Below are 230,686 nucleotides of genomic sequence, written 5' to 3'. Positions count from 1 at the left end.
TTTTGGCGGTCGAAGAAAGCAGCGCGCCCGAAGAGTACAAGCAGATGGTCATCGACTCCTCGATCGAAGACATTCTTTATACCGATTCGTTCAGCGGCGTTCCGGTGAATGTTCTCATTCCAAGCCTTGAAAAACAAGGCATCGATCCGAAAACCTTAAAGCCGAAAACAGAAGTCGATTTGTCTCATCTCGTCAATGCCAAGGCATGGCGTGATATTTGGTCGGCGGGACACGGCGTGACGACGGTGACGAAGCGCGAGACGGTCAAGGAAGCTGTCGAGCAGCTGGAGCGGGAATATGAAGAGGGAGTGAATGCGCTTGTACGAAACCATTAAAACCGAATTATCGGACGGGATTCTGACATTGACCTTGAATCGCCCTGAAAAAATGAACGCCTATACGGAACAAATGAACGAAGAATTATTGGATTTCTACCGCAATGTGGATGCAGACGACGAAGTGCGCGTCATTGTCGTAACCGGTGCAGGGCGGGCGTTTTGCGCCGGGATGGACTTATCGGACGGCGGCTCGACATTCGCTTCCGAACAAAGCGCGGAAGAATACCGGGACCTCGGCGGGCAGGTCAGCAACCAGGTCTATGAAGTGAAAAAACCGATCATTGCTGCCATCAACGGCCCGGCGGTCGGCATCGGCATGACCATGACTTTGCCGATGGATATCCGCATCGTCAAAAAAGATGCGAAAATCGGCTTCGTCTTCGGACGCCGCGGCATCGGCCCGGAAGCTTCCTCCGGCTGGTTTTTGCCGCGCATCGTCGGCATCGGAAAAGCACTAGAATGGACACTGACGGGGCGCTATATCCCGACGGCTGAAGCGGTGGAGGCGGGGCTCATGCAATATGAATCGGAAGATCCACTTGAAAAAGCATATGAAATCGCACGGGACATTGCGGAAAATACCGCCGCCACCTCCAATAGCTTTACGCGCCAATTATTATGGAAGATGCTTGGCGCGGATCATCCGCATGAGTCGCATCTCGCGGAATCGAAGTTCCTCCACTGGGCGGGGCAGAATGCAGATGCGGATGAAGGCATACAATCCTTTGTCGACAAGCGTAAAGCGGAGTTTCCGATGAAAGCGAGCGAGCTTCCGGATTTCTTCGATGAAGAAAAATAAGATGCCCTCAAGCTTCCGAAATGCAGTGACTGCATTTCGGAAGCTTTTTTATATGGAAGGAAACATTAATGGAAGAAGAAAAAAGGTGAAGCAAATATGTTTACAAATTATACCCTATGGGGTATATTAAGCTTAAGAAAACGAAAACAAACAAAAGGAGATTGATTCCATGTTACTACGATATTTCTATGACGAAAAATTGGCTCACGCATCTTATGTAGTAGGGTGCCAAAAAACAGGCGAAGCAGTCGTCGTTGATCCAATGCGCGATATCACAGCATACGAAGAACTGGCGAAAAAAGAGAAACTGAATATTGTTGGCGCTCTTGAAACGCATATCCATGCTGACTTTGTATCCGGTTCACGGGAACTGAATGACCGTTTCGGCACGAAGCTCTATGTTTCGGATGAAGGCGATGCCGATTGGAAATATCAGAACCTGGATGGAATCAGCCATCAACTATTGAAAGACGGCGACCAGTTCAAGATCGGCAACCTGGTATTTGACGTGATGCACACGCCAGGCCATACCCCGGAGAGCATTTCATTCCTATTGACGGATAAAGGCGGATCCGCGGATAAGCCGATGGGCATCTTTACAGGCGACTTTGTCTTTGTTGGCGACGTCGGGCGCCCAGACCTTCTGGAAAAAGCGGCAGGCATACAAGGTACGTCCGATTCAGGTGCGGCGTCGATGTTCAAATCGATTGAACGCTTCAAGGCGCTTCCGGATTATTTACAAGTTTGGCCGGCGCATGGTGCCGGATCTGCTTGCGGTAAAGCGCTCGGCGCGGTTCCATCGACGACAGTCGGTTACGAAAAAGCCTTTAACTGGGCGATGCAGTTCGATGATGAAGCTTCTTTCAAGAAAGCTTTGCTCGAAGGCCAACCGGAGCCGCCGTATTACTTCGCAGTGATGAAATCGGTCAATAAAGTCGGCCAGAAACTGATCAAAGACTTGCCGGAACTGAAAGAAATTACATCAGCCGCAGATATCGAAGCGCTTCTTGCAGAAGGCAAACAAGTGCTTGATATGCGCCCGGCAGATGCCTACAGCAAAGGCCATATCCAAGGAACGATCAACATTCCGTTCAACAATTCCTTCACGAACTGGGCAGGATGGGTCGTTGCTTACAACAAACCCTTGTACTTGCTTCTAGACACGGAAGTACTCGATGAAGCATTGGTTGCCCTCCATTCAGTTGGAATCGATGAAGTCTACGGTTTTGCAGAGGCAGAAACTGTCCTGGCACAAGCGGACAACTTGGCTTCTTATGAAAACGTCTCGCCATCCGAAGCGAATGAGATGGTCGAAAAAGGCGAAGCGTATGTGCTCGATGTCCGCAATCAGACGGAATTCGATGAAGGGCATATCGATAACGCCGAGCACATTATGGTCGGTACCTTGAAAAATCGCTTGGATGAAGTGGATACAGACAAAACGATCATCGTGCAATGCCAGGCGGGTGCCCGTTCCGCTATCGCTGCAAGTGTACTGAAAGCGAACGGCATCGATAACCTGGTCAATATGACAGGCGGCTACAGCAAATGGCAGCAAGAAGTCGCACCCGTGAAACAGTAATAGGAGCACAACCGCTTAAGCTTCGGCTTCGGCGGTTTCTCTTTGAAAAACACAATCCAGAAGGGGAAGATCGAAACAATGAGTATTGGCATCCCGATTGCGCTGCTGGCACTTGCCGGCTCCAACGGTTTCTATAAACGCTATGTCACGGCCAAAGGGGTCAAGCACGACTGTGCAGACAACCTGAAAGAAAATGGCGATATTCTCTTGCTGGATGTGAGAGCATATAATATTTCCTATAAAGATCCCGTCGAAGGTGCATTCGAACTGCCGGTGGCTTATTTCATCCGCAGCTACGATGAAATACCGGACCGGCCGATCCATGTCATCGCTTCCGATGAAATGGAAAAGAATATAGCTGTCCGCTTGCTGCGGAAAAAAGGGAAAAACGTTATCAGCTATAGCTTAACCGAAGAAAACTGCGGCGAGCGGATGCTGGCATATTGATTATGAATACCCCGACACCATTGTCGGGGTGTTTTAGAGTGTTGAAGAAGTCTATAATCCACTATAAGTGAAAAGAGTACGACATTATTCTACAATGAAAAATCAACGATTTGTCTCAGTATTTGGAGAAGCGTTCGCTCGACTCCAGTGGGAGCAGCGGGTTTGAGAGACCCCGCAGTGAGCGGAGCGAACGAGGAGGCTCGATTCCCGCCCCACGGAAAGCGAGCGATAAGCTTCGGAAAATACGGCTTTTTAACTTTCTCGACAGCCTAGAACACCTCGACATCAATTGTCGGGGTGTTTTTATATATTTTGAAAAATACCAAAATATCAAATCACGTTGACAAGCAGAAAGGGACGTTTTATAGTATGTGTAACCGGTTACACATAACCTGAGAACGGAGAAGAGCGATGACAACGATTAGAGATGTGGCGAAAAAAGCAGGCGTTTCCGTTGCGACGGTTTCACGTTTTTTGAATGGCAGCGGCTATGTCAGCGCCGATGCCGCCAAAGCGGTGACAGAAGCAGTCGAGGAATTGGAATATGAATTGAATCCGGTCGCACGCTCTTTGAACACGAAACGTTCCAGTTTAATCGGACTCATTTTGCCGGATATCACGAACCCGTTTTTCCCGGAGCTTGCGCGGGCGGTGGAAGATGTCGCTTTGAGCTATGGCTATACCGTTATCTTGTGCAACTCAGACGAAGATCCGAAAAAAGAGAAGAACTATATCGAAACCTTGAAGAAGAAATACATCGCCGGTTTTATCGTGACATCGAATCAGCTCGACGCGCCGCATTATGCGGATACGAAGCTGCCGATTGTGGCACTGGACCGGGCGATCAACGAAAAGATCCCCGTGGTCTCCTCGAATAATAAAGAGGGAGCAGTGCTTGGGACGAATGCATTGCTCGAACGCGGATGCCGAAACATCTTGTTCCTGCGGGGACCGGAAGCATTGAATCCTGCAAATGACCGCTATGACGGATTCATGGAAGCAATCGGAAAATCGGCTGTCGACTATCGTATCGTCACCTGCCCGTTCCATTACGCGGACTCACAGAAAATCGTGGAGCGTGAACTGAAGGCAAACCCAGTAATTGACGGCATTTTCGCCTCGAGCGATGTGTCGGCAGCGGGGGCTTTGAAAGCGGCTGCAATACTCGGCAGAAACGTGCCGGATGATTTGCAGATTATCGGTTTTGACGGCATTGCAATGGGTGAGATGCTGTCGCCAGGCCTCTCGACCATCGCCCAGGACGTCTACAAAATGGGCGCAATTGCCACCCGCATTTTGATCAAGCGAATCGAGAACAAACCTGTGGAAGAAACCTTCTACGAAATTCCGGTCAAGCTGGTCTTGCGCGGCACAACAAGGAGTGTGGAATGATGATTACAGTAGTGGGCAGCATCAATATGGATCTTGTGGTCGGAACGGAACGCTTTCCGAAGCAAGGCGAAACTGTGCTAGGGAATTTATATACGACAGTCCCTGGCGGAAAAGGCGCCAACCAGGCAGTCGCAGCAGCAAGGCTCGGCGACCAAGTGCATATGGTCGGGGCAGTCGGCAGCGATGCGTTCGGCACACAGCTTCTAAGTGGCTTGGAAACAGAACAGATTGACACACAAGGAGTCAAAAAAACGGACGGGGCGAGCGGAATCGCCAATATCCTGTTGTCAGAAGGCGACAACCGCATCATCGTCGTGCCAGGCGCCAACCACGAACTGACGAAATCGGACATCGATGCACAGAAAAAGGCAATTGAAAAAAGTTCAATGGTCATTCTGCAGTTGGAACTGCCGATTCCGGTCGTGGAATATACGCTGCAGCTTGCTAAAGAACTCGGCGTACCGGCTATTTTGAATCCAGCACCAGCCGGTGGGTTCACGGAGGCGATGAAACAAGCGGACTTTTTGACGCCGAATGAAACCGAAGCGGAAGAGTTGTTCGGCACGAATTGGGAACTCGAACTGGAACGTTATCCGAACCGCATGGTCGTGACACTTGGAAAAAACGGTGCCCGCTATTTCGATGGCGACAAGCATGTAACTGTCGAAGGGTTTCCGACACAAGCGGTCGATACGACGGGCGCGGGAGATACTTTTAACGGTGCCTTGGCAGTTGCACTAGCTGAAGGCAACGAGTTCAAAGAAGCTGTCCGCTTTGCCAACGCCGCTGCCTCCTTATCGGTGGAGAAATTCGGGGCGCAAGGCGGCATGCCGAACCGTACGGAAGTCGTTTCCCGGATGGAGGCAGCAAAATGAAAAAACAAGGCATAATCAATCGCGACATCGCCGGCCATTTGGCACGGTTCGGGCATACTGATCTGCTTGTCATTGCCGATTGCGGGCTGCCGGTACCGGAACATGTGCCATGCGTCGATTTATCCTACCGCATCGGGGAGCCTTCTTTTGAGACGGTGCTGGCTGCAGTGCTTGAGGATTTCGAAGCGGAAGCGGCTTATATTGCCCGTGAAATAAGCGATCACAATAAAGGCTTGGAAGCTGGCATGCAACAGCAATTGGATTGCCGCTATATCAGCCACGAGGAATTGAAGGCGAAGAGCCATAACGCCAAACTGATCATCCGCACAGGGGAAGCAAGCCCATATGCGAATGTCATTCTCCAGTCGGGCGTCATCTTTTAATGAGGCAGGTGAACGAAATGATCAATATGATCAACATGACCGATATTTGCAAGTCGTTCAGCGGCAACAACGTCTTGAAAAACGTCCACTTCTCTCTTGAAAAAGGCGAAATCCACGCCTTGATGGGGGAGAACGGCGCCGGGAAATCGACCTTGATGAAAATCATGTCCGGCATCTACACGCGTGACTCCGGTACGGTGGAAGTGAAAGGCAAAAAAGTTGAATTCACTTCGCCGAAGCAGGCGGAAGCGGAAGGCATCGCCGTCATCCATCAGGAATTGAATATCCTGCCGCACCTGTCGATTGCGGATAATCTCTTTCTCGGCCGCGAGGAAACCGTCGGGCGCACAGGCATCCTGAAGACGAAAGACATGGAACGCAAAACGAAAAAGACCTTAGGGGATTTAGGGCTCGATATCGACCCATCGCTTCCCGCAAGCACATTGTCTGTCGGACAGCAGCAATTGGTGGAAATCGGCAAAGCTTTGTCGATGGATGCGGAAATGATTATCATGGATGAACCGACGGCGGCACTGACGGACCGCGAAATCGAAACTTTATTCGTGACCATCCGCGACCTGCAAAAGCGCGGCGTGTCGTTCGTCTATATTTCCCATCGCATGGAAGAAATTTTTTCGCTGTGCGACCGCATTACCATATTGCGCGACGGTGAATTCGTCGGTGAACGAAAGATCAGCGAAACCAGCTTCGAAGAAATTGTCCAGTTGATGGTCGGCCGTGAACTCGGCGACCGTTTCCCGGAACGAAGCTCATCAATAGGCGATGTGAAACTATCGGTTAAAGGCCTATCGCGGAAAGATTGCTTTGAAGATATTTCTTTTGATATTCATAAAGGGGAAATCGTTTCGATTGCTGGGTTGATGGGGGCCGGGCGCACAGAAGTGGCGCAGTCTTTATTCGGTTATAAGAAAGCGGATTCAGGAACCGTGGAACTCGATGGCAAGCCGGCAAAGATTGATAATCCGCAAAAAGCGAAAGAGCTCGGCATCGGCTATGTGACCGAAGACCGCAAATCCGAAGGGCTGATCGTCGATTTTACAGTCGAAGAAAACATCAGCATGGCAAACTTTGAATCCATTTCCAAAAAAGGATTGCTGTCGAAAGACAAAGAACGCAGCCTGTACGACCGGATGGTGAAACGTCTTGGCATCCGGACATCAGGGCCAGACCAGGCAGCCAAATCGCTCAGTGGAGGCAACCAGCAAAAAGTCGTCATCGCGAAATGGCTCGGCATCGAACCGGATGTGCTCATCCTCGATGAGCCGACACGGGGAGTCGATGTCGGCGCAAAAAAAGAGATTTATTCGATCATCAACGAATTGGCCGCTCGAGGCGTTGCCATCCTGATGATTTCTTCCGAACTTCCGGAAGTGATCGGCATGGCAGACCGTGTGCTCGTCATGCACGAAGGCAAACTGACGGCAGATTTGCCGAAGCAGGAAGTGACTCAGGAAACTATTATGCATTATGCAACAGGAGGTGGGAAACTTGAAGCTGAAGTCCGCTAATACAAGCTTGTTCCAAAAAATCGCGCCGTTTATCGGGTTGATTTTAATCATTATCATCATTACCGCAATTAACCCGAGTTTTCTATCCATGAGCAATATTTTGAACGTCCTCCGACAAGTGTCGATCAATGCGTTGATTGCATTCGGGATGACCTTTGTCATCTTGACCGGCGGAATCGACTTATCGGTCGGATCGATCTTGGCGCTTACGGGTGCTGTGACAGCTGGCATGATGGCTTCAGGAATTGACCCGATCTTAGCGATGCTGCTGGGGCTATTCCTCGGGGCTGTTCTCGGAGCCATCAACGGCGTCATCATCGCGAAAGGAAAAGTGGCGCCATTCATCGCGACACTTGCGACGATGACCATTTACCGGGGCTTGACGCTCGTCTACACAGAAGGCCGGCCGATTTCAGGGCTTGGCGACAGCATGGCTTTCCAGATGCTCGGAAAAGGCTATTTCCTCGGCATCCCGGTGCCGGTCGTGACGATGCTCGTCAGTTTCGGCATCCTTTACTTCATTTTGAAGAAAACGACATTCGGACGCCGAGTTTACGCAGTGGGCGGCAACGAAGAAGCTTCCGTGCTTTCGGGAATCAATGCTGACCGCATCAAGATTTACGTATATTCCTTGGTGGGTGCACTTGCTGCTTTGGCTTCGCTGATTTTGACTTCGCGCTTGAATTCAGCTCAGCCGACAGCGGGCCAGATGTTTGAGCTCGATGCCATCGCAGCCGTGGTACTCGGCGGAACGAGTTTGACAGGCGGCCGCGGATGGATCGTCGGCACCTTGATCGGTGCGCTGATCATCGGCGTCTTGAATAACGGTTTGAATTTGATTGGGGTGTCCTCCTTCTTCCAGCAAGTGGTGAAGGGTGCAGTTATATTGCTTGCAGTATTGCTAGACCGTAAAAAAACAGTATAGGGAGTGGTAGAAATGAAGAAAATGCTATTGATGTTCGTCCTTTTGGCAATGATGGTTTTGGCCGCATGTTCCATGGAAGCACCAGGTTCAGATTCAGAAGAAACAACAGGCGGAGAGGAAGCGAGCGGCGATTACACAATCGGTTTCTCGATCTCGACATTGAACAACCCGTTCTTCGTAACATTGAGTGAAGGGGCAGAAGCTAAAGCTTCTGAACTTGGCGCAACTCTTTCTGTAGTTGATGCACAAGACGACGCATCGAAGCAGGCAAGTGATGTAGAGGACTTGATCCAACAAGGCGTGGACATGATTCTAATCAACCCGGTCGATTCTGAAGCAGTTGCTTCAGCAGTCGCTTCTGCCAACAATGCAGATATCCCGGTCATTACTGTAGACCGAAGCGCAGAAAACGGCGAAGTGGTTTCCCACATTGCTTCGGATAACGTAGCGGGTGGTGAAATGGCAGCTGAGCACCTATTGTCACTGGTAGGTGAGGGAGCAAAGGTAGCGGAACTTGAAGGAGTTCCAGGATCTTCTGCAGCTCGTGAACGCGGAGAAGGCTTCAATAATATCGCAGCAGACAGCTTGGATGTCGTTGCCAAGCAAACGGCGAACTTCAACCGTGCAGAAGGTTTGTCGGTTATGGAAAATATCCTGCAAGCAAACCCTGATGTAACCGGAGTGTTTGCGCACAACGATGAAATGGCGCTTGGTGCACTTGAAGCAATTGAAGCTTCTGGCAAAGATGTCACCGTTGTCGGATTTGATGCCACAAACGATGCAGTCGCAGCAGTAGAAGAAGGCCGTCTTGCCGGAACGATTGCCCAAAAACCGGAAATGATCGGTGAAATGGCTGTCGAAACGGCTATCCAGCACTTGGACGGCGAAGAAGTGGAAGCATCGATTCCTGTAGAATTGGAATTGATCGAGCAATAATAAAGAAGAAACCGCATCGGCAATTTGCCGGTGCGGTTTTTTAATGCGGCTAGGCTGAAAGAACTTAGCGAAAAAGAAACGAATAAAAATATAGATTTTATTTGGATTTATTTACTATTAATATAAAATAGTAGTAAGCCATTAGTTCTGATTATTCAGGTATCAGAAAATTCTTACTTTATTTGTGGTACATTTTTTGTAAACCACTTGGAGGAGGAAGTAAAATGGCGAAATTGAATCGATGGAGAGCGGCGGGATTGCTCGTGCTGGCAGGAGCTTTGGCGGCATCCCCGCTGCAGATGGGAAGTGATAGCGAGATGGCAGGAGCAAACGGTGACTATGCAGCGCTAACTGCACAAGTGAATGATATTCTGCAAGATGACAGCTTGGACGGCGCGCTCGCAGGTGTCAGCATCCGAAAAGCGAATAGCGGGGAAAAAATATACGATCATTTTGGCGACATCCGGCTCAAACCGGCATCCAATATGAAGCTGTTCACTATGTCGGCGGCACTTGAAACTTTAGGGGAAGATCACCGGTTCTCGACAGAACTGCATACCGATGGGGAACTGAAAGGCAAAGTGCTGCAAGGCAATCTTTACTTGAAAGGCAAAGGCGACCCGACATTGCTCGAGGAGGATTTTGAGCGCTTTGCAAAGGAATTGAAAGCACAAGGCATACATAAAGTGAAAGGCGACTTGATCGGCGACGATAGCTGGTTCGATGATGAACGTTTGTCTGAAGACATGACCTGGAAAAATGAAGTGTACTATGTCGGAGCCCAAGTATCCGCATTGACCGCCTCACCGAATAAAGACTACGACGCGGGGTCGATCATCGTGGAAGCGAACGCCGGAGAGGCGGCGGGAGATGAGGTGCGGGTCAGCTTGTCGCCTGAAACGGATTATGTGACGATCACCAATAACGCCCAAACGGTGGCAGCTGGCGAACCGAAAACCTTGAGCATCACGAGAGACCACGGAACGAATGAAATCATCGTGGAAGGCAATATCCCGGAACAGGGCAGCCGGACGCGTGAATGGATCGCAGTCGATGAACCGTCCGGATATGCGCTCAGCTTGTTCGAAAAGGCACTCGATAAGGAAGGCGTCGAGTTGATCGGAAATTCGCAAACGGAGATGGGCGTAACACCGTCGGATAGCCGCATATTGCTAGAGCATCAATCGATGACGCTTGCGGAACTATCAATCCCGTTCATGAAACTGAGCAATAACGGCCACGGCGAAGCATTGGCGAAACAAATGGGCCGCGTGGTGAACGGGGAAGGCAGCTGGGAAGCGGGCCTCGACGTGATGGAGGAAACCGCTGGCAAGCTTGGCGTCAATGTCGACACCATCCATCTGCGCGATGCTTCCGGAATGTCCCACGTCAATTTGATTCCGGCGAATGAGATTTCGCAGTTACTAGCCGGTGCTCAAAATGAACCATGGTTTGATACGTTCCTTGAATCCTTGCCGGTAGCAGGTGCTTCGGAACGCTTGGTCGGCGGCACCTTACGCAACCGCATGAAAGGCACGGCGGCGGAAGGCAATGTCCAGGCTAAAACCGGCAGCTTGTCCTCGGTTTCTTCTCTGGCCGGCTATGCAACGACACAAGACGGCGAACGGCTGGTCTTCGCGATCATCCTGAACAATGATTTGGCGAATGTCACGCCGATCGAAAACGCGATTGCCGAAGCGATTGCCGGATATCAAGCCGAATGATAGGGGAGAGCTTCGAAGGACGATAAATAATCAGTTTTGACAGAAACAGCGGCGGAAGGCTTCGTGTCTTTTGCGGGCTGTTTCTTTTTGATGGGAAAGATTGGATTGTTCTTTCCATCCTGAAAAAACTTCTGTATGGTGAATATATCAAGTATTCAAACAACTTAGGAGTGATGGAAATGAGACCAATCATCGGCATTACCGCGTCAAAGGAATTGGGGAAAGATGAATACAATGTAGAGCTTGCGGACACAGAAGCGATTGTGCGAGCGGGCGGCTTGCCGATCATGCTTCCACATATTGAAGGGCAGGCGGAACTGGAAGAACTCGCCGAGCACATCGACGGATTGTTCCTTGCGGGCGGCTGGGATATTGACCCGACATTATTCGGCGAAGAGCCGCATCCGGGCCTTGGCGTCATCATTCCCTCACGCGATCGCTTCGAGCTGGAGCTATTGGAAAAAGTGCTGGAGAAAAATAAGCCGGTGCTGGCGATTTGCCGAGGCGCCCAGATTTTGAATATCGCAGCCGGGGGGGACATGTATCAGGATACACCGTCTCAATTGGCGGGCAACCTGCTGCAGCATCAGCAGCGTGCGCCGAAAGAGCATGGCTCGCATTTTGTCGAGGTTGCGGAAGGTTCGCTTTTGCACCGGCTGACGGATTCTCTGAAGCTCAAGGTCAATAGCCGCCACCACCAGTCGAACCGCCGTGTGCCTGAACATTATCTCGTGTCCGGGATCGCAAGCGACGGCGTCATAGAGGCGATTGAAAGCAAAGAGCATGGTTTCGCGCTTGGGCTGCAATGGCATCCGGAAAATATGGCACGTGCAGGCGACGCAGCGTCTTTGCGCATCTTTGAAGGCTTTGTCAGCGCCTGTACAGAAGAAGGGGATGAGTGAGTGCAGATCATTGATACGCATTGCGACGCGCTACTGAAGCTGCAGGTAGCGAAGCGCAACGAATTGTTTCGGGGAAAGCCTGTCAATTTTTTCGATGCGGAAGAACTCGACACCAATTTCCTACGCTTGCAACAAGGCGGCGTCAAAGTCCAGTTTTTCGCGGTGTTCGTGCACCCTGAGTTGCCGGACAATGAGAAATGGCAGCACGCATTGGAGCAAATCGATTTGTTCTACAGCGAAGTGCTCAGTGAGCCGCTTATGAAACATATCCGCCGTTGGGAAGACATCGACACACTCGGCCCGGATGAAATCGGTGCAGTGCTCGCGCTCGAAGGGGCAGATGCTTTTGGAAACGACCTTGCGAAACTGCGGCATCTCTATAGGCTCGGCGTGCTGTCGATCGGGCTGACATGGAATTTCGCCAACCTCTGCGCAGATGGCGTCGGCGAACCGAGAGGCGGCGGGTTGACGCTGCTCGGCAAGCAAGTGGTGCAGTTGAATAACGATCACCGTGTGTTCACGGACGTATCCCATCTATCGCTCGAAGGATTTTGGGAAGTGATGGAACTCGCCGAGTATCCAATTGCGAGCCATTCGAATGCACGGAAGCTGTGCGATCATCCGCGCAATCTGGACGACGGGCAAATCGAGGCAATGTTCTCGCGCAACGGCTTGATCGATGTCGTGTTCTGTCCGGAGTTCATCAACCCCGGAAGCCAGCAGGCGGCGATCGAGGATCTGCTGCGCCATATCGACCATCTTTGTACGCTCGGTGGAGAACGCCATATTGGACTAGGATCTGATTTTGATGGCATTTTCGATCATGTCAAGCGTCTTGAAAACGCTTCGGATTATCCGAATTTAATCGAGGCTTTGCAAAAACGCTATTCGGAAACCCAAGTGGAAGGGTTTGCGTTCCGAAACTTCCTGGCGCATCGTCCAGGCATCGAACAAACCAGTAGAAAAATATGAAAAAAAAGCCATCCGCTAGTGAATCAGCGGATGGCTTTTGTCATTAATACTTATTCATGGAAGACTCTGTGTCACCTGATTCAGCAGTTTGCAATTTGCTTTCTTCCGAATCACTCTTGGCATGTTTGCGGCGGTGTAGGATTGCATTGATTTCAGCTCCGACGACCAGGATCAAACCTGTGAGGAAGAACCAAAGAATCAAGACGATCAATCCGCCGAGGCTACCGTAAGTAGCTGAATAGCTTCCGAAATTCGATACATAGAATGAGAAACCGAGGGAAACCAGCTGCCACAAGATTGTAGCGATGACGGCACCGATAATGACTTCCTTGAACGGGAAATGTTTATTCGGCGCAAATTTGTAGAGCATCGCCAATACCAGGCTCATGACTACGATTGAAATGACCCAACGGAGCACTTGGAAGATGATTTCCGTTTGTTGCGGCAGATTCAGGAACTGATTGATCATATCGATGATCGTGCCACCGAAGATCGGCAGGACCAGTGCAACGATAACAGCAATCAGCATGAACAGCGTCAAGACGATCGCCAATCCTTTCTTCACGAAGAAAGAACGGGTTTCTTCTACGTCATACGCTTGGTTTGTTGCGTCCATAAACGCAGTCATTGCGTTCGAGGCGGACCAAAGCGTACCGAGGATACCGAAAGTCAATAGGCCGCCGGATGGTGTCGTCACGACACTGACGATGGTATCTTCGAATGTTGAAGCGACTTCACCCGGCAAAATCGTGCCGATAAAATCGACAGCCCGCTGCGGGTCGATCTGCAAATACGGCAGAATGGCCAGCAGCAAAATCAATAATGGGACAATTGCCAGTAGATAATAATATGCCTGGGCTGCCGCAAGTGTCGTCGCGTGGTCTTTTTTGAATTCTTGGCCAAGTTCTTTGGCATAGGACGTCACTTTGCTCATAACTTTATACCTCCATTTGTTTTGTAAAGTTATTTAGTATATGCCCGCTGTAGCCAAGAAATAACCTTAAAAAAGGAAATTATCCGTTTTCACGCCATTACGGATAGTTTTAATCGACCGTTCGGATGCCGAGAAGGTCGCCAAAAGCGATGCGGACAACATCAGGTCCGGAGGTGATTTCTAGTGTTTGGTTGGATAGGTCGATGGCAGTGATGATCCCGGATACGGCTGCCAGCCCATCGTCCCAATAGCGCATTTCGGCCATGCATTGCCGCTGGTGTGCAATGCCGGTTTCTTCCTGCAACAAACCGAGTTCTTCTTCATCGAGATGGGGCTTATGCTTGGAAGGTTCATCGGCCCGCCATTCCCGCAGCATCCGGACATGTTCCGGCAGCATCAGTGCCCCCCATTTCAATTGCCCTCTGTCCAATACGTCCCCTTTAACCGTCAAATGATGTTTCTTTTTCATCTTCACCACTCCTTTCTGAAAATAAGAACATTTGTTCTTATCGTAAAGAAATAATGGTTAATGGTCAATCACTTCTTTTCCAAAAAAAAACAAGACTGCCTGTGGGCAGCCTTGTTTACGCATTGATTTCCGGTTCTTCAATTTTCTCGAATGCAATTTTGAGGATATGGTGATTTTCCATCGCAATGATTTCCCATTGGTAGCCGCCTTTTTCGAATGAATCCCCGGCTTCGGCTTCGATGAGCTGATGTTGCATCCAGCCCGCAATGGTATCGATTTCGTCGCTATCCGCAAATTTCAGGCTGAATCGCTCTTCCAAGTCTTTCAATAGCACACGGCCATTCACCACATAGCGGATGTCGCTTTCTTTCACGATTTCAGCTTCCTCTTCTTCATCAAACTCATCCCGTATTTCCCCGACGATCTCCTCGAGAATATCTTCCATCGTGATCAGGCCAGACGTGCCGCCGTATTCATCGATGACAAGTGCGATATGGGTGCGGTCTTTCTGCATTTTCACGAGCGCCATCTGCAGCGGTGTCGTTTCGTGGAAATACGGAAGGTCATGGACAAGTTCCATCATTTGAACATCGTTATTGATCGCATAATGAGTCAATACTTCCTTGGCGTTGATGAAGCCAATTAAATCATCTTTATCGCCGTCGCGTGCAATCGGGTAGCGTGTAAAGCGGTGCTCACGAAGTTCTGCCAGCAATTCATCAGTGGACAAATCGTCCGGAAACGCGACCATTTGCGTGCGCGGGATCATGACGTCTTTGGCGCTGCGCTCATCGAATGCAAAGATATTCTGCATATAGGAAAGCTCCGTCTGGTTGATTTCACCGCTTTGGAAGCTCTGCGCCATGATAATCTTCAGTTCTTCTTCTGAATGGGCTTGCTGTTCGCCGGCAGGCTCAACGCCAAACATGCGAAGCAGCAGGCGGGCAGAGCCGTTCAAGACGAAAATGAACGGATACATGATTTTCCCAAAGATATAAAGCGCTGGGGCCAGCGACAAAGTCATTCGTTCCGCAAATTGCAATGCCAGCGATTTTGGCGCCAATTCCCCGATGACGACGTGCAAAAATGTCACCAGTGCAAAAGCGAATGCGAACGACACGATCGTCGAAACCGCTGAAGGGACACCGAGCCAGTCGAATAGCGGATGAAGCAGCCGTTCGACAGTCGGTTCCCCGAGCCATCCGAGGCCGAGGGCGGTCACGGTGATGCCGAGCTGGCAAGCGGACAAATAATAGTCCAGATCGCTGACGACTTTCTTGACAGTGACGGCTTTTTTATTGCCTTCCTCGATCAGCTGCTCGATGCGTGACATGCGGACTTTGACGACAGCAAATTCCGTACCGACGAAAAATGCGGTTAATGCAATGAGTAAGACGAGAAGAGCTAAATTCAGTAAAAGTATGGGGTCCAATAAATTCCCTTAAATAAGGGATTCACCTCCGAGATAGTTTCTTTTAATTTATCACAATTTACATAATGGTGCTGAGGAATTGTATCAATGTGCGTCGAGAACGCGCTTTGTAATTTTGCGGATATCGATCGCTGTATCTTCCGTCATGATGTCATCGAGTATCACTTCGCGGAAATAAGTGACACTCGCGGTAAGCGGAAGGTCGAGGATCTTGCTGAGGGCAATGCGGTACATTTTCAGGAATTCCTTATCGGTATTGCCGCGCTTCAGTTCCGCAAACGCTTCGTAGAATTGGTCAAGCTTATCGGCGAATTCCAATAGCCGGCCTTCAAGCGACTCGTCTTTGCCTTCTTTCATCCGGTCGAAAAACACTTCCTGGAATTCTTCCGGAATTTCTTTCAGGATGAATTTCTCCATCATCCCTTCTTCGACTTTCGCGAGGATTTCCTTGAGTTCAGGTGATGCGTATTTTACAGGGGTTTTGATGTCCCCGATAAACACTTCTGCAAAGTCATGGTTGATAGTCCGCTCATAGAGGGATTTCCAATCGACAGGGCGGCCTTCGCGTTCTTCAATCGTAGCGAAGAACATGGCGTACTGGCTGACTTTCCAGGAATGTGCGGCGACGTTATGCTCTTCAAACTTGAACCTGCCGGGTGCACGGATGATTCGCTCCAAATCATTTAATGAGGTGAAAAAACGGTGAATTCCCATGAAAAACGACTCCTTTTTGCTGATTTCGATGTCTTTAGCATACCCGAAAAACGTTATAATAGAAATTGAAGAGTGATTCACGTGAAAAAGGAGCGCAATCAGCTATGACAGGAAAAACACACATCACGGGCGGCATCGCAGCAAGCCTGGCATTTGCGCAAGTTTCCCATTACGAACCGGCCATCTTATTGATCGGCGGAGTGGCTGGGGCGTTGATTCCCGATATTTGCCACGGATCGAGCAAAATCGGCAGGAGCCTGCCAATCTTATCGAAACTGATCAGTACATTGTTCGGCCATCGGACTTTCACCCATAGCCTGCTGTTTCTGCTGCTCATGACAGTATTGTTTCAAGCGGTGCTGCCAAATGAAGCTTTGGCGGCAGGGATTCTCGTCGGCATGATCAGCCACATCGTATTGGATATGGCGACGAAACGGGGCGTGAAGCTTTTATTTCCGCTGCGCGTAACGGTACGCTTGCCGCTTACGACATCGACCGGCAGCTTTGTGGAACATCTGGTATTCGCTGCCTTGTCGGTCCTATCGGTTTATTTCGGCTATGGGCTGTTCAACTTGTGATAATACGTTTTAAGCGGTGTTCTTAGGGAATAGGAGGGGAAAGCAGTCCAAGAGGAGGAAGCGCAATGCCTAGAGACGAATTTTCCAGAGATGCCAACCCATCGCGGAATACGGACCGAAGAAAACGTGAAGAGTTCGAAGGGATTGACCGTGAATCGCAGGAAGACGGCCAGAAGATGAGAAAAGAAGGCGCCCACAGCAATACCGGCGTCGGCGATGAACGAAATCCGATCGGCGAATCGGAAAGCAAATAATAGCATGAACAGAAGCTGCCGGAAATTTCCCGGCAGCTTCTTTTTTAGCTTATGCTTAATTAGGCGAAGCATTGCCGAATAGAAAAAATGGATAAAATGCGGGTGGTTCCAAAACGGAAAGTTCACAGGTCAGACCTCAGTACAGCACTTGTCCTAAAAAATGAAAACGGATACACTAAAGCGGGTGGAATAATTAAACAATTTTTTAAAAAATGGAGTGATGAGATGATTTCAACGACGTGGAACTGGATGTGGGAAAAACACCATCAGGCAAAAGACATGCTGCGCTTTTTCGCCAAGCCCGGCTCGACTTCCCCAGGGAACGACCGCGACCGTGCAGAAGACGCAGGTACATACGATGAACGCTTCAAAAAGAAAAGCTACAATACGCCGCAGCTGATTGGGCTGTTCCTCGGCCCTTTGCTGTTCATTTTAACGATGCTGTTCGTGAACCCGGAAGGCTTGACACCGGAAGCGAAAGCAATCCTGGCGAGCACCATTTGGATCGCGACATGGTGGATCACAGAAGCGATTCCGATCCCGGCAACTTCGCTTTTGCCGATTGTGCTGTTTCCGTTAACCGGGGGATTGGACGTAGGGGAGACCACTTCGGCTTATGGAAACGACACGATTTTCCTGTTCATGGGAGGCTTCATGATCGCCTTGACGATGGAAAAATGGAATTTGCACAAACGTATTGCCTTGACCATCATTGCCTTGATCGGCACAAACACAGAACGTATCATTCTCGGGTTCATGGTGGCGACCGGCTTCTTGTCTATGTGGATTTCCAACACGGCCACGGCCATGATGATGGTGCCGATCGGGCTCGCGATTATCTACCAGGTATCGGAAGCGTTGAAGCATGACGATTCCATCGATACGTCCCGAGAAAACTTCAGCTTTGGCAAAGCGCTCATGCTCGGCATTGCCTATTCCGCTTCTCTTGGCGGAATCGCGACCTTGATCGGAACGCCGCCGAACACTTTGCTTGCCGGTGCAGTCAATGAAATTTATGGCATTGAAATCACTTTTGCCGAATGGATGCTGTTCGGCGTGCCGCTTGCCTGGATCTTTATCTTTGTGGCTTGGTTTTATCTGATCAAAATAGCTTTTCCGTTGAAATTAAAAGAATTGCCAGGGGGAAGTGCCGTCATTAAAGAACAAAAGACGGAGCTCGGCAACGCTTCCTATGAAGAAAAAATCGTTTTTTCGATCTTCCTGCTTGCAGCTTTTGCTTGGATCACCCGCTCGTTCCTGTTGGTGGAATTCTTGCCTGGCTTGAACGATGCGATGGTCGGATTGATTGCTGCACTGATTTTGTTTGCGATTCCGTCGAAAAACCGCCAAGGCGACCATTTGCTGGACTGGTCGACAGCCGTTAAATTGCCATGGGGGATCTTATTGCTCTTTGGGGGCGGTTTGGCGATTGCCGCAGGCTTCACTCAATCAGGGCTCTCTGAATGGGTAGGCGGCCAATTGATCGGCTTGCAAGGAGTTAATGTCCTTATTATCGTTCTCGTCGTTGCGGCATTTGTGCTGTTCCTGACAGAAATCACTTCCAATACCGCTACTGCGTCGATGATGTTCCCGATCATGGCTTCACTGGCAGTCGCGCTCGGCATCCATCCGTATGCGCTGATGGTAACGGCTGCTGTGACAGCGTCCTGTGCATTTATGCTACCGGTGGCAACACCGCCAAATGCCGTCGTCTTCGGGTCGGGTTATTTGAAAATCATCGATATGGCCCGTGCCGGCTTTATCCTGAACGTTTTCGGGATCGTTTTTGTCGGCCTCGCTGTCTACTACTTCCTGCCGCTCGTCTGGGGCATCGATTTATTGAGCACGCCTGCAAGATTCCTGGAATAAACTAGAAGAACCGCCTCATGCAATCGAGGCGGCTCTTTTTCTGTACCAAGTAACGATCATTACATAAATCGCTGGCATCGCTGCGCAAAGAATGATCAGCACGTTCCATCCGAAGCGGGTCCAGATAGGGCTGAGCAATGAGCTCCCAGCCGCCACGCCAATATAATACGATACGAGATATAAACTCGATGCGCTGCCTTTATGATGCGTAGCCTGCTGGCCGACAGAAGCAGCGGTCAGTGAATGGGCCGTGAAAAACCCGAGGCAGGTCACGCATAAGCCGATTGCTACCATCCACAGTTCAGGGCCGAGTGTCATCAACACGCCAGCAGAAAAAATGAACACGCCGATGATACGCACGCGCCTCAAGCCGAACGCTTCAGCGGCGCGCCCAGCCATAGGAGAGCCGATGACTCCGATGCCGTAGGCGAAGAACAGATAGGAGATCGCCTGCAGCGACATGGAAAATGGCGGTGCTTCGAGGTGGAACGGCAAATAGGTCCAGACGCCGGTAAAAGCGATTTGGAGAATCGCCCCGAGGCCGAACACAACGAGCAGCGCGGGATTTTTTAAATGGAACAGGAAGCCCTCGATATCTTTTGAAAAGCTCAGTTCGCTCGGTTCAAAATGATGGGAAGGCGGCAATAGCAAAAAGACGGCGATAAACAAAGCGATGCCGGTCACGCCGAATGCGAAAAACGTCAATTGCCAGGAAAACGCATCTGTGAGAAATCCAGTCAAAACGCGTCCGAGCATGCCTCCGAGTGCATTGCTCGATATGTATAAAGCGGTGGCATAGGCGATGTTTTTCCGGTCGATCTCTTCGCTGATGTAGGCGAGCGCCGCAGCCGGTACCCCCGCAAGCGCGAAGCCTTGGATCAAACGCAGCACAAGAAATACTGTGAACGATTCGACAAACGGCAGGATGAAAAACGGGATGGCAGAGCCGAGCAGCGACCAGATGATATAGGAGCGCCGCCCGTTGCGGTCAGAAAAGAAGCCGAGAATGACCAGCCCCGCAATCAATCCGATGATCGTCAGGGAAAGAGACAGGCTGGAAGTCGAGACCGACACTCCGAAATCCGAGACGAATACCGGCAGCAAAGGCTGTACGGAGTAAATATTGGCAAAAATAAATAACGAAGCCAATAGCAGGCTCGCAATGATTTTCCAGAATTCACGGTCGCGTACCGTGTATGTGCGTTTTTCCATGAAGGCAATCACTTCCATTTCGTCAAAGCTTCTGCTATCCATTCTATCATTCATTGGCAAATAAGTGGGAGCGGCAAAAAGGGTGTGAAAAAGCCCGCATGAAACATGCGGGCTGGACGTTAAAGCTTATTGAAATACGCAAGAATTTGTTTGCGGGTAGGTTCCTGCAGGCGATAGCGCAATTCTTTGTTTTGGGTATTCACGAGATGATAGGCCGGGTTTTCGACAACCGTAAATTTCCAATGCGGCTTCACGTTCTTTTTCTTCAATTGCAGTTCAGGAGGCATCATCTTGTCAGTGAAGCTTTCAAGTTTCGCCATTAGGAACGTATCCATGTAACGGACGATGACAAATCCTTGGTGTTTTTCTGGGTCATATTTCGAGAGATTGTATTCACTTACATCAAAACCTTTTTCGTAACGTTGCACAGACGGAGAAAGGACAAAAAAGTCCTCATTGTAAAATACATTCGAGTTGCCGAATTGCTTGAGGCCCAATTCCTCAACCAAAAGATCCTTATTGACCAAATTCATTTCGCGCGCAGTAGCCATGCAATTCCTCCTCATTTCCTTATAGTCTTTCTATTATAACATTCTTTTGGCTTATACGCAGAAAGGGCGTACCTAAAGCAATGGACAGCAGATTGCTAGAGAAGTTTGAAAAATCTGTTATATTGGAAGTAAGCCAATCCACTTAGAAAAAGGAGGGGATTCCAGTGTGCGGAAGATTTGCCTTATATGCAGATTATGGAGCCTTGCTTGAGCGTTTTGAGATAGAAGAAGCCGCCCTCGATCAGGCTTCTTACGAAGAGAATTACAATGTGGCGCCTTCCCAGCAAATCGTTGCGGTCATCAATGACGGCGAGCGCAACCGGCTTGGGACATTACGCTGGGGGCTCATCCCGTCATGGGCGAAAGACGAGAAGATAGGCTACAAAATGATTAATGCCCGAGCGGAAACGGCTGCGGAAAAACCGAGTTTTCGGAGCGCCTTCAAGAAAAAGCGCTGCCTCATTCCGGCGAATGCATTTTACGAATGGAAAAAAGGGCAGGATGGCAAAACGCCGATGCTCATCCATTTGGAGGGTGACGAATTGTTTGCGTTTGCAGGGTTGTGGGAGTCATGGGAATCGCCGGAAGGGGAAGTGGTCCATAGCTGTACGATTTTGACGACACAGCCGAATGCAGTGATGGCGGATATCCATGACCGCATGCCAGTGATTTTGGACAAGGAAGCGGAAAAAACCTGGCTCGATCCGAATGTCCAGGACCCCGAGCTATTGCAGAAACTCATCAAGCCTTACGAAGCGGAAGTGTTGGAAGCGTACGAAGTCTCCAGCGCGGTCAACTCGCCAAAGAATAAAGGGCAGGAATTGATTCGGAAAATCGGATGATCACACTTTCAGGCAAAGGGGAGGGTCATGGTGAAAAGCGGATTGATCTTGGAAGGCGGCGGCATGCGGGGTGTCTACACAGCAGGCGTGCTGCAGAAGCTTATGGAAGAGGATGTGTTTACGGATTATGTCATTGGCGTATCGGCTGGCGCATGTAATGCCGTATCGTATCTTTCCCGGCAAAGCGGCAGGAACCGGACGGTGATGATCGATTATGTAACGCATCCCGATTATATTTCCATGAAGAATTTGCTGAAGAAACGGGAACTGTTCGGCATGAACTTGATTTTCGATGATATCCCGAACCGGCTGGTGCCATTCGATTATGGCGGATTCGGTGCAGCTGAGGAAGAATTCGTCGTTGGGACCACGGATTGCATGACGGGGGAAGCAATCTATTACCGCAAGCCGCTGCCCCCGGAAGAATTGCTCACGGTTGTGCGTGCATCGAGTTCGCTGCCGTTCATGTCGCGCCCTGTGGAATTCGGTGGACGCCTTCTTATGGATGGCAGCCTGGCTGACCCGCTGCCGATTAAACAAGCCTTATCAGATGGCGTGACCAAGCCAATCATCGTGATGACCCGGGAAAAGAGCTACCGGAAGCGCCATAAGCCCTTAATGCGCTTGGCGCCTGCATTTGCCCGCCAATATCCAGGCCTTGCGCGGGCATTGGAAGAACGGCAGCGAGTTTATAATGAATCAGTGGCGCACATAGAGGCGCTTGAAGCGCAAGAAGAGGCCATGATCATCCGTCCGCGCAATTTGCATAAGCTGCGCGGCATCGAACGGGATCAGGAGCGGCTTGCGGCTTTGTATGTCCAAGGCTACCGGGATGCAGAATTGATGGTGCCACGGGCCCGGAAATTCATCCAGGCGAATAATACTTTAAGTTTGGAAAGGAGTTTGTGATGATTGCCCGAATAGACCAGACAAAAGAGAAAACTGCACGCGACATCCAATCAATCCAGCGGCCAGCTTATCGGATTGAAGCGGAACTGATGGGGTTTCATGACATTCCTCACATTTCCGAGACAATCGAAGAAATCCAGCAAAGCGAAGAGACATTCCTCGGTTATCAGGAAGAGTATTTGAAGGGGTTCATTTCCTATAAAGAAGAAGGTGATGTTATCGACATTTACCGGCTTGTCGTGGACCCGCTTCAGTTTCGGCAAGGCATTGCCCGCAGCCTGGTCGGCCATCTCCTAGAGCACAACAAAGAAAAGGAGTTCATCGTCAGCACGGGCACGGCAAATGCGCCGGCCCGCAAGCTGTATGAATCGTTCGGCTTTCGGGAAGAAGAAACCTTCGAAGTGGCACCAGGGGTTACATGCACTCAATTCCGTCTTGCCAATTGACCGCCCTCCGCCGTAGTTCTTTTGAGGACTGCAGGCGGTTTTTTGTGCTTTCAGAAGATGCAGGCACATTTATTTATTTTTAATTCGAGATAATATAAAATGAAGGAAGTGGATATGTCCCTGTCCGCACAGAAAGGAGTGCGATTCAGATGATTAAGATCTTGCCGCGCATTAATGAATTGGCACAAAAAGAGCGCAGCTACGGATTGAGCTATGCGGAAATCCGGGAGCAGCAAGTGCTCCGCCGCGAATATCTCCATGAAATCCGTGGACAAGTCGAGACGACGGTAACGAATATGACGGTCATTGACCCGCTCGGCGCGGATGTCACGCCAAACAAAGTCAAAGACTCAAGATAAACGAACAAACCAAAGCGGTTTCAGAGAGGAAGAAAATAGATGAACGATTATTTAGTGAGAGCCTTGGCCTATGATGGCCAAATCCGTGCCTTCGCAACCCGTACGACAGAAACGGTGAACGAGGCGCAACGCCGCCATTACACATGGCCTACAGCGTCCGCGGCACTTGGCCGCTCCATGACAGCAAGCGTCATGCTCGGTGCGATGCTGAAAGGCGAGGAGAAATTGACGATTAAAATCAATGGGGGCGGCCCGCTCGGCACGATTCTAGTTGACGCCAACGCAAAAGGTGAAGTGCGTGGCTATGTGTCCAATCCCCAAACCCATTTTGACTTGAATGAGCAAGGCAAACTCGATGTCCGCCGGGCAGTCGGGACAGAAGGGACACTGACTGTCTCCAAAGATATCGGTTTGCAGCATCCGTATGTCGGCCAAGTGCCGATCGTCTCGGGCGAACTCGGGGATGATTTTACCCATTACATCGTGACTTCCGAACAGACGCCTTCTTCTGTCGGTGTCGGCGTTATCGTCAATCCCGACAATACCATCCTGGCTTCAGGCGGGTTCATCATCCAATTGATGCCGGGTACTGATGAAAAAGTAATCAGCCAGCTCGAACAGCGCCTGGCCGAAATCCCGACCATCTCCAATATGGTGCGTGCCGGTTTGACGCCTGAAGATATCTTGGACGAAGTCTTGGGCAAAGAAAACGTCAAAGCGCTCGATACGATGCCGGTGAATTTCCAATGCCAATGCTCGCGTGAGCGCATCCATAACGCCATTCAGGGCCTTGGGTCTGCGGAAATCGAAGATATCATCGTGACCGAAGGCAAGGCGGAAGCGCAATGCCATTTCTGCAACGAAACCTATGTGTTCTCGAAAGATCAATTGCAGGACATGTTGTCTTAATTCACTTTATGTAAAGCCTGTGGAAGATTCCGCAGGCTTTTTGATTTGGAAGCGTAAGATGGATATGATATGATGTTATTATCTCGAATTAAAGATAATATAAATAGGAGGTTTTTACATGATGAAACATATTTACAACCCACCAGCGGAGGCGTCCAAGCCGACATTCTTGCTGTTGCACGGAACAGGCGGGACGGAAACGGACTTATTGCCGGCAGCAGGGCATATCGATCCGGAAGCGGGCGTGCTGAGTGTTCGCGGGAATGTGTCGGAAAACGGCATGCCGCGATTTTTCAAACGCTTGTCGGAAGGTGTCTTCGACATGGAAGATTTGCGTGAACGGACAGAAGAGCTGCACGCATTTATCGGTCAGGCAGCTGATGAATACGGCTTTGACCGCAATAACGTCATTGCGCTCGGTTATTCAAATGGCGCGAATATTGCCGCCAACCTGCTGTTCTCGTATGAAGATTCACTGAAAGCGGCGATTTTGCACCACCCGATGGTACCGGACCGCAATAAGGAATTGCCGAATCTGGAAGGGACGCGTGTCTTCATCGCTGCTGGAACTAACGACCCGATCTGCCCGAAAGAAGAATCGGAAGATCTGGAAAAACTGCTAAGCGGAGCCGGCGCCAAAGTCGACCTGCATTGGGAAAACCAAGGCCACCAGCTGACGATGGATGAATTGGTTGCAGCGAAAGCTTGGTATGAAAAAGGGTGAACAAAACTCCTCCAACTCTGGAGGAGTTTTTTCTTTCGCCCGATTCCGTTCCGCAAGCTTTGACAATCATGATATGCTTCGGTCATGATTAATGAAAACGAACTGAAGGAGGGATGGCGGTGCAAAACAATCCGCGCATCACCGAGCAGCTTGAAGCTTGGGTGAAAGAAAACAAAGGGCATGCCGTTCTCGGCACCACGGCCCAGTACATACCAGCCCTGGGTAAAGTCGACCCGGGCAAACTCGGTATCTGCATGATCGACGAAGACGGCCATTATTATTGTGCAGGAGACACCGACACCGAGTTCACTTTGCAGAGCATATCCAAAGCGCTGACATTTGTGGCGCTAAGTTGCCATTATGGTTTGGACTTCGTATTGGAGCGGGTGGACGTTGAGCCGACGGGTGAAGCGTTCAATTCCATCGTGCCGTTTGAAATCCACCGGCCGAATAAGCCATTCAACCCGTTCATCAATGCAGGGGCCATTACGATCTCATCGCTGCTCCCAGGGCGGAATGCGCAAAAGAAATTTGAGTTTTTGAAAGGCTTCCTGGAAGAGCTGCTTGGGCACCCAATCGAAATCGACAAGGAAGTTTACGATTCGGAATGGGCCACGTCGCACCGCAACCGGGCACTCGCTTATTATTTGAAGGAAGCGAACTTCCTCGAACTCGAAGTGGAAGAAGCGCTAGATATCTACATTAGTCAATGCGCCATCAAAGTGTCAGTGAAAGACTTGGCACTTCTGGGCTTGATCCTCGCTTACGACGGTTACAACCCGATTACGAAAGTGAAGCATTTTTCCGAAGAAATCGCACAAGTGACGAAAGTGTTGATGGTCACTTGCGGCATGTACAATTCATCCGGGAATTTCGCGGCGCATGTCGGCATCCCGGCGAAAAGCGGTGTCTCAGGCGGTATCATGGCAGCCGTACCGCCGAAACTTCACTCACAAACCTATGAATTCCGTGCAGGGGCAGGTATCGGCGTTTATGGTCCGGCAATTGATGTGCAAGGAAACAGCGCTGCCGGAACGATGATGCTTCGCCAAATTTCAAAAGAATGGGATTTAAGTATTTTTTGATAAAAATGCCAAGATTAAGCAGAGCCTTGCAGTGAAATCACCTCACTGCAAGGCCTTTTTTCATAGTTTTTTTCGATTTTTCTATTTATTTGTTTCCGGTCATGGTGAGGGGGTACAGAAAGACTAAGCAATACATAAATAGATGAGGAGTGGAAAAATGGCACAAGATCCGAAGAAAGTCGATGAAAACAGCAAGAACGAACAATTGGAACAATTCCGGTCAGATGACAGCGGTAAAGATTTGACGACAAACCAAGGCTTGAAATTATCGGAGGACGAATTTTCCTTAAAAGCGGGGGAGCGCGGGCCGACTTTGATGGAAGATTTTCATTTCCGTGAAAAAATGACCCATTTCGACCATGAGCGCATTCCTGAGCGCGTGGTCCATGCACGTGGTTTTGCAGCTCACGGTGAATTCGAAGCCTATGATTCGCTTGAACATTTGACGAAAGCAAAATTCCTGTCGAAAAAAGGCAAAAAAACCCCGGTCTTCGTCCGTTTTTCCACAGTAGCTGGCTCGCGGGGCTCAGGGGAGTTAGCGCGGGACGCACGCGGATTTTCAACGAAATTCTATACCGAGGAAGGCAATTACGACTTAGTCGGCAATAATATCCCGGTATTCTTCATCCAGGATGCCATCAAGTTCCCTGATTTGGTCCATGCGATTAAACCGGAACCGCATAACGAGATTCCGCAAGCGGCAACAGCACACGATACGTTCTGGGATTTTGTCGCGAACAACCAGGAATCGGCCCATATGGTCATGTGGACGATGTCTGACCGTGCCATCCCAAGAAGCTTCCGGACGATGGACGGATTCGGGGTCCATGCATTCCGCTTCGTCAATGCGGAAGGAAAATCCCATTTCGTAAAATTCAATTGGAAATCGACGCTAGGAGTTCACTCAGTCGTATGGGATGAGGCTCAAAAAATAAACGGGAAAAACCCCGACTTCCACCGGGCAGATTTGCACGAAGCCATTGAAAACGGTGATTATCCGGAATACGAACTGGGCGTCCAGATCGTGCCGGAAGAAGACGAGCACAAATTCGATTTTGACTTGCTCGATGCGACAAAAATGTGGCCACAAGAAGAGATTCCGATCCACATCGTCGGCAAGATGACATTGAACCGCAATGTTGACAACGTATTTGCGGAGACCGAGCAAGTGGCATTTCATCCAGGCCATGTAGTGCCGGGGATCGATTTCTCGAATGACCCACTTCTCCAAGGCCGTTTATTCTCCTATACAGATACGCAATTGATTCGCCTGGGCGGGCCGAATTTCCATGAACTGCCGATTAACCGCGCCGTTTGCCCGTTCCATAACAACCAGCGCGATGGCTATGGCCGCCAGACGATCAATAAAGGAAAAGTTTCATATCAGAAGAGTTCCTTCACCAACCATACGCCGGCACCTGTCAGCGAAGCGGACGGCGGATATGTCCATTACCAGGAGAAAGTTGAAGGCCGCAAAGTGCGCAAGCGCAGCGATAGCTTTAAGGACCACTTCTCGCAAGCAACTATGTTCTGGAACAGCATGAGCGATGCCGAACAACAGCATATCATTGAAGCGTTCAGCTTCGAGCTGGGCAAATGCGATAGCATCGATATCCGCCAGCAAGTCGTGGATATGTATGCAAACGTCAATCTCAAGCTAGCACAGGAAATTGCCGGCAATATCGGCGTTAAAGCTCCACAGACCGGTACTACTGACACCAGCAAAAAATCACCGGCATTGAGCCAGGAAAATACGGTGAAATCCGCGAAGACGCGTAAAGTCGGCGTTATCGTGGCACCTGACTTCAACGGCAAGGAAGTCATGGAAGTGCTGGACCAGCTCGAGTCAAAAGGCCTTCAATACGAGATCATCAGCGAACAGCAAGGCAAGTTGGACGCTGGAAACGGCAAACAAGTGAAAATCGACCATACCTTCACGACTGCAGACCCAGTATTGTTCGATGCCATCTATGCAGTGGGTGGGCCGGATGTCAGCAAGAAATTTGCACGTAACGCTGCCTATTATGTAACGGAAGCATTCGGGCATTTCAAGCCGATCGGCGCGACGCATGAAGGCAAAAAGTGGCTGGATGCCAATGGTTATACCGGAGAGCCGGGCGTTGTTACAGGCGATTCCATGAAAGGTTTCGCAGATAGCTTTATCGAGGCAATCGCCGCACACCGCCATTGGAATCGAGAAGTTTGATAAAATATGGTGGAAAAGTAGTATTTTGGCACATTTCAAACTGATAATGTTTAATAACATACCTGAGGGGTAATTTCAAGACTAGAAAGCAAAAAACTTCTCAAAAAAATGGAGGAATTTGAAATGGCTAACAATAAATTCATGGGAACATTCGACACAGAAACAGAAGTATTGAAAAAGATCGAAGACATGAAAGCGCAAGGCTCACGTGAAGAAGACATGTATGTGATGGCCCGCAACGAAGACCAGATCTCAATGGTACGCGGACGCACTGACGTGGATTACAAATCATCCGAAGGTAATTGGATGGATAAATTCATGGGCTTCCTATCCGGTAATGAACCAACTCGTGAAGCCTTCTCCAATATGGGTGTAGACGAAGCAGAAGCAGACCGCTATTACAACGATGTACAAAACGGCAAGATCCTCTTGTTCGTTGACCGTGAATTCGGCGCGAACTATGAAGGAGCAGCGCCATACGATAATACGAGCTACGGCAATGTCGACAGCACGGAAAGCTCAGGGACTGTCGATAGCACGACTAGCCAGAGAAAAGTCGACAACTCGGCTGTGGCACGCGATGGTTTGACTGTCGATACCAATGATGAAAACGATGTAGCGTACAACACGGAGCGCGATGCACTGGGCTCTGAAACTGCAGGTGTCGACAAAGAACGCGGCACTGGGTTCGGGCTTGGAGCTGATGACGGTACGACAAACGATGCCCATGCGACAGGCACTCATCGTGCGACTTCGGACTTCAATGATGAAACGACAAATCGCAACCGCACAGTTGAAGATATCGACCGTGACCTAGACCGTGCAGGATCTGAAGAAGAGCGCCTGCGTTTGCATGAAGAGCGTTTGCAAGTCAATAAAGAACGCGTTCAAACAGGCGAGGTGCATGTCGATAAGCATGTCGTCGAGGAAGAGCAATCACTTGAAGTGCCGGTTGAACGCGAAGAAGTATACGTTGAGCGCCGCCCAGTGAACGAAGAAGATACAACTGGCACGCATAACTATACGGAAGGCGAAGATATTCACGTTCCGGTTTCTGAAGAACGCGTCGATGTCACGAAGAAAGACGTAGTGTCCGAAGAAATCTCCATCGGCAAAAACAAAGTACAGGATACAGAGCATGTCAGCGAAACAGTTCGCAAAGAAGAAGCCGACATCCACAAAGACGGCGACTTAGTCGAAGAAGACGAGTTTGACCGTAAAGACCGTACAGACCGCGATAGACTATAAAAAGCAAGAATGATAAGCGGAGGGGAAACCCTTCGCTTTTTTGTATGCACGGCGCAATTCGATTATAATGGAAACAAGCTTGGAGGGATGAAAATGGACGGGAAAAAAAGAAGCGATGTAAAGCCTGGGCTTGAAGTGAACGTGATCTTGAAAAAAGACCAGCGGACCGGCAAGAAAACGAAAGGCGTCGTCAAGGATCTATTGACGAATTCAGCGACGCATCCTCACGGCATTAAAGTGCGCCTGGAGGACGGGCAAGTCGGCCGCGTCTGTGAAATTCTAAACGGCAAGTGAAAGGATGGGATTTGCATGAGCGACCAAAAGAACGACGATCTGCAATCATCTGACCCGAGGAGAATCGGGGCGAACCGCACGAGCAAAGAACAGGACGAAAAAGAGCGTGTCCATGAAGATTTGGCCACGCGAAAGGACAAGCGCCGAACAGGCGACCCCGCGAAACCCCAGGAACGCAATTTTATTTGAATGAAAAGCAGGCCGCTTAAATAGGCCTGCTTTTGTGCTATTATGAAAGAGATTGCCAACGCAAAAAGGAGTCTATCATGAGTGATTTTTTTGAACGGAAAAAACAAGAGCTCGGTGTCGAGCTGAATAAAATACAGAAAAAAGCGGTGACCAAGACAGAAGGGCCGTTATTGCTTCTTGCATGCCCCGGTTCTGGTAAAACGACGACGATGATCATGAGAATCGGCTATTTGATCGAGGAAAAATCCGTCCAGCCGAAGCGCATCAAAGCGATTACCTTCAGCAAAGCATCGGCGACCGATATGCTAGAACGCTACGCGCGGTTCTTTCCCGGCCTTGCGCCGGTGGATTTTTCCACGATACATAGCTTGGCTTTTCAAATCACGCGCGACTATCTATCGGCAGATGACTACATCATGATCGAAGGGGGCGATTCGAACCGCCTCAATAAAAAACGCCTGCTGAAAGACATTTACGCCCGTGAAAACGACGAGCCGATCACTGATGATCAATTGGAAGAATTGGTGTCGTTCATCAGTTTCGTGAAAAACAAGATGGTGCCGAAGAGAAAATGGAAGACACTTGATGAGCCATTCCCGGGCGCCATCGATATTTTGACGATTTATGAAGAATTCAAAGAAAATCATGAACCGCGGCTCGTGGATTTCGATGATATGCTGACGATCGCTTTTGAAGCATTGAATACAGACCGCAAGCTGTTGTCGAAATACCAGCAACGCTGGGACTATGTCATGACGGATGAAAGCCAAGACACCTCCATGGTCCAGCATGCCATCGTTGAAAAGCTGGTCGAAAGCCATCGCAATTTATGCGTCGTGGCGGATGACGATCAGTCCATTTATACGTGGCGGGCGGCGGAGCCGAGCTATCTGCTCAAGTTCCGCCAGGTGTACCCGGATGCCTATATCATGAAAATGGAGCGCAATTACCGCTCATCCGGCACCATCGTCAGTACAGCCAATCAATTCATCAAAGCGAATAAATTGCGCCATGATAAAAACATGTTCACCGACAGGCCAGAAGGCGGGCCGATCGTCATCCGGCGCCTTGCCTTGCAAGAAGCTCAGTTAAAGTATTTGTTAAAAGAACTTTCAGCTCTTGAGGAATATGGAAAGGTTGCGATTTTGTACCGCAACAACTCTTCTTCAACTTTATTGATGGATGAGCTGGACCGCCTTGGCATTCCTTTCTATATGAAAGATGCGGACAACCGCTTTTTCAGCCATTGGATTGTCCAGGACATACTAAATTTCATGCGTTTCAGCCTGCGTCCAGAACGGGTGGATCTATATTCCAAGATTGCTTCGAAGACGAACGCCTATTGGTCCGCCTCCCAGCTCAAGCAATTGGGGCGGATGCAGCCGACAAAGCAGCATGCGTTTGAAGAAATCACCTTGGCCATCACCATGAAGGATTACCAGCTTCGGATCATCGCGGAACAGCGGAAGTCGATGGACCTGTTAAAAGACATGCCGCCTTTGAAAGTAATCCAGGCCATCCGTCGCGATATGGGCTATGACCAGATGCTCAAAAGCCGCGCGGAGAAATTCGGCATGAAACTCGATTATTTACAGCAGATTCTCAGCACGCTCGAACAAATTGCCGAACCGCTTCCAACGATGATGGATTTTGCGAAACGCTTGAAACAACTGGAGGAAGTGACGAAACAGGCGAAGACGGAAAAGACCGATGATATGCTGACTTTGTCCACGCTGCACAGCTCTAAAGGCTTGGAGTTTGACCGGGTCTATTTGATCGATTTGGTGGAAGGGATTGTGCCAACAGAAGAAGACGCCGATGATCCTGCTTTGCTGGAGGAAGCAAGGCGCTTGTTCTATGTTGGCATGACACGGGCGAAACGCCATCTGGAATTGCTCAGTTACGACAAGGAATCGCGTTTCGTGGAAGAAGTGCGGCGCATCGCCTTGCCGAAAATGAAGCAGGCGGCAGTCGCCAAACCGTCTTCGCCAAAAGCGCCGAAAGCAAAAATTACTGTACCGGATAATCCCGATGCAGTCCGTTCTGTTGAGGAATTGCGGGTGGGGGCGAATATATGCCACCGCGTCTTCGGAAATGGCCGTATAACGGATTTGGACGACGAGAAAATCGGCATCCAGTTTGCCAAAGAACATAAAGAGTTTCTACTGGAAATTTGCCTGCAATATCAATTGCTCGAACTGGCATAAGAAAAACAGACGCAGAAGCGAGGCATTATAGATGAAGATCAGGGATTGGAACCGCAGCCTGAAAGTCCGGCTGGTAGGCGAGTTTTTCATGAATACAAGTTTTTGGATGGTGTTCCCATTCTTGGCGATTTATTTCGCGGAAGAGTTCGGGAAAGGGCTGGCGGGTCTTTTGCTGATCGTCTCCCAAATGTTTTCCGTAGCTGCCAATTTATTTGGCGGCTATTTTGCTGACCGTTTCGGGCGCAAGCGAATGCTCGTGTCCGCTGCTGTGGCACAAGGTTTTGCGTTCTTGCTGTTCGCTATGGCAAACTCGCCGTGGCTCAGTTCCCCGGAACTCAGTTTCGTAGCGTTCACGCTGGCCGGCATGTGCGGCTCCTTGTACTGGCCAGCGAGCCAGGCGATGATTGCAGACGTCATTCCGGAAAAATACCGGAGCGATGTATTCGCGGTCTTTTACACGACTTTGAATATTGCCGTCGTTATCGGTCCCCTATTCGGCGCCGTGCTGTTCTTCTCTTACCGTTTCGAATTGCTGCTGGCAGTGGCCGTCATTTCGATGCTGCTCGGGCTATTATTGCGCCTCTACACGGAAGAAACCTTATCGGCTGCAGTGATGGAAAAATGGAAAGAGGGGGATGCGACTGGCTGGAGAGGGGCAGTGCTTTCGCAAGTGAAAGATTACGGCATCATCTTGAAAGACCGTGTCTTTTTGCTATTTGTCGTTGCTGGTGTTTTGGGGGCGCAGACCTTCATGCAGTTGGATCTTGTCATTCCGGTTTATTTGAAGGAGACGATCGACCGCCAAACGATTCTCGATTTTCTGGGGCGTGAATGGTCCGTGACCGGAGAAACTTCTTTCGGCATATTGCTTGCGGAAAATGGCTTGATTGTGGCACTTCTGACAGTTGTCATCACAAGGTGGATGACCAAGTTCCCAGAGAAGTGGGTGTTCTTCTTCTCGGCCATGTTGTTCGGCTTATCGATGGCGATTTTCCCGATGACTTCGTGGTTTTGGATATTCTTCGTGGCGATGGCGGTCTTCACATTCGCTGAATTGATGATTGTGGGGCTGCAGCAAAGCTTCATTTCTAAACTAGCCCCCGAATCGATGCGCGGCCAGTATTTCGCTGCGGCGAGCCTGCGCTATACAATCGGGCGGATGATTGCGCCGATTTCGATCCCGATGACCGCTTGGTTTGGGTTCGGCTGGACCTTTATCATCCTCGGTACATTTGCGGTATTGAGCGGCTTCGTTTATCTATGGATGTTCCATTTATATGAAAAAAGAGCGGTTGCGAACACATAAAAAAAGCCTGAGCGGTTAAGCTCAGGCTTTTTGCGTGATCAGTTTTGTTCTTTTGCTAATTTGACTAGCATATGTGCAAGCATGTGCTGCTCTTCTTTATCGCCTACTTGCCATAAGCGCTGCAATAGATACTCTTCGCTATTTTTCGGATCTTCTTTTTTCGAAAGATAGTCAGCTACTTTAGATGCTAGCTGCGCGATGCGCTCTTCGCTTAAGCCCATTTTCTCGCCCATCGCTACTTTGTCGCCTAAATAATCGATGAAAGTCGAGAATTCAGCCAAAATCTGTTCTTTCTTTTTATTGTCCGTATTGCTCAATTTTTCTTCTACTTTTTTATCAACGTTTTCCATGTATAATTCACTCCTCGTCATTTTTTGTTGCTAGTTAGTGTTTACCACAGTCTGGAAAATTTAAACGTTGGAATATTGAAAAAGAAAAAGCTGGCTGCCGTTTAAGTAGGGGCGGTTGGGGTATTCAGATAACAAGTAAGGATTAAAGGAGGATGATGGGTGAATGACATTATACGACGAAATCCAAGAACTGAAACAATTCGAATGTGAAAACCGCTGTGTGCTGAGTGTCTACCTCAATACGAATCCTGCAGACCGTGAAGCGCAGAACGGGGCCTGGAAGATCCAGCTGAAGAATGGGCTGAAGCGCCTCGACGAATACTTGACCGCCTCAAAAGATGAAGAAGAGTTGAAAGCCTACAAGGCATTGCGAAAAAAAGTGGAAAAGGAAATAACGGATAATCAAGGCGACCTCCAGAAGGGTGTCGTTATTTTTGCTTCGACTCAAGACGATTTGTTTTGGGTGAAGCATTTGCAGATTTCCGTCAAAACCGATTTTCAATGGGAAAATAAACCAGCGCTTGACCAATTGCGCTATATCTACAAAGCGTATCCATATGCGGGCGTTGTGCTGCCGAGCTTTAAAGGCATCCGCGTGCTCGATACTTCTGTCGGCATCGTCAATGAAGAAGTCTACTATGAATTCGACGCAGGCCTGGAAGTATGGACAGAACAAAAAGGTGTCAGAAGCTCAGGGCGCATTCAAGGGCGCAGCGGCGCCGGGTCGACTGGCGGCGGTGCTGCCGGCGGAAACAGCCCAGTCATCGGAGGCAGCGGCGGCGGAAGCCCGACCGACGAACTGGACCATCGCCTGAAAGAAAACTTGGACCGCTTCTATAAAGACATGGGCTCGAAAATCGAGAAGCTGAAAAAAGAGCGGCGCTGGGAAGAAATCCACGTCATCGGAGAAGCTGAACATGCCCAGTCATTTTCGAAAGTGCTCCACAAAAAGCCGAATAGCTGCATCCACAAAAACCTGATCAATAACAGTGCAGATAAGATCTTGCACGAAGTATTCGAGAAATAATAAAAAAGCTCTGGCGATGATGCCGGAGCTTTTTTAATTGGGCTGCGGGCAGAACGTGCAAGTGCCGAACGCAGATAATTCTTTATACAAGCAGCAGGTTTTCCGCATCGGCCCGGAAACTGCCCGTTCCAGCGGCGTGGTGCCGATGAAATTTCGCCACTGGGATTTGCGCAGCGGTTCCCAATTCCGGTCATCCATCAGCCAGTCGATATCTTCAGCGGCGATCCGTGGATGCTGCTGTTGAAGAGTGGCATAATACCAGGCAAGTGAACCGAGCACGTTTTCCCAGCACGTAATCGGTGAAATCTTTGCGTGGCGGCGCAGCTGCTCAAGCAGCGCGCTTGTTTGCCCGATCAATACATAATGGAAAGCTTCGTTTCTTTGTCCGGCAGTTATTTCAACGAAGTCAGCTGACTCGACGTGAAACGACATGAGCGGCAAGCCGTAATTGTGCATCCGGCCAAAGCGCAGGTTTTCAGGCGGCGTCTTAAAATAGCCTCCATGCTGATGGATTAAGGTGAATTGAGCTGTCACGAACAAGGCGATTTGCCGGAAAAAATAAGAAACCGCGACTCCGTTGTTTTCCGTCCCGCACCAATCCTTTAATTCTTCAATCAATATTTGGGAATTGGAAGAAAAGGGATGGGCTGGACTGCGGTCAACGATGACGGATTGCATTTGAAGTGCTTGTTTGGCAGCCATAGGCAACTGCATCTCGATTCCCCCTTTTTCTCCATGCTACCGGAAGTGGGTGGGACTGCCAAGCATCAAAAAAGCCGCTTCCCAATTCAGGAAAGCGGCTTTTACTGTTTAGACGGATTGCAGGGCGACGGCAGGGCCGAAGAATTCATAATGGATTTGCTCATCGGGCATGCCGAGTGCGCGCAATTCGCTGATCATTTTCTCCATGAATGGAACCGGCCCGCAGACGTAGACTTCACCGCTTGCATCGACCATGTCTTCTAAGATGTCGCGCGTGATATAGCCTTGCGGTTCATCGGAATACAAAGTTTTGTATTTGGCATTGTCCATCGTCGCGACGTATTTTTGGACGTCTTTGTCGAAGGCGTGCAAAGTTTCGTTGCGTGCTGCATGAAGGAAGGAAACTGGGCGTTCCGGTGTTTGTGTTGCCACCGTTTCGAACATGCTCATCATCGGAGTGATGCCCACACCGCCGCTGACGAAAGCGACAGGCGTATCGCGTTTCGTGTCGAGCACGAATTCGCCGGCAGGCGCGCTGACTTCGATGCGGTCGCCTTCGTTCATTTGTTCATGCAGATAAACGGAAACCATTCCGTTCGGGTCGTTATCGGCTTCGCGTTTGACGGAAATACGGAACTCATCCGGACGTGATGCTTGGGACAAGCTGTATTGGCGGTTGAAAAGGAACTCTTCTCCAGGGATTGCGAGGCGGACCGTGATGTATTGGCCAGCATCGTAGCTTGGCACATTCTTGCCATCAGCCGGTTTCAAATAGAAAGAAGTGATGTTTTCACTTTCTTTCACTTTACGTGCAATCGTGAAGTCTTTGAAGAAGCTCCAGCCGTTTTCCTGGGTTTCGGATTTCTCGTACATGCCGTTCTCAATGCTGATGAAGACATCGGCGATGACGCCGTATGCTTCTGCCCAAGCGTTGATGACCTCATCTGTCGCGGCATCGCCGAGCACTTCTTTAATCGCTTTCAGCAAATATTCCCCGACGATTGGGTAATGTTCCGCCTTAACGCCGAGACTGACGTGTTTATTGGCGATCTGGACGACTGCTGGAAGGATCGCTTCGAGATTATCGATGTGCACGGCAGCGGCATACACTGTATTGGCAAGCGCCGTTTGCTGGCGGCCTTGTTTCTGGTTGGCTTGGTTAAAAATATTTAAGAGTTCCGGATGCGCTTCGAACATATTGCTGTAAAAAACGGTTGTAATGGTTTTTCCGTGTTCAGCTAATACAGGGGCAGTGGATTTGACGATGGTTCTTGTTTGTTCGGATAACATAGTCAATCTCTCCTTTTGTTTTCTATAATCCCACTATAAACCGAAAGGGGTTTAAAAGATATATTTAAAATACATCTTTAAAATTTAGACACATTTCATTTCACAGAAAAGTCACACATGGAATAATGGGCTGAAAAAGCCCCGATTCTGCAGATGTGTTTCCTTTCCAGAAATTATAGCGGCGCGTATAATAAACGTGCAGGGAAGGTGAAACCAATGAGATTGACGATGTATACGGATTATTCATTGCGCGTACTCATCTATTTGGGAACAAAAGAAGATGGCAAACTGACAACCATACAGGAAATTTCCGATGCTTATCATATATCGAAAAACCATTTGATGAAAGTGACATTCGAACTCGGCAAAGCGGGATTTATCGAGACGGTTCGGGGCAGGGGAGGCGGCATTCGTTTGGCGGACCGTCCCGAGAACATCAATGTCGGCAAGGTCGTCCGTAAAATGGAAGAAGATTTCCACTTGGTGGAATGTTTCAATCCAGAGACCAATATGTGCCCGATTTCCCCGATCTGCGGGCTACGTGGTGTTCTCGGCAAGGCGCTGCATGCGTATCTGTCAGTATTGGATGAATACAATTTGCAAGATCTTCTATTTAATAAAGAAGGATTACGTGATTTATTGCGCACGTAAAAAAGCCTCCGATAGCGGAGGCTTTTTTTATAATTCGATTGTTTGTGGATCTTTGCCCTTGCGGTTCATTAAACGGACACGCGTTGGCATAATTGCCAGGATGATCAAGTTGGGGTCTTCTGGGCCATCGAACCAGCCGGTCAAGTGTTCGTTCCACACTTTGTCGATCAGCTCACGGTCATCCCGCAGCGACATCTGGCCTTCGATTTCTAGGAAGCTATCGCCGACGCCTTCCCCTTCGTAGCCAAGCAGGATATGGGCGTTAGGATTCTTCTCGAGCTCGTCCACTTTCTGTGTCTGCTTGCTTGTAGCCGTGTACAATGTAAATTCGTCATTGAAGAATGTCATATAACGGGAATGCGGCTTGTTGTCTTTGATCGTTGCCAAAGTCCCGATCATGCTGTCTTCCAAAATTTTCAATGCTTGTTGTTTTAATTCTTGTTGTGCCATTCAAATCTCTCCTTTACAGTAGTATCGTTTGTCAGGAAAACTGCGGGCGATAAGCCCGCAGAAGAAATCATTCTGGATGTTTTTCCTCGCTTGCTGAATCATCTTTCGTATCACGGGGATTTTTTTCGTCTTTCATGTCCTGCTTCAAGTCTTCCAATGGGATGGAATCCACATTCATTTCTTCTTCGTGCATTTCTGTCATGGTTTCTTTATCTGTCTTAACTTGCTCAGGATTGTCCATTGGAGCTCCGTCGCTTGTTTTTCGTTCCTTTTCGTTGAAACGGTCTTTTTCTGCCATCGTTAGCACCTCTCCTTTAGCGTTCTTGTCTATCTATTCCTTAATTGGAGTGCTTTAAAACATTAGAACTTGCTGGGGATACCCGGCTGGCGTATGATTATTTAATAGTGCTAAATAAGGAGGATGGCTATAAAATGACGCAACAAACGAAGGTAAACGTGGGCGGCCTGGATTTTGAATGGGACCTCCCACAAGGGCGCTTCCTCTTTGAAGGGCAGAATTCCGTACTGTTCTGGACTTCCACTGCGATGAAAATGTTCTTTGATTCCATCGAGGAAATCTCTGGGGAAGACGCAGCAACTGTCGTTTTGGAGTCGACAGGATTTCGCCAAGGCCAGGTAGTCGGGGATTATTTCCACAAAATGGGCGGGATTTCCGTTTTTAAAGCTTCGGAACTTATAACCAATACATATGCATCAGCTGGCTGGGGATTGGCATCCATCCGCAATTTGGATATAGAAGCCGCTACTTTGGAAGTGACGCTGAAAAACAGCTGGGAATATCAGATCAATGTGGCACAAGGAAAAAAGACCGGCGGCAGTTTCTTGCCGGCCCATTACGCGGGAATCTTCAGCTCGCTCCTCGGCCGCAGCATTTGGTATGAAGTGGTCCACTCGCAGATTGAAGGGCATGATGAATGCCTGATCCGCTATTTCCCGTCAGAAGAGACGATTGAAAAGAACATCCATACACTGGCACGCCGCAAAGAATCGGAGAAAATCCGCGAACTCGAACAGCTGGTGGATGAAAAGACAGCGGATCTCCATGACATGATCCGGGAAATCTCTTCACCGCTTATTCCAGTGCTCGAAGATATTGTGGTCGTTCCGCTTCTCGGACGCTATGATGAAGCGCGTGCCGAAGAGTTATTGACTAAAACGCTTGAGAATTTGCCGAAATACAAAGCGCGTTACTTGCTCCTCGATTTGACCGGGCTGAATGAAAGTTTCAACCAGCATGCGGCGATGCTGATCGAAAAATTAGGGTCGGCTGCGAATTTGATTGGAACGAAAACGGTGCTGGCCGGTATTTCACCGCACACTAGCATGACCATCACAGAAGCGGGCGTAGACCTCTCTGGCTATGAATGCTTCCGTACGCTTCAACACAGCATTCATTTTGCTTTGGCACAGAACGGCAAGACGATTATCTAATAATAAAGATTTCCCTATCAGCAAAACGTATAGGGAAATCTTTTTTTGGATATTTTTGAATAAATTGGATAAAAATATAAAGAAAATACTATTTAGTATATTGAGATTTCTTGAAAGAAATGATAAGCTCGAGAAGAACTATACATAGCTGACCACTGGGGGAGCCGGAATTGACTGGCTGAGACGAGCGAATGCTTGGACCCCTTGAACCTGATCTGGACCATGCCAGCGTAGGGAAGTGGTACGTATGCTTCCTTTTGCCTGCATACACCGCTTCCCCATGGGAAAGCGGTGTTTTTTTATGGGCTTTGGAGTCATGCATAAGCTGAGAGGAGTTGAGACATTTTGGAGGAAACATGGAGCTATATGGAGTCGGGGCTTTGCACGCCGGCACACAATATGGCAATGGACGAAGCATTGATGAACTGGCAGCGCAAGACCGGCATGAAGCCTGTACTCAGGTTTTACGGATGGGCGCCAGCTGGGATATCAGTAGGGTTTTTTCAGAAACTGAATGGCAGCATCGATCTTGAACGAGCTGCGCAAATGGGCATTCCCTTGGTCAGGAGGCAGACCGGCGGAAAAGCCGTACTTCACGATCAGGAATTGACTTACAGCGTAGTGATTCCGGAACATCATCCATCCATGCCGAAATCAGTTAAAGAAGCGTATTTGGTCATTTCCCGAGGCTTGCTTGAAGGTTACCGCAACTTAGGGATTCAAGCACAACTGGCTGCGGAGAAGAAGCGTTCGAAAGAATCTTCAGCGGTATGCTTTGAAGAACCGTCTTGGCATGAACTGACTGTTGAGGGGAGAAAAGCGGCCGGCAGCGCACAGACAAGAAAACAAGGCATCATTTTGCAGCACGGCTCGATTCCGCTGCAGTTGGATGAAAACCGCTTGTTCGAATTATTCGTTTATCCGAGTGAAGCGGTGAAGGAAAGGGCGCGCCAAGCTTTCCGCACACGCGCCGTCGCGATCAATGAGCTGATTGGAGAACCGGCAAGCATGGAAGACGTGCAACAGGCATTCAAGTCTGGATTTGAAACCGGGCTTGGCATCCGCCTGGAAAAATTCGAACCGCCAGCTGAACTATTGGAAGAAGTGCGCGTGCTCGAAGCCAAATACGCGAGCGAAGAATGGAATCACCGACGAGAAGAGAAAGGGGAACTTATGCGATGACAAAAACAAAGCAGCGTGAACGTAAACCCGAATGGCTGAAAGTGAAACTGAACACCAATGAAACTTATAACGATCTGAAGAAACTGATGCGGGAGAAAAATTTGAACACGGTATGTGAGGAAGCCAGATGCCCGAACATCCATGAATGCTGGAGTGAACGCCGCACTGCGACTTTCATGATCCTGGGGGATACGTGTACAAGAGCGTGCCGGTTCTGCGCCGTCAAGACCGGGTTGCCGAACGAACTGGATTGGGGCGAGCCGGAGCGTGTAGCGGAATCGACGGAGATCATGAACTTGAAGCATGTCGTTGTCACAGCGGTCGCCCGTGATGATTTGAAAGACGGCGGAGCTGCAGTTTTTGCTGAAACTGTCCGTGCCATTCACCGGAAAATGCCGGAAACCACAGTCGAAATCTTGCCGTCCGATATGAAAGGCGATTACGAAAGCTTGCATATGTTAATGAGCAGCGAGCCGGATATTTTCAACCACAATATCGAAACGGTGCGCCGCCTGACAAAGCGTGTCCGTGCAAGAGCGACCTACGACCGTTCGCTGGAATTGCTATTGCGGGTCAAGGAAATCGCACCGCATGTGCCGACCAAATCGAGCATCATGGTCGGGCTCGGGGAAACGAAAGAAGAGATTATCGAAGCGATGGATGATTTATTGGCGCACAAAGTCGACATCATGACGATCGGCCAGTATTTGCAGCCGACATTGAAGCATCTGGACGTCGTCCGTTATTACCATCCCGATGAATTCCAGGAATTGAAGGAAATCGCATTGGCTAAAGGATTCAAGCATTGCGAGGCCGGCCCGATGGTGCGTTCTTCATACCATGCGGATGAGCAAGTGAACGAAACCGCTGTGCAGAAACGCATCAAATACATGAAAGGCGTCGAATCGACAGGCGCAAAAATCGACCGTATCGAATTTTGAAATAGCGGAGCATGTCTATAGAAACCTTTTTGGAGGAGGGCTTGAATTGAGGAAAATACTTATTGCGGTCATGCTGTTAGCTGCTTCGCTGTTCATTACGGGCGCATGCAGCCCGCTGCTGGAAGCAGAGGAAACAGACCTCCTTGAGTATGAAGGGGCGGTAGTCGGGAATAACAGTGCCGTCCTCAATACCCTTAACAGGCTGCCGGGCGCAGAGTATTTTACAGGCTTTGAATTGGCGACGAAACAACAGCCTTACGGAATTACCGCCTCCTACGATTGGGGACAGGCCACACCATCGGATAAGGAAACAGCGGCACATAACGCGACTTATTTGTTTACGCTGATCGACAATGTGGACTGGGTCCAATTTGACTTCGACACAGGAGCAGGCGTGGAACAATACCGGCTAACGAGAGAGCAATTGCAAGCTTGGTACAGAGTAGATTTGACCGGAATTGATGAGCAAGAGAAATTGGAAGAGCTGCTCGAACAATACTTGGATGATGACCAAAAAATTGATGCGCTGTTAACACAATCCTGAAAATGCATGAAACCTAAAAAAGCAGTGGCATTGGGCCACTGCTTTTTTGTGTTGAATCGTGCTGAAAAGATTTCCCGGGAAGTGGATAGAGGAAACCGGTTATTTGGCTATTTTGGCGACTTCCACAATCACTTGAGTCGCTTTTTCTATGTTTTCAGCAGAGATGAACTCGAATTTGCCGTGATAGTTTTCGCCGCCTGTGAAGATGTTCGGCGTCGGCAAGCCCATATAAGATAATTGGGATCCATCCGTACCGCCGCGTACAGGGATGATGTCCGGGGAAAGCCCCAATGTCTTCATCGCTTGTTCGGCTTGGTCGACGATTTCCATCACGGGTTCGATTTTTTCGCGCATATTATAGTATTGGTCTTCGAGCTCGAGTTCGATTGCTTGTTCACCGAATTCTTTTTGCAATTCGGCAGCCACTTGTTTCATATGGCGTTTTTTCGCTTCGAATTTGTCTTTATCGAAATCGCGCACAATGTACTGAAGCACCGCTTGTTCGACAGAACCATTGAAGTTGTTCAAGTGGATAAAGCCTTCGTAGCCTTCCGTTTTCTCAGGCACTTCAGCAGATGGCATTTCAGCCTGGAAGCGCGTGGCGACCGTAATAGCGTTGACCATTTTATTTTTGGCGGAACCGGGGTGGACGCTGGTTCCGTGAATGGTCAATTTCGCGCTCGCGGCATTAAAGCTTTCGTATTGAAGCTCGCCAAGCGGGCCGCCGTCCATCGTGTACGCATAGTCGGCGCCGAAACGGGCGACATCGAATTTATGCGGGCCGCGGCCGATCTCCTCATCCGGCGTGAAGCCGACGCGAATTTTGCCGTGTTCGATTTCCGGGTGTTCGATCAAATATTCCATGGCGGTCATGATTTCGGCAATTCCTGCTTTATTGTCGGCACCAAGCAAAGTCGTGCCGTCTGTCGTAATCAAAGTATGGCCGATGTAATTCTGCAAGGCCGGGAAATCAGCCGTTTTCATCGCCACTTTGTCGTTTAATGAAATGTCTTTCCCATCGTAATTTTCGATGCGCTGCGGGTTGACGCCTTTTCCGGTGAAGTCGGTGGCCGTGTCGACATGTGCCAGAAAGCCGATGACCGGGCGCTGTTCTTCTGTATTCGCCGGCAAAGTGCCGAATAAATAGCCGTGGTCGTCCACTTCGACTTCCTCCAAGCCGATGATCTTCATTTCTTTTTCCAGTTCAGCGAGCAAATCCCATTGGCCCGGTGTAGAAGGGGTTGCGTCATTTTCAAAATCGGATTGCGTGTCGATTTTGGCGTAGCGAATCAGGCGTTCGATCAATTTTTCGATCATGGTAGAGCCTCCTATGTATGTAATGACTCCATTTTAACACGAAATTCGAAATACATAGAAAAACCAGCGCAGAGGCGCTGGTTTTTAATCTTGTTGTTTGGCGGCGAGTGAGCGGATATGGGCTTGTTTGACTTGCGCCAGTAAAGCGTGTTCCGTCAACAAACGGTAACCTGTTTGCGCCAATGCTTTGGCGCCTTTGACCAAGGCTTCGTCGCCAGCTTTCGAACGGGCGGCTTCGCGGAATTGTTCGGTATGGGCAATGAGGCTTTCAGGGCCGATTTTGATATAGCCGTGGGCAGTCGGCACTTCATAGCTGATATTTCCGGCATCGGTTGAACCGAGTCCGGAAATGCGCGAATCGGCTACTTTGTCGCCTAATGTTTCAAGTTCGGCTTTAAGGATTTCATCGAGCTCAGGCGTGACAACAAGATCCTTCACTTCATTCTGGAAACGTTCGATTTCGACACGGGCACCTGTCGCCAGGGCAGCGCCTTCAGCGATGGCACGTACTTTTTTTGCCGTCTCGGCTGTTTTTTTCCAAGAATCGCCGCGGATATAGAAGCGGGCAGAGGCGTATTCCGGGATGATATTCGGCGCGTCGCCTCCGTGCGTGATGATGCCATGCACCCGTGCATCATCCGGTAATTGTTGGCGAAGGGCGTTGATGCCGTTGAACAATTGAAGCACGGCATCGAGAGCATTGATGCCTTTTTCAGGAGACCCGGCAGCATGGGCCGGCTTGCCGTAGAAATGAAAACTCAAGGGATCCACAGCAAGTGATGGGCCAGTCACAGCCGAATTGCCTGAAGGGTGAAGCATCAATGCGGCATCAATTTTTTCAAGAAGTCCGTGTTTGACGAAGCTGCCTTTCGCGCTGCCATTCGGCCCGCCTTCTTCAGCGGGGGTGCCGAGGACGACGACGCGCCCGCCGGTCAATTCCAATGTTTTACTGAGCGCAATCGCGGCTGCGACACTGGTCGTGCCGATAATATTGTGTCCGCATGCATGGCCAATGCCCGGCAAAGCATCATATTCAGCAAGAAACGCGATGGTCGGCCCTGGCTTTTGGCTGTCGCGGACTGCATAAAAGGCGGTGTGGTGGCCAGCGACACAGTCTTCAACCTGGAATCCGGCTTCTTCGAGCAATCCGGTCAAGAGCCCGCTCGCGAACACTTCTTCATTGCCGATTTCAGGATTTTCATGGATAGCATGGCTGATGCGTAAATATTGTGCGCGGTTCTTGTCGATCGATTCGGTGATTGTCTCGCGCGCTTCGCTAATGATGGTCATGTGATCGTCCCCCTCGAATGGATTTCATTTAATCATGGTCTGTTGCTGCAGTGCCACTGTTTTTTTATTGGTAATCGACTAATTCCTCGACTGAAACAAAAGTCGGGATTTGAGCGCCTTCTGTGTGCTCGATGACAAATTCAGCTGTGTCTTCTTCCTGGTACAATTCGACGATGCGCTGATACGCTTCGTTATCTTCTTCGCCAGCTTGTGCAGCGATCAAGTTGATATAAGGTTTTGCCGTATCGCTTTCACGGGCAATCGGGTCTTCTGTCGGGTTCAATCCAGCATCCACTGCGATGCCGTTATTGACGATGGAAGCAGCGACGTCAGCCATAGCGCGCGGCGTATGGGCGGAAGTCATCGGGACGACTTCAATGTTTTTCGGGTTGTCGATAATGTCTTCTGCTGTTCCGGTCAATCCGGCATCATCGGATAAAGTGATGAGCCCGGATTCATCGAGCAAGAGGAGTGCGCGGCCCATGTTGGTTGCTTCATTCGGCATAGCGATTTGGGCGCCTTCGGGAAGTTCTTCGATCGATTCGTATTTGTCGGAATACAAGCCCATCGGCGCAATAACGGTAGAGCCGATCGGTACGATGTCGACATTGTGCTCTTCGACAAATTCATCGAAATACGAGATGGTCTGGAAGGCATTCAAGTCGAGTTCGCCTTCAGCAAGTGCCAAGTTCGGCGCAACGTAATCCGAGAAGGTGATGATGTCGAGTTCGATGCCTTCTTCAGCGGCTTTGTCGCCGACATAATCCCAAATCGTCGTGTCCGATCCACTGATGCCAAGTGTCACTTTCGTGGTTTCGCCGGCTGAGCTATCGTCTCCACATGCGCCGAGAAGCGCAGCGATGCCTGCTGTTGCTAAAAGAGCTGTAATTTTTTTCATGATGAAATCCTCCAATGGTTTTTTAAGTGAGTGTGCTGATGAATAAATCGCTTGACTGAATTTAATTGATGTGAATAGAAGGACTTAGCTCCGGCGTACTCTGCGGGACATGAGGTTGCCGAGCGATTGGACACCTTGGACAAGGACGACCAGAATGGCGACAGTCAAGAGCATGACCAATGTGTCAAAGCGCTGATAGCCGTAAGTGATGGCCAAGTCGCCGAGCCCGCCGCCTCCGATTGCGCCTGCCATTGCGGAGGCGCCGATCAAGCCGACGATGGCGATGGTCAATGCCAGGACAAGGGAGCTGAGCGCTTCCGGTATAAGGAAGCGGAAAATGATCTGGCCGGGAGAAGCGCCCATCGCCTGGGCGGCTTCGATAACGCCTTTATCGACTTCGAGCAATGAGTTCTCGATCAGCCGGGCGATGTACGGACCTGCATAAAATACTAATGGGACGATGGCTGCGGCGGTGCCGATCGATGTGCCGACAATGATACGCGTCAATGGAATGATGGCGACCATTAAGATGATGAACGGAACCGAACGGAATATGTTAATGACGATGTTCAATACGTTAAAGACTGCTTCATTTTCGAGCAGATGCCCTTTTCTCGTGACGACCAGCAAGATGCCGAGCGGCAAGCCGATGAAGAGCGAGAAAACGAATGATGCACCCGTCATGTAAAGCGTCTCCCATAAAGCTTCTAAGATTTGCGATTGATCAACCTGCATGTTGCTGCACCTCCTCTACTTGGATGTTATCGTTTCGGATCGAGGCGAGTGCGCGGTCGATTTCTGCATGAGCGCCGTCGAACTCGACAATCAAGTTGCCGTATGGAATGCCTTGAAGTTCTGTAATGTTACCGAACAACACATTCAAATCGAGCTGGAATTCACGCGATACTCTCGACATGAACGGCTGGCCGACTGAATTCCCGGTAAACTGCACCCGGTAGATCGGGCGTGTCCCGTCGTTGTGGCGGATCTGCTCAAGCAGCGAATCCGGCAATTCATCGTTCATGACAGAACGGACGAAACGCTTGGTCGTCGCGTGCTGGGGATTACTGAAAACTTCAAATACGCTGCCTTGCTCGATGACACGGCCTTCTTCGAGAACGGCCACTTTGTCGCAGATTTCCCGGATAACGCCCATCTCGTGGGTGATGAGCAAAATGGTGATATTGTATTCCTGGTTGATGCGGCGCAGCAGATCCAGTATGGACTGGGTCGTCTGCGGGTCGAGCGCTGATGTTGCTTCATCGCACAGCAATATCGAAGGGTTCGTTGCGAGTGCTCTTGCAATACCGATGCGCTGCTTTTGCCCGCCGGATAATTGATCCGGGTATTTTTTCGCTTGGTCGGCAAGCCCGACAAACTCCAATAGTTCCGCCACTTTCCGGTCGATTTCCGCTTTCGGGGTCTTGGCCAGAATCAGGGGCATCGCGATATTATGGTGTACGGTCTTCGAGTTCAGCAAATTGAAATGCTGGAAGATCATGCCGATGTCTTTTCGCGTATCGCGGATTTTGCGTGCGCTTAAAGTGGAAATATCCTCTCCGTGGATGAGCACGCGTCCTGTGGATGGGCGCTCTAGTAAATTCACCGTGCGGATCAACGAGCTTTTTCCTGCGCCGCTAAATCCGATGACGCCGTAAATTTCGCCGGTCTCGACGGTCAAATCAATGCCGTTGAGCGCATGGACTTGCTGCTTGCCGGATACGTAAGTTTTCTTGACTGCTTCAAATTGAATCATGGTGTCCCTCCTGTGGCTGCAAATAACGATTCGAATGAGTGCGAACGAACACTTTCTTGAAATAACAACAAAAAGCCCTCTTTTTTCTTATACGCAAGAAAAAAGAGGGCTCCAAAATATGAAACCATCTCATTCTCATCTTCCAAATGCCGAAGCATTTGCAGGAATTAGCACAGTTTTCGCTGATTTGCGAATCTGCTGCCGAAACGTCATAGGGCCTGTCCCTCGATTTCTCTGGATAAGAAAGTGATGTAAGCTATTCAATTCGTGATTCCTACTCTATTTCGAAATAGCGAAAAAGTCAACAGCTTTCACGTAATTTTTTTCGGGAGATAAGCTACTTATAGTAGTTAAAATTTTTAGAAAAATATGCTTGACTTTAGCCAGGGGTGTCCCCTATACTTTTCAACAAGCAAAAAAATAACTGAATACTCTTATCACGAGAGGCGGAGGGAATAGGCCCTACGATGCCCGGCAACCAACAGGCTCATGTCTGGAAAGGTGCTAAATCCTACAGTGCGCATTTGCGTCGCTGAAAGATAAGAGGAGGCAAATCCGTATATAACGGCCCTCTTCTTTCTGAAGAGGGTCTTTTTATGTCCTCCTCAAAACGAACAAAACTATTACAAAAACAGGAGGAATTGACAATGACAAACTTCAAACCAGAAACTCTTCTATTACACGGTGGCCAAGAACCAGATCCAGTGACAGGCGCTCGCGGCGTACCGGTCCATAAAACGACTTCTTATGTATTCAAAGATACCGAGCACGCACAAAACCTATTTGGCTTGAAAGAAGCGGGCAATATCTATTCGCGTATCATGAACCCGACAGTTGATGTATTCGAACAGCGCGTCGCACTTCTTGAAGGCGGGACTGCTGCAGTAGCTTTATCATCTGGGATGGCAGCCATTGCATTTTCCGTGTTGAATATTGCGGAAGCGGGAGACGAAATTATCGCCGACAGCAATTTATACGGTGGAACCTATAACCTATTCGCCAACACATTGCCGCGCTATGGCATTAACGTAAAATTCGTCGATGCCACAGATCCTGAAAATTTCCGTGCAGCGATTACCGATAAGACGAAAGCCTTATTCGGTGAGATCATCGGAAATCCAAGCTTGAACGTGTTCGACGTCGAGCAAGTAGCTAATATCGCACACGAAAACGGGGTTCCGCTGTTGATCGATAATACTTTCGCATCGCCTTTCGTCAGCAACCCGATCGAATTCGGTGCAGACGTGGTCATCCATTCCGCCACGAAATGGATCGGCGGGCACGGAACGACAATCGGCGGCGTAGCGGTTGATGCCGGACGGTTCAACTGGGACAACCCGCGCTTCCCGAATTACACGGAGCCGGATGAAACCTACCATGGCATCCGTTTCGGAATTGATGTGCCGGAAGCGGCATTCGCGACGAAATTACGCGTCCAGCTATTGCGCGATTTCGGCCCGTCGCTCAGTGCGGACAGCGCCCATGCACTGCTTCAGGGACTTGAAACTTTGCATCTGCGGATTCCGCGCCACGCAACAAATGCGCAGAAGGTCGCGGAATATTTGAAAGATCATCCGCAAGTCGAGTGGGTCAATTACCTTGGCCTCGAAGGACATCCATCCAAGACACTTGCTGATAAATATTTGAAAGACAGCTATGGTTCGATCGTCAACTTCGGGATCAAAGGCGGACGGGAAGCCGGCCGCAAAGTAATCGATGGCGTTAATTTATGGTCGCACGTGGCGAATGTCGGTGATGCCAAATCATTGATCATTCACCCGGCGTCCACGACACACCAGCAATTGACAGCAGAAGAATTGAAAAATAGCGGCGTAACGGAAGAATTGATCCGTTTGTCTGTAGGATTGGAAAACCATGAAGATTTAATCGCTGATTTGGAGCAAGCGATCCAAGCGGCAGTACTCGAGAACGCGTAAGGAGGGATTCGGATGACGACAGTATCCATCGGCCAGCTAAAACTTGAATCAGGTCAACTATTGCGTGAAGTAGAATTGGCGTATGAACGCGTCGGAGACAGTTCTGCACCGGCGATTCTGGTTTGCCATGCGCTGACGGGCGATCAATATGCAGTGGGAACTGCAGATCAACCGGGCTGGTGGGCAGGGCTGATCGGCCCAGGAAAAGCGGTGGATACCGGACAGTTCCAAGCCATCACGTTCAATGTACTCGGCGGCTGCAGCGGTTCGACCGGCCCCCTTTCGATCAATCCGGAAACCGGTGAACCTTACCGAGCGTCATTTCCTGAACTGACTATTCGGGACATGGTGAGAGCGGAGCGGAAAGCCCTGGAAGCTTTGGGCATCAACCATTTGGCAGCAGTGATCGGCGGTTCTCTCGGCGGCATGAAAACCTTGGAATGGGCAAAGCTCTATCCAGAGTTTCTGGATACGGCCATTGCACTTGCTGTAACGCCTTATTATGGAGATTATGGCGTCGCATTCAATCACATCGGCATTCAGGCAATCGAAAACGATCCCGAGTTCCAGTCAGGCAATTATCATCCGGAAACCAGGTTGAAAGGATTCGAAATCGCGCGCATGGCCGGCATGGTGACATACCGGAGCAGCCAATTATTCAATGGCCGCTTCGGCCGTTCACGCTGCGGGGAAGAGTTCGAAGTTCAGTCTTATCTGGATTATCAGGGGCGCAAATTGGCAGGGCGCTTTGACCCGAATAGCTACCTCGTTTTGCTGAAAGCCATGAACACACATGATGTGGAAGAGGTGGAATTAGCCGCCGAGCTGCTCTCAATCTCCTATAGCCACGACTTGTTGTATCCGGGAGAGTTGATGATTCCGTGGGTCGAAAACCAGCCCAATGCAAAATGGGAGAAAATCGAAACGGATTTCGGCCATGACGGGTTCTTGGTGGAATTCGAAAAATGGGCGCACCACGTACAGAATCAATTACAGAAAACGGTGAATGCCAAAAGCCATGTATTAGCATAAACTTGTTCATCATAAAAAGTATTGAAGAAGTCCATGATGAACTACAAATTAAAAAATTGATGACCTTTTCTACATTCTAAAATCAATGACTTCCATAAGTATTTGGAGAAGCGTTCGCTCGACTCCCGCCCGCGGAAAGCGAGCGATAAGCTTCGGAAAATACAACTTTTTAGCTTCTCCACAAGATATCAAAAAAGATCGAAGCCTATACGGCTCCGATCCTTTTTTGCGTTTCGTCAATCCTCGTCTTTAATATCGATATCATCGGGGATTGGCGTAGCGCGCCACTCTTCCAGCTCAAGTTTGGCGATTTCGAGCTGTTTGAAATGGCTCTCGAATTGGGAGGTGTTGATCAAGTATTGTTCTCCGTCATGGACTGCGCGAATCCGGCCTTCAAGTACGTAACGGTTGACTTGCTCTTCCGGCATCGACAAAAAAACGGCAGTTTCCGGGACTGTCATATACATGCGATCGCCTCCTCTTTTCTTCTATTATAATGCTATTTTAACCCTATCTCAAACCATCCGTGCCGTGGTATGTTTAGGAGTGTGAATGAATTTTCCATAATCTAGTACAAGCATGGCTATTTTAACAGTGGTGATTAAATATATTTCAAACTTTAGAGAGAGAAGCGGTGGGAAGCTGATGCAAATTAAGGCATACATATGGGTGTTATTCGCGGCGATGCTTTGGGGCACGACAGGGACAGCCCAAACTTTCCTGGTGGGGGAAGCCCATCCGTTGACGATTGGTGCAGTTCGCCTCGCAATCGGCGGCTTTGGCCTTTTGGCATTTGTGTGGATTTCAGGAAAGCTAAGAGGTGTAAGGATTCCATGGCTTTGGGTCGGGCTTTCAGCATTGTGCATGGCCTTGTTTCAACCTTTCTTTTTTTCAGCCGTGCAATTGACGGGCGTCGCAATCGGGACGGTCGTGGCAATCGGCAGCGCGCCAGCTTTTTCAGGAATATTGGAAGCGCTCATATTGAAGCGCAGACCTGAACGTGTGTGGGTATTTTCAAGCACTCTGTCGGTCGTTGGCTGTATTTTGCTTTTTGCGAACCGTGATAGTTATATCGTCGACCCGCTCGGCGTGATGCTCGGGCTGCTGGCAGGTTTGGCATTTGCAGGATATGCCATGTTCAGCAAAAATGTCCTGGGTCTCATGGAAGTAGTGCCGGCGGTGGCTGTGATCTTTTCACTCAGCGGGCTTGGCTTATTGCCGTTCCTGTTTTTCCTGGATACCGGCTATTTAGCAGTACCGCAAAATATGATGATTGTGGCATATTTGGGCCTTGCGGCGACAAGTCTTGCTTATTTATTATTCTCGAGCGGATTGAAAACCATTCCTTCCTCCTCTGCGGTCACTTTATCGCTAGCAGAGCCGCTGACAGCTTCTGTATTGGGAGTTGCCGTAGTTGGTGAAGCGTTGAGCGGACAGTCTTGGGTCGGGGTAGCGCTGTTGATCGGCGGCATTGCGCTGCTCGCATTCGGCAAAAACCGCAAAGCTTAAGAATTTCTTCAGAATTTGAATGGGCTTCGCTTAAGAATTTCACTTTATACTTAAGCCAGAAATGAAAAGAGGTGGGACGTGTGGAACAGCTGACAGTCATGGTGGCAGATGATGACCAAGAAATCCGGGAAGGCATCAGCATCTATTTGAAAAATGAAGGCTTTTTGGTCGTAGGAGCTGCAGATGGACAGGAAGCGCTTGATTTGTTGGAAACGACGCAAGTGCATCTGGTCATCATGGATATCATGATGCCGAAACTGGACGGCATCCATTCAACATTCAAGATTCGTGAAAAACGCAATATCCCGATCATCATGCTGAGTGCTAGAAGTGAGGATTCCGATAAAATCCATGGGTTGGCGATCGGCGCGGATGATTATGTGACCAAGCCTTTTCATCCGATGGAATTGATGGCACGGGTGAAATCGCAACTCAGACGTTACGTGAAGCTTGGAGATTATGGACAGTCGGGCCTTGCACTAGAAATCGACGGATTGCGGCTGGATTCGGAGTCGAAAACGGTTACAGTAGACGGTGCAGAAATTCGCATGACACCGACGGAATTCAATATAACTGAATTATTGATGCAACATCCAGGCCGTGTCTTTTCCATCGGTGAGATCTACGAGCGGGTCTGGCGTGAGCCGGCATACAATGCAGAAAACATTGTCGCTGTACATATTCGTAAAATCCGCGAAAAAATCGAAGCGGATCCGAAAAATCCAAGGTATGTGAAGGTGGTGTGGGGCATTGGCTACAAAATGGAAAAATGATCTTTGGTCTATCGCTGCGATTGCGGTTGCTGTAATATGCCTCGTCTACTGCTCTTCTTTTATTTTGGACTTTGTCATCAAGTCACCGGAAGATCTGCTTGCCACACTTCGCCACTTAACAAAAGGAGATATATGATATGAAGAAATGGATGTGGCTTGCAGGCATTTCCTTGTTGTTCTTATGCTTATGGACCGTCATGGAAAAAGGAACAGGTTATTTTGGCAAGGCATATACGGACACAGAAGATTTTCATTACGATTTTGCCAGGTTCACGGAGGGGCTGCTATTGTTCGAACTGGCCCCGCCGAAATCCACTGTCGATCATTCGGTCGCTTCCTGGGAAATCGACCAATACCGCATGGATCATAATTCCCTGACTGACCAGATCCAGACGGTTAGGGATCAATATGCGGATGCGATTTCAGCGGCAGAGGAAGAAGGCGACAGCTCATTGGTGGAAGAATTGGAAGAGCAGCGCGGAGAGGAAATTTCGGCTGTGCGTGAAAATTTTTCCGACGACGAAGCAGCGAAAAAAGCGATTATCGAACAACGAGAAACCGATTATGAAGAAGCGCTCCGGCAATTGGCAGAACAGCAAGGGCAATTTGAAGCCCAAGCTTCAGGTTATGCCTATCAATTAAAGGACTTGGACAGCGGTGAAGTGTTCACCAAAGGCACAATCAGCGATGAGCCTTTTTTCGAACAACTGTATTCTGTGCAAGAGCCGCTTTATTTCAGCAATGGCTATTGGAGTTTTGACTTTCCGTACGACGATGCCAACAGTACGCTGGCCGATAACCGTTTTTCAGGGGTCATCCAAATACCCGAAAAGGGGCTAGCAGGAGCTGCGGTGCAAAGTGGAATGAACCAATTCCAACTGCTTAAGTTCTTCCTTTATTTCGTGATGGCAGCAGTAGCGGCCGGTGCATGGTGGCTGTTCAAAAAGCGGCCGGTCCGTACGTCGTGGTATACCGAATTAACCAGCTATCACAACTGGCGAAAACTCGCTGTCGAGTGGAAGCTTATCGGATTCATCGTATCGGCTGCGTTCGCCTTGGCTGCTGCAAACCATTTCGCGGCGGTATTGACAAGGCCGTGGGAAGGCGGGAGTGTCTCTCTTCCAGGTGTCTTCATTGCGCTGGCACTCGCAGTTCTGTTTTGGGCGCTGACTATATTGCAGGCAATTTGGCTATGGCAGCATTTCGGCAAATGGAGTTGCTTTAAAGAAGAAATTCTGCAAAGTTTCACCGCCTCTCAGGTTTATTCGGCGAAAGATGCGTTTCTCAACCGCACAATCGGCTTCCAGATGGCCTGGGTGCTAGCAGTAATGTTTTTATGGGGCGCCGGAACAGCACTCATGATATTGCAACCGGTTGTAGTCATTGTTTGGCTGCCGGCCACATTATTGATCGGGCTGCCATCGCTGCTGTTTTTAATGACGCGCTTTGGTTATTTGAACCGGCTGATCAAAGGGACGGAACAGTTGGCTGCCGGAAGCTTGGGAGCGGAATTGAAAGTGAAAGGCAAGTCGCCGCTTAGTAGACATGCCCAACATTTGAATGTGCTGCGGGAAGGGTACAAGGCATCGGTATCTGAACGGGCAAAAAGCGAGCGCCTGAAAACCGAGCTGATCACCAATGTCAGCCATGACCTCCGCACGCCACTTACTTCGATCATTACCTATACGGATCTATTAAAAAATGAAGATCTAGGAGATGAAGAGCGGCGGAAATACGTCGACATACTCGACCGGAAATCAGAGCGCTTGAAAGTACTTATCGAAGATTTATTTGAAGTCTCGAAAATGGCCAGCGGAAATGCAGAACTCTCAAAGCAGCGCCTGGATATGAAACAGCTGGTCACACAAGCCTTGGCAGAACATGAAGAAGCAGTGCGGGAAGCGGAACTCGACGTCCGCATCTCAGCACCGGACCAACCTGTGTATGCTTCGGTCGACGGCCAGAAGTGGTGGCGCCTTCTCGACAATTTAATCCTGAACGCCACTAAATATTCATTGCCGGGAAGCCGTGTCTATATTGCGCTGACAGAACAAGCCGGTGAACTGGCCATGACGATGAAAAATGTCACGCGCTACGAACTGGGTGACAATACCGAAGAATTGCTCGAACGCTTCAAGCGCGGGGATACTTCACGGCAAACAGAAGGCTCAGGGCTTGGACTTGCCATTGCCCAGTCCATCGTGGATCTTCACGGCGGGCAGATGAAATTGGAAGTGGATGGTGACCTGTTCAAAGTGACCGTCCTGTTGCCAAATCTTTAATAGATGGATGAACACGAGAAACCGCCGATGGGATTCCCGCCGGCGGTTTTTTGCCGCGCTCGCGAAAAGCGCAATGCCCTTTAAAAATTAAGTTGGCATTGGCGCTGGAATGGCGCTAGATTGCGTTTAGGAAAAATATAAGGGGGGATACTAAAAATGAACCATTAAATTGTAAAGGAGATGACACATTTGAATGATGTAACCAATTCATTCCAGAATGTCGGGAATACAATCATCAATTACATCCCGAATATTCTCGGCGCCCTCTTATTGCTTGTTGTCGCGTGGCTCGTCGCTACGATTGTCAAAGCGATTTTCTCGAAAGGGCTGAAAAAAGTAGGTGCTGACAACGCCATGGTCAAAGGCCATATGGCTAAAACGAAGGAAGACGCGGATGACAAACTGGACTCTATCGGAAAAATTCTTTATTATTTGATTTTCATCCTGTTCATTCCAAGTGTATTGCAAGCGCTCGACATGCATAATGTCGCCCAGCCGATCTCGAACATGATGGACAAGTTCCTGGCATTCCTGCCAAACCTGTTCATGGCCCTCTTGATCTTGGTGATTGGCTACTTTATCGCGAAGTTCGTCAAGAAGTTGGTAGAGAGTTTATTGGCCACGATGAACATCGATAAATGGTTCAATAAGATGACCAATAAATCCGGAACGAACGAGCGGGTGGCTCCAAGCGACCAAAATACGCTCGCTAAAGTTTTGGCGAATGTGGTCTTCGTCATCGTGCTCATCCCGATCGTAACGGTAGCGCTTGAAACCTTGAACATCGAATCGATTTCACAACCGATCGTATCGATGCTCAACCAAGTGCTCGGCATGATCCCGAATATCTTTGTCGGCATCATCCTTATCCTTGCGGGTGTCTTCATCGCGAAATTCGTCGCCGATTTGCTGATTGGCTTATTGAACGGCACAGGGATCAACCGCTTCTCTTCGTATTTGAGCCCTGACAAGAACAAAGAGCCGTCATTCGACATTGCCCAGATTATTGGCAAAGTCGTACAGGCGATCATCATCATCTTCTTCGTGGTGGAAGCCATGAATGTCTTGCAGCTGGATGTGTTGAATTCCATCGGCAATGCAATCATCGCGTACTTGCCGCTATTGATCAGCTCATTGATCATCCTTGGGCTCGGGCTCATTGGAGGCAGTATGCTCGGGAATTACATTACGCGCGCTTCGGGCAATAGATTGTTCGGCGGCATCGTAAAATACGCAATTTTCATCATTGCGATTTTCATGACGCTTGACCAGTTGAACTTTGCTTCAAACATTGTCAACTTGGCCTTCCTGTTCATCATTGCCGGACTTGCCGTGGCGTTCGCCATCGCATTCGGAATTGGCGGCCGCGACTTTGCGAAAAACCAATTGGCTAAAATGGAAAAGAAAATGAAAGAAGAAGACAATAAACCGAATATGTAAGTCGTCTTCTGCTGCGCCTGGCATATGCCAGGCGCATTTTTTTGTCTTCACATACAGCGGAGAGACGAAGCTTCTGTCAGGGAATGAATAATTAATCATCAATATACATATTATTTTACAGAAAAACCCTATTTTAGTTTGAAGTAATTATATATTTATATAATTTTTTGCGTTTGAAAAAAAGCTTGGAAAATGATTTTTGTAAAAGAATATGAGGGATAAATAGCATAGTTAAGCGAATAGATGAACAGGAATATGGTTCAAAAGGTTATTACTATAATTGTTTAAATTTTATAAAAATTCAGTTGACTATCATTTATGCAAGCGGTTACAATCAAGGGAGTTATTATCATAATAATTTTTGAAGGGGGATCGCTTGAATAAAATCTGAGCGAACGCTCAGTCTGGGGTGTATGAAAAGAGAGATTACACAAATTGGAGGGGAAAGCATGAAAGCTTACAAAAAGGAAGTCCAGTTTACAATTTGGATGACGGCGGCGTTTATTCTAGTAGGAAATGTCGGCTTGATTTTTTCCATTTTTCCGGTAGATGCCATGCTATTCGGGTTTCCGGTCATGTATATCGTGCCTATTTTGATGGGCTGGTTCGGCGTTTTCCTGTTGACACTTGTAGCAGGGAAAATCGGCAACCGGATCGATGATGAGATCGAAAGAGAAAATGACACGCTCGGCAATGCCGACGAAGCAAAGGAAGTGTAAGCGATGGAGCAAAGTTGGCAACTGGACAATCCAATACTTGGGCTTGTGGTCGTAGGTGCAACATTCGTTTTGTTTTATATCGTAGGTTTCATCTCGAACCGTCAAAGTAAATCAGCTAAAGAGTTGTACGTGGGCGGATCAAACGTCGGAGCGATCACAAATGGCTTGGCGATGGCTGCTACATATATGAGTTTGGCAACATTTTTAGGTATTACCGCTCTTATTTTGCAATTGCAGGTTCCGTTTATTATGTTGTGGATTCAATTGATCTTGGCGATTCCCTTGATCACGATTATTTATGGAACAAGTTTACGCCGTATGGGTGCATTTTCACCGACTCACTTTATCCGTGACCGTTACGGCACGACGGCTTCTATCATTGCTGCATTGTTCATGATCTTAGTATCGATTATGTATGCACTTGGCCAGATGATCGGCATCGCGATTACGTTTGAGACATTGCTTGGCATCCCTTATATTACAGGGCTGTTCATCTTCGGTATCTTGATCGTCGGCTACATCACGATCGGGGGGATGGCTGGAGCGACGAATAACGCTGCGATCCAAATGGTCATCATTGCTTTGATGTTCATCGTACCGCTTGCGGCAATCATGAAAGCGATCGGTGCTTCAGGATGGTATTTCCCGCCATTGCTTTATTCGGACATGGTTCCGGCAATGATGGACGCATTGCCTTCATTTTTTGATTACCAATTTTCACCGAAGTGGTATTTCTCCATCATCCCTGCGCTGACGATTGGGGCGCTCGGATTGCCTCACTTGGCAATGCGCGTCTACACGGCTTCTTCATTGAAAAGTGCGCGCTCTGCGATGGTTTGGTTCGCGTTCATTCTCGGGCTGGTCTTCTCGGCGACTTATGCGATGGGCTTTGTCGGGGTCTTTGCGACAACTACGCAAGGCGTGACGATTTCAGATGCGGATGCGGATAAACTAACGATTATTTTGAACATGGTCTATAACCCTGAATGGGTAACAGCGCTTGTTATTGCCGGTGCCATCTCTGCTGGCCTCTCGACCTTGAGCGGAAACTTGCTGGCAATCGGTGCATTGATTTCACAAGACATCATCTCTACATTGAAACCGAACATTTCGCAACGCTTAAACTTGCGTATTGGCTTTATCGCAATTTTTGCAGGAGGGATTGCGAGTATCTTGCTTGCGATTAACCCGCCGGCATTCCTTGTCGTCAGTATTCTCTGGGCGTTCGGTTTGGCAGGCGTCACCAATGCGCCACTGATCATCGTCGGTGTCTGGTGGAAAGAAGCGAATAAATTCGGCGCGATCGCAGCGTCTGTCGTCGGCGGTGCTATCTATATCATTGTATCTCCATTCGTTTTCCCGAGCATTGTGTTGACGGGACATGGAGTGACTGACGGCATGGGGCTATCGGGTGCAATGCTTGCGGTACCGATCAGCTTTATCTTGCTGATTGTCGTTTCTTATATTACGAACCGCATGCCGGCGCTTTCCGGGAAATTGACGAAACAAGCGGATATCGAATTGATCGAGCGTATCCATGGCTGGAAAGATATCAAAGCTTACCGCTATAACAGCACACTCGGTGCGGGAATCACAGTGGTTGTTTCTGCGGCAGTGGCAATCTGGGCGTTAATGCCTTGGGGAATGTAAATGGTAAAGGGAGTGGCAAAGTTGGTTGGAAAAATGATAAGCCTGGATGATCCATCTTACCGGTCATTCCTGGAATTACCGAAAACCGAAACGGTGAGCCGGATTTTGCTGCTCATCGTGGGAGTAGGCTACGGCGCGATTTCAATCGCGTCGCAAGCCTCGTACATAAGCAGTTTCGATTCCGCTTTATTGCAGAATTTTCTCGTCCCGGCCATCTTCATCATTTTTGGGATCTTGACGGCATTTATCACGAAAGTTGGAATGGCGGCGCTGCTGTGGGCGGGATCTAAAGCGCTCGGCGGAACGGCAAAATACCGAGCTATCAGCTTGGTGGCCCCGGTGGCCCTGCTTCCAGGCTTGCTCGGCGCGCCTCACCTGGCTGGTCTTGGCGACGGTTCATTGTGGGTCAATCTCTTCCTTGTCATCGGCGTGGTGTGGATGTATCTGGTCAGCGTGAAGATCATACAAGCCGTACAAGGGTTCAATGCAACGAAAGCGTATTTGTCTGCTGGTATGGCATTCTTGTTTTTGGCAAGCGTCTATTATTTGGTCATCCCTGCGAGTTGAATAGGAAAAGGAGGAAATTAGATGAATGTGGAACAATTGATTGCACCTGAACAATACAATATTACTTCCGAGTTGGAAGCATACAAAAATGATGCCGAACGGATTGCGGTTCGCTGGTTCGATGCGGACAACAACCGTCTCGAACTCTCATATCAGGATCTTTTCTCTAAAATGAATCAATACGCACAAGCCTTCATGAAATTAGGGCTCGAAAAGGGAGATCGCGTATTGATCATCCTGCCGCGAATTCCGGAAGCGTATATTACGTACCTGGCGTGTTTGCGTGCAGGGCTGGTCGCGATTCCGTGTTCTGAAATGCTGCGCAAAAAAGACTTGAGCTACCGCATGGAGCATTCTGGCGCGAAAGCGATTATCGCACATTACAAAACTACTGCTGAAACGAACTCCATTGAAGAGGAATATGATGCATTGGCCAATAAACTGATTGTCGGCGGAAAAGAAGAGGGATGGCAGTCATTGGAACAATTGGCTTCTGCAGAATCAGAAGAATTTGAAGCAGTCGACACGAATCGTGAAGACATGGCGTTTCTATCGTATACCTCCGGAACGACCGGCAACCCGAAAGGTGTCGTGCATGTACACGGATGGGGCTACGCGCACGTCCGGACGGCTGCGACTGAATGGCTCGGCGTGCAAAGCGGCGACATCGTTTGGGCAACGGCAGCTCCAGGGTGGCAAAAATGGATTTGGAGCCCGTTCCTTTCGACGATCACGCTCGGGGCGACGGCGCTCGTCTATAATGGCGGGTTCGATGCACTGAAATATTTGGATATTCTGAAGGAAGAAAAAGTCAATGTGCTGTGCTGCACACCGACTGAATACCGTATCATGGCGAAAGTCGAAAACCTGAACGATTATAAATTGCCTCATCTGCGCAGTGCGGTTTCTGCTGGAGAGCCGCTCAACCGCCAAGTGATCGATGCTTTCCAGGAAGCTTTCCAATTGAATGTGCGCGATGGCTACGGACAGACGGAAAATACCTTGCTTGTATGCATCTTGCAGGACATGGACATGAAACCCGGTTCCATGGGCAAACCGACACCAGGGAATCCGGTTGATATTATCAACGAAGACGGACAGCCAGCCGCGCCAGGAGAAGTCGGCGATATTGCCGTACACAAAAGTTGTCCTGCGCTGTTCCGTGAATATTACCGGGACCCGGAACGGACGCAAGCTTCGTTCCGCGGCGATTGGTATTTGACCGGTGACCAGGCTTCACGCGATGAAGATGGCTATTTCTGGTTCGAGGGCCGCAGCGATGACATCATCATTTCTTCTGGCTATACAATAGGGCCGTTTGAAGTGGAAGATGCGCTCATGAAACATCCAGCCGTACAGGAATGTGCAGTCGTAGCAGCGCCGGATGAAATCCGCGGCAATATCGTCAAGGCATTTGTCGTATTGAGAGATGGCGGCAAGCAGGACGAGACGATGGTCAAGGAATTGCAGGACCATGTCAAAGGAATTACCGCACCTTATAAATACCCGCGTGTCATCGAATTTTTGACGGAGCTCCCGAAAACGACTTCCGGAAAGATTCGCCGCGTGGAATTGCGTAAGATGAACGCTTAAAAAGCAAGCCGCGCTGAAACAAGCGCGGCTTTTTCTATGCTGTTTAAGATGTCCTGCTTTCGTCAATATATATAGGTAGACGGACATGAAGTAAATTGGGAGTCCGGGTGTGTTTAGAGGGGGCCGTTTATGGAACAGTGGATTACATCGGTAATGGAAAATTACGGCTATTTCGGGATTTTCCTGCTTATTTTGTTGGAGAATGTCTTTCCGCCGGTGCCTTCTGAAGTAGTTCTGACGGCTGGAGGATTTATGACATCGACGACCAGCCTCACTGTGTGGGGAGTCATCCTGTCAGCCACGGCAGGGTCGGTTGCTGGTGCGGTCATGCTCTATGGGCTCGGGCTTTTGTTGGATGTTGAACGGCTGGAGCAAATTATTGACAAACACGGCAATTGGCTGCGCCTCAAAAAAGCAGACCTTTACAAAGCAGATCGCTGGTTTGACCGCTTCGGCGGGTTTGCCGTATTCATCGGTCGGCTGATTCCGCTTGTCCGCAGCCTCATATCGATTCCAGCAGGCATGTCCAATATGAAATTCGTTTTATTCTTGGCTTTTACGACAGCCGGCACCTTGATCTGGAATACCGTGCTTGTCTATATCGGTCGTGCGGTCGGGGAGAACCGGGAAGAAATCCTGGCACAATTGGGCATTTATTCGAATATCGTCTATGCCTTGCTTATTGTCGGTGCCATCGTCGGGTTGTGGTTGTTTAAGAAAAGGCGCGGCGCAGGACAGTGAATCTTTTACGATAGGAAAGTTAATCAGGAGAAGGGTGGAGGAGTTTCATGAAACCGATTTTATTCATTACCCAGCAATTGCCGGAACAGGCAGTAGCGGATTTGCACGATGTCTACGAAGTGCGCATGTGGCCGGAAGAGGAACGCAATGCGCCGCGTGAAAAATTGCTTGAAGAAGCGAAGGAAGCGAAGGCGCTTTGGACCATGCTCGGCGATGAAATCGACCGCGAGCTATTCGAGTCGGCCACGAACTTGAAAATCGTCGTGAATTTGGCAGTTGGTTATAATAATATCGATCTCGATGCAGCGAGAGAACATAAAGTAATCGTCACGAATACACCAGATGTCTTGACTGAAACAACGGCTGACTTAACATTTGCTTTGATGCTGGCCACGGCCCGCCGCTTGATCGAAGCGGAAAAGACGGTGAGAAACGGCGAATGGCAAGCTTGGACGCCGATGGGATTGACTGGACAGAACGTGCACGGCACCACTGTCGGGATTGTCGGCATGGGACGCATCGGGGAAGCGGTGTGCATGCGTGCGCAAGGCTTCAATATGGAAGTCATCTATCATAACCGGACGCGCAAAAGCCTGGAAGAAGCCCAATATGCGGAACTTGATGATTTATTGAAGCGCTCCGATTTCGTTGTGATCCTTGCGCCGCTTACCGAACAAACGAAAGGCATGATCGGCGAACGTGAGCTTTCCTTGATGAAAGAGACTGCGATTCTTATCAATTGCGGAAGAGGCGGGATTGTCGATGAACAGGCCCTTTATGAAGCATTGAAGAATAAATCCATATGGGGAGCGGGGCTTGATGTGTTTGAACAAGAACCGCTGCCGCTGGACCATCCGCTTCAAACGCTCGATAATTTGACGGTTACGCCACATATCGGAAGCGCAACGGTTCAGACGCGCTATGCGATGATGCAATTGAACAAAGAAGCGCTGCAAGCTTGCGCAAACAGCAAACCCGTCAAGAACCGGGTGTGCTGAAAAAAACAGTCCCGTAAAGCGGGGCTGTTTTTATATGCATTCGGGGATGAAGCTTCAGGGGATGTTGAATTTTTTTGCGCGTTGGGGTAAAATAGGCTAGGTTTTTCCTGTATCAAGGAAATGTGCCAAATCGAAAATCAGGAGGTATGATTCATGCAAAATCATACACATAATGTCTTACTGTACTATCTATACACCCCGATTGAAAATCCCGAAGAGTTCGCTGCCGAGCATTTGGCTGCTTGTAAGGAAATCGGATTGAAAGGCCGCATCCTCGTATCGGACGAAGGGATCAACGGCACATGCTCTGGCACGATCGAGCAAACTGAACAATACATGGAAATGCTGAAGAGCGATTCGCGTTTTGCGGACATCGTCTTTAAAATCGACGAAGCGGATGGCCATGCTTTCAAAAAAATGCACGTCCGTGCAAAAAATGAAATCGTCCACCTTGGACTCGAAGAAGATATCAACCCAAATGAATTGACCGGCAATTATTTGGAGCCGGCAGAATTTTATAAATTGATGCAAGACCAGGATACCGTGGTCATCGATGCACGCAATGACTACGAGTACGACTTGGGCCATTTCCGCGGTGCGGTACGTCCTGATGTTGAAACCTTCCGTGATTTGCCGGAATGGATCCGAGAAAACAAAGAGCAGTTCGAAGGCAAGAAAATCTTGACCTATTGTACAGGCGGCATCCGCTGTGAAAAATTCTCAGGCTGGATGAAACGCGAAGGTTTTGATGACGTCAACCAACTTCACGGAGGCATTGTCACGTACGGCAAGGACCCGGAAGTGCAAGGCAAGCTTTGGGACGGGCAATTGTACGTCTTTGATGAGCGCATCGCCGTGCCGGTCAACCGTGTCGAACACACAATTGTCGGGAAAGACCATTTCACCGGCGAGCCTTGCGAGCGCTACGTCAACTGCGCGAACCCTGAATGCAATGCGAAAATCTTGGCTTCAGAAGAAAACGAGCACAAATACATGCGTTCATGTTCAGACGAATGCCGCGAGCATCCACGCAACCGCTATGCTTTTGAGCATGGTATGACAGGGGAGCAAGTACAACAGCGCCTCGACGCATTGAAAGAAACTGCACAATCATAAGCAACCCAAAAAGCCTGAACGGCATTATCCGTTCAGGCTTTTCTTTATGGATTAATTGTCTAGTTCTTCTGCACAATCGTGGCAAATCAATTCGCCGTCGATATAGACGCCGTCCAAAAATCCGTCACGGCAATAGACATCTTTGCCGCAATTGCTGCAAGGGCCGATGAGTTCACGCATGCTGCAAGGCATTCGCGTGCACGTGCATCGCGTCTTTCAGATAGTCGGATAAACCGTCGCCGTGCTGGTCGATGGTCCGCGAAAAGCGGCTGTCGTTAGCATAAAGATTGGCCAAATTGCGGAACATATTCGGCGTGCATTCATAGAAGCGGTCAAGCAGATGGTAATACGCGGCCATTTCTTTCTGGACTTCCTTTGCATCGACCGGTAAATCCATAAGGCTGGCAACAGCGCTATAGATACGGTTCGCTTCACGATCGATTTCTTCCAGGTTCTCGGCTTCTTTCTGTGGTTTTGCGGTTTCCGGTTCCGAAGCCTCCAGGACAGAAGTCTCTTCCTTGATGTTTTCAAGGTCGTCCTTGACGGATACTTCAATTTCCGGCTTCTGGTACAAGTCGATGCGATCCGGCGTATGACGGAGGGAGAACGCAGAAAAGCGCTGTTCGTTGCTGAGGGGTTCTCCGGATGAAAACTCCTCTTGTGTTGCGCGTGCATTATCGATCAATTGCTCAATGCGGAATTTTTTCTGTTCAAGCAATTCGATATGGCGCGCCATGGCATATTCGGCATCATAGCCATTTTTTATGATTTCCTGGATTTTCTTCAATGAAAATCCGAGTTCTTTAAGGAATAGGATTTGTTGCAGCAATTTCAAGTCGTCGTCGCTGTAATAGCGGTATCGGTTCGATCCTTTATTGCTCGGTTTCATTAAATCAATGCTGTCGTAATGGTGCAGTGTCCGTACGCTGACACCTGCGATTTTTGCCACTTCTTGTACTTTGTACATTTCAATCACCTCTACTCTTGATTAGACTATGACGAATGGTCAGTGTCAACCGTTTCCGGGGAATTTTATTGTAAAGGCGCCCGAATGTGACCGACTTTGCAAAGTTATGGAAGGAAGTTATGAAAGCATGTAGGAGTTTTCCGTTTTGTAGGGAATACAGTAAATAGTGAAAGCGTTTGCATTCATTGCAGAAAGGGGTAATTCGATGAAACTGACGAATTTTGTGAATGGGGAGTTCCAGCAAGAGGCGGGCGCTGATTTTGTGCCAGTTGTCAATCCGGCAACAGGCGAAGAGTTGGCAGCTGTACAGCGGTCAACTGCCGCAGATGTAGAGGAAGCGGTGAAAGCAGCCACAGCGGCACAGAAAAAATGGGCGCTTGTCCCGGCACCGAAACGCGCGGATTATCTATATGAAATCGGGCGCTTGATGAAAGAAAAGAAAGAGCAGCTCGCGTCGGTACTGACAAAAGAAATGGGGAAAGTGATCGAAGAAGGGCGCGGCGAAGTTCAGGAAGGCATCGATATGGCATTTTATATGGCAGGTGAAGGCAGAAGGCTGTTCGGCGAGACAACGCCTTCGGAACTGGCGGATAAATTCGCGATGAGTGTCCGTGCGCCGATCGGTGTCGTCGGGCTCATCACACCGTGGAATTTTCCGGTGGCGATCGCCACGTGGAAATCTTTCCCGGCGATTGTGGCGGGCAATGCATTTATCTGGAAACCGGCAACGGAAACGCCGATGATGGCTTATGAAATGGCCAAAATCTTCAAGGAGGCTGGCTTGCCGGATGGTGTTGCGAACATCGTTTTCGGTTCCGGTTCAGAAGTCGGGACGGCGATGATCGAGCACCGTGATATCCGGGTCATTTCATTTACGGGATCGACGGATACAGGACGTAAAGTGGCGGAACTCGGCGGGCGCCATTTGAAGAAAGTGTCGCTTGAGATGGGCGGAAAAAACGCGGTCATCGTCATGGACGATGCAGATTTGGACCTCGCAGTGGATGGAATTCTCTGGAGCGCGTTCGGCACCGCCGGCCAGCGCTGCACTGCTTGCAGCCGTGTCATCGTCCATCGGGATGTGAAGGAACAGCTGCAGCAGCGCCTGCTCGAAAAGATGGAGAAACTGACAATCGGCGACGGTATGGACGAATCCGTCAAAGTCGGACCGGTCATCAATAAGAAAGCATTGGAGAAAATCCATTCTTATATTGAAATCGGCAAAGAAGAAGGGGCGGAACTCGTCAGGGGCGGCGAAATTTTAACGGGCGGCCATTACGACAAAGGAAACTATTACGCACCGACATTGTTTGCGGGCGTAACGCCAGAAATGCGCATTGCACAGGAAGAAATTTTCGGGCCGGTCATTTCCTTGATTGAAGTTGCAAGTTTCGAGGAAGCGATCGAAGTGAACAACGGCGTCATTTACGGCTTGTCGAGCTCAATTTTCACGGCGGATGTCAACCGGGCATTCAAAGCGCAGCGCGACCTCGATACAGGAATCGTCTACATCAACGCGGGAACGACAGGGGCTGAAATCCATTTGCCGTTCGGCGGCACGAAAGGAACCGGCAATGGCCACCGTGATTCAGGCGTTGCGGCACTCGATGTCTTTACCGAATGGAAAAGCGTCTATGTGGATTTCAGTGGTAAATTGCAGCGTGCACAGATCGACAACGAAGCATAAAGGGGGCGGCGGAGATGAAATTTGCGGTACTCGGAGCAGGGTTGATGGGAAAACAAGCAGCGCGTGATTTACTTCGCAATGAGCAGGTGGAAAAAGTGATTCTGGCGGACCGGACAACGGAAAAAGCGCAAGCGTTCCGCCAGCAACTGGACGATCCGCGGCTTGAAATCGCCAAGATGGATGCAAGCCGTGACAATGAGCTGAAGCAAGTCATCGCACAGGCGGATGTCGTGATCAATGCGTTGTTCTATACCTTCAATGAGAAAGTAGCGAAAATCGCGATCGACTGTGGTGTTCATTCCGTCGACCTTGGCGGGCATATCGGAGGCGCTACAGATAAGGTGCTCGCCATGCACGACCAAGCGTCCAACCAAGGCGTAACCGTCATTCCGGATCTTGGCGTGGCGCCGGGGATGATCAATATTTTAACCGGCTATGGTGCGAGCCAATTGGACAAGGTCGAATCGATCCGCATTTATGTCGGAGGCATTCCGCTCCAGCCGGAACCGCCGCTCGAATACAAACACGTTTTCTCACTTGAAGGCGTTTTCGACCATTACACGGACCCGTCGCACGTCATCCGTGGTGGAGAACTGGAAGAAGTCGAATCGCTATCGGAAATCGAGCCGATCGCGTTCGAAGGGTTCAATGAGTTGGAAGCTTTCCATACATCAGGCGGTACGTCGACCTTGACGAAAACGTTCCACGATGTGGATTCACTGGAGTACAAAACGATCCGTTACCAGGGCCATGCCGACAAGTTCCGTTTGCTCGTCGAATTGGGCTTGACGAATCGCGAAGGAAAAGTGACAGCCGGAGGGCATGAAGTGTCGCTGCGTGAAGTGCTGCTGAAAGTGCTCGAGCCAATTACAGAACTTGGCGACGAGAAAGATGCCGTGCTTTTGCGCGTGACGGTTTCCGGTGTGAAAGAGCAAGAGGAATGCACTTACCGATATGAAATGGTGACCATTCGCGATGAATCGACTGGCGTCACGGCGATGGCGCAGGCCACTGCCTACAGCATTTCTGTTGTGGCGCAGATGATCGCGGATGGGCGTATCCAAAAACGAGGCGTCTATCCACCGGAGCAGATTGTGCCGGGTGCTGAATACATCGCGGAAATGAAGAAGCGCGGGGTAACTATTGAAGAAACGGTGCAACGGGCAACGCATCATAACTAGCAAGGAGGAAAACGGCATGGATTTTGAATACAGCGAAGAACAAGAGATGCTGCGCAAAGCCGTCCGGAAGTTTGTCGATGAAGAAATCATGCCCTATATAAAAGACTGGGACACAGAGGGGCATTTTCCCGAATCGATTTGGCAGCGCCTGGCCGATCTCGGTTTGATGGGGGTGTGCATTCCGGAAGCGTACGGCGGCAGCGGCATGGATTATAATTCACTGGCCATCGTCTGCGAAGAACTTGAACGCGGCGACACCACGTTCCGCACGGCCGTTTCTGTCCATACAGGCTTGAACTCACTATCGCTTCTACAATGGGGCACAGAAGAGCAAAAGCAGAAATTTTTGGTCCCTCAGGCGAAAGGTGAAAAAATCGGCGCGTTCGGCCTGACAGAACCAGGAGCCGGATCAGACGTGGCGGCGCTTTCAACGACCGCCAAACGCGACGGAGACGACTATGTGCTGAACGGACAGAAAACATGGATTTCTCTGTGTGACCAAGCAGACCATTTCCTCGTTTTCGCCTATGTTGATAAAGAGAAATCGCATAAAGGAATCAGCGCTTTTATCGTGGAACGTGACCGTGAAGGCTTTTCTTCCAAGGCGATCAAAGGGAAATACGGCATACGTGCCGGCAATACAGGCGAATTATTCATGGAAGATGTACGCATCCCGGCAGGCAACCGGCTCGGGGAAGAAGGAGAAGGCTTCAAGATTGCGATGGCTTCACTCGACAATGGCCGTTTCACGGTCGCTGCCGGCGCATGTGGCTTAATGATGGCCTGTTTGGAAGCAAGCTTGGATTATTGCAAGACGCGCACGACCTTCGGCAAGCCGATCGGCGAGCATCAGCTGGTGCAGCAAATGCTCGCCAATATGGAAGCGGGCTACCAGATGAGCCGCTTGCTCGTCTACCGTGCCGGCGAATTGAAGAACAGCGGCAAGCGCAATACACGCGAAACTTCGCTCGCCAAATGGCAGGCTTGCAATTTCGCCAATAAAGCGGCAGACGACGCGGTGCAAATCCACGGCGCTTACGGCTATTCGGATGATTATCCGGTCGCCCGTTACTTGCGCAATTCCAAAGCACCGGTCATTTACGAAGGCACGCGGGAAATCCATACAATCATGCAGGCGGATTATGTGCTCGGAAAGCGGGAAGACAAAGAATTGAACCGCATGCTGCCTGCTTGGCCATTCGAGTAAAGCCGGCTGCCTCACCTAGAAGATTGCCTTCTTTTCAAAATAACTAAAAAAGAACGGGCATAGCGCCCGCTCCTTAAGCTGCCGAGTAGCATCCGGCAGTTTTTTTTACGTAAAAATATCTTCTTCAGTCGGCACTAGCAAATTGAGTTTCCCCGGTTGGACGCGGATCGATGCCGGCGTCTTCATGTAGATCTCGCCGTCTGTATCGATATCCATTGGTGTACTGGTGCGAATGTCGATTTCGCGGCCCTGCAGATGAATGATGTGTTCTAGGTCTTCTGCGGTGAGATTTGGTTTGGATAGTGAAAACCATTCCCGTATAGCGGCGAATGACGAACTTTGGATGATGAAAATATCCAACAGCCCATCGGCGGGGTCGATGCTTTGCATTGGAAATAAATGCGTGCCAATGGATTTGCCGTTCATGGCCAAAACCAAAACGGCTTGTTCTTCGTATTCCTGTCCATCAATCGATATCGCTACATCAAATGGCTCCGCTTGCCTCATCGTCTGCATCGCGCTCATGAAATAGCTGAGCTTGCCATAGCGTTCCTTCAAATCGGGATCGATATTGAAAGAAGCGTCTGTGATCAAGCCGATGCCTGCGAAATTCAGGAACGTGCCTTCATTAAGGGTAGCGGTATCGACTTGTTGAAGCTTGCCTTTGCTCAAGCTTTTCGCTGCCTCGTCAAGGTACAACGGAATGTTCATCGTACGCGCAAAATCGTTGCATGTCCCGCTAGGCAAGATTCCGAGGGGCGGTGGGTTGTCGATTGAACTGAGTGCGTGTGCGGCCAGGTGGACAGTGCCGTCGCCGCCTGCGACAAATAATGCGTCGGCGCGCTCGGCTGCAGAACGGCAGACCGATTCCAGTTCTTCCGGGGAATCGGTCTTGATCAGTTCCAGTGTTTTCGAAGATGCGGCTAGTTGCGGCACGGCCAATCCCATGACCGCATCTAACGTGGACGCACCTGCCTCGGCATTATACAATAATACGGAATGCGTGAATCCGGCCATGCGTAAGTCCTCCATTCTTCATCGTTATTCAACCATTCCACTTATGGAGGGCCAGTAAACGCATCAGCGGAATTCCGTAAAAAGGAGTGCTCATATGACGAAAAAATTATATTACGACGATCCATATTTAAAGGAAATAATAGTTCACGTGGCCGAATCGGCAATAGATGAAAGTGGCCAGTATGCAGTACTCGACCAGACTTGCTTTTATCCAGAAGGGGGCGGGCAGCCGGCAGACCACGGAATGATTGGGGCAGCCACAGTGCAAGATGTGCAAAATCAGGACGGAGAAATCCGCCATTACCTGGATCGGCAGCTGGAGCCCGGCGAATACCAAGCGAAGCTAAATTGGCAAAGAAGATGGGACCATATGCAGCAGCATGCCGGCCAGCATCTTTTGAGCGCTTTACTGGAAGACCATTATGGTTACCGGACCACCAGCTTCCATCTCGGGCAGGAGCGGGTGTCGATCGATTTGCATAAAGCATCCATCGACCGGGAAACATTGCAGCAAGTGGAACTTGAAGCTAACCGAATTATCCAAAGCCATTTGCCAATCCGCACGCGTTTCGTACATGAAAGTCAGCTTGAGCAATTGAACCTTCGGAAGCCCCCCGCTGTCACGGGAGACATCCGCCTGGTGGAAATAGATAGCATCGATTTGAATGCGTGCGGCGGTACGCATCCGGACAATACCGCGGGAATCGGGCTGTTGAAAATTCTCGGGACAGAAAAAGCCAAAGGCGGCACGCGGCTCTATTTTCTATGTGGAGAGCGAGCGCTCGAACATTTCGGTAAATTGAGCGACACGAGAGATGCATTAATTGGGAAACTGAATGCCCCGCTCGCTGAACTGGTACAAGCGGCAGATGCTTTATTATCAGAGAAAATTGCAGCCGACAAGGAAATCGTGGAGTTGAAAAAACAACTGCTGCTTTCAGAGGCAAAAGCGTTAACGCCGGAAGGGGGCGTCGCGATCCGGAACTTCGGCGACCGGCCCGTCAAGGAATTGCAGCAGCTGGCGCGTTTGGCTACTGAAGAATACCCGTCCGTCTGCCTGTTATTTGCAGCACAAGAAGAAGGCAGCATCCGATTGGTATGCGCCCGCGGCAATGAAGCTTCCGCCGATATGAGAGAGACTTTGAAACGCTTGCTTCAAGAAACAGATGGCAAGGGAGGCGGAACCGCTGCACTTGCGCAAGGCGGCGGCCATACAGAAGAACCGTTCGAACGCTTCCAGGAAATTTTCAACGAAATTCATGCAAACGGCTGAACGCAAGCTGTAACCTTTTGGAGATGTAAAGGGTCTAATGGGTAAATGGCACGGGAAAGGTCGTGGTGTTCGTGAAATGGAGCAGAGCATGGTGGATAGCAGCGATTCTTTTGGTGTTTTCAGGTATAGCTTTTGTTATGCTGACGGAGAATGTAGCCATCAGCGGATCCTCCACAGCCCTTTCAGAATCCGGCTGGCGGGCCAATTTTTCGGCGCCGCTCGATGCGGATGCGATTGAAAAAGGCGCTGTTTACCTGACGGACGCAGGTGGCCAAAAGCTCGATCTCGATATGCAACTGGCGAATGGCGGACGGACGCTTGAAATTCCGGACATCGCTAGCGGAGACTATACGCTTCATGTTACCAAATCGGCCCTAACGAGCAGTTTCTTAAAAAGCCTTTCGGCAAATCAGATTGAGTTCACGATACAAGATGAAGTCCAGAATCTGGCTGGCGAAGAGGAACTGCGTACGTATTTTACGCGATTGTTGAATCTCCAAAAAGACAATCCCTTTTATCGCGGCTTCGGAGAAGGGGTAGATAACGCTGAGGAAAGCGCGTCAGGCGAGTCTGGCGGAATGGGAGGGGGCGACCATTCGTCGACAAATAACCAGGTTGAAGGCATCGATGAAGGGGATATAGTGCAAACGGACGGCGATTATTTATATTCCATCAGTGAGTCGAGTGTGATGATTTCCGATATTAGGGATCCCGAAAACATGGAGCTTGCAGCAGTCTTGAAGTTGGACGGAGAAACGTATCCGGAGGAATTGTTTTTATTCGGCGATACGCTTATTGTCATATCAAGCCGCTTTTCGCTCATGGAAACGGAGGGAGATGCGGAAATGGAGAGCTTTATGCCTTATTCGGGCCTCACAGCGGTTTCTCTCTATGACGTAACTTCACCCGAGAACCCGGAGCTGATTCGCGAATTCGGCAATGAAGGCACATTCAATAATGCGCGGCTATCGAACGGCATCTTGCATTACGTCAGCAATGTGTTTCCGAATTACTGGATATTGGAAGAGCAGCCGGATGTCGAACTGCGGCCAAGACTATTCGATTCCGCGCAAGGCGGAGAGCTTGAACCCTTGCCTTATGAAGATTTGACCATCCTGCCAGGAACGATGGAAGGGAGCTATAGCGTCATCACCTCCATCAGCTTAGAAGCCCCAGAGTCCAATGAAATTTCCACAAAAGGCTTTTTGGGAGGCAATGAACAGATGTATATGAACGAACAGCATCTCTATTTGACGGCTTCTGCGTTTGAGACGGCTGAAGGGGAGTTCGAAGATACGGCGCTTTGGGTGCCGCAACAAGCGGATACAGAAATCTTCAAATTCAGCTTGGATGGCATCTCAGTAGAATTTATCGCTTCGGCCCGCGTGCAAGGATCCCTGTTGAACCAGTTTTCGATGGATGAATTCGAAGGACATTTCCGTCTGGCGACAACAGAAGGCGTTGCCTGGGCACCGGCTTCCGAACCGAAAAACCATCTGTTCATTTTGAACGAACAATTGGAACAAGTCGGTTCAGTGGAAAACTTGGCACCGAGCGAACGCATCTACTCGGTCCGCTTTATCGGCAGCAAAGCCTATATGGTGACTTTCCGTGAGACCGATCCACTGTTTGCGATCGACGTTTCAGATCCTGCCGCTCCAGAAGTGTTGGGGGAATTAAAAATTCCTGGATTTTCTAATTATTTACATCCACTCGACGACCAGCATCTGATCGGGTTTGGCTACGATACAAAAATCGAGCCAGTCAAAGGGGGCGGCGAGCCTCGCATCGTGACAGGCGGGATGAAAATCTCGCTGTTCGATGTCAGCGACATGGGCGACCCCAAGGAAACCGATACAGAAATCATCGGCGGGCCTGGAACTTATTCTGCCCTGCAATACGATCACAAAGCTTTATTCCGTCATGAAGCACAAAGCTTGTTCGGTTTCCCGATATCGATCTATACAGGAGATGGCACAGAGTATATTGAATTTCAGGCAGAAGGAGCTTTGATTTATTCGATTACGCCGGAAGGCATCGAGCTATCGGCCGACTTGACCCAACCTTCTAGCCAGCCCTATGAAGACTGGAATACATCAGTCCAGCGCCTGGCTTATGCAAAAGACGCCTTATATGCAGTGGCGAATACAGAAGTCAGAAGCTATCGCTTGTCTGATTTCGAACCACTCGGCACCTTGCCTCTTCAATAAATATGGTTTCTGTAAGCGGATCTCTTCGAGGAGATCCGCTATTTGTTATTTATAAGATGGAATAAGCTTGGAAATTAGACGTTTGCGCTGACAGAAAACGGGAATAACAGAAATATTCTGACACCAATAAACGGGAGGGAAAAACATGAAGGCAGTAACGTTTCAAGGAACCAAAGACATGCAAGTCAAAGAAGTCAAAGACCCGGAACTCCAAAAACGTGATGACATCATCGTGAAAATAACTTCCACCGCCATTTGCGGGACAGATTTACACATTTATCAAGGGGCATTGCCGACCACCAAGAATACCGTCATCGGCCATGAACCGATGGGAATCGTAGAAGAAGCAGGGCCGGATGTCACCAAAGTGAAGAAAGGCGACCGTATCGTGCTTCCGTTTAATATAAGTTGTGGCCATTGCTTCTATTGCTCAAATGAAATGGAAAGCCAATGCGACAATTCAAACGGCAATCCCCATTTTGATACAGGCGCCTATTTCGGTTTGACAGAACGCTATGGCGATTATTCAGGAGGGCAGGCTGAATATTTGCGCGTGCCTTATGCTAATTTCATGCCACTGGTCATTCCGGAATCCTCAGAACTTGAAGACGAGCAGGTCCTATTCCTGTCAGACGTACTGCCGACAGCCTGGTGGAGTGTCGAGAACGCAGGCGTCAAAGAAGGCGACACGGTCGTCGTTCTTGGTTGTGGGCCAATCGGGCTCATGACCCAAAAGTTCGCCTGGATGAAAGGGGCGGCACGGGTTATTGCGGTAGATGAATTGCCGTATCGGATGGAAAAAGCGAAAAAGATGAATAATGTCGAGATCGTAGACTTCAGCCAGCATGATAACACCGGAGCGCTGATCCATGAAATCACAAAAGGCGGCGCGCGTGTCGTCATCGATTGTGTGGGGATGGACGGCAAGAAATCGACTGCCGAAGCCGTCCAGCAAAAGCTGATGCTGCAAGGCGGGACGCTTAGCGCAATCGATATCGCGAAGGATGCCGTCAGCAAATTCGGTACCATCCAATTGACAGGCGTCTACGGATTGACGTATAACCAATTCCCGCTCGGCAATTTGTTCGAGCGCAACGTAACGATGAAGATGGGGCAAGCGCCGGTCATTCATTTGATGCCGATGCTCCTCGATAAAATCGAAAAAGGCGAGTTCGACCCGCGCGAGATCATTTCCCACATCGTGCCGCTCGAACAAGCGAGTGAAGCTTACCGGATTTTCAACGACCATGAAGACGAGTGTACCAAAGTCATTTTGAAGCCATAAAATATGCCGATGAAACGCTCCGGTAACCGGAGCGTTTTAATTTTGCCTTGCCTGCGGTATGATGGTACAGAAGAAAAAGGGGGGAGACCAGATGGCCGAAATATCGGAAGTCAGAAGAGAACTTGCGCTGGATTGTTTTCTATTGGCTGGAAAAGTCATGATGGAAAGCGGCGCGGAGACCTACCGGGTGGAAGATACGATGATCCGGATGGCGGTTTCGCAAAATATGATGGATTCCCATTGCTTTGTGACTCCAGCGGGCATCATGTTTTCCCCGAGTAATGATTTGCCGACGCGTTTTGTGCGCATCCATGGGCGCCGTACCGACCTTGAACGGGTGGCGCGCGTCAATGCGGTATCGAGACGCCTCGTTGCAGGCCAACTGACTTTGCAGCAGGCGTATGAAGAAATGACGGAAATCGAAAAAAACCATTATTTGTTCCCTTTGTGGCTGCAAGTACTCGCAGCTGCAGTTGCCAGTGCCTGTTTCCTAATTTTGATGGGCGGCGGCTGGGCGGACATTCCGTTCGCTTTTCTCATCGGGGGAATCGGCTTTTATATTGTGGAAATGGTACTCGTGAAAACGAGGGTCAAGTTTTTCGCGGAATTCATTGGAGCGGTCGCCATCGGTACTTTAGCAGTACTCGTTGTATACAGCGGATTCGGGAACGATCCTGATACGATCATCATCGGTTCGGTCATGCCGCTTGTGCCTGGCTTGCTGATCACCAACGCAGTACGTGACATGATGGCTGGTCATTTTGTATCAGGGCTATCGATGGGCGCGGAAGCTTTTCTGACAGCATTCGCTATCGGGGCCGGCATCGCCATCGTATTGTCATTTTAAGGAGGAGATCGAATGAACTGGCCTTTGGAGGCATTTCTAAGTTTTTTGGCAGCCGGTGCATTCGGCATCATTTTCAACATCCCCAAAAAGACACTGATCAGTTGTGGCCTTGTCGGGATGAGCGGCTGGCTTTTTTACAGGAGTTATTTCCTGATGTTCGATGACCCGATTCAAGCAACCTTCGCCGGTGCCTTTATTGTTGCCATCGTTGCACACATCTTGGCGAAAATCTTTAAAATGCCGATGATCATTTTCAGTGTCGCCGGCATCATACCGCTCGTTCCCGGAAGCCGGGCATACAATGCGATGCGCAATATCGTGGAGAATGATTACATGGAAGCGGTCGATTTCGCTGTGCAAGCACTGATGATTTCAGGCGCCATTGCCATGGGGCTGGTGTTCGCGGAAGTGCTCATGCAATTGTATTTCAAGTATCAAGCACGGCGCACTCAGAAAAAAATGGGCTTTACACAAGAATAATCAATAACGAACAGGCAGCCTCATTTGTGGGCGGCCTGTTTTTTGTTCAGGATCTAACAAGAGCGCCTCAATCCGACACGAACCCCGGGAAGCGATTCCCCCACTAGCCGGCAACTTCTAAAAAATGGAATTTATGTAAACGCCCTACAATCAGTGAAATGTATAAGCTGCCGGGCGCACAGGGTGAGCCGACGCCGCAAGACAGGCGTTCTTCCTGTCTTGTGGCTAAAGGCCAACCCAAAGCGAGGCAGCGAATATCCGTGTGATGCGAACTCCAAATTTCTAAATATCCACTGTCCGACACGAACCCCGGGAAGCGATTCCCCCACTAGCCAGCAACTTGTAAAAAAGCAGATTCCTGTAAACACCACACAATCTGTGAAATGTAATAGCTGCCTAGCGCCACGGGTGAGCCAACGCAGTAGGAGAAAGGCTGCACCCAATATTCGTATGAACCGGCTTGCTCAACTTTCGCTACGCTCAAGCATCGCAGATGAATTGGCTCAATTTACTTTCGCCAATTCATTGTAGCCAAAGGCCAACCCAAAGCGAGGCAGCGAATATCCGTATGATGCGAACTCCAATAATTTAAAATTCCTATACTAAGTTTTCAATCCTACCAAAACAAAAAAACCCAGACCACGGAATTTCCGCAGTCTGGGGGAGAGAGATTATTTTAACCATTTTTCGAGTTCCTGGGCGTTCATCGGGTGGCTGATGATATAGCCTTGGATGCTATTGCAATCCATCACCCGAAGCAATTCCAGCTGTTCGTTCGTTTCGACACCCTCAGCGATCACTTGGAAATCAAGTGATTTGCCGAACTGGATCATGCCGTTAATCATTTTCTGCATTTTTTCCTGCTTCGTAATCGACTGGATGATAGTCCGGTCAATCTTCAAAGAAGAAATCGGCAATAACAGCATATAGCGGAAAGACGCATAGCCTGTCCCGAAGTCATCGAGTGCAAATTGCACGCCTTGCTGGTTCAGGCGGTTCATTTGCAGCATGATCGGACGTTCGGCTTCCGCTTCAAGCGCGAACTTTTCAGTGATCTCGATCATAAGGGAATGTGGATCGCAATTATTCGCTTTCATTTGCTCGATCAGCATGCTCGCCATATCCTTGTCGCGGAATTCGCGGATGGAGGAGTTGATGCTGATGCGCAAATTAATGCCTTTCGCTTTCCAATCCTTCAGCTGTGCACAGGCGGTCTCCAATACGAAACTGCCGATTTCATGGATCATGCCATTCTCTTCCGCAATCGGAATGAGTTCATCGGGCGTCACAACACCGATTTCATCGTCATTCCAGCGGACGAGTGCTTCCACGCTTTCGACATTGCCGGTCGAGAGATTGACTTGCGGCTGATACAGCAATTGGAGGTTTTTCCGGTCCAAAGCATGGACAAGGCGTTTTTCAATAAGTGCTTTACGGTTCAGGCGTTCGTGGTCGTCTGCCGTCAACGTCGAAATGGCGCTGCCGCCGCGGTCCTTGACTTTCTTGATCGTCGCATAGGAAGCTTTGATCAAGTGGACGAAGCTTTGCTGGTCTTCCGGATATTTCGTGATGGCGCCGCTGACGGTCAAGGGAACTGCCGTGCCGCCGATATAGATTGGGTGCTGCTGCAAATAAGGCAGGAAGCCTTCGATGAACCAGTTCGGCAATGGCGTGATCAACGCGAATTCATGAAGCCCTGCGCGTGTAATCAATGAATCGGAGAAATACATGCGCAAGCGTTTCGTGAATTCGATGAGCAATTCATTTTCCGTATCCGTATCCGATACATCACGCAAGGTGTAAAAGCGGTCGATGTCGAGGAACAGGAAAGAGAAATGGCGGCCTTCCTTGATGTGTTCCGCGACGGCCTGCTCAAGGCGGTGGCGGTTTTCAAGCCCTGTAATCGGGTCGATAAAAGCAATTTCCTCGAGGTGCTTTTGGGCATGCTTTGTTTCCGTAATGTCTTTTTCAAGGAAGATGTAATATGCATCCTCCTCTGATAATTGCATGGGAATCGCCGTCAAGTCGACCCAATAAGTTTCACCGTCTTTTGTCGCTTTTTTCGCTTCGCCGTTCCATACATGTCCATCTTTCAAGCTTTCCAGGATCGAATCAACAAACTCGAGGTCTTCTTCGCTGTCATGGAACATCTGCCAGACAGGTTTGCCGAGTACGCGTTTCGGGGTCCATTTGCTGAGCTTGAGGAAATGGGGGTTCGCGTAAGTGACCAGGAACTCCTGGTCGAAATAAGTCATCATGAACGAATCATCCAGACCGTGGCGAAGGTGGCTTAGTTCCCTTGCAGCTGAGCCAGCGCTTACGCTATCATCGATTTCATAGATGGTCAGAAGGAAACGCTCGCCATGCGATGTGAACGCTTTCGTGACAACCGTAGAGTAATTTTGCCCGCCACTGCCAAGGCCGATTTCCATATTCTCAAACCGGACCGGGTTTGTGCTTTCCAACAGCATTTCCCAAGGCTGCTTGTGGAGTGCGGCTTGTTCTGGATTCATATAGGAAAAGGGCTGGCCTTTAGCAGTTTCTGTATTTAGTTGAAAGATGCGTTCGGCATGCCCGTTGAACCAAGTGATGAGTCCTTCTTGATCGAAAATGATGATGGGGAAGGGAATATGGTTATATGCTAGGGTTTGTGCCAAAAAATCCTGCTTTTCACTCATTAACTGACGCTCCTTAACCGTTTTGTACTTTCATTATAAAGAAGAAAAGGTCTTTCGTCACCACTTTACAAAAATATAATACGGGAATTTTAGCACAGAAATCATACTATCCTTTTTGACCCTCTCGTGAGAGAATAGGCATGATTCGATTGAAAATTGAGGAAAACAACCAATTTGTCCCGATTACAAAGGGTTCTAACGATAAAAACAGCTGAATTAGCCAATTCGTCACGGATTGGCTTTGTTAAATGGAAGGAGTGCTGGCGAATGGAACGGCTAAAGGGAGTATCCATGATACTGATAGGGGCGATGCTTTGGGGAGCGACCGGGCCGCTCATGGAATGGACGCTCGATGTCTATGCGATTTCTGTGCCATTTCTTCTGACCATCCGGCTTATTGTCGCTGGCATCTTGCTGCTGTTGTTCTTGAAAATGAAGCAGGTGCAGGTGACCTCGATTTTTCGGCAAAAGATATGGACGCGTCCTTTATTGATCTTTTCAGTAGCCGGCATGCTCGGTGTCCAATACAGTTTCGTCGCAGCGATCGATACGAGCAATGCCGTCTTTGCCACATTGATGCAGTTTCTGGCACCTGTCTATGTCATTGTCTTCATTTCCATGCGCCTTCGCAAATGGCCGCCGGTCTATCAAGTGCTCGGCATGGTCGGTACGCTCGCTGGCTTGTTTTTATTGTTGACGGACGGGCGTTTGGATTCCCTGGTCATCAGCGGGGAAGCGCTGTTTTGGGGCGTTCTGGTCGGTTTGGCTTTTACATTCTACACGCTTTATCCAGCCCGGCTGATGCAGGAATGGGGCGTCTTGCTCGTTGTCGGCTGGTCGATGCTGTTCGGCGGCATCTTTCTAGGGCTCATCAATCCGATTTTCCTGTCGGATGAATGGGGGCTATTGGCAGACCCGACGCTCATTTTGGCGATCATCGCGATTATTGTGGTCGGCACGATGGCGTTTGTGTTGTTTCTCAGCAGCATGCGATTCATCTCGCCTGTAGAGACGAGCATTTTATCCGCGATGGAGCCATTGACGGCGATGGTCATTTCGCTTGTCTGGTTCGGCCATTTTCTATCCCCATTGCAAATCGGTGGAGCTTTTCTCATGTTGGTCTTCGTCACTTGGCTATCTTTTGCGGGCAGTGAAAAAACTGCCGATGATCGCTCTTGAGTAAAGGCATGCAGCAAAATGCTGCGTGCCTTTTTCATTTTCGAAAGCAAAAAAGATTCATTATAATGCATGACAAAAAAAGGGATATCTCTACCTGATATCTGAAAATTATGGCATACTAGTTTTAAATAAAGTTCGAGTTTCGAAATGTTCAGGAGGCACCCTTATGAAAACCGTTTTTTCTTATACCAAACCATATTCATTTCTGATCGGCGTCGCTTTGTTCTTGATGCTCTTGGAGTTGGTCGTCGAGCTTTTGCAGCCATTGGTCATTGCGAGCATCATCGATGACGGCATCGTGGCAGGGGACCAGGATACGATCATTCGCTTGGGGCTTGTGCTCATGGGCTTGTCATTAATCGCTTTTTTATCGGGTGTCGCCAATTCATATTTCGCTTCCCATGTATCCCATAGCTTCTCTTTTGATGTCCGGCGCAAAGTTTATGAGCGCGTCCAGTCTTTCTCGCTGGCGATGTTCAATAAATTTCCAGCATCCGGCCTCATCACACGGCTGACGAGTGATATCCAGCTGATCCAGCAAGTGCTGTATATGAGCTTGCGCATCATGTTGCGCGCGCCATTGCTTGTCATCGGCAGCATGATCATGGCGTTTGTCGTCAATGCACAATTGGCGATTTATTTGATCATCGTCTTTCCAATTTTATTGGCATTTTTGTATGTTATGGTACGAAAAGGCGTTGTCTATTTCAGCTTTGTGCAGCAGCGGCTTGATAAAGTCAACCGCATGGTACAGGAAAACCTGCAGGCGGTCCGGCTGATCAAAGCGTACTTGCGCGGCAAGTATGAAGCGAACCGCTTTTCGGAAGTGGCGGGTGCGCTCAAGACCGATACGGTCAAAGCATTCCGCATCATGGAAATCATCTTGCCGATCCTGCTGTTCGGCATGAACGTGTCTCTGCTCGCGGTTGTTTGGTTTGGGGCTTTTGAGATCCGGAGCGGAGACGCGCAAATCGGTGAATTGGTCGCCATCGTCAATTACGCGATGCGCATGACCGGCGCATTTTCGATGTTCTCATTCATCATTATGGCGTTTGCGCGTGCCATGGCATCTACTGGCCGCATCGAAGAAATCCTTTTGGCGGATGATGGCGGCGAAGAATCGAATGGTGCAACTGTGCCGGTTAGAGAAGGAACCGTCCGTTTTGACCATGTTTTCTTTACGTATCCAGGCACTTCGCGAAGAGTGCTTGAAAACATCAGCTTTGAACTGGCGCCACGCGAGAAACTGGCCATCATGGGCGCCACGGGATCCGGAAAAACCTCTTTATTGCAGCTGATTCCGAGATTCTACGAAGCGACCGAAGGAAGCGTATCGGTGCACGGCCGTGACGTCCGCGAGTGGGACCTTCAGGAACTGCGCAAGACGATCGGGCTTGTGCCTCAGCAATCGATGCTCTTTACCGGCAGCATTTCCAATAACCTGTCTTGGGGCAAAGAGCACGCGGAGCTTCCGGAACTTACAGAGGCCGCAGAAAAAGCCCAAATTGACGAGACGGTCCAGCGTTTCCCGAAAGGCTACGAAACGCGCGTCGGCCAAAAAGGCGTCAATTTATCCGGCGGCCAAAAGCAGCGCCTGTCGATCGCACGGGCATTGGTCCGCAAACCGTCGATCTTGATTCTCGATGACAGTACCAGCGCGCTTGATGTGAAGACCGAATCTGCGCTGTGGGCCGAGCTCGACAAAGAACAAGCGACGACACTGCTGGTGACGCAGAAAGTGCGGACGGCTATGCGCGCTGACCGCATCCTCCTGTTGGAGGATGGCGTCGCTTCGGCTTACGGCACTCACGAGGAATTGCTGGATAGTTCTTCTTTGTATCGTGAAATTGCGCTGTCCCAGCAAGCGGAGGAGGTGGATGAATATGTTTAATGCGATCCGCCGGCCTTTTGGCTATGAGCCGGTATTGACGAAAGAAGATTTAAAGAAATCACCAGATAAAAAGAATGAACGCGCGAAAAACTGGAAGTCCACCTTGCTGCGGATCTGGAAGCTGGTCGACGAACAGCGCACGCTATTGATCATCGTTCTGACGCTTGTGTTCATCAGTTCCGCGATGGCGTTGCTCGGGCCGCTTTTGATCGGTTATATCATTGATACCTATATTGTGCCGGGTGCATTTGAAGGCATGGGCTTGATCATCGGCTGGCTTATCATGGTCTATGTGCTCCATTCGGTTTCTCTCTATTTGCAGAACTACTGGATGGTTGGGATCGCCCAGCAAGTCATCTATCAAATGCGCGCGGGGCTGTTTGGCCATCTGCAACGCTTGCCGGTATCGTTTTTCGATAAGCGCCAGCACGGCGAATTGATGAGCCGTATGACCAATGATATCGAAAACGTTTCGTCGACGCTCAACACCTCGTTCATTCAAGTGTTCTCGAGCATTTTGACGCTGGTCGGGACGGCGGTGGTGATGGTGTTTCTCAGCCCGATCCTCACCGTATTGACATTTATCATCATCCCGATCATGTATTGGGCCGTTCGCTGGATCACCAAACGTACGGGTCCTTTGTATAAAGAACAGCAAAAAGCGGTCGGGGATCTGAACGGCATGATCGAAGAAACCATTTCGGGACAGAAAATCGTCAAAGCCTTTTCCCAAGAAGACCGCGTCATGGACGAGTTCCTCGTCAAAAGCGAACGGCTCCGCCGCACCGGTTTCTGGGCTTGGACGTATGCCGGATTCATTCCGAAAGTGATGAACTTCCTGAACAACGGCAGTTTCGCGCTCGTTGCAGGTGTCGGCGGATTGCTCGCCTTGAACGGCTCGGTCACAATCGGTGTCATCGTTATCTTCACCGAGTATTCACGACAGTTCACGCGGCCGTTGAACGACTTGGCAAACCAATTCAACACGGTGCTCTCGGCCATTGCGGGGGCTGAACGCGTGTTTGCCATCATGGACGAAGCAGAAGAAGCGGACGATACGAAAAAGAATGCCGATAAACGGCTTGAAGGAAAAGTCGAATTCGATAATGTGTCTTTCAAATACGAAGGCGCGGAAGAAGAATGGACGATCCGTAATCTGAGCTTTATGGTGGAAACCGGGCAGACGGCGGCATTCGTTGGTGCGACAGGCGCAGGCAAAACGACCGTCATGCAGCTTTTAGCGAGATTTTACGATGTCGATGAAGGGGAGATCCGCATCGATGGAACGCCAATCGGGGCAATGCCGCGCGAAACTTTGCGCAAGCAGATTGCCTTCGTCTTGCAGGACCCGTTCCTGTTCGAAGCTTCAGTCAGCGACAATATCCGCTACGGCAAGCTTGATGCGAGCGACGAAGAAGTGGTGGAAGCGGCGAAAAAAGCCAATGCCCATGACTTCATCTCCAAACTGCCGGAAGGCTATGACACGGTGCTGTCTGGCGACGGTTCAATGATCAGCCAAGGGCAGAAGCAACTCTTGTCGATCGCCCGGGCGCTTATCGCCGATCCGGTCATTTTGCTGCTCGATGAAGCGACAAGTTCGATCGATACCGTGACAGAGTTGAAAATCCAGGAAGCGCTCGAACGCCTTATGGAAGGGCGCACGAGTTTTGTCATCGCCCATCGCTTGAATACGGTGAGAAAGGCGGATTTCGTCTATGTCATGGAGCTCGGCAAATTGGTCGAATCAGGCAGCCAGGACGAATTGCTGGAAAAAGGCGGCTTGTATGCCACCATGCTGGCAGATGCTAAATTATAGCGAAATCTAAGCAGAAGGTGGGGGAGATCCCGGCTTCTGCTTTTTTTAATGGAAATGAAAAGCCCTGGGAAGAAACCTTAATTTCGGGAATCAGGTGGCGGCAAGCGCTTTGGGCAGTTATGATAAGAAGAAAAAGGAAGGCGGGATGGAAATGGAATTGTCCCTGTCGATTGCGTCGTTTCCGCTGGATGCGGAGACTGCCGGGGAAATGGAGCGGCTGATTGACGGCGAGCCGGAACAGTGCCGGACCTTGCTTCAGAATGAATTATGGCAAAAACCGTTCGCAAAAGGATTTGCGGTGCTCGCTTACACCGATAGCGGAGAGCTGGTGGCCTGTGCGGCGGCAGCGGATTTGGTGGGCTTGCATCATTACGAATGGTCGGCATTTGTCTCGCCGGATTACCGCCGCCTTGGGCTGGCAACAGCTTTGGCTGACGGCGTGCAGCATTCCCTCGTACAGCGCGGGGCGGAAAGTGAACTCGCGGCATTCACGGAACATAGCGCATCAGATAGCTGGCTAGAGGGTCTCGGCTATCATTGTACTTTCCAGGAATTGCAGTTTGAAGCGCAGCCGCTTTCTACGTACCAACTTGCTGAAACGGTCGAAATTATTCCGTACGAAGAGCAATATTCACGCGAATTGGTGGATCTTCTGCGCGCGGCATTTGATGAATCTGTTCTTCCGGTGCTTGAGCACAACCTGGAAGATACGGAGCGCCATGTCTATTTGATGCGGCAGGAAGGCCAACTTGTGGCGACGGCTACGTTGAGCAATGAAGACCAGGCGTTGTGGGTAACAGCGCTCGCAGTGTCACCGGATACCCAGCGATCAGGCTATGGCCAAGCATTTCTGAAGTGGGCGCGGCATTTGGCGCATCAGAAAAAATTGGCACGTGTGCTGGTCGAAGTGGAAACGGAAAATGTGGCGTGGCCTGTTTATGAAAAGGCGGGCTTTACAAAAATATCGACTATTTCTTATTGGCAGCCCGCAGTGCAATGAAAAAGCCGCCCAGCGGTAAATCCACTGGACAGCTATGTTTTAAGGCTTATTGATTTGTTTGTTCATAATTTTTATCGGAGCCGTCTGCATAATCTATTTCAATTTCGATTTTCTTGAAGCCAGGATCGATGCCGAAAGCCTCGACGACTTGGCTGATGACTTCCTCATCCGACGTGTCAGGGGTTAAATTCAACTGGGACAAACCTTGTTCCATTTCATTGAAAGCGTCATCGCCCGTCAGATCAACGCCGTCGATTTTATTTTCATATTCGGCCTCTACCTGACCGCGCTCTTCTTCGTAGCTAAGGTCTAGGGCATCATCCTGGTCAGGCATATCGACATCAACGGACAAGTCAGTAAATCCGTAAGTTTCACCGTCCTTGGTCCCTTCAGTTCCGCCGCTTGGAGAAGCATCTTCAGTCGACTCAGCTTCCGGCGTTGCCGTTTCTTCTGGTGACTCATCTGTGACAGGCTGCGTGACTTCCTCGTCATCGCCGCAAGCTGCTAGGGCAAGTGTAGCGGACATGATAAGAACTGGAAAGATCATTTTTTTATGGTTAGTCATAATATACAAACTCCCTTTCAAATTTATGTTTACCGTTCTATTCCCGAAATTATGGGAAGTAAGCAATGAAAAATGTAAAAAAGTATCGTACGATAGGAATCACTAGCAGAGTCGAGCATAAGCAGAGCTTGAATGGAGCCATTCAAATGGATAGATACAAAAACGGGCAGAACATCGCCGCTGCAAACGAACAAAATATCCGCACGGATTTCAAGGAAAGCATGACTTACGGCGATTATTTGCATCTCGACAAGCTGTTGACTGCACAGGACGGCGTCAGCGGACACCACGATGAATCGCTTTTCATCATCATCCATCAAGTATCCGAACTATGGATGAAGCTGATCTTGCATGAGTTGTCGGCGGCCATCCGCCATATCGAAGCGGATGATCTGCAGCCCGCGTTCAAGCAATTGGCACGCGTATCGCGCATCCAGTCGCAAATCATCCAAGGCTGGGATGTGTTGTCGACCTTGACTCCTGCTGAATACTTGGAGTTCCGGGATGACCTCGGCAATGCGAGCGGCTTTCAGTCCTATCAGTACCGCATGATTGAATTTGCGCTTGGCTACAAAACCAAGCATGTCTTAAGCATCTATGAAAAAGACCCGGTCTTGCACGAGCAATTAACAGAAGCGTTCCACGCGCCAGGCTTGTATGATGCCGCCATCCAAAAATTGGCGCGCAGCGGATTCAAGATTGACGACAGTGTCCTTTCGCGCGATGTCAGCACTGTATACGAACCGAACGACAGCGTCCGGGAAGCGTGGAAGGAAATTTACCGCAACGTCGATGAGCACTGGGAACTGTATCAATTGGCGGAGAAATTGGTCGACATTGAAGATTGGCTGCAACAATGGCGTTTCCGCCATATGAAAACGGTTGAGCGGATCATCGGTTTCAAACAAGGGACAGGCGGATCATCCGGCGTCAATTATTTGAAGAAAGTATTGGATCAATATTTCTTCCCGGAACTTTGGCAAATCCGGACAGACGTCTAAAAGCAGGAGGTTGGCTTATGGAAATTTTTGCGCATCGCGGAAGTTCGGGCACGCATCCGGAAAACACGCTGCCTGCTTTTGTGGAAGTTGCAGCCTTGCCGGTCCACGGGGTGGAACTGGACGTGCATTTATCAACAGACGATGAACTTGTTGTCATTCATGATGAAAAAGTGAACCGCACCACTAACGGCAAAGGCTATGTAAAAGACATGACGCTTGCCGAACTGAAAACACTGGACGCCGGAAGCTGGAAAGCAGGCGAATGGGCGGGAACCGAAATTCCGACATTGGCAGAAGTCTTTGGGGTATTTAAAAACACCCATCACGTGCTGAATGTGGAACTGAAAACGGACGTTTTCCCGTATGTGGGAGCGGTGGAAAAAGTGGCTAAGCTTGCAGCTGAACAGGGGCATGGAACATCGGCTTGTCATTTCTTCATTCAACCACCTGGACGTAAAGCTGGCGATGGATCGCCATCACGTGCCAGGGGCGATTTTGGCTTCCAATATTTTAGTGGATATGGCCGCTTATGCACAGACAGTCGGGACGAGACGGCTTCATTTGTCGCAGCCGTATGCGCTTCGCCACGGTGCCGAATTGGTCGAAAAAGGTTTTGAGGTCTATGTCTATACAGTCAACCGGCTGGACTACGCTGAGCAATTGCAGCAGATAGGCGTCTCGGGCATCTTTACGGATTATCCGGAAAAAATGCTGGGGGAATTGAAATGAAACTAATTGCATTGAGTATATGGGTGGTTGCAGCATTCACTTTAGGAGTCACCGGTGCTGCAGCTTGGCCGCTCGTTGCAGGAATAATCCTGCTCCCTGTATTTTTTATCGGAAAGCCTTGGTATAGCAGCTTTAAGAAGAAAACAGCCGAACACAAATAGAAAACCGCCTGATGGATGTCGGATTGACATCCATCAGGCGGTTTTTAATAGGAAGTTAATTACCACTTTGCGTAATGTTCTTCTGCAGAACCGAGCAATTGGTGGATTTTCAGCTTCTTGCCATCTGCATAGCGGACGTAGCCGTTGTAATAGCCGAACAATTGATGAACTTCCGATTTCACAAGACGCGCATCCGATTTGGACACGCGTTCGTAAAAAGGAGTGAACGTCAATTTAACGTCATCGGTCAATTTCGTGTGGATCAGCCACGGCTTTTTGAAATCTTCTTCATCATAACGGAAAATGACGTCTTCGCTGATTTTAGTCATGCGGCCATTGACGAAAAAGGCGTTTTCCGTCATGCCCGTGCCGTCTGTCCACTTGCCGCCGAAATTCAATCCGATCACTTTGCCGAGAGAGCGCTGGGAAGCCATTCCCCAATTCCAGACCGCTTCGCGCGGCCAGACGCCCCGGCCATAGTCCAATACCGAAAAACTGTCCAATTCATCGAATTCATAGCGCTTAGCCCCGATCTGGACCGTTCCAGTTGTCGGCAGAGCGTGATGTTTCGCAGTGAACTGGAAGGTTTGGCGATTCCATGGAATGACGACATTCAATGATTCCATGTCTTCCGGATGGGCAATCGTCAGCGAAGCATGCAATTTTTCGCCGTCAAAATCAGGCACGGTCACTGCCAATCGGGTTTTGCCATCTTCGTAGATGGAATGGACGGATATCTCCGAATTATGGAAAAATGAACTGTCCAACACACTGTCGGATAAGCGTAAATTCCTGGAATAGGGGACCATAACCGTTCTTTCGAAAAAGCGCTGTGTTTCATAATTTAAGAAATAAACGAAGCAGACAGCGGCATAATCCAGATGGCAGATGGTGGCCGAGAAAACGATCTCATCGCCGAATACACACCAATAATTCCATTTCTTCTTACGAAGGAAATTGCCTTTCAGATTGCTTTCGACTAAGGGCTTCTTTGCATAGCCGATAGCGCTTGGATTCAATTGGCCTTTGGCGTCACATAATTTAACGTGTTCTGTAAGTTCCCGTTCAACATGTTGCATCGAATCCACCTCACTGTCTTTATATGCCCTTATTGTATCAGAATTCCCCAGATTTTCCCGGGAAAATGCTGTAAGATGGGCCTAAAGACTAGCGATTTCTTATACGGAAGCTGGAGGCCTTCTCCACATGAACGCAAGTGTGCCTTCTCCAGCGTGGACGGCCAGTGATGAACTGAGATTTCCGATCAGCACTTCGGCTTCAGGCGCAAACTTCAAGAGTTCCGCCTTCAACTCTTCCGCCTGCTCGGGGATGTGCCCGTGCATAATCTGGAAGTAATCGATCCCGTATTGTTCGTGGTCTGCTTTTGCACGATCGAGCAAATAAGCGAGCGCTTTCTTATGGGAACGAACTTTGTCGATTGGCTCAAGTTCGCCTTTCTCGGTCAGCTGGACGATCGGCTTGATCTTTAGGACGCTGCCGATGTAATACTGTGCGCCGCTCATCCGGCCGCCTTTATACAATTGGCTCAAATTGCCGATCAGGATGAAATTGCGGAAATCTGTCGTTTCCTGCTCAAGCCGCTGGGTAATTTCTTCAGCGGAAAGCCCTTGATCTTGCAGCTTCAATCCGCGTTCAAGAAGCCCAGACAGCCCGTATGACAAAGCGAGCGAATCGACAGTGTATACCTTGAAATCCGTCATCTCGGCGCCGGTCATGGAAGAAGCGATCGTGCCGCTTAACTTGGCGGAGGCATGGACAGCGATGGCGCACTCGTATTCCTCTTTCAGCTTTTCATAAAGTTCCGCAAACTTCCCTGCAGATGGCTGGGAGGTTTTCGGGAAATCCTTTGAGCTTTTCATGCGTGCGTATAATTCATCGTTTGAGAGGTCGATGCCGTCATCGATAAATTCTTCCGAGCCGAAATGGATATTCAGCGGGACGATATAGACATCGGGGTGCGATTTGAATTGTTCTGTGACGTATCCGGTCGTATCCATGATCCATGCAATCGGTTTTTTCATCGTAAAACCCCTATCTATTGAGTATTTTGAATAATAAAACTATAACACGGATAATAATATGGTCCTAGCTTTCTTGAATAAAAATCTCCGAGAGCGGGACATTCAGGCTTTGTTTGAAGGGAAACGTGTCTCCATTGAAATTTTAATATCCGCTTTGTGGCGAATTACAATAATAATAATGGCAACAAACAGCGGCCAGACAACAGATTGTACTTGAAACGCAAAAGCGACGGCGAAAAAGGCGCTGAAGCCTGCGAGCATCGACAAAGTGGCGCTTTTCAGCCACGGATAGAAAGCGAACGACAAAACAAGCATCGCCAAAAACAAATCAGGCGTCAGCCAAAAGGCGACCCCGGCAAAGGTCGAGATGCCTTTGCCCCCGCGGCCTTTGCGCCATAGCGGATAAATGTGCCCGATGACTGAAAGCAATCCCGCAACGGCAACGGACCATAATGAGAATTCGAGCCAAAGCCCTGCCCATACGACGACCGAACCTTTCAGGAAATCGCCGAGAAACACCAATAGGGAGGCTCTGCGCCCGAGAACGGCCAAGGCATTGCGGGCGCCGGGATTTCCGCTGCCTGAAGAAGTCAGGTCTACACCTTTCCATTTCCCTATCCATAGTGCGGTCAAAACAGTACCAAGTAAATAACTGCCTATCCAATACAAAATAACCATCGTATCCCTCCAGCAAATAACTGAAATTTCATAAAAATAATAGCCTCCCCAAATCAGGGGAGGCTATGAAGATTATTGGCCTAGTGTTGACGCTTCAAACAAATAATCGCTGATCACGCGGAGCCCTTTATCAAAGTTCTCCAAATGGAAATGTTCGTTCGGCGCGTGGAAGTTTTCCGATGCAAGCCCGAAGCCCATCAAGACGACAGGGAATCCGAGAATTTCATCGAACGCAGCGACAATCGGAATCGATCCGCCCATGCGCGTGAAAGCGGTCGGCACTTGATACACTTTTTCATACGAGCGGCCCGCTGCCTGGATGGCCGGATGATCGTATGGCGTCAGGAACGGCTTGCCTTTATCAAATTCGGTGATGTCGACTGTGACGCCTGCCGGCTTGTGCGCTTCAACATGCGCTTTCAACTTGGCGATGATGTCGTCCGGATCCTGGTCAGGAACGAGGCGGCAAGTGATTTTTGAGCTGGCTTCAGCGGGCAAGACGGTCTTGATGCCTTCGCCGGAGAATCCGCCGGTGATGCCATTGACTTCGAGCGTCGGACGGATCCATGTGCGCTCTACGAATGAATAGCCTTTTTCGCCAAAATCTTCTGAGATGCCGATTGCCTGTTTTTCATTTTCCAAATCGAAATCCAGTGCGGCAAATTCCGCACGTTCCTCGTCCGACACGGGACGGACGTCGTCGTAGAAGCCTTCGACTTGAATGACGCCTTCTTTGTCACGGAATGATTCGAGGATTTCCACAATGGCGTGGAGTGGGTTCTGGACAGCTCCGCCGTAGAGGCCGGAATGTAGGTCGCCTTTAGGGCCGTTGACGTCGATCTGGATGCCCGCAAGCCCGCGCAGCCCGTAACAGACAGCCGGGCGCCCTGGCCCTTGCATGCCGGTATCGGAAATGACGATGATGTCAGCTGATAGCTTGTCTTTATTGTCTTCGACGTATTTCGGCAAGCTCGGGCTGCCGATTTCTTCTTCGCCTTCAAGGATGAATTTGATATTGACGGGAAGTTCGCCGTTCAAATCAAGCAAAGCTTCGACTGCTTTCATATGCATGAACACTTGGCCTTTATCATCGCTTGCGCCGCGTGCATACAATTTATTGTCACGCACATGCGGGTCGAAAGGCGGTGTTTCCCATAAGTGGAGCGGGTCGACCGGCTGGACATCGTAATGGCCGTAGACGAGGATTGTCGGTTTCCCTTCGGCGTGGAGCCAGTCGGCGTAGACGACCGGATGGCCATCGGTTTCATCGATGCTGGCATTTTCAAGGCCTGCTTTAGTCAATGATTTGATAAGCCATTCTGCGCCTTTTTGCATATCGGCTTTATGTTCGGAAAGGGAGCTGACCGATGGGATGCGTAAAAAACTTTTCAATTCTTCGAGATGGGCCTGGCGGTGATCTTTGAAGTACTTATCGATTTGAGTGGCGTTCATAAAATCCCTGCTTTCCAGTATTTTTAGTATGTGGAAATTATAGCATAGCTAAGTTGTCCTTTTCGACAAGAGGAAAATTGCTGTGGTATTATGGATAATACGGAAACAGATCGAAAAAATTTTATATGTATTTTACTGGAGGAAGTAAATTTGTTTATAGCATTGGCATTATTTCTGATCATGTCGTTTTTCCTGTCGGGAAGCGAAACGGCACTCACGGCAGTTAATAGGATGAAGGTCCATCTTCGCGCGGAGCAGGGGGACGTCAAAGCCCAAAAGCTCGAAAAATTGATCGCGAAGCCGGACCGGATGATCACGACTATTTTGATCGGTAATAATATTTCCAATATCATGCTGCCTACACTCGTCACGACCATCGCCATCACGGAAGGATGGGAGGTCGGATTGGCGACAGCCATCTTGACGGTTGTCCTGATCATTTTCGGGGAAGTGCTGCCAAAGACCATTGCCGCGACTTTTGCGGATAAAATCGCTTATATCGTAGCCCCGGTTATCTCATTCCTGGTGGTCATCTTCAAACCATTGACGTGGCTGCTCGCCCAGTTCACGAATATTTTCATCCGCATCATCTCCAAAGGCAGCGTCAAAGAAGCGACGATGACCAAAGAAGAGCTGCGCACGATGGTCGATATTGCGTCGACGGAAGGGACCTTCGAAGCCGACGAATCGGAGCGCATCAAAGGCGTGCTCGACTTTCCTCATAAGGACGTGTCGGATGTCATGTCGACACACCGGACCGATACGGTCGGCATTTCGATCGATCTGACCTATGAGGAAGTCCGTGACTTGATCCTGGATTCCTCATATACGCGTTATCCTGTATACGAAGAAAGCATGGACAATGTCGTCGGCTTGTTCTATTCCAAAAAACTCATCGAATGGTCGATGAACCCGAACTTGACCTTGGCGGAGTTGATGGATGACAATCCATTATTCGTCGTGCAATCAGTGAGCGTCGAGAAAGTATTCAAATTGATGATGGCGAAGAAAAAGCACATGGCCGTCATTTTGGACGAATACGGCGGAACGCTGGGGATTGTCACGCATGAGGACATCATCGAGGAAATGATTGGCCAGGACATTGAGGACGAGACGGACGACGAAGACGATGAACTGGTCTTTGAAATCAACGACAGCCAATTGTCATGCCACGGCCGCCTGGAAATTGAAGACGTCAATGAAATGTTCGAAGTCGAAGTCCCGGAAGACCATGACACGATTGCTGGCTTTGTCATGCAGCAGCTTGGCCATGTGCCGGAGGTCGGCGAAGAATTCACTTATGAAAACTTGCACGTAGTCGTCAATGAAATGGACAGAAACCGCATCGAGCGGCTGACAATCACAAAACTCGCTGAACCTGAAGAACAGGAAACAATCAGCGAAAACGCAAGCAAAAGACAATAACGAAATCCGGCCCGGATGATGGGCCGGATTTTTTATTTCTTACACTATTGTAAGGAGACTGAAAGAGGGAACGATAGAGCGTAAGCCTAAACTCAGGCACAATAAGGGCATAAGATCACCGGACGGAGGTAACACCGATGGAAGAGCTATATGCCGAATATAACCGCTATATCTATCATTTATGCCTAAAACTTACCCGCAACAAAGCTGAAGCAGAAGATTTGATGCAGGAAGTATGGCTGAAAGTAGTACGCTATGAATCCTCAATCGCCGAAGTCGACCATGCCAAAGCCTGGCTGACGACGATTTGCATGAATACATTCCGTGACCGCTACCGCAAAAACGTGCGCCGCAGCAAACATATCGCCAACCAGCCGGAAGGGCTCGATGTCTCATTGCTGGATTTGATTCCAACCGATGAGACCGGGACAGCTGAATTATTGGAAAAACAAGATGTCTCTGTCATGATCCGCCACAAAATTTCAGAACTGGATACGATTTACCGGACGACGATCGTTTACTTTTACGTCCATCAATATTCACTGGTTGAAATTGCTGAGACCATGAAAGTATCGATCGGCACGGTGAAATCCCGCCTTCACCGCGGAAAACAGCGTCTAAAAGACATGCTCATGGAAGACGTAAGAACACGCGAATACGTAGTGATTGCCTAATATACTCCCAACCCCAGCCGAATAATGGCTGGGGTCTTTATATGGAAAATAATAACTGATATTTTTCTATGACTCTTCCGCTTATAATGAAGCAAAGGAGCGGGAGAGAGATGAAAAGAATCAAGAATTACAGCAAGCGACGGCGCATTATTATGGGAACTGTAGGGATACTTGCTGCGATGTATATAATTGTAATAATTTGGCATACATTTAAGCCTTTGCCCGAGGGTGTTTCATTCGCCGGCGATGTGCACAGTGTCGAACAAGTGGAAATGATTTATGACCTGAGCTATGCACAGGATAAGAAAGGCACAGATTTGGAAAGCGAACTGCGGATTTTCGATGAAATCCATGAACTGATTGATGAGGCGGAAGAATTTCTCGTGCTTGATCTGTTCCTATTTGATAATTACAACGATACGGAAACCGCGTATCCAGCGATTGCAGAACGCTTGGCGGATCATTTAATCGAGAAAAAGAAAGAAAACCCCGATTTCCCGATCTATTTCATCACCGACCCATTAAATGTGGGATACGGTTCTTATGAAAGTTTGCTGCTGGAAACCTTGGAAGCGGAAGGGGTCGAAGTGATCGTCACCGACCTCGACAAATTGCGCGATTCGATGCCGCTGTATTCAGGCTTGTACCGGGTAATCTTTCAATGGTTCGATAATCCAGGGGACGGTTGGATAGCAAATGCCATGTCGAGCGACGCACCGGATATGACGCTTTCATCTTACATGCAAATGATGAACATCAAGGCGAATCACCGGAAGACTGTTGTTTCAGAGCAGGAAGCAATCATCAGTTCAGCCAATCCGCATGATGCAAGCGGACTTCACGGCAATATGGCATTCCGTGTCAGCGGCCCGGTACTCGATGATATCCTGGAAGCCGAGGAAGCGGTTTCGAGATTATCCGGCGGCCCAGATTTTCCGAGAGCGGAAATGCCTGAACAATCAGGTGACTATGAAGTGCAATATGTCACTGAACGGCAAATTTTGAAAGCTCTCTTAAAGCATATGGACAGTACAGAGCAAGGCGATAGCATCCAGATGGCCATGTTCTATTTATCAGAGAGCAGTGTAGTCGACAGTTTGGTGGAAGCATCGAATCGCGGCGTGGAAGTACAGCTTGTACTCGATCCAAACAAAAATGCATTTGGCAGCGAAAAGACTGGTTTGCCGAACCGGCCGGCAGTGAACGGGATGGTGGATGCCGCCAGCGACTCTTTGGCAGTCCGCTGGTACAATCCGGTAGTCGGGCAATTCCATACCAAAACAATAATGATTCAAACTGGCGAAGAAACGGTCATTCTAGGCGGTTCCGCCAATATGACCGAACGCACGCTGATGGATTATAATTTAGAGGCGGATATTCTCATCAAAGCGCCGACCGATAGCGAATTGGTAGGCGAACTGGATACGTATTTCGAGCGGCTGTGGAACAACGAAGACGCCCTCTACACACTCGACCTGGAAGAATACCAAGACGAGTTCACGTTCTGGCAGCGCGGCATCTACAACTTCCAAAAGCTCTTCAAGCTGACGACTTATTGAAGGGAAGTAAGTAAGTAAGTAAGTAAAAAACATGAGAAACATAGTAAGTATAAATAGCTTGCGCTATTCGACTACGCTTCAATGGCTGCTTTCCGGGGGGCGGGTGTTGAGCCAATGTGTCGCAAAGAACGCGACACATTTGTCTCGCCAGCCCGCGCGGTCCCCCAGGAGTCAGCCATTTCCGCTCCGTCTCTATTTTTATAATGGAAGAAAATTCCTTCTATCTACTCGATAGAAAATGAGTAAATGCGTCACCTTTTGTAGCTTACATCGTTTGCATCAAAGAGAATGAGATTTTTAGTCCCAAACTTCTAACAAGATATTTGGTTCAAGCACCACATGACCAGATACTGCATCCCGGGAAGCGATTTCCCCGCTAGCCGACAACTTATATAGAAGCAGATCTGATTAAACACACTTAATTCAATGGAATTTCTAAGCCGACCAGCGTCCAGGGTGAGCCGACGCAATAAGACAAGTGTTTTTCTTGGCTTATTGCAAGAGGCCAACCCAAAGCCCGGCGGCGAATACTAACAAGACGAATTAATGGAACATCGGAACGATTCCACAACCAAATTCCAATTTTCTTAATCGAAACTAGACCAGGGAAGCGATTCCCCCACTAGGCGGCAACGGATTAAAGAAGCAGATTTACTTAAACAGTCTTCGCGCAATGAAATCACCAAGCCGCCATGCGCCAAGGGTGAGCCGATGCAATAAGACAGGCGCTTTTCCTGGCTTATTGTAAGAGGCCAACCCAAAGCAGGGCGGCGACTAGTAAGCTCAAGCAAAAGTAGAATGCGGGAACGATTCTACTAGTAAACTCTCGCTCTTTTTTTCTACTATTCATTCGCGCAGAGTTTCTCATAAGCTGTTTGTATCCAATGAAAAAACCCGCTGCACACAAAATTTCATGTGTGCAGCGGGTTTTTGGTTTGGTTTACTCTTGAGTTTGCTTGCCGGCTTCGATCCAGTCTTCCACGTTCCATACTTTCGTGGCAAGGCCGTCGTAGAAATCCGGTTCGTGGCTGACGAGCACGATTGTGCCTTTGTAAGCTTGCATGGCACGTTTCAGTTCAGCTTTTGCATCGATGTCCAAGTGGTTCGTCGGTTCATCGAAGATCAGCCAATTGCTTTCTTCGAGCATCAATTTGCACAAGCGCACTTTCGCTTGCTCGCCACCGCTCAATTGGTTCATCGGGCGGCCGATGTGTTCGCTCTTAAGTCCAGTACGGGCTAACGCGCCGCGCACTTGGCCTTGGTCCATCGAAGGATAAGCATCCCAAATCTCATCGATTGGGCGATGCGTCGGTGCTTTGACTTCCTGTTCGAAATAGCTAGGCGTCAAGTATTCACCGCGGATGACATCTCCATCGAGTGGCTTGATTTTGCCGAGCATCGTCTTAAGCAAAGTCGATTTCCCGACACCGTTCATGCCGACAAGCGCGATTTTTTCACCGCGTTCGATCATGAAGGACAATGGGGGCAATAGCGGCTTATCGTAGCCGATGCGCAGTGCTTCCGCTTCAACGACATAGCGGCTTGGGCTACGCGTTTCCTTGAAGGCAAATTGCGGTTTGGCCGCCATTTCCGGTTTTTCGATGCGGTCCATGCGGTCCAATTGCTTCTGGCGGGATTTTGCACGTCCGGTAGTCGAAGCGCGTGCTTTGTTTTTCGCGATAAAGGTCTCGGTTTTCTTGATCATGTCTTCTTGTTTTTCGTAAGCTTCAAGATGCTGCTTTTTCGCCAACTCCGCAAGCTCGATGAACTTTTCGTAAGAGGCAGTGTAACGGTTCAAACGGGAGAATTCCAAGTGGAAAATAACGCCTGTTACTGAACTCATGAATTCCGTATCATGCGAGATGAGCAGGAAAGCATGCGGATAGTTTTTCAAGTAATTGACGAGCCATTGGATATGTTCTTCATCCAGATAGTTGGTCGGCTCATCCAGCAATAGCACTTTTGGTTTTTCCAGCAATAGCTTAGCCAATAAAAGCTTGGTGCGCTGTCCACCGGAAAGGGATTCCACATTGCGTTCAAGTCCAATGGCATCGAGCCCGAGGCCGCGTGCGATTTCATCGACTTTCACGTCCAATGTGTAAAAATCACCGGCATCGAGTGCGTCTTGTACTTCGGCCATCTGCTCAAGCAAGGTTTCGAGCTGTTCTGGATCGGCTTCGCCCATTTGCATGGCGATATCGTTCAATTCTTTTTCTTTTTCATAGAGCGGCAAGAAAGCATCCTGCAAGGTTTGACGGATGGTGCGGCCTGGCGCCAACTGCGTGTGCTGGTCCAAATAGCCGTAATGGGTCTTTGGCTGCCATTCGACTTTGCCGCCATCGTGGATTTGTTTGCCAGTCAAAATATTCATCAATGTCGATTTGCCGACGCCGTTCGCCCCGACAAGGCCGACGTGTTCCCCTTCAACTAAACGAAACGAAATGTCGTTGAATAAGGTACGATCGCCAAATGTGTGGCTTAGGTTTTCTACTGTTAATAAACTCATGTATATGTTCCTCCACTTTCCATAAAAAAAACCGCGGTTAAAGTTCCGCGAGTTTTTTGTTTAGTTCCGCAAGACGTTGTTCCATTTTTTCAAGCCGTTCTTCGGCTTTGTCCACCATTTTAGTGTGGCCGGTTGTTTCCAGTTTTTCAATATCACCCTGTTGGCGTACGTAATCGCTCTTCAGTTCGGCGATGGCGTATTCAATTTCTTGCTTGTTCAACAAAATCACCCTAGTTTTTCTCTGTATTGTACCACAACTGGAGAAAATTTAAATGGATACGCTCGGCTTCTCGCTTTCATTGCGCACCATTACTCCTATATAATAACGAAAAATGAAAAAAGGAAGTGAGATGCCATCGACAGTTTATTGTTTGATATCATGTTAATTATTTTCCTCGGCGTTCTGTCGCAATGGATCGCCTGGCGTCTCCGCCTTCCAGCGATTGTGTTGATGTCGATTGCCGGGCTGCTGATCGGCCCGATATTTGCCGTGATTTCCCCGGAAGAAAGTTTTGGGGATTTGTTCCGGCCGCTCGTATCGCTTGCCGTTGCCATCATTTTGTTTGAAGGCAGTTTAAACTTGAATTTCAAAGAAATCCGCGGCTTTAATAAGCCTGTGTGGCGGATTGTAACATTTGGCGCTTTGCTTGCTTGGGCGGGAGGCACTTTGGCTTCCCATTATGTCGCCGGCCTTTCTTGGGCAGTGTCGTTTGTCATCGGCGGCTTGTTCATCGTGACCGGCCCGACCGTCATCATGCCACTGCTTCGCCAAGCTAAACTGAAAGCTCGTCCGGCTGCGTTATTGAAATGGGAAGGCATTATTGTCGATCCATTCGGCGCGTTATTAGCTTTGTTCGCCTTCCAATTCGTGTTGTTTGCGGAAGGGGATGTCACCGCTGCTGCATTCGGGCTGTTCTTCCTGGCGGCACTTTTTGCGACCGTACTCGGTGCAGGGGCTGGACTTGGGATGGGCTGGATGTTCGAGCGCGGCCAAATTCCGGAATTTTTAAAATCGCCGATGGTATTCGGCGTGGTGCTGTTGACGTTTGTCATCTCGGATATCGTGATGCACGAAACCGGCTTGCTTGCGGTAACCGCGATGGGGATGGTCATGGCCAATATGAACATCTCCTCCATCAACGACATGCGGCATTTTAAAGAGACCATGTCCATTTTGTTGATTTCCAGCGTCTTCATGATGCTCACGGCTTCACTCAGCATGGATGTGCTGTTTGAAATCTTCAATTGGTCAATTATTTCATTCGTATTGGTCATGTTATTTATCGTCCGGCCGTTGTCCATCTGGGTATCGACAATCGGCACCGACTTGAGCTGGCAAGAAAAAGCCTTGGTCGGGTGGATCGCCCCACGAGGCATTGTTGCACTGACTGTCTCCGGTTATTTCGCTAGCGTCTTATTGGATGCCGGGTTTGAGGATGCGGAACTTCTTACCGCGTTAACCTTTGCGCTCGTGTTTTCTACGGTAGTTGCGCATGGGTTTTCCATTACGTGGGTCGGCCGTAAACTAGGTCTCGCTTCAGCGGAAGATCCGGGAATTATCATTGTCGGAGCCAGCAGGTTCACGACTGCGATGGCGAAAGCTCTTTATGATATGGATAAAAACGTGCTGCTCGTTGATGATTCCTGGGGCCGCCTGCAAAAAGCGCGCCAAATCGGCATCAAGACTTATGTCGGAAACATCCTTTCCGAGCATACGGAATACGAAGTGGATTTGACGCCTTATGAGAAAATGCTCGTCGCTTCGGAGACGGATTCGTTTAACGCGCTTGTCGTCAATAACTTCGTGCCGGAAATGGGGCGCATCAATTTGTATCAGACGGCGCTTCACCAAGGGGACCCTGCCGATTTCCACGCTTCATTGAGCGGGCGAATCCTTTTCACCGAAGATTGGAACATTCACGTGCTTGATGAGAAGGAAGAGCAAGGCTACGCCATCCGTTCGACAAAATTGACGGAGCGTTTCACTTATGAGGAATTCAATAAGAGATGGTCAGCCAATACGATTCCGTTATTCATTGAAACGGCACAAGGAAACATTGAGTTCTTCACTTCCGATAAAGTGCTGGAGCCGAAGCAAGGCGATACCATCATCAGCTTCACTGGGCCGGAGCGAGATTCCGACCGCATTCAGGAACGTTTGGAAACAAAACGCATCAAAAAGGATTCTCAGACTAAAGAATGAAATCTTTCATTATAAGCCCTATCAATACGCAAGAAGAATGCGTCTTTGCTATGATAAACAATAGCTGCAGCATGCACTGCACCAGATCAATCAATAGGAAAAGGCAGTGGATTTCCGCTGCCCGCTTATACGTAGTCAAGGAGGATTCAGGATCATGAAGATTTTATTAGTGGATGGAACGATACTGGGGCGCAAGACCGGCGCTGTATTGGAACAGGTCAAAGTCTATCTCGAGCGAGCGAATCCGGAGATGGAACTGAGCATTTTGAGCATGAGCGAATATGAGCATCAATTCGTAGATGGGCGCCCGAACGCGGAATACAACGACAGCATGCGTGAAATGGTGCGGCGTTTTGAAGAAGCGGACGGTTATATCATCGCTTCGCCGATTTTCCAAGGTTCGATTCCAGGCGTCTTGAAAAATGCATTCGATATGCTGCACCCTCGGACGATGCGCTACAAACCGGTATCGATCGTCGCTAACGGCGGTACGTATCAGCATCACTTGGTTATCGAGAATCAGCTGAAACCGATTCTTGATTATTTCCGCTGCCTCGTGACGCCGAACTACGTCTATACACATACGAGCCATTTCGATGATACGAATGCCATCATCAATGACGATGTCCATGACCGCCTGCGCGAACTTGCACGTGTGTTTGCGCAATATGCAGAAATGAGCACCCACCTTTCAAAAGATACAATCGATATCGACGACCATTAAAAAAACCTCCCTCGGGAGGTTTTTTTTCGGCCTGAATACCAAACTTAATTGAAAAAGGCATAAGGCCGATCAAATGCGCATCCTCCCCAAGAACGGGGAGAAGATGCTATACTAGACGCTGTAGAAAAGGGGTTTTAGCTTATGAAATCAGTAGTTCTTGCAGAAAAGCCGTCCGTTGCGCGTGATATTGCGCGAGTGCTTGGATGCTCTCAAAAAGGAAACGGTTTTTTAGAAGGCAAACAATATATCGTCACGTGGGCACTCGGCCATTTGGTGACGCATGCACAACCGGAACAATACAATAACGATTTGAAAGAATGGAAGATGGAAAGCCTGCCGATTCTTCCGGAGCCGTTCAAATTGGTGCCGATCAAACAGACCATGAAGCAATACAATGCAGTCAAAGCGCAGCTGAATCGCAGTGATGTAAAGGAAGTCATCATCGCGACCGATGCAGGGCGTGAAGGGGAACTGGTCGCCCGTTGGATTTTGGAGCAAGCGAAAGTCAACAAGCCGGTGAAACGGCTATGGATCTCCTCTGTCACCGATAAAGCGATCAAAGACGGTTTCCAAAACCTGAAAGACGGCAAAGCGTATGAAAGCTTGTTCCAGGCAGCGGTCGCCCGTGCAGAAGCTGACTGGGTCGTCGGAATCAACGCGACGCGTGCACTAACTGTGAAGCACAATGCCCAGCTATCAACAGGGCGCGTGCAGACGCCGACGCTTGCGATGATTGCACAGCGCGAACAGGATATCCGCAACTTCCAGCCGAAGCCTTATTACGGCCTCCAGGCAATCAGCGACAATGCCTCGTTCACCTGGACGGATGGCAAATCGCCGCAGAGTTTCGATAAAGAGCGGATCGACCGTTTATTCGCCAAACTCGATTCGGCAAATAAAGGCACAGTGACAGACGTGAAAATCACGCCGAAAAAACAACCGGCGCCGCCATTATTCGATTTGACCGAATTGCAAAAAGAAGCGTATAAACGCTATAGCTGGTCCGCCAAAGAAACACTCAATACCTTGCAGAACCTTTATGAACGCTATAAAATCGTCACTTATCCGCGTACGGACTCGAAGCATTTGACGAGCGATATGAAAGGCACGTTAAAAGAGCATATCAAAGCGGTGCAGGTCGGGGAATACCGTTCGCTTGCGAATGCGGCATTGAAAAGCGCAGGCGTTCCGCAAAAAGGCGTTATCGACGATGCGAAAGTATCGGATCACCACGCTATCATCCCGACTGAAGAAACACCGATGCTTCACGAGCTCAGCGACAAGGAATACAAATTGTACGATATGATCGTCCGCCGCTTCCTAGCTGTCTTCCTGCCACAGCACGAATATGACCGGACGACCGTTACGCTCGACGTGGCGGGTGAAACATTCCAGGCAAAAGGCAATACGATACGCAACGATGGCTGGAAGCGTGTCTATAATGACGCCGACGAAGAAGGCGAGTCGACGTTGCCGCCATTCGAACAAGGGCAGGCCGTGGAATTGAAAGGCATTACTTTGACCGAAGGCAAAACCAAGCCGCCTGCATTCTTCAATGAAGGAACATTGCTCGGGGCGATGGAAAATCCGGCCCAGTTCATGGCAGGCGAATCGAAAGCGCTCATCCAGACACTCGGTGAAACCGGCGGCCTTGGAACTGTCGCGACGCGTGCCGACATCATCGATAAATTATTCAATAGCTTTTTAATTGAGAAAAAAGGCAAGGATTTGACGATTACGTCGAAAGGGCGCCAATTATTAGAGCTCGTTCCTGAAGATTTGAAGTCACCGAAATTGACGGCGGACTGGGAAACGCAATTGACGAAAATCGCCAAAGGCCAGCTGAAGAAAGAGCAGTTCATGAAAGAAATGGTCGCGTTCTCGAAAAAGTCGGTAGCTGAGATCAAATCGAGCGACAAGAAATTCAAGCACGATAACATCACCGGCAAAATGTGCCCAGACTGCGGCAAGCCGCTTCTTGAAGTGAATGGCAAACGCGGCAAGATGCACGTGTGCCAGGACCGTGATTGCGGCTTCAAGAAAAATGTCTCGATGCAGACGAATGCCCGCTGCCCGAATTGCCATAAGCGCATGGACATGGTCGGCGATGGCGACAATAAAATGTTCGTCTGCAAATGCGGTCATCGTGAAAAACTATCAGCGTTTGAAAAGCGCAAAAAAGCAGGACAATCGAAAGCGAACAAGAAAGATGTTAATAAATATTTGAAGAAACAAGACGAGCCGCCGCAAAACACGGCAATGGCAGATGCCTTGAAGAAACTGCTCGAGCAAAACGACTGACAGGAGGGGGCAAGGTGGCGAAAAAAGCAGCAAAAACCAACGCCGCACGCATATTGGACCGTGAAAAAATCGATTATGAGCCACTCCAGTACAGCACCGATGACGGGAAAATTGACGGCGTGTCAGTAGCAGCGAAAATCGGTGCACCTGTAGAAACTGTCTATAAGACACTTGTCGCAGTGGGCTCTTCAAAGGACCATTACGTATTTCTCGTGCCGGTCGCAGAAGAGCTGGATTTAAAGCTGGCTGCAAAAGCCTGCGGTGAAAAGAAAATCGAGATGGTGCCGGTCAAAGAGATTTTGCCGCTCACGGGTTATGTGCGCGGAGGCTGTTCCCCGATTGGTATGAAAAAGCCGTTCAGGACATTCGTCGCCGAACAAGCCTCCCAATTGAATGAAATCATCGTCTCTGCAGGGAAAGTCGGCGCCCAGTTGAAACTGGCACCGGAAGATTTGCAGAAAGCGACACAAGCTGAGTTTGCGGAATTGACGGCGAAGCCATAAGTGTTCCCTGTTCAATGCTTAGGCGAAGGGATTCAGAAGAAAGAAGGATAAAGAATGAAAGTTTCTATGTATTACCGGTGGCTGTTTTTTCTATTGGGAATGATGCTGCTAGGCCTCGGCATTTCGATGACCATCAAAGGCGACCGCCTTGGAATCGGCCCATGGGATGTTCTGCATGTCGGCCTGTATCAAAACTTCGGGCTGACGATCGGTTCCTGGTCGATCATCGCAGGCTTCACGCTGATCAGTACCACTTCGCTTGTGCGCAGGAAATGGCCGAAGTTCGGAACCTGGCTTAATATGCTATTGGTCGGATTGTTTATTGATTTATTCAATTTTCTCATTCCGGATATTCATTCCCTTGCCGGCCAGATCTTGATCTTCACAGCTGGAATCGTTGTGATGGGCTATGGCGTTGGTGTGTATGTCGCGCCGAAAATGGGGGCGGGCCCGCGGGATGACTTGATGCTGATCTTGGTCCAAACAACCGGCTTCAGCGTCAGCACGGTCCGAACGTCCATTGAAGTAGCGGTGGCGTTGCTCGGCTGGATGCTAGGGGGACCGGTCGGCATTGGGACAATCGTTATCGCATTATTGGTCGGCCGGGTGGTCCAAGTGTCGCTCGTACAAAGCGAGAATTTATTAAAAAGGCTAATCTTGAAGCATCAAGCGGAATTGCCGCCAATTTTAAAAATATGAAAAGCAAAGGTCCGGCGCATGCCGGATCTTTTTTTATGCGAAGTGGCAATCATTTTCAACTCCTGTCAGTTGAACTAGACAAAAGCATATGTTATAAATAAAACCAAGTAAGACTATTGGTTTTGTGTATAATAACATCTGAGAGAGTGGGAGTACAATTATGGGGAGAGAATTTGTGGAGATCTTTGATGAGTGGGTGCATACTTACGATGCCTCAGTTGGTGGGGAAGACCCCGAATATGCAGCGGTTTTTGAAAACTACAAGGATATTCTAGAAGCTGTCGCGAAGAAAGCGGTAAGCCCTGTTGCTGAATTCGGCACGGGCACCGGCAATCTGACAGCAGCGCTCCTGGAAAAAGGATTTGAAGTTACCGGCATCGAACCGAATGCGGCAATGCGCAAAGCGGCAGCAGATAAGTTCCCGGAACTCGTACTGTTGGATGGGGATTTTCTGGATTTCAATCTTCCGCAGCAACCGAAAAGCTTCGTCAGCAGTTATGCTTTCCACCACTTAACAGATAGAGAGAAAGAGCAGGCAATCAAGCTTTACGCGTCGCTCTTGCCGAGCGGTGGGAAAGTAGTTTTCGCCGATACGGTTTTCGAATCGGAAGAGGCAAAACAAGGACGCATCGTTTACGAAGAAGGCGAGGGCCATAAAAACCTCGTGGAAGACTTGAAGCGTGAACATTATACGACAGTGCCTGTACTAGAAGGATTGTTTCAGCAAAATGGTTTTAATGTAAACTTTACACGCCTCAATGATTATGTGTTCTTGATGGATGCAACTAAACGATGAAAGGAAGATTATCATGAAGAAAATGAATGTAGAAAGCTTTAACTTGGACCATACAAAAGTAGCGGCACCTTATGTCCGCTTGGCTGGAGAAAAAACTGGCGCCAACGGGGACGTTATCAAGAAATACGACATTCGCTTCAAACAGCCCAACAAAGAACATATGGACATGCCAGGCCTTCATTCGCTTGAACACATGATGGCCGAGCATAGCCGGAACCATTCAGACCAAATCATCGACATCGGGCCGATGGGCTGCCAAACAGGATTTTATATATCAATGATCAACCACGACAGCTATGACGATATCTTAAGAATTTTGGAAGCGACTTTGAAAGATGTAATTGCAGCTGATGAAGTGCCGGCTTGCAACGAGGTGCAATGCGGCTGGGCAGCAAGCCATAGCTTAGAAGGTGCACACGAAATCGCCAAAGAAATGCTTTCGAAAAAAGACGAATGGCGCCAAATTTTCAAAGAAGAATCGGCGTAAGGGAGACTCAGCATGGACTACGCAACAGAGATTCAGCAATTGATCGGCCGCACGCCGGTATTGGAATTGACGCATAGTACAATTCCAAACGGCTGCCGGATATTTGCCAAGCTGGAATTTTTCAATCCAGGCGGCAGCGTCAAAGACCGTCTAGGCGTGGCATTGATTACTGACGCAGAGAAACGCGGAGAGCTTAAAGCAGGCGGCACGATTGTCGAACCGACTGCCGGCAATACGGGCATCGGGCTCGCGATTGCAGCAATCGGCAAAGGCTATCGACTGAAGCTGGTCGTCCCACAAAAGTTCAGCATGGAAAAACAAACGCTCATGCGCGCATTAGGTGCTGAAGTAATCAATACGCCGACCGCTGAAGGCATCAAAGGCGCCATTAAGAAAGCGACTGAAATAGCTGAGCAAGAAGGCGCGTTCATGCCGGCGCAATTTTCAAATACCGCCAATCCTGACACCTATGTCCAGACGCTTGGCCCTGAATTTTGGGAGCAGATGGACGGGGAGATCAATATCTTTGTCGCGGGTGCAGGATCCGGCGGCACGTTCATGGGAACTTCCCGTTATTTGAAAGCACAAAATCAGGCAATCAAGACCGTCATCGTGGAACCGGAAGGCTCGATTTTAAACGGTGGGGAATCCGGCCCGCATAAAACCGAAGGCATCGGCATGGAGTTGCTGCCACCGTTTATGGATACGCAATATTTTGATGCCATCCACACGATTACAGATAAAGAGGCGTTTGCAGCCGTTCGTGAACTTGCAGAGAATGAAGGGCTTCTCGTCGGCAGTTCATCGGGTGCTGCATTTGTTGCCGCTTTGCGTGAAGCACAATCAGCGAAACCTGGCAGCCACATCGCCACAGTCTTTGCCGATTCAAGCGAACGCTATTTAAGCCAGGATATTTACGGAGCTCTTTTTGAGGAGGAACAACAATGAAACCGAAAACTAGATTGATTCACGGCGGAATCTTCGGAGACGAAGCAACCGGCGCTGTATCGACACCGATTTACCAAGTGAGCACCTATAAGCAGGAAGCTGTGGGCAAGTTCAAAGGCTATGAATATTCACGGACCGGAAATCCGACGCGCCACGCGCTGGAAGAGTTGATTGCGGATGTGGAATACGGGCATGCAGGATTTGCGTTCGGATCCGGGATGGCGGCCATCTCTTCTGTCATGATGCTGTTCTCAGCAGGCGACCACGTCATCTTGACGGACGATGTATACGGCGGGACTTATCGCGTTATCAATAAAGTGCTGAATCGCTTTGGACTTGAATTTACCTTCGTAGATACGGGTGATTTGGAGCAAGTGAAAGCTGCCGTACAGGAAAACACGAAAGCAATCTTTATCGAAACACCGACCAATCCACTGTTGAAAGTGACAGACATTGAAACAGTGGCGACTTTCGCTAAAGGGAACGGACTGTTGACGATTGTCGATAACACGTTCATGACGCCTTATTTCCAAAACCCAATCTCGCTTGGAGCAGATATCGTCTTGCATAGCGCAACGAAGTATATCGGCGGCCATAGCGATGTCGTCGCAGGACTTGTCGTTGTCAATACAGCACAATTGGCCGAGGAATTGCATTTCGTCCAGAATTCCGTCGGCGCGATTCTTGGGCCACAAGATTCTTGGCTATTGATGCGCGGGCTGAAAACGCTCGGTATCCGCATGGAAGAGACCAATGGCAATGCCCAGCAAATCGCAGAGTTTTTGGATGGGCATGAAGCGGTCGAAGCGGTCATTTATCCGGGGCTCGACAGCCATACCGGCAAAGCCTTGATGGAAAAACAAGCACGCGGCTTCGGCGGAATGATTTCGTTTGACGTCGGGAGTAAAGAAAAAGCGGATGACTTGCTGGCCAAACTGAAATACTTCACCCTAGCGGAAAGTCTAGGGGCAGTAGAAAGTTTGATCTCGGTTCCGGCGCAGATGACGCATGCATCGATTCCTGAAGACCGCCGTGCAGAACTCGGCATCACAGAAGGCTTGGTGCGAATTTCTGTTGGAATTGAAGATGTGGAAGACTTAATAGAGGACTTGCAGCAAGCATTAGCATAAATTTTAAAGAAGCGGGCAGATGCCCGCTTTTTTTTTAATGGAGTTCTATAGATTTTATTAAAATCAAAAGACTGCCAAATCAGATTATTAATATAATTTACCTACTGAACACACTACTTAAATGTAACCAATTCCCTGTATTTCGGGTAGCGAAATAAATACTTTACCCTATTTAGCAAGAACGAAAGAAGTGGTAATCTTTAGAAAGAAAAAATATTCTGATATTTCTGGAAGGAGATACATATTCATGAAAAAAAGCAAGTGGTTCCCTATACTATCAGCGAGCGCATTGGCGCTTTCCCTTTATTCCCCTGCAGCAAGTGCTGCACCAGTCGAGGAGCTGCCATCACTCGGCGCTTGGGATGAGGATCGCTACGGCGAACGCATCGACATCGACCAAGAGCTGAATCGCCTGACAAATGACGAGTCGTTCCAAAAAGAAGCAGAGCAGCGCATCAAAGACCAAGCTGGGTCATTGAATGATGAAACAGCAGACGGTGAAGAAAATGCTGCGGCAAGCGAGCATTTCACTTATGACGGTGGCACGAAGAAATTCTTGAACCGTAATTTGGAATTCAAAGATTTCACGCTTCGCAGCGTAGGCGATAATGTGGAAATTTGGGTTGCCAATGATTTAGCGTATGGCCCGGACAACCCGAAACCCGCGGACATCGTCACGCAAGCGCAAGTGGATAAATTGAAAGCAGAATTCGACAGCAATATCTATCCGGTCGCGACCGACTTCTTTGGCACGCCGGATTCACTGGACGGTTCAAAATCGCCGCTTCCTGGCATGGTCGGACTACCGGAAGGTTATTACGAAGGTTCGGATAAAGTGATCATGCTCGTCGATAACGTTCAGGACGAAGGCTGGAACAATCCTTCTTATCCGTTCTTCGTAGCCGGCTTCTTCTGGCAGACGCTTGAAAACTATACGGACCGCAATATCATCACGATCGATACGAATTCATGGGAAACGCGTCTGGAAAGCACGTTCTTCGGCACAACGATCCACGAGCTTCAGCATTTGATCCAAGCGGACAATGACGGTGCAGAAGAAACATGGCTCAACGAAGGGATGTCAACATTCTCTGAGTTCCTTGGCGGCTATGGCCACGGCGAAGGATCGATCAACTTCTATTTGGACCACCCGGAAAACTCGCTCGTCAACTGGGATGAGCACGGAACAGCGGCAACAGGACCTGAAACGATTGCAGACTATGGCCAGGTCTACTTGTTCACGCTTTATATGTACGATAAGTTCGGTCAGGAGTTCATCCGTGAACTGGCGACAGACGGCGCGACTCAAGGCATGGCAAGCGTAGATAAAGTACTCGAAGACTACGGCACTAACAAAACATTCACTGAGCTCTACCAGGACTTCATGACGGCATTGACGCTCGATGACAGTTCAATCAGCCCTGATTATAATTTCGACAGCATTGATTTGCGCGAACTGCCAGTCGGTGACGGCGTCCGCGGCAAAACAGTGGATTTCGAGAAAGCGAAAACTTTTGAAAAAGAAGGCGTTCCGGCATGGGGCGGCGACTTTAAGGAATTCGACTTGGACCGCACAGTGCGCGGCATGAAGTTCGACGGCGTGGACTTCCTGCCATTGCAATGGGAAACGGTCGCCAATCCGCTTGACGCTTCTGAGCAAGTGCTTCATGCGAACAATGGCGACGAAGCAGACCAAGCCTTGATCTTCGGGGCAACAGTACCAGCTGAAAACCCGACATTGAGCTTTGAGCATTATTACAATATCGAAGAGCAATGGGATTTCGCGACAGTTCAAGTGTCTACGGATAACGGCGAAACGTGGAAATCACTCGGCAACGAAAACACACGCGACGATGTAGTGGAAGAAGGCTACCCGACAATCAAGGAGAATTTGCCAGGCTTCACAGGCGAGAAAACAAATTGGTCTACTGAAACATTCGATTTGTCGGCATACGCAGGACAAGATGTATTGGTCTCGTTCCGCAACTTGACGGACTGGGGTTCTAACGAAGCAGGCTGGTTCATCAAAGATATCCAACTGGGTGATTTCACGGCAGATGGAACTTCAACGGAGCCGTTCCAATCACTCGGACAGTTGAAAGGTGAGTATGTCGACTTCACAACGACATTCATCCAAACGAAGAAAAACGGCCAGCAGCGCGTCTTCAATGTCGATCCGTTCAACGTGACGGAAAAAGAAGCGCTCGACTTGCAGCAAGTACTGCGTGAAGGCAATTTGAAAATGATCACTTCTTATGCCGCAGCGCCAGACCAAAAAGAAGCAAAAGAATTTACGTATGAAGTACTGTACAAAGAAGATAAAAGCAAAGGGAAGAAAAAAGGAAATAGCAAAAAGTAAGTGATAGGTAAGAGCGGGCAGCTGCCCGCTCTTTTTTTGCTGTATTTTTTAAAGCTACATCCACCGTTACAGCAAAGAGCGAAGTAAATACTTGAATATATAGTACAGTGGGTGTACTATAAAGGGAAATAAGTACAGGGGGTATACTAATGTCTCAGGAATTATTCACAGCCTACTCGAAATTCAGTGAAGCTATTTTGGAAGTGAATGCCTATGTGGCGGATGTATTTGCAAATCACGAAGAATTGAAAGCCTATTCTCCGCAGCAATTACAAACCTTGCGGATCATCAAAAAAAATCCGTCCATTTCCCAAAGTGAAATAGCGGACATCCAAGGGGTCTTTAAGACAGCGATTTCTAATCGCATAAAAAAATTGGAGCAAGATGGTTTAATTGCCATATTAACTAATCAGGATTTACGCAAAAAAGCCATTTCCATCACTCAAAAAGGAACCGAACTATTGGTGATAAGCGAGACAGTCATCTTTGAAAACCTAAACGATTTGCTGGCTGAACGTTTTACAGGTGACGAAATCATAAAGTTCACGAGCCAATTGGATGAAATCGTCCATTGCTTGAAAATGGAGAAGGATGGCGACAAACAATGATTCATGAATTGAAAACGGTGTTCTCGAAAAAAATGCTCGTTATCTCGCTCATAGCTGTCATGTTTTTACCGGTGATCTACAGCGCTTCGTTCTTAACCTCCATGTGGGATCCGTATGGAAAAACGGAGGATCTTCCGATTGCGGTCGTCAATGAAGACCAAACAGCCGAACTCGACGGGGAAAACATCCAAATCGGCGAGGAAATTGTGGCGGAGCTAAAAGGCAACGACGACTTTGAATGGCATTTTGTCGGAAGTGACGAAGCGTATGCAGGCGTGGTGAAAGGCGATTATTATGCTTCCATTACTTTTCCGCAAGACTTTTCCGCTAACGCGTCTTCTCTATTGAGCGACGAGCCGAGGGAAATGGCTTTGGATGTGGAAACCAATCCAGGCTACAGCTATTCCGGAAAATCCATTGCCGACCAAAGCGTCCTGGCTGTGGAAACAGCTGTAGCATCCGAAGTCCGGGAATTGTATACCGAAAAAGTATTTGAAACGGTAAATGAAATGAATGAGGGCTATAAAGAAGCTTCGTCCGGTGCTGGAGAGTTAACGGATGCGGCGGAGCAGCTGGCGGAATCGGCGGGGCAGCTGGGAGAGGGCATGGAAACCCTCGCCAGCCAATCGCCTTCACCGCTGGCTGCAGAACTGACCAAATTGACAGAGGGCAATAAGCAAATAAGCCAAGGCATCGATGAGTTAGGAAGCGGATCGGCGAGTTTAGGAGATGAGTTATCCGCTGCTTCGGAAGAAATTTCGGCTTATGCGTTTGAAACGGCAAATGCCAAGCTCATTAGTGAACCGGTGACGGTCAATAAAGAAACCGTAACGGAAGTCGAAAACTACGGCCAGAGCTTTGCGCCCTATATTATTGCGCTCAGTTTGTTTGTCGGGGCTATCGCTTTTTCCACGATCTATCCTTTCCGGACACGCGACCGTGAATCGACTACGCTGCTGAGATGGTGGGGCAGCAAGTTGTCGGTCATTTTGGCACAAGGAACGTTCCAAGCAGCTTTACTCGCGGTATTCATATTGAAGGTTTTGAATATCCCGGTTGAAAACACGGGGTCTTTCCTGATGATTCTTTTGGTGATCTCTAACACTTGGATGTTCATCTTGTCCTTTTTGGTCGCCGCTTTCGATAAAGTAGGGAATTTCCTCGGGATCTTGCTGTTGGTCTTGCAGCTTGGGGCCAGTGAAGGGACATTTCCCATCCAACTGACGAATGGCTTTTTCCAAGCTGTCCACCCATATTCCCCGATGACTTATGCAATCAAGGCGTTAAGGGAATCCATTTTCGGCTTTGAAGGAAACGTCCCGTTCCAGCAAGCGTTGTGGATTCTGTTGCTTGTGTTATTGGTGATGATATTACTACTCGGGGCCGTCTATTATTTCCGCTTACAGAAAGAACGCAAGACGGTATCTGAATTAGCGTAAAGAAGAGCGGCCACCTAAGGCCCGCTTTTTCTTTTGGAAAAAATGGCGGTGTGATAAGATGGAGTCAGAATTTGTTTTTGAAAGGAAGAGGACTGTGTCGAAAAAATTAGATGCGTTTTTGGAAGAAAACTTAATGGAATTGAAAGACCAAGGCCTATATAATGAAATCGATCCGGTAGAAGGCCCGAACGGAGCGATTATTAAAATCGGCAGCAAGGACCTGATCAACTTGTCATCAAACAACTACCTGGGGCTTGCAACAGATGAAGACTTGAAGAAAGTAGCGATCGAAGCGATCGAAAAATACGGAGTCGGCGCTGGCGCTGTCCGTACCATCAACGGGACGCTCGACTTGCACGTGGAATTGGAAGAGAAATTGGCTGAGTTCAAAGGAACAGAAGCAGCGATTTCATTCCAATCCGGCTTCAATTGCAACATGGCGGCCATTTCAGCGGTTATGGACAAAAACGATGCGATTCTTTCGGATCAATTGAACCATGCATCGATCATCGACGGCTGCCGCTTGTCAAAAGCAAAAATCATCGCGTTCAAACATTCTGATATGGAAGATCTTCGCCAGAAAGCGAAAGAAGCGACTGAATCCGGCCAGTACAATAAAGTAATGGTCATCACAGACGGCGTCTTCTCAATGGACGGCGATATCGCGAAGCTTCCGGAAATCGTGGAAATCGCAAAAGAATTCGACTTGATCACATACGTTGATGACGCTCACGGTTCAGGCGTCACAGGTAAAGGGAAAGGCACTGTGAAGCATTTCGGCTTGGAAAAAGAAGTCGACATGCAGATGGGTACACTCTCGAAAGCAGTCGGCGTTGTCGGCGGCTATGTAGCCGGCAAGAAGCAATTGATCGACTGGCTACGTGTACGCTCACGCCCGTTCTTGTTCTCAACAGCAGTAACGCCAGGGGACGTCGCAGCGACGACGGCCGCCGTCCAAAAGATCATCGATTCAACAGAACTTCACGACAAGCTTTGGGACAACGGCGATTATTTGAAGAAAGGCTTGAAAGAGCTAGGATTTGATATCGGTGAATCTGCCACGCCAATCACGCCATGCATCATTGGCGACGAGAAATTGACACAGCAGTTCTCGAAGCGCTTGTTCGAAGAAGGCGTCTATGCAAAATCAATCGTCTTCCCAACGGTCCCGCGCGGCACTGGCCGCGTGCGCAACATGCCAACAGCGGCACATACGAAAGAAATGCTCGACGAAGCGATCGAGATCTACGCAAAAGTCGGTAAAGAATTGAATGTCATCAAATAACACGAAACCCGTACAGCTCATTGAGTTGTGCGGTTTTTTTCTTTGTGTTTATGAATCGGAAATGTGAAGAGTGGAGATTGCGCTGCAAGGGGCACGCTTGGGGCTCGCAGGATGCGAGTCATGCAGCTGGAGCGACAGGACGTCGCGTTTTCAGCTGCCCGAGTAAGGGCGGGTGTTGAGCCAATGTGCCGCAAAGAGCGCGGCACATTTGTCTCGCCAGCCCGCGCGATCCCTCAGGCGTCGGCCCCTTTCCGCTCCATCTTTAGTTTTAGAGAGGAAATGAAATTCATCACACTTTGAAGTGAGCACAAACAGCTTTGGAAAGCTCCATAATTACAAGCAGAATAGTCAGTGAAGCATCTTTATTACTATCAAGTTCAACTAAGCGTCTCCATCAACGAATGCACCCGACCAACAGCGATACTTTCTCGCACGCAACATCCAATGAAATCTAAAAGCCCAAAGCGGGAGGCGGCTGCTTCGTGATGAAAAGATCGATAAACCATTCTTCTCACTCACAAGTCCAAATAAGTATCATCCACCAGCGGAAGAACATGTGAAAAAGAGATACTTCATCACTCAAAAAATCCACTGAAATCTAAAAGCCGAACCGCGCACACGGGCGAGCCGAAGCTATGAGACAAGTGTTCTTCTTGGCTCATTGCGGGAGGCATGCTCAAAGCGGGAGGTGTCTGCTTGAAGATGAAGCAACCAATGAACAATCTATCTCGCTCACTTGTCTCACTAGCAGTTTGTTTCGGTTAGCTGACACTAAAATCCCCCTCCAGCGATCAGCTGAAGGGGGATTTGCTTTATTATTCGGCAGAATCGCTTTCTGCTTGCTGGGCATTGAAATAGATGGAAGCGAACACTTTTGCCGCCGTATTCATCGCGTCTTCATTGAAATCGAAATTTTCGTGGTGGTGTGGATAGACGAGCGCTTCGTCTGCCATTTTCGCGCCGACAAAGAAGTAAGCGCCAGGTTTCGCTTGCGTGTAATACGCAAAATCCTCGACCGGCATGATCGGGTCGATGTCGATGACGTTGTCTTCACCGACGACAGGACGAGCCGATGTGCGGACGATTTCTGCTGCTTCGGGGTGGTTCCAAAGCGAATCGTAGCCGGTCTCGACAATCACTTCAGCGCGTGCGCCCATAGCAGCGGCGACATTCTCAGCGACTGAGCGTACCCGTTCGCTGGCGAGCTTGCGCAGTTCAGGGTCGAATACGCGGATGGTGCCTTCCATGACGGCTTTGCTTGGGATGACATTGTCAGCGTCTCCGGCATGGAATTTACCGATCGACACGACGAGTTCTTTCAAAGGATCGGCATTGCGGCTGACGATCGATTGCAAAGCGACCATGATGTGGCTCGCAGCAAGGATCGGGTCGATGCCGGTATGCGGTTCGGCGCCGTGGGTTCCGGAGCCGTAGACATTAATTTTGATGGCATCTTCAGAAGCTTGCAGATAGCCATCGCGAAGGTAAACTTTGCCGGATTCCATTTTGCTCTGGAGATGAGCGCCGAACACGAGATCGACGCCATCGAGGCAGCCGTCTTCGATCATCGCGCGTGCCCCGCCCGGCGACAGTTCTTCGCCGAATTGGTGGATCAGCACAATCGTTCCGGGCAGTTCGTCTTGGATTGCCATCATCGCTTTTGCGAAGCCAAGAAGGCCGGCAGTATGGCCATCGTGACCGCAAGCGTGCATAACGCCTGGAATCGTCGATTTATAAGAAACCTCTTTTTGGTCGTCGATCGGCAGCGCGTCAAAGTCGGCACGGAAAGCGATGGTCTTGCCGGGTTTGCCGCCGCGGATCGTTCCGACGACGCCTCGTCCGCCAACGTCCCGGCGCACTTCGACTCCCATTTCTTCTAGGTGTGCTGCGATATAAGCAGGCGTTTCCACTTCCTGGTGGGACAGTTCCGGATGCATATGGAGGTGGCGGCGGATATCCACCATTTCCTCTTGCAAGGAATCAATTAATGTATCGGTTTGTTTTAATAAGCTCATGAATAATAAACTCCTTTATCCTACAAAAATTTTAAACACGCAATGACGCTATTATACGCCGTATTCCAGCAAGCATCAAAATTTTTACGCTATTACAAAAGTTTTTATAGTATAATCATACATGACTACTTATAAATGGGGGCTTCATTATGAAAATCACTCAAGCACGATTGCATGCAGTGCGCTTTCCTTTGCATGAACCATTCATCATTTCCTATGCGACTTATCCGGACATGCCGTCTTTGATTCTTGAATTGGAAACGGATAACGGCTTGGTCGGTTACGGGGAAGCGGTGCCGGATGAACATGTGACTGGCGAGTATTTTACGGCGAGCTACGAAGTGTTGAAGGAATTATTCCTGCCGGCTGTGATCGGCATGAATCCGTTCGATATTGAAGCAATCCATCATAAGATGAACGGGATTTTGGCGGGCAACCCGGCAGCGAAAGCCGCGGTTGATATCGCTTGCTATGACTTGATGGGGAAGGCTTCGGGACAGCCCGTCTATAATTTGCTCGGCGGCCAGTCGAAAGAGCATTTATCCTATCCGCGTGTCTTGAGCATCGAGTCGCCTGAAATCATGGCGAAAAAAGCGAAACAGGCCGTCGAAGCGGGATACGGATCGTTAAAACTGAAAGTCGGGGCAGGCAATGCCCAACTGGATGTGGAACGGATCCTGGCGGTGCGTGAGAAAGTTGGCCCAGATATGCCGATTCGTGTGGATGTCAACCAAGGCTGGAAATCAGTCGGGACAGCGGTTGCGGCAATCCGCCAGCTCGAAACAGCTGGACTCAGCTGGGTCGAACAGCCGATCCGCATGGGGGATATCCGTGGTTTGGCCGAAGTAAGACAGAAAACAGCAGTACCGATCATGGCGGATGAAACAGTCCAATCGATGGAAGATTTACTCGAAATCATCCGTCTCGATGCAGCCGATGTCATTAATATCAAATTGATGAAATGCGGCGGGATTTTCCATGCGGTGCAAATGGCGAAAACCGCTGAAGCTGCCGGTATGCTATGCCAGATCGGCTCGATGGTGGAGTCGTCCGTTGCATCTAGCGCCGGTTACCATGCAGCGATGTCGCGGATCAATATCGAAAGCACCGAGCTGACAGGGCCGCTTTTATTCAGTGAAGAAATCGGCGACTTGAAATACGAGCATCCGCATGTACTCTTGAGCGGCAAGCCGGGGCTCGGCATTGAAGTCGATCCGGAGAAGTTGAAGAAATTGACGGTCACATCTTGTACAGTGGGGGGCGATTTTGCATGACGGCAAAACCCCAAAAACTTAAAAAAAGCGGAGATAAGATTCCGCATACATATGCGATTTTATTTTTGATCATGATCGCGGCGATGGTCGCTTCGTACTTGATTCCAGCAGGGCAATACGAGCGGGAGGAAGTGGATGGGCGCACTGTCGTCATCGACAATTCCTTCGCGGAAGTGGAACAAAGCCCGGTTGGATTCTTTGAATTGTTCAAAGCGATTCCCACAGGGATGTCTGAAGCTTCAAGCATCATCTTCTACATCTTCCTGGTCGGCGGCGCATTTGGCATCATCCGTGCGACTGGGGCGATCGAATCCGGAATCGCCAAAGTAGTCGATCGGCTCGAGAAGCGTGAAAAATGGCTCATCCCGATCATCATGATCCTCTTTTCGGTACTCGGAGCCACTATCGGGATGGCGGAAGAAGTCATCATCTTCGTGCCGATCGGCATCGCGGTCGCACGGGCAATCGGTTTTGATGCCATGACGGGAACCGCGATGGTCTCGCTCGGTGCGGCATCCGGTTTTATCGGCGGCATGCTTAATCCGTTCACCGTCGGGATAGCGCAAGGCATCGCGGAATTGCAGATCTTCTCTGGGATCGGCTTCCGCTTCGGGGCATATATCTTCTTCCTCGGCTTCGCAATCTGGTACGTCATGCGCTATGCGGCGAAAGTGAAAAAAGACCCAACGCAAAGCGTTATCTATGAAATCGAGAAACGCGCACAGAAATCATCGACAAAAGACCAGGCGGAAGCGCTCGGTGCGTTTAATTGGCGCCACGGCATGGTGTTCGTGTTCTTGGCAGTTGGCCTTGGCATCAACGTCTACGGTGTATTCGAATGGGGCTGGTACTTGACGGAACTGGCCGCTTCGTTCGTCATTATCGGCTTTGCGGCAGGTCTTGTCGGCAATTTGGGCGTCAACCGCATGTTCGACGCCTTCGTCGACGGCATGAAATTGGTCGTCTTTGGCGCATTGATCGTTGGGTTTGCCCGCGCGATTCTGGTCATCATGGAGCAAGGCGTCATCATGGATACGATGATCCACGGCTTATCGAACGTCATCAGCGGCTTGCCGAATGCCTTAACGGTCATCGGCATGTTCTTCACGCAAGTCGTCATCAACTTCTTCATTCCTTCCGGAAGCGGCCAGGCGGCAACGACGATGCCGATCATGACGCCGCTGTCGGATCTATTGTCCATCGAACGCCAAGTAGCAGTGCTTGCGTATCAATACGGAGATGGCATCACCAACTCCATCATCCCGACATCCGCTGCTTTGATGGGTTATTTGGCGGTAGCCGGGATCCCTTATGAAAAATGGGTAAAATTCGTTTGGAAATTGGTCGTCGGCTGGCTGGTGATTGCGCTCGTCGCACTCGTCATCGCCGTCATGATCGGCGTATCGTGAATGCAAAAAAATCCCCAGTGCTAAGTGCACTGGGGATTTTCTTTATTTAGATGGTGTCCGTGTCTTGAATTAAATTCAAGAAGCGTTTCGTGCGTTCTTCCTGAGGGCGATTGAACACTTCGTCCGGTGTCCCACGTTCAACAATCCGGCCGCTGTCCATGAACAGCACTTCGTCGGCCGCGCCTTTGGCAAAACGCATTTCGTGGGTGACGACGACCATTGTCATTCCTTCTTGGGTCAAGTCTTTCATGACCTGCAGCACTTCTCCGACAAGCTCCGGGTCGAGTGCGGAAGTCGGTTCATCAAACAGCATGACTTTCGGTTCGAGCGCGAGCGCGCGGGCGATGCCGACGCGTTGTTGCTGGCCACCTGACAGCTGGTGTGGATACGAATCGGCTTTATCCGACAGCCCGACTTTGTCGAGTAGCGCCAATGCCTTTTCTTTTGCCTGTGCTTTGTCTTTTTTCTGGACGGTGACAGGCCCTTCTAAAATATTATCAAGTGCCGTCATGTGTGGAAACAGATTGTAATGTTGAAACACCATCGCCGATTGTTTGCGGAAGGCCATGATTTGTTTTTTCGACATCGGTTTCGAGAAATCAGCGACAAGCCCCCCGATTTCAACCGTTCCATCACTTGGCTTCTCCAAAATATTGAGGCAACGGAGGAAAGTGGTTTTTCCTGAACCGGAAGGGCCGATGACGACGATCGTTTGCCCTTTTTCGACGTCGAGGTCGATGCCTTTCAGCACTTCCAGCTCGCCGAAGCTCTTATGCAAGTTTTTAATTGAAATCATAATAAACTCCTATCTATGGATCGATCTGGATTTAACGGGAAACATAACGGTCAAAACGGTTTTCCAATCGTCCTTGGACGAGTGATAGCAAGAAGCAAATGATCCAGTAGATCAATGCCGCCTGCCCGTAAAGAAGCAGGAATTCATAATTGGTCGCCGCGATTTGCTGGGCGACGCGGAACATTTCCGTCACCAAGATCAAGGCGGCAAGAGACGTGTCCTTGACCAGGCTGATGAATGTGTTCGAAAGCGGTGGCACCGAAACGCGCGAGGCTTGAGGCAAGATCACGCGCCGCAAAGTTTGGGAATAGGACATGCCGATCGTATCGGCTGCTTCCCATTGGCCTTTTGGAATCGACAAGATCGCCGCACGGATGACTTCCGAAGCGTAGGCGCCGACATTCAAGGAAAATCCGATGACGGCGGCCGGAAATGGGTCGATGGTGACGCCGACTGTCGGCAAACCGTAGAACAGGATGAACAATTGAACGAGCAGCGGGGTGCCACGGATGATCGAGACATAGACGCGCGCAATCCATTGCAGAACCCGGACGGTGGAAATACGGGCAAGCGCCGTGACGACCGCCAGGAATAGCCCGAGGATAAAAGAAATGACCGAAAGCGGCAAAGTGAATTGCACAGCCGCTTCGATCAAAGGCAAGAAGGAGGACTGGGCGATGTCGCCAAGCCGTTCCAACCGTTCAGGGTTTGAGAAAATACTATTCAAGTACATTTTCGCCGAACCACTTATTGGAGATTTCTTCGTATGTGCCGTCTTCGATCATTCCAGCAAGTGCCTCATTTGCTGCTTCAACGAAGGTGTCGTTGCCTTTTCGGAACAATAACGCGCTTTGTGCTGCATCGCCGGATTCATCGACGACTTTAATGCCCGCATCCGGACGCTGGTTCTGGAAATCAAGGACCGTCAAGTTATCGTTGACTGTCGCATCGACACGCCCTGATACCAATAATTCGATTGCCTGGTTAAAGCCTTCAACGCCTTCAAGCTCTGCACCGTAAGAAGTGGCCATTTCTGCGTAGTTACTTGTCAATGACTGCGCCGAGAGTTTGCCTTCCAGATCATCGAAGCTTTGGATTTCTTCATTGCCTTCAGCTACGACGAGAACGGCGGTCGAAGTGATGTATGGATCTGAGAAATCATAGCTTTCCTGGCGTTCTTCGTTAATGCCGACTTGGTTGGCGACCATGTCAAAACGCTCGGCATCAAGACCTGCGAACATGGCATCCCATTGCGTTTCAAGGAATTCCGCTTCGACACCGAGGCGGTCTGCGACTTCACGGGCGATTTCCACGTCAAAGCCTGTCAATTCCCCGCTGTCGTCATGGAACGTGAAAGGCGGGTATGTCCCTTCAGTGCCGATGACCAAAGTTCCTTCTTCCTGGATTTCAGCGAGCAAGTCCGTTTCGCCTTCTGTGCTGCTGCCTGATTCTGTATTGTCTGCGTTATCGGAAGAGCCGCAAGCTGCTAGGAATAATGCAGCTGCACCGATTGGCAAAAATGCCCATTGTTTCTTCATCGATGGTTCCCCATTTCGTTAAATTATTGCCTTTATGGCGTTGTTGTTCTATTTAAGCACAATAAAGCTTACCTGTATAGTAGGTTTAATCGCCTGACTAAAATAAGCAAAAGCCATTGTTTTTTTAAAGAGAACAATTTATAATGACTCTAACGAAAAGCTTGATATGAAAGCGTTTAGAAAGATTTAAATGTCTTTTTAGAGCGGACAAATGTTTTATAGAAAAGGAGTGCTTGAAAAATGAAACGAATCATGGTGACAGGAGCTTTAGGGCAAATCGGCTCGGAGTTAGTAGGCAAATTGCGCGAAACATATGGTGCAGAAAATGTATTGGCAACGGACATCCGGCCGTCCGATACTCAAGACGGGCCTTTTGAAATTTTGGACGTGACGGATGCAGAACGCATGCTGACGTTAGCGCGTGATTTTAATGCCGATACGATGATCCACATGGCGGCGCTATTGTCTGCAACTGCAGAAGAAAAGCCGCTGCTCGCTTGGAACTTGAATATGGGCGGATTGGTCAATGCCCTTGAAGCAGCCCGCGAACTCGGTATGCAATTTTTCACGCCAAGCTCGATCGGCGCATTCGGCCCCTCAACGCCGAAAAACGACACTCCGCAAGACACGCTTCAACGCCCGACGACGATGTATGGCGTCAACAAGGTAGCAGGGGAATTGCTTTGCGATTATTACTTCACGAAATTCGGCGTCGATACCCGCGGCCTCCGTTTCCCTGGCTTGATCTCGAACGTTGCGCCTCCAGGCGGCGGAACGACAGACTATGCCGTAGATATCTATTACCAGGCAATTGAAAAAGGCAGCTACACTTCCTATATCGCACAAGGCACCCGCATGGACATGATGTACATGCCGGATGCGCTTCAGGCGATTGTCGACTTGATGGAAGCCGATGCGGATAAGCTCGTCCACCGTAACGCATTCAACGTCACGGCGATGAGCTTTGAACCGGAAGAGATTGCAGCATCGATCCGCAAGCATATCCCGGATTTCAAATTGAGCTATGATGTCGACCCAGCGCGCCAGGCGATCGCTGCCAGCTGGCCGGATAGCATCGATGCCAGTGCCGCAAAAGATGAATGGAACTTCAAAACGGAGTATGACTTGGATGCCATGACGGCAGACATGCTGGAAAAATTAAAGCAAAAATTACAGCAAGCATAATAAAAAGGCGCTTTTCCAAAACCGGAAAAGCGCCTTTTCTATAGCTTGATTAGAATAATAGGTGTGCCACGCCGACAACGATCGGTAAAGCAATGACTGTACGCAAAAGGAAAACGACGATCAAATCGAAAATATTGACCGGGATTTTGGAGCCGAGCAACAAGCCACCGACTTCAGACATATAGATCAATTGCGTAACAGACATGGTTGCCACGACAAAGCGTGTCATTTCGGATTCGATGCCTGCCCCGAGAATAGCCGGAAGGAACATATCGGCAAAACCGACGACCATCAATTGCGCGGCTTCTGCAGCTTCAGGGACACCGAGAAGGTTCAAATACGGTTCAAACGGTGCGCCGAGAATGACGAAAGTGGAAGTGTACTCCGCAAGAATCAAAGCGATGGTACCGAACGCCATGACGACAGGCGCTACGCCAATCCACATATCCAGCACGTTCTTCATGCCATCTGAGAAGAAATTGGCAACAGAGCGGTTGCGGTCCGCTTTTTCGAGTGCTTTTTCTATACCGTGTGATGCCAGTCCTTGTCCATTTGGCACGTCTTCAGAAACGGAGTCCTGCGGCGAGCCGTCCATGAATTCCGTCTTTTTCTGTGCAAGCGGATAGATGCGCGGCATGATGAGTGCCAATATAACCCCTGCCAGAATGACAGTACCGTAATATGGAAGGAAATATTCGCCAAGGCCGATTTCTTCAATGACGACAATGGCGAATGTGATGGAGACGACAGAAAATGTCGTTCCGATAATCGCGGCTTCACGCTGCGTATACTTATTATCTTCGTATTGCTTGCTGGTTAGCAGGACACCGATCGTGCCGTCGCCGACCCAAGAGGCCAGCGCATCAATAGAAGAACGGCCAGGAAGGCGGAACAGCGGGCGCATGATCTTGACCATCATCGTCCCGAAGAATTCAAGCAAGCCGAAATTCATCAAAAGCGGTAAGAACAGTCCGGCAAACAGGAAAATCGTGAATAGGAACGAAAGCAATCCGCTTCCTGATAACAACAGGCCGCCAGTATTTTCGTTCCAAACCGGTTCAGGCCCGACTTGGAATAATACCATGAAAGCAAAAACTGCAGCGACAACCCGTGTCAATGTCCAGAACAAGTTGACGTTGAACAATTTCTCGAAAAATGGAACGGTATCAGAGGTGTTTTCCTTTTTGCCGATAAAGGCCAAGGAGCCGACTGCGGCAATCACCAGAATAACAAGAACGACCCAAGGGACAAACGATTCGATTGCACTGGCCATAAGACCCGCAAGCACGGCAATCGTGACTTTCCATCCTTCATCAGTCGGGATGGGGATCAGGAACAAAAGGATCCCCAGGAAAGACGGAATCAGGAATAATAACCAAGTAGAAGCTGAAAACTTTTTCAAAATAGTATTCCCCTTTTCTCTTTATTGTATGAATAAACGCAAATTATACTAATTATACAACACTTTCCCCTTTGGAACCGCTGTCATTAGTAATGTTTATATTATCTGAAAACAGCAGAAAATAATAGTATTTTTAAGAAAGAAAATCTTATTGCTGAATATGGATAATATTGGGGGCTGTCATAGAACCTGGCAGCTGACCCTCTTTCCCTCTTAATAGCAAGAAAATCCCGCGCCGCATCTCTGAGAGACATGCGGCGCGGGATTCGGTTCAGGGAGTTATTCGAAATCCTGGTCCCAACGGTAAGTGTAGAACCGTTCCAGGGTCAGCCAGTTTTCGGTTTCGGTGTCGCCGTTTTGCAGTTTGTGCTCCATTTCCTCGAGCATCCAGGCAGTTTGCGAAATGTGGGCTTTCATCGAATTCATCTTATGCTCGCGTACAGGCTTGATATCGTAGACGATATCAGGCTCACCGAGCACATCGAGTGTATTGTTGGCGAACGCCACGCAATGAAGTTTCGGGCGGTCTTCCATGCGGCGTACAGCACGAACTACAGCACGTGCCGTTGCTTCGTGATCAGGATGTACCGCAAAATCCGGGTAGAACGTGATGATCAGTGAAGGGTTGGTTTCTTCAATGAGCTCTTCCATCATGCGCACCATTTTTTCATCGTCTTCGAATTCCAAAGTCTTGTCGCGTAAGCCCATCATGCGAAGATCCGTCAAGCCCATCGCTTCGGCGGAGGCGAGAAGTTCTTTCTTGCGGATGGCAGGCAAAGATTCACGCGTTGCAAACGGCGGGTTGCCGAGATTGCGGCCCATTTCGCCAAGTGTCAGGCAGGCGTATGTAACAGGCGTTCCTTGTTGGATATGGGTCGTAATCGTTCCCGACACTCCGAACGCTTCGTCGTCGGGGTGGGGGAAGATGACCAATACATGTCGTTCTTTCGGGATGGTCATTAAAATTCCTCCTTAATAGCTGAACGGTGTTTCGCTGAGTTGCAGCGCCACCGCCAATTTTCCGGTTCCGTCGTGCCCTGCGAGCAGCAAGCGGCTTTCTTCATCAATTTCAAAATGCGTAATGCCTTGTGCGTATACCCAGCCTTGCGGGAGTTTCAGCCCGACACGGTGCGGGCTGTCGCCGACGACTTTCCCCAGTTCGAAGTTGATGACGACATTGCGGATGAATGCCCCGGCGTTGAAAAAGCCTTCATTGAAATGGCTGGCGTAGCTGCCATTCGTTGTTTCCAGGTGAAGGTAGACATCCTTGCCGACGAATGAATCGATCGCCGCTTGGAGTTGGTTGACTTCTACTAGTTCCATGGTGTGCCTCCTAATTAAATCGGTATTCTAATAGTATAAGGAACTCTGCAGATGATTGCGATTAGTACGCTCTGCTTTATGAAGAATGATAGCAGAGTCCGCTTTAAACTATCTTGGTGAGGGTAAAGGAACAAATTAAAAAAAGGAGGGCGCCGGGGCACCCTCCTTTTGTATCTTATTCAATTACAGTTCCACAACTTCCACTTCAGCTTTGTGGAATTTATTCGCAGCTCCGTGCATGACAGGGCCAACGTATTCGTTTAGCTTCCAGCCGTGGGCAATCGCTGTAGAGACAAAGATTTTCGCGTTGTAGACCGCGTCTTTGACCGATTGGCCGTTGGCAAGATTGGCCGTGATCGCCGCAGCGAACGTGCAGCCGGCGCCGTGGTTATAAGTCGTATCGGTTTTCTCGGCCGTCAACAGGTAATGCTTTTCTCCGTCATAGAGAAGGTCGGCCGCTTTTTCGTGCTTCAATTGCTTGCCGCCTTTGATCACGACGAACTTTGCACCGTGTGAATGGATTTTTTCCGCAGCTTTTTGCAGGTCTTCGACCGTGTGAAGTGTGCCGAGTCCTGACAATTGGCCGGCTTCCACAAGGTTCGGTGTTACGACTTTTGCATGCGGCAGCAAGTATTTGACCATCGCATCGACGTTTTCAGGGAAGAGCACTTCATCTTCGCCTTTACAAGCCATGACCGGGTCAATGACAACATCGGTAATGCCGGATGCTTCGATGGCCTTGCCAGCCATTTCGATGATATCGACAGTCGGCAGCATGCCGGTTTTCAAAGAGTCGATTCCAGTCGAGAATGCTGTTTTCAACTGGGCATCTAGTGTATCGAGCGCGATCGGATGGATGCCATGGCTCCAATGGTTGTCCGGGTCCATCGTGACGATGACCGTCAAAGCGTTCATGCCGTATGTGCCGTGTTCCTGGAACGTCTTCAGGTCGGCCTGGATGCCAGCGCCGCCGGAAGTATCGGATCCTGCAATGGTGAGTGTCTTTTTGAGTGTCATAAGTCAATCTCCTTTAGGCTATTTAGTCATTGAGCTAATTTTATAGAAATTTTGCGCCATTTACAACGGTTTGGGCCTGTGCGGCCAAGCCAATGCCAGGACGGTCGCAATGGAAGCGAGAGAAAATAACAGCGTGATGCCCCCGATGACCCAATGGCCGCTAGTGAATAGGCCAATCGCCATCACCAATGTTAAAATGGCTGCTAGAACAATCAAGCCGATCAGACAGCCCATGCCGGCGCGTTTAGCGCTTTCGGGTGCGCTATCGCCTTTCGTTTTGGAAATATCAGAAATCCTTTGACGCCAGTCTGCCATGTATATTCCGCCCCTTTTCTCCATCGTAACACGGCGGGGTGGCGAATTGAAGCGCTTGCAGAGGAAGAAGACTAGAGAAAAAGAGAACGGGTATTGAAAAGAAAAGTTATTTGACGGAGGAGTAGATATCATGACCAAGCAAATTTTCAGCAACGACTGGCAGGAAATCTTAGGGGAAGAATTCGGCAAAAGCTATTACAAGGAGTTGAGGGAGTTCTTAAAAGACGAATATGCCAAAGAAAGCATTTATCCGGTAAAAGAGAATATCTGGAATGCCTTCGAACATACGGCTTATCAAGATGTCAAAGCAGTCATCCTCGGGCAAGACCCCTACCATGGGCCGAATCAAGCGCACGGCTTGAGCTTTTCCGTTCAGCCAGGCATCGCACATCCGCCGAGCCTGCGCAATATCTTCAAGGAACTCGAAGACGACATCGGCTGCGAGAAACCGGTGGACGGGACCTTGACGAAATGGTCTGACCAAGGGGTGCTCATGCTCAACACGGTCCTGACGGTAAGGCAAGGGCAAGCGCATTCGCACCAGAAAAAAGGTTGGGAGCAGTTCACGGACGAAGTCATCCGGAAATTGTCGGCACGAAAAGAGCCGGTTATTTTCATTTTATGGGGCAAACCGGCACAGATGAAAAAACGCCTGATCGATACCGAACGCCACGACATCATCGAAGCACCGCATCCGAGCCCACTCAGTGCACATCGCGGATTTTTCGGCAGCAAGCCGTTCTCAAAAGTGAACAAGCTGTTACAATCGCGCGGCGAAGAACCGATTGATTTCTGCCTGGACTGACGAATCCGGCAGGCACGTGGTAAACTGGGTGGGACTAACAGCGAGAGGGGCCATGACACATGGGCATCGAAACGACACGCATTTTAGACGAAATCGATAAGCATACAGCCCGCGCGCGAGGGAGCGAACCCGAAAAAATCCGGGAATCCCTTGCCGCAATCCGAGCCTTATGCGACCTGCTTCTCGAAGACGGCATGCAAGCGCCAAAGAAACCGCGCGCCATGCCGCTTCAGACGGAACCGGTGAACCGGCCGCAGTCGGTTCCCGCGGCCACGAGGCTTCAGGAAGAAGGGGCGAACGGCGATTCGCTTTTTGAATTTTAAATGGAAAGAGGACGAAACAAATGAAATTTTTCTTGATAGCGGGAGCGGTCAATGGACTGCTCGCAGTCGCTTTCGGCGCTTTCGGGGCGCATATGCTCGAAGGCCGCGTAGCGGATAAATATTTGGATACATGGCAGACAGCGGTGCAATACCAAATGTTCCATTCCATCGGCTTGATCGCCGTCGCCATTTTGATGAGTTCCGCGCTCATCGGCCCGCTCGGTTCACTGAACTGGGCTGGGTATTTGATGCTTGCCGGAATCGTGATTTTCTCGGGCAGCTTGTATGTCTTGAGCTTGACTGGCATCAGCGTGCTTGGCGCCATCACGCCAATCGGCGGCGTCGCATTCATCGCAGGATGGATTATGGTCATCATCGCGGCGTCAAAGGCATTGTAATGATAAGGAGAAAGCTGCCTGCATGGCAAATGCAGGCAGCTTTTTATATTGGCAAGAACATTTCCATTGCTCAGAAGAATGGAAATTTTAGCAGATTACGTTAAGTTTTTGTAAATATGTTGTATCCCTATTACGGGTAGTCATACAATGGATAAGGTTTGATTAACGGATAAGGGTGTAGATACATATGAAACAGCAAGCACATATTTTTGATATACATGTCATGAGGGCAGTCGGCTGCTTGATGGTCGTGCTCGTTCATGTATCCGCATTGTATTATGTTCAGCGCGGGGAATGGGAGGATGTCATTTTATTCCTCAACCAGGCGAGCCGTTTCGGGACACCGATCTTCGCTATCGTCAGCGGTCTGCTGTTATTTTTGCAAGCAAAAAACAAAGGGTTTTTCTTCCAGCGCTTCGTTACGTCGCGTCTGCAGAAAATCGTCATTCCCTTTCTGTTCTGGACAGCCTTTTACTTGTTTTATTTGTGGGTGGTCTTCGGGGCAAACCCGCTGGACGCAGGAATCAAGCGTTTTTTGTTTGAAGTGGCGTTTGGGGAGACGTATTCCCATCTTTATTTCATTTCCATCGTGCTGCAATTTTATTTGATTTTTCCTTTGCTGCAATTGATCAAAGGAAAGGCGGCTTGGATCATAGCACTGGCTGCATCGGCTATTGTTCACGTTTACGCGATGAAGATTATGGACCCATCGCAATTTGACGGCCTGATTGGGATGATTATGGAGCAGCGCGCCTTTTTGCCGAAATGGATTTTCTTCTTCATCTTCGGCGGTTTTCTCGCCAATAACTGGGAAGCGGCGAAACAATGGGCGTATAAATGGCGAGTCGGTTTATTCATCGGGGTGCTGTTGATTCTTTATTTCGCGGCAGTCGAATATGAATGGGGACGATACATAGGTTCCAACCGGGTTTCCAATATCATCAATTTGCCGATCCTCATTTTGTTCATCATGGCCATTTCCGAGAAAGTGGCACGAAATCCGTTGCTTCATACGCTTGCTTCAAGGCTTGGTGCGATGTCGATGGGGATCTATTTGATCCACCCGTTCGTCATCAATATGCTGCAGCGAAATTTGCCGGAAGGCGTATGGACGCTGTCGTTGTTTCCAGTGTGGTATGTGGTGGTCATGGCCATCACGGTCGGGATCATCATGCTCGTCCAGAAATTGCCGTTCGGCCGCGTCGTATTGACGGTGCCTTCTGTCAAAAAGGTCAAACCGGCCCCGGATAACGGAAACAAGGGCTTATCGGAAGCTTGACCGATGTCTTTAAGATAAGCGAATTACCTAAAAAAGTTGCTTGCAGCACAGTGCAGGCAACTTTTTTGTGGTCATTTTATGGGGTTTAACAATCGCCGTAACTTTTCAGGATCGTCCACTTTTAGCGCGATTTGTGACACTGCCCGTGTCTTTCCGAAAAATAGCACCGCTTGCTGGGGAGTGTAAAAATCGATCACTACTTGGGGTTCAGGCTCTTCAAAATCTTTGGCGACGAATTCCAATGCATGTGTTTCTGGTTTTGCGCCCCAACGCACCGTTTCAATCGAATCGAGCGGTACGCTGATTCGTTTGTTCAACCCTAACGAAACGTTCAAGTTCCCGTTGCGGATAGTCAAAGGATTTAAGCGGGTGGCTTGGATGTCGCCGATGAAATAGATGACGCTATAGACATTCAAGACCAGCAGGACAATAGAAAGTAAAGCGGATTTATCGTGGAGCCACCAATGGATGCCGATGGTCTCAATGATAATGGCATGAATGAGCATGATATTAAAAGCGATGGAACTCGTGTTTTTATGGAGCGTAATGGCTGATGGGCCTTCTGGAGGCTGTTTTTTCCACGTGAAAAATGCGTAGTAAAACGCGAGCGCTTCAGACAGGATGATATGAATGAGCGGATTTGGCTTGATGTTCGCATGCACTGCGGGAAACAAGGCAAAAAGTGGACTGGCGGCATGGTTGCGCATGGAGCGCCGGATTTTTGGAATGTGGATGAGCAATAGGCCAAGCAGAGCTAGTTCTGCCGCCAATACGAGCACCTCGATTCCGACCCCTATATAAAATAAGGGGGCGAAGGGTTCGAAATACAGCGCAGGGATGATGATGCGCGCAGCAATCAGCCCCGCGGCTAGAACGGTAAGCAATTGTTTAGCATTTAGACGAAAAGAAGCGAGCATCAATAAAGGGATGACGACACCGAAATCAACCAACGAGCCGGCAACGAGCCAAAAGGCATCTTCCGGTATCACATTGGAAGAAATAGGAGAGCGGTAAATCAAGAGGTTGCTGGTCAGTACGAGAAGCAAGAAAGCGAAAGCCCATTTTGCATAGTTTGTCTGGCGCATTACGAACATACAAACACCTCGTTTTTCTTTTAATATACCCTATGAAACACAAAAACACCCTGAAGAAATGTGGCGAAAAAAGGAATTGCGAGTCTATTTTCGTAGGTAATGAAACGCGTGCTACAGACGGAAAAGCACCGCATCCAGTTAAAGGATGCGGTGCTTCGGAGAAATTTATACTTCTAGGAATTTTACGGTTTTTTCTTTGTCGAGAATCGTGCCGACGTAGAATGAACCGAATTCGCCGTAGCGGGCGGATACTTCATCGAAACGCATTTCGTAGACAAGCTTTTTGAATTGGAGAACGTCTTCTGCAAACAAGGTGACGCCCCATTCGTAATCATCGAATCCGACAGAACCGGAAATGATCTGTTTGACTTTGCCTGCGTAGCTGCGGCCGATTTTGCCGTGTGACAGCATCAAATCTTTGCGCTCTTGCATCGGCAGCATATACCAGTTGTCGTTGCCTTCGCGGCGCTTATCCATTGGATAGAAGCAAATGTACTGCGAGCGTTGAAGCTCTGGGTACAGACGCGAACGGACATGCGGGTTTTGGTAAGGGTCTTCGTTGCTTTCGCCTGACAGGTAGTTCGACAACTCGACGACAGAAACATAAGAATACGTCGGCACTGTGTAGGCGATCAAGGTCAATTTATTGTATTCGGTTTCGAGCTCGCGCAATTCATCCATCGTTTCACGCAAAAGCATGAGCATGAGGTCGGCTTTTTGGCCGATAATGGAATAAAGGGCGTGGGCACCGGTTTTGTTTTCGTCAGCTTGGTTAACTTTTTCCATGAACGTATTGAACTCGTCGATCGCGAATTGGCGCTCTTCGTCGTCGAGCATTTTCCACGCGACCCAGTCCATTGAACGGAAATCGTGGAGCACGTACCAGCCGTCTAATGTAATTGCTGCTTCATTCATCAGTAGAACACTCCTTTTATGTGAATCTCTCTTCCACAGTTTATCATATGAAAGATATAAGTTCCTATCCGAATGGGGCCTGTCACCAATTTGACATGGGCATAGCGCCTTTTCAGCCTCCACTGAAAAGGGTAAACTGAAAACAGCGAACTCAAAAAGAGGAGAATGACAGCATGGCTTTATTTATGGAAGAGAAAAAATGGCGCTTTTGGGATCAATCCTTGAGCGCACGCAAACGTTCGGCGCTCGAATCGTTCGCGGCGGATGACACGCTATGTGAACTGGTCGGCTCGCAGAAAAGCCCGCCGACCGTCCGGACTTGGGTGCATGATGACACCGTCGTTCTTGGAATCCAGGACCACCGCTTGCCTCATATCGATCAAGCGATGGCGGTCTTAGAAGACAATGGCTACCAAGCAATCGTCCGCAATTCCGGCGGCCTGGCCGTCGTCCTCGATTCCGGCGTGTTGAACATTTCCATCGTCCTGTCGGAAAAAGAAGGCGCCATCGATATTCCGCAAGGTTACGATATGATGGTCGAACTCGTCGAAGCCTTGTTTCCGGAAGCGGAAATCGACGCCTACGAAATCGTTGGCTCGTATTGCCCGGGCAGCTACGACTTGAGCATCGGGGGCAAGAAATTCGCCGGCATCTCGCAGCGCCGCATCCGCCGCGGCATCGCGGTGCAAGTATATCTGTGCATCGAAGGAAGCGGCGCAGGGCGGGCGGAAGTGATCCGCGAATTTTACGAAGCGGGCAAGCAAGGGGAAGAGACGAAGTTCAGCTACCCGGAGATCCAGCCAGAGGTGATGGCGTCACTCAGCGAACTGCTCGGCCGCGACATCACCGTTCCTGAAGTGGTGCTCGATTTGCATGCGCTGCTTGGCTCGCCGACGCCGATGCCGCTTCAGGAAGAAGAGTTTGAATTGTATTCGTTTTATTTGAAACGGGTGCTTGAACGCAATGAAAAAATGCTCGAACGGACGCTTGAATGAGCGTTCGTTTCGTGTAAAATAACCAGTACGATTCGAGGAGGAGTGCCCGTGAGCTACGCGACTCAGAAATTAGCTGAAGAAAAAGTGTTCAAAGATCCGGTTCACCGGTATATCCACGTGCGCGACCAAGTGATTTGGGACCTCGTCAATTCGAAAGAGTTCCAGCGCCTGCGCCGCATCAAACAACTCGGGACATCCTACCTCGTCTTCCACGGCGCGGAGCATAGCCGTTTCAACCATTCGCTCGGCGTCTATGAAATCGTCCGGCGCATTTCAGACGATGTGTTTCACGGCCGGCCGGAATGGGATGAAAGCGAGCGCTTGACGGTCTTATGTGCAGCGCTGCTTCACGACCTTGGGCATGGCCCGTTTTCGCATTCATTTGAAAAAGTGTTCAATGTCGACCATGAGGAATTCACGCGCGCGATTTTGACAGGCGACACGGAAGTGAACAGCATCTTGAAAAAAGTGTCGCCTGATTTTCCCGGCCAGGTGGCGGAAGTCATCGCGAAAACGTATTCCAATAAACAAGTCGTCTCGCTCATCTCCAGCCAGATCGATGCCGACCGGATGGATTATTTGCAGCGCGACGCGTATTATACCGGTGTTTCCTATGGCCATTTCGATATGGAACGCATCTTGCGCGTCATGCGGCCGCTTGATGACCAAGTTGTCATCAAGTCGAGCGGCATGCACGCGGTCGAGGACTATATCATGAGCCGTTACCAAATGTACTGGCAAGTGTATTTCCATCCCGTCGCCAGGAGCGCGGAAGTCATTTTGCGGAAGATTTTGCAGCGAGCCAAAGAATTGAGCGAAAGCGGCTACGAATTCCAGCAGCCGCCGACCCATTTTCTCGCCTTTTTCGACCGCAGCTTCACGCTTGCCGATTATTTGGCACTGGATGAGGGTGTCTTGATGACTTATTTCCAGTTGTGGATAAACGAGCGCGACCCGATCCTCGCCGACCTGTGCGACCGTTTCGTTAATCGCCGTTTGTTCCAATATGTCGATTTCGATCCTGGGACGGATTATAAAAAACTCGGGGAGCTTTCGGCTTTGTTCAAGAAAGCGGGCATCGATCCCGAGTATTATTTGATCGATGATTCGACTTCCGATCTGCCCTATGATTTCTACCGGCCGGGGGAAGAGGAAGAACGCCTGCCAATCCAGTTATTGATGCCAAACGGCGATATTAAGGAACTCTCAAGGCTGTCGCAGATTGTAGACGCCATTTCCGGTAAACGCCGAACTGATTATAAATTGTACTTTCCAGCGGAACTGCTCATCGACGGCAAGAAAAAAGCCATCAAGCAGCAAATCCTGGAGATGCTTAGAGAAGGAGGGATTTAGTTGCTCCAAGAACATGCAAGAATCGTCGATTTTATCGCGACGGCCGAAGGAGTAACCGGCCGAAAGAAACTGCAGAAAATGGTCTATATCATGAAAAAGCTCAATGTCCCGTTCAAGGAGAAATACGAGTTCCATATTTATGGGCCGTACTCAGAAGAATTGACGGCGCGGATCGAAGAATTATGCGATATGGGCTTTTTATCGGAAGCGCTTGAAGACAAAGGTTCCTATGTGCAATATAAATACGCCGTAACGGATGAAGGCATGGAATTCCGCAATGCCGTCGGCGCTTCCATCCCGAAAAATCCTGAAGCCGCCGCTTTGCTCAATGCCAAAAGCGCGCGTTTCCTGGAACTGGCCTCGACACTTTTATACTTCGGCCATATGGAGCGCGGCAAACAAATTGCCAAACTACATAGCGTCAAAGGCAAACTCAACTTCACCGAAGCTGAAATCGAAGAAGCTTACCGCTTTCTAGACGAACTCGAACAATTGAAACTTTCGTAAAACCGCACGCAATGCTATAGTCGATTATACTGTTTTTGTATTCAGCATAAGTAGCTGAGATGGTGATGAAATTTCTATTCATCCCTCAAACTAGAGACGGAGCGAAAGGGAGGCCGACGCCTGGGGGACCGCGCGGGCTGGCGAGACAAAGGCGGTGCTCTTCCGCCTTGGCTCAACACCCGCCCCATTCCCGGGCAGCTGAAAACGCGACGTCCTGTCGCATCAGCTGCATGACTCGCTTCCTGCGAGCCTCAAGCAGTCCCTGAAGCGCAGTCGAATAGCGGAAGGTGCAGTCAGATGAGCCCATTCATTTGCGCATAAAAAAAACTCCCCTCGGGGAGTTTTTCTCTACTCGTCGTTCAACAGCTTGCCGTTGACCGCGTATTCGCTTTTCTTCAAATCTTCGAGGAATACAAAAACCTTCTCTGGCGGGGCATCGATTGTTTCAGATACAGCGGCAGTGACCTTTTCGACGAGTGCGCGTTTTTGCTCGTCTGTGCGGCCTTCGAGCATTTTTACAGTTACGTATGGCATAATGGATGCAGCTCCTTTTCATTGGATGTTAGGCTTATCATATCAGAATGGAGGAATTGTACAAATGGCAAATGAAGAAAAGCCCAAAAAGAAATTGGGATTCACTATTATAAAAGACGATCCGACAGACGGGCATAAAGGCTACGGCATCGGTTCCTTGTCACTTGAGAACGTGTCACCGCTCATCATCGACGTCGAAGAACAAGACGCGGTGCTTGATATCGGCGCGATGCATGCGAGAAGCCAGACGGAACGTGGCATCAAATTCACGACCAACCGCGAAGATTCCGCAGGCGGAAAAGATTATTGGCTCGTGTGGATCACGATCGACTTCAATCCGGCAGGCCCTTATTATGCCGGCGTCACCGCATGTGAAATGGTCGTCAACCGCGAGAAGCGGCGCGGCTATAAAATTTTGGCGGATCACGTCAATTTGATGGATAAGTCGATGAAGCGGAAAATCATCGTCGACCATATGGACGCACCGTCGAAAAAAGTGCTCTCCGAGTATTTGAAGACCCACAACCCTGAAATGTGGGAACGCAGCCTGGAACAATTGCACAATGATTTGTCACAATAAGGCTGGATTTTTGAACGAAATGTGAAAGATGAAATTCGGTTCTTCCGGCAGTTGAAGTTGAGCCGAAAAAAAAGTAAACTGAGAGTACAGCTTTTCAACTAGAAAGCTAGGACACCTGATAGCGGGCAAGTGCTATGAGCCATTGCGACAAACCCAAGCCCAATGCCTCATGTCACTTTCTCCGCGCCCATCAGGCCAAAAAGGTTTTCTGTGCAGGGAATCGATTCCCTTTGCAGAAAGCCTTTTTGCATGCATGAAAACAGAATCCCTGTTAAGTCTTACAAGGGGGGTCTCGTCCGCATTCGCCATGCATAGTCCACGCCAAATCGGGTAAAGAAAAGTGGCGGAAAAGAGTATTGCACTTTTGCGGAAAACACTTATACTTTGTAAAGTGATTTCAATCTGATAAATAAAGGAGTTTGATTATACATGGCAGGATTCTGGTATACCGAAAAACAAACTGAAAACTTCGGCATCACAATGAAAATCAATAAAACGCTTCATACAGAACAAACGGATTTCCAATATTTAGAAATGGCTGAAACAGCCGAATGGGGCAATATGTTGTTCTTGGACGGCATGGTCATGACTTCTGAAAAAGACGAGTTCGTCTATCACGAAATGGTGGCGCACGTCCCGTTGTTCACGCACCCGAACCCGGAGAACGTATTAGTCGTTGGAGGCGGAGACGGCGGCGTCATCCGTGAAATCCTGAAACACCCTTCTGTCAAGAAAGCGACGCTTGTCGATATCGACGGCAAAGTCATCGAGTACTCGAAAAAATTCTTGCCATCGATTGCATCCGGTTTGGAAGATGCGCGCGTTGAAGTAATCGTCGGAGACGGCTTCATGCACATCGCGGAATCGGAAAACGAATTCGACGTCATCATGGTCGATTCCACTGAACCGGTCGGGCCGGCAGTGAATTTGTTCTCGAAAGGCTTCTACGCTGGCATCTCGAAAGCCTTGAAAGAAGACGGCATCTTTGTGGCACAATCGGACAACCCGTGGTTCACACCGGACTTGATCAAACAAGTGCAAAGCGATGTCAGAGAGATCTTCCCGATCACGAAACTATACCTTGCGAACATCCCGACATACCCGAGCGGTCTGTGGTCGTTCACGATCGGTTCGAAAAAATACAACCCGCTGGAAGTGCCAGCTGAGCGATTCCACGAAATTGAAACAAAATATTACACGCCGGAATTGCACAACGCGGCATTCGTTTTGCCGAAATTCGTGAAAGATTTGACGGGTGAATAAGATGCGTTTTGACGAAACCTATTCAGGAAAAGTGTTCATCAAAAGCCATCCGAATTATGAAGAGTCGAAAGCGGTGCTCTACGGCATGCCGATGGACTGGACGGTCAGCTACCGCCCGGGATCGCGTTTTGGCCCGAATAAAATCCGCGAAGTCTCGATCGGGTTGGAAGAATACAGCCCGTACCTCGACCGCGAACTTGAAGACGTGAAATTCTTCGATGCAGGGGATATCCCGTTGCCATTCGGCAATCCGGAAAAATCCCTTCTCGAAATTGAAACGTATGTGCATACGCTGTTGGCAGACGGAAAAATCCCAATGGGCATGGGTGGCGAGCATTTGGTGTCATTGCCGGTCATGAAGGCAGTCGCGAGCCAATACGACGACCTTGCCATCATCCATTTCGATGCGCATACAGACCTGCGTGAAAACTACGAAGGCGAAGAATATTCGCATTCAACGCCGATCCGCAAAATCGCGGATCACATCGGCCCGAAAAATGTCTACTCGTTCGGCATTCGTTCAGGAATGAAAGAAGAATTCGAATGGGCGAAAGAGCAAGGCATGCATTTGTACAAATTCGAAGTGCTCGAGCCGTTAAAACAAGTACTGCCGACACTCGACGGCCGTCCGGTCTATATCACGATCGACATGGACGTGCTCGACCCAGCGCACGCTCCTGGAACGGGAACAGTCGACGCTGGCGGCATCACATCGCGCGAACTGCTTGCGTCCATCCATGCCATCGCAGCATCCGGCGTCAACGTCGTCGGCTTCGACCTCGTTGAACTCGCGCCAGTTTACGATCATTCGGATCAAACGGCTAACACCGCGAGCAAACTCATCCGCGAAATGATCCTTGGGTGGGTTAAATAAGAAAAGCGGAAGCGCCTGTTCAGCTCCGACAGGCGTAAGACGAATGACCGAAGCGGCGCTCTTTGCCGCACAGGGCAGTCGGCTTACGACCCGAGGAGCTAGGCGCTGCAGCTAGACTAGAAGAACAGCGGAAGCGCACACGCGATTCCAACCTACACAAAAGCCGGCCTGGCGTTCAACAGGCCGGCTTTTGTACGTTTTCAAGATAGATGTTTATACAATCAGTTTTAGAGAAATGGTTAAGATACTAAGTAAAAAGGAGGAGGCGGCGAAATGCATGATTTTAATGAGGTGTTCATCCAGATTCTGACGCTTTTGGCGATTGCAATTGCGGTGGTCGGGGTAGCGAGAAAACTAGGCCAACCCGACACGATTGCACTGGTTTTAGTCGGCTTGTTACTTGGGGTCAGCAATCTACCGTTTCCCTTGATTGACCATGCAGAAGCGTTCATAACGCAGTCTGAAGTGTTCCAAGTCATTATCATTTCCTTATTTTTGCCGATTCTCTTGGGGGACGCGACGCTCAAGCTTCCTTTTCATCACTTGTATCAACAGAAGAACACAGTCCTTGGAATGGCGCTTGGCGGAACATTTCTATCGTTTGTACTGATTGGTTTCTCGGCGCATTACCTACTGGGGCTGCCCATTGCCGTCGCATTTACCTTTGCGGCATTGATGAGTGCGACAGATCCGATCAGCGTCCTGTCAATCTTCAAATCGGCTGGGGTTTCGCAGAAGCTGTCGACTATCATGGAAGGTGAATCTTTATTCAATGACGGAATCGCCATCGTCCTTTTCCAGATTTCCTCTATTTACTTGCTGACGTACATAGAAATGGGGTGGGCAGGTGTAGGAAGCGGCGTGTGGATGTTTTTAAGATTTGCGGTGGGTGGTGTATTGGTCGGCCTGATTCTTGGATTCATTTTTTCCCAGGTGATCCGCTTTTATGACGACTATCCGTTTGAAATTGCGGTCTCCGCATTATTATTTTTCGGCAGTTATTTTATTGCGGAGCAACTCCATGTGTCGGGTGTTATCGCCGTAGTAGCAGGTGGATTTGTCTTTGGTGATTATGGCGGAAGAATTGGGATGTCGGAAACGACCGAACGCAACATCAATTCCTTTTGGGATGTCATCACTTTGATTGCCAATTCGCTTATCTTCCTGATTGTCGGGTTGGAGATCCGCAATATCGATTTCATGGGGCAATGGGGCATTATTGCATTAGCAATTGCTATCGTCATTATCGCAAGAATCATTGCACTGTTTATCAGCACAATGCCGGCGAAGAGCCTGAACAGGAAAGAACGGATTTTGCTGAACTGGGGTGGATTGAAGGGCAGTTTATCAATTGCCTTGGCTCTCAGTCTCCCGTCTAGTTTCGAAGGAAGGGAGACCATTTTACTGTTAACTTTTTCTGTCGTGCTATTCTCCTTAATTGTCCAGGGGTTGACGATCAAGCCTTTGATTGGCAAATTGGGACTAAAAGAAAAGGTTTCTGGAGAAGATGCACATTAAACGGGCTGGCTTGAGAAATTCAAGCTAGCTTTTTTTATGCAAGTAAATAGAGCTTTATCATTTGAAGGTATCGGATAAAAATATTTTGGATTTTGCAGCAATCTTCAGGAGCTAAGACGAGTAGTCCGGCTGCTGGTTATTTCGCATAATGTCGAAATTGAAACTTAATTGAAAACACCCGTCAATTCGGGCTATAATGAAACGGTTATGAACAAACGGAGAGGCGGATGCATATGAAAAAATCGGTGAAAATCAAATTAACGACGATCATCCGCCAGCCGGGTGCCGAAGATCAAGTGATGGAGCTGCGTTCAGAAGGTGTCCTGACCGAGAAAAATGGTCGTCGCTATCTGCAATACGATGAGCGGCAAGACGAGCTCGATATCCGGACAACGGTCAAACTCGGCGAAACTGATGCGGTTGTGATGCGCAGCGGAGGCTTGCAGATGCGCTTGCCATTCCTGCTGGATAAAGAGCAGACCGGCAATTTGCGCCACGGGGAAGAATCGTTCATGCTGACGACCAAAGCGCATGAACTCATCATGACGGAAACCCGTTTCAAAGTGCGCTATGATCTAGCGCTCGGGAACGATTTTGCCGGCGAATACGAAATGGAAATACAGTTTACGGAGGGAACCAAATGAACGCAGTAGAACAAGTGCAGCAAAACATTAAACAGGCGATTGCCGAAGCGGTCCAAAAAGCGGGTCTTACAGAAGAACCGGTCCAGGTCCAATTGGAATCACCGAGAGATAAAGCGAACGGTGATTATGCGACGAATGTGGCGATGCAATTGACGAAACTTGCGAAAAAGCCGCCGCGCGCAATCGCAGAAGCCATTGTGGAAAACTTGGATACACAGTCAGCGAAAATCGAAAAAGTCGAGATCGCTGGCCCAGGATTCATCAACATTGTCATCCAGAAAGATTACTTGAACGACGTGATCAAAACCGTACTGGAGCAAGGCGAGGAATACGGCTGCTCGAAATCGGGCAACAGCCAGCGCATTCAAGTCGAATTCGTTTCCGCAAATCCGACAGGTGATCTACATTTGGGCCATGCCCGTGGTTCTTCTGTCGGCGATTCGATGTGCAATATCCTGGACCTTGCCGGCTATGACGTGTCCCGTGAGTATTACATCAACGATGCGGGCAACCAGATCAATAATTTGGCTTTGTCGATTGAAGGGCGTTATTTCGAAGCGCTTGGCAAAGGTGAAAGCATGCCTGAAGATGGCTACCGCGGGCAAGACATCATCGATATCGCTGCGGCACTCGTTGAAGAGCACGGTGATAAATTCCTTCATATGACAGAACAAGAACGTTATAAAGCATTCCGTGAACACGGCTTGAAAGTGGAGCTTGCGAAATTGCAGAAAGACTTGGCCGATTTCCGCGTCCATTTCGATGTGTGGTATTCGGAAACTTCCCTTTACGAAAACGGCAAGATCGACGCGGCATTGAAAAAACTGCGCGACAATGGCCATATTTACGAAGAAGACGGCGCCACTTGGTTCCGCTCGACAACATTCGGTGATGACAAAGACCGTGTGCTTATCAAAAACGATGGCACCTACACCTATTTGACGCCGGATATCGCTTACCACGAAGACAAAATCCAGCGCGGCTTCGACAAGCTCATCAATATTTGGGGAGCTGACCACCATGGCTACATCCCACGTATGAAAGCGGCAATCGAAGCGCTTGGCTACGACCGCGATACGCTTGAAGTAAGCATTATCCAAATGGTGCAATTGTATAAAGATGGCGAGAAAATGAAAATGAGTAAACGTACCGGCAAAGCCGTTACGATGCGCGAATTGGTCGACTTGGTCGGACTAGACGCGGTCCGTTATTTCTTTGCGATGCGTTCTGGCGATTCGCATATGGATTTCGACTTGGATTTGGCCGTTTCCCAGTCCAACGAAAACCCAGTTTATTATTCCCAGTACGCACATGCGCGCATCTGCTCGATCTTGCGCCAGGCAGCGGAGCAGAACTTCACCGCTTCCACTGAGCACCTGGAGCTGTTGACGGACGAAAAGGAAATCGAAGTATTGAAGAAAATCGGCGATTTCCCGCAAGTCATCGCAGATGCTGCAAAACTTCGTGCGCCTCACCGCGTCACGACGTATATCCACGAATTGGCGTCGAACTTCCACAGTTTCTATAACGCCAACAAAGTATTGGATGCCAGCAATGAAGAATTGACGCGTGCGCGCCTTGCCTTGATCGAAGGGGTTAAGACGACACTCGCAAACGCTTTGAAGACAGTCGGCGTCCAAGCTCCTGAAAAAATGTAGAAGACAATTAGAACTTTCGGTGTATAATGGAGTCATCAAATCAACTGAATAGCAATCATGAAGGTGCTTATGTCTAAGAACATGAGTTAAAAGGGAAGCCGGTGCGATTCCGGCGCGGTCCCGCCACTGTATGTGAGAGCGAACTGCAACAAGCCACTGGGAAATCCCGGGAAGGCGCAGCGAGCGATGATCACAAGCCAGGAGACCTGCCTTCATGAACACCGAACCGAAAGCTTGCGAGGACAGGCCGGACGCGCTTGTTTTTTTGCGAACCGTCCTGTTAGTCCCCCGCAGTTTCACTGCAGGGGACTTTTTTTAATGAAATGTGGAAGCGGCCGTTATGCCTCGACAGGCGTAAGACGGATGCCCGAAGCGGCGCTTTTTGCCGCACAGGGCAGTCGGCTTACGACCCGAGAGGCAGGCCGCTGCAACTGGACAAGAAGAAAAGCGGAAGTGCCCGTTCAGCTCCGACAGGCATAAGACGATCTGGCGAAGCGGCGCCCTTTGCCGCACAGCCAGAGTGGCTTATGACCCGAGGAGTTGGGCACTGCAGCTAGACATGAAGAAATGTGCAAGCGCCCAAAAGCGGAAGCTAAGCTAAATGCGCGACATCCTGTCGCAACGCTTAGCTGACCCACATCCTGTGGGCCCCCGACAGGCATAAGACGATCTGGCGAAGCGGCGCTCTTTGCCGCACAGCCGGAATAGCTTATGACCCGAGCGAGCGCTTGGTAGGAAAAATACAAAACACCGGGAGGAATAAAGATGAAAAATAGATGGAAATTCGGGACGGCTGCAGGAATGGCCGCCATTGTACTGGCTGGATGCGGCGATGAAGCGACACCTGTCGAAGATCAAGATGTAGAAACACCGGCTGAACCGCCGTCGGAAGTAGCGGAAGCGGAATTTCCGGTCACATTAGTTGATGCAATGGGCGATGAAGTGGTCATCGAAGAAGAACCGGAATCATTCGTTTCGATGATTCCTTCCAATACAGAAATTGCTTATGAACTCGGGTTGGGCGAAAAAATGGTCGGCGTTTCGGATTTTGACAATTATCCCGAAGAAGTAGCAGATCTTGAAAAGATCGGCGGCCAGGAATTCAATGTGGAGAAAATCATCAGCCTGCAGCCGGATGTTGTATTAGCCCATGAATCAGGGCTCGGCATGGGCACAGAGGGATATCAACAGCTGCGTGATACTGGGGTGAATGTCTTTGTTGTAGAAAACGCAGAAACATTTGATGAAGTATACGAAACGATTTCCGTTATCGGCCAAGTGTCAGGTGCAGTGGAAGCAGCAGATGGGTTAATTGAGGAAATGGAAGCGCAAGTCGCGGAAGTTGAAGAACTGGCGACTGGCGTCGATGAATCCAAATCGGTCTTCGTGGAGATCGGCAGCGAACCGGAACTCTATACAGCAGGGACGGGTACCTTCATCCATGAAATGCTGACGATGATCCAGGCGGAAAATGTTGCGGGAGACCAGGAAGGCTGGATCAGTATGGATCCGGAAGCAGTTGTTGCGGCAAACCCTGAAATCATCATCACCACAGAAGGCGGTTATATCGAAAATGCTGCTGAATTGATCAAAGAGCGCAGCGGTTATGCAGATGTGACGGCCGTGCAAGAAGATGCCATTTATGAATTGAACCCTGATACTGTCACGCGTCCAGGCCCGCGTTTGACGGAAGGCTTGATGACTTTGGCAGAAGTGATTTATCCGGAGACCTTCAGTGAGTAAATCTGCACTCGCCTATGTAGTCTCCCTGATTTTATTGGGCGGGGCAGTAGTGCTCGGAGTGACGGTCGGGACGGTGCCAATTTCACCGGCGGTTATCTGGAATCCTTCATCGGACGAAGCAGCTGCGAATATTTTATGGAATATCCGCATGCCGCGTGTGGTGCTTGCGGGACTGGTCGGTGCGGCACTTGCGATTGCGGGCGCAGCTTTTCAAGGCTTGCTGAAAAACCCGCTCGCTGATCCATATACTTTGGGAGTGTCGTCCGGTGCCGCTGTCGGTGCCGTGATGACGCTTTTTTTCGGCATCTCCATTCCGTTTCTTGGTCTGTTCACCTTGCCGGTCATCAGCATGATCGGCGCATTGATCACGATGCTCGCCGTCATGGGCTTTGCACGGCTTGTCGATCGGTCGATGAAGATGGAAACAGTTATTTTGACCGGCATCATCTTCAGTTCATTCCTGGGGTCGATCATGTCCTTGATGATTGCGTTGACCGGTGAAGAACTGCGGCAGATCATCGGCTGGCTGCTTGGCAGCGTATCGATGCGCGGCTGGCCTTATGTCCAGATGGCGCTGCCGTTTGTGCTTGTCGGTTCATTCGTCTTATGGCTTTACCGCCGGGAATTAAACGCGATGCTGTTCGGTGAAGAACGTGCACAACATTTGGGTGTAGACGTCAGGAAAAGCAAGATGGCGATTTTGATCGGCGGATCGGTCCTGACGGGATCAGCAGTCGCCGTATCTGGAACCATCGGCTTTGTTGGCTTGGTCGTCCCTCACATCACGCGCCTCGTCTGGGGTTCTGACCACCGCCATGTCTTGCCGTTATCGTTTATCAACGGGGCTGCGCTTTTAATCGTTTGCGACTTGGTGGCGCGGACGATCATTTCACCGACCGAATTGCCGATTGGTGTTATCACTGCATTTATCGGGGCGCCGGTCTTTGCATTCATCTTTTTCCGCCAGCGCAGAGGAGGGCTTTAAATGTTGCAAATTGAAAAGTTGTCAGGCGGCTATGGCGACAAGAAAATCGTTGACCGCATTTCATTCGGTGTCGAAAAAGGCCGCATGCTCGGCATACTCGGGCCGAACGGCAGCGGCAAATCTACCTTGATGAAATTGATTAGCGGCGTCTTGGAGCCGACAGCCGGCGTTGTCCGGATCGACGGCAAGCCGGTTGGCGATTTCCCAGCTAAGGAACTGGCCCGTAAGATGGCGGTCTTGCCGCAGCTACACGCGCATGCTTTTTCACACACCGTCCGTGAAACGGTTTCTCTCGGCAGGTATCCGCATCAAAGCGGCTGGTTTTCGTCTTGGTCAGAAGAAGATGAAGCGGCAGTCCAGGAAGCGATGAAGCTCATGGACATCAGCCACTATGAATCGACATTACTTGAAGAGATGTCCGGAGGCGAGCAGCAGCGCGTTTTCGTAGCGCAAGCCTTGGCGCAAAACGCGGCGGTCTTGCTGCTTGACGAGCCGACCAACCATCTCGATATCAACCACCAGAAAGAATTGTTGGATACCATCAAAAAACAGGCGATTGAAAAAGAATTGACGGTCATCTCCATCTTCCATGACATCAATTTGGCTTCCATGTATTGCGATGAACTTCTATTGATGGACGAAGGAAACATCGTCCGAATAGGAGAGCCCCATGAAGTTGTCAGGACACATGATGTCGAATCTGTCTACCAGACGCGTGTCAGCAATCACCCCCATCCGGAGCTGCCGAAGCCGCAAATCACCCTGTTGCCTGGCGTGCGCAGAAAACCGGCAGGGCAGCGAGTAAGAGCAGAAGATTTTCTCGTGACCCCGGAATTTGTCGCTTACCAAAGCCAGCTTCCGCTGAAGACCGTATCGTCTGCCGTCGTCAACGCGGGTTCTGGATGGTTCCGCAATTTCCTCAATCGACGCGTCGATGCCAGCTATAATATCGACAATAGTTTTGAGGAAATGGTCGATTATATCGAAGACAGCGGATTGAAAGCGACGGATACCGTAGCGATGATGACCGCTGTCCGCACAGAGCACGCAATTGTCCGTGAATACGCAAGTGGATTCGGCAGCATTGTCGTGGCGGTGACAGCGGGTGTCGGAAACGGCGTCGATGTATCGCAGGCCGTGGCGCGCGAACAGCGCGTCGGCACTATCAACACGTGGATTATGGTTAACGGCATTCTGTCGGATGAAGCTTTTATTCAAGCGATGATCACAGCGACGGAAGCTAAAACGAAGGCTTTGCAGCATGAAGAAGTCATCGATCCGCTAACGGGAACGATCGCCACGGGCACCTCAACCGATAGTTGCCTGGTCGCCGCTACGCAGCAAGGAGAAGCGCTGCCGTATGCAGGGCCGATTACTGAAGTAGGAAAACTCATCGGCACGGGTGTCTTCGAATGTACAGTTGAAGCGATCCACCTTTACCGCGAGGCGAAAAAAGCATGATCCACCATGTGTTGGCAATCGGCATCGGCCTATTGCTCGACCGCCTAATCGGGGATCCGCCGGCATGGCCCCATCCTGTTCGCTGGATCGGTTCATTGATCAATAGATTGAAGAGCCGCCTGAATGTTCCAAAGCATGCGTTTCGCAACGGCTTTGCCATGCTTTTTATTGTATTGGCGATGGTCGCAACAGTAACGGTCGCGATCGTTACTATTGCCTATTCGCTCCATCCGGCGATCGGAGTTTTAGCAGAAGCGCTGTTGATCGCTTCCGGCTTGTCGCAGAAAAGCTTGAAACAGGCAGCGGAAGATGTTTACACGCCGCTCGTCCAAGGTGATTTTGCACTTGCCCGCAACAAGCTGTCATGGATTGTCGGGCGCGACACGGAAACTTTGGGAGAAAGCGAGATCACCCGCGGCGTCGTCGAAACGGTTTCCGAAAATACAAGCGATGGCATCACCGCTCCGATGTTTTGGGCGCTATTGTTCGGCGCGCCTGGGTTATGGATTTACAAAGCGGTCAATACGTGCGATTCGATGGTCGGCTATAAAAATGAAGAATTCCAAGATTTCGGTTTTGCTTCCGCAAAATTCGATGACGTATTGAATTATGTGCCGAGCCGTGTGACCGGCTTGTTGATCGTGTTATTCACTCGAAATGAAAGCGGCATGCCGTTAAAACAACGCCTGTCGATCTGGCTACGCGATGCCAGGAAACATCCGAGCCCGAACAGTGGCTGGCTGGAAGCGGCAACGGCTGTGCAGCTGGGCATCGAACTTGGGGGCGTGAACTCCTATGGCGGCGTTCGGTCAATCCGCGCTAAAATGGGCGAACCATTGTTCAAACTCGAAGCAACACATATTAGAAGTGCAGTGAACCAAATGAATATTGCCGCAATCAGTTTTTTCGCACTGATTGCAATAGGGGGAATCCTGCTTGAAATTGCCTGAACACGGAGCCAATCCACATCGCCTCTATGAACAAGCGGGGCACAAGCAACCTTCGGAAGTGATCGATTTCAGTGAAAACGTCCATCCGTTCGGGCCGCCCGTTTTTTTAAAAGAGCAATGGGGAGATTTTTACAATTTGCTGTCTTCGTACCCAGACCCGCAAGCGGAACCTTTCCGTTCAGCGGCGGCCGAATACCACGGTGTCGAAAAAGAGCGGGTCGCTGCCGGAAATGGTGCTGCAGAAATCTTTACCTGGCTTGCAAAGCGTTACCGCGGCAAACGGGTGGCCTTGGTGGAACCAGCATTTTCTGAATATCGGAGCACTTTGGAAACTGAGAACATTCATATATTGGAAATTTATTTAAAGCCTGAACGTGCGTGGCAATTGGAACTAGAAGATGTAAAAAGACAGTTAGCACAGTGCGATGCATTGTATATTTGCAACCCGCATAATCCGACCGGGCGCTTGCTGGGCTTGGCGAAACTCGAAGAAATCGCCGCGTTGTGCAAAGGAAAGTGTGAGCTGGTAATCGATGAAGCGTTTATTGATTTTATCGGAGAACATGCATCGTTCATTCCGCTGCTGAAACGGTATCCGCATGTCATCATCGTCCGTTCGATGACCAAAATGTATGCGCTTGCGGGTCTTCGGCTTGGCTATGTCATTGCCGAGTCCAGCATCATCCGCGAATTGACAGGTGCCGCCCCCCATTGGAATGTCAACGGTTTAGCGGCCGCAGCCGGTGCACGCTGTTTTTCTGAAGAGGCGTACCGGGAGCGAATTATCCGGGCTGCCGACAGTGAACGCACGAAAATGGAAGATTTTCTGGAAATGATGGGTTGTCCGTTCATCCCTTCAGCAGCCAACTTCCTGTGTTTTCAATTACCCGATCCGGTGCGTTCAGAGCCATTTTTCCATGCCATGCTAGAAGCAGGAATCGTCTTGCGCCATACTTATTCATTTAAAGGAATGGACGGCGAATGGTTTCGCATCGGCATGAAAAGCACCTCAGCCATGGAACGGTTGAGAAAGGAGATGCAGCAATGGTTCAAGGACAATTAGTTTTTGTATCAGGGGGAGTGCGCAGCGGAAAAAGCGCTTATGCTGAAACGCTTGTCCGGCAGGCGAGAGGTGAACGCAATATATATATTGCCAGCGGCATCGCACGTGACCCAGAAATGGCAGAACGCATCGCACGCCACCGCAAGGACCGTGCGCAAGACGGATGGTGGACAATTGAACAGCCTCAGCAATTATCAGAAGCCTTGCCGCTCATCCGACAAAATGACGCGGTGTTGTGGGATTGCGTTACGACCTGGCTCGCAAATGAACTGTATGAAGGGTTTGAGCAAGGCAGTTTATGCGCAGACACGCCCGGCTGCATGGAGCAAAAATGGCATGAGCTAAAAAACACCATCGATTCGATCCGCGCGAAAGCCGTTTATTTTGCAGTCGTTTCCAATGAAGTGCTGGATGAACCACTTGTCGACGATACTTATCAAGAGTGGCTTGGGAAGATTCACCAATGGCTCGCAAGCCGCGCAGATCAGGCGATTGAAATGGAGAATGGCCTTGCAATTCGAAGAAAGTGAAGGTGATGCGGATGGCGAATCGGACGCTTGGGGGCTTGCTGCTCGCATTCCAATTCTTTTCATCGATTCCGGTACATAAAGAGATCCCGATGAAAAAGCCGCAAGTGACGGCAATGTACTGTTTGTTGCCTGTGGTCGGATTAGTGGCAGGGGCAATGGCTTCAGCCGCGATCTGGCTAATGCAGGAAACCACCGATATCGGTCCATTAATGATTGCGTTTTTGCTGGCTTCATTATTGTGGGCGATAACGGGGGGCTTGCACATGGACGGGCTGGCGGACACCGGCGACGCTTATTTTTCATACCAGAACAAGGATAAACGCCTGGAAATCATGGGAGACCCACGCATTGGCGCATTCGGGGCGATGGTGCTGATTTTTGCGATTGTCGGTAAGATCATCGTTCTTGCAGAACTGATTCCGACTGTGTCACTGATCGCTCTTGCCGCGGTGCCGGTCGTCAGCCGGGTCGGACTCTCTGCTTTATCCGCCACTGCAAAGCCGGCGAAAACAGAAGGGCTCGCGGCTTATTTTCAGCGTTTGATCGACCGCAAGACGATATTGTCAGCAATGTTCGCCTGGTCGCTGCTTATGCTTGCCATCTTATTTATATTCTGTGGCTGGACAGTGGCGATCGCCTTTTTGGCTGTTGCGCCCATTGCGACATTTGCTTATAAAAAATGGTGCGACAAGAATTTCGGCGGTGTCACGGGCGATTTGCTCGGGGCATACGCAGAAGGAATGGAGCTGTTGTTATGGATCATGCTTTTGTTCTTCGTCTGATCCGCCACGCGCCGACCGCAGGGAATGTGCGGAGGGCATATATCGGCTGGACCGATGAACCGATTTTGCCGTTCGAAGCCAAAGCGGATCATACTATCAACCTCGTGTGGGGGAGCGATTTGCTGCGTTGCCGGCAAACGGCCCAGCGATTGTTTCCGACTGCCAGTTACCGGGCAGTTCCAAATTTGCGGGAACTGAATTTCGGGGATTGGGAAAATTGCACGTACAGCGAGTTGCAATTTAATGAACGCTACCGTAAGTGGATCGATGACCCTGAGGCCGTTCAGCCGCCGAACGGGGAGAGCTTCCAGCAACTGGCCGAACGGGTTGACCAGTCAATAGACGCTTTTTCCGAAACAGGAGATTATACGCTCGTCACTCACGGCGGGCCGATCCGCTATATTTTGTCCAAAGCAAACGGACAGCCATTCTTTTCCCAGCAGGCAGCACATGGGCATTGTTATACCGTCACATGGGCGAGCAAGTCAGCGTATAGGGAGGGACATCCATGCGTATCGTATTCGGCGGAGCCTTTAACGGCAAACGCAAGTATGTAAAAGAACAGTTGAAGCTGGATTCAAGCGTTTGGCTCGAAGGCGAACTGCCGGCACCGGGTGAGTCCGCAGTGATTGCCGGATTGGAGCAATGGATCCGCAAGCAGCTGGAACAGCAACGCCCGGAACAGGATATAATAGCGGCGATCCGTGAACTTGCGGAAAGCGCAGGCGAACGTATCTGGATTTTGACTGACATCGGCCGCGGCATTGTGCCAATCGATCCGCTTGAACGCGAATGGCGCGATGTCACCGGACGCAGCTATCAGTATTTATTCGGCAACGCGGAGCACATCACACGCATTTGGTACGGCATTCCACAAACAATCAAAGGAGATGGTCGAGATGAATATTTACACGAAAACCGGGGATAAAGGGCAGACAGGATTAATCGGGGGGCGGACGGACAAAGACGATCCGCGCGTGGAAGCATATGGGACGATCGATGAGGTAAATTCATTTATCGGAAAAGCGATGACAGAACTTGACCGAGATGTGTTCGCCGATCTATTGAAAGATTTACAGACGATCCAAAATGAGCTGTTCGATTGCGGTGGCGACTTGGCGGATGTCCGCAATACGCCGCAATACAAGACGAATGAGGAATCGGTCGAACAGCTGGAACGCCGCATCGATGTATTGATGGACGAACCGCCGCTTCTTGAGCGTTTTATCCTTCCGGGAGGCACGCCCGCTGCAGCGACTTTGCATATCGCACGCACGATTACACGCCGTGCGGAGCGCCAAACTGTAAGCCTAGCAAAAACCGGCGAAGAATTCCCAGCGGTCATCCAGCGTTATTTGAACCGTTTGTCGGATTATCTTTTTGCAGCAGCACGCGTTGCCAATTCGCGAATGGATGTAGCGGACAATGAATATGTGCGCAGCGCCAAAGTCTTCAAGGACGGTGGGCGTTCGAAAAAGCGGGAGGAATGACAATGAAGACGCAGACCATTGCCCTGGCCGCTATTTTTATCAGCTTGTCCGCAATCGGCGGCATGGTGAAAATTCCGCTCGGCATCGCGTCGATTGCACTTGATGCCATGCCGGCACTCGTTGCCGCACTGTTTCTCGCCGCACCGCTTGCCGGTTTTGTCGCCGCGGCAGGTCACTTATTATCGGCTTTATTCGGCGGCATGCCGCTCGGCCCGTTTCATTTATTGATCGCGCTGGAGATGTTTGCGGTCGTCTGGCTGTTCGCGAAACTGCATAGCAACGGCAAGACCTGGTGGAAATGGATAGCATTCATTATCGGAAACGGCGTGTTGGCGGCCGTGCCATTTTATTTCCTATTATCTCCTGCTTTTTTCTATGCCTCCGTCCCGGGATTGCTGCTGGCCGCATCGATTAATGCTGCAGTCGCTGCACTCGTCGCCCCGCTAGTTACAGCAGCTGCGAGGAGATTGGCCTGATGCGCAACGAATTGTTAGTCGATGGGTTGGTCATCACGACGGACAACTCAGCCGCAATCGGAGAGAAGCCGCACGACATCGTAAACGTCCCGGATGAAGTCGCCGCGAAGTTCGCGACACGTGTCGCATTAGCAGAACAATGGGCGGCTGGAGGGGAAGCAACTGCCATCCTGCTCCATAATTTCAGTGGTGAAGAGCACTGGCCGCGTTATGTCTCAGGAATCACGCAATTATTTTCCGAGCTCGACATGCCGGTTCCGCCGGTTTCAGGAAGCACAGAAAGCAATATCGAGACGCTGCAATCGGCGCTGGCGGTGACGATCATCGGGCGAAAGCTTCGCATGCTCCCTGATCCGTATGCACTCGAATGGTTCATTTACGGAGAGCCGCTTGTTGGGGAAGCGGTCATCAATCATCCCGATCGGATCGCCGATTTGCGGATCGTAAAGAACGCATTCGACTGCAATCAAATCGAGCGAATCTGGCCGATTGGATCAGGGGGGATTGAGCGGGAAGCTGACAAGCTGTTCGGCTGCAGGATGCCGCTAGCACAAGGAATTGCCAAAGAAGCGTCCGGTGGTCCTGCGACTTGCTTGTTAGTTGGTCTCCAAACAAGCAAAGTCGAGAAAGCAAAACGCCTATTTGGAAAGCATTTTCGCAAATTAATTGAATAGCTCATGAGCCGCCTATCGAGCGGCTATTTTTTTTTGGAAAAAAACAGCTGGAGAATGGAGTCATAAAGATCATCGTTGCAAAAGCAGCCGGATGATAGCTGCTTCAATTGTTTTGACAGGCAGGAATGCAGTGAGGGCGTGTGGAATATCAGTTATTGGAAATTATATTTCGGAAAGGCCATAGATTTCTATTGACTGAATGCTCATTCACTTTTAAACTAGAACATAGTATCGACATTCTGCCGCACTTCACGTAAACTTTGGAGTAGAATTGGGGATTTACACATTCAACAAGGGGGGACTACACGATGGAGTTTTTGCTCATCGCTAACTGGGTTTTATTTATACTTGTAACCGCTTACGCCGTTTACTTGTTCATCTACTTGCTGAAGTCGCGCTATGACTATATCAAGCTCGGCAAAAAAGTGGATTTTGAAGAAAACTTCAATGAACGGGTCCGCAAAGTAATGGTCAACGTGTTTGGCCAGAAGAAATTATTGAAAGATAAAAAGAGCGGTGCGATTCATGTGATGTTCTTCTATGGCTTCCTGCTTGTTCAGGCGAGTGCCATCGATTTCATCATCAAAGGCTTGTCGCCTGATTCGCATTTGCCGCTTGGCCCACTATATCCGGCATTTACACTCTTCCAGGAATTCGTTACATTAACGATCTTGGTTGCTGTCGTCTGGGCATTCTATAGACGTTATATCGAAAAACTGGTCCGCCTGAAGCGCGGCTGGAAATCCGGCCTTGTGCTGATTTTCATCGGTGGTTTAATGGTCACCGTCCTTGTCGGGAACGGCATGAACATGATCTGGCACGGCCATGAAGGGGCTTGGACAGAACCTGTCGCAAGCGTCATCGGAGCGGCATTCGCTTGGCTTCCTGAAGCGGCTGCAGCGACCATCTTCTACGTTATGTGGTGGGCGCATCTATTGTTCTTATTGACTTTCTTGGTCTACGTTCCGCAATCCAAGCACGCCCACTTGATCTTCGGGCCGGTCAACACATGGTTCCACCGTTTGGATCATGTCGGCCGCTTGAAGCCAATTAATTTCGAGGATATGGAAGAAGAAAATGAAGAAGATCCAGATGCCATGCCAACATTCGGCGTCGGTAAAATCACCGATTTCACGCAAGCACAGATGATTGATTTCTACGCATGCGTAGAATGCGGACGCTGCACGAATATGTGTCCGGCTACCGGGACCGGCAAAATGCTGTCGCCGATGGACCTGATCACGAAACTCCGTGACAATTTGACGAACACGGGTGCTGTCATGACCCAGAAAAAACCGTGGGTGCCAGCGATGGCATTCAGCAATACGCAAGGAAACCAGTTGGCGATGGCTGCAGGCGCTGAAGGCATCTCAATCGATGAACTTTACAGCCCGAGCTTGATCGGTGATGTCATCACTGAAGAAGAAATCTGGGCTTGTACAACATGCCGTAACTGTGAAGATCAATGCCCGGTCATGAACGAACACGTCGACAAAATCATCGACCTTCGCCGTTACCTGGTCATGACGGAAGGCAAGATGGATAAAGATGCACAACGCGCCATGACCAACATTGAAAAACAAGGCAACCCATGGGGCTTGAACCGCAAGGAAAAAGAAAACTGGAGAGATGCTCGCCCAGATATCTCGATCCCAACGGTTAAAGAAGCCAGCAAAGCTGGAGAAGAGTTTGAATACCTGTTCTGGGTCGGTTCGATGGGCTCATTCGACAACCGTTCACAGAAAATCGCGCTTTCCTTTGCACGCTTGATGAATGAAGCAGGCATCAAATTCGCGATTCTCGGCAATAAAGAGAAGAACTCCGGCGATACACCGCGCCGCCTCGGGAATGAATTCTTGTTCCAGGAACTTGCGACCGCCAATATCAAGGAATTCGAAAAAGCGGGTGTCACCAAGATCGTCACGATCGATCCGCATGCTTATAATATCTTCAAAAACGAGTATCCTGATTTCGGCTTTGAAGCAGAAGTCTATCACCATACAGAAATGCTCTTTGACCTTGTCCAGCAAGGCAAGTTGAAGCCGCAGCATGCAGTGAACGAGAAAATCACTTTCCATGATTCCTGCTACCTCGGCCGTTACAACGATGTATACGATGCGCCGCGTGAGATTCTCAAAGCGATTGAAGGCGTCGAACTCGTGGAAATGAAACGCAATCGCCAAGACGGCATGTGCTGTGGAGCTGGCGGCGGACTTATGTGGATGGAAGAAGACGCCGGACACCGCGTCAACGTTGCCCGCACCGAGCAGGCGCTTGAAGTGAGCCCGACGATGATTTCTTCCGGATGCCCGTACTGCTTAACGATGCTATCAGATGGAACGAAAGCGAAAGAAGTCGAAGAGCAGGTCGGCACATACGATGTCGCTGAACTCCTTGAGATGGCTGTTCTCGGAAAAGACGCACCACCAGTTGAGGAAATCGTACAATAAATAGATTTGCCAACTGACAGAAAATTGAGTAGAATAACAGCATAGAGAAAAATGAAAGGGAGTGCTACACTCCCTTTTCTTATGTAATCAAGTCGAGCGAGCGTTCAGTCAACCAAGAAAAGCAAAACCAGCCGATCAGGTTCGACCGGCATAAGACGAACCGGCGAAGTGGCGCTATTTGCCACACAGCCGGGTTGGCTTATGACCCGAGAACCTGGCTGGAATTTGCTAGACACCAAGAAAAGCAAAATCAGCCGATTGTGGCTGAAAAAATTTTTATCGTTATGAAAACGTTTCCAAAATATGAGGAGGAATTGTAAATGGCAAAAACGGTCATCATTGATGGAGCACGCACAGCATTCGGGAAATTTGGCGGGGCGCTCAGTTCATTCACAGCAAGCGACCTAGGGGCAGCGGCGATCAAGGAAGCGCTGAAGCGTTCAGAGGTAAAGCCTGAAGATGTTCAAGAAGTCATCATGGGTAATGTCCTGCAGGCAGGCCAAGGGCAAATCCCTTCCCGCCAAGCGGCTTATAAAGCGGGCATTCCTTACAACGTCAAATCCGAAACAATCAATAAAGTATGTGCATCCGGTTTACGTTCTGTCACGCTAGCAGACCAAATCATTCGCTTGGGAGACGAAGAGTTGATCGTTGCAGGCGGCATGGAATCGATGTCGAATGCGCCTTATTATTTGCCGAAAGCACGCTTTGGCCTTCGCATGGGCGATTCTCAAGTCATTGATGGCATGGTCCACGACGGCTTGTCATGTTCATTCCATCCAGACAAAGTGCATATGGGCACATACGGCAACTCAACGGCAGAAACTTTCGAGCTGACACGTGAAAGACAAGACGAATGGTCAGCCCGTTCCCATGAACGCGCAATTAAAGCACGCGATCATTTTTCACAAGAAATTACGGCAATGGAAGTGCCTCAACGTAAAGGCGATCTAATTACAGTCGACCAAGATGAAGCGCCGCGTGAAGGCACAACATCTGAAGTGTTGGCGAAACTGCGCCCGGCATTCGGAAAAGACGGCACGATTACGGCAGGGAATGCACCAGGAATCAATGATGGAGCGGCAGCACTTGTATTGATGAGTGAAGAACGCGCCCAAAAAGATGGGAAAGCCGTATTGGCTCACGTCCTAGGACACACAGAAGTCGCGGTCGAACCGCACCGTTTCCCTGAAACGCCAGGGCTCGTCATCAACGAATTATTGAAGAAAACCGGCAAATCATTGGAAGAAATCGATCTTTTTGAAATCAATGAAGCATTTGCGGCGGTTGCGCTGGCAAGCTCGAAAATTGCTGGTCTCGACGAAGAGAAAGTCAATGTCAACGGAGGATCCGTTGCACTTGGCCATCCAATCGGGGCGAGCGGAGCGCGCATCATCTTGACGCTCGCTTATGAATTGAAACGCCGCGGAGGCGGCATCGGAATTGCCGCTATCTGTTCAGGCGGCGGGCAAGGCGATGCAGTGATGATCGAAGTACCGAAGGAGGAAAACTAAAGATGTCTATCCAAAACGTCATGGTCATCGGAGCCGGCCAAATGGGCTCCGGTATCGCGCAAGTCTGCGCGCAAGCTGGATTTAACGTAAAACTGAACGATATGAAACAAGAAGCATACGAACGCGGGATCGCGAGCATCTCGAAAAATTTGTCGCGCAATGTCGAAAAAGGCCGCATGACAGAAGACGAGAAGTCGCAAGTGCTTGGACGCATCCAATCTTCATTGGATTTGAAAGATGCACACGATGTCGACATCGTCATTGAAGCCGCTGTCGAGAACATGGAAATCAAATCGACGATCTTCAAGACTTTGGACGAAGTGGCACCGAAGCATGCCATTCTTGCATCGAATACATCTTCACTGCCGATCACTGAAATCGCAGCAGCAACGAACCGCCCGGAACAAGTCATCGGCATGCACTTCATGAACCCGGTACCGGTGATGAAATTGGTCGAGATCATTCGCGGCCTTGCAACAACGGACGAAGTATATCAGGCAGTTGAAGACATGACAGTGAAATTATCGAAAACGCCAGTTGAAGTAAATGACTTCCCTGGTTTCGTTTCGAACCGCATTTTGATGCCGATGATCAATGAAGCGATCTTCACGCTGCAAGAAGGCGTCGCGACAAAAGAAGCAATCGACGAAGTGATGAAGCTCGGCATGAACCATCCGATGGGGCCTCTTCAATTGGCTGATTTCATCGGGCTGGATACGTGCCTTTACATTATGGAAGTGCTGCACGACGGTTTCGGCGACAGCAAATACCGTCCAAGCCCGCTCCTGCGCCAATACGTGAAAGCCGGCTGGCTCGGCAAAAAGACCGGACGCGGTTTCTACGAATACAACTAAGATTTAGGGGGAGCCTTAATGGACCTGCATTTTACAGACGAACAATTGATGATGCGCAATATGGTGCGCGATTTTGCAAAAGAAGAAATCATGCCTTTTATCGATCGCATGGAAGAAGGCGAATTCCCGACGGAGATACTCAAGAAAATGGGCGGGCTCGGATTGATGGGCATCACCGCACCAGAAAAATACGGCGGCTCGGAAATGGATTTCACATCTTACATCACAGCCATTCATGAATTGTCTAAAGCGAGCGGCGTTATCGGCGTCATTTTGTCGGTTCATACATCGGTCGGCACCAATCCGATCATCAATTTCGGAACGGAACAGCAAATTGCAAAGTACGTTCCGAAACTGGCGACGGGCGAATATTTGGGCGCATTCTGTTTGACAGAGCCGTCGGCCGGATCCGATGCAGCGGCGCTGAAAACGCGTGCTGTTAAAAAGGATGGGAAATATATCCTGAACGGATCGAAAGTCTATATCACCAACGGCGGCGAAGCCGATACGTACATCGTGTTCGCATCGACGAATCCGGAAGCAGGCCCTCGTGGAGTTTCTGCCTTTATCGTGGAAAAAGATTTTCCAGGGTTTGTGGTCGGGAAAGACGAAAGAAAAATGGGGCTTCACGGTTCGCGGACCGTGCAGTTGACGTTTGAGAATATGGAAGTACCAGCTGAAAACCTGCTTGGGGAAGAAGGCAAAGGATTTTCGATCGCGATGGCGAACTTGAACGCCGGGCGCATCGGGATCGCCGCACAAGCTTTGGGCATCGCAGAGTCTGCTTATGAATACGCAGTAGCATACGCCAAAGAGCGTGAGCAATTCGGAAAACCAATCGCCCAGCAGCAAGGCATCGGATTCAAACTTGCCGATATGGCGACTCAAGTCGAAGCGGCCAAACTTTTGGTTTATAACGCAGCCGATATGTACGCAAAAGGAATCGAGTGCAATAAGGAATCGTCAATGGCGAAGCTGTTCGCTTCAAAAGCGGCGATGGACATTACGACGGAAGCCATCCAAGTTTACGGCGGCTACGGATACACGAAAGACTATCCGGTCGAGCGCTTATTCCGCGACGCCAAAGTCACAGAAATCTACGAAGGCACGAGCGAAATCCAACGCATCGTCATCAGCAAACAACTACTAAAATAATTGGGGGAAATAACACAATGAACTTTCAACTATCTGAAGAACATAAAATGATCCGTAAAATGGTCCGCGACTTCGCGAAAAACGAAGTGGCGCCGACAGCAGAATAGCGCGACGAAGAAGAAAGCTTCGATATGAAAATCTTCCATCAAATGGCGGAACTCGGACTGACAGGCATTCCGTGGCCGGAAGAGTACGGCGGTATCGGTTCAGATTACTTGGCATACTGCATCGCGGTTGAAGAGTTGTCGCGTGTGGACGGTTCTGTCGGCGTTATCTTGTCTGCCCACACATCACTTGCCGGATGGCCGGTCTATACATTCGGAACGGAAGAGCAAAAGCAGAAATACTTGCGCCCGATGGCTGAAGGCACAAAAGTCGGCGCTTACGGACTAACAGAACCATCTGCAGGATCAGATGCAGGAAGCATGAAAACCAGCGCGAAAGAAGACGGCGACCATTATATCTTGAACGGTTCTAAAATCTTCATTACAAACGGCGGAATCGCTGATATCTACGTCGTTTTCGCCGTGACTGACCCAGACTCGAAACATAAAGGCACAACAGCCTTCATCGTCGAAAAAGATTTCGAAGGCTTCTCAGTCGGCAAGAAAGAGAAAAAACTCGGCATCCGTTCAAGCCCAACAACTGAAATCATCTTCGACAACTGCCGCGTACCGAAAGAAAACGTACTTGGCGAACTGGGCCAAGGCTTTAAAATCGCCATGCAGACGCTTGACGGCGGCCGCAACGGCATCGCAGCCCAAGCTGTCGGAATCGCACAAGGTGCAATGGACGCAGCAGTCGATTACGCAAAAGAGCGCGAGCAATTCGGCAAGCCGATTGCAGCGAACCAAGGCATTTCCTTCAAGCTTGCGGATATGGCGACAGGCATCGAAGCATCTCGCCTATTGACGTACCAGGCAGCTTGGCTCGAGTCGAACAAACTGTCCTACAGCAAGGAATCCGCCATGGCAAAATTGATGGCTGGCGACACAGCGATGAAAGTAACGACAGAAGCGGTTCAAGTCTTCGGTGGCTACGGCTACACGAAAGATTATCCGGTTGAGCGTTTCATGCGCGATGCGAAAATCACTCAAATCTACGAAGGCACACAGGAAGTCCAGCGTTTGGTCATTTCCCGTATGGTCACGAAATAAACGGAGGGTCGGCCTATGACGAAAAAGCGTGAAATTCAGTCCTCCGTGAAAGACGAAAGCCTGATTGAAAAGCGCCGTGAACAGATGATCCGCGGCGCTGTCACGCTTTTTAAGGAAAAGGGTTTTCACCGGACGACGACGAGGGAAATTGCAAAAGCAGCCGGTTTCAGCATCGGCACATTATATGAATACATCCGCACAAAAGAAGATGTGCTCTATCTTGTGTGCGACTCGATTTACGACGAAGTCAACGCACGGCTCGACCGGCTGGATTTGGAGGAAGGCTCGCTCGAGACGCTGGTCAAAGCACTCGAACAATACTATACATTGATCGACGATATGCAAGATGAATTCGTCGTCATGTATCAGGAATCCAAATCCTTGCCGAAAGACGCGCTGCGTTACGTACTGAACAAGGAAATCGAAATGACGGCTTTGTTCGAACGGTTGCTTTCAAAATGCGCCGCGTCAGGGGAATTGTCCCTGTCGCAAAAAGAAATTGTCTTGGCTTCCCACCATTTGTTCGTACAAGGGCAGATGTGGGCGTTCAGGCGCTGGGCGCTGGATGACTACACCATTGGGGAATTTATCGAAATGCAAACAAAATTTCTGCTGCAGGGGATGGCAGGGGAAAAAATCACCATACAGGGGGCTTGACCATAATGGCTACTATACAAGAAAACACCACTTATCAGCCAAAGCACCATATCCGGTTCGTCACGGCATCGAGCCTTTTCGATGGCCACGACGCATCGATCAATATCATGCGCCGGATCTTGCAGGCAAATGGCGTCGAAGTAATCCACCTCGGGCATAACCGTTCCGTGGAGGAAGTCGTCAATGCAGCAATCCAGGAAGACGTCCAAGGAATTGCTATCTCTTCTTACCAAGGCGGCCACGTGGAATATTTCAAATACATGCATGACTTGCTTCAAGAACGCGGAGCAGGGCATATCCACATTTACGGCGGCGGAGGCGGTGTCATCTTGCCGCGTGAAATCCGTGAGCTTGAAGACTACGGCATTGCCGGCATTTTCTCACCTGAAGATGGCCGCAAAAAGGGCTTGCAGGGCATGATCGCGGAAATCGTCGAGGAATGCGATTTTTCCACAGCGAAAGAAGACGTTTCCTTAGACGGTTTGACTGCTGAAAACCCGGTAGCGCTTGCCAACGTCATCACGACGGCGGAAGAAGCGCACACGCGAAATCTCGATACGGGCGATTTGATGAAAGCGGTCCGTGAAAAATCGAAAAATACGCCGGTTCTCGGGATTACCGGAACAGGGGGAGCCGGGAAAAGCTCGTTGACGGATGAATTGATCCGCCGCTTTTTGACTGAGCTTCCGGACAAGAAAATCGCCATCCTGTCAATCGACCCGACGAAACAAAAAACGGGCGGTGCGCTGCTTGGCGACCGTATCCGCATGAATGCCATCTTCAATAAACGCGTATTCATGAGAAGCCTCGCCACTCGTGGATCTAGAACGGAATTGTCCGCGGCGATCGGCGATGTGCTCGATGTAGTGAAAGCGGCAGGGTTCGATTTGATTGTCGTGGAAACAAGCGGTATCGGACAAGGCGATGCTGAAATCGCTGGCATTTCCGATGTCTCGATGTATGTTATGACGAGTGAATTCGGTGCGCCGACACAGCTTGAAAAAATCGACATGATCGATTACGCCGATTTGATTGTCATTAATAAATTCGAACGAAAAGGCTCAGAAGACGCATTGCGCCAAGTCCAAAAACAGTATCAGCGCAGCCACCTGCTTTGGGAAAACGACCTTGACGACATGCCGGTCTACGGCACGATCGCAAGCCAGTTCAACGATAAAGGCACTAATGCCTTGTTCGCTGCACTTGTCGCGACAGTCAACCAGAAATGCGGCATGGACTGGGAAACGAGCTATGAAGCGTTTGCGAAAACGCAAAAAGAAAACCTCATCATTCCGAACGACCGCCGCTATTATTTGCGTGAAATTACGGATGCCGTTCGTGGTTACCATGCGAAAAGCGCAGAGCAAGCCGGATTTGCGCGTCGTTTGTTCCAGCTCGAAGGCGCCATCGAAGAAGTCCAAAAAAATGCGCCGGATGATGCACTCGTCCAGTCCTTGGAATCACTCGCACAAGGCGTGCGTGATGAATTGACAGCTGAATCAAAACGCATCCTTGATAACTGGAATTCCCTTCAGGAAGATTACGCAGGTGATGAATTGGTCACGAAAGTCCGCGACAAGGAATTGCGTACATTGCTGCGTACAGAAAGCTTGTCCGGCATCAAAGTGCCGAGAGTCGCATTGCCGAAATTCAAGGATTATGGCGAAATCTTGCGCTGGGTCTATGCCGAAAACGTGCCGGGTTCATTCCCATATACGGCAGGGGTGTTCCCATTCAAACGCGCGGGTGAAGATCCAAAACGCCAGTTTGCGGGAGAAGGCACGCCGGAACGCACAAACAGAAGATTCCATTATCTGTCAAAAGGTGATGACGCGAAACGCTTGTCCACTGCATTCGACTCGGTAACATTGTACGGGGAAGACCCGGATCACCGTCCGGACATCTACGGAAAAGTAGGTGAATCAGGTGTTTCCATCTGTACGCTGGAAGATATGAAGAAACTGTATGACGGCTTTGACTTGTGTGCGCCGTCGACTTCCGTTTCGATGACGATCAATGGGCCAGCGCCGATCATCCTGGCGATGTTCATGAACACGGCCATCGATCAGCAAGTGAAAAAGCGTGAAGAAGAGCTCGGCCGCACATTGACGGTCGAAGAATTCACCGAAGTGCGTGAAGGTACGCTGCAAGTGGTACGCGGAACGGTTCAAGCGGATATTTTGAAAGAAGACCAAGGGCAGAACACATGCATCTTCTCGACAGAATTTGCGCTGCGCATGATGGGCGATATCCAGCAATACTTTATCGACCACAAAGTGCGCAATTACTATTCGGTGTCAATTTCCGGCTACCACATTGCGGAAGCGGGCGCGAATCCGATTTCGCAATTGGCGTTCACCTTGTCGAACGGCTTCACATACGTCGAGTATTATTTGAGCCGCGGCATGAACATCGATGATTTCGCGCCGAACTTGTCGTTCTTCTTCTCGAACGGTTTGGATCCGGAATACACGGTCATCGGTCGCGTTGCACGCCGCATTTGGGCAATCGTCATGCGCGATAAATACGGCGCGAACGAACGCAGCCAGAAACTGAAATACCACGTCCAGACATCTGGCCGCAGCTTGCACGCACAGGAAATCGATTTTAACGATATCCGTACGACTTTGCAGGCTTTGATGGCGCTTCAGGACAACTGCAACTCGCTTCACACAAACGCTTACGATGAAGCAATCACGACGCCGACGGAAGAATCCGTGCGCCGTGCGATGGCCATCCAGATGATCATCACGAAAGAACACGGATTGTCGAAAAATGAAAACCCGTTGCAAGGCGCATTCGTGGTGGAAGAGTTGACGCAATTGGTCGAAGAAGCCGTCATGACGGAATTCGACCGCATCAACGACCGCGGCGGTGTTCTTGGCGCGATGGAGACGCAATACCAGCGCGGCAAGATTCAGGAAGAATCGATGCATTATGAAATGAAGAAGCATACTGGCGAATTGCCGATCATCGGGGTCAACACGTATTTGAACCCGAACCCGCAATCGGACGACGACATCAACGCGATGGAAATCGCCCGTGCGACGAAAGAAGAAAAAGAAACGCAAATCAACAATTTGCGCGCGTTCCAAGAGCGCAATCCTTCAGATGAAGCCTTGCAGCGCTTGAAACAAGTCGCAAAAGAAGGCGGCAATATTTTCGAGGAACTGATGGAGACTGTCAAAGTCGCAAGCCTTGGCCAGATCACTTCAGCTCTCTACGAAGTAGGCGGCCAGTACCGCAGAAACATGTAAGATCCCATCCCCTCGCCTTTAACCGGGCGAGGGGATTTTTTTGTGCTTGAGCATGTGCTTTCATTCGTGCTTAGCTAGACTGGTGTGTGGAGAAGTGAGCGAGGCAAGTGAATGAGATGGGTGGTTCGTTGATTGTTTCATCACGAATGAGCCGCCTCCCGCTTAGGGCTGGCCTCCCGCAATGAGCCGAAAAGAACGTTCGTCTCATTGCTTCGGCTCGCCCGTGAGCGCGGTTCGGCTTTTAGATTTCATTGGATGTTGCATGCGAGGACACGTCTTTTTTTATTGTATTAGTCCGCTGGTGAAGACGCCTAGTTAGAGTTGATAGCGGAAAAGATGGTTCACTAGCTATTCTTTATGCAATTACAAAGCTGTCCAAAACTGTTCATGCTAATTTCAATGACAGATAAATTTCATTTCCACTCTATACTTAGAGGTGGAGCGGAAATGGCTGACTCCTGGGGGACTGAGCGGGCTGGCGAGACAAATGTGCCGTGCATTTTGGCACATTGGCTCAACACCCGCCCCCCGGAAAGCAGCCATTGGAGCGAAACCTCCCCCACATACATTTACTCTATAAACTTAGTTGTATTGACAACTCAAATCTCATCCGGCACTTCGGTCGATTTGGCGGTGCAAGTCCGTTATAATGGAAGAAGTTGAAACTCTAAAGAAAAGAGATGGATGACAACATGCCCAAAGCTGCTCATTACTCGATCATCATTGCAGCGGTCGTGCTGCTTATTGTACTGTACAATAGAGCGCTCGGCTCGATACCGTTTTTAATCCTGTCCGCCTACTTTTTCTATTTCGGGTGGGATCAGCTTATGCGCAGAAAAAAGAAATCCCGGTAGCGGACAGCAAGGACTTTGTATATAATGGATAGAGTTACGATACAAGAAGGGACGTGCACGAATGAACATCCGTGAATTAACGAAAGAAGAATTGCTAGAAGAGTCGTTCGTCGACTTAACATATGCCATTTTGGAAGAAACCAAAGAAACGAAAACTTTTTCAGAGCTAGTCGCTGAATTGCAGCAATTGATCGGCCTTTCTGAAGAAGAGATGAAAGCGCATCTTGCACAGTATTACACTGACATGAACATTGATGGCCGCTTCCTGATCCTTGGCGAAAATCGCTGGGGCCTTCGTGAATGGTATCCGGTCGAGCAGATCGAAGAAGAATCTGCACCGACAGTTAAAGCCCGCAAGAAGAAGAAATCGAAATCGACGGACGATGACTTCGATGATATGGATCTCGAGTTGGAAGACGAGCTGGACTTCGAAGATTTCGGCGAAGACGATGGCGATGTTTCTTCAGATGACGACGATGACGATGATGATGACGAAGTGGCTGTCAAAGCACCGGTCGTTGATCTTGATTTCGATTCGACAGATGATGACGACGATGTCGACGAAGTGGAAGATGTCGGCGTGCTCGTAGAAGACCTTGATGGCAACATCATCGACGAAGAAGAAGATGACGAAGAGGAAGAAGAAGAGGATGGGCTGAAGTAGTCTGAACTTTTTTTCACCTTGACGGAAACGGCTGTACAGGATAAGATTTTATTGGGCTCCTTAAAATAGGAGAGATGATTCGTATAGCTAACGCGCTCCCCCTGCACGCTTTGCAGGAGGGGCGCTTTTTATTTTTTTAGTGCTGCTATCTGGCAGCAAATCAACGTGCCATCCACTTTTTTGGGTGGCTGAAGTTTTTTATGGCTGCACGCGATTCGGGATTGCATGACGTGGAACGGTTGCATTTTATTTCATTACTCGAGGAGGAAACAAAGCATGACAAAGTATATATTCGTAACAGGTGGAGTGGTTTCATCATTAGGGAAAGGAATCACGGCAGCTTCTCTTGGACGCCTTCTGAAAAATCGCGGCCTCAGCGTCACGATACAGAAATTCGACCCATACATCAATATTGACCCGGGTACGATGAGCCCGTACCAGCACGGGGAAGTGTTCGTTACCGATGATGGCGCAGAAACGGATTTGGATCTTGGGCATTACGAGCGCTTCATCGATATCAACTTGAACAAGTACTCCAATGTGACGACCGGTAAAGTCTACTCGACGGTTATCCAAAAAGAGCGCCGCGGTGATTATTTGGGCGGAACGGTCCAAGTCATCCCGCACATCACGAATGAAATCAAGGACCGTTTGCTGCGTGCAGCGAAAACGGCTCAAGCCGATGTCGTCATCACGGAAATCGGCGGAACGGTCGGCGATATCGAGTCGCTGCCATTCCTCGAAGCCATCCGCCAAATGCGTTCGGACCTTGGCCGCGAAGAAGTCATGTACATCCACTGTACGCTCATTCCTTATCTTGGCGCTGCCAAAGAAATGAAAACGAAACCGACACAGCACAGCGTGAAAGAACTTCGCAGCCTCGGCATCCAGCCGAACTTGATCGTCGTGCGTACAGAACATCCTGTACCGCAGGACATGAAAGATAAAATCGCATTGTTCTGCGATATCAAATCCGAAGAAGTCATCGAGTCACGCGATGTCGATGTCATTTATGAAATGCCGCTTCGTTTGCAGGAGCAGCATATGGACCAAATCGTCCTGGACCACTTCGGCATCGAAGCGCCGGAAGCGGACATGACGGAATGGAACGGGCTCGTCGAGAAAGTGAAGTCCTTGAAGAAATCCGTGAAGATCGGCCTTGTCGGTAAATACGTAGAACTTCAGGATGCTTATATTTCTGTTGTAGAATCCTTGAAGCACGCCGGTTTCGCATTCGATTCAGATATCGAAGTCGACTGGATCAATGCAGAGCACGTCAATGCAGAAAATGTGGCGGAAATGCTCAAGGATTGCGACGGCATCCTCGTGCCAGGCGGATTCGGCGATCGCGGCGTGGAAGGAAAAGTCCTTGCAACGCAATACGCACGCGAAAACAAAGTACCGTTCTTCGGCATCTGCCTCGGCATGCAACTTGCTTCTGTCGAGTATGCACGCAACGTCATGAACTTGGACGGTGCACATTCGTCTGAATTGGACCCGAAAACTTTGTATCCGGTCATCGATTTGCTGCCGGAACAAAAAGACATCGAAGATTTGGGCGGCACATTGCGCCTTGGCTTGTACCCAGCGAAGCTCGATAAGACTTCGAAAGCTTATGAAGCATACGGGGAAGAACTCGTTTACGAAAGACACCGCCATCGCTACGAGTTCAACAATGAATTCCGCGAGCAGTTCGAAAAAGCAGGCTTCAAATTCACAGGCACAAGCCCTGATGGCCGCCTTGTTGAAATCATCGAAGTCGCTGACCACCCTTGGTTCGTCGCTTGCCAGTTCCACCCGGAATTCATCTCGCGCCCGAACCGCCCGCAGCCATTGTTCCGCGAGTTTGTACGCGCATCTTTGGACAACCAGTAATCAATTTGTGGTAAGCCGCTTCATTTCCTGGAAGGCAGGCATCGATCAGATGAAAAAGCCTTCCCATTCCAGGGAAGGCTTTTTTGCGGCTCGTCAATCTGCGAGCATTTCATCGATTGTTAACTTGACTGCATGGTAGACATACAAAGCGCCGAGCCCGTGGGGAATCATGATGCGCCCGCCGTCTTCGCCCGGCAGCAAGCCCTTGTCGATGTTCATGGAGAGAAAGACATCCGCTGTTTCATTGCCGTGGCTTTCAGCTGTCAGCATCGCAAACGGAATGGCGCGCCCTGCCAATTCATGGGCCAAGGCGTCGCCTTCGCCTTTCCGGGCTAGGATCCACACCCGGTCGGCCGTCGACAATTCAACGGATGGGTCGTAGCGAACCGCTGATTCGAGCGTTTCAGGGCCGTTCAAAGCAGTGGCTGCGACAGCTTCGAGTTCGCCGAAAGCAGCCAGGTGGATGCGGCCTTCGCCAATGATTGCTTGGGCGAGAAGCCGGGCTGTATCTTCGATGGCTTCTTCTTCCTTGGCGAGGCGTTGGAACAGGCCAGTCAATTGTGTCGTCAATATTTTCAAATGGGTTCACCTCAAAACGAGTATAGCAGAACGAGCTGCTCTTCGAAAAAAAGGTGGAAAGGAGTGGCTGATGTGAGAAAGATTCTAATAGTAGATGATCAACAAGGCATCCGCCTGTTATTGAAAGAAGTATTCGAGCGGGAAGGTTACGAGACCTTGATTGCGGGGAGCGGAAAAGAAGCATTGGAACTGACGGAAGAAACGTGTCCTGATATGGTGCTGATGGATATGAAGATGCCGGGCATGGATGGCATCGAATTGCTGAAGAGGTTCAAGAAGCGGCGGCATGATTGCAAAGTGATCATGATGACGGCTTACGGCGAAATGGGCGTGATCGAAGAGTCGATGAATTGGGGAGTGGTGCGTTATTTCACCAAACCCTTCGATGTTTTCGAATTGCGCGATGCCGTCCGCGAGCTGATTGGCGATTAAACAGGCACCGAGTGGCGAAACAGCGCCATTTTTGATATAGTGAAAAAGATATTGGGCTTGTGCCTATTCTGAGGAGGAAAAATAATAATGCCATTGGTTTCGATGAAAGAAATGATGATAAAAGGTAAGAAGGACGGTTATGCCATCGGGCAATTTAACCTGAACAACTTGGAATTTACACAAGCGATCCTGCAGGCGGCTGAGGAAGAAAAATCCCCGGTCATCTGTGGTGTCTCAGAAGGTGCAGCACGCTATATGGGTGGATTCACGACTGTCGTACATATGGTGAAGGGCCTGATGCATGATTACAATATCACAGTTCCGGTCGCTATCCATTTAGATCACGGTTCCAGTTTTGAAAAATGTAAAGAAGCGATTGATGCAGGTTTCACATCGGTCATGATCGATGCATCGCATCATCCATTCGACGAAAATATTGAAATTACGCGTAAAGTGGTTGAGTATGCTCACGCTAAGGGCGTTTCCGTGGAAGCGGAACTGGGCATCGTTGGCGGACAGGAAGATGACGTGATCGCTGAAGGCGTCATTTACGCTGACCCGAAAGAATGCCAGGAACTTGTCGAACAGACAGGCATCGATTGCCTAGCGCCAGCGCTCGGCTCGGTCCACGGGCCGTATAAAGGCGAACCGAACCTCGGATTCGCTGAAATGGAAGAAATTTCACAGCTTTGTGATGTGCCGCTTGTCTTGCACGGTGGAACAGGGATCCCGCTAAAAGACGTTCAACGTGCGGTTTCACTAGGTACATCGAAGATCAACGTCAACACGGAAAGCCAAATTGCCGCATCGAAAGCCATCCGCGAAAAATTGGCATCAGATGCAGACGTCTACGATCCACGTAAATACTTGACGCCAGCACGCGATGCCATCAAAGCGACTGTCATCGGTAAAATGCGCGATTTCGGAAGTTCACAACAAGCAAATTCATAAAAACTTGGGAAGAGAGGCGAATTCGTCTCTTTTTCCACATACAGGAGGAAACCATACATGAAATTTTTCATTGATACAGCAAACTTCGACGAAATTAAAGAAGCACACGCGTGGGGCATTCTCTCAGGCGTCACGACAAACCCATCACTTGTCGCAAAAGAAAAAGATGTCTCGTTCCACGACCGCCTGAAAGAAATCGCCGACCTTGTCGACGGATCGATCAGCGGAGAAGTCATCGCACTTGATTCGGAAGGCATGATCAAAGAAGGCCGTGAACTGGCTGAACTTGCGCCAAACATCACAGTGAAATTGCCGATGACTCCGGAAGGCTTGAAAGCATGTGCGGTTCTAGCTGGCGAAGGCAAAAAAGTCAATGTCACATTGATCTTCAGCGCCAACCAAGCGCTTCTAGCAGCACGCGCTGGAGCAGCTTACGTTTCCCCATTCCTTGGGCGCCTTGACGATATCGGGCACAACGGCATGGATTTGATCGCGCAGATTGCTGAAATTTTCGCAATCCACGACATCGATTCAGAAATCATCGCCGCATCGATCCGCCATCCGCAACACGTGACGGAAGCAGCTCTTAACGGCGCGCATATCGGCACAATGCCGATGAAAGTGCTTGAAATGATGTTCAAGCACCCGTTGACGGATAAAGGCATCGAAGCATTCCTAGCCGATTGGGAAACCCGCTCTGTGAAATAAGGCTGACAGGGAAAAGGAGAAATACAATGGACGTTTATAAAATAAAAGGCGGCAAACGCCTGTCCGGAACGATTAAAGTCAACGGTGCTAAAAACAGTGCCGTGGCTTTGATTCCGGCTTCGATTTTGGCGAATTCGCCAGTATCGATTGAAGGCTTGCCAGAAATATCCGATGTTTGGACATTGAAAAGTATTTTGGAAGAAATTGGAGGATCCGTCACATTCGAAGACGGCGTCATGCAAATCGACCCGACTGAAATGGTCGACATGCCGCTGCCGAACGGCAACGTCAAGAAATTGCGGGCTTCCTACTATATGATGGGTGCGATGCTTGGGCGTTTCAAGCACGCAGCAATCGGCCTTCCAGGAGGTTGTTTCCTTGGACCGCGCCCGATCGACCAGCATATTAAAGGCTTCGAAGCGCTTGGTGCAAAAGTGACCAATGAGCACGGGGCGATTTATTTGCGTGCCGACGAACTGCGCGGCGCAAAAATCTATCTCGACGTCGTCAGCGTAGGCGCAACGATCAATATCATGCTCGCTGCCGTACGTGCGAAAGGCCAGACGGTCATCGAGAATGCGGCGAAAGAGCCGGAAATCATTGACGTCGCGACACTGTTGACCAATATGGGTGCGAAAATCAAAGGCGCCGGCACCAACGTGATCCGCATCGAAGGCGTGGATGAATTGCACGGTACTAACCATACAATCATTCCTGACCGCATCGAAGCGGGTACATTCATGATCATGGCTGCCGCTGCAGGCGATGGCGTGACGATCGATAACGTCATTCCTTTCCATATGGAAGCCTTGACTGCGAAGCTCCGTGAAATGGGCGTCGAAGTTCAGGAAGATGAAGAATCGATCCACATCCCGAAAACAGAAAACTTGCAGCCGATTGACGTGAAAACTTTGGTTTATCCAGGATTTGCGACTGATCTGCAGCAGCCGTTCTCGGTCTTGATGACACAAGCCCATGGATCTTCCATGATCACCGATACCATTTATTCAGCGCGCTTCAAGCATATTGATGAGCTGCGCCGCATGAATGCGGTTGGGCGTGTCGAAGGGCGTGCGGCCATCATTACCGGGCCGACTCCGTTGAATGCAGCGACCGTTGTCGCTTCCGATTTGCGTGCAGGAGCAGCACTTGTAATCGCCGGCTTACTAGCAGAAGGTGAAACGGAAGTGCGTGAGATCTATCACATCGAACGCGGCTACTCGAACATCATCGAAAAGCTGCGGGGCCTTGGCGCTGACATTCGCCGCGAAACAATTGATCCTGTGGCGAGCGGGAAGTCCGACCTCAGTTCCGACGTGAATTGACTCTCTAAAGGCGTTTGCATATATGCTACAATATAGATGGCATATACAAAGATTGAACGGAGGAAAATGAATTATGGAACGAAGTCTTTCGATGGAATTAGTGCGGATTACAGAAGCGGCAGCAATCGCCTCTTCAAAATGGATGGGCCGTGGCCTAAAAAATGAAGCGGACGATGCGGCAACGGAAGCAATGCGGACCGTATTCGATACGATTCCGATGCGCGGAACCGTCGTCATTGGCGAAGGCGAAATGGACGAAGCACCGATGCTCTATATCGGCGAACAACTTGGTTCAGGCGACGGTCCTGAAGTGGACGTCGCGGTCGACCCTGTAGAAGGCACGAACATTGTCGCTGCCGGCGGCTGGAATGCAATTGCCGTACTGGCGATTGCGGACCGCGGGAATTTACTCAATGCACCGGATATGTACATGGACAAAATTGCAGTCGGCCCAGAAGCTGTCGGCAAAATTGACATCAACGCCCCGGTCATCGACAATTTGCGCGCAGTCGCTAAAGCAAAAAACAAGGATATCGAAGACGTTGTTGCCACGATTATTGACCGGCCGCGTCATGCACAGATCATCAAGGAAATCCGCGATGCGGGAGCACGCATCAAATTGATTACTGACGGCGATATCGCCGGCGCCATCAATACGGCTTTCGACCAAACGGGCGTCGACATCCTATTCGGCATCGGCGGAGCTCCGGAAGGGGTTATTTCTGCAGTCGGTTTGAAATGCCTCGGAGGGGAATTTCAAGGCAAGCTGGTTCCCCAGGATGAAGAGGAAAGACAGCGCTGCTTAGATATGGGCCTTGAAGTCGACAAAGTGTTGATGATGGATGACTTGGTTAAAGGCGACGATGCGATCTTTGCAGCGACAGGAATCACTGACGGAGAACTTCTTCGCGGCGTTCAGCTGAAAGGTTCTTTTGCCGAAAGCCATACCTTGGTCATGCGTGCAAAATCCGGCACGGTTCGTTTTGTCGAAGGGCGCCACAGCCTCAAGAAAAAACCGGATCTCGTCATGAAAGATTGATTTCCATACTCCAAACCTGAGTCCGGCTTTATGCCGGGCTCCTTCTTTAATGACTCCAGAACAAGAGAAATTCCCCAGAAATTCTGAAACTAATGATAAGTGTGGTGTCCAACTAGATGGCAACGATGACAATTTCTGCATTGGAAAATATGACGCTCAAAGAGCTTTATAACCTGGCAAAAGAATACAAGCTGAACAATTACAGCAAACTGACGAAAAAAGAATTGATTTTCGCCATTTTGAAAACCCGTGCGGAACAGGAAGGCTTCTTTTTCATGGAAGGTGTCCTGGAAATCATCCAATCGGAAGGCTTCGGGTTCCTCCGCCCGATCAATTATTCACCGAGTTCGCAGGATATTTACATTTCCGCTTCCCAAATCCGCCGATTCGACCTTAGAAACGGCGACAAAGTATCCGGAAAAGTCCGTCCGCCAAAAGAAAATGAACGCTATTTCGGGTTGCTTCAAGTAGAAGCCGTCAACGGTGAAGACCCGGAAGTCGCAAAAGAACGCGTCCATTTCCCGGGCTTGACGCCCTTGTATCCGGATCGCCATATCCGCCTTGAAACGGGGCCGGAACATTTATCCACACGCATCATGGATCTTGTGTCCCCGGTCGGCTTTGGCCAGCGCGGCTTGATCGTCGCACCGCCAAAAGCCGGAAAAACGATGCTGTTAAAGGAAATCGCCAATGCCGTAACGACCAACCATCCGGAAGCGGAACTGATTGTGCTGCTGATCGATGAACGGCCGGAAGAAGTGACGGATATCGAACGCTCGGTCGACGCTGATGTAGTGTCTTCGACTTTCGATGAAGTTCCTGAAAACCACGTCAAAGTAGCCGAACTGGTTCTCGAACGCGCCATGCGCCTTGTCGAGCACAAGCGTGATGTCGTCATCTTGATGGATTCGATCACGCGACTGGCGCGAGCGTATAATCTGGTTATTCCACCAAGCGGCCGCACGCTTTCCGGCGGGATCGACCCAGCTGCATTCCACCGCCCGAAACGCTTTTTCGGGGCTGCACGCAATATCGAAGAAGGCGGCAGCTTGACGATTCTCGCGACAGCACTTGTCGATACCGGATCGCGCATGGATGAAGTGATCTACGAAGAGTTTAAAGGCACGGGCAATATGGAGCTGCATCTCGACCGCAGCTTGGCCGAACGCCGCATTTTCCCGGCACTCGACATTCGCCGTTCAGGCACACGCAAGGAAGAATTGTTGATGGATCCGGAACAACTTGATAAACTATGGACTATCCGCAAAACCTTTTCGGATTCGCCGGACTTTACCGAGCGTTTCATGAAAAAGCTCAGCCATTCGAAGACCAATGAAGAGTTTTTCGGGCAATTGCCGAGAGACGGCAAATCATCACGCGCTCCGCGAAAGACGATTTGATTGCTTGCAAAATCCCATAAGTTTTGATATGATTATAAGAGTGAAACAAAACAGTACTATTGCATATACGGCCTAACGAGCCGTGTAAGGCAATAGGCAAAATAGATTAAACTCTGTTCCAGATGGTTCAGGGCGGGAGGAGAAAATATTATGAAAACAGGTATTCACCCAGAGTACAAAAAAGCAACAGTGACTTGCTCATGCGGCAACTCATTCGAAACAGGTTCAGTAAAGGAAAACATCAACGTTGAGCTTTGCTCAGAATGTCATCCATTCTATACTGGACGCCAAAAATTCGCAGCTGCAGATGGCCGCGTAGACCGTTTCAACAAAAAATACGGCCTCAAAGAAGAAATCAACAACTAAGTCACTATTATACCCGTCCGTCGCGAAAACGCCGGATGGGTATTTTTTTTCGTCAAGGAACGGAAAAAATCAATTACATAGCAGAAAAATGATAGGCACACCCACCATTTTTGGTATGATATTAACAGCAAATGTTTGAAAGGGGTCTCCACTATGTACGTCATGAAACAGACCGGATGGGTTGAGTTGATCTGTGGAAGCATGTTTTCCGGAAAATCCGAAGAGCTGATCCGCCGCATCCGCCGCGCGCAATTCGCCAAGCAGAAAATTGCGGTATTCAAGCCGAAATTGGATAACCGCTATAGCGAGGAAGCGGTTGTCTCCCATAACGGAACTACGGTCATCGCGCTGCCGATCGGGCATTCCGGTGAGATGAAAGAATATATAACTGACGAATTTGATATCATCGCCATCGATGAAGCGCAATTCTTTGATATGGAAATCGTCGACCATGTGCAAAAATTGGCCGATCACGGCTTCCGCGTAATTGTCGCAGGCCTCGACCAGGATTTCCGTGGCGTGCCGTTCGGTCCGATGCCATCCTTGTTGTCGATCGCGGAGCAAGTGACCAAATTGCAGGCCGTCTGCACAGTTTGTGGATCTCCCGCAAGCCGCACACAGCGCCTGATCGACGGCAAGCCTGCCGGTTCGGATGATCCGATCATCCTAGTCGGCGCTTCAGAAGCCTACGAGCCGCGCTGCCGCCATCACCACGAAGTCCCAGCCGGTGTTACGGTTACAGAATAAAAGCACCAATTAGTTTGAAGAAGCGTTTATATAAACAAATCACAGACCTTAAGAAATCAATGGACTTAAATTTTTATTGTATTTTTTGAGAAAAGATATGAAGCGAAATAGCGCAGACTCCTGGGGGAGCAGCGAAGTACTGAAATCCATTCGGGTGTCTAGCCCGAATTAGTTCAGTGCAAGCCCCCCGGAAAGCCAGCTATTTCGCGAAATATCGTAAACAATGAAATCTTATGCACAGAGTTATCGACTTTATATAGAAGAAACTAGAGGTGAAAACAATGTTTGACCGTTTACAGTCTGTCGAAGACAGATACGACCGTCTCAACGAAATGTTGAGTGACCCGGATATTGTCAGCGATACGAATAAGCTGCGCGATTACTCCAAAGAACAATCCGATTTGCAGGAAACTGTAGAAACCTATCGTGAATACAAAGACGTCCAGACGCAATTGGCCGATTCTAAAGCCATGTTTGAGGAAAAGATGGACGCCGATATGCGTGAAATGGTCAAAGAAGAAGTTGCAGAACTTGAAGGGCGTTCAAAAGAATTGGAAGAACGTCTCCATATCCTGTTGATTCCAAAAGATCCGAACGATGACAAAAACGTTATCATGGAAATCCGCGGGGCAGCAGGCGGCGATGAAGCAGCCTTGTTCGCAGGCGATTTGTTCAAGATGTATTCCCGTTTTGCTGAAGCCAATGGGTGGAAAGTCCAGATTATGGACTCGAACCAAACAGAAATTGGCGGATTTAAGGAATTGGTCTTTATGGTGACCGGAAAAGGCGCTTATTCCAAACTGAAATACGAAAACGGCGCCCACCGTGTGCAGCGTGTTCCTGAAACCGAATCCGGGGGACGCATCCATACTTCGACAGCGACGGTTGCATGTTTGCCGGAAGTAGAAGAAGTCGAAGTTGATATTCACGATAACGATATCCGCGTCGATACCTATGCATCTTCAGGAGCGGGGGGACAATCGGTCAATACGACCATGTCGGCAGTGCGCTTGACGCATTTACCGACGAATATTGTCGTCACGTGCCAAGATGAAAAATCCCAGATCAAGAATAAAGCGAGTGCCATGAAAGTTTTGCGCGCCCGAGTTTATGAAAAGTTTCAGCAAGAAGCACAAGCTGAATATGATTCCGTACGTAAATCCGCTGTCGGTACAGGTGACCGTTCAGAGCGCATCCGCACTTATAACTTCCCGCAAAACCGAGTGACGGACCATCGCATCGGATTGACCATCCAGAAGCTGGATCAAATCCTGCAAGGCAAGATGGATGAAATTGTTGACGCCCTGGTGATCGATGAACAATCAACGAGGATGGAGAGCTTAAACAATGAACAAAGTTGAAACCTTAACGACAGTGGAATTCGTCTATGAAGCCTTGGAGCAAGCGACAAGCTATTTAAAGCAATACGGCCGTGAAGAAACACCGGCCCGCATCCTGTTGCAGCATGAACTCGGAGTGGATTACTCCGGTTTGGTCGCGGCGATGCGCGATAAAATCGAAGAGCGCCAATTTGAAGCCTATTGGTCCAATGTCGAAGAATTGGTTGAAGGCGTACCCGTCCAACATTTGACGGGCGTTGAACAATTTTACGGCAGAACCTTCCAAGTATCTCCAGCCGTCCTCATTCCACGCCCAGAAACAGAAGAGCTGATTGAAGAAACTTTGAAGCTGAAGCGCGAGCTATTCGGCACGGAAGAAGTGCAGGCAGCGGATATCGGAACAGGAAGTGGAGTCATTGCAATCACTGTGAAATGCGAATTGCCCGAAGCGGAAGTGATGGCGACGGATATTTCGGAAGAAGCTTTGTTTATGGCTGAACGCAATGCTGAAACTTTGAACGCAGATGTCCATTTCGCAAAAGGGGATCTGGCAGCGCCGCTTGCGGGAAGAAAATGGGATATTATCTTGTCCAACCCGCCGTACATCGCTCATCATGAAGCACCGGGGTTGTCTGATACGGTTCGCGAATTCGAACCGCATGAAGCTTTATTCGCAGACAGCAACGGACTTGCGGCTTATGAAACTTTGGCAGAGCAAGTGCCGGAATTGATCAGCCGCCCGGGCATCATCGCGCTTGAAATCGGCAGCAGCCAAGGAGCTGCCGTAACGGAATTGTTCCAGAAAGCCTTGCCTGATGCGCGTGTCTATTGCAAAAAAGATATCAACAAACACGACCGCATGGTATTTTGTATTTTAGAGTAAGTTGTGCACAAATCACCTGATATTAAGGGGTGTTATCCACAAAATGTGGATATTGTCGCCAAAACCTTATTGTACTGGAGATGTTTAGGTGGAAACAAAAACAATTCTTGTGGATGAACATGTGAACAATGACGAAAGTTATGCACAAGCTGTGGATTATATCCGTGGGGGGGAAGTTGTCGCATTTCCGACCGAAACCGTTTATGGCCTCGGCGCGGATGCGATGAACGCGACCGCTGTCGATAAAATCTTCGAAGCGAAAGGCCGCCCAACCGACAATCCATTGATTGTTCACGTGGATTCCAAAGAGACCGCCTTAGAGTATGTCGAAGATGTTCCCGAAAAAGCTTTGCAATGCATGGATGCTTTTTGGCCAGGGGCACTGACTTTGATCATGCAGGCGAAACCGGATACATTTGCCTCTAATGTAACAGCCGGCTTGCCGACGGTAGGCATCCGTGTGCCAAACCATCCGGCAGCGTTGAACTTATTGAAGCGCTTGAAGCAGCCGGTAGCAGCGCCGAGCGCCAACACGAGCGGAAAACCGAGCCCGACTTTGGCTGAGCATGTCTATTTCGATATGAACGGCAAGATTCCCCTCATTTTGGACGGCGGGCCGACACAGGTCGGCATCGAATCGACGGTGCTCGATATGACGAGTGCACCGCCTGTTATCCTGCGCCCAGGCCAAGTAACGAAAGAACAATTGGAAGAAGTGATCGGGACTGTCCGCTTGTCTTCCGAGACAAAAGGCAATACCCCGAAATCTCCTGGCATGAAATATGCCCATTACGCTCCACAAGCGCCGCTTTATTTGATTGAGCACAATAGCAAGCTCATCGAAAAGGCGATCGACCATATCCATGGCAAGAAGAAAAAAATCGCGGTGCTGAGCCGCGAAGATTTCGAGACAGCGGATTATTGCTTCCCGCTCGCTGTGGATAAGTTATACGACAGCCTGCGCAGATGCGACCAAACGGATGCTGATTTGATCTTGGCCTGTGTATTGCCGGAAAATGAAGACGCTGCCCTGATGAACCGCCTGGAAAAAGCAGCGGACCATAAATGGTTCAGCTGACTCAAGCAAATGAATTAGATGACAGTATGCAAAACCACTGGGAAATTTCCCAGTGGTTTTTTGTTATTTGAAATTTAGGGAGTGGGGTGAGATTCCGCTGTAAGGGGCACGTTTGGGGCTCGCGGGATGCGAGTCATGCAGCTGATGTGACAGGACGTCGCCATTTTGAAGATGGATAGTGGAGCTGTTAGTGGAAGAGATTCCGCTACAAGAGGCACGCTTGCCGAGGGGCGGGTGTTGAGCCAATGTGACGCAAAGAACGCGGCACATTTGTCTCGCCAGCCCGCGCGGTCCCTCAGGCGTCGGCCCCTTTCCGCTCCATCTCTAGGTTTAGAAAGTAAATCAAATGTATCTGGCACTGGAATTAGTTTGAATAGTTTTGTTCAGCTTTGTAAGTTCAAATTGAATAGCCACGGCAACTTCATAACTATCAAGCCTAGCTAAACGTCCCCACCAGCAGATGAAAACAATTAATATAGTGACACGTCTTCGGACGTAACATCCGATGAAATCTAAAAGCCGAACCGCGCACAAACCCGTGCTCAACTTTCGCTATGCTCAAGCATCTCAGAAAAACCGTTGCTCCCACATCTGTGAGCAGATGCGTCGCCAATGAATTGGCTCAACTCCCTTTCGCCCATTCATTGCGGGAGGCCAGCCCAAAGCGGGAGGCGATTCCTTAGCGAAGAAAAAGATCAATGAACAATCCATTTCACTCTCAAGTTCAGCTATCCACAATGACTGCTACACCTTCCAGCCCAATCCGCATCCATACAATAGCTTGATAAAATGCGGTATAATAGTAGGTAGACACACGCTATCTGGAGAGTTCACTGAACGCAAAAGATGGTGACACAGAAGCTTGGACAAGGGGGGATTGGATGAAGATTTTATTCGTCTGCACGGGAAATACGTGCCGCAGCCCGATGGCGGAAGCGATTGTGCACACTCGTAACATTGAAGGCATGGAAGCCCGCTCTGCAGGAATCTATGCGGGGCAAGCACCGCTGTCAGGCAATGCGCGTAAAGTTCTGAACGAACAGTCCATTGAATTTAAGCATATCTCGAAGCCGCTGGACCCGCGTGATGTGGAATGGGCGGAGCTGATCTTGACGATGACTTATTCGCACAAGATGACGCTCATGCAATACTATCCCGAAGTAGCGACAAAGTTGCACACGGTGAAGGAATTTGCGGAAGGTTCGACTGGCGATGTCAGCGATCCATATGGCGGTTCCTTGGCTGATTACCGCAAGACTTATCAAGAGCTGGAACAATTGATCGACAAGATGGCAAAGCAATTAGACATCAAGTAATTGGAAAGAGCTGTCCAAGAGCATAAATGCATGTGCTTCAGGACAGCTCTTTTCGATTGCCGGACGCGAGTATTTCAGTTGCAGAAAGCAGGCATGAGGAAGTAACATGGAACTGTTCAAAAATGTTAGAATTAAATAAAAGCGGCGGCGCTGATTTAAGAACTGTCCGCTAAATGAAAACGAAAAGAGGGTTAATCATGAGAATAGCAATTTCATCAGACCACGGCGGCAATAATCTGCGCAAGGAGATTGTCAACCTATTGAACGAGCTGGGCATCGAATACAAAGACTTCGGTCCGCAAACGGACGACTCTGTCGACTACCCGGATTATGCACAACCGGTAGCGGAAGGTGTCGCCAGCGGAGAATTTGATAAAGGCATTTTGATTTGCGGGACAGGGATCGGCATGTCGATTTCCGCCAATAAAGTAAAAGGCATCCGCTGCGCGCTTGTCCACGATGTATTCAGCGCGAAAGCGACGCGTGAGCATAACGATTCGAATGTCTTGGCGATGGGCGAGCGTGTCATCGGGCCGGGACTTGCGAAAGAAATTGCGAAAACATGGCTGACGACTGATTTTGAAGGCGGCCGCCACGAAAACCGCGTACAAAAAATCAGCGCACTCGAAAACTAAGGAGGAGGAAGCATGCAAAGCTTATGGCAGTTGCAGCTTGAAGAGGTTCTCAGCGAATTGGAGCAACAGATTGCATTCAAGGAAGGCCAATTATTCGTCGTGGGCTGTTCGACTTCTGAAGTGGCCGGCGAGCGCATCGGCACAGGCGGCGGGCTTGATATTGCGGAAAGCCTGTTCGAACCGCTGCGCGTGTTTGCGGAACGGCATGGATTGTTTCTGGCGTTTCAAGGCTGTGAGCATATTAACCGCGCGCTGACCATTGAGCGGGCAGCTGCCGAACGCTACGGTTTGGAGCCGGTATCGGTAGTGCCGGTAGCAAAAGCCGGCGGGTCGATGAGTGCTTACGCCTTCATGAATATGAGTGACCCGGTCGTCGTCGAGGAAATTGCTGCCCACGCCGGAGTGGACATCGGGCAGACGATGATCGGCATGCATTTAAAAAGAGTCGCCGTTCCGGTGCGGACTTCTGTTAAACTAATAGGGGAAGCGATCGTATCAAGTGCGACGACACGGCCGAAATTGATCGGCGGCGTCCGTGCGAGCTATGATCGCCAGGTTCTTCAATCACGGGAGGGAAAGACAGATGGAATTGATTAAGGCGCAGGATCAGGCAGTATATGAAGCAATGAACGCGGAAAAAGAACGCCAAGAAGCGAATATCGAATTGATCGCATCGGAAAACTTTGTATCCCAGGCAGTTATGGATGCACAAGGGTCCGTGTTGACCAATAAATACGCCGAAGGCTATCCGGGCAAACGCTATTACGGCGGTTGTGAATTTGTAGATGTAGTGGAAAATATCGCACGCGACCGCTTGAAAGAAATTTTTGGCGCAGAGCATGCAAACGTCCAGCCTCACTCCGGTTCACAGGCGAACATGGCTGTGTACACAGCGATGCTTGAACAAGGCGATACAGTCCTTGGCATGAACTTGAACCACGGCGGGCATTTGACACACGGCAGCAAAGTCAACTTCAGCGGCATGCAGTATAATTTCGTCGAATACGGCGTCGATAAAGATACGCAATTGCTCGATTACGAAGCAGTTCGCCAGGCAGCTCTTGAGCACAAGCCGAAAATGATCGTTGCCGGCGCAAGTGCCTATTCCCGCACATTGGATTTCGCGAAATTCCGTGAAATCGCTGATGAAGTCGGTGCATACTTGATGGTCGACATGGCGCATATCGCAGGGCTTGTCGCAACCGGTGCACATCCGAATCCAGTGCCTCATGCACATTTTGTTACTTCCACTACCCATAAAACATTGCGCGGCCCTCGCGGCGGCTTGATTCTTTGCAAAGAAGAATTTGCGAAGAAAATTGATAAAATCATTTTCCCGGGCATCCAGGGCGGCCCGTTGATGCACGTTATCGCAGCAAAAGCTGTCGCATTCGGCGAAGCCCAGCAGCCTGAGTTCACCGATTACATCGACCAGGTTGTCAAGAATGCGAACGTCTTGGCTGATAGCTTAACAGCTGAAGGCGTCAACATCGTTTCCGGCGGGACAGATAACCACTTGTTGCTGCTTGATCTCCGTTCACTCAACTTGACGGGGAAAGTCGCGGAACATGTGTTGGATGAAGTCGGCATCACGACCAATAAAAACACCATCCCGTTCGATCCGGAAAGCCCATTCGTCACATCCGGCATCCGTCTCGGAACAGCAGCTGTCACATCCCGTGGCTTCAAAGAAGAAGAAATGAAGGAAATCGCTTCGATCATGGCGCTTCTCTTGAAAAATCCGGAAGACGAAGCTGTGAAGAAGGAAGCGGCTGACCGTACAGCGAAATTAACAGCTACCCATCCTTTGTATAAATAAGCAGCTGGCTATTTAGATGAATATAGAAATGAATAAAGCCGCCGCATGCATTGGCGGCTTTTTTTCACCATACATAATGAGAAAAACTGGGAGGGACGCGTATGCATCAATATGAAATCCAGGAAGACCGGAAAGTGATCATAGATTGGCTGCGCCGTCTCGGGATCGAATTCCACACGAGTTTTGTCGTCGTGAACCCGGAAATTTCCGAACACCCCATTGCCTATGCGAATGAAGCGTTTTTTGAAATGACTGGTTATACCGAAGAGGAAGTTATCGGAAGAAACGGTAAATTCCTCCATGGCACGAAAACCGATGCCAATACCGGCAGCCAAATCCGTGAAGCAACGGCATCCGCCCAGCCTGGCATTTTTGAAATCGTCAATTACAGAAAAGACGGAACGCCTTTCTGGAATGAAATCACGGTGCAACCTTTGGCGTTCCCGGAAAAATCACTGCGTTATATCTTAATGCTCCAACGGGATATCAGTGACCGCCGGCGTGCGGAGACTTTGATTGATTTGCAGAAAGAAACATACAAAGGCATTGAAAAAGGGCATGTGCTCGGAATGCTGCTGCAGAACATCTGTGAAACGGCTGAATCGTTTTTCCTCGACGGTGTACGCTGCACTGTTCTGTTGGTGGACGAGGCGAAGCGTTTCCAAGTGGGGGCGGCGAAATCGATGCCGGATGAATTCACAGTCGGAATGCGCGGTTTGGAAGTATCCACTGATCTGAGCCCTTGTGGCGCGGCTTATCTGCGCCAGCAACCGGTCATAGTAGAAGACGTAGCACAGGATGCGCTTCTCAGCGGCCAACAAAATGTCCTCGACCGGTTCGGGATTAAAGCAATTTGGTCGGTGCCGATTTTTAACGGCAAGGAAGAAGCGATCGGCACATTCGGGATTTATTTTCCAGCTGTCTATAAGCCGTCGGAAAAAGATTTAGTCTTTATGGAGGAAATCGCGTCGATCGTTTCATTGGCGGTGAAGTTTTCGCGCCAACAGGAGGAAATCCTTCGCCTTGCTTATATTGACGAGGAATCGGGGCTGCCGAACCGCCATTATTTCCGCACCGAACTAAAAGAGTTGTTGAAGGACGGGAAAGAAGGCTTTGTCGCTTTTATCTCGGCTGACGAATTCATTAAAATCAGCGATCAATACGGCCACCGTGCAGGCAATGACTTATGCCGTGAACTCGGCCGCCGTCTCGTGCTGGCAGGAGGCGCTGGGGAAAAATTGGTTGCGCGCTTTTCCGATTCGAGATTGTCGCTCTACAGCACCATCCCGCTGACACGGGCGCCTGAATTTCTGGAAGATATTTTAAGCAGCCTGCGGGAGCCGGTATCAATCGGCGAAATGGATTTATTTTTGACAGTCAAAGTCGGCGTGGCGATTGTCACGCCTGCACAGCAGAACGCGGAAGAATTGGTCCGCTGCGCTGATAGTGCGTTATCGAAGGCGAAAGAACGTGTCGGTGAGGCGGTCTGCTATTTTGAAAATGAACAAGATGAAGTAATGATGCGCGATTTACGCGTTGCCAATGCATTGACTGCGGCACTTAAACGAAAAGAGATCAGTGTCTTCCTGCAGCCGAAAGTGGCGCTCGAAAGCCGTGATATTCTCGGTTTTGAGGCACTTGCTCGCTGGAAGTCGCCAGAACTCGGGGATATTTCGCCTGCTATCTTCATTCCTGCCGCAGAGAAGAACGGCAAGATCCGCCAGCTTGAGCAGCATGTCATCGAGCAAGTCTTGGCTTGGCTGAAAAAACGCCAGGAGCAGGAGCTGGAGCTGCGCCAAGTGGCGATCAATATTTCGGCTGAACATTTCTTCCACCACTCCTTCGTGCCCCACCTGGTGGACGAAACGAAAAAATTCGGCGTTGATCCGAAATGGATTCAGCTCGAGATTACCGAGCGCATCGGCGTCGTCGATATCGATACGGCAGGCACAGTATTCGATCAGTTGAAAAAATACGGTTTTGCGACCTCGATCGACGATTTCGGAACCGGCTATTCGTCACTCAGCTATCTCCAGAAGCTGCCTGTTGAAGAAATTAAGATCGACCGTTCCTTTGTGTCCAATATGGAAGAACACGGGACGCGCGCTGTCATCCGGACCATCATCCAATTGGCAGATAATCTAGGGCTGCGGGCAGTGGCGGAAGGCGTCGAGACAGAAAACGACCGAACGCAATTGCTTGAGATGGGCTGCACGATCGCCCAAGGCTTTTTGTTCCATCGGCCGATGCCGCTTGATGAAGCGCATCTGCTTTAACCGGGGTACTTGTCCCCGGTTTTTATTTTGCCTATGGAAGTTGACTGAATAATTCTAATGCAGGGGTGAAGCTCTAAACCTTTTCGTTTTCTGTTATACTGTTTAGGAAAATGTATGAAAAAGGAGAGATACACTGTGGGAAAAGTATTCGTTTTTGACCATCCGCTGATTCAGCATAAACTGACGTATATCCGTGACAAATCGACTGGAACAAAAGAATTCCGTGAATTGGTTGATGAGATTTCAACTTTAATGGCCTTTGAAATTACGCGTGAGCTTCCGCTTCAGGAAATCGATGTGGAAACGCCGGTGCAAGTTGCCAAATCAAACGTCTTGGCCGGAAAGAAATTAGGCATCGTGCCGATTTTGCGTGCAGGAATTGGAATGGTTGACGGCGTCTTGAAATTGATTCCAGCGGCCAAGGTCGGCCATATCGGCTTGTACCGCGACCCGGAAACTTTACAGCCAGTGGAATATTATTTCAAAATGCCTTCCGATGTCTCTGAACGCGAATTGATCGTCGTTGATCCGATGCTCGCGACAGGCGGCTCCGCGATTGAAGCGGTCAACTCGTTGAAAAAACGCGGTGCGACGAAAATCAAGTTCATGTGCATCATCGCAGCTCCAGAAGGTGTGGAAGCTTTGCAAAAAGCACATCCGGATGTCGACATCTATATCGCAGCACTCGATGAAAAGCTCAACGAGAAAGGCTATATCGTGCCTGGCCTCGGCGATGCCGGAGATCGCTTGTTCGGAACAAAATAAGAAAGCGGGTTGATCAGAAGTGACGAAAAAATGGAAAGTGATGACGATTTTCGGCACACGTCCGGAAGCGATTAAAATGGCGCCTCTTGTGCTGGAACTGCAGAAGCACCCAGAAACGATCGAACCGCTTGTGACTGTGACCGCACAGCATCGCCAAATGCTTGACCAAGTGCTCGAAACATTCGGCATCACCCCCGATTTTGATTTGAACATCATGAAAGACCGCCAAACCTTGAGTGATGTCACGGTGCGGGCTATGCAAGGCCTGGATGATGTGATGAAAGAAGCGAAACCGGATATCGTGCTGGTACATGGAGATACGACAACGACATTCGCGGCAAGTTTAGCTGCTTTGTACAATCAAATCTCAATCGGGCACGTAGAAGCCGGGCTTCGGACCCACAATAAGTACTCTCCTTTCCCGGAAGAGATGAACCGTCAATTGACAGGCGTCATGGCGGACATCCATTTTGCGCCGACCGAGAAGTCTGCACAGAATCTGCGTGATGAGAATAAAAAAGAAGAAACCATCTATATTACGGGCAATACGGCGATCGATGCCTTGCAGACGACGGTACGTGATAATTACCATCACCCGGTGCTCGATAAAATCGGCAGCGACCGCATGATCCTATTGACCGCGCATCGCCGTGAAAACCTCGGCGAACCGATGCGCAATATGTTCCGTGCGATCAAGCGCTTGACCGAAGAGCATGAGGATATCCAAGTAGTCTATCCGGTCCACATGAATCCAGCTGTTCGCGAAGTGGCAGACGAAGTGCTTGGGCGCGACCCGCGCATCCACTTGATCGAGCCGCTCGAAGTATTGGATTTCCATAACTTCGCAGCCCAGTCTTATTTCATCCTGACCGATTCGGGCGGGGTGCAGGAAGAAGCGCCATCTCTCGGCAAGCCAGTTTTGGTGTTGCGCGATACAACGGAACGGCCGGAAGGCATCGATGCCGGCACGTTGAAACTTGCCGGAACGGACGAAGAAACGATCTACCGCCTCGGCAAGGAATTGCTGACGGATGCGGCTGCATATGAAGCGATGTCGCAAGCATCGAATCCATATGGCGACGGAAAAGCATCTCAGCGAATCGTGGAAGCTTTGCACAAGTATTTCGGCGAGTTGTAGGGAGAAGGGGAGTAGAGGGTTCATTGGATATGGGTTAGCTTAGCCTCTACTTGGCTGCCTCCGCTTTTCTTTGTGTCTAGCGCAAGCGCGCCTAGCTCCTCGGGTCATAAGCCGTTCCAGCATTGCGGCAAAGAGCGCCGCATTGCTGATCCGTCTTATGCCTGTCGGAGGGCCACAGGATGTGGGTCAGCTAAGCGTTGCGACAGGACGTCGCGCACTTAGCTTAGCTTCCGCCATCAGGCGCTCTCGCTTTTCTTGGTGTCTAGCTTCGGCAGCCAGACCCTCGAGGTCACAAGCCACTTTGCTTATGCGGCAAAAGGCGCCGCGTCAGCAAATCGTCTTGTGCTTGTCGGGTCTAAACGGCTGCCTCCGCTTTTCTTATTGTCTAGCGTCAGCGGCCTGCCTCTCGGGTCGCAAGCCAATTTCCCTGTGCGGCTGAAAAGCGCCGCTTCGGGAACCCGTCTTGCGCCTGTCGAGGCAAAACGGCCACTTCCGCTTTTCTTGTAACAAATTTGTCAATCATATGTCGGCGGGTTTTTGCTTGTGAAGTTTTTCACTACATGTAATTGACATGATTTTACCCCTATTGTATGCTTACAAAGGGTCTGCATGAGAGGGTTTTCATACATAATGGATGTGCTATTGAAAGCCAGATGCGACTGCTCTTTTTATGGGCGTGAATGTCAAATCATTATGAATTTCGAGGGGTTTATCATGCACCCGAAAAAAAGTCCCTTACAAGCAATGGCGATTTATTCCGTCATTCTCTCACAACTTGTCGGGTCCGTACTAATCGGAGTCTTTACAGGGATGTGGCTTGATGAGCAATTCGGAACCGCCCCGCTCTTTTTGATCATCTGCTTGCTCGTCGGCCTGAGTGCCGGGGTTTGGGCGATGCTTCAGACCGTCCGAAAATTCGAATCAGGAGACATGTAAAAAATGGATGGACTTCAAGAGATCTATAAAAGATTAAAGAGGCTGATGTATTTCATCCTCGCCGTGTTCGTTTTAGGGTGGGGAGTCACTCCTTATCCGGAAGTGTTCGCAGGCCTAATCGTCGGATCTCTGTTCGGCATTTATAATATGTGGATCCTGGTCCGGAGAATGGAAAAATTCGACCGGGCGGTGGAAGAAGGCTCGAAAGTCCGTTCTCTCGGAACGGCATTACGGTTCGCATCAGGTGTAGCCGTTGTGGCGATCGCTATTTTGTTCGCTGAGCATATACACTTGGTCAGTGCGGTAATCGGGTTGATGATCCCTTATGGTCTCCTTTTGGTGGAGCGGATCGTTTATCACATGAAACACCATTAAAGAAAGTGGAAAGAGAGGTGAATTTATCGTGGATCATGGCGCTCCAATGCTCGAGGTGTTCGGAATCTGGTTCAACCTATCGAACGTTATGATGCTGCTTGTAGCCGCTCTTATTGTTTTCCTTATCGCATTCTTCGCTACCCGCAACTTGAAGCTGAAGCCAACAGGCATGCAGAACTTCATGGAATGGGTAATGGACTTTGTCAAAGGAATCATTAAAAGCAATATGGACTGGCGGGATGGCGGACGATTCCATATTCTTGGAATTACGCTGATCATGTTCATCTTCGTTTCGAACATGCTCGGGCTCCCATTTGCTGTTGTCGTCAACGGAGACCTTTGGTGGAAATCACCAACAGCGGATCCAGTCGTGACAATGACATTGGCTGCAACAATCATCATCTTGAGCCATTATTATGGTATTAAGCTGAAAGGCTTGAAAGGCTACAGTTCAGATTTCCTGAAACCGATGCCGTTCTTGTTCCCGCTTAAAATCATTGAGGAATTCGCAAATACGCTGACACTCGGTCTGCGTCTTTACGGTAACATCTACGCTGGTGAGATCTTGCTTACGTTGTTGGCAGGGCTTGCTTCAGCAAGTATCTTCGGATTCGTCGGTGCAATCTTGCCGATGATGGCATGGCAAGGATTCTCGATCTTTATCGGGGCTATCCAAGCGTTCATTTTCGTTATGTTAACGATGGTTTATTTATCGCATAAAGTCAGCGAAGACCATTGAGTATAAACTGCCTTCGGGCAAAACAAAAAAAACAATTATCCTGAGGAGGACATTTTAAAATGGGTTTATTAGCAGCAGCAATTGCAGTAGGATTAGCAGCACTAGGTGCAGGTATCGGTAACGGACTTATCGTTTCAAAAACAGTTGAAGGTATCGCTCGCCAGCCAGAAGCACGCGGCGTTCTTCAAACAACAATGTTCATCGGTGTAGCTTTGGTCGAGGCATTGCCGATCATCGCCGTAGTTATCGCGTTCATCGTAATGAACCGTTAATAAAGAAAAGCGGAAACGGCCGTTCAGCTCCGACCGGCATAAGACAGACCAGCGCAGTGGCGAGAGCCGCGTAGCTGGGCTGTCTTATGACCCGAGGAGTTGGCCGTTGAAGTCTAGACATCGTGTAAAGCGGAGCTAGACAAAGCAATTTATTACTGAAAAGCTAAATGGCGAGAATGCTCCGGCATGTTTTTCGCCATTTATGCTTGTATGATGCATTTTGGATTTCGACAGCACATCTAACGATTTTAAGCAGTATATATAATAGAAGAAAAAGTATTTTAGGCTCTTGAAGGGAGTGAAACAATCGTGTTTTTTGATCACCTCGTACTCGGTGCAACCGGGGAGTTTTTGAATATTGGAGACATCATCGCAACATTGGTCATCTTTTTGCTCCTAATGGCCCTGTTGAAGAAATTTGCGTGGGGTCCATTGATGGGCGTTATGCAGCAGCGTGAAGATCTGATCGCAAGTGAGATCGAAACTGCAGAAAAAAGCCGTCAGGAATCACAGCAAATGCTTGATGAGCAGCGCAACCTTTTGAAGGATGCCCGCAACCAGGCGCAGGAAATCGTTGAAAATGCCAAGAAACAAGGCGAAGTTTCTCGTGAGGAAATCATTACGACAGCGCGTGCTGAATCTGCCCGCATGAAAGAATCCGCAGTGGCAGAAATTGCTAACGAGCGCGAAAAAGCGATCGCAGCAGTACGTGAAGAAGTTGTGGCTCTGTCCTTGTTGGCAGCTACGAGAGTATTGGACAAGGAAATCTCTGAGGAAGACAACCGTCAGTTGATTAACGAAACGATTGCGAAGGCAGGCGAAGTGCAATGAGCCAAGTCGCTGAGCGCTACGCATCGGCATTATTCCAGGTAGCCAAAGAACACAATGTGACTTTGGAAATCGAACAGGATCTCCGTGAAGTACGTAAAGTTTTCAAGTTGACTCCTGAACTTTACCAATTGATCGTGTCACCGAAACTTTCATCTGAAAAGCGCACAAACCTCATCAACGAAGTATTTCAGGGCGTTAACACATACGTCTTGAATACACTTCAGATGTTGGGTGATCGCAGACGCATGAACGAAATCAGTGATATGACACAAGCATATATCAAGCTTTCGAACGAAGAGCAGGGAATCGAGGATGCAACAGTTTATTCAACCCGTCCATTGACGGAAGAAGAAACGGCATCTCTTTCCACCGCTTTCGCGAAAAGCATCGGCAAGAATTCTTTACGGATTGAAAACGTAATCGACCCATCGTTGATTGGTGGATTGCGCCTTCAAATCGGAAACCGCATCTTTGATAGCAGCGTCAGCACGAAACTTGCCCGCCTGCAACGTCAATTGATCGGCTAATTTATGAAATTATGAGAGGGTGAAATACATGAGCATCAAAGCTGAAGAAATCAGCAATCTGATTAAGCAACAGATTGAAAACTATCAATCAGAGATGAAAGTTGACGAAGTCGGTACAGTCATCACAATTGGTGACGGTATCGCTCGCGCTCATGGCCTCGACAACATCATGGCTGGAGAACTTGTAGAATTCTCTAATGGTGTAATGGGTATGGCACAAAACTTGGAAGCCAACAACGTTGGTATCATCATCCTTGGGCCATTCTCAGACATCAAAGAAGGCGATGAAGTACGTCGAACTGGCCGTATTATGGAAGTACCGGTAGGACAAGAACTTATCGGACGCGTAGTAAATCCACTAGGACAGCCAGTTGATGGCCTTGGACCGATCAACACGACTAAATCCCGTCCTATTGAAAGCCCAGCACAAGGCGTTATGGCACGTAAATCCGTGCACGAACCGCTTCAAACGGGTATTAAAGCAATCGATGCTCTTGTGCCAATCGGCCGTGGGCAGCGCGAATTGATCATCGGTGACCGCCAGACTGGTAAAACGTCTGTCGCAATCGACACGATCTTGAACCAAGGCGACCAAGACATGATCTGTATTTACGTAGCAATCGGCCAAAAAGAGTCGACTGTCCGTAACGTTGTTGAGACGTTCCGCAAAAACGGTGCGCTTGACTACACGATCGTTGTTACAGCGTCTGCTTCTCAACCAGCGCCACTTCTATACCTAGCTCCTTACGCTGGTATTACAATGGCTGAAGACTTCATGTTCGATGGCAAGCACGTTTTGATCGTCTATGATGATTTGACAAAACAAGCTTCCGCTTACCGTGAACTTTCACTCTTGCTTCGTCGTCCTCCAGGCCGTGAAGCTTACCCAGGTGACGTTTTCTATCTTCACTCACGCCTTCTTGAGCGCGCAGCGAAGTTGAACGAATCACTCGGATCAGGATCGATCACTGCATTGCCGTTCGTTGAAACGCAAGCAGGCGATATTTCCTCATATATCCCAACAAACGTAATCTCGATTACGGATGGCCAGATCTTCCTTCAATCGGATCTATTCTTCGCCGGTGTTCGCCCAGCGATCAACGCAGGTCTTTCTGTATCCCGTGTAGGTGGTTCAGCTCAGATCAAAGCGATGAAGAAAGTTGCCGGTACATTGCGTCTTGACTTGGCAGCCTACCGTGAATTGGAGTCATTCTCCCAATTCGGTTCAGATCTTGACCCAGCGACAGCTGCAAAACTTGAGCGCGGTAAACGTACAGTTGAAGTTCTCAAGCAGGACTTGAACAGCCCGATTAAAGTTGAAAAACAAGTTGTTATCTTCTACGCATTGACTCGTGGATTCCTCGACGATATTCCTGTACAAGACATCACTCGTTTCGAAGCTGAATTGACTAGCTGGTTGGATACAAACCACACAAACGTTTTGGATACCATCCGCTCAACTCAGGGATTGCCATCTGACGACGAATTCGGTGCAGCAATCAACGAATTCAAGCACACATTCGCGAAATCAGAATAAGCTCCCTGGCAGGATCGGAAGAAAAAATAACAAGGTGGTGAAATACCAGTGGCATCTTTACGCGATATAAAAACACGAATTACGTCAACCAAGAAAACAAGCCAAATCACGAAAGCGATGCAGATGGTTTCCGCTTCTAAATTGAACAAAGCAGAAATGAGCGCTAAAGCTTTCGTTCCATATATGGAAAAGATCCAGGATGTGGTCGCTTCGATCGCAGCCGGTTCCAGCGACGTGTCGAATCCTATGATGATGGCACGCCCTGTTAAGAAAACGGCATATTTGGTCATTACCTCTGACCGTGGCCTTGTTGGCGGCTATAACAGTAACATCTTGCGTACTGTCATGGCTAAAATCAATGAGCGCCACACGTCAAGCGACGAATTTGTTATCCTCAGCGTCGGGCGGAAAGGCCGTGACTTCTTTGCGAAGAAAGGCTATAACATCATCGAAAGTTCAATCGGGCTTCCGGACCACCCAGCGTTTGCGGATATCAAGGAAATAACGCGCAAAGCTGTTGGTATGTTCGCAGATGGTACGTATGACGAAGTTTATATGTACTATAACCATTATGTTTCTGCCATCTCCCAGGAGGTTACCGAAAAGAAAGTGCTGCCGTTGACTGACATTCAGCCAACAGGATCGACTGCTTCTTACGAGTTCGACCCATCAGCAGAAGCGATTCTGGAAGTTCTTCTTCCACAATACGCGGAAAGCTTGATCTTTGGAGCCTTGCTGGACGGCAAAGCAAGTGAGCATGCTGCTTCCATGACAGCAATGAAGAGCGCAACCGACAACGCATCAGAATTGATCGGCGATCTGACGCTTGTCTACAACCGTGCACGCCAAGCTGCGATCACTCAGGAAATCACAGAAATCGTCGGCGGAGCTGCAGCGTTAGAGTAAGAAAAGCGAAGGAAGCCGTTTAGATTCGACAGGCATAAGACGAATTCCCGAAGCGGCGCTTTCTGCCGCACAGGGAAGTTGGCTTATGACCCGAGAATCTGGCTTCCGGAGACTAGACACAAAGAAAAGCGAAGACGGCCGTTTAGGCCCGACGAGCTTTAAATAGGTTCAATAAAAGTAAGACAGGAGGGAACAGCATGAACACAGGACACGTTCTTCAGGTTATGGGTCCGGTTGTAGACGTTAAGTTTTCCAATGGCCAACTTCCAGCGATCTACAACGCCCTAACCGTTAATATTGATCGTCCCAATCAAGCTCAAACTACTTTGACTCTTGAAGTAGCTTTGCACCTTGGCGACGACACAGTTCGTACCATCGCAATGGAATCCACTGACGGATTGCAGCGCGGTTCAGCAGTAACCGATTTGGGCAGAGCAATTTCTGTTCCTGTCGGAGATGTTACACTTGGCCGAGTATTCAACGTACTTGGTGAAGTAATCGACTTGGGTGAGGAAATCCCGGCATCAGAACGCCGCGACCCGATTCACCGTTCAGCTCCTACGTTTGAGCACCTTTCCACTGAAGTTGAAATTCTTGAAACTGGTATCAAAGTTGTTGACTTGCTTGCCCCTTACATCAAAGGCGGTAAAATCGGCCTCTTCGGTGGTGCCGGTGTAGGTAAAACTGTTTTGATCCAGGAATTGATCAACAACATCGCACAAGAACACGGCGGTCTTTCTGTATTCGCTGGTGTTGGCGAGCGTACGCGCGAAGGAAACGACTTGTTCCACGAGATGAGCGAATCCGGCGTTATCAAGAAAACTTCAATGGTCTTCGGCCAGATGAACGAGCCGCCTGGCGCACGTATGCGTGTTGCTTTGACAGGTTTGACTATGGCTGAATACTTCCGTGATGAGCAAGGCGCAGACGTTCTTTTGTTCATCGATAACATTTTCCGCTTCACGCAAGCAGGTTCTGAAGTATCCGCCCTTCTTGGCCGTATGCCATCAGCGGTTGGTTACCAGCCGACACTTGCGACTGAAATGGGTCAATTGCAAGAGCGTATCACAACAACTAGCGCTGGTTCTGTAACATCGATCCAGGCAATCTATGTTCCAGCCGATGACTATACGGATCCGGCTCCGGCAACAACGTTTGCCCACCTTGATGCAACAACTAACCTTGAGCGTAAACTTTCTGAGATGGGTATCTATCCAGCGGTGGATCCACTTGCTTCTACTTCCCGCGCATTGTCTCCTGAAATCGTCGGCGCGGAACACTATGGTGTTTCACGTCAGGTTCAAGAAACTTTGCAGCGTTATAGAGAGCTTCAGGATATCATTGCGATCCTTGGTATGGACGAATTGAGCGATGAGGACAAGCTGACGGTTAACCGTGCACGCCGCGTCCAAAACTTCTTGTCTCAAAACTTCCACGTTGCTGAACAGTTCACTGGCCAAAAAGGCTCGTATGTTCCAGTTCAGGAAACGATCAAAGGCTTCCAGGAAATCCTTGCAGGCAAATACGATCATCTTCCGGAAGATGCTTTCCGCCTAGTCGGCCGCATCGAAGAAGTTATCGAAAAAGCCAAAGGCATGGGCGTACAAGTCTAAAATCAGGGACCAGGAGGGAAAAAAATGAAGACCATTACAGTCAATATTGTCACTCCCGACGGCCCAGTATACGATTCAGAAGTTTCTATGGTGATTGCAGTTACAGCAACCGGTGAGATGGGCGTTTTGCCTGGTCACATTCCGACAGTAGCTCCTCTTGGAATCGGCGCAGTCCGATTAAAGAAAGAAAACTCGACGGAATTGGTCGCTGTAAGCGGTGGGTTCCTTGAAATCCGCCCTGAAAAAGTGACGATTCTTGCTCAATCAGCAGAAACTGCGACTGAGATCGACTTGGCACGTGCGCAGGAATCTGCAAAACGTGCTGAAGCACTTCTTCAGGCAAGAAAAGATGAGATCGACTACAAACGCGCGGAATTGGCGTTAAAACGTGCGATGAATCGTATCAACGTTTATGAGGGTAACATTTAATAAAATGGGACGGACGGAAGCGATTCGCTTCCGTCCGTCTTTTTTATTGGATTATGGGCAAGATTTCACGAAAAACTCATGAAGTTTTATGCCATATGAAATAATTTCAGCTATACTAACAGCAGGGGTTTCAACAAATACGATATGAGACGAAAGGAGAGTGCAGAGTGGAATTATACATCGGACAGCAAGCATTGATTTCAATCATCAGCCATATCTTTTTCACCGGCGTTTCATTTTATGCATTGCGGGCTGTGATGTTCGATAAATGGATAGCTAAACACCATGTATTGCAGGCCCAGATCTTATACATATTTTTGAGCATTGTCATCGGGACGTCCGTTTCTAACTTCTTTTTGGAAATTTCGGCATGGTCTAGGCAATTGCCGTACCTGTTTTAGCATGGCCGATTTGCCATGGTAATGCGGATGCAGGCCGTTCCTATGGCAAATCGGCAATGTTTTACTATTTCCCGGGAAATATTCAGTGCCTAAGGGTTTATTTCTATTGAAGTGGGGAAACAATTAACTGTAATCAATTTGTAATATTTCTTTTTGCGCTACGGACATAAAAATACCTATGCATGCGAACAACATGGGGTATATTGAGTTTTTGATAAGAAAGCCTTGTAATGCTTGTTTCTTATCAAAAAACAAGGTATTATAGATAAGGTTTTCATTTTTTACTACCATAAACTACAGAGATTATTAAATGAGAAAATATACGTGAGAGCTGTATAAATTAGGGACTATTAAACACATGGAGGGCTATGCTTTGGATCATATCATCGTTAAAGGCGGAAAGAAATTAACAGGGAAAGTACGGGTAGAAGGAGCGAAGAACGCAGTACTGCCAGTATTGGCAGGCGCGCTTCTTGCAAGTGAAGGAAAAAGCTTCATTACGGAAGTGCCGAATCTTGCAGACGTCTACACTATTCAGGAAGTATTGAGAAGCCTGAATGTAGAAGTCGAGTATTTCCCGGAGAAAAACGAGATGCACATCGATGCATCTTCACAACTATCGAGTGAAGCACAGTTCGAATATGTCCGCAAAATGCGTGCATCGATTCTGGTCATGGGACCTGTACTTGCACGCAACGGATTTGCCCGTGTCGCTTTGCCAGGCGGCTGCGCCATCGGATCTCGTCCGATCGATCAGCACCTAAAAGGCTTTGAAGCAATGGGAGCGAACATCACTTTCGGAAACGGCTTCGTTGAAGCAAAAACGGATGGCCGTTTACGCGGTGCTAAAATCTACCTCGACTTCCCAAGTGTCGGTGCGACAGAGAACATCATGTCAGCCGCAGCGCTTGCAGATGGGGTAACGATCATCGAAAACGCAGCAAAAGAGCCGGAAATCGTTGACCTAGCGAATTATATCAACGAAATGGGCGGAAACGTCAAAGGCGCTGGTACGGATACTATGCGTATCGAAGGCGTTGAGACACTTCACGGATCGCATCACTCAATCATTCCTGACCGTGTAGAAGCAGGGACATTCATGGTGGCAGCTGCCATCACAGAAGGCGACGTTATCATTGAAAACGCCGTTCCGGAACATATGGCTGCATTGATCTCGAAAATGGGCGAAATGGGAGTCGATATCCAAGAAACGGATGAAGGCTTGCGCGTCCGTGCGACACGTCCGCTTCGTTCCATCGACATCAAGACCATGCCGCACCCAGGATTCCCGACAGATATGCAATCGCAAATGATGTCATTGATGCTGACTGCACAAGGCAACGGCATCCTGACTGAAACTGTTTTTGAAAACCGCTTCATGCACGTTGAAGAATTCCGCCGCATGAATGCATCCGTTAAGATTGAGGGACGTTCAGTGATTATGGAAGGCCCTTCTAAATTGCAAGGCGCTCAAGTATCAGCGACAGATCTTCGTGCAGCTGCTGCATTGATCTTGGCTGGACTTGCTGCTGAAGGCATTACACGTGTACACGAGCTTTATCATCTAGACCGCGGATATGTTGATTTCCACTTGAAGCTGGAAGCTCTAGGAGCAGACATTGAACGCGTATCGACTGAAACAAGCGAAGTAAAAGAAGAGCAAATGGTTTAATTCATCAGGACTCATACTTCATATGATCAAGAGCCTGCCGCACAATTGAGCGGCAGGCTCTTTTCGTAGAAAAACGAGCTGAAAGTATTTTCGGAGAATTTTGTCAGTCGTTGCAGGATTATGATAAGATTTTAACTAGACAATTCTAATGGAAATGTAAGCTTGGAAAATCAAAGTTCAATCAACATCGCAGAATACAGGAAGGGGACGGCGTAATGTTTTCGAAAGATATAGGCATCGATCTCGGAACAGCCAATGTGCTGATCTATGTAAAAGGCAAAGGCATCATTTTAAACGAGCCGTCCGTAGTAGCAGTCGATAAAAAATCCAATGAACTGATCGCGGTCGGCACGGAAGCCCAGAAGATGATGGGGCGCACACCCCAGCATATTGCGGTGATCCGCCCATTGAAAGATGGCGTCATCCATGATTTCGATATCACGGAATTGATGCTCAAGCATTTTATCCAAGTATTGAAACTGAAAGGGTTTATGATGAAGCCGCGCATCCTTATCTGCTGCCCAGCAAATATCACGAGCATCGAACAGAAAGCGATTCGCGAAGTGGCTGAAAAAGCCGGCGCGCGAAAAGTCTATGTCGAAGTGGAGCCGAAAGTTGCGGCGATCGGGGCAGGACTTGATATTTATCAGTCGGATGCGAGCCTCGTTATCGATATTGGTGGGGGAACTTCCGATATTGCGGTTTTGTCGATGGGTGAAATCGTTAAAAGTACAACCTTGAAAGTGGCAGGCGATCATTTCGACTTGGATATACTCCATTACATAAAGAGAAAATACAAATTGCTGATTGGGGAACGGACAGCTGAAAAACTGAAAGTGGAATTCGGGACGCTCAGCGGCGATCAGGAAGCCACGATGGACATTCGCGGACGGGATATGCTGACAGGCTATCCACGGACCATTACATTGAAAGCCCAGGAGATTACGGAAGCCTTGCATGAATCGGTCGAGTTAGTGGCAGAAGGTGTGCGAACGGTGCTTGAACAAACACCACCTGAACTGGCAGCGGATATCATCGACCGTGGCGGCGTGTTGACTGGCGGAGGTGCTTTGCTTGGCGGATTGGACCGGTTGCTGGCAGAGCGTCTTGGCATCCCGATCGCCATTGCGGAACATCCAAAAGAATGCGTCGTTCTTGGAACCGGGAAAATGCTTGAAGCAAAACAGGGTATTTTCCGTTCAAGGAGATAAAATTCAAATTTTTGTTCCACAGCCCAGGCTTTTTAGTATAATGGCAGATAGTGAAGAAACTTGTAGGGCATTGGGCATTTAAAGAAGAAAGGTTGACATAGCAATGGCACAATCACGAAAAGCTGGCTCGACTCAGCCAGATAAACCGAATACGCAAACCGACAAGCCGAAAAAGAAAACACGTTGGGTGCAAATCCGCATGTTTCCGATCTGGCTGCGCATCCTCCTGGTCATTGCGCTTCTCGTCGTTATGGCAGCACTGGGCGCTATGATCGGATACGGCGTCATTGGAGACGGCAATGCAGGAGATGCACTGAAATGGGAAACGTGGCAGCACATTTTCGACATCATGCGCGGCGTCACTTGATTACGCAGCGACAAAATCTTGAGATGAACAGAACGTGAAGAAGGGAATGGAACATATGTTGACGACAGAACAAGTACAGGCAATTTTGCCTCACCGCTATCCTTTTTTGATGGTCGATCGGATCGTTGAAATCGAAGCGGGGAAAAAAGCGGTCGGGCTGAAAAACGTCACCGCCAATGAAGATTTCTTTAACGGCCATTTTCCGGGATATCCTGTCATGCCGGGCGTCTTGATCGTTGAAGCGCTGGCACAGGTCGGAGCAGCTGCCGTTCTTCAGATGGAAGAGAACAAAGGCCGCCTAGCCTTCTTTACAGGCATTGATAATTGCCGTTTCAAGCGCCAAGTCACGCCAGGTGACCAATTGCGCTTGGAAGTGGAATTGACGCGCCTGCGCGGTTCTATGGGCAAAGGCCATGCCATTGCGACAGTAGACGGCGAAATCGCTTGTGAATGCGATATTTTATTCGCGCTTGGGCCAGTCCAGGAAAAATAAGATGAAAAAAACTGCCTCCCGCAGCCAATTCGGCCGCGGAGGCAGTTTTGTTATGTGGATTTGCTTTCGTCTTTGCGCAATACCGGCCGTTCCCGCATATCCGTTTCAAAACGCTCGAGCAGTTCCTCTCCTTCGAGCCCGTCTTCCAATAGCTCCGACAATAAAGTCTCGGCGTATTTGCGGCGCGCCCGTTTCAAGGTCCCTTTCATCAGCACAGAGACATGTCCGCCGATTGGTTTGACGGCATGGATGATCACTTCAAACGTGGCCGGTTCGTTTCCAGGATAGGAAATGACGACTTTGACGTCATGCACTTTTCCGTTTTGTTTCATATCGAGAAAAACAGCTTCATGCTTTTCGTCGACCAGCAGTTCAAGAACCCATGAACGCTGGGAATTTTCCTGGTTGATGATCAGGCCGTCATGGAGCGGGTAATCTACCAGTTGTTCTCCGTCTACAACAGCGAGCGACAGCATTTTGAATGTTTTCATGCAATTCCCTCCAGATAAAGCTTTGTTTTCAGTATAGCATAGCGGGGAAATGCCCGGCGAATGTCTATGGAAAAAATGCATTGCAACAAAATGGCGATTTTGCATTCCGGCTGACTGTGCAAGAAGCACTATAGTTCACAGAACGAAATGTTCGGAAAAACTTTTTGCTCTTTCCAGAATTCCGCAAATGATGTCCGAAATCCTTTCAAATCCGCGATTTCCCACATTGCCAAGGAAATGGTGGTATTAGTATGCTTTCATTACCGGCAGGACAGCAAGCAGGCGAATATACCAGCAGCTGAATCGGCCTGTCCGGCAGGAGGTGAAATCAATGAATCAAGTAGGCATTGTAGGTCGATTAACGAAAGACCCGTCGATGCGGGTACTGGGGGAAGGGCGTGTACATACTACCTTCGTCGTGGCCATTTCCCGCAACTTCAGGAACCAGCGTGGTGAAATCGAAAGCGATTATGTCCTTTGCTCCACCTGGGGCCGGACAGCCCAGAACGTCGCCAAGTATTGCATGAAAGGCTCGCAAGTCGCCATTACGGGAAGAATCCAATCACGCCATTACGATAAGGAAGATGGCTCCCGCGTCTATGTAACGGAAGTGATAGGCGACCAAGTACGTTTCCTCGATAAACGAAAGCCCTCAGACGATCTCATCCCCAAGCGGACGGAACCGGATTCTAGTGCAGAGTTCGATTTCCAGCCGCCCGAAACTGAGCAGGTGAACAGTTGACGCATAAGGAGGCAAGTGGAATGCCGAAAGAACTTCAGCTCCAATTGGAAGTCCATATGGAGCAATTGATCAAACTGACTGCTTCGCTTCATCAGCGCATGATTGAAGCGGAGCGGGAGCTGTCAGAACTGAAACGGGTCTTCGCCACAGGCGAGAAAAACTGATGATTGCTGTCCAAAAGAAAAAATCCGTCCAGGTGGGGTCCTGGCCGGATTTTTTAGAAGCTATACGTGAACAATTCTTTTAGTTCGTCATCGGACAGATCCGTCATCCATTGGCTGGATTGGATAAACTGGTCCGACATCGATTGCTTCTGCGTAAGCAGTGAATCGATTTTCTCTTCAATCGTACCGATCGTCACAAATTTATGGACGTGGACAAACTGCGTCTGGCCGATGCGGTATGCCCGGTCGGTCGCCTGGTTTTCCACAGCCGGGTTCCACCAGCGGTCCGCATGCAACACATGCGTAGCAGCCGTCAAGTTGAGTCCGGTGCCACCCGCTTTCAAGGATAGGATAAATATCGGGAATTCCCCATTCTGGAATGCAGCAACCAGTGAATCACGCTGATTTTTCGGCATATTGCCGGTCAAAAACGGCACTTCATGCCCGTATAATTCATTCAGCGCCTGCTGCAGCAGATGGCCCATCCCGATGTACTGCGTAAAGATCAAGCACTGCTCCCCGCGTTCCGCGATTTCCCCCGCAAGTGTCACGATGCGCTCGAGTTTCTGGGAGCGAGGCAATAACTCGTCTGCGGTCGTATACGGCTCTTTCAAATAAAGGGACGGATGATTGCACAGCTGTTTCAGCTTGCTGAGCATTTTCAGGACGAGGCCTTTTTTCTCGAAGCCTGTGAGCGTCCCCATCTTCTGCACCGTATCTTGCACAAGCCCCTCATACAGCGCGGCTTGCTCCGGCGTGAGTGGGCAATATTCCAACTGCTCCAGCTTTTCCGGTAAGTTGAGCTGCAGTTCGGGATCTTTTTTCGTCCGGCGAAGCAAGAATGGCTGAATGCGCTGCCGCAGCTTTTCTTTGGCCTGTTCGGAATCATCCCGTTCAATCGGCACCATAAAGGCTTCCTGGAACTGCTTGATGCGGTACAGGTAGCCTTTATTGATGAAATCGAATATCGACCATAGTTCAGACAGACGGTTCTCGATCGGCGTCCCGGTCAGGGCGATGTGATGCTGTCCTTTGAACTTGCGGATCGTCCGCGATTGTTTCGTGTACATGTTCTTGATGTTTTGTGCTTCATCGAGCGTGATGCTCGTCCACGTGATCGATTGGATTTCGACACTGTCGGACGAGGCGATGCCGTAAGTCGACAGCACGACGTCCGGCTGGTCAGCCGCAAGCGAGTCCAAGAAAGCCTGGCCTTTCGGGCGGTTGCTGCCGTAATGCGTGGCTACTTTCAAATCAGGCGCAAAACGCTCCAATTCCTTTTGCCAGTTGCCGAGGACCGAAGTTGGGCAAATGATGAGCGATGGCTGTTTCGGCTTTTCGCTGTGCACGTGTAGCAAGTAGGCGATTAACTGCACCGTCTTGCCGAGACCCATATCATCTGCTAGGCATAAACCGAAGCCTTCTTCGCGCATGAAGGTTAAATAATCAAAGCCGGTCTTCTGATAAGGGCGTAATTCGGTCTTCAAGTTCTCCGGCAATGGCGTTTCCGGCAAGTCGCGCTTATCGAGCAATTTATCGAGCAGGATTTTCAAAGATTTATTCAAATGGAACTCGACGAGCGGATCGTCTTCCTCGCCCGGTTCTTCGAGCATGACGTCCGGCACATTATGGAACAGCATATCTTTCAGCGTCCAATCGGCGTCTTCCGCTTCTTCGATCATCTGGCGCAGCTGCATCAACAGATTCGAGTCGACGCGCACCCATTCGTTGCCGACACGGATGAATTCGCGGTTTTCTGTCACTAGCTGCTCGAAATCCTGCATGCTCAAATCAACGCCGTTGAGTGAGAATTTCCAGTCGAAGCTGATGATTTGGTCCAGGCCGACGACCGATGCTTTTTTCGCCGGGGAAGTGACATTCGCTTTGACGCGCACTTTCGATTCCTGAACAGCTTGCAGCCAGGAAGGAATCGATACTTCCACGCCGAATGCCTGCAATAAGTCGGCGTCGTTGCGGAGGAAATTCAACACTTCCGCATCGGTCCAGCGGGCGATATACATTTGGTCCGCTTCGTAGCGGTCGACAGAAGGGCATAGGCTTAGGATCAAGCTTTGGCGCTCCTGGATGTCACGCGCATGGGCACGCCATTTTTCAGGCAGCACTTTTTCGATCACTTCATTTTCACGGCGTTTCGAAGGCGTCCAATAAGCGCTCCCGCGTTTAGTGCGCAGCGCTGTCCGGAATGCCCATAAGCCGCTATCGTCCGGTTCGGTCAATTGCATCGCGAGCACATAATCATCCGCAGGTTCCAGCCCGTCCCAGCCCGCATGTTCGACGAAATGCAAAAGGTACGGCAATTGGGCAGAAGTGAGCCCTTTTTGGCTCAGCTGGTGTCCGATGGTATCGGTCAAGAACGAGCGGATTTCCGCATCGCCATATGCCGAATCAATGGAAATGACGCCATCTTCGACTTGAACATGCTGCCATAAGGCAGAATCGTTCAAGGAGTCGGCGACGCGGCGCGCAAGTTTCAGCCAAGATTCATCTTGCAGGCGGCGCCCTGAAAACTGGACATAATGATGGGGATCCTGCTGGAACAAACGGACAAAATCGGCTGGCGTCAATAACAGGTCTAAGCCATCTGTTTGAACGTTCATGCCGAAAAAGCTGTCCTTGTCGGCGAAAAACAGGAATGGCGACCAGATTTCCGGAGGGATCCGGTTGCCGCTGTCGTTATAAGCCTGAAGCCGGAACACATCCGACTGTTCTATTTTTAAATAATACGTACGGCTTCCTTCGGTTTGGAATTGATTCATAACAGCTTTCCTTTCTCGATCTCTTCCTGGAGTGCGCGCAAGCGTTTATAGCGATGTTGGATTTCATTCATATAAGCGTTCCAAAACGGCATCTGTCCGCTTTTCTTGCACGCGGCTTTCATTTTCTTCCATACGCGGACGGCTTGTTTATAGCTTGTCCGGCTGCGTTCATCGAGATGTTGCAGCGCATAGCGATGGTATAGTGGCAGCGCGAAATCAGGAGCGGCGTTATGCACTTCCTTCAATCCGCATTCCTCTGCAAAATACAGAGGGGAATTATGCAGCTGGTGAAGCTCTGCCCATTGCTTGTACATGCCTTTTTCGACGAGGTAGGCAGAATAGGCAGGCAAGCCGTAATGGCCGAATTGTGTAAACAAATCTTCCCAATCTTCTTCCGTCAAATCGATCAATGAATACAGGCGGCTCAAAACGCGGACATAGTGGTGGCGGTACTGTGTAAACAATCCGTCAAACAGGAATGTCCGGACATGCGGCTTGATGGCCATCAAGATTGCGGAGAGCCCTTGTTGATGGCCTTCTTCTTCAGCGAGCACGGCAAGTTTGACCCAGTCCGCTGCAGCGCCCGGCGTAATATTGCCGGGAGAGACTTCGTTTCCGAGCAGCAAAGCGAAAAAGGCTTTGACTCGTTCATCTGGGCGGCGGAATTCATCGAGCCCGCTCAGCCGTTCGCGCCGGCTGATGAATAATTCGGTCCAGAACAGCTGGTAGATTTCAAAGCGTTCCGAAAACGAATCGTCGTTCGTTTCCGCAAATTCGCGGACCAGTTCACGCAAATGAGTGAAAAAAGCGTCCGATTCGAACGTGCGGTGCAAGCCGCGCAATTGTCCAAGCATATCACGCAGTGCATGCAATTCGTCCGCAAACCAGGTTTTGAAGAAGGAATGATGCACTTCTTTTGTTCCCGCGCTGAACGTCTCCCATACTTCGGTCAATGAAATCAGGTGGGCATAGGTTTTATATAAAGTTTTCCATTCACGCTCGAGTGGCATGAAGGACAGGGCGTTTTTCAAGCGACCTTCGTATAATTGCTCAAAATAGAAATAATTGCGCGTGACGTAATCATTGATCGGTTCGCGCCACGTGCTGCGGATTAGTGCTTCCCATTGATCGGGTGAGCGTTTGTTCGTCAGTGTCGACAATTTCTCATTCTCCTTATCACGCCATTTCGCGACCCATTCGGAAAGCGAGTCGATTTTTTGGTAAAGCGAAAAAATGACCGCCAATCGGTGACGGCAGTTTGTTTCCTGTGGGCATGCGCATACGGCAGCGAGTTTTCCGAAATTGAGCACCACTTTTACCGAGTGGGCATCTTTCACGCTCGCTTCGAGCAGCAGGCGTTCTTCATTGAAAGAATGTATCTGCACGCCGTCATGGCGCACTAAAAAGACTGCTTTTCGAACCATTTCCTCATCCAGCGCACGCGTAGGATGAAGCGACTTGTCGATAGCAGCCATATAATTGTGGATCGTATCTTCGTATTGTTTTGCTAAGGATAGAACCGTAGCCATCTGCATCGCCCCAAATAAAAACATTTCCTTCTATTATACGCATTTGTGGCAATACAGTAAACGAAGAAGGAAAAAGAAGCGGAAATGCCATCGTTTATTCATACTTATTTCTATTCGTTTCGACCAATTTATGGTATGATTCATGTAAGCAGAATATTCTGAAATATAAGGAGGGGAGTCAGATGTTGCATGTAAAACTGATGAAGCCGTTTTATACAAAGAGAGAAGGGCATCGCATCAAGTTTGTGTTCGCCTATCAATACTTTTCGATCCTGAAGGACGATGAAGTGTTTCATTTCATCCCTGTCGAAGGAAAGGAAATCATCGTCAATTTGAATACCTTCCAAGTAGAAAACCTTTCCGAAGTCTTTGTATTCCAAAAAGGGAACCGCTTTATCCGTTTGCCGCTCTACCAATTATTGCTGGTCTCGGATATCCATACACACCTTCAGAGCATATTGAAGGAAGAAAGGGCGGAATTGATCGAAGTGAACGAACAAACAAAGAAAGAAGCGACCGAAGCAATCCAGTTCCTGGAGCAGGAAAACTTCAACCGCATGATTGACCAGGCATTAGCCGCGGGGGATAAGGAACTGTTTGAGAAGCTGCTGTCCCAGCAAAAACAATTACTCGATGGAGGTCTATGATGAAGCATACAACAGCCTATGGATAAGAAACGTCTGCCCGGGAATTCGAGAGCAGGCGTTTTTATATGGAAGAAAACAAGCCAAAAGCCCTTTTCCGTCTATCGGAAAAGGGCTTTTACGTATGTTCGGAAATCATATGGTGCTCCTTTCTACATGAGCATGAAGTAATTGAGTGCCAACATTACGACTGCAGAACCCGTCACGCCCAGCGCAAGATCTCCCCATTGCATCTCCAGTACTTTTTCAAAATTATTCATGATGATCCGCTCCTTCTCTGATTGTCGGGAAACCCTGTTTGCCAGTTATAGTGTTCGGTTGAACTATTTATAACTTATTTACAGTGTATAAGGGGCTGGAAGAAAATGCATGAGACTAAATTACCAAATATTCTAAAAATTAAAATAAATAGAGAAATGCCTATTTGAATTTATAAAATCACCAAGCCCCTTTTAGAAAAAGGATGGAGTGGCAACCGGTAAATGAATTGTCAGCTCAGCAACGATGTATCGAAAAATGCATGGGTGATGCCATGCACTATTTATGCATGGGAAATCGTAAACAAGCAAGTAAGCGGTCGATTTCGGGTTTTTGTCCATTGTCAATTGCATGTGGAATGAAGTATATCGAATAAAAAATTATATTGAAATATTCTTACAATATTGATACATTAATACATACAAAGTTTCAAAAATATTCCGAATTAGACAAACAAAGGGGAAATACGCAGCATGAAATTCTACTTATCGATGGACATGGAAGGCGTGACGGCACTTCCGGATTATACATATGTGGACTCGAAAGAAGCGAATTATGAAAGGGGCCGGCGCCTCATGACAGGCGACGCCAATGCCATCATTCACGGGGCGTTCGATTCAGGCGCGGAAGCTTTTCTCGTCAACGACTCCCATTCCAAGATGAACAATTTAATCGCTGAAGACCTCCACGAAGAAGCGGAACTCATAACAGGCGGTGTCAAAGCATTTTCGATGGTCGAAGGCTTGGACGATAGCTACACAGGTGCCTTTTTTGCAGGCTATCATGCGCGCGCCGGACAGAAAGGCGTCATGTCGCACGCCATGATTTTCGGCGTCCGGTCGATGTGGATCGATGATGTCGAAATCGGAGAGCTCGGATTCAATGCATATGTCGCAGGTTACCACGGCGTTCCGGTGTTGATGGTAGCGGGAGATGACTGCGCATGCAGGGAAGCGGAAGCGCTTATTCCAGGTGTCACGACTGTCGCGGTCAAAGAGACCTTGACGCGTTCTGCAGTGAAAACACTGCATCCGAAAAAAGCGCAGCGCTTGTTGCGAGAGAAAACACAAGAAGCGATTCAGAATAAAGACCGCGTAAAGCCGCTCGTGCCGCCTGAGAAGCCGACGCTTCGCATGGAATTCACCAATTACGGGGAAGCGGAGCTTGCGGCAATGATGCCTGGCACCCGGCTTGAAGAAGGCACGACGATTGTTCGCTACGAAGCACAAAACATACTGGAAGCTTATCGCGCCATGCTGGTCATGACAGAACTGGCGATGCAAGCGAAGTTCTGTTAGGGGGAAGAAACAATGGGCAAATACATATTCAAACGATTTTTGATGATGCTCGTGACGATTTTCATCATCGCGACACTGACATTTTTCCTCATGCACGCCGTTCCGGGATCACCGCTTGAAAGCGACCGCAACACGAACGAGACGGTGCAGGCGAATCTAGAGCGCTTCTACAAACTCGACCAGCCACTACATATTCAATACTTGAGTTATATGCAGTCGATTGTCACGTTCGATTTCGGGCCGTCGATCAAAGACCCGAACCGCACCGTCAACGAACTGTTAGCAAGGGGCTTCCCGATTTCCTTCGAACTGGGAATCATCACCATTCTCGTAGCGGTCGTTTCCGGAATCATTCTCGGGACGATGGCTGCGCTGCGGCACAATAAAATGATCGATTATGCGGCCATGGCCTTTGCGGTCGTCGGGATCTCGATTCCGAACTTTGTTCTCGCAACGGTGCTGATCCAGCAGCTCGCGGTCAACTGGAATCTGTTCCCGCCCGCGACCTGGACCAGCCCGATGCATATGGTGCTGCCGGTGCTTGCGCTCGCGACCGGGCCGATGGCAATCATCGCCCGCCTGACGCGCTCGAGCATGCTCGAAGTGCTGACGCAGGATTATATTAAAATGGCGCGCGCCAAAGGCATCAAGCCGATGCGCATCGTTTTGCGACATGCGCTGCGCAATGCCTTGATGCCGGTCGTTACGATCATGGGCACTTTGCTTGCCGGCATTTTAACCGGAACTTTCGTCATCGAGAAAATTTTCGCGATTCCGGGAATGGGCAAATACTTTGTCGATTCGATCAATAACCGCGATTATCCGGTCATCATGGGCACTACAGTATTCTATAGTGCGTTCTTGATATTCATGCTGTTTCTGGTCGACATCGTTTACGGCATATTGGATCCGCGCATCAAGCTCCATAAGAAAGAAGGTGATGTGTGATGACTCAAGTCCGTGATGAATGGTTCCGCCCATCTGAAAACAGTGCGGATGAAAAAGAAGCCGTCGTCCGCCCGTCGCTTTCCTATTGGAAAGACGCCTGGCGCAGGCTGAAACAAAACAAACTGGCGATGCTCGGCCTGATTTTCCTGGCTTTGCTCGCTGTGATGGCGATATTCGGCCCTATCTTCTCGCCGCATTCCGTCACTACGCAAGACTTGCCGAACCAAAACCAACCGCCGAGCGCGACGCATTGGTTCGGGACCGATGAAGCGGGGCGCGACGTCTTTACCCGCACCTGGTACGGGGCGCGCATTTCCTTATTCGTCGGCTTGATGGCCGCATTGATCGATTTTGTTATCGGCATCGTCTACGGCGGCATCGCCGGCTATAAAGGCGGCAAAACCGATGGCATCATGATGCGCATCATCGAGATTCTCTACGGCTTGCCGTACTTGCTCGTGGTCATCTTGCTGCTCGTCGTGATGGGGCCGTCTTTATGGACGATCATCCTCGCGCTCACCATCACCGGCTGGGTCGGTATGGCCCGGATTGTCAGGGGCCAGGTGCTGCAAGTGAAAAACTATGAGTTCGTCACGGCATCGAAATCGTTCGGTGCGAAAACGCCGCGTATCATCCGCAAGAACTTGATCCCGAACTCGATGGGGCCGATCATCGTGCAAATGACGTTGACGGTGCCGAGTGCGATTTTTGCTGAAGCGTTCTTAAGCTTCCTCGGCCTTGGGATCCAGGCGCCGTTTGCCAGCTGGGGCGTCATGGCGAACGATGCGTTGCCGGTCATCATTACCGGCGACTGGTGGCGCTTGTTCTTCCCGGCATTATTTATTTCATTGACGATGTTCGCATTTAACGTACTTGGAGACGGGCTGCAGGACGCACTCGATCCGAAGATGAGGAAGTGAAGACATGACAGGAAAGCAGATAGCTGAAGAGTTGGCCCGTACCCGCTTGGAAGAAGGGGCGGATATTGACGCGGTCGACCATACCGGCAAACGCGGCAGGATTGTAAAGCCGAAAAAGCGCAAAACCGTCACAGATGAGCGCATTCTCTCCGTCCAGGATCTGCACGTGACCTTCAATACATACGGAGGAACCGTACAGGCTGTGCGCGGCGTCAATTTCGACTTGTATAAAGGAGAAACTTTGGCGATTGTCGGGGAATCGGGCTGCGGCAAATCAGTGACATCCAACGCCATCATGGGCTTGATCCAGCAACCGCCAGGCAAAATCAGTTCCAAAGGCGTTCATTTTAAAACACAGGATCTCACCAAATTATCGAAGAAAGAAATGCGCAAAATCCAAGGCGTTGACATCTCGATGATTTTCCAGGATCCGATGACCGCGCTCAACCCGACTTTAACAATCGGCGAGCAATTGACAGAAGGTGTCAAACAGCACAAGAACTTGAGCAAAGCGGAAGCGAAAGAGCGCGCTATCGACATGCTCAAGCTGGTCGGCATCCCGAACCCGGATGAGCGGCTCAAGCAATACCCTCACCAATTCTCAGGAGGCATGCGACAGCGTATCGTCATTGCAATCGCGTTGATTTGTGAGCCGGAATTATTGATTGCCGATGAACCGACGACTGCGCTCGATGTGACAATCCAAGCGCAGATCCTGGAACTATTCGAGGAAATCCAAGCGAAAACCGGCGTATCGATCATCTTGATCACGCACGACCTTGGCGTGGTCGCAAAAATCGCCGATCGCATCGCGGTCATGTACGCCGGTAAAGTGATTGAAACCGGCGACAAGCGCGAGATTTTCTACAATCCGCAACATCCCTACACGAAGGGCTTATTGACTTCCGTGCCACGGCTCGACTTGGCTGGCGGAGAGCTGAAACCGATCGATGGCACGCCGCCTGATCTGTTCGCTCCGCCGACCGGCTGCCCATTCGCTGCGCGCTGCCCGTTTTCGATGGACGTCTGCACGAATGTCTATCCAGAAGTGACGGCTTTATCCGAAACCCATAAAGTGGATTGCTGGCTGCAGGATCCAAGGGCTCAAAAATTGATCGATGAACAGGCTTTTGCAAGATAAATTTGGCTGGAGGCGCATTTGCGCATTCACATAAAGAGAAACTTCAATCAGTGGGGGGGGCTTATCCCACTGATTGTTAGTTGATCCAATCAGACTTTTAGGGACCGTGAATCTCCCGCTTGTAAAAGTGGGAGTCTTACGGACCGTTGAAGTGTGATAAAAAGAAAACACTAGGGGGAAAACACATGAAGAAATGGCTCGTATTGTTTCTGATGGCGATGTTCGTGTTCGTTCTCGCAGCTTGTACAGCAAGCGAAGACGCGGGAGAAGACACGAGCAGCGATTCAGGCGAAGAAGGGTCCGCTGATTCCGGCGGGGAGAAAACATTGTTTATGAATAACGGCGAAGAACCGACTTCATTCGATCCATCAATCGGCTTTAACGCTGTATCATGGGGCGCTTTGAACAATTTGATGGAAGGTTTGACACGCCTGGATGAATCGTCTCAACCGGTCGAAGCGACAGCTGAATCGATCGACGTCTCTGAAGATGGATTGACGTATACATTCAATATCCGTGAAGACGCCAATTGGTCAAACGGCGAACCGGTCACAGCCGGTGACTTCGTTTTCGCTTGGCAGCACATGCTAGACCCGGAAACAGCTTCTCCGGCAGCTTTCCTTGCTTACTTCATTGAAGGCGCTGAAGCGTATAACAACGGAGAAGGCGCTGTAGAAGACGTCGCGATTTCTGCAGAAGACGACAAGACTTTCGTCGTCAAATTGACGGAACCGACAGAAGCATTCTTGAACATCATCACTAACCCAAGCTTCTTCCCAATCCACGAAGCGACAGCTACAGAAAATCCGGACTGGCATACAGAAGCGGATAGCTTTGTCGGAAACGGGCCGTTCACATTGGCTTCATGGAGCCATGACGAAGATTTCGTTTTTGAAAAGAACGAAGAATATTGGGATGCTGAAAACGTAAAATTGGATAAAGTTCACTGGGCAATGGTCAACGACCCGAACACAGAATACCAAATGTACGAAGCGGGAGAACTGGACGTATCGAGCGTGCCAGCTGAAATGTCCGAGCAATTGCAGGATTCTCCTGAACTTGGCGTAATGGACCAAGCGGGTACTTATTTCTACCGTTACAATGTAGAAGAAGAGCCATTCACGAATAAAAAAGTCCGCCAAGCATTCGCTTATGCGGTGAACCAAGATGATATCGTCCAATATGTGACGAAAAACGGTGAAAAACCGGCATATGGCTTTGTTTCTTACGGATTTGAAGGACCGAACGGCCAGGAATTCCGCGACGAAGCGGGCGAATTGGTGAAATTTGACGCTGACAAAGCGAAGCAATTGCTTGAAGAAGGCATGGAAGAAGAAGGCTGGGATGAATTGCCGCCAGTGACGATTTCCTACTCAACAAGCGAATCACACCAAAACATTGCCGAAACATTGCAAGATCAGTTCAAGACCGCTTTGGGTGTAGACGTTGAACTTCAAAACGTCGAAGCGAGTGTCTTCTTGACAGAGCAAAAAGAATTCAAATACCAATTGTCACGCAGCTCATTCCTGCATGACTACGCTGACCCAGTCAACGCACTTGAAAGCTTCATCACGGATTCTTCCATGAACCGTACACAATGGTCCAACGAAGAATTCGATAAACTCATCGCTGAAGCAAAAGCAGAAACGGATTCAGAAGTTCGTTGGGAAAAACTCATCGAAGCAGAAAAAATCCTGATGGACGAAATGCCGATCTTCCCGATCCATTTCTATAACCAAGTCCAGCTGCAAAAAGAAGGCGTCGAAGGCATCCTCCGCCATCCGGTAGGGTATATCGACCTTAAAACAGCGGATAAAAACTAAAAGCTGAAGCGGCCGAGTCGAGGCTAAGCTAAGTGCGCGACGTCCTGTCGCAACGCTTAGCTGACCCGCTTCCGGCGGGCCCTCGACAGGCATAAGACGAATTCCCGAAGCGGCGCTTTTTGCCGCACAGGGAAATTGGCTTATGACCCGAGAGACAGGCCGCTGAAGCTGGATATGACTAAAAGCGATCACGCCCGTTCATCGATCGTAATCACCTGAAAAAACAGAAGCGCGGCCAGGCGCCGCGCTTTTCTGTTTTTCACTGAGGAAAACTGGTAGTTTTAATGAGTGAAGAACAGAAAACTAGAGGAGTGAGCAATATGCGCACAATGCCAAAACGATTGCAAAAAGGGGATACGGTGGGCATCATCTCGCCATCAAGCCCGCCAAACTTAGAGAACTTGAAAAAGGCTTTGCCTTTCTTAGAAGAATTAGGATTGAAAGTGAAAATGGGGAAATCCGTCGAAGCGAAAAACGGCTATCTTGCCGGAACGGATGACGAACGTTTGGCGGATTTGCATGCCATGTTCGAAGACCCGGAAGTGAAAGGCATCATTTGCGCAGGCGGAGGATATGGAGCCGCACGCTACGCAGACCGGATCGACTACGCGATGATCAAAGAAAACCCGAAGATTTTCTGGGGCTACTCAGATGTGACTTTTTTACATAATGCCATCGGAATGTATGCAGAATTGGTAACGTTCCACGGGCCGATGTTGGCATCGGATGTCGGAAAGCCGGAATTTCATGAGCGCAGCGGCCGCATGTTCGGACAGATGTTCCAGCCGTTCGAATTGCATTACGACGAAACCATCTCCGAGCTGGAAACTTTAGCAAGCGGCATGGCAGACGGAGAACTAGTAGGGGGCAACCTATCGTTGATTCGCGGGACGCTTGGGACAAAGTTTGAAATCGACACGAAAGACAAGATCTTGTTGATTGAAGACACAGGGGAAGAACCGTATCAAGTGGATGAAATGCTCAATCAGCTGAAACAAGCCCGCAAGTTCGAGCAAGTAGCCGGAATTGTTATCGGCGATTTCAAAAACGCTGAACCGAAAAAGCCCGAACAATCGTGGACACTCGCACAAGTGCTGGATGATTATTTTAAAGAGTTGGATGTGCCGGTCGTCAAAGGCTTCAAGATTGGCCATTGCGAACCGCATTTCTCCGTGCCGCTCGGCGTAAAAGCCCGTCTCGATGCTGATGCGAAAACCTTGACGATCCTGCCGGGGGTCGAGTGATATGCCGGTTTTAGCGTCTATCGAGACTTACCGGATAGCCGTTCCTTTAAAAAAGCCGTTCAAGACAGCGCTTCGGACCGTGGAAGCAGCTGAAGCGGTCATCGTTCATTTGACGACACAAGACGGCCGCTCCGGTTTCGGCGAAGCGCCGCCGACCCATGTCATTACGGGCGAAACCTTGGATAGCATCGAACGCGCTGTCCACTTGATTGGCGCGGGGTTAATCGGGATGGACGTGAGGCGCAGGGAACAGCTTTTCGAGAAGCTTCACAAGACGCTCGTCGGCAACACCAGTGCCAAAGCGGCGGTGGATATGGCGCTCTACGATTTGATCGCGCAGCAAGCCGGCATGCCCTTGACACAGTTTCTCGGCGGCTACCGCGAATCGATCGAGACCGATTACACGGTTTCGGTCAATGCTCCTGAAGAAATGGCGCAAGATGCAGCAGCCTATGAGCAGCAAGGATTTACGGTTCTGAAAGTCAAAGTCGGCATCGATACCCCTGAACAGGACCTGAAGCGAATCCAGGCCATCCGGAGGCGTGTCGGGAATACAGTCACACTGCGTTTAGACGCCAACCAAGGCTGGGATCCAAAATCGGCGGTGCGCATCATCAATCAGATGGAAGACGCCGGATTCAATATCGAATTGATCGAGCAGCCGGTTCGGGCACATGACATCGAAGGAATGAAATTCGTTACGGACAATACATTGACACCGATCATGGCGGACGAGAGCGTCTTTTCACCGGTGGACGCGAAACGCGTTTTGGAATTGCGCGCAGCAGACTTGATCAATATCAAATTGATGAAAGCGGGGGGCATCCACCGCGCAATGAAAATCAATGCACTGGCAGAGACTTTCGGCGTGCCTTGCATGACCGGCAGCATGATCGAAACGAAACTTGGCCTGTCCGCGGCTGCCCATTTCGCGGCGAGCCAGCCGAATGTGACGCGTTTTGATTTTGATGCGCCGCTTATGCTGAAAGAGGACCTTTTGCCAGGCGGTATCCAATACAGCGGCAAAGCCATCCGCTTTTCAGATAAGCCAGGGCTTGGCATCGATCGGGAGCGGTTCCTGGAAACTTTACGCGAACGGAGAGGATAACATGGCACAGACACAATCGACGACTTGGGTTTGCCGCGTTCCGGTGACAAGCGTCTGGACCCATCCCGAAAAAGTGCGGGAAGTGGATGCACACGGCGTTGCAGACACGCCGGACATCAATAAATGGCGTGAAGCGATGAACCAAAAGGAAACCAAGGACCTCACATTAAGCAATCGCCTTCAAACGCAGCTGCTTTACGGGGAGCCTGTTTTAATAGAAGAAATCGACGGCACGTGGGCGAAGATCATTGCCCTGTGGCAGCCGTCTCATAAAGACGAGCGCGGCTATCCGGGATGGCTGCCCCTAGCACATCTAAAAGAAATCGACTCAGTTGCGGATCGAAGCTACGCGCGTGTATCCGCTGATAAAGCGCAATTATGGACGCTAGACCGCCGACCGGTCGCACAGCTTCCATTCAATAGCTTGTTGCCGGTCAAAGATGCGAACGAAACGCGTGTCCATGTCCATACGCCGGATGGCGATGCATATATCGAAGCTAAGCATGTCCAGCTTGTCCCGGCGCCTGAACAGATTCCGCTCGGAAATGGCCAATCGATCGTAAATGAGGCAGAACGATTCTTGGGATTGCAGTATTTCTGGGGCGGCATGTCGAGCCTCGGCTATGACTGTTCCGGATTCTCCCATCATATGCTGAAAGCGAACGGCTATTACATATCACGTGATGCAGGAGACCAGTCTGTGGAAGGCGTGGAAATCGACCCTCTTGATTCTGCTGCTTGGCAAACAGGCGATCTCTTGTTCTTCGCTTACGATGAAGGGGTGGGGAAACTTCACCATGTCGGCATTTATTACGGCGATGGCATGATGATCCATTCGCCGACATCCGGCAAAGCCATTGAAATCACCCGTCTCGAAGGCACGGTCTATGACAAGGAATTATGTGCCGTCCGCAGATTTACACAGGAGGAAACAACATGACGAACGAAACTTTATTGTCTGTACAGGAACTCAAACGCCATTTCGATCTCGGCAAAGACACGACGTTAAAAGCGGTCGACGGCATTTCATTTGATATCAAGCGCGGCGAAACCTTTGGGCTCGTGGGAGAGTCGGGCTGCGGCAAATCGACGGCCGGCCGGACCATTATGGGCTTATACAGCTCGACCGACGGCAAAGTCGAATACGACGGCGTCGATATCCATAAAATGTCCGACAAGGATCGCTTCGATTATTTGCGCAATATGCAGATGATTTTCCAGGATCCTTACGCGTCGCTTAACCCGCGTTCGACCGTCTTTGAAATCATCGCGGAACCGATGCAAGTCCACGGGCTGTATAAGAATAAAAAGGAATTGCAGGCGCGCGTCCATCAATTGCTGGAAGATGTCGGATTGAACCGCGACCATGCCAACCGCTATCCGCACGAATTCTCGGGTGGGCAAAGACAGCGCATCGGCATCGCGCGGGCTTTGTCGCTCGACCCGGATTTCATCATTGCGGACGAACCGATCTCGGCACTCGACGTATCGGTCCAAGCGCAAGTCGTCATGCTCCTGCAGAAACTTCAGAAGGAAAAAGGGCTGACGTATTTGTTCATCGCCCATGACCTGAGCATGGTCAAATATATATCAGACCGCATCGGCGTTATGTACCTCGGGCATATGGTCGAACTGACGACGGCCGACCAGCTGTACGATAAGCCGCTTCATCCTTACACGGAAGCCTTGCTGTCCGCGATTCCGATCCCGGACCCCGACATCGAAGAAGCCCGTGAACGTGTCATTTTGGAAGGGGAACTGCCAAGCCCGATCGATCCACCGAGCGGCTGTGTGTTCCGGACACGATGCCCGCATGCGATGAGCATCTGTGCGGAGAAAAAGCCGGCGTGGCAGGAAAAAGAGCCCGGCCATTACGTCGCTTGTCATTTGTATGAGTAAGTGAAACAGGTGAAATAACCATAAATTTATGCTATAATAGATAGATAATGTTTTCATTATAGAGAGGCGTGGATAACTATGGCATTTCAACCCCATGAAAAAGAAGTATCTGAATTTGTAGCGGCCCGCAAAATCGGCGAATGGATTTCATTCACCCGCAATGGCGTCGACGTTAACGGAACCATCTTCAAAATTATGGACAACTCGGTGATCGTCGAGATCTCACCAGAAGACGCCAAGGAAATCGGCGCTGCTTCCAACATGACCGTAATTTCACATAAGAAATACAAGATTGTCGCAGATCAATAAACGAAACCTCCGCAACCGCGGAGGTTTTTTCATTTTGTGAAATTAAGTGAAGCTAGCGAGTGTTTGTATGTGGAAAAATTAGTGAGAGTTTAGGTGTGTAATCATTTCGATGTTCTAATTATTTTTCACATCAATAGTCGCCGCCTTGCTTTGGGTTGGCCTTTGGCAATAAGCCAGGAAGACCACCTGTCTTACTGCGTCGGCTCACCCTTGGCGCTGGGCGGCTGAGAGATTTCGGTGATTCTGGTGAGTTTCGTTAGATTTGCTTCTATAGTTAGTTGCCGTCTAGTGGGGGAATCGCTTCTCGAGTCTAGTGTGCAATGAGATAGAGAGGGTTTGCTTGTGAAATTGTTCCGATATTCTATTAAAGTGTCATCTGAGTAGTCGCCGCCTTGCTTTGGGTTGGCCTCCTGCAATAAGCCAGGAAGAGCACCTGTCTTATTGCGTCGGCTCACCCTTGACGCTCGGGGGCTGATAGATTTCGTTGATCAAGGTGTGTTTAGATAAAATTGCTTCTTTAGACAGTTGCCGGCTAGTTGGGGAATCGCTTCCCGAGATGCGGCATCTGATACACAAGTGTTTGAACTGAAAATCACACTCTCTTTGATCCAAATGATATGAGCTACAAAACATGATGCATTTCCACACTTTACTTTAAATGAGCTGAAGAAACGATCTTCCACTTTAAAACTAGAGACGGAGTGGAAGGGGGCTGACGCCTGTGGGATCGCGCGGGCTGGCGAGACAAACGTGCCACGCTCTTCGGCACGTTGGCTCAACACCCGCCCCACGGCAAGCAGCCCCCTGCAACGAAGTCGAAAAGCGGAAGCTTTTCCAATCACTTCTTTTTCATTACTTCACCCTTTCCCGATTTGAAATTCACCACAATCCTATGCCATTCGTCTCAAAGCCACCAAATATTGAAAATTGTGGCAGGGAATTCGTTTCAAAGCGTATGTTTTTTTGGTAAAGTAAAACTAAGCAGAACGCCATTTGCCTGAAAGGACTTAGACGCATGATATCTGATTTTAAATTTTGGCATTTCTTCCTGAACCAAGGCCAACTCATACATAATTTGCGACACACCGAAATGAGGCAAATCAATAAGCGCCTGGCCGTTATTCTGGTGCTTGGCTTGATCGTATTCGCCTTGCCTGAAATCTGGGGCATGAACACCGGATCGTTGACGCCGCTGCTTGCGGCAGGCATGTTCGACGGCTATACACTCGCGCGTTGGACTTCGCTTGTCGGCACCTTGCTGTGGGGCGGCTTGTATTTGAGCTTCCATCTATACATCGCCGCGTATCTATATGGCCGGATCATTGGCATCCCATGGAAGGCGATGATCGTCATGCAAGCTTACGTTACGGCATTGTTGGTGCTGGAAAAAGGCTTGATTTTCGGTATATTCGCCTGGAACGGCTACACGATGGCCTTTTCACCATTTTCATTCGGGCCGATCGCCGCGACGTTCCTGGAGAACAGCTATCTGATTTATTTCTTTAACCAATTGACCTTGTTTACATCATTGATTATTGCGATTCAATACCGCTTCATCAAAAACTTTTCGCGTGTATCGCCGAAAATCATCTTGCTTTCATTGATTGTTATTCATGTGATTTCGGCATTGATCGTCGCACTATTCAGCCAAATCCCAGTCGACGAAATGCTCCGTGACTTTATGCAAGGGGGGCCGATCCTATGAACCGCTTTTTCTTTATCGGCTTATCCATTGCCATCGTCGCTTTTTTGACCTCGAACTTCCTGTTGCTGTTCGGTGAAAAGAGCATCATTTCAAAAGAACTGTATGTCAGCGAATATGAACAGGCGTATACCCATACATATACTGAAACGTTGCCGAAAGAAGCCTTGACGGCGCCGCAGGATACGATGGAAATCTATGTCCAGGACCATGAAGCGCTTGAGCAATGGCTCGTCAAAGAAGGTGATGCTGTAACGGCAGGTGCTGAACTGGCACGTTTGAATGAAAGCGAATCGGAAGACCAGCGCGCCATTTGGCAATCGGAACAAAGTGCGCTTCAAGCAGAACGCAGTGAAGTCCAGTCTACGTTGCAGGAATTAACGCAGGCGCGCGCATCGCAAGACAGCAGCGTATCCGAAAACTCCAATAACAGCTCCAGCTATCCGGGGTTTGGCGAAGACATGGAACAGGAACTGCGCATGGATGTCAACGTCTCCGTCGGCGTGGAAGTGCCTGAAGACGGCTCGTATGCTTCAGGCATCGCGCAAGCCCAGCAACGTCTGGCAGCCATTGATTCTGAACTTGCGGTCGTGGAGGCGCAGCTCGCGCAAAGCCAGGAAAATCCGGCGCTCATCAGCCCGGTCGAAGGGACGGTCGCGAGCATCAACCGCGATACCGAACCGCTTAGCATCGAGATCTACAATAACGAACGGGAATTCGTCACGTATCTACTGGAAGATGAATGGCACGAAGTGGAACAAGCTGACCGCGTATTTATCCAGGCGCCAGGCATTGAAGGCGCGATTCCTGGAACGGTCCGCAGCGTTTCTGAAATCCCGGCTGAAGAATCCAAGTGGTTCGAAGCATATAGGGAGCTTGGCCGTATCGAACAAAACAACCCGATCGCCTTTTATGAAGTGCGCATCGCTCCTGAAACGCCTATGCAGGACACGATGCCTTATGGCAGCAACGTCAACGCAGAAATTACCTTGGATGAAGCACAAGATGCGATTGCCTTGCGCGACGGCTGGGTTTACGACGACGACAACACGACGGGCACTGCCTATACCTTGAACATTGACGGCCGCCCGAATGCCGTTCCTGTCGAGATCGCCTTCACCCAACAAGGCCGTGTCGTTCTTGCGAGCGGCATGGAAGCAGGGAATATTACCATCAATGAAGAACAGCTTCACGATTATCCGGGACGGCCGAAGCTCTTCATGCCGTTTCCAATCCGCACGCCGGACTTTAATTATGCGAAGAATACAGAATGGCGCGCCTATATTGAATATTTATTGGCACGCTAAGCAAAACCTCCGGGGATTTCCGGAGGTTTTTTTGGTGGCAATGGAATTGGGAAAGCGCGAAAATTTGCTGTATAAACAGGCGCAGCGAAAGCGCCGGCGAAACTTGCGCTTAATTTACGGCCGCCATTGGTGTACGATAGACACAACACATTACAGCCATTGATCGGAGTGGGGTATCCATGAAAGAAACAGATTGGCGCTTCCGCGTCGCGCACCGGGAAGCCTGGATCGGCCTCGGCCTTGCGCTCTTCAACTTCATCTGGTGGTTCGCTTTCGCCTACGGGCTCGGCAATCGCCCGGTCGAAGAATACACGTACATATTCGGCTTGCCGGATTGGTTTTTCTACAGTTGCATCGTCGGCTTTTTGGTCATGGTCGTGCTCGTCACGGTCGTCGTCAAGTTTTTCTTCGTCGATGTTCCATTTGACGAAGAACAGGAGGAAGGCCGATGAACTATTCAGTCCTCATTCCCATGATTGTCTTTTTAATCATCATCTTTTTCATCGGCTATTGGTCGAGCAAGAAGCTCGCCGGCTCCTCGAACTTTATCAGTGATTATTTCCTCGGGGGCCGCGAGCTTGGCGGTTTTGTCCTGGCGATGACCATGGTTGCGACATACGGCAGCGCCTCGAGTTTCCTTGGCGGGCCTGGGACCGCCTATACGATGGGCTTCGGCTGGGTGTTGCTCGCGATGACGCAAGTAGTCACTGGTTATTTCGTCTTGATGATTCTCGGGAAAAAATACGCCATCATGGCCCGTCGTTATAACGCGGTGACGATGATCGATTTTCTGAAAGCCCGTTACAATAGCACAGCCGTTGTTTTATTATCGGCGCTTAGCATTATCATCTTCCTGTTTTCCGCGATGGCAGCACAGTGGATCGGAGGCGCGCGGCTCATCGAGTCGTTAACGGGTCTCAGCTATCAATCGGCATTGTTCTTGTTTGCCATCAGCGTTCTCGTTTACGTGACAATCGGCGGCTTTCGGGCTGTCGCCTTGACCGACGCGGTGCAAGGGGCGGTCATGCTCATCGGTACGCTGATCCTGTTGATCGCCGTCATCATTTCAGGTGGCGGGATCTCGAACATCATGCAGGATTTGATCAATGAAAACCCGAATTTGGTCACGCCGTACGGGGCGGAAGGCAATCTAAGCGCCGCGTACGTGTCATCGTTCTGGATTCTCGTCGGTGTCGGTGTCGTTGGATTGCCGCAAATCGCGGTGCGTGCGATGTCCTATAAAAATGCGCGATCGATGCACCGCGCGCTCATCATCGGCACGATCGTCACCGGCTTCATTATGCTCAATATGCATTTGATCGGCGTGTTCGCCCGTCCAATCCTTCCCGGCATCGATGTTGGGGACAAAGTCATTCCACTTATCGCGCTGGAGACTTTGCCGCCTTGGGTTGCGGGCATCGTCCTGGCAGCTCCGATGGCGGCAATCATGTCGACGGTCGATTCACTGCTGTTGCTCGTCAGCTCGTCGATTGTCAAAGACGTCTATTTGAATTACGTTAAACCGGATGCAAGCCTGAAAACCATCAAACGCATGTCGTTCGGGGTCACGGGGATTCTCGGCGTGATTGTCTTCTTGCTGGCTCTCGACCCGCCTGATTTGCTGATTTTCTTGAATTTATTCGCGTTCGGCGGTCTGGAAGCGGCGTTCATCTGGCCGATTGTTCTCGGGCTTTACTGGAAATGGGGAAATAAATACGGGGCGATTGCGAGTATGGGGACAGGGATTGCGAGCTATATTGCACTTCATTTCTACAACATCGCAAACGGCAATTTGTTCGGCGTCCATACCGTCACCTTGCCGGTCGTTCTGTCACTCATCGCCTTTATCGCCTTCAGTTTGCTGATCAAGCGTCAGGCATATGATTACAACGCCATTCTATACAGAAACGAAAAACAAGCGTAAAATAAAGGGCTATATCTGGAATAAGGGAAAGAAGGGCTGCACTTTTGACTCCATGGAAAGTTTACGGCATCTTAACATCGGTGATGGTCGTGTGGGGATTCAACCTCGCAGCGGTCAAGTATTTATTGGAATTTGTCGATCCGGTCACGCTGACGGCGTTTCGGATCTTGCTGGCAGGCGTGACCGTGCTGATCATTTTGGCATCGCTCGGCATGATGCGCTGGCCAAAGCGCAGCGATTGGAAATACATATTGTTAGGAGCTTTGCTCAACGTAGTGGCGCACCATTATTTCCTGTCTCAAGGGTTGGCGATTACTTCCGGAACGAACGCTGGGTTGATTCTCGGGACCGGGCCGATGCTGACGGCGGTTCTCGTATCGCTGATCATGCGTAATGTGCCATCTAGGCTGCAATGGCTCGGGGTGTTCATCGGTTTTGCCGGCGTCGCCACGACAGTAATGGTCGGGAGCGACTCGGCATCGGGCTTGAGTCTAGGCGATATATTGGTCTTCATCTCCATTTTGGCACAGGTCTTCAGTTATATTGTCATAGCAAATGCAGCGCGTTCACTGGATCCGCGTCTGTTGACGGGATACATGCTCGTGACGGGGGCGATCGTGTTGTTCATCATCGCGCTCATCCAGGAGCCGGGAGAAATTGCGGCATTCGCGGCAGTTCCATCGTCGTTCTGGCTGGCGTTCTTCTTTTCGGGAATGCTTGGTACAGCGGTCGGGCATATGCTTTACAATTACTCGATTGGCCAGGCAGGACCGACGAAAGCGGCAATTTTCATGAACCTGAATACGCTGTTCTCGCTCGTGGCGGCAAGCCTCATTCTCGGTGAAACGATTACGCCGGGTCATTTGATCGGCCTCGTGCTCATTGTGATCGGCGTGATATTCGGCTCAGGGGCAGCGGAGGATTTGCTTCGGAAACGCAGGAAACGGCTCCCCGTATGAGCCGTTTTTTCTATAGTGGAATAGCGAAAGGAGAATAATGCATGACAGGTTTATGGGGAACACCCGAACAATTACGCCAGCTGACGGAACAATTGGTGGGCTGGGAATCACAAGGATTGACAGAAGGGGAAGTGAAATTCCCAGAACGATTAAAAGCCAAATTAATGGAAATGGAATACTTCCGCCACCACCCGGAACTCGTATCAATGGGCGAAGTCAATTGGGAACGCCGGTATTTGACAGCTTTGTATAAGCATGAAAAAGCCACTCGGACCGTCGTGCTGCTCAGCCATTTCGATACGGTTGCCGTGCACGAATACGGGGATTTGGCGCCGCTCGCCTATCAGCCGGCAGAACTGGAGAAAGCATTCCAAAAAATCAAAAGCGAATTCAAGCCGGAGATGCAGGAAGATCTCGCATCCGGTGATTATTTATTCGGCCGCGGCATCATGGACATGAAGTCGGGGCTGGCAATCCATATGGCATTGATCGAACGGGCAAGCCTTGAAAATTGGCCGGTCAATATTGTGCTCATGTCGGTGCCGGATGAGGAAGTCAACTCGGCAGGCATGCGTTACGGCGTGTCAAAGCTGCTCGATCTCGAACGCCAACATGGCTTGGAATATGTATTGTTTTTGAACGGCGAGCCGGTGTTCGCGAAATCGCCCGGCGATGAATCCCAATACATTTATACCGGATCGATTGGAAAAATCATGCCTAGCGCATTATTCTATGGAAAAGAAACGCATGCAGGCGAGCCGCTTGCCGGCATGACTTCAAGCTATCTGTCGACGTATTTGACGCGGAAAATGGAATGGAATCCAGCATTTTCCGAGACCGTGCATGGGGAAGAGACGCCGCTTCCGGTAACCTTGACGCAAGGGGATATGAAAGAAGAGTATTCGGTGCAGACGCCTTACCGGACAAAATCGCTCTACAACGTCTTCACCATGGAAAGAAACGCGGAAGACGTTATGGATATTTTTGAGGGCTTGGCAAAGGCATCCGCTGCGGAATGTATGGAAGATTATCGTGCATTATGCGAAAAAGTCGGCATGGAACCGCGGTTCGATGATATCCGTGTCCTCCGTTACGAAGAATTGGTGGACTACGCTGAAGAGAAATTCGGGATTGATTACATCAATCAATTGATTCATGACACGTTGATGGACCCTGAACGCGACGTCCGAGATAAGTCATTCCATATCGCTGACATCTTGCTGCTCAATTGCCAGGAATTGACGCCAGGCATTGTCTTGTTATTTGCGCCGCCTTATTATCCAGCGGTCAATTCAAGCGAAGACCCGTTTATCGAGGAATGTGTGGCACATGTTACACGCGATGCACTCGAACGCTTTGATTTGGAGCTTGAGCAAGTGCATTTCTTCAACGGCATTTCGGACCTCAGCTACGTCAATTACCAGGACACATCAAGCGGATGGGTCAGCTATGAGAACAACACGCCGGTTTACGGCGATCCATACAGCATCCCGTTCCAGGCAATGCAGCAGCTCAAAGCGCCGGTCCTGAACATCGGGCCTTTCGGCAAGGACCCGCATAAACGAACCGAACGGCTCCATATCAAAAATGCATTCGAAGAAATACCGGAAATCATCGCAAGCTTGATTTTGCACATTGGAGAACAAGGGGATTGATATCGTAGAATGAAACAGCTTTTCACAATCCGGTTTGTTTTGAATTGAGAAGACAGGTACAATTCAAAAAGATGAAAAATTTAAAGGAGCGAATCTTTTATGGAGTTCAAGCAGCAGACCGAAACGTATTTTGATCATTTTCATGCGCATCCTGAAGTCAGCTTCAAAGAAGTCGAAACGACGAAGAAACTCGCGCAGATCATGGAAGAGCTAGGGGTAGAATACCGGACATTCGATGATGTCACCGGCTTGTTCGCGGAAATCGGCGAAGGCGAGGAAGTGATTGCAGTCCGTGCGGATATCGATGCCTTATGGCAGGAAGTGAATGGCAAAGTGCAAGCCAACCATTCCTGCGGCCATGACGCCAATATGTCGATGGTGCTCGGAGCGCTTTTGCGTTTGAAAGATGAATCCTTGAACAAGCGCATCCGCTTTATTTTTCAGCCGGCTGAAGAGCAGGGCAACGGTTCGCTTGCGATGATTGAGCGCGGCGCTTTAGAAGGGGTGACGCATCTATTCGGCGTCCATTTGCGCCCACAAGAAGAGCTGCCGTTCGGCAAGGTGACGCCAGCTCTTCATCACGGGTCCGGGATTTTCCTGAAAGGCAAGATTACCGGCGAAGATGCACACGGTGCGCGGCCGCATCAAGGTAAAAATGCCATCGATGTCATCGCGGCCATCCATCAATTCGTGAAAACGATCTATTTCTCGCCGTTCGAATCCTATTCAGCCAAGCTGACGAATATTCAGACCGGTGGGGAAAGCTTGAACATTATTCCGGGAAGTGCGACGTTCGCACTCGATGTGCGTTCGCAGTCGAATGCTTTGATGGACACAATGAAAGTTCGCCTCGAAGAAGGTTTGCGGGCGATCGCCGTGCTTCACGGCGTCGAAATCGATTTGAAATGGGACGACTACACGCCCGCTGCCGAAGTGTCGGACGAGGCGATGGAGATTGCCTCCCAGGCGATTCGCAATGTGCTCGGAGACGAGGCATTTGCTGAAGCGATCCAGACAACGGGGGCGGACGATTTCCATTTCTACACGATTAAACAGCCCGGGTTGAAAGCGGCGATGGTCGGAATCGGTGCTGATTTAACGCCGGGACTGCATCATCCAGATATGAAATTTAACCGGGAAGCTCTTGATGTCGGCGCACGCGTTTTAGCGGAAACTTTACGCCTTGCTTAAAGCATGCCTGTGACGTGCCTGGAATAGTTTCCCGGCAGGTCATTTAGGGTATGGAACAACTGCTGATACTAAAGAAATTTAAAGGGGTCATCGAGATGGATGCAATATTGAACGGGTTGACGTGGATCGTCGACGAAGGCAATAACTTATTATGGACATACATATTGATTGGGCTTTTGCTCGGTCTTGGTTTATATTTCACTATCCGCACACGCTTCGTGCAAGTGCGCTTGTTTGGGGAAATGTTCCGCGTCATTACGGAAAAGAAAGACGGAACGGGCGGGATTTCCGCATTCCAGGCATTCACGATTTCGACCGCATCCCGCGTCGGAACCGGCAATATCACAGGCGTCGCTTTGGCCATTGCCATTGGCGGCCCGGGTGCTGTTTTTTGGATGTGGGTCGTAGCTTTGATCGGCATGGCGACAGCCTTCATCGAAAGTACGCTTGCTCAAGTCTACAAGATCAAAGACGGTGAGCAATTCCGCGGAGGTCCTGCGTATTATATGGAAAAAGCACTTGGCACGCGCAAATTGGGCATCGTATTTGCCATTCTCTTGACGCTCGCATTCGGCTTTATTTTTAACTCGGTGCAATCGAATACGATTGCCCAATCAGTCAGCGATGTATTGGACATCCCGAACTGGGTCGTCGGCGCAAGCTTAGTCGTTTTGTCCGCCATCGTCATTTTCGGCGGAGTACGCCGGATCGCGCATGTCACGCAAATTGTCGTACCTGTCATGGCAGTTGCTTATTTGGTTGTCGTCGCTTACATATCCATACTTAATTTTACGGAAATTCCGGCGGTCTTCACCTTAATCATCCAAAATGCGTTTGGTCTTGAAGAGGTGGTCGGCGGCGGTATCGGTGCGGCGATCATGCAGGGGATACGCCGAGGTCTTTTCTCGAACGAAGCCGGTATGGGTTCGGTCCCGAATGCTGCTGCTTCCGCCAACGTATCGCATCCCGCAAAACAAGGGCTCGTCCAAAGCCTTGGGGTGTTCTTCGATACAATCATCATTTGTTCGGCGACGGCGTTCGTCATCATTCTCGCGGATCTGTACCGTACAAGTGAACAGGAAGGCATTTTGTTGACCCAAAGTTCACTTGAAATGCATGTAGGAGCATGGGCGCCGTATTTCCTGGCGATCGCTATCACGTTCTTCGCTTTCAGCTCAATCGTCGGGAACTATTATTACGGCGAGACGAATATCGAATTCATCAATGCCCATAGCTTGTGGTTGACCGCTTACCGCTTCGGTGTACTTGCGATGGTCATGTTCGGGTCGATCGCACAAGTGCAGCTTGTCTGGAACATGGCCGACCTGTTCATGGGCATGATGGCCGTCATCAACTTGGTGGTCATCGCATTACTCGGCAAGATCGCGTTCCGCGTTCTCGACGACTATATGGGACAAAGAAAAGCCGGCAAGAATCCGGTGTTCTATGCGAAAAATTTGCCTGGCCTGAAAAACACGGAATGCTGGGGAGAAGAAGCACATCGTCACGACGAATAACTTCTGGCCTCTTCCGCATTTGCGGAAGAGGTTTTTCTTCGGGAACCCATTAAGCCATCGGGCGTCCTGTAACGAAACCGTAATGAAAAATACACCAAAACGATTTCTGCCCAAGGCTTTGCTATGGTAGAATGAACTATTGATATTAGCAAAAATTATTGATATACAATCTCGCTTTTGGAGCGGGAGATAAAAAATTACTGGCGATTGAGGAGAATTAACGAAATGGAAAAAATCTGTGTAGTTGGATTAGGATATATCGGCTTGCCGACAGCGGTCATGTTCGCAAACCATGGTTATGATGTTCACGGAGTGGACGTCAATCAAAAAGCAGTGGACATGCTGTCTGACGGGCAAATCCACATTGAAGAACCGTTTCTTCAAGATTACTTGAACAAAGCATTGGAAAAAGGCACTTTCTCGGTTTCGACAACACCTACAGAAGCGGACATGTTCATCATCGCTGTGCCGTCTCCGATTGCGGAAGACAAAACAGCCAATATGGATTACATCCGTGCAGCGACTGAATCGATCGTGCCATTCCTGAAAAAAGGTGATTTGGTCGTCTTGGAATCAACCGTTCCTCCGCGCACCGTGCTCGATGTCATGATGCCGATCCTTGTGAAGAGCAATTTGGAAATCGGGACAGAACTCTTTGTTTCGCATTCCCCAGAGCGCGTCATTCCTGGAAAAGTATTTGAAGAGCTCGTGAAAAATGACCGCATCATCGGCGGCATCAATGAAGAATCTTCAAAACGTACGCAAGTGTATTACGAATCATTCGTTAAAGGTGAATTCATTTTGACGGATGCGACGACTGCTGAAATGGTCAAGGTCATGGAAAACACTTACCGCGACGTCAACATCGCTTTCGCCAATGAAATCGCGAAAATCTCCGACAATGTCGGGGTCGATGCTTGGGAAGCGATCCGCCTCGCCAACCATCACCCGCGCGTTAATATCCACTTGCCAGGTCCCGGAGTGGGCGGGCATTGTATCGCAGTTGACCCGTGGTTCTTGGTCGAAAAAGAGAAGGATCTTTCACAGATCATCCATCTGTCACGCAATACGAATGACGGCATGCCGCAATACACGGCAGACAAAATCGACGACATCCTAAAAGATGTGGCCGATGCGAAAGTCGCTGTATTCGGTTTGGCCTTCAAAGGCAATATCGATGACATCCGCGAAAGCCCATCGATGGAAGTACTGGAACACCTGAAAGCGAAAAACCTGCGCATTTCTTCTTTTGACCCGCACGTCAAAGAAAACAAAGCGCCGTTCCAGACGCAATCCTATGACGAAGCAGTCGAAGGCGCGGACTTGATCGTCATCTTGACCGACCATAAAGCATTCAAGGAATACAATCCGAAAAACCTTGGCGGAACGATGCGCCATAAAGCCATTTTCGACACGAAAAATGCCATCAGCCGTGAAGCTTACGAAGAGGCTGGATTCACGGTTTACCGTCTCGGTGACGGCAAAGGCAATCCAAAAAATTAAAATACACGGCCGCATTTTCAAGCTTTTGGAAATGCGGTTTTGCATGGAGGCACGAACTACATGAAAGAAGAAATTTTAGGCGTCACCGTCAATAAAGAAACCGAACAGCAATTGCTGGATAACATCCAAAACGATATCGAAACAGGGCGCAAATCACGCATTGTTGCAATCAATCCTGAAAAAGTCATGATGGCTTCAAAAGACCCGGCACTCCGGACACTGTTGAACGAATCGACCTACCAGATTCCAGACGGAGTCGGCATTAAAATCGCTTCCCGCATGCGTGGCGGCGCAATTCGCGAACGCGTGACGGGCATCGGCATGATGGATGCGCTGCTTCAACTCGCCAATAAACACGGCCATCGCATCTTCATGTACGGGGCGAAAAAGGCGACTGTGGAACTGGCTGCACAAAACATCCAAGCGAAATACCCGAATCTTATCGTCGCCGGGACACTCGACGGCTATGAAAAAGACCCTGAGAAAATCATCCAAGCCATCAATGAAGCAAAACCGCAGATCTTATTTGTGGCGCTCGGCAGCCCGAAACAGGAATTGTTCATCCGTGAAAACATGGAGCGGTTGGACGTCAATATCTTTCAGGGCGTTGGCGGCAGTTTCGATGTCTACAGCGGCAATGTTAAACGTGCGCCGAAGCTGTTCTTGAACACAGGAACCGAATGGCTTTACCGTCTGGCGAGCCAGCCTACGCGTATCAAACGCCAAATGGCGCTCCCGCAATTTCTTATCAAAGCTGTGCGCGATAAAGGGGGAAAACGCTGATGAAAGTACTTCATGTCATCAGCGGCGGCGAAACCGGCGGATCCAAAAAGCATTTATTGCAGCTATTGACGAACTCTCCCGTAGAAGCAGAGTTGCTATTATTGACAGAAGGCGCATTTGCAGAAGATGCAAGAAAAATGGGGATTCCAGTAACGGTCGTCCAGCAAAACAGCCGTCTTGACCGGTCAGCCCCACGCAAGATTTTGATGGTCTTGAAAAAAGGCGGATTCTCAATTGTCCATTCCCACGGGGCACGTGCCAATTTTCTGATCGACTCGGTCTATAAAAAGCTGGGCATGCCGTGGTTCATCACGGTACACAGCGATCCAACGCTCGATTTTCTTCATCAGCCCAAGCCGCTCGCAAAAGTGTTCACTATCTTGAACCAGCGGGCGATGCGCCGTGCGGACCATTTGTTTGCCGTATCGCAGAAATTTAAGGATATGCTGATCCAAATGGGCGTCGAATCGAAGAAAATCACGCCGGTATTCAATGGCATCAATTTCCATGAAACCTTGCCGGAATTTGATCAAAGAGCCATTCGCGAATCCCTCGAGACTCGAGAAGATGAGTTCGTCTTTGCCATTGTGGCACGTCTTCATCCAGTCAAAGGCCATGATATTTTACTTAATGCACTCTCACGAATCGATCGACCGTGTAAACTATGGGTCATCGGCGAAGGCGACCTACGCCAGAAACTAAGTGAACAGGCAGCGGCACTCGGCATTTCAGAGCGCGTGCAATTTTTGGGGGCGCGGAAGGATGTCGACCAATTATTATATGCGGCGGATGTATCTTTATTGACTTCACATAGTGAGAGTTTTCCGCTGGTGCTGTTGGAATCTGCCGATATGGCAACGCCTGTTATCTCGACAAATGTTGGCGGCGTGCCAGCACTGATTGATCCAGGGAAAACCGGATGGATCGTTGAACCGGGGCGTGCAGATGCTCTTCAACACGTGATGGAAAAGGCGATGGATGCGGATGTGCAAGAAATGGGAAGCATGCTTCGGAGCTTTGCAAAAGAAAATTTTTCCAATGAAAATCTACAACGGGAAATCCAACGAGTTTATAGCGCTATTTTGAAGTTAAACTAGGTAATTACTCCTGTTTATTTTAAAATGTTAATATTATGAAATATACCGTTCAGCCTATACAGGACGCGGTTTTTAAAGCCCTTTGAGCACTGTCTCAAAGGGTTTTTTGTCGTCCCTGTAACATAAATGTAATATTCATCTCAATAATTCAGTGATAAACTCTGAATTATTCAGAATAAAAAATTGCCTAATAAATACAGAAAAGCAGACTATAGAACTCAGGGGGAAGAAGAAGCATATGAAAATGACAAAATGGTTTGGAACAATGATCGCCGCAACTGCTTTATCAGTGACTGCTTTCGCTTCCAGTTCAGAAGCAAGCGTCTATGAAAAGTTTGACCGCATCTCAGGATCGGATCGTTATGAAACGGCCATCCAGGTATCACGTGAAGGATGGACTGCTAACAGTACCGATAATGTCGTGCTCGTCATCGGCGATAATTACCCGGATGCTCTCGCGGGTGCTCCACTTGCTAAAAAATTGAATGCGCCAATCCTGTTGGTGAAAAAAGATACTGTACCGGCGTCGATTATGTCTGAAATTGGCCGTCTCGGAGCTAAGAATGCAACCATTCTCGGCGGTGAAATTGCAATTTCCAACCAAGTGGTCAAGCAATTGGAGTCAAAAGGCATTAATGTGGATCGAATTGCAGGAAGCAGCAGATCGGAAACATCAGCCTTGATTGCCAAAGAAGTCGGGGGGACTTCAGCTATCGTGGCGAGCGGGTCCGGCTATGCCGATTCTTTGTCGATTGCTTCTCATGCTGCAGAAACTGGAAAGCCGATTCTTCTCACATCCGGAAAAGAATTGTCTAGAGAAGTTGAGCAGGCATTAAAAAATTATGAGGATGTAACAGTCGTGGGCGGAGAGGTCGCTGTTAGTTCGGCGGTCTACAACAAAATTGGCCAATCAGCCAAAGTGCAGCGTATTTCAGGAAAAGACCGATACGCTACGGCGGCAGCGGTCGTTGCAAAACTGTATCCAAAAACCATTGACGATTCCCTGGTAGCTTCTGGGCAACAATTTGCCGATGCACTCACAGGTTCTGCATTGGGCGGGAAACAGAACAAGCCGATTTTACTTGTTAAACAGTCGGCATTGCCTTCCCAAACAAAAGATATCATCAATAATAAAAACGTGCAGAAACTGACAGTCATTGGCGGGGAAGTAGCAGTTTCAAAAGAAGCCTTGAACCCGAATCCAAAACCGGCGCCGATACCAGTCGTCAAGCCATCAGTGGATATCCGTTCTAATATTATCGATGAAGCGAAAAAACATATCGGCACACCGTATCGCTGGGGCGGTACAACGACTTCAGGATTTGATTGCTCAGGATATTTGATGTATGTCTTCAATAAAAACGGAATCTCGATTCCGAGAACGACTGCTTTGATGGCCCAGTCCGGCAAACCAGTCAGCTATTCGAATGTTAAAGTCGGCGATATCGTATTATTGGATTTGGTAAGAAGCACACCGACACGTCCATCACACGCCGGAATTTACATCGGTGATGGAAAAATCATCCATGCTGGAACAAGCACAGGCGTCACAATCACGCCACTTGATACATCTTGGGGCCATTGGGACAAGAAAATCGTCACAATCCGTTCCTACACAGATTAAAGAAATGGCTTCGGCCATTTTTTTTTGCCCGCGTAGACAGGAAATCGAGTGATACTTAACAAAAACAGAATTTATAGGTGGAATTATTTACAAATATTTAGAAAATTTATGTACCTTTTAATAAAAATCTAGAATATACTGTTAAAAAAGAGAGAATGTTCATCTGAAATAGTCTAACTAGGGGGAAAAGCATTGAGAATTTTACTGAAGGGTTTGGCCATATTGTTGTTTATCGGGGTTCTTGCGGGTGGGGCGGCTAACGTCTCGGCAGCTGATGATTTTACAGTCAAAGTCCGGCTGACCAATAATTTAGGCACGAACAGCAGCTACGATTTCGTTCCACAAGGCAGTTCACAACTAAAAGAAGACAAAACCGTGAAGTTAACAGCAGGAACCCGCTACCAGGTGCAAGTGTCATCGGGCAAATTGGTATTGAAAAAAGGCAGCCAAACCTTGAAAAGCGGTTTGAACACGGTGACGATCGAACCGTCTGTTTATTCAAAGGCCAATAACATCCATCTTTACAAACCTGGATCCCAGACGATCTATCCGTATCTCGGTACCATCCTATTCCGCATGTCGGGTACTACGAAAATACAGCCCGTGAACTCTTTGCCATTTGAAGATTACCTAAAAGGCGTTGTGCCATCCGAAAGCCCGGCCAGCTGGGGGGCAAACAGGGGCATGGAATCACTGAAAGCCCAAGCCATTGTCGCCCGTTCCTATATTTTCTCTAAGATGATGAACCAAAGCACATTGGAAATCGACGATACGACAACTTTCCAAGTATATAAAGGCTTTATGTGGGATTCTCTATCCCCGCATTACAATCCGGTTTACGAATACACGAACCGTGCAGTCAATGAAACAGAAGGACAGATTCTTACTTATAAAAAAGCAGACGGCCAAAAAGGTTTTGTCACCGCTTATTTCTCATCAAGCAATGGCGGACAAACAGAACTGCCTGAACAATATTGGTCGAGCAAATTGCCTTATCTCTCTGCTACGCAAAAAGACGAATTCGATCCCCAAACACCATGGAAACTCAACTGGCTTAAGCAGCAGCTTCCGGCTACTGTCGATTTGATGGCCCCGGCTCCTTGGTGGAATACGATAGGTGAATTGAACCTAAATGGCACTCTTGTTGGTGAGCAAAGCAAAAATGCGTTCAACAATTTTAAAAAAGATTTATTGAGTAAAGCAAAAGCCCAGGATTCAACTGTCGAATCGATCAAAATCGCTTCCATCAACAAAATCCAAACCGAAGACTTCGCGAACACCGGAAAAGTCCAATCGATCACGCTTGAAATGGATTATTATATCCGCAACAGCAAAAACGGGGCCTTGAGCTTCGACATGGCAGCCGGTGCAGCATCCAAAACATTGGCTGGCAAAAGCCGCTATGACACGGCCATCGAAATTGCAAAAGAATTATTAGGTACTGAAAAAGCGCCAGCTATCGTATTGGGCCGCGGGGATGTACCTGCGGATGCATTGGCCGGAACGGTTCTGGCACATAAATATGGCGCGCCGATGTTGCTTACCAAGAGTGACGCTTTGCCATCTTCTGTAGAGGAGTTCTTGGAAAAGCAAACCGTCCAAGGGGCTACTATCTACCTGTTGGGAGGCACTTTGGCTATTTCAGAAAATGTTGAACAGGCTTTAATTGATAAAGGTTTTAACATCAAGCGATTGGCCGGAAAAAGCCGTACCGACACGTCATTGCTGATTGCACAAGAAATCGGCCAGACTCAAACTGTGTTGATGGCTACTGGAAATGATCAATCATCAGACGCATTATCAGCTTCTGCTTACGCAGCTGTTCATCAGTTGCCGATCCTGATTCATACAGGCAAGAACCTTTCAGGCAATACCGCCTCATTCATGGAGCAAAGCGGAACCGAGAAAGCACTGATCATCGGGGGGAATGAAGCGATTCCTGAAAATATGGCAGGTGCTTTAGAGGCACTCGATATCCACAGTGACCGGATCAGCGGCAAAACCCGTGTGGATACCAGCCTTGAAATCAACCGCCTATTGCCGATGAACGGCAAAAACCTTGTTGTCGGCAATGCCCATTCATTTGTCGATGCGCTCGCAGGATCTGTGTTAGCTGCGAAAACGAATTCTCCGATCCTCATGCTGCATCCGGATCCAAACCGTTTGCCGGCTGAACATATGGAGCAAGTCAGCAAACTGACAAAAGACCAGGCTTATTACCTTGGAGGCGAATCGGTCATTCCAAGTGCATTGAAGACGGCGAGCGACGAGTACATCGGCTCTTCTTTGAAAAAGCACAAAGCCATCGTCACATATAAAGCCGGTGAAAAACCGAGCATGACCACTTTCCGCACATTGGTGGGGACAGCAAACTTGAAGAGCTCCGATTTTGACATCGTAGATGAATCAGACCGCTTCATCATGGACGGAACTGGCTTCGGCCATGGTGTCGGCATGAGTCAATGGGGATCCTATTACCGCTCACAAGCCGGCCACAGCGCAGAGGACATCTTGAATTTCTATTACCAAAACGTCTCGATCGAACACACATCACAATTCGTGAAGTAAATGTTGGCATCGACGATATAGCAAAAAGCCGTCCTCACCAGGGCGGCTTTTTTATGCGGAAATTTTGCAATGAAGTGATAGGAGAAGCTTCCGCTAATCGACTGCGTTGC

General features: G+C 49.4%; 218 protein-coding genes, 3 pseudogenes and 4 riboswitches (1 of these 225 running past the window's edge). Of the genes and pseudogenes, 177 read left to right on the top strand and 44 right to left on the bottom strand.

The window, feature by feature from the left end; genetic code table 11:
• The 13 genes from DFR62_RS05640 to DFR62_RS05580 all read left to right on the top strand — a co-directional run.
• Positions 1-335: the end of an NAD(P)H-dependent flavin oxidoreductase gene (locus DFR62_RS05640; RefSeq protein WP_121298603.1), read on the top strand. The gene continues 568 nt to the left of window position 1, outside the view; only the last 335 of its 903 coding nucleotides appear in the window; the start codon falls outside the window, past its left edge; the stop codon is at positions 333-335.
• A complete protein-coding gene (locus DFR62_RS05635) occupies positions 313-1,137 on the top strand; it encodes an enoyl-CoA hydratase-related protein (protein WP_167456520.1) in 825 nt (274 codons plus the stop codon). Before DFR62_RS05640 ends, DFR62_RS05635 begins: the two co-directional genes overlap by 23 nt.
• Before the next feature lie 169 nt (positions 1,138-1,306).
• A complete protein-coding gene (locus tag DFR62_RS05630) occupies positions 1,307-2,719 on the top strand; it encodes an MBL fold metallo-hydrolase (RefSeq protein ID WP_121298602.1) in 1,413 nt (470 codons plus the stop codon).
• Between the two features lie 78 nt (positions 2,720-2,797).
• Positions 2,798-3,166 carry a rhodanese-like domain-containing protein gene (locus DFR62_RS05625; protein WP_121298601.1) on the top strand — a complete coding sequence of 123 codons (369 nt, stop codon included), beginning with the start codon at positions 2,798-2,800 and terminating at the stop codon, positions 3,164-3,166.
• A 411-nt stretch (positions 3,167-3,577) separates the two neighbouring features.
• Positions 3,578-4,558, top strand: coding sequence for a LacI family DNA-binding transcriptional regulator (locus DFR62_RS05620; RefSeq protein WP_121298600.1), 981 nt, complete (start codon positions 3,578-3,580; stop codon positions 4,556-4,558).
• Positions 4,558-5,433: a ribokinase gene (gene rbsK / locus DFR62_RS05615; protein WP_121298599.1), complete on the top strand. Its 876-nt coding sequence runs from the start codon at positions 4,558-4,560 to the stop codon at positions 5,431-5,433. Before DFR62_RS05620 ends, rbsK begins: the two co-directional genes overlap by 1 nt.
• A complete protein-coding gene (gene rbsD / locus DFR62_RS05610; RefSeq protein WP_121298598.1) occupies positions 5,430-5,816 on the top strand; it encodes a D-ribose pyranase in 387 nt (128 codons plus the stop codon). Before rbsK ends, rbsD begins: the two co-directional genes overlap by 4 nt.
• Before the next feature lie 26 nt (positions 5,817-5,842).
• Positions 5,843-7,345 (top strand): sugar ABC transporter ATP-binding protein, encoded by a 1,503-nt coding sequence (locus DFR62_RS05605; protein ID WP_121299520.1) that lies wholly within the window; start codon positions 5,843-5,845, stop codon positions 7,343-7,345.
• Positions 7,326-8,270 (top strand): ABC transporter permease subunit, encoded by a 945-nt coding sequence (locus DFR62_RS05600; protein ID WP_241663066.1) that lies wholly within the window; start codon positions 7,326-7,328, stop codon positions 8,268-8,270. Before DFR62_RS05605 ends, DFR62_RS05600 begins: the two co-directional genes overlap by 20 nt.
• 12 nt (positions 8,271-8,282) lie before the next feature.
• Entirely contained in the window at positions 8,283-9,206 is a 924-nt protein-coding gene (gene rbsB / locus DFR62_RS05595; RefSeq protein ID WP_121298596.1) for a ribose ABC transporter substrate-binding protein RbsB, read from the top strand.
• A gap of 224 nt (positions 9,207-9,430) precedes the next feature.
• Positions 9,431-10,930, top strand: coding sequence for a D-alanyl-D-alanine carboxypeptidase/D-alanyl-D-alanine endopeptidase (dacB, locus tag DFR62_RS05590; protein WP_121298595.1), 1,500 nt, complete (start codon positions 9,431-9,433; stop codon positions 10,928-10,930).
• A gap of 179 nt (positions 10,931-11,109) precedes the next feature.
• On the top strand, positions 11,110-11,832 hold the full coding sequence (locus tag DFR62_RS05585; protein ID WP_121298594.1) for a gamma-glutamyl-gamma-aminobutyrate hydrolase family protein: 723 nt from the start codon (positions 11,110-11,112) through the stop codon (positions 11,830-11,832).
• Positions 11,833-12,804 carry a dipeptidase gene (locus DFR62_RS05580; RefSeq protein ID WP_121298593.1) on the top strand — a complete coding sequence of 324 codons (972 nt, stop codon included), beginning with the start codon at positions 11,833-11,835 and terminating at the stop codon, positions 12,802-12,804.
• Between the two features lie 43 nt (positions 12,805-12,847).
• On the opposite strand, the gene DFR62_RS05575 is transcribed toward DFR62_RS05580, so the two are convergent.
• The 4 genes from DFR62_RS05575 to DFR62_RS05560 form a co-directional block, all read right to left on the bottom strand.
• Positions 12,848-13,738, bottom strand: a complete 891-nt coding sequence (locus tag DFR62_RS05575) for a YihY/virulence factor BrkB family protein (protein ID WP_121298592.1) — start codon at positions 13,736-13,738, stop codon at positions 12,848-12,850.
• 109 nt (positions 13,739-13,847) lie between these two features.
• A complete protein-coding gene (locus DFR62_RS05570; RefSeq protein WP_121298591.1) occupies positions 13,848-14,207 on the bottom strand; it encodes a YolD-like family protein in 360 nt (119 codons plus the stop codon).
• Between the two features lie 115 nt (positions 14,208-14,322).
• The gene (locus DFR62_RS05565; protein ID WP_241663049.1) at positions 14,323-15,639 is read right to left on the bottom strand and encodes a hemolysin family protein; all 1,317 of its coding nucleotides are present in this window, start codon (positions 15,637-15,639) and stop codon (positions 14,323-14,325) included.
• An 84-nt stretch (positions 15,640-15,723) separates the two neighbouring features.
• A complete protein-coding gene (locus DFR62_RS05560; protein WP_121298590.1) occupies positions 15,724-16,353 on the bottom strand; it encodes a YfbR-like 5'-deoxynucleotidase in 630 nt (209 codons plus the stop codon).
• 104 nt (positions 16,354-16,457) lie between these two features.
• Here DFR62_RS05560 and DFR62_RS05555 point away from each other — a divergent pair, with 104 nt between their 5' ends.
• The 3 genes from DFR62_RS05555 to DFR62_RS05545 all read left to right on the top strand — a co-directional run bounded on the left by DFR62_RS05555 (position 16,458) and on the right by DFR62_RS05545 (position 19,054).
• Positions 16,458-16,931, top strand: a complete 474-nt coding sequence (locus tag DFR62_RS05555) for a metal-dependent hydrolase (protein ID WP_121298589.1) — start codon at positions 16,458-16,460, stop codon at positions 16,929-16,931.
• Positions 16,932-16,996: 65 nt separating this feature from the next.
• On the top strand, positions 16,997-17,185 hold the full coding sequence (locus DFR62_RS05550; RefSeq protein ID WP_121298588.1) for a hypothetical protein: 189 nt from the start codon (positions 16,997-16,999) through the stop codon (positions 17,183-17,185).
• Positions 17,186-17,410: 225 nt separating this feature from the next.
• Complete coding sequence (locus DFR62_RS05545; protein WP_121298587.1) at positions 17,411-19,054, top strand: SLC13 family permease; 1,644 nt, start codon at positions 17,411-17,413, stop codon at positions 19,052-19,054.
• 15 nt (positions 19,055-19,069) lie between these two features.
• Here the strand turns inward: DFR62_RS05545 and DFR62_RS05540 are convergent, their stop codons facing one another.
• Positions 19,070-20,266, bottom strand: a complete 1,197-nt coding sequence (locus DFR62_RS05540; protein ID WP_121299516.1) for an MFS transporter — start codon at positions 20,264-20,266, stop codon at positions 19,070-19,072.
• A gap of 119 nt (positions 20,267-20,385) precedes the next feature.
• Complete coding sequence (locus DFR62_RS05535; RefSeq protein ID WP_058382819.1) at positions 20,386-20,817, bottom strand: hypothetical protein; 432 nt, start codon at positions 20,815-20,817, stop codon at positions 20,386-20,388.
• A 164-nt stretch (positions 20,818-20,981) separates the two neighbouring features.
• On the opposite strand from DFR62_RS05535, the gene DFR62_RS05530 reads away from it, so the two are divergent.
• The 13 genes from DFR62_RS05530 (at position 20,982) to mdrP (ending at position 33,541) form a co-directional block, all read left to right on the top strand.
• The gene (locus DFR62_RS05530) at positions 20,982-21,659 is read left to right on the top strand and encodes an SOS response-associated peptidase (RefSeq protein WP_121298586.1); all 678 of its coding nucleotides are present in this window, start codon (positions 20,982-20,984) and stop codon (positions 21,657-21,659) included.
• 27 nt (positions 21,660-21,686) lie between these two features.
• Positions 21,687-22,568 carry a patatin-like phospholipase family protein gene (locus DFR62_RS05525; protein WP_338324965.1) on the top strand — a complete coding sequence of 294 codons (882 nt, stop codon included), beginning with the start codon at positions 21,687-21,689 and terminating at the stop codon, positions 22,566-22,568.
• Positions 22,568-23,014, top strand: a complete 447-nt coding sequence (locus DFR62_RS05520; protein ID WP_121298584.1) for a GNAT family N-acetyltransferase — start codon at positions 22,568-22,570, stop codon at positions 23,012-23,014. The genes DFR62_RS05525 and DFR62_RS05520 overlap by 1 nt, the downstream gene beginning before the upstream one ends.
• A gap of 149 nt (positions 23,015-23,163) precedes the next feature.
• Positions 23,164-23,373 carry a DUF896 domain-containing protein gene (locus DFR62_RS05515; RefSeq protein WP_121298582.1) on the top strand — a complete coding sequence of 70 codons (210 nt, stop codon included), beginning with the start codon at positions 23,164-23,166 and terminating at the stop codon, positions 23,371-23,373.
• A gap of 39 nt (positions 23,374-23,412) precedes the next feature.
• Positions 23,413-24,282 (top strand): Hsp33 family molecular chaperone HslO, encoded by an 870-nt coding sequence (hslO, locus tag DFR62_RS05510; RefSeq protein WP_121298580.1) that lies wholly within the window; start codon positions 23,413-23,415, stop codon positions 24,280-24,282.
• Between the two features lie 121 nt (positions 24,283-24,403).
• Complete coding sequence (locus DFR62_RS05505; RefSeq protein ID WP_121299512.1) at positions 24,404-25,006, top strand: alpha/beta hydrolase; 603 nt, start codon at positions 24,404-24,406, stop codon at positions 25,004-25,006.
• Positions 25,007-25,119: 113 nt separating this feature from the next.
• On the top strand, positions 25,120-26,091 hold the full coding sequence (locus DFR62_RS05500; RefSeq protein ID WP_135449298.1) for a glutaminase: 972 nt from the start codon (positions 25,120-25,122) through the stop codon (positions 26,089-26,091).
• Between the two features lie 157 nt (positions 26,092-26,248).
• Positions 26,249-28,297, top strand: a complete 2,049-nt coding sequence (locus DFR62_RS05495; RefSeq protein WP_121298576.1) for a catalase — start codon at positions 26,249-26,251, stop codon at positions 28,295-28,297.
• Between the two features lie 123 nt (positions 28,298-28,420).
• Entirely contained in the window at positions 28,421-29,545 is a 1,125-nt protein-coding gene (locus DFR62_RS05490) for a YsnF/AvaK domain-containing protein (RefSeq protein ID WP_121298574.1), read from the top strand.
• Positions 29,546-29,638: 93 nt separating this feature from the next.
• Positions 29,639-29,839 carry a YwbE family protein gene (locus DFR62_RS05485; RefSeq protein ID WP_121298572.1) on the top strand — a complete coding sequence of 67 codons (201 nt, stop codon included), beginning with the start codon at positions 29,639-29,641 and terminating at the stop codon, positions 29,837-29,839.
• A 15-nt stretch (positions 29,840-29,854) separates the two neighbouring features.
• Complete coding sequence (locus tag DFR62_RS17355; RefSeq protein ID WP_158290779.1) at positions 29,855-30,028, top strand: hypothetical protein; 174 nt, start codon at positions 29,855-29,857, stop codon at positions 30,026-30,028.
• 77 nt (positions 30,029-30,105) lie between these two features.
• Positions 30,106-32,235 carry an ATP-dependent helicase gene (locus DFR62_RS05480; protein WP_121298570.1) on the top strand — a complete coding sequence of 710 codons (2,130 nt, stop codon included), beginning with the start codon at positions 30,106-30,108 and terminating at the stop codon, positions 32,233-32,235.
• Positions 32,236-32,266: 31 nt separating this feature from the next.
• Positions 32,267-33,541: a multidrug efflux MFS transporter MdrP gene (gene mdrP, locus DFR62_RS05475; protein WP_167456519.1), complete on the top strand. Its 1,275-nt coding sequence runs from the start codon at positions 32,267-32,269 to the stop codon at positions 33,539-33,541.
• Between the two features lie 38 nt (positions 33,542-33,579).
• Here the strand turns inward: mdrP and DFR62_RS05470 are convergent, their stop codons facing one another.
• Positions 33,580-33,891, bottom strand: a complete 312-nt coding sequence (locus tag DFR62_RS05470) for a DUF3243 domain-containing protein (RefSeq protein ID WP_121298568.1) — start codon at positions 33,889-33,891, stop codon at positions 33,580-33,582.
• 163 nt (positions 33,892-34,054) lie between these two features.
• Here DFR62_RS05470 and DFR62_RS05465 point away from each other — a divergent pair, with 163 nt between their 5' ends.
• On the top strand, positions 34,055-34,918 hold the full coding sequence (locus tag DFR62_RS05465) for a VLRF1 family aeRF1-type release factor (protein WP_121298566.1): 864 nt from the start codon (positions 34,055-34,057) through the stop codon (positions 34,916-34,918).
• 33 nt (positions 34,919-34,951) lie between these two features.
• Here the strand turns inward: DFR62_RS05465 and DFR62_RS05460 are convergent, their stop codons facing one another.
• Positions 34,952-35,632, bottom strand: a complete 681-nt coding sequence (locus DFR62_RS05460; protein ID WP_121298564.1) for a ferric iron reductase — start codon at positions 35,630-35,632, stop codon at positions 34,952-34,954.
• A 96-nt stretch (positions 35,633-35,728) separates the two neighbouring features.
• On the bottom strand, positions 35,729-36,910 hold the full coding sequence (gene hmpA / locus DFR62_RS05455; protein WP_121298562.1) for an NO-inducible flavohemoprotein: 1,182 nt from the start codon (positions 36,908-36,910) through the stop codon (positions 35,729-35,731).
• Between the two features lie 216 nt (positions 36,911-37,126).
• Between hmpA and DFR62_RS05450 the strand changes: the two genes are divergently transcribed.
• Entirely contained in the window at positions 37,127-37,561 is a 435-nt protein-coding gene (locus DFR62_RS05450; protein ID WP_058383791.1) for an RrF2 family transcriptional regulator, read from the top strand.
• A gap of 27 nt (positions 37,562-37,588) precedes the next feature.
• On the opposite strand, the gene DFR62_RS05445 is transcribed toward DFR62_RS05450, so the two are convergent.
• The gene (locus tag DFR62_RS05445; RefSeq protein WP_121298560.1) at positions 37,589-38,011 is read right to left on the bottom strand and encodes a pyridoxamine 5'-phosphate oxidase family protein; all 423 of its coding nucleotides are present in this window, start codon (positions 38,009-38,011) and stop codon (positions 37,589-37,591) included.
• A 67-nt stretch (positions 38,012-38,078) separates the two neighbouring features.
• On the bottom strand, positions 38,079-38,309 hold the full coding sequence (locus DFR62_RS05440; protein WP_101191467.1) for a hypothetical protein: 231 nt from the start codon (positions 38,307-38,309) through the stop codon (positions 38,079-38,081).
• Positions 38,310-38,443: 134 nt separating this feature from the next.
• Here DFR62_RS05440 and DFR62_RS05435 point away from each other — a divergent pair, with 134 nt between their 5' ends.
• The 4 genes from DFR62_RS05435 to DFR62_RS05420 all read left to right on the top strand — a co-directional run bounded on the left by DFR62_RS05435 (position 38,444) and on the right by DFR62_RS05420 (position 42,130).
• Entirely contained in the window at positions 38,444-39,463 is a 1,020-nt protein-coding gene (locus DFR62_RS05435) for an STAS domain-containing protein (protein ID WP_101805562.1), read from the top strand.
• Positions 39,464-39,610: 147 nt separating this feature from the next.
• Positions 39,611-39,717, top strand: a riboswitch (TPP riboswitch).
• Positions 39,718-39,805: 88 nt separating this feature from the next.
• Complete coding sequence (locus tag DFR62_RS05430; protein ID WP_158290780.1) at positions 39,806-40,645, top strand: lipoate--protein ligase family protein; 840 nt, start codon at positions 39,806-39,808, stop codon at positions 40,643-40,645.
• Positions 40,642-41,586 carry a lipoyl synthase gene (gene lipA, locus DFR62_RS05425; RefSeq protein ID WP_121298558.1) on the top strand — a complete coding sequence of 315 codons (945 nt, stop codon included), beginning with the start codon at positions 40,642-40,644 and terminating at the stop codon, positions 41,584-41,586. Before DFR62_RS05430 ends, lipA begins: the two co-directional genes overlap by 4 nt.
• 46 nt (positions 41,587-41,632) lie before the next feature.
• The gene (locus DFR62_RS05420; RefSeq protein WP_121298556.1) at positions 41,633-42,130 is read left to right on the top strand and encodes a DUF4825 domain-containing protein; all 498 of its coding nucleotides are present in this window, start codon (positions 41,633-41,635) and stop codon (positions 42,128-42,130) included.
• Between the two features lie 99 nt (positions 42,131-42,229).
• Here DFR62_RS05420 and pepT read toward each other — a convergent pair whose 3' ends face one another.
• The 5 genes from pepT to DFR62_RS05395 all read right to left on the bottom strand — a co-directional run bounded on the left by pepT (position 42,230) and on the right by DFR62_RS05395 (position 47,391).
• Positions 42,230-43,447 carry a peptidase T gene (pepT, locus tag DFR62_RS05415; RefSeq protein ID WP_121298554.1) on the bottom strand — a complete coding sequence of 406 codons (1,218 nt, stop codon included), beginning with the start codon at positions 43,445-43,447 and terminating at the stop codon, positions 42,230-42,232.
• 84 nt (positions 43,448-43,531) lie between these two features.
• Entirely contained in the window at positions 43,532-44,737 is a 1,206-nt protein-coding gene (locus DFR62_RS05410) for a M20 family metallopeptidase (RefSeq protein ID WP_121298552.1), read from the bottom strand.
• 64 nt (positions 44,738-44,801) lie between these two features.
• Positions 44,802-45,635, bottom strand: a complete 834-nt coding sequence (locus DFR62_RS05405; protein ID WP_121298550.1) for a MetQ/NlpA family ABC transporter substrate-binding protein — start codon at positions 45,633-45,635, stop codon at positions 44,802-44,804.
• 84 nt (positions 45,636-45,719) lie between these two features.
• Entirely contained in the window at positions 45,720-46,370 is a 651-nt protein-coding gene (locus tag DFR62_RS05400) for a methionine ABC transporter permease (protein WP_121298548.1), read from the bottom strand.
• Positions 46,360-47,391, bottom strand: a complete 1,032-nt coding sequence (locus DFR62_RS05395; RefSeq protein WP_121298546.1) for a methionine ABC transporter ATP-binding protein — start codon at positions 47,389-47,391, stop codon at positions 46,360-46,362. The genes DFR62_RS05400 and DFR62_RS05395 overlap by 11 nt, the downstream gene beginning before the upstream one ends.
• Before the next feature lie 132 nt (positions 47,392-47,523).
• Positions 47,524-47,636, bottom strand: a riboswitch (SAM riboswitch).
• Between the two features lie 186 nt (positions 47,637-47,822).
• Positions 47,823-47,937: riboswitch (SAM riboswitch) on the top strand.
• A 101-nt stretch (positions 47,938-48,038) separates the two neighbouring features.
• On the opposite strand from DFR62_RS05395, the gene DFR62_RS05390 reads away from it, so the two are divergent.
• Both DFR62_RS05390 and metX read left to right on the top strand, forming a co-directional pair.
• Entirely contained in the window at positions 48,039-49,328 is a 1,290-nt protein-coding gene (locus DFR62_RS05390) for an O-acetylhomoserine aminocarboxypropyltransferase/cysteine synthase family protein (RefSeq protein WP_121298544.1), read from the top strand.
• Positions 49,329-49,340: 12 nt separating this feature from the next.
• Entirely contained in the window at positions 49,341-50,360 is a 1,020-nt protein-coding gene (gene metX, locus DFR62_RS05385; RefSeq protein WP_121298542.1) for a homoserine O-acetyltransferase MetX, read from the top strand.
• A 236-nt stretch (positions 50,361-50,596) separates the two neighbouring features.
• Here metX and DFR62_RS05380 read toward each other — a convergent pair whose 3' ends face one another.
• Positions 50,597-50,827: an excisionase family DNA-binding protein gene (locus DFR62_RS05380; RefSeq protein WP_101191449.1), complete on the bottom strand. Its 231-nt coding sequence runs from the start codon at positions 50,825-50,827 to the stop codon at positions 50,597-50,599.
• A gap of 178 nt (positions 50,828-51,005) precedes the next feature.
• Between DFR62_RS05380 and DFR62_RS05375 the strand changes: the two genes are divergently transcribed.
• The 11 genes from DFR62_RS05375 to trhO all read left to right on the top strand — a co-directional run bounded on the left by DFR62_RS05375 (position 51,006) and on the right by trhO (position 63,748).
• The gene (locus tag DFR62_RS05375; RefSeq protein WP_121298540.1) at positions 51,006-51,869 is read left to right on the top strand and encodes a DMT family transporter; all 864 of its coding nucleotides are present in this window, start codon (positions 51,006-51,008) and stop codon (positions 51,867-51,869) included.
• A gap of 80 nt (positions 51,870-51,949) precedes the next feature.
• Positions 51,950-52,642, top strand: coding sequence for a response regulator transcription factor (locus DFR62_RS05370; RefSeq protein ID WP_121298538.1), 693 nt, complete (start codon positions 51,950-51,952; stop codon positions 52,640-52,642).
• A gap of 137 nt (positions 52,643-52,779) precedes the next feature.
• Positions 52,780-54,924 (top strand): sensor histidine kinase, encoded by a 2,145-nt coding sequence (locus DFR62_RS05365; RefSeq protein ID WP_121298536.1) that lies wholly within the window; start codon positions 52,780-52,782, stop codon positions 54,922-54,924.
• A 189-nt stretch (positions 54,925-55,113) separates the two neighbouring features.
• Entirely contained in the window at positions 55,114-56,364 is a 1,251-nt protein-coding gene (locus DFR62_RS05360) for a mechanosensitive ion channel (protein WP_121299506.1), read from the top strand.
• Positions 56,365-56,813: 449 nt separating this feature from the next.
• The gene (locus tag DFR62_RS05355) at positions 56,814-57,083 is read left to right on the top strand and encodes a hypothetical protein (RefSeq protein ID WP_101191442.1); all 270 of its coding nucleotides are present in this window, start codon (positions 56,814-56,816) and stop codon (positions 57,081-57,083) included.
• Between the two features lie 3 nt (positions 57,084-57,086).
• Positions 57,087-58,733, top strand: a complete 1,647-nt coding sequence (locus DFR62_RS05350) for a solute symporter family protein (RefSeq protein WP_121298534.1) — start codon at positions 57,087-57,089, stop codon at positions 58,731-58,733.
• A 12-nt stretch (positions 58,734-58,745) separates the two neighbouring features.
• Positions 58,746-59,300 carry a hypothetical protein gene (locus tag DFR62_RS05345; protein WP_241663088.1) on the top strand — a complete coding sequence of 185 codons (555 nt, stop codon included), beginning with the start codon at positions 58,746-58,748 and terminating at the stop codon, positions 59,298-59,300.
• A gap of 21 nt (positions 59,301-59,321) precedes the next feature.
• On the top strand, positions 59,322-60,893 hold the full coding sequence (gene mbcS / locus DFR62_RS05340; protein WP_121298530.1) for an acyl-CoA synthetase MbcS: 1,572 nt from the start codon (positions 59,322-59,324) through the stop codon (positions 60,891-60,893).
• A 129-nt stretch (positions 60,894-61,022) separates the two neighbouring features.
• The gene (locus DFR62_RS05335) at positions 61,023-61,634 is read left to right on the top strand and encodes a DedA family protein (protein WP_121298528.1); all 612 of its coding nucleotides are present in this window, start codon (positions 61,023-61,025) and stop codon (positions 61,632-61,634) included.
• Positions 61,635-61,681: 47 nt separating this feature from the next.
• Positions 61,682-62,632, top strand: a complete 951-nt coding sequence (locus DFR62_RS05330) for a 2-hydroxyacid dehydrogenase (protein WP_121298526.1) — start codon at positions 61,682-61,684, stop codon at positions 62,630-62,632.
• 153 nt (positions 62,633-62,785) lie between these two features.
• A complete protein-coding gene (gene trhO / locus DFR62_RS05325; protein ID WP_121298524.1) occupies positions 62,786-63,748 on the top strand; it encodes an oxygen-dependent tRNA uridine(34) hydroxylase TrhO in 963 nt (320 codons plus the stop codon).
• A 51-nt stretch (positions 63,749-63,799) separates the two neighbouring features.
• Here the strand turns inward: trhO and DFR62_RS17575 are convergent, their stop codons facing one another.
• Together DFR62_RS17575 and DFR62_RS05320 are read right to left on the bottom strand one after the other, a co-directional pair.
• On the bottom strand, positions 63,800-63,928 hold the full coding sequence (locus DFR62_RS17575) for a hypothetical protein (RefSeq protein ID WP_277751604.1): 129 nt from the start codon (positions 63,926-63,928) through the stop codon (positions 63,800-63,802).
• The gene (locus DFR62_RS05320; protein WP_121298522.1) at positions 63,921-64,715 is read right to left on the bottom strand and encodes a MerR family transcriptional regulator; all 795 of its coding nucleotides are present in this window, start codon (positions 64,713-64,715) and stop codon (positions 63,921-63,923) included. Before DFR62_RS05320 ends, DFR62_RS17575 begins: the two co-directional genes overlap by 8 nt.
• A 205-nt stretch (positions 64,716-64,920) precedes the next feature.
• Here DFR62_RS05320 and DFR62_RS05315 point away from each other — a divergent pair, with 205 nt between their 5' ends.
• Genes DFR62_RS05315 through DFR62_RS05305 form a run of 3 tightly spaced genes read left to right on the top strand, consistent with a single transcriptional unit; the run spans position 64,921 to position 68,790 of the window.
• On the top strand, positions 64,921-66,402 hold the full coding sequence (locus DFR62_RS05315; RefSeq protein WP_121298520.1) for an aldehyde dehydrogenase family protein: 1,482 nt from the start codon (positions 64,921-64,923) through the stop codon (positions 66,400-66,402).
• A gap of 14 nt (positions 66,403-66,416) precedes the next feature.
• Positions 66,417-67,583, top strand: coding sequence for a saccharopine dehydrogenase family protein (locus DFR62_RS05310; RefSeq protein WP_121298517.1), 1,167 nt, complete (start codon positions 66,417-66,419; stop codon positions 67,581-67,583).
• Between the two features lie 16 nt (positions 67,584-67,599).
• On the top strand, positions 67,600-68,790 hold the full coding sequence (locus tag DFR62_RS05305) for an acyl-CoA dehydrogenase family protein (RefSeq protein ID WP_121298515.1): 1,191 nt from the start codon (positions 67,600-67,602) through the stop codon (positions 68,788-68,790).
• Between the two features lie 105 nt (positions 68,791-68,895).
• Here the strand turns inward: DFR62_RS05305 and DFR62_RS05300 are convergent, their stop codons facing one another.
• On the bottom strand, positions 68,896-69,807 hold the full coding sequence (locus DFR62_RS05300) for a diacylglycerol/lipid kinase family protein (protein ID WP_121298513.1): 912 nt from the start codon (positions 69,805-69,807) through the stop codon (positions 68,896-68,898).
• Between the two features lie 85 nt (positions 69,808-69,892).
• Between DFR62_RS05300 and DFR62_RS17570 the strand changes: the two are divergent.
• From DFR62_RS17570 to DFR62_RS05275, 6 genes and pseudogenes are all read left to right on the top strand, one after another.
• Positions 69,893-70,108 (top strand): annotated as a pseudogene (locus DFR62_RS17570) (alanine--tRNA ligase-related protein); the annotation flags it as partial.
• A gap of 69 nt (positions 70,109-70,177) precedes the next feature.
• Complete coding sequence (locus DFR62_RS05295) at positions 70,178-71,080, top strand: DHHA1 domain-containing protein (RefSeq protein WP_277751605.1); 903 nt, start codon at positions 70,178-70,180, stop codon at positions 71,078-71,080.
• Between the two features lie 71 nt (positions 71,081-71,151).
• Positions 71,152-73,290, top strand: coding sequence for a beta-propeller domain-containing protein (locus tag DFR62_RS05290; RefSeq protein ID WP_241663120.1), 2,139 nt, complete (start codon positions 71,152-71,154; stop codon positions 73,288-73,290).
• 145 nt (positions 73,291-73,435) lie between these two features.
• Positions 73,436-74,575, top strand: a complete 1,140-nt coding sequence (locus DFR62_RS05285) for a zinc-dependent alcohol dehydrogenase (protein WP_121298507.1) — start codon at positions 73,436-73,438, stop codon at positions 74,573-74,575.
• A 91-nt stretch (positions 74,576-74,666) separates the two neighbouring features.
• Positions 74,667-75,422, top strand: coding sequence for a threonine/serine exporter family protein (locus DFR62_RS05280; RefSeq protein ID WP_121298505.1), 756 nt, complete (start codon positions 74,667-74,669; stop codon positions 75,420-75,422).
• 12 nt (positions 75,423-75,434) lie between these two features.
• Positions 75,435-75,902 carry a threonine/serine exporter family protein gene (locus DFR62_RS05275; protein WP_121298503.1) on the top strand — a complete coding sequence of 156 codons (468 nt, stop codon included), beginning with the start codon at positions 75,435-75,437 and terminating at the stop codon, positions 75,900-75,902.
• A gap of 671 nt (positions 75,903-76,573) precedes the next feature.
• Here DFR62_RS05275 and DFR62_RS05270 read toward each other — a convergent pair.
• Positions 76,574-78,580, bottom strand: coding sequence for a sensor domain-containing protein (locus tag DFR62_RS05270; RefSeq protein WP_121298501.1), 2,007 nt, complete (start codon positions 78,578-78,580; stop codon positions 76,574-76,576).
• A gap of 267 nt (positions 78,581-78,847) precedes the next feature.
• Between DFR62_RS05270 and DFR62_RS05265 the strand changes: the two genes are divergently transcribed.
• The 4 genes from DFR62_RS05265 (at position 78,848) to DFR62_RS05250 (ending at position 84,466) form a co-directional block, all read left to right on the top strand.
• Entirely contained in the window at positions 78,848-79,759 is a 912-nt protein-coding gene (locus tag DFR62_RS05265; protein ID WP_121298499.1) for a DMT family transporter, read from the top strand.
• A gap of 166 nt (positions 79,760-79,925) precedes the next feature.
• A complete protein-coding gene (locus tag DFR62_RS05260; RefSeq protein WP_121298497.1) occupies positions 79,926-81,650 on the top strand; it encodes an ABC transporter ATP-binding protein in 1,725 nt (574 codons plus the stop codon).
• Positions 81,643-83,466, top strand: a complete 1,824-nt coding sequence (locus DFR62_RS05255; protein ID WP_121298495.1) for an ABC transporter ATP-binding protein — start codon at positions 81,643-81,645, stop codon at positions 83,464-83,466. Before DFR62_RS05260 ends, DFR62_RS05255 begins: the two co-directional genes overlap by 8 nt.
• Positions 83,467-83,575: 109 nt before the next feature.
• Complete coding sequence (locus DFR62_RS05250) at positions 83,576-84,466, top strand: GNAT family N-acetyltransferase (RefSeq protein ID WP_241663122.1); 891 nt, start codon at positions 83,576-83,578, stop codon at positions 84,464-84,466.
• A gap of 46 nt (positions 84,467-84,512) precedes the next feature.
• Here the strand turns inward: DFR62_RS05250 and DFR62_RS05245 are convergent, their stop codons facing one another.
• A complete protein-coding gene (locus DFR62_RS05245; protein WP_121298493.1) occupies positions 84,513-85,031 on the bottom strand; it encodes a YusW family protein in 519 nt (172 codons plus the stop codon).
• Between the two features lie 146 nt (positions 85,032-85,177).
• Between DFR62_RS05245 and kynA the strand changes: the two genes are divergently transcribed.
• From kynA to DFR62_RS17350, 3 genes and pseudogenes are all read left to right on the top strand, one after another.
• Entirely contained in the window at positions 85,178-86,032 is an 855-nt protein-coding gene (gene kynA / locus DFR62_RS05240) for a tryptophan 2,3-dioxygenase (protein ID WP_121298491.1), read from the top strand.
• Positions 86,033-86,049: 17 nt separating this feature from the next.
• A pseudogene (locus tag DFR62_RS05235) lies at positions 86,050-86,761 on the top strand (glycerophosphodiester phosphodiesterase family protein).
• A complete protein-coding gene (locus tag DFR62_RS17350; protein WP_158290817.1) occupies positions 86,758-86,922 on the top strand; it encodes a hypothetical protein in 165 nt (54 codons plus the stop codon). The pseudogene DFR62_RS05235 and the gene DFR62_RS17350 overlap by 4 nt, the downstream one beginning before the upstream one ends.
• A gap of 59 nt (positions 86,923-86,981) precedes the next feature.
• Here DFR62_RS17350 and DFR62_RS05230 read toward each other — a convergent pair whose 3' ends face one another.
• The 4 genes from DFR62_RS05230 to DFR62_RS05215 all read right to left on the bottom strand — a co-directional run bounded on the left by DFR62_RS05230 (position 86,982) and on the right by DFR62_RS05215 (position 91,094).
• Positions 86,982-88,001: a DUF2804 domain-containing protein gene (locus DFR62_RS05230; protein WP_121298489.1), complete on the bottom strand. Its 1,020-nt coding sequence runs from the start codon at positions 87,999-88,001 to the stop codon at positions 86,982-86,984.
• 99 nt (positions 88,002-88,100) lie between these two features.
• Positions 88,101-88,964 carry a DegV family protein gene (locus DFR62_RS05225; RefSeq protein WP_121298487.1) on the bottom strand — a complete coding sequence of 288 codons (864 nt, stop codon included), beginning with the start codon at positions 88,962-88,964 and terminating at the stop codon, positions 88,101-88,103.
• A gap of 102 nt (positions 88,965-89,066) precedes the next feature.
• On the bottom strand, positions 89,067-89,642 hold the full coding sequence (locus DFR62_RS05220; protein WP_121298485.1) for a glycerol-3-phosphate acyltransferase: 576 nt from the start codon (positions 89,640-89,642) through the stop codon (positions 89,067-89,069).
• Between the two features lie 72 nt (positions 89,643-89,714).
• Positions 89,715-91,094: a dipeptidase gene (locus DFR62_RS05215; protein ID WP_121298483.1), complete on the bottom strand. Its 1,380-nt coding sequence runs from the start codon at positions 91,092-91,094 to the stop codon at positions 89,715-89,717.
• Between the two features lie 150 nt (positions 91,095-91,244).
• On the opposite strand from DFR62_RS05215, the gene DFR62_RS05210 reads away from it, so the two are divergent.
• From DFR62_RS05210 to DFR62_RS05200, 3 genes are all read left to right on the top strand, one after another.
• The gene (locus DFR62_RS05210) at positions 91,245-92,519 is read left to right on the top strand and encodes a hemolysin family protein (RefSeq protein ID WP_121298482.1); all 1,275 of its coding nucleotides are present in this window, start codon (positions 91,245-91,247) and stop codon (positions 92,517-92,519) included.
• Positions 92,520-92,656: 137 nt separating this feature from the next.
• Complete coding sequence (locus tag DFR62_RS05205) at positions 92,657-93,193, top strand: RNA polymerase sigma factor (RefSeq protein WP_121298480.1); 537 nt, start codon at positions 92,657-92,659, stop codon at positions 93,191-93,193.
• Between the two features lie 110 nt (positions 93,194-93,303).
• On the top strand, positions 93,304-94,752 hold the full coding sequence (locus DFR62_RS05200; protein ID WP_241663110.1) for a phospholipase D-like domain-containing protein: 1,449 nt from the start codon (positions 93,304-93,306) through the stop codon (positions 94,750-94,752).
• A 940-nt stretch (positions 94,753-95,692) separates the two neighbouring features.
• Here the strand turns inward: DFR62_RS05200 and DFR62_RS05195 are convergent.
• Together DFR62_RS05195 and DFR62_RS05190 are read right to left on the bottom strand one after the other, a co-directional pair.
• Entirely contained in the window at positions 95,693-97,258 is a 1,566-nt protein-coding gene (locus DFR62_RS05195) for an ABC-F family ATP-binding cassette domain-containing protein (protein ID WP_121298478.1), read from the bottom strand.
• Between the two features lie 37 nt (positions 97,259-97,295).
• Positions 97,296-97,478 (bottom strand): SE1832 family protein, encoded by a 183-nt coding sequence (locus DFR62_RS05190; protein ID WP_068465777.1) that lies wholly within the window; start codon positions 97,476-97,478, stop codon positions 97,296-97,298.
• Between the two features lie 159 nt (positions 97,479-97,637).
• Between DFR62_RS05190 and DFR62_RS05185 the strand changes: the two genes are divergently transcribed.
• The 13 genes from DFR62_RS05185 to DFR62_RS05125 all read left to right on the top strand — a co-directional run bounded on the left by DFR62_RS05185 (position 97,638) and on the right by DFR62_RS05125 (position 112,740).
• Positions 97,638-99,461: a cation:proton antiporter gene (locus DFR62_RS05185; protein WP_121298476.1), complete on the top strand. Its 1,824-nt coding sequence runs from the start codon at positions 97,638-97,640 to the stop codon at positions 99,459-99,461.
• A gap of 154 nt (positions 99,462-99,615) precedes the next feature.
• Positions 99,616-100,185, top strand: coding sequence for an NADPH-dependent FMN reductase (locus DFR62_RS05180; protein WP_121298474.1), 570 nt, complete (start codon positions 99,616-99,618; stop codon positions 100,183-100,185).
• Positions 100,186-100,326: 141 nt separating this feature from the next.
• Positions 100,327-102,486 carry a DNA topoisomerase III gene (locus DFR62_RS05175; RefSeq protein WP_121298472.1) on the top strand — a complete coding sequence of 720 codons (2,160 nt, stop codon included), beginning with the start codon at positions 100,327-100,329 and terminating at the stop codon, positions 102,484-102,486.
• Between the two features lie 14 nt (positions 102,487-102,500).
• Complete coding sequence (gene ybaK / locus DFR62_RS05170; RefSeq protein WP_121298470.1) at positions 102,501-102,989, top strand: Cys-tRNA(Pro) deacylase; 489 nt, start codon at positions 102,501-102,503, stop codon at positions 102,987-102,989.
• A 54-nt stretch (positions 102,990-103,043) separates the two neighbouring features.
• Positions 103,044-103,688, top strand: coding sequence for a YczE/YyaS/YitT family protein (locus tag DFR62_RS05165; protein WP_121298468.1), 645 nt, complete (start codon positions 103,044-103,046; stop codon positions 103,686-103,688).
• A 160-nt stretch (positions 103,689-103,848) separates the two neighbouring features.
• Positions 103,849-104,484 (top strand): class I SAM-dependent methyltransferase, encoded by a 636-nt coding sequence (locus DFR62_RS05160; RefSeq protein ID WP_121298466.1) that lies wholly within the window; start codon positions 103,849-103,851, stop codon positions 104,482-104,484.
• A 13-nt stretch (positions 104,485-104,497) separates the two neighbouring features.
• Positions 104,498-104,971, top strand: coding sequence for an S-ribosylhomocysteine lyase (locus DFR62_RS05155; RefSeq protein WP_121298464.1), 474 nt, complete (start codon positions 104,498-104,500; stop codon positions 104,969-104,971).
• A gap of 12 nt (positions 104,972-104,983) precedes the next feature.
• The gene (locus DFR62_RS05150) at positions 104,984-105,919 is read left to right on the top strand and encodes a PLP-dependent cysteine synthase family protein (RefSeq protein WP_121298463.1); all 936 of its coding nucleotides are present in this window, start codon (positions 104,984-104,986) and stop codon (positions 105,917-105,919) included.
• A complete protein-coding gene (locus tag DFR62_RS05145) occupies positions 105,916-107,049 on the top strand; it encodes a bifunctional cystathionine gamma-lyase/homocysteine desulfhydrase (protein WP_121298461.1) in 1,134 nt (377 codons plus the stop codon). Before DFR62_RS05150 ends, DFR62_RS05145 begins: the two co-directional genes overlap by 4 nt.
• A 247-nt stretch (positions 107,050-107,296) precedes the next feature.
• The gene (locus DFR62_RS05140) at positions 107,297-109,408 is read left to right on the top strand and encodes an immune inhibitor A domain-containing protein (RefSeq protein ID WP_121298459.1); all 2,112 of its coding nucleotides are present in this window, start codon (positions 107,297-107,299) and stop codon (positions 109,406-109,408) included.
• 149 nt (positions 109,409-109,557) lie between these two features.
• Positions 109,558-110,016, top strand: coding sequence for a MarR family winged helix-turn-helix transcriptional regulator (locus DFR62_RS05135; protein ID WP_121298457.1), 459 nt, complete (start codon positions 109,558-109,560; stop codon positions 110,014-110,016).
• Positions 110,013-111,455, top strand: a complete 1,443-nt coding sequence (locus tag DFR62_RS05130) for a YhgE/Pip family protein (protein ID WP_121298455.1) — start codon at positions 110,013-110,015, stop codon at positions 111,453-111,455. Before DFR62_RS05135 ends, DFR62_RS05130 begins: the two co-directional genes overlap by 4 nt.
• A 94-nt stretch (positions 111,456-111,549) precedes the next feature.
• Positions 111,550-112,740, top strand: a complete 1,191-nt coding sequence (locus DFR62_RS05125; protein WP_121298453.1) for a glycine C-acetyltransferase — start codon at positions 111,550-111,552, stop codon at positions 112,738-112,740.
• Between the two features lie 815 nt (positions 112,741-113,555).
• Here DFR62_RS05125 and DFR62_RS05115 read toward each other — a convergent pair.
• The gene (locus tag DFR62_RS05115; protein WP_121298449.1) at positions 113,556-114,755 is read right to left on the bottom strand and encodes a M20 metallopeptidase family protein; all 1,200 of its coding nucleotides are present in this window, start codon (positions 114,753-114,755) and stop codon (positions 113,556-113,558) included.
• Positions 114,756-114,904: 149 nt separating this feature from the next.
• Here DFR62_RS05115 and DFR62_RS05110 point away from each other — a divergent pair, with 149 nt between their 5' ends.
• Together DFR62_RS05110 and DFR62_RS05105 are read left to right on the top strand one after the other, a co-directional pair.
• Positions 114,905-116,029, top strand: coding sequence for a mandelate racemase/muconate lactonizing enzyme family protein (locus DFR62_RS05110; RefSeq protein WP_121298447.1), 1,125 nt, complete (start codon positions 114,905-114,907; stop codon positions 116,027-116,029).
• Positions 116,026-117,438: a YfcC family protein gene (locus DFR62_RS05105; protein ID WP_121298445.1), complete on the top strand. Its 1,413-nt coding sequence runs from the start codon at positions 116,026-116,028 to the stop codon at positions 117,436-117,438. The genes DFR62_RS05110 and DFR62_RS05105 overlap by 4 nt, the downstream gene beginning before the upstream one ends.
• A gap of 46 nt (positions 117,439-117,484) precedes the next feature.
• Here DFR62_RS05105 and DFR62_RS05100 read toward each other — a convergent pair whose 3' ends face one another.
• From DFR62_RS05100 to DFR62_RS05090, 3 genes are read right to left on the bottom strand one after another with little or no spacing between them, the layout of a single operon-like run.
• On the bottom strand, positions 117,485-118,234 hold the full coding sequence (locus tag DFR62_RS05100; protein ID WP_121298443.1) for an amino acid ABC transporter ATP-binding protein: 750 nt from the start codon (positions 118,232-118,234) through the stop codon (positions 117,485-117,487).
• 31 nt (positions 118,235-118,265) lie between these two features.
• Positions 118,266-118,967, bottom strand: coding sequence for an amino acid ABC transporter permease (locus DFR62_RS05095; RefSeq protein ID WP_121298441.1), 702 nt, complete (start codon positions 118,965-118,967; stop codon positions 118,266-118,268).
• The gene (locus DFR62_RS05090) at positions 118,954-119,772 is read right to left on the bottom strand and encodes an amino acid ABC transporter substrate-binding protein (RefSeq protein ID WP_121298439.1); all 819 of its coding nucleotides are present in this window, start codon (positions 119,770-119,772) and stop codon (positions 118,954-118,956) included. Before DFR62_RS05090 ends, DFR62_RS05095 begins: the two co-directional genes overlap by 14 nt.
• 240 nt (positions 119,773-120,012) lie before the next feature.
• On the opposite strand from DFR62_RS05090, the gene DFR62_RS05085 reads away from it, so the two are divergent.
• Positions 120,013-120,957 (top strand): L-threonine 3-dehydrogenase, encoded by a 945-nt coding sequence (locus DFR62_RS05085; protein ID WP_121298437.1) that lies wholly within the window; start codon positions 120,013-120,015, stop codon positions 120,955-120,957.
• Between the two features lie 49 nt (positions 120,958-121,006).
• Here DFR62_RS05085 and DFR62_RS05080 read toward each other — a convergent pair whose 3' ends face one another.
• The 5 genes from DFR62_RS05080 to DFR62_RS05060 form a co-directional block, all read right to left on the bottom strand.
• The gene (locus DFR62_RS05080; RefSeq protein ID WP_121298435.1) at positions 121,007-122,359 is read right to left on the bottom strand and encodes a YjiH family protein; all 1,353 of its coding nucleotides are present in this window, start codon (positions 122,357-122,359) and stop codon (positions 121,007-121,009) included.
• Between the two features lie 279 nt (positions 122,360-122,638).
• Positions 122,639-123,319, bottom strand: a complete 681-nt coding sequence (gene bshB2 / locus DFR62_RS05075; RefSeq protein WP_058382901.1) for a bacillithiol biosynthesis deacetylase BshB2 — start codon at positions 123,317-123,319, stop codon at positions 122,639-122,641.
• Between the two features lie 12 nt (positions 123,320-123,331).
• The gene (locus tag DFR62_RS05070; RefSeq protein WP_121298432.1) at positions 123,332-123,682 is read right to left on the bottom strand and encodes a YojF family protein; all 351 of its coding nucleotides are present in this window, start codon (positions 123,680-123,682) and stop codon (positions 123,332-123,334) included.
• A gap of 183 nt (positions 123,683-123,865) precedes the next feature.
• Positions 123,866-124,699: a pyridoxine/pyridoxal/pyridoxamine kinase gene (gene pdxK, locus DFR62_RS05065; protein WP_121298430.1), complete on the bottom strand. Its 834-nt coding sequence runs from the start codon at positions 124,697-124,699 to the stop codon at positions 123,866-123,868.
• Between the two features lie 60 nt (positions 124,700-124,759).
• Positions 124,760-125,014, bottom strand: coding sequence for a hypothetical protein (locus DFR62_RS05060; RefSeq protein ID WP_121298428.1), 255 nt, complete (start codon positions 125,012-125,014; stop codon positions 124,760-124,762).
• Positions 125,015-125,144: 130 nt separating this feature from the next.
• On the opposite strand from DFR62_RS05060, the gene DFR62_RS05055 reads away from it, so the two are divergent.
• The 4 genes from DFR62_RS05055 to DFR62_RS05040 all read left to right on the top strand — a co-directional run bounded on the left by DFR62_RS05055 (position 125,145) and on the right by DFR62_RS05040 (position 127,819).
• The gene (locus DFR62_RS05055; RefSeq protein ID WP_121298426.1) at positions 125,145-125,819 is read left to right on the top strand and encodes a uracil-DNA glycosylase; all 675 of its coding nucleotides are present in this window, start codon (positions 125,145-125,147) and stop codon (positions 125,817-125,819) included.
• Positions 125,820-125,878: 59 nt separating this feature from the next.
• Entirely contained in the window at positions 125,879-126,142 is a 264-nt protein-coding gene (locus DFR62_RS05050; RefSeq protein WP_121298424.1) for a YwdI family protein, read from the top strand.
• A 20-nt stretch (positions 126,143-126,162) separates the two neighbouring features.
• A complete protein-coding gene (locus tag DFR62_RS05045) occupies positions 126,163-126,540 on the top strand; it encodes a DUF423 domain-containing protein (RefSeq protein WP_121298422.1) in 378 nt (125 codons plus the stop codon).
• 187 nt (positions 126,541-126,727) lie between these two features.
• On the top strand, positions 126,728-127,819 hold the full coding sequence (locus tag DFR62_RS05040) for an acyltransferase (protein WP_121298420.1): 1,092 nt from the start codon (positions 126,728-126,730) through the stop codon (positions 127,817-127,819).
• A 71-nt stretch (positions 127,820-127,890) separates the two neighbouring features.
• On the opposite strand, the gene DFR62_RS05035 is transcribed toward DFR62_RS05040, so the two are convergent.
• Both DFR62_RS05035 and hemQ read right to left on the bottom strand, forming a co-directional pair.
• A complete protein-coding gene (locus tag DFR62_RS05035) occupies positions 127,891-128,913 on the bottom strand; it encodes a beta-carotene 15,15'-monooxygenase (RefSeq protein WP_121298418.1) in 1,023 nt (340 codons plus the stop codon).
• 165 nt (positions 128,914-129,078) lie between these two features.
• On the bottom strand, positions 129,079-129,828 hold the full coding sequence (gene hemQ, locus DFR62_RS05030; RefSeq protein WP_121298416.1) for a hydrogen peroxide-dependent heme synthase: 750 nt from the start codon (positions 129,826-129,828) through the stop codon (positions 129,079-129,081).
• 173 nt (positions 129,829-130,001) lie between these two features.
• Between hemQ and lipL the strand changes: the two genes are divergently transcribed.
• The 3 genes from lipL to DFR62_RS05015 are packed head-to-tail and all read left to right on the top strand — an operon-like array spanning position 130,002 to position 132,683.
• Complete coding sequence (lipL, locus tag DFR62_RS05025; RefSeq protein WP_121298414.1) at positions 130,002-130,823, top strand: octanoyl-[GcvH]:protein N-octanoyltransferase; 822 nt, start codon at positions 130,002-130,004, stop codon at positions 130,821-130,823.
• A 48-nt stretch (positions 130,824-130,871) separates the two neighbouring features.
• Positions 130,872-132,176: an HD domain-containing protein gene (locus tag DFR62_RS05020; RefSeq protein WP_121298412.1), complete on the top strand. Its 1,305-nt coding sequence runs from the start codon at positions 130,872-130,874 to the stop codon at positions 132,174-132,176.
• On the top strand, positions 132,177-132,683 hold the full coding sequence (locus DFR62_RS05015; protein WP_121298410.1) for a YwgA family protein: 507 nt from the start codon (positions 132,177-132,179) through the stop codon (positions 132,681-132,683).
• Between the two features lie 348 nt (positions 132,684-133,031).
• On the opposite strand, the gene DFR62_RS05010 is transcribed toward DFR62_RS05015, so the two are convergent.
• A complete protein-coding gene (locus DFR62_RS05010; protein WP_058382915.1) occupies positions 133,032-133,217 on the bottom strand; it encodes a 2-hydroxymuconate tautomerase in 186 nt (61 codons plus the stop codon).
• Between the two features lie 64 nt (positions 133,218-133,281).
• Between DFR62_RS05010 and DFR62_RS05005 the strand changes: the two genes are divergently transcribed.
• The 28 genes and pseudogenes from DFR62_RS05005 (at position 133,282) to DFR62_RS04875 (ending at position 164,345) form a co-directional block, all read left to right on the top strand.
• Positions 133,282-133,797, top strand: a complete 516-nt coding sequence (locus DFR62_RS05005) for a YwhD family protein (protein ID WP_121298408.1) — start codon at positions 133,282-133,284, stop codon at positions 133,795-133,797.
• A gap of 429 nt (positions 133,798-134,226) precedes the next feature.
• Positions 134,227-135,060 carry a spermidine synthase gene (gene speE, locus DFR62_RS05000; RefSeq protein WP_121298406.1) on the top strand — a complete coding sequence of 278 codons (834 nt, stop codon included), beginning with the start codon at positions 134,227-134,229 and terminating at the stop codon, positions 135,058-135,060.
• Position 135,061: 1 nt separating this feature from the next.
• Positions 135,062-135,934, top strand: coding sequence for an agmatinase (speB, locus tag DFR62_RS04995; RefSeq protein ID WP_058382918.1), 873 nt, complete (start codon positions 135,062-135,064; stop codon positions 135,932-135,934).
• 273 nt (positions 135,935-136,207) lie between these two features.
• Positions 136,208-137,452 (top strand): cation:proton antiporter, encoded by a 1,245-nt coding sequence (locus DFR62_RS04990; protein ID WP_121298405.1) that lies wholly within the window; start codon positions 136,208-136,210, stop codon positions 137,450-137,452.
• 233 nt (positions 137,453-137,685) lie between these two features.
• On the top strand, positions 137,686-138,096 hold the full coding sequence (locus DFR62_RS04985; RefSeq protein ID WP_121298403.1) for a YwiB family protein: 411 nt from the start codon (positions 137,686-137,688) through the stop codon (positions 138,094-138,096).
• A complete protein-coding gene (argS, locus tag DFR62_RS04980) occupies positions 138,093-139,754 on the top strand; it encodes an arginine--tRNA ligase (protein WP_121298401.1) in 1,662 nt (553 codons plus the stop codon). The genes DFR62_RS04985 and argS overlap by 4 nt, the downstream gene beginning before the upstream one ends.
• Positions 139,755-139,798: 44 nt before the next feature.
• A riboswitch (cobalamin riboswitch) is annotated at positions 139,799-139,982 on the top strand.
• A gap of 537 nt (positions 139,983-140,519) precedes the next feature.
• Positions 140,520-141,497: an ABC transporter substrate-binding protein gene (locus tag DFR62_RS04975; RefSeq protein ID WP_121298399.1), complete on the top strand. Its 978-nt coding sequence runs from the start codon at positions 140,520-140,522 to the stop codon at positions 141,495-141,497.
• Positions 141,490-142,482: a FecCD family ABC transporter permease gene (locus DFR62_RS04970; RefSeq protein WP_121298397.1), complete on the top strand. Its 993-nt coding sequence runs from the start codon at positions 141,490-141,492 to the stop codon at positions 142,480-142,482. The genes DFR62_RS04975 and DFR62_RS04970 overlap by 8 nt, the downstream gene beginning before the upstream one ends.
• Positions 142,483-143,943, top strand: coding sequence for an adenosylcobinamide amidohydrolase (locus DFR62_RS04965; protein WP_121298395.1), 1,461 nt, complete (start codon positions 142,483-142,485; stop codon positions 143,941-143,943).
• Positions 143,940-144,893 (top strand): adenosylcobinamide-phosphate synthase CbiB, encoded by a 954-nt coding sequence (gene cbiB / locus DFR62_RS04960; RefSeq protein WP_121298393.1) that lies wholly within the window; start codon positions 143,940-143,942, stop codon positions 144,891-144,893. The genes DFR62_RS04965 and cbiB overlap by 4 nt, the downstream gene beginning before the upstream one ends.
• Positions 144,880-145,956 carry a pyridoxal phosphate-dependent aminotransferase gene (locus DFR62_RS04955; RefSeq protein ID WP_121298391.1) on the top strand — a complete coding sequence of 359 codons (1,077 nt, stop codon included), beginning with the start codon at positions 144,880-144,882 and terminating at the stop codon, positions 145,954-145,956. The genes cbiB and DFR62_RS04955 overlap by 14 nt, the downstream gene beginning before the upstream one ends.
• A complete protein-coding gene (locus DFR62_RS04950; protein ID WP_121298389.1) occupies positions 145,938-146,486 on the top strand; it encodes a bifunctional adenosylcobinamide kinase/adenosylcobinamide-phosphate guanylyltransferase in 549 nt (182 codons plus the stop codon). Before DFR62_RS04955 ends, DFR62_RS04950 begins: the two co-directional genes overlap by 19 nt.
• An 11-nt stretch (positions 146,487-146,497) precedes the next feature.
• On the top strand, positions 146,498-147,268 hold the full coding sequence (gene cobS / locus DFR62_RS04945; protein WP_121298387.1) for an adenosylcobinamide-GDP ribazoletransferase: 771 nt from the start codon (positions 146,498-146,500) through the stop codon (positions 147,266-147,268).
• Positions 147,241-147,825, top strand: a complete 585-nt coding sequence (locus DFR62_RS04940; RefSeq protein WP_121298385.1) for a histidine phosphatase family protein — start codon at positions 147,241-147,243, stop codon at positions 147,823-147,825. Before cobS ends, DFR62_RS04940 begins: the two co-directional genes overlap by 28 nt.
• Entirely contained in the window at positions 147,777-148,196 is a 420-nt protein-coding gene (locus DFR62_RS04935) for a bifunctional adenosylcobinamide kinase/adenosylcobinamide-phosphate guanylyltransferase (protein WP_121298383.1), read from the top strand. Before DFR62_RS04940 ends, DFR62_RS04935 begins: the two co-directional genes overlap by 49 nt.
• Positions 148,168-148,758, top strand: coding sequence for a cob(I)yrinic acid a,c-diamide adenosyltransferase (locus tag DFR62_RS04930; protein ID WP_121298381.1), 591 nt, complete (start codon positions 148,168-148,170; stop codon positions 148,756-148,758). Before DFR62_RS04935 ends, DFR62_RS04930 begins: the two co-directional genes overlap by 29 nt.
• A 2-nt stretch (positions 148,759-148,760) precedes the next feature.
• On the top strand, positions 148,761-149,234 hold the full coding sequence (locus tag DFR62_RS04925; RefSeq protein WP_121298379.1) for an ECF transporter S component: 474 nt from the start codon (positions 148,761-148,763) through the stop codon (positions 149,232-149,234).
• Complete coding sequence (locus DFR62_RS04920; protein ID WP_121298377.1) at positions 149,234-149,908, top strand: alpha-ribazole-5-phosphate synthase; 675 nt, start codon at positions 149,234-149,236, stop codon at positions 149,906-149,908. The genes DFR62_RS04925 and DFR62_RS04920 overlap by 1 nt, the downstream gene beginning before the upstream one ends.
• Before the next feature lie 308 nt (positions 149,909-150,216).
• Entirely contained in the window at positions 150,217-152,358 is a 2,142-nt protein-coding gene (locus DFR62_RS04915) for a (Fe-S)-binding protein (protein ID WP_121298375.1), read from the top strand.
• Positions 152,359-152,678: 320 nt separating this feature from the next.
• Positions 152,679-153,872: an acetyl-CoA C-acetyltransferase gene (locus tag DFR62_RS04910; RefSeq protein ID WP_121298373.1), complete on the top strand. Its 1,194-nt coding sequence runs from the start codon at positions 152,679-152,681 to the stop codon at positions 153,870-153,872.
• 2 nt (positions 153,873-153,874) lie between these two features.
• Complete coding sequence (locus DFR62_RS04905) at positions 153,875-154,726, top strand: 3-hydroxybutyryl-CoA dehydrogenase (protein WP_121298372.1); 852 nt, start codon at positions 153,875-153,877, stop codon at positions 154,724-154,726.
• A gap of 18 nt (positions 154,727-154,744) precedes the next feature.
• Positions 154,745-155,881: an acyl-CoA dehydrogenase gene (locus DFR62_RS04900; RefSeq protein WP_121298370.1), complete on the top strand. Its 1,137-nt coding sequence runs from the start codon at positions 154,745-154,747 to the stop codon at positions 155,879-155,881.
• Positions 155,882-155,898: 17 nt separating this feature from the next.
• Positions 155,899-157,038: pseudogene (locus DFR62_RS04895) on the top strand (acyl-CoA dehydrogenase).
• Positions 157,039-157,053: 15 nt separating this feature from the next.
• Positions 157,054-157,695, top strand: a complete 642-nt coding sequence (locus DFR62_RS04890; RefSeq protein WP_121298367.1) for a TetR/AcrR family transcriptional regulator — start codon at positions 157,054-157,056, stop codon at positions 157,693-157,695.
• A gap of 5 nt (positions 157,696-157,700) precedes the next feature.
• A complete protein-coding gene (gene icmF / locus DFR62_RS04885) occupies positions 157,701-160,952 on the top strand; it encodes a fused isobutyryl-CoA mutase/GTPase IcmF (RefSeq protein ID WP_121298366.1) in 3,252 nt (1,083 codons plus the stop codon).
• Between the two features lie 692 nt (positions 160,953-161,644).
• Positions 161,645-161,806: a hypothetical protein gene (locus DFR62_RS17345; protein ID WP_167456518.1), complete on the top strand. Its 162-nt coding sequence runs from the start codon at positions 161,645-161,647 to the stop codon at positions 161,804-161,806.
• Between the two features lie 61 nt (positions 161,807-161,867).
• The gene (gene rpoE / locus DFR62_RS04880; RefSeq protein WP_121298364.1) at positions 161,868-162,470 is read left to right on the top strand and encodes a DNA-directed RNA polymerase subunit delta; all 603 of its coding nucleotides are present in this window, start codon (positions 161,868-161,870) and stop codon (positions 162,468-162,470) included.
• 276 nt (positions 162,471-162,746) lie between these two features.
• Positions 162,747-164,345, top strand: coding sequence for a CTP synthase (locus DFR62_RS04875; RefSeq protein ID WP_121298362.1), 1,599 nt, complete (start codon positions 162,747-162,749; stop codon positions 164,343-164,345).
• A gap of 93 nt (positions 164,346-164,438) precedes the next feature.
• Here DFR62_RS04875 and DFR62_RS04870 read toward each other — a convergent pair whose 3' ends face one another.
• Entirely contained in the window at positions 164,439-164,924 is a 486-nt protein-coding gene (locus DFR62_RS04870; protein ID WP_121298360.1) for a DUF2529 family protein, read from the bottom strand.
• Between the two features lie 72 nt (positions 164,925-164,996).
• Between DFR62_RS04870 and DFR62_RS04865 the strand changes: the two genes are divergently transcribed.
• The 33 genes from DFR62_RS04865 (at position 164,997) to fabZ (ending at position 195,451) form a co-directional block, all read left to right on the top strand.
• Positions 164,997-165,356, top strand: a complete 360-nt coding sequence (locus DFR62_RS04865; protein ID WP_121298358.1) for a response regulator — start codon at positions 164,997-164,999, stop codon at positions 165,354-165,356.
• A gap of 87 nt (positions 165,357-165,443) precedes the next feature.
• Positions 165,444-166,307, top strand: coding sequence for a class II fructose-bisphosphate aldolase (locus DFR62_RS04860; RefSeq protein WP_121298356.1), 864 nt, complete (start codon positions 165,444-165,446; stop codon positions 166,305-166,307).
• Positions 166,308-166,364: 57 nt separating this feature from the next.
• A complete protein-coding gene (gene fsa / locus DFR62_RS04855) occupies positions 166,365-167,015 on the top strand; it encodes a fructose-6-phosphate aldolase (RefSeq protein WP_058382947.1) in 651 nt (216 codons plus the stop codon).
• A 26-nt stretch (positions 167,016-167,041) separates the two neighbouring features.
• Entirely contained in the window at positions 167,042-168,340 is a 1,299-nt protein-coding gene (locus DFR62_RS04850) for a UDP-N-acetylglucosamine 1-carboxyvinyltransferase (protein WP_058382948.1), read from the top strand.
• A 73-nt stretch (positions 168,341-168,413) separates the two neighbouring features.
• Positions 168,414-169,379, top strand: coding sequence for a class II fructose-bisphosphatase (gene glpX, locus DFR62_RS04845; RefSeq protein ID WP_121298354.1), 966 nt, complete (start codon positions 168,414-168,416; stop codon positions 169,377-169,379).
• 116 nt (positions 169,380-169,495) lie between these two features.
• Positions 169,496-170,779: a transcription termination factor Rho gene (gene rho / locus DFR62_RS04840; RefSeq protein ID WP_058382950.1), complete on the top strand. Its 1,284-nt coding sequence runs from the start codon at positions 169,496-169,498 to the stop codon at positions 170,777-170,779.
• A 150-nt stretch (positions 170,780-170,929) separates the two neighbouring features.
• Complete coding sequence (rpmE, locus tag DFR62_RS04835; RefSeq protein WP_058382951.1) at positions 170,930-171,145, top strand: 50S ribosomal protein L31; 216 nt, start codon at positions 170,930-170,932, stop codon at positions 171,143-171,145.
• Between the two features lie 153 nt (positions 171,146-171,298).
• Positions 171,299-171,892, top strand: a complete 594-nt coding sequence (locus DFR62_RS04830) for a thymidine kinase (protein ID WP_058382952.1) — start codon at positions 171,299-171,301, stop codon at positions 171,890-171,892.
• A gap of 281 nt (positions 171,893-172,173) precedes the next feature.
• Complete coding sequence (gene prfA, locus DFR62_RS04825; RefSeq protein ID WP_121298352.1) at positions 172,174-173,253, top strand: peptide chain release factor 1; 1,080 nt, start codon at positions 172,174-172,176, stop codon at positions 173,251-173,253.
• Positions 173,240-174,115: a peptide chain release factor N(5)-glutamine methyltransferase gene (gene prmC, locus DFR62_RS04820; protein WP_121298350.1), complete on the top strand. Its 876-nt coding sequence runs from the start codon at positions 173,240-173,242 to the stop codon at positions 174,113-174,115. Before prfA ends, prmC begins: the two co-directional genes overlap by 14 nt.
• A gap of 88 nt (positions 174,116-174,203) precedes the next feature.
• Positions 174,204-175,193: an L-threonylcarbamoyladenylate synthase gene (locus DFR62_RS04815; protein ID WP_121298348.1), complete on the top strand. Its 990-nt coding sequence runs from the start codon at positions 174,204-174,206 to the stop codon at positions 175,191-175,193.
• An 881-nt stretch (positions 175,194-176,074) separates the two neighbouring features.
• Positions 176,075-176,509 (top strand): low molecular weight protein arginine phosphatase, encoded by a 435-nt coding sequence (locus DFR62_RS04810; RefSeq protein WP_121298346.1) that lies wholly within the window; start codon positions 176,075-176,077, stop codon positions 176,507-176,509.
• A 197-nt stretch (positions 176,510-176,706) separates the two neighbouring features.
• Positions 176,707-177,144 carry a ribose 5-phosphate isomerase B gene (gene rpiB / locus DFR62_RS04805; protein ID WP_058382957.1) on the top strand — a complete coding sequence of 146 codons (438 nt, stop codon included), beginning with the start codon at positions 176,707-176,709 and terminating at the stop codon, positions 177,142-177,144.
• 12 nt (positions 177,145-177,156) lie between these two features.
• On the top strand, positions 177,157-177,741 hold the full coding sequence (locus DFR62_RS04800; RefSeq protein ID WP_058382958.1) for a TIGR01440 family protein: 585 nt from the start codon (positions 177,157-177,159) through the stop codon (positions 177,739-177,741).
• The gene (gene glyA, locus DFR62_RS04795) at positions 177,728-178,963 is read left to right on the top strand and encodes a serine hydroxymethyltransferase (protein WP_121298344.1); all 1,236 of its coding nucleotides are present in this window, start codon (positions 177,728-177,730) and stop codon (positions 178,961-178,963) included. Before DFR62_RS04800 ends, glyA begins: the two co-directional genes overlap by 14 nt.
• Positions 178,964-179,064: 101 nt before the next feature.
• Positions 179,065-181,239, top strand: coding sequence for a bifunctional diguanylate cyclase/phosphodiesterase (locus DFR62_RS04790; protein ID WP_121298343.1), 2,175 nt, complete (start codon positions 179,065-179,067; stop codon positions 181,237-181,239).
• A 135-nt stretch (positions 181,240-181,374) separates the two neighbouring features.
• Complete coding sequence (gene upp, locus DFR62_RS04785) at positions 181,375-182,004, top strand: uracil phosphoribosyltransferase (protein WP_058382961.1); 630 nt, start codon at positions 181,375-181,377, stop codon at positions 182,002-182,004.
• A 19-nt stretch (positions 182,005-182,023) separates the two neighbouring features.
• Positions 182,024-183,142 carry a non-hydrolyzing UDP-N-acetylglucosamine 2-epimerase gene (gene wecB / locus DFR62_RS04780; RefSeq protein ID WP_121298341.1) on the top strand — a complete coding sequence of 373 codons (1,119 nt, stop codon included), beginning with the start codon at positions 182,024-182,026 and terminating at the stop codon, positions 183,140-183,142.
• A 714-nt stretch (positions 183,143-183,856) separates the two neighbouring features.
• On the top strand, positions 183,857-184,078 hold the full coding sequence (locus DFR62_RS04775; RefSeq protein WP_058382963.1) for an AtpZ/AtpI family protein: 222 nt from the start codon (positions 183,857-183,859) through the stop codon (positions 184,076-184,078).
• A 3-nt stretch (positions 184,079-184,081) separates the two neighbouring features.
• Positions 184,082-184,453, top strand: coding sequence for an ATP synthase subunit I (locus DFR62_RS04770; RefSeq protein ID WP_121298338.1), 372 nt, complete (start codon positions 184,082-184,084; stop codon positions 184,451-184,453).
• Between the two features lie 28 nt (positions 184,454-184,481).
• Positions 184,482-185,192, top strand: coding sequence for a F0F1 ATP synthase subunit A (gene atpB / locus DFR62_RS04765; protein ID WP_112230475.1), 711 nt, complete (start codon positions 184,482-184,484; stop codon positions 185,190-185,192).
• Between the two features lie 59 nt (positions 185,193-185,251).
• Positions 185,252-185,464 carry a F0F1 ATP synthase subunit C gene (gene atpE / locus DFR62_RS04760; RefSeq protein ID WP_008433003.1) on the top strand — a complete coding sequence of 71 codons (213 nt, stop codon included), beginning with the start codon at positions 185,252-185,254 and terminating at the stop codon, positions 185,462-185,464.
• Positions 185,465-185,773: 309 nt separating this feature from the next.
• Complete coding sequence (atpF, locus tag DFR62_RS04755) at positions 185,774-186,295, top strand: F0F1 ATP synthase subunit B (protein ID WP_101191263.1); 522 nt, start codon at positions 185,774-185,776, stop codon at positions 186,293-186,295.
• Complete coding sequence (locus DFR62_RS04750) at positions 186,292-186,822, top strand: F0F1 ATP synthase subunit delta (protein WP_121298336.1); 531 nt, start codon at positions 186,292-186,294, stop codon at positions 186,820-186,822. The genes atpF and DFR62_RS04750 overlap by 4 nt, the downstream gene beginning before the upstream one ends.
• Before the next feature lie 28 nt (positions 186,823-186,850).
• The gene (gene atpA / locus DFR62_RS04745) at positions 186,851-188,359 is read left to right on the top strand and encodes a F0F1 ATP synthase subunit alpha (RefSeq protein WP_121298334.1); all 1,509 of its coding nucleotides are present in this window, start codon (positions 186,851-186,853) and stop codon (positions 188,357-188,359) included.
• A 48-nt stretch (positions 188,360-188,407) separates the two neighbouring features.
• Positions 188,408-189,265, top strand: coding sequence for an ATP synthase F1 subunit gamma (gene atpG, locus DFR62_RS04740; protein ID WP_121298332.1), 858 nt, complete (start codon positions 188,408-188,410; stop codon positions 189,263-189,265).
• 197 nt (positions 189,266-189,462) lie between these two features.
• The gene (atpD, locus tag DFR62_RS04735; RefSeq protein ID WP_058382970.1) at positions 189,463-190,878 is read left to right on the top strand and encodes a F0F1 ATP synthase subunit beta; all 1,416 of its coding nucleotides are present in this window, start codon (positions 189,463-189,465) and stop codon (positions 190,876-190,878) included.
• 24 nt (positions 190,879-190,902) lie between these two features.
• Positions 190,903-191,307 (top strand): F0F1 ATP synthase subunit epsilon, encoded by a 405-nt coding sequence (locus DFR62_RS04730; protein WP_058382971.1) that lies wholly within the window; start codon positions 190,903-190,905, stop codon positions 191,305-191,307.
• 167 nt (positions 191,308-191,474) lie between these two features.
• Entirely contained in the window at positions 191,475-191,708 is a 234-nt protein-coding gene (locus DFR62_RS04725) for a DUF1146 family protein (RefSeq protein ID WP_058382972.1), read from the top strand.
• A gap of 373 nt (positions 191,709-192,081) precedes the next feature.
• A complete protein-coding gene (murA, locus tag DFR62_RS04720) occupies positions 192,082-193,380 on the top strand; it encodes a UDP-N-acetylglucosamine 1-carboxyvinyltransferase (protein WP_121298330.1) in 1,299 nt (432 codons plus the stop codon).
• A 215-nt stretch (positions 193,381-193,595) separates the two neighbouring features.
• Positions 193,596-194,591, top strand: coding sequence for a rod shape-determining protein MreB (gene mreB, locus DFR62_RS04715; protein ID WP_121298328.1), 996 nt, complete (start codon positions 193,596-193,598; stop codon positions 194,589-194,591).
• A 103-nt stretch (positions 194,592-194,694) separates the two neighbouring features.
• Entirely contained in the window at positions 194,695-194,958 is a 264-nt protein-coding gene (locus tag DFR62_RS04710) for a DNA-directed RNA polymerase subunit beta (RefSeq protein WP_121298326.1), read from the top strand.
• Between the two features lie 55 nt (positions 194,959-195,013).
• The gene (gene fabZ, locus DFR62_RS04705) at positions 195,014-195,451 is read left to right on the top strand and encodes a 3-hydroxyacyl-ACP dehydratase FabZ (protein WP_101191249.1); all 438 of its coding nucleotides are present in this window, start codon (positions 195,014-195,016) and stop codon (positions 195,449-195,451) included.
• A 50-nt stretch (positions 195,452-195,501) separates the two neighbouring features.
• Here the strand turns inward: fabZ and DFR62_RS04700 are convergent, their stop codons facing one another.
• Entirely contained in the window at positions 195,502-195,942 is a 441-nt protein-coding gene (locus tag DFR62_RS04700; RefSeq protein ID WP_121298324.1) for a YwpF family protein, read from the bottom strand.
• 331 nt (positions 195,943-196,273) lie between these two features.
• Here DFR62_RS04700 and DFR62_RS04695 point away from each other — a divergent pair, with 331 nt between their 5' ends.
• Entirely contained in the window at positions 196,274-196,684 is a 411-nt protein-coding gene (locus DFR62_RS04695; protein ID WP_121298322.1) for a single-stranded DNA-binding protein, read from the top strand.
• Positions 196,685-196,704: 20 nt separating this feature from the next.
• Positions 196,705-196,848 carry a hypothetical protein gene (locus DFR62_RS17340; RefSeq protein ID WP_167358041.1) on the top strand — a complete coding sequence of 48 codons (144 nt, stop codon included), beginning with the start codon at positions 196,705-196,707 and terminating at the stop codon, positions 196,846-196,848.
• A 53-nt stretch (positions 196,849-196,901) separates the two neighbouring features.
• On the opposite strand, the gene DFR62_RS04690 is transcribed toward DFR62_RS17340, so the two are convergent.
• Both DFR62_RS04690 and DFR62_RS04685 read right to left on the bottom strand, forming a co-directional pair.
• Positions 196,902-199,625 (bottom strand): DEAD/DEAH box helicase, encoded by a 2,724-nt coding sequence (locus tag DFR62_RS04690; protein WP_121298320.1) that lies wholly within the window; start codon positions 199,623-199,625, stop codon positions 196,902-196,904.
• The gene (locus tag DFR62_RS04685) at positions 199,622-201,154 is read right to left on the bottom strand and encodes a hypothetical protein (RefSeq protein ID WP_121299500.1); all 1,533 of its coding nucleotides are present in this window, start codon (positions 201,152-201,154) and stop codon (positions 199,622-199,624) included. Before DFR62_RS04685 ends, DFR62_RS04690 begins: the two co-directional genes overlap by 4 nt.
• Positions 201,155-201,336: 182 nt before the next feature.
• On the opposite strand from DFR62_RS04685, the gene DFR62_RS04680 reads away from it, so the two are divergent.
• From DFR62_RS04680 to DFR62_RS04565, 24 genes are all read left to right on the top strand, one after another.
• On the top strand, positions 201,337-201,801 hold the full coding sequence (locus DFR62_RS04680; protein WP_058382979.1) for a hypothetical protein: 465 nt from the start codon (positions 201,337-201,339) through the stop codon (positions 201,799-201,801).
• A 728-nt stretch (positions 201,802-202,529) separates the two neighbouring features.
• Positions 202,530-203,354, top strand: coding sequence for a M55 family metallopeptidase (locus DFR62_RS04675; protein WP_121298318.1), 825 nt, complete (start codon positions 202,530-202,532; stop codon positions 203,352-203,354).
• A gap of 12 nt (positions 203,355-203,366) precedes the next feature.
• Entirely contained in the window at positions 203,367-204,302 is a 936-nt protein-coding gene (locus tag DFR62_RS04670) for an ABC transporter permease (RefSeq protein ID WP_058382981.1), read from the top strand.
• The gene (locus DFR62_RS04665) at positions 204,302-205,222 is read left to right on the top strand and encodes an ABC transporter permease (protein ID WP_121298315.1); all 921 of its coding nucleotides are present in this window, start codon (positions 204,302-204,304) and stop codon (positions 205,220-205,222) included. Before DFR62_RS04670 ends, DFR62_RS04665 begins: the two co-directional genes overlap by 1 nt.
• A gap of 4 nt (positions 205,223-205,226) precedes the next feature.
• Positions 205,227-206,363 (top strand): ABC transporter ATP-binding protein, encoded by a 1,137-nt coding sequence (locus DFR62_RS04660; protein WP_121298313.1) that lies wholly within the window; start codon positions 205,227-205,229, stop codon positions 206,361-206,363.
• Between the two features lie 185 nt (positions 206,364-206,548).
• Positions 206,549-208,186, top strand: coding sequence for a peptide ABC transporter substrate-binding protein (locus tag DFR62_RS04655; protein ID WP_121298311.1), 1,638 nt, complete (start codon positions 206,549-206,551; stop codon positions 208,184-208,186).
• A 320-nt stretch (positions 208,187-208,506) separates the two neighbouring features.
• Positions 208,507-209,430, top strand: coding sequence for a S66 peptidase family protein (locus DFR62_RS04650; protein ID WP_121298309.1), 924 nt, complete (start codon positions 208,507-208,509; stop codon positions 209,428-209,430).
• Position 209,431: 1 nt separating this feature from the next.
• Positions 209,432-210,538, top strand: a complete 1,107-nt coding sequence (locus DFR62_RS04645) for a mandelate racemase/muconate lactonizing enzyme family protein (protein ID WP_121298307.1) — start codon at positions 209,432-209,434, stop codon at positions 210,536-210,538.
• Between the two features lies 1 nt (position 210,539).
• Positions 210,540-211,478: a C40 family peptidase gene (locus tag DFR62_RS04640; RefSeq protein WP_121298305.1), complete on the top strand. Its 939-nt coding sequence runs from the start codon at positions 210,540-210,542 to the stop codon at positions 211,476-211,478.
• A complete protein-coding gene (locus tag DFR62_RS04635) occupies positions 211,475-212,437 on the top strand; it encodes an ABC transporter ATP-binding protein (RefSeq protein ID WP_121298303.1) in 963 nt (320 codons plus the stop codon). The genes DFR62_RS04640 and DFR62_RS04635 overlap by 4 nt, the downstream gene beginning before the upstream one ends.
• Before the next feature lie 78 nt (positions 212,438-212,515).
• Positions 212,516-212,746, top strand: coding sequence for a DUF2187 family protein (locus DFR62_RS04630; RefSeq protein WP_058382988.1), 231 nt, complete (start codon positions 212,516-212,518; stop codon positions 212,744-212,746).
• 1,015 nt (positions 212,747-213,761) lie between these two features.
• Complete coding sequence (locus DFR62_RS04625; RefSeq protein ID WP_244201651.1) at positions 213,762-214,451, top strand: hypothetical protein; 690 nt, start codon at positions 213,762-213,764, stop codon at positions 214,449-214,451.
• Positions 214,448-215,755: an efflux RND transporter periplasmic adaptor subunit gene (locus DFR62_RS04620; RefSeq protein ID WP_121298301.1), complete on the top strand. Its 1,308-nt coding sequence runs from the start codon at positions 214,448-214,450 to the stop codon at positions 215,753-215,755. The genes DFR62_RS04625 and DFR62_RS04620 overlap by 4 nt, the downstream gene beginning before the upstream one ends.
• A gap of 179 nt (positions 215,756-215,934) precedes the next feature.
• A complete protein-coding gene (locus tag DFR62_RS04615; RefSeq protein ID WP_121298299.1) occupies positions 215,935-216,207 on the top strand; it encodes a YhdT family protein in 273 nt (90 codons plus the stop codon).
• On the top strand, positions 216,204-217,679 hold the full coding sequence (gene panF / locus DFR62_RS04610) for a sodium/pantothenate symporter (protein ID WP_121298297.1): 1,476 nt from the start codon (positions 216,204-216,206) through the stop codon (positions 217,677-217,679). Before DFR62_RS04615 ends, panF begins: the two co-directional genes overlap by 4 nt.
• Before the next feature lie 44 nt (positions 217,680-217,723).
• Positions 217,724-218,638, top strand: coding sequence for a DMT family transporter (locus DFR62_RS04605; protein WP_121298295.1), 915 nt, complete (start codon positions 217,724-217,726; stop codon positions 218,636-218,638).
• A 41-nt stretch (positions 218,639-218,679) separates the two neighbouring features.
• The gene (locus tag DFR62_RS04600; RefSeq protein ID WP_121298293.1) at positions 218,680-220,293 is read left to right on the top strand and encodes a M20/M25/M40 family metallo-hydrolase; all 1,614 of its coding nucleotides are present in this window, start codon (positions 218,680-218,682) and stop codon (positions 220,291-220,293) included.
• Between the two features lie 99 nt (positions 220,294-220,392).
• The gene (locus tag DFR62_RS04595) at positions 220,393-221,484 is read left to right on the top strand and encodes an amidohydrolase (protein ID WP_121298291.1); all 1,092 of its coding nucleotides are present in this window, start codon (positions 220,393-220,395) and stop codon (positions 221,482-221,484) included.
• A gap of 95 nt (positions 221,485-221,579) precedes the next feature.
• Positions 221,580-223,001 carry an alanine/glycine:cation symporter family protein gene (locus tag DFR62_RS04590; protein WP_175578505.1) on the top strand — a complete coding sequence of 474 codons (1,422 nt, stop codon included), beginning with the start codon at positions 221,580-221,582 and terminating at the stop codon, positions 222,999-223,001.
• A gap of 225 nt (positions 223,002-223,226) precedes the next feature.
• A complete protein-coding gene (locus DFR62_RS04585; protein ID WP_121298289.1) occupies positions 223,227-224,504 on the top strand; it encodes a nucleotide sugar dehydrogenase in 1,278 nt (425 codons plus the stop codon).
• A gap of 60 nt (positions 224,505-224,564) precedes the next feature.
• Positions 224,565-225,287 carry a WecB/TagA/CpsF family glycosyltransferase gene (locus DFR62_RS04580; protein ID WP_121298287.1) on the top strand — a complete coding sequence of 241 codons (723 nt, stop codon included), beginning with the start codon at positions 224,565-224,567 and terminating at the stop codon, positions 225,285-225,287.
• A complete protein-coding gene (locus DFR62_RS04575) occupies positions 225,287-226,384 on the top strand; it encodes a glycosyltransferase (RefSeq protein ID WP_121298285.1) in 1,098 nt (365 codons plus the stop codon). The genes DFR62_RS04580 and DFR62_RS04575 overlap by 1 nt, the downstream gene beginning before the upstream one ends.
• A 244-nt stretch (positions 226,385-226,628) precedes the next feature.
• On the top strand, positions 226,629-228,008 hold the full coding sequence (locus DFR62_RS04570) for a cell wall-binding repeat-containing protein (protein WP_158290787.1): 1,380 nt from the start codon (positions 226,629-226,631) through the stop codon (positions 228,006-228,008).
• Positions 228,009-228,200: 192 nt separating this feature from the next.
• The gene (locus tag DFR62_RS04565; RefSeq protein WP_121298281.1) at positions 228,201-230,576 is read left to right on the top strand and encodes a SpoIID/LytB domain-containing protein; all 2,376 of its coding nucleotides are present in this window, start codon (positions 228,201-228,203) and stop codon (positions 230,574-230,576) included.
• Positions 230,577-230,686: the final 110 nt, after the last annotated feature.

The sequence above is a fragment of the Planococcus citreus genome, assembly GCF_003664125.1.
Classification (GTDB): Bacteria; Bacillota; Bacilli; order Bacillales_A; family Planococcaceae; genus Planococcus; species Planococcus citreus.
The sequence above is the reverse complement of the archived record's forward strand: the minus strand, read 5'-3'. Positions and strand labels throughout refer to the sequence as shown.

Excerpts from the sequence above, each read along its gene's own strand:
- DFR62_RS05200 (WP_241663110.1), top strand. The coding sequence starts at position 93,304 with ATGAAAAGAATCAAGAATTACAGCAAGCGACGGCGCATTATTATGGGA.
- DFR62_RS04775 (WP_058382963.1), top strand. The coding sequence starts at position 183,857 with ATGCACCCGAAAAAAAGTCCCTTACAAGCAATGGCGATTTATTCCGTC.
- DFR62_RS04595 (WP_121298291.1), top strand. The coding sequence starts at position 220,393 with ATGGAGTTCAAGCAGCAGACCGAAACGTATTTTGATCATTTTCATGCG.
- prfA (WP_121298352.1), top strand. The coding sequence starts at position 172,174 with ATGTTTGACCGTTTACAGTCTGTCGAAGACAGATACGACCGTCTCAAC.
- DFR62_RS05010 (WP_058382915.1), bottom strand. The coding sequence starts at position 133,217 with ATGCCATACGTAACTGTAAAAATGCTCGAAGGCCGCACAGACGAGCAA.
- icmF (WP_121298366.1), top strand. The coding sequence starts at position 157,701 with ATGGCTACTATACAAGAAAACACCACTTATCAGCCAAAGCACCATATC.
- DFR62_RS04635 (WP_121298303.1), top strand. The coding sequence starts at position 211,475 with ATGACGAACGAAACTTTATTGTCTGTACAGGAACTCAAACGCCATTTC.
- DFR62_RS05245 (WP_121298493.1), bottom strand. The coding sequence starts at position 85,031 with ATGACTAACCATAAAAAAATGATCTTTCCAGTTCTTATCATGTCCGCT.
- DFR62_RS05155 (WP_121298464.1), top strand. The coding sequence starts at position 104,498 with ATGAAGAAAATGAATGTAGAAAGCTTTAACTTGGACCATACAAAAGTA.
- DFR62_RS04640 (WP_121298305.1), top strand. The coding sequence starts at position 210,540 with ATGGCACAGACACAATCGACGACTTGGGTTTGCCGCGTTCCGGTGACA.
- DFR62_RS04730 (WP_058382971.1), top strand. The coding sequence starts at position 190,903 with ATGAAGACCATTACAGTCAATATTGTCACTCCCGACGGCCCAGTATAC.
- hslO (WP_121298580.1), top strand. The coding sequence starts at position 23,413 with ATGAACGATTATTTAGTGAGAGCCTTGGCCTATGATGGCCAAATCCGT.
- DFR62_RS05550 (WP_121298588.1), top strand. The coding sequence starts at position 16,997 with ATGCCTAGAGACGAATTTTCCAGAGATGCCAACCCATCGCGGAATACG.
- DFR62_RS04790 (WP_121298343.1), top strand. The coding sequence starts at position 179,065 with ATGCATCAATATGAAATCCAGGAAGACCGGAAAGTGATCATAGATTGG.
- DFR62_RS05095 (WP_121298441.1), bottom strand. The coding sequence starts at position 118,967 with ATGTACTTGAATAGTATTTTCTCAAACCCTGAACGGTTGGAACGGCTT.
- DFR62_RS05300 (WP_121298513.1), bottom strand. The coding sequence starts at position 69,807 with ATGGCCGGATTCACGCATTCCGTATTATTGTATAATGCCGAGGCAGGT.
- DFR62_RS05625 (WP_121298601.1), top strand. The coding sequence starts at position 2,798 with ATGAGTATTGGCATCCCGATTGCGCTGCTGGCACTTGCCGGCTCCAAC.
- prmC (WP_121298350.1), top strand. The coding sequence starts at position 173,240 with ATGAACAAAGTTGAAACCTTAACGACAGTGGAATTCGTCTATGAAGCC.
- DFR62_RS05465 (WP_121298566.1), top strand. The coding sequence starts at position 34,055 with ATGACATTATACGACGAAATCCAAGAACTGAAACAATTCGAATGTGAA.
- DFR62_RS05285 (WP_121298507.1), top strand. The coding sequence starts at position 73,436 with ATGAAGGCAGTAACGTTTCAAGGAACCAAAGACATGCAAGTCAAAGAA.
- DFR62_RS05185 (WP_121298476.1), top strand. The coding sequence starts at position 97,638 with ATGTTAATTATTTTCCTCGGCGTTCTGTCGCAATGGATCGCCTGGCGT.
- DFR62_RS04645 (WP_121298307.1), top strand. The coding sequence starts at position 209,432 with ATGCCGGTTTTAGCGTCTATCGAGACTTACCGGATAGCCGTTCCTTTA.
- DFR62_RS05140 (WP_121298459.1), top strand. The coding sequence starts at position 107,297 with ATGAAAAAAAGCAAGTGGTTCCCTATACTATCAGCGAGCGCATTGGCG.
- pepT (WP_121298554.1), bottom strand. The coding sequence starts at position 43,447 with ATGATCGAAAAATTGATCGAACGCCTGATTCGCTACGCCAAAATCGAC.
- DFR62_RS04990 (WP_121298405.1), top strand. The coding sequence starts at position 136,208 with ATGCATGATTTTAATGAGGTGTTCATCCAGATTCTGACGCTTTTGGCG.
- DFR62_RS04965 (WP_121298395.1), top strand. The coding sequence starts at position 142,483 with ATGTTGCAAATTGAAAAGTTGTCAGGCGGCTATGGCGACAAGAAAATC.
- DFR62_RS05560 (WP_121298590.1), bottom strand. The coding sequence starts at position 16,353 with ATGGGAATTCACCGTTTTTTCACCTCATTAAATGATTTGGAGCGAATC.
- DFR62_RS05265 (WP_121298499.1), top strand. The coding sequence starts at position 78,848 with ATGGAACGGCTAAAGGGAGTATCCATGATACTGATAGGGGCGATGCTT.
- DFR62_RS04585 (WP_121298289.1), top strand. The coding sequence starts at position 223,227 with ATGGAAAAAATCTGTGTAGTTGGATTAGGATATATCGGCTTGCCGACA.
- panF (WP_121298297.1), top strand. The coding sequence starts at position 216,204 with ATGAACTATTCAGTCCTCATTCCCATGATTGTCTTTTTAATCATCATC.
- glyA (WP_121298344.1), top strand. The coding sequence starts at position 177,728 with ATGGAATTGATTAAGGCGCAGGATCAGGCAGTATATGAAGCAATGAAC.
- DFR62_RS05410 (WP_121298552.1), bottom strand. The coding sequence starts at position 44,737 with ATGACCATCATTAGCGAAGCGCGCGAGACAATCACCGAATCGATCGAC.
- DFR62_RS05315 (WP_121298520.1), top strand. The coding sequence starts at position 64,921 with ATGAAACTGACGAATTTTGTGAATGGGGAGTTCCAGCAAGAGGCGGGC.
- DFR62_RS05305 (WP_121298515.1), top strand. The coding sequence starts at position 67,600 with ATGGATTTTGAATACAGCGAAGAACAAGAGATGCTGCGCAAAGCCGTC.
- atpE (WP_008433003.1), top strand. The coding sequence starts at position 185,252 with ATGGGTTTATTAGCAGCAGCAATTGCAGTAGGATTAGCAGCACTAGGT.
- DFR62_RS05050 (WP_121298424.1), top strand. The coding sequence starts at position 125,879 with ATGGGCATCGAAACGACACGCATTTTAGACGAAATCGATAAGCATACA.
- trhO (WP_121298524.1), top strand. The coding sequence starts at position 62,786 with ATGCAAAATCATACACATAATGTCTTACTGTACTATCTATACACCCCG.
- DFR62_RS05545 (WP_121298587.1), top strand. The coding sequence starts at position 17,411 with ATGATTTCAACGACGTGGAACTGGATGTGGGAAAAACACCATCAGGCA.
- rpiB (WP_058382957.1), top strand. The coding sequence starts at position 176,707 with ATGAGAATAGCAATTTCATCAGACCACGGCGGCAATAATCTGCGCAAG.
- DFR62_RS05180 (WP_121298474.1), top strand. The coding sequence starts at position 99,616 with ATGAAGATTTTATTAGTGGATGGAACGATACTGGGGCGCAAGACCGGC.
- DFR62_RS04620 (WP_121298301.1), top strand. The coding sequence starts at position 214,448 with ATGAACCGCTTTTTCTTTATCGGCTTATCCATTGCCATCGTCGCTTTT.
- DFR62_RS05060 (WP_121298428.1), bottom strand. The coding sequence starts at position 125,014 with ATGGCAGACTGGCGTCAAAGGATTTCTGATATTTCCAAAACGAAAGGC.
- DFR62_RS05085 (WP_121298437.1), top strand. The coding sequence starts at position 120,013 with ATGAAACGAATCATGGTGACAGGAGCTTTAGGGCAAATCGGCTCGGAG.
- DFR62_RS04930 (WP_121298381.1), top strand. The coding sequence starts at position 148,168 with ATGAATATTTACACGAAAACCGGGGATAAAGGGCAGACAGGATTAATC.
- DFR62_RS05630 (WP_121298602.1), top strand. The coding sequence starts at position 1,307 with ATGTTACTACGATATTTCTATGACGAAAAATTGGCTCACGCATCTTAT.
- DFR62_RS05160 (WP_121298466.1), top strand. The coding sequence starts at position 103,849 with ATGGGGAGAGAATTTGTGGAGATCTTTGATGAGTGGGTGCATACTTAC.
- fabZ (WP_101191249.1), top strand. The coding sequence starts at position 195,014 with ATGTTGACGACAGAACAAGTACAGGCAATTTTGCCTCACCGCTATCCT.
- DFR62_RS04860 (WP_121298356.1), top strand. The coding sequence starts at position 165,444 with ATGCCATTGGTTTCGATGAAAGAAATGATGATAAAAGGTAAGAAGGAC.
- DFR62_RS05215 (WP_121298483.1), bottom strand. The coding sequence starts at position 91,094 with ATGAACGCCACTCAAATCGATAAGTACTTCAAAGATCACCGCCAGGCC.
- DFR62_RS05395 (WP_121298546.1), bottom strand. The coding sequence starts at position 47,391 with ATGATTCAATTTGAAGCAGTCAAGAAAACTTACGTATCCGGCAAGCAG.
- DFR62_RS05620 (WP_121298600.1), top strand. The coding sequence starts at position 3,578 with ATGACAACGATTAGAGATGTGGCGAAAAAAGCAGGCGTTTCCGTTGCG.
- DFR62_RS05040 (WP_121298420.1), top strand. The coding sequence starts at position 126,728 with ATGAAACAGCAAGCACATATTTTTGATATACATGTCATGAGGGCAGTC.
- DFR62_RS05055 (WP_121298426.1), top strand. The coding sequence starts at position 125,145 with ATGACCAAGCAAATTTTCAGCAACGACTGGCAGGAAATCTTAGGGGAA.
- DFR62_RS04655 (WP_121298311.1), top strand. The coding sequence starts at position 206,549 with ATGAAGAAATGGCTCGTATTGTTTCTGATGGCGATGTTCGTGTTCGTT.
- DFR62_RS05375 (WP_121298540.1), top strand. The coding sequence starts at position 51,006 with ATGCAAATTAAGGCATACATATGGGTGTTATTCGCGGCGATGCTTTGG.
- DFR62_RS05005 (WP_121298408.1), top strand. The coding sequence starts at position 133,282 with ATGGCAAATGAAGAAAAGCCCAAAAAGAAATTGGGATTCACTATTATA.
- cobS (WP_121298387.1), top strand. The coding sequence starts at position 146,498 with ATGGCGAATCGGACGCTTGGGGGCTTGCTGCTCGCATTCCAATTCTTT.
- DFR62_RS05460 (WP_121298564.1), bottom strand. The coding sequence starts at position 35,632 with ATGCAGTTGCCTATGGCTGCCAAACAAGCACTTCAAATGCAATCCGTC.
- DFR62_RS05275 (WP_121298503.1), top strand. The coding sequence starts at position 75,435 with ATGAACTGGCCTTTGGAGGCATTTCTAAGTTTTTTGGCAGCCGGTGCA.
- DFR62_RS04670 (WP_058382981.1), top strand. The coding sequence starts at position 203,367 with ATGGGCAAATACATATTCAAACGATTTTTGATGATGCTCGTGACGATT.
- DFR62_RS05165 (WP_121298468.1), top strand. The coding sequence starts at position 103,044 with ATGAAAGTTTCTATGTATTACCGGTGGCTGTTTTTTCTATTGGGAATG.
- DFR62_RS05175 (WP_121298472.1), top strand. The coding sequence starts at position 100,327 with ATGAAATCAGTAGTTCTTGCAGAAAAGCCGTCCGTTGCGCGTGATATT.
- DFR62_RS04750 (WP_121298336.1), top strand. The coding sequence starts at position 186,292 with ATGAGCCAAGTCGCTGAGCGCTACGCATCGGCATTATTCCAGGTAGCC.
- DFR62_RS05570 (WP_121298591.1), bottom strand. The coding sequence starts at position 14,207 with ATGAAAAAGAAACATCATTTGACGGTTAAAGGGGACGTATTGGACAGA.
- DFR62_RS04800 (WP_058382958.1), top strand. The coding sequence starts at position 177,157 with ATGCAAAGCTTATGGCAGTTGCAGCTTGAAGAGGTTCTCAGCGAATTG.
- DFR62_RS04685 (WP_121299500.1), bottom strand. The coding sequence starts at position 201,154 with ATGGCTACGGTTCTATCCTTAGCAAAACAATACGAAGATACGATCCAC.
- DFR62_RS05390 (WP_121298544.1), top strand. The coding sequence starts at position 48,039 with ATGACAAACTTCAAACCAGAAACTCTTCTATTACACGGTGGCCAAGAA.
- DFR62_RS05230 (WP_121298489.1), bottom strand. The coding sequence starts at position 88,001 with ATGCAACATGTTGAACGGGAACTTACAGAACACGTTAAATTATGTGAC.
- DFR62_RS05520 (WP_121298584.1), top strand. The coding sequence starts at position 22,568 with ATGATTGCCCGAATAGACCAGACAAAAGAGAAAACTGCACGCGACATC.
- DFR62_RS05440 (WP_101191467.1), bottom strand. The coding sequence starts at position 38,309 with ATGGCAGAAAAAGACCGTTTCAACGAAAAGGAACGAAAAACAAGCGAC.
- mreB (WP_121298328.1), top strand. The coding sequence starts at position 193,596 with ATGTTTTCGAAAGATATAGGCATCGATCTCGGAACAGCCAATGTGCTG.
- DFR62_RS04600 (WP_121298293.1), top strand. The coding sequence starts at position 218,680 with ATGACAGGTTTATGGGGAACACCCGAACAATTACGCCAGCTGACGGAA.
- pdxK (WP_121298430.1), bottom strand. The coding sequence starts at position 124,699 with ATGACACTCAAAAAGACACTCACCATTGCAGGATCCGATACTTCCGGC.
- cbiB (WP_121298393.1), top strand. The coding sequence starts at position 143,940 with ATGATCCACCATGTGTTGGCAATCGGCATCGGCCTATTGCTCGACCGC.
- DFR62_RS04625 (WP_244201651.1), top strand. The coding sequence starts at position 213,762 with ATGATATCTGATTTTAAATTTTGGCATTTCTTCCTGAACCAAGGCCAA.
- atpA (WP_121298334.1), top strand. The coding sequence starts at position 186,851 with ATGAGCATCAAAGCTGAAGAAATCAGCAATCTGATTAAGCAACAGATT.
- DFR62_RS05220 (WP_121298485.1), bottom strand. The coding sequence starts at position 89,642 with ATGGTTATTTTGTATTGGATAGGCAGTTATTTACTTGGTACTGTTTTG.
- DFR62_RS04905 (WP_121298372.1), top strand. The coding sequence starts at position 153,875 with ATGTCTATCCAAAACGTCATGGTCATCGGAGCCGGCCAAATGGGCTCC.
- DFR62_RS17575 (WP_277751604.1), bottom strand. The coding sequence starts at position 63,928 with ATGCGTGAACTCATCGGCCCTTGCAGCAATTGCGGCAAAGATGTCTAT.
- DFR62_RS04810 (WP_121298346.1), top strand. The coding sequence starts at position 176,075 with ATGAAGATTTTATTCGTCTGCACGGGAAATACGTGCCGCAGCCCGATG.
- DFR62_RS05045 (WP_121298422.1), top strand. The coding sequence starts at position 126,163 with ATGAAATTTTTCTTGATAGCGGGAGCGGTCAATGGACTGCTCGCAGTC.
- glpX (WP_121298354.1), top strand. The coding sequence starts at position 168,414 with ATGGAACGAAGTCTTTCGATGGAATTAGTGCGGATTACAGAAGCGGCA.
- DFR62_RS04580 (WP_121298287.1), top strand. The coding sequence starts at position 224,565 with ATGAAAGAAGAAATTTTAGGCGTCACCGTCAATAAAGAAACCGAACAG.
- DFR62_RS04940 (WP_121298385.1), top strand. The coding sequence starts at position 147,241 with ATGGATCATGCTTTTGTTCTTCGTCTGATCCGCCACGCGCCGACCGCA.
- bshB2 (WP_058382901.1), bottom strand. The coding sequence starts at position 123,319 with ATGACCATCCCGAAAGAACGACATGTATTGGTCATCTTCCCCCACCCC.
- DFR62_RS05555 (WP_121298589.1), top strand. The coding sequence starts at position 16,458 with ATGACAGGAAAAACACACATCACGGGCGGCATCGCAGCAAGCCTGGCA.
- DFR62_RS04700 (WP_121298324.1), bottom strand. The coding sequence starts at position 195,942 with ATGAAAACATTCAAAATGCTGTCGCTCGCTGTTGTAGACGGAGAACAA.
- DFR62_RS05515 (WP_121298582.1), top strand. The coding sequence starts at position 23,164 with ATGATTAAGATCTTGCCGCGCATTAATGAATTGGCACAAAAAGAGCGC.
- kynA (WP_121298491.1), top strand. The coding sequence starts at position 85,178 with ATGGATAGATACAAAAACGGGCAGAACATCGCCGCTGCAAACGAACAA.
- DFR62_RS04915 (WP_121298375.1), top strand. The coding sequence starts at position 150,217 with ATGGAGTTTTTGCTCATCGCTAACTGGGTTTTATTTATACTTGTAACC.
- DFR62_RS05355 (WP_101191442.1), top strand. The coding sequence starts at position 56,814 with ATGAAAGCTTACAAAAAGGAAGTCCAGTTTACAATTTGGATGACGGCG.
- DFR62_RS17350 (WP_158290817.1), top strand. The coding sequence starts at position 86,758 with ATGAAACTAATTGCATTGAGTATATGGGTGGTTGCAGCATTCACTTTA.
- DFR62_RS05100 (WP_121298443.1), bottom strand. The coding sequence starts at position 118,234 with ATGATTTCAATTAAAAACTTGCATAAGAGCTTCGGCGAGCTGGAAGTG.
- DFR62_RS04680 (WP_058382979.1), top strand. The coding sequence starts at position 201,337 with ATGTTGCATGTAAAACTGATGAAGCCGTTTTATACAAAGAGAGAAGGG.
- DFR62_RS04615 (WP_121298299.1), top strand. The coding sequence starts at position 215,935 with ATGAAAGAAACAGATTGGCGCTTCCGCGTCGCGCACCGGGAAGCCTGG.
- DFR62_RS04695 (WP_121298322.1), top strand. The coding sequence starts at position 196,274 with ATGAATCAAGTAGGCATTGTAGGTCGATTAACGAAAGACCCGTCGATG.
- DFR62_RS05090 (WP_121298439.1), bottom strand. The coding sequence starts at position 119,772 with ATGAAGAAACAATGGGCATTTTTGCCAATCGGTGCAGCTGCATTATTC.
- rpoE (WP_121298364.1), top strand. The coding sequence starts at position 161,868 with ATGAACATCCGTGAATTAACGAAAGAAGAATTGCTAGAAGAGTCGTTC.
- DFR62_RS05105 (WP_121298445.1), top strand. The coding sequence starts at position 116,026 with ATGACGGCAAAACCCCAAAAACTTAAAAAAAGCGGAGATAAGATTCCG.
- DFR62_RS05575 (WP_121298592.1), bottom strand. The coding sequence starts at position 13,738 with ATGAGCAAAGTGACGTCCTATGCCAAAGAACTTGGCCAAGAATTCAAA.
- DFR62_RS04660 (WP_121298313.1), top strand. The coding sequence starts at position 205,227 with ATGACAGGAAAGCAGATAGCTGAAGAGTTGGCCCGTACCCGCTTGGAA.
- atpD (WP_058382970.1), top strand. The coding sequence starts at position 189,463 with ATGAACACAGGACACGTTCTTCAGGTTATGGGTCCGGTTGTAGACGTT.
- DFR62_RS05310 (WP_121298517.1), top strand. The coding sequence starts at position 66,417 with ATGAAATTTGCGGTACTCGGAGCAGGGTTGATGGGAAAACAAGCAGCG.
- DFR62_RS05280 (WP_121298505.1), top strand. The coding sequence starts at position 74,667 with ATGGCCGAAATATCGGAAGTCAGAAGAGAACTTGCGCTGGATTGTTTT.
- DFR62_RS04950 (WP_121298389.1), top strand. The coding sequence starts at position 145,938 with ATGGTTCAAGGACAATTAGTTTTTGTATCAGGGGGAGTGCGCAGCGGA.
- DFR62_RS05605 (WP_121299520.1), top strand. The coding sequence starts at position 5,843 with ATGATCAACATGACCGATATTTGCAAGTCGTTCAGCGGCAACAACGTC.
- DFR62_RS05450 (WP_058383791.1), top strand. The coding sequence starts at position 37,127 with ATGAGATTGACGATGTATACGGATTATTCATTGCGCGTACTCATCTAT.
- DFR62_RS04910 (WP_121298373.1), top strand. The coding sequence starts at position 152,679 with ATGGCAAAAACGGTCATCATTGATGGAGCACGCACAGCATTCGGGAAA.
- DFR62_RS05435 (WP_101805562.1), top strand. The coding sequence starts at position 38,444 with ATGACGCAACAAACGAAGGTAAACGTGGGCGGCCTGGATTTTGAATGG.
- DFR62_RS05115 (WP_121298449.1), bottom strand. The coding sequence starts at position 114,755 with ATGAGCTTATTAAAACAAACCGATACATTAATTGATTCCTTGCAAGAG.
- DFR62_RS05480 (WP_121298570.1), top strand. The coding sequence starts at position 30,106 with ATGAGTGATTTTTTTGAACGGAAAAAACAAGAGCTCGGTGTCGAGCTG.
- DFR62_RS05365 (WP_121298536.1), top strand. The coding sequence starts at position 52,780 with ATGAAGAAATGGATGTGGCTTGCAGGCATTTCCTTGTTGTTCTTATGC.
- DFR62_RS05260 (WP_121298497.1), top strand. The coding sequence starts at position 79,926 with ATGAAAACCGTTTTTTCTTATACCAAACCATATTCATTTCTGATCGGC.
- fsa (WP_058382947.1), top strand. The coding sequence starts at position 166,365 with ATGAAATTTTTCATTGATACAGCAAACTTCGACGAAATTAAAGAAGCA.
- mbcS (WP_121298530.1), top strand. The coding sequence starts at position 59,322 with ATGAATGTGGAACAATTGATTGCACCTGAACAATACAATATTACTTCC.
- DFR62_RS04925 (WP_121298379.1), top strand. The coding sequence starts at position 148,761 with ATGAAGACGCAGACCATTGCCCTGGCCGCTATTTTTATCAGCTTGTCC.
- DFR62_RS05535 (WP_058382819.1), bottom strand. The coding sequence starts at position 20,817 with ATGGCTACTGCGCGCGAAATGAATTTGGTCAATAAGGATCTTTTGGTT.
- speB (WP_058382918.1), top strand. The coding sequence starts at position 135,062 with ATGCGTTTTGACGAAACCTATTCAGGAAAAGTGTTCATCAAAAGCCAT.
- DFR62_RS05540 (WP_121299516.1), bottom strand. The coding sequence starts at position 20,266 with ATGGAAAAACGCACATACACGGTACGCGACCGTGAATTCTGGAAAATC.
- DFR62_RS17355 (WP_158290779.1), top strand. The coding sequence starts at position 29,855 with ATGAGCGACCAAAAGAACGACGATCTGCAATCATCTGACCCGAGGAGA.
- DFR62_RS04630 (WP_058382988.1), top strand. The coding sequence starts at position 212,516 with ATGGCATTTCAACCCCATGAAAAAGAAGTATCTGAATTTGTAGCGGCC.
- DFR62_RS17345 (WP_167456518.1), top strand. The coding sequence starts at position 161,645 with ATGCCCAAAGCTGCTCATTACTCGATCATCATTGCAGCGGTCGTGCTG.
- DFR62_RS05195 (WP_121298478.1), bottom strand. The coding sequence starts at position 97,258 with ATGAGTTTATTAACAGTAGAAAACCTAAGCCACACATTTGGCGATCGT.
- DFR62_RS05330 (WP_121298526.1), top strand. The coding sequence starts at position 61,682 with ATGAAACCGATTTTATTCATTACCCAGCAATTGCCGGAACAGGCAGTA.
- DFR62_RS04920 (WP_121298377.1), top strand. The coding sequence starts at position 149,234 with ATGCGCAACGAATTGTTAGTCGATGGGTTGGTCATCACGACGGACAAC.
- lipL (WP_121298414.1), top strand. The coding sequence starts at position 130,002 with ATGGCTTTATTTATGGAAGAGAAAAAATGGCGCTTTTGGGATCAATCC.
- DFR62_RS05495 (WP_121298576.1), top strand. The coding sequence starts at position 26,249 with ATGGCACAAGATCCGAAGAAAGTCGATGAAAACAGCAAGAACGAACAA.
- DFR62_RS04665 (WP_121298315.1), top strand. The coding sequence starts at position 204,302 with ATGACTCAAGTCCGTGATGAATGGTTCCGCCCATCTGAAAACAGTGCG.
- DFR62_RS04575 (WP_121298285.1), top strand. The coding sequence starts at position 225,287 with ATGAAAGTACTTCATGTCATCAGCGGCGGCGAAACCGGCGGATCCAAA.
- DFR62_RS04770 (WP_121298338.1), top strand. The coding sequence starts at position 184,082 with ATGGATGGACTTCAAGAGATCTATAAAAGATTAAAGAGGCTGATGTAT.
- DFR62_RS05070 (WP_121298432.1), bottom strand. The coding sequence starts at position 123,682 with ATGGAACTAGTAGAAGTCAACCAACTCCAAGCGGCGATCGATTCATTC.
- hmpA (WP_121298562.1), bottom strand. The coding sequence starts at position 36,910 with ATGTTATCCGAACAAACAAGAACCATCGTCAAATCCACTGCCCCTGTA.
- DFR62_RS05350 (WP_121298534.1), top strand. The coding sequence starts at position 57,087 with ATGGAGCAAAGTTGGCAACTGGACAATCCAATACTTGGGCTTGTGGTC.
- DFR62_RS05320 (WP_121298522.1), bottom strand. The coding sequence starts at position 64,715 with ATGTACAAAGTACAAGAAGTGGCAAAAATCGCAGGTGTCAGCGTACGG.
- DFR62_RS05485 (WP_121298572.1), top strand. The coding sequence starts at position 29,639 with ATGGACGGGAAAAAAAGAAGCGATGTAAAGCCTGGGCTTGAAGTGAAC.
- rbsB (WP_121298596.1), top strand. The coding sequence starts at position 8,283 with ATGAAGAAAATGCTATTGATGTTCGTCCTTTTGGCAATGATGGTTTTG.
- argS (WP_121298401.1), top strand. The coding sequence starts at position 138,093 with ATGAACGCAGTAGAACAAGTGCAGCAAAACATTAAACAGGCGATTGCC.
- DFR62_RS04935 (WP_121298383.1), top strand. The coding sequence starts at position 147,777 with ATGCGTATCGTATTCGGCGGAGCCTTTAACGGCAAACGCAAGTATGTA.
- DFR62_RS05225 (WP_121298487.1), bottom strand. The coding sequence starts at position 88,964 with ATGAAAAAACCGATTGCATGGATCATGGATACGACCGGATACGTCACA.
- DFR62_RS05145 (WP_121298461.1), top strand. The coding sequence starts at position 105,916 with ATGAAACCGAAAACTAGATTGATTCACGGCGGAATCTTCGGAGACGAA.
- DFR62_RS04830 (WP_058382952.1), top strand. The coding sequence starts at position 171,299 with ATGTACGTCATGAAACAGACCGGATGGGTTGAGTTGATCTGTGGAAGC.
- DFR62_RS05150 (WP_121298463.1), top strand. The coding sequence starts at position 104,984 with ATGGACTACGCAACAGAGATTCAGCAATTGATCGGCCGCACGCCGGTA.
- DFR62_RS05400 (WP_121298548.1), bottom strand. The coding sequence starts at position 46,370 with ATGCAGGTTGATCAATCGCAAATCTTAGAAGCTTTATGGGAGACGCTT.
- rbsK (WP_121298599.1), top strand. The coding sequence starts at position 4,558 with ATGATTACAGTAGTGGGCAGCATCAATATGGATCTTGTGGTCGGAACG.
- DFR62_RS05335 (WP_121298528.1), top strand. The coding sequence starts at position 61,023 with ATGGAACAGTGGATTACATCGGTAATGGAAAATTACGGCTATTTCGGG.
- DFR62_RS05130 (WP_121298455.1), top strand. The coding sequence starts at position 110,013 with ATGATTCATGAATTGAAAACGGTGTTCTCGAAAAAAATGCTCGTTATC.
- DFR62_RS04975 (WP_121298399.1), top strand. The coding sequence starts at position 140,520 with ATGAAAAATAGATGGAAATTCGGGACGGCTGCAGGAATGGCCGCCATT.
- rho (WP_058382950.1), top strand. The coding sequence starts at position 169,496 with ATGGCAACGATGACAATTTCTGCATTGGAAAATATGACGCTCAAAGAG.
- DFR62_RS05205 (WP_121298480.1), top strand. The coding sequence starts at position 92,657 with ATGGAAGAGCTATATGCCGAATATAACCGCTATATCTATCATTTATGC.
- DFR62_RS05500 (WP_135449298.1), top strand. The coding sequence starts at position 25,120 with ATGGCGGTGCAAAACAATCCGCGCATCACCGAGCAGCTTGAAGCTTGG.
- DFR62_RS04570 (WP_158290787.1), top strand. The coding sequence starts at position 226,629 with ATGACAAAATGGTTTGGAACAATGATCGCCGCAACTGCTTTATCAGTG.
- DFR62_RS05470 (WP_121298568.1), bottom strand. The coding sequence starts at position 33,891 with ATGGAAAACGTTGATAAAAAAGTAGAAGAAAAATTGAGCAATACGGAC.
- DFR62_RS04690 (WP_121298320.1), bottom strand. The coding sequence starts at position 199,625 with ATGAATCAATTCCAAACCGAAGGAAGCCGTACGTATTATTTAAAAATA.
- DFR62_RS05135 (WP_121298457.1), top strand. The coding sequence starts at position 109,558 with ATGTCTCAGGAATTATTCACAGCCTACTCGAAATTCAGTGAAGCTATT.
- rpmE (WP_058382951.1), top strand. The coding sequence starts at position 170,930 with ATGAAAACAGGTATTCACCCAGAGTACAAAAAAGCAACAGTGACTTGC.
- DFR62_RS05585 (WP_121298594.1), top strand. The coding sequence starts at position 11,110 with ATGAGACCAATCATCGGCATTACCGCGTCAAAGGAATTGGGGAAAGAT.
- DFR62_RS04890 (WP_121298367.1), top strand. The coding sequence starts at position 157,054 with ATGACGAAAAAGCGTGAAATTCAGTCCTCCGTGAAAGACGAAAGCCTG.
- DFR62_RS05490 (WP_121298574.1), top strand. The coding sequence starts at position 28,421 with ATGGCTAACAATAAATTCATGGGAACATTCGACACAGAAACAGAAGTA.
- DFR62_RS04900 (WP_121298370.1), top strand. The coding sequence starts at position 154,745 with ATGGACCTGCATTTTACAGACGAACAATTGATGATGCGCAATATGGTG.
- DFR62_RS04710 (WP_121298326.1), top strand. The coding sequence starts at position 194,695 with ATGGCACAATCACGAAAAGCTGGCTCGACTCAGCCAGATAAACCGAAT.
- DFR62_RS04875 (WP_121298362.1), top strand. The coding sequence starts at position 162,747 with ATGACAAAGTATATATTCGTAACAGGTGGAGTGGTTTCATCATTAGGG.
- DFR62_RS04850 (WP_058382948.1), top strand. The coding sequence starts at position 167,042 with ATGGACGTTTATAAAATAAAAGGCGGCAAACGCCTGTCCGGAACGATT.
- DFR62_RS05635 (WP_167456520.1), top strand. The coding sequence starts at position 313 with ATGCGCTTGTACGAAACCATTAAAACCGAATTATCGGACGGGATTCTG.
- mdrP (WP_167456519.1), top strand. The coding sequence starts at position 32,267 with ATGAAGATCAGGGATTGGAACCGCAGCCTGAAAGTCCGGCTGGTAGGC.
- DFR62_RS05505 (WP_121299512.1), top strand. The coding sequence starts at position 24,404 with ATGAAACATATTTACAACCCACCAGCGGAGGCGTCCAAGCCGACATTC.
- lipA (WP_121298558.1), top strand. The coding sequence starts at position 40,642 with ATGACAAAAACAAAGCAGCGTGAACGTAAACCCGAATGGCTGAAAGTG.
- DFR62_RS05405 (WP_121298550.1), bottom strand. The coding sequence starts at position 45,635 with ATGAAAAAAATTACAGCTCTTTTAGCAACAGCAGGCATCGCTGCGCTT.
- dacB (WP_121298595.1), top strand. The coding sequence starts at position 9,431 with ATGGCGAAATTGAATCGATGGAGAGCGGCGGGATTGCTCGTGCTGGCA.
- metX (WP_121298542.1), top strand. The coding sequence starts at position 49,341 with ATGACGACAGTATCCATCGGCCAGCTAAAACTTGAATCAGGTCAACTA.
- DFR62_RS04985 (WP_121298403.1), top strand. The coding sequence starts at position 137,686 with ATGAAAAAATCGGTGAAAATCAAATTAACGACGATCATCCGCCAGCCG.
- DFR62_RS05255 (WP_121298495.1), top strand. The coding sequence starts at position 81,643 with ATGTTTAATGCGATCCGCCGGCCTTTTGGCTATGAGCCGGTATTGACG.
- DFR62_RS04650 (WP_121298309.1), top strand. The coding sequence starts at position 208,507 with ATGCGCACAATGCCAAAACGATTGCAAAAAGGGGATACGGTGGGCATC.
- DFR62_RS05445 (WP_121298560.1), bottom strand. The coding sequence starts at position 38,011 with ATGGCACAACAAGAATTAAAACAACAAGCATTGAAAATTTTGGAAGAC.
- DFR62_RS04675 (WP_121298318.1), top strand. The coding sequence starts at position 202,530 with ATGAAATTCTACTTATCGATGGACATGGAAGGCGTGACGGCACTTCCG.
- speE (WP_121298406.1), top strand. The coding sequence starts at position 134,227 with ATGGCAGGATTCTGGTATACCGAAAAACAAACTGAAAACTTCGGCATC.
- DFR62_RS05270 (WP_121298501.1), bottom strand. The coding sequence starts at position 78,580 with ATGAGTGAAAAGCAGGATTTTTTGGCACAAACCCTAGCATATAACCAT.
- hemQ (WP_121298416.1), bottom strand. The coding sequence starts at position 129,828 with ATGAATGAAGCAGCAATTACATTAGACGGCTGGTACGTGCTCCACGAT.
- DFR62_RS05035 (WP_121298418.1), bottom strand. The coding sequence starts at position 128,913 with ATGTTCGTAATGCGCCAGACAAACTATGCAAAATGGGCTTTCGCTTTC.
- DFR62_RS05295 (WP_277751605.1), top strand. The coding sequence starts at position 70,178 with ATGCAGCAGCATGCCGGCCAGCATCTTTTGAGCGCTTTACTGGAAGAC.
- DFR62_RS05525 (WP_338324965.1), top strand. The coding sequence starts at position 21,687 with ATGGTGAAAAGCGGATTGATCTTGGAAGGCGGCGGCATGCGGGGTGTC.
- DFR62_RS05380 (WP_101191449.1), bottom strand. The coding sequence starts at position 50,827 with ATGTATATGACAGTCCCGGAAACTGCCGTTTTTTTGTCGATGCCGGAA.
- DFR62_RS17340 (WP_167358041.1), top strand. The coding sequence starts at position 196,705 with ATGCCGAAAGAACTTCAGCTCCAATTGGAAGTCCATATGGAGCAATTG.
- rbsD (WP_121298598.1), top strand. The coding sequence starts at position 5,430 with ATGAAAAAACAAGGCATAATCAATCGCGACATCGCCGGCCATTTGGCA.
- DFR62_RS05110 (WP_121298447.1), top strand. The coding sequence starts at position 114,905 with ATGAAAATCACTCAAGCACGATTGCATGCAGTGCGCTTTCCTTTGCAT.
- DFR62_RS04590 (WP_175578505.1), top strand. The coding sequence starts at position 221,580 with ATGGATGCAATATTGAACGGGTTGACGTGGATCGTCGACGAAGGCAAT.